Origin of the sequence: Vibrio gigantis, assembly GCF_024347515.1 — a bacterium.
GTDB classification, from domain to species: Bacteria; Pseudomonadota; Gammaproteobacteria; order Enterobacterales; family Vibrionaceae; genus Vibrio; species Vibrio gigantis.
In genome coordinates, this window is the sequence record NZ_AP025492.1 from 2,825,530 (window position 1) to 3,056,215 (window position 230,686).

Genomic DNA, 230,686 nt, shown 5'->3' on the forward strand with positions numbered 1-230,686 from the left:
TCTGATTTACGCTCGTTACGTTCTGCTTGGTTTGCGATGAAAGATGCTAGCTCTTTCTCTGCCCACTCTTGTGCTAGAGCTTCAGTTTCGAAACCAGACTCACGCTTAGATACTGTTGTGCTGCGAGACGTTACTTGACGAGTAATCTCTGCACACCAACCGTTGCGTTTTTCTGTAAGGCGGATATCAAATTTTTTGTTCTTAGACATGTTCTATTTTTTCCTAAGGGAGATCATTAAGGGATCGGTCAACTTTGATAACTCCATCTAAGTGAGCATCTTTTAACACCATCCCTTGGTAAGCGCGGTATTAGAGCACAAATCAATGAATATTGCTGCAAATATTTGCAGCGGATCACACTCCAATGCTGCAAATCGTTTGCGCCTGATTTCAACTAGTTCATAACTCTCTATTCACCACCAACTTGTGCCCTATTTTATCGACAGCAATGAAATGGACTATGCTCAAACAGAGATAAATGAAAGAGATACCGGCTTGCTCAGGTTATAGACTCTACCGTCTCACCTACTCCGCCCATAATTAAAATAGCTAAGGAGTTGCTATGGATAGCTTCATCAAACACTTACCGAAGGTTGAGCTGCACTTACACATAGAAGGTACGTTAGAGCCAGAGTTGATGTTCCAACTCGCCAGGCGCAATAACGTGTCGATCCCCTTTGAGAACCCAGAACAAGTGCGAGACGCATACCAGTTCCACAATCTACAGTCCTTTCTCGATATCTATTACCAAGGCGCTAACGTACTGATTCATGAACAGGATTTTTATGACCTCACTTGGGCTTATCTGTTGAAGTGCCTACAAGATAATGTGGTCCATACTGAGATATTCTTTGATCCTCAGACTCACACTGAGCGTGGCATTGCCTTTGAGGTCATAGTAACTGGTATTACTCGAGCACTCGACCAAGCTACACATGAACTTGGAATAAGCAGCCAACTGATCATGTGCTTTCTGCGCCATCTTGATGAAGACAGCGCTTTTGAAACGCTTAAACAAGCCCTTCCCTTTAAAGATAAGATTATTGCCGTTGGACTAGATTCATCAGAGCAAGGCAACCCGCCGGAGAAGTTTAAACATGTCTTTCAAGAGGCGATCAACCAAGGGTTCCTGACCGTAGCGCACGCCGGAGAAGAAGGCCCAGCACAAAATATTATCGACGCATTAAGCTTATTAGGCATTACCCGAATTGATCATGGCGTTCGCTGTGTTGAAGATGAAGAACTGATGGAGCAGCTAATAGCCAAACGCACACCGCTGACAGTCTGCCCGCTATCAAATACTAAGCTCAAAGTCTTTGATAACATGCAACAGCACAACATTGTTGAACTGCTCCGAAAAGGGTTGTGCGTCACCATCAATTCAGATGACCCCGCTTACTTCGGCGGCTATATGAATGATAACTTCCTCGCCGTCGCCAATGCTCACTCGTTAACGAAAAGCGAATTAGCGCAGTTCAGCATTAACGCAGTAGAAGCGAGCTTCATCTCCCCTCACGCCAAAGAAGACCTCATTACCCAAATACGCCAATATCTTGCAGAGAATAGTTAATGATTTATTGGAGTGAGCGCACTTTTCAACACGATCAAAAAAGGGAAGTTCAACGCTTCCCTTTTTTAATCAATAGACTGAAATTCACTTAGCCCGGGTGACCATCCACTCTTGGAGTTAACAACATCATTCCGAACTTCCAGATAAACAAACCAAACGCCAGCGTCCATAAGCCTGCGCTGATGTTCACCATCTCAAACAAGTAACCTGGGAAGAAGGTGACACCTAAGCTACGTACTAGCGCTGCCACAAAAATTGCAGAGAATGCTAACGCCATGCTTGGTCCTTTGTAGATAGCACGGCCAGTGTGCCCCATGGTCACGCGCGTAATCATCGCAAGAATTAATCCACTCAAACCGCCAACCGCAAACAAGTGCAGCATATTGTGGCTCGCGAACGGGTTGTCTAATAAACCTCGTAGCAGCAAGCTGAGAGGGATACATAAGTAAGCCGCATGCAGTGACCACACCAAGGGTTCAGACAAGGTTGTCCAAGGTTTCCAGCGGATAAAGCGCACCAACTGAGTCACACCTGCAAATACCATCAACTCATTACCGACTTGAGCAAAGCTCAGTGGGAAGAAGCTCAACACAAATAAGCCAACCAAAGGTAGATTCGCTAGCCATTCCAACCAAACCAATGGCTGTGCTTTTTCAAAATCAAAACGACGCGCAGTGAAGAACGGGATCACTCGTCCACCCATCACTGATAGCAGCAAGGTAAACCACCACAACATAGCCTGCCAAACTGCAGACGATGGGAATGGAGGCATGCCCTTAATAGTCGCATAACTAGCAAAGTTCGCTACGATAGCCAATATAAACAGAGGTACAAAGAACAGGTTCTTCCACCCCTTTGACTTCACGACACGAAAGCCAATCTCGTAGGCGGCGAAAACTAAGAACAACGCCTCAACCGACGAGATCAGCCATAACGGTGCGGGTGTCCAAAATAGAATACGAGGAGCTAGCCATAAGCCAACAAGGGCAGCTAACCGATAGTGCTTAGTTCCGTTTACTCCCGTCCACGTTTGTACCGCCGTTAACACAAAACCAACCACGATCGCCATTGAGAAACCAAATAGCATTTCATGTACGTGCCACCAAAGTGCCGGTACTTTTAGCATTTCTGGCTGACCGTTTTGGAACATGATGACCCAAGCCACAATCGCGATCACAGCATAGAGACTGCCTAAAAAGAAGAAAGGTCTAAAACCTAAACGAAGATATGCAGGAATCGCATCTTCTACACTTTTATCTGTGATATTTAACAAACTCGTTCCTCATTTCAGATAACAAGCCAAGCATGGCTTCTGGGAATTGCTATGTATTAGCTAAATTCGTGATGCAGTAATTTTTACTGCAATATTGCTTTCAACAATGCACGAAGCGCGCCAAACAAAGAAACCTTTTAAAAACAACAAAAAACACACTTTTCGAAGCTAAAAAAGAGTCAATTAAACACAACACAAAGAGTCAATTTGACTTCTGAGTGTGTAAAAATAAAAACGGCTGACTTTTGATGAAACGACACATATAGTAAGACTAGACTTAAATGGAAGAACTCAGACAAGGAATGCGATGTATATTTTTGGTTATGGTAGCTTAATCAACTCATCTTCACGCCAACTTACCGGTCAGACTGGGCAAGCGATCCCTGCGATTGTTCATGGCTTAATTCGCTATTGGAGTAAAATCGATGACAGCTATGTTCTATCACCTTTGGTCGTGAATCTCGGCGAAGGACAAGTGAATGGTGTTTTGCTGGAGGTGGATGATATTGCACTGGCTGAGTTTGATCGCCGTGAACGTGGTTATCACCGAATCGAATTAAAGTCCTCTCAGATAGAAAGCCAAAACGAGTTCAAGCAGGACCAATCGATCTGGGTTTACATTAAAGACGAGATTGAAGCACCTTGCGAAAACAGCCCTATCGTTCAAACCTATGTCGACACGGTATTGGCAGGATGTTTAGAAGTGTCTGAAAGCTTTGCTGCTCACTTTGTTAGACACACACAAGGTTGGCACCACCCATTAGAAAATGATCGCCACCAACCTAAATACGGCAACCTTGCTGGGGTTTCCGATCATCACCACAGTGTGATTGATGGTTTAATACTGACCGTACGCAGCTAGTTGATCCTGGATAACTAATTGATCTACAAAGCTAGTTAATTTAGGTTGGTAAGTACATTAACTCACCAACCTAAAGCGAGCTTAAACGACTCGAATACCTGCTGGCATCGCACGTTCAGGGGTCAGCAATACACTTTCGGATTCATCTTCCGTTTCTGCACATAACAACATGCACTCAGAAGTGTGGCCTCTCATCTTCGCCTTTGCTAGATTGCACAAAACAACAACCTGCTTACCCATCAACTCTTCTTCTGTGTAATAAGGTACTAGGCTAGTCACTGTTTGTAGCGTCTTCTCACCCACATCCACTTGCACGATGTAAAGCTTGTCTGCGTTTTCATGACGCACAACCTCAATGATCTTACCCACACGCATTTCTAACTTAGCAAAGTCACCATAAGAGACTGTATCCATTTCTCACTTCCTATATTGATTTATTTTTACCCATCAAATTATTTACTAAAATTGAGTAAAATGTAAATGTTTACACTAGCATTAAGCCTAATAATTACAAGCGGTAAAGATCTCATTACTGGAAGTAAAATGAGAGTTTCATTGCCTTGCACTCATTGTCGGTGTTAAATAGATGCAGCAATATATAGAGGTTAAAAATGGCAACAATTAAAGATGTAGCAAAGGAAGCTGGTGTTTCTGTTGCAACCGTATCTCGAGTGATCAACAAGTCTCCCAAGGCGAGTGCAAGCTCGGTAGAGTCTGTAACTAAAGCGATGTCTAAACTCGGCTATCGCCCGAATGCCAATGCTCGTGCACTAGTAAGCCAAAGCACTAACACTGTTGGTGTATTAGTCGGTGACATCTCCGATCCCTTTTTTGGCACGCTGGTTAAAGCGGTCGATAATATCGCTCGTGAAAATGGAAAGCATATTCTCGTAGGCAATGGTTCACACGATCGTGAAGAAGAGAGGAAAGCGATCGAATTACTGATCAACAGCCGTTGCGACGCCTTGGTGATTCACTCAAAAGGCCTCACCGACGAAGAACTGATCGCCTATGCAAAAGAAGTCAAAGGCTTAGTACTGATCAACCGTTATATTGCCGAGATTGCCAACCGTTGTATTTTCTTAGACAACAAGAAAGGCGCGTATCTTGCGACGGAATATCTGATCCGCCATGGTCATAAGAACATCGCCTGTATCGCCTCATCACACAACATTGAAGATGCCGATGAGCGTGTTCAAGGTTACTTAGCGGCGCTCTCAGACTACAAAATAGCGCTATCTGAAAGCTATATTGAATTCTCGGCTCCCACCAGTGACGGTGGCGAATACGCCATGACCAACCTTTTGACTAAATCACTGCCAATCACCGGTATTGTGGCCTACAACGATTATATGGCAGCAGGGGCTTTATCTGTCCTTGATGAAAACGGTATTCAAGCGCCAGACAAAATGTCGATCATCGGTTTCGACGATGGCTTGATTGCCCGCTATGTTCATCCAAAGCTAACCACTATTCGTTACCCAATTCAGATGATGGCAGAGAAAGCGACACGACTCGCGTTGCACTTGGCCAAAGGTGAAAGTACCTCAACTGAGCCAATGATGTTTTCTCCAACTCTGGTGCGCCGTAATTCGGTAGAAAAAGCCTAAAATCTAAGTTCTGGTCAACTCGCCGAACAGCAAAAAAAGCCCTAACAGAATCGCTTCTGTTAGGGCTTTCCTACCTTACTCTTATCCCCAACAATCGCGCTTAATAAATCACACTCTTGTTGAGAGCCACTTTTGCTCATCCCCCAAGAACTACGCGATAGTTCACATCGTTCTATTCACAAACAAAAGACATTGGCGTAACCGCTTTGAGCTAGAGCGTACTAGTTTGAAGAATCCCCCGAAAATTCAAACTGGTAACAGGTACGGTAGCTATATTCTTGTTCAGGCTTGAGAATACAACTATCCTGCTTCCACTCTGGGTGGTTAGGAGAGTCAGGTAAGAACTGGGTTTCTAGCGCCAAACCCGCGTAATCTTCATAGCTGCCACCACTTCGATTTGGTGTACCACCAAGCCAGTTTCCAGTGTATAGCTGCATCGCAGGTTTGGTTGAAAATACTTTTAGTGTGACTAGGGCGTCCGGTGACGTTACGGTAGCTGCGCATTGAGTTCGCTTACAGCCGTCAGCCAATAAAAAAGAGTGGTCGTAACCCTTTGCTGCTTTCTGCTGTTCATCACCCAACAAACGCTCTGAGATCATCATAGGCTGATTGAAATCAAAGCTGGTCGATTTCACCGATTTAAGGTTGCCTAACGGGATACCTACCGAATTGGTCGGTAAGAACTGATTAGCATTAATACTCACAATGTGTGACAAGCAATCATGTCCGGCTTCTGCGCCAAGTAGATTGAAGTACGCGTGATTCGTTAGGTTGACCACAGTTGGCTTGTCTGTAGATGCAGAATAATTAATAGAAACTCGATTATCTTCGGTGATGTCATAACGCACCGACACATTCAAATTACCCGGAAATCCTTGGTCGCCATCAGCAGACTCTAAATTAAACACCACTGACGTTTCGCTTTGCTCGGCAATATTCCAACGGCGTTTATCAAAACCATTCGGACCACCATGCAAGGTATTGCCCGCTTGGTTGGTTTCCAGTTTGTAGTTCTGGCCATCAATTTTGAAACGACCATTAGCAATGCGGTTAGCATAGCGACCAACTGTGGCCCCCATATAACTGGCTTGCTTCTCGAAGTTATCCATTGAATCGACACCCAATAGCACTTCTCGTCTGTTTCCTTTTACTGGCAAGATACAGCTCAACCACGTTGCGCCAATATCCATGAATGTCACTTCCATGCCGTGTGTATTCGACAGCGTGACAAGCTGAGCAGGTTGGCCATCATAGGCTGCTGTTGCTGTCATGGATTGATGCAGGTTCTGCGTTTGTGTCATTCTAAATTCCTTCCACTGCCAGTAAAAAGCCTCTACGTTAAGGTAAAGGCTTTAGTATTTGGCCTACCATGATCTTTTTCGTTGGTAAGCTCTATATTAAGTCTCGAAACAGCTAGATTACTTCAACTAAGCCCGCGCCGTCTTTCGCTTGGCACACATAAATCGATTCTTTTAGGCCCGTCGCTGCCTGATATTTCTGCTCAACGGTTGTTTTGATTTCATCAACCAATGCAGGTGGAGCCAATGCCACGATGCAGCCACCAAAACCACCGCCCGTCATACGAACGCCGCCTTGCTCTCCGATCACTTCTTTAACCATATCCACCAGCGTATCAATCTCTTTAACCGTGATTTCAAAGTCATCACGCATTGATGCATGCGATTCTGCCATCAACTCACCCATACGTTTCATATCATGAGTGCGCAGAGCTTGAGCCGCTTCAACGGTACGGTCATTTTCGGTTATCACGTGACGCGCACGTTTCGCAACCATCTCATCTAACTCAGACTCTTTCGCTTTGAACTGTTCAATAGTCACATCACGAAGTGCTGGAACACCAAAGATACGAGCCGCTTCTTCACACTGTTCACGACGTGTATTGTATTCGCTGTCGACTAAGCCGCGTTTCTTGTTCGAGTTGATGATAACTACAGCCATATCTTCAGGCATTGAAACCGCTTGAGTTTCAAGGCTACGACAGTCCAAAAGCATGGCATGGTTTGCTTGGCCTTCCGCCGAGATCATTTGGTCCATGATGCCGCAATTACAACCCACAAATTCGTTTTCCGCTTGCTGACCGTTCAGCGCCACTTCTGCTTGCGTGATCTCTAGGTTATAAAGCACCTTAAATGTTTGACCAATGACCACTTCCAGTGCCGCAGAAGAACTTAAACCCGCGCCTTGAGGAACGTTACCCGTTACAGAGATATCTGCACCTGTAAATTGAAAACCACGACCTTTTAAGCACTTCACCACACCACGAATGTAGTTAGCCCACATCTTGTCTTGTTGGAAGGTAATCTCTTGCGTGATATCGAATTCATCTACCGCATTATCGTAGTCCACTGATACTACACGTACGATGTTGTCGTCACGTTTAGCCGCTGCGACTACCGTTTGGTAGTTAATGGCACACGGTAGAACAAAACCGTCATTGTAGTCAGTGTGCTCGCCAATCAGGTTCACACGACCTGGTGCTTGAACGATGTGAGTCGCTTGGTAACCAAGGACTTGCTCAAAAGATGCTTTCACGTTTTGGATTAGATCAGACATAAGTAAACTCTCTGCTTAAACTCTTTGTTCAATTGGTTATGGCCCCTTCATGGCACCACTTTAATTCTTTTAGATTCCCTATCTCGTGCGCCCCTTACGATAGGAAATGACAACACAGCTTTTAAAATCCTAGGTATTTAAGCTCCTAGGTTTCTTACCCGTCGTCATTCCAGAATAGAGAGACGAGATATCAGGAATCTCACTTGTTATTTACTAAGCAGCGTATTACTGCTCTTTGTAGTGAACGTCACTCAAATCACGAAGACGTTGCGCCGCTTGTTCTGCGGTCAAATCGCGTTGCGATTCCGCCAGCATTTCGTAGCCCACCATGAACTTACGAACTGATGCACTGCGTAGTAGCGGCGGGTAGAAAAGCGCGTGCAGTTGCCAATGGTCGATGTCGGTGCCTTCTTCAAAGAACGGCGCATAGTGCCAACCCATTGAGTAAGGGAATGAACACTGGAACAAGTTGTCGTAACGGCTCGTCAACTTCTTGATCGCCAGTGCCAAGTCATCACGCTGCTCGTCAGTCAGTTCACTCATACGGCGAATGTGCGTTTTTGGCAGCAACATAGTTTCGAATGGCCACGCTGCCCAGTAAGGCACTACAGCAATCCAATGTTCCGTTTCAACCACAGTGCGTGAGCCATCTTTCATTTCAGCTTCAACGTAATCCACTAATAGGTTTGAGCCCTGTTGCGCGAAATATTCTTTTAGAAGCTTTTCTTTACGTTCAATCTCGTTTGGTAAAAAACTGTTCGCCCAAATTTGGCCGTGTGGGTGAGGCTGAGAGCAGCCCATGGTCTCACCCTTGTTTTCAAATGCTTGAACCCATAGGTACTCTTTACCTAACTCTTCTATCTGCTCATTCCAGGTATCAATCACACCACGAATTTTGTTCACCGGTAGTTCCGGCAATGTTTTGCTGTGGTCTGGCGAGAAGCAGATAACGCGGCTCAGCCCTCGAACACCTTGAGTCTTAAATAGAGGATTGTCAGACTCTGGAGCGTCAGGCGAGTCAGGCATCAACGCCGCGAAATCGTTACTAAATACATAAGTGCCGTCGTAATCTGGATTTTCGTCGCCCGAAATACGCGTATTGGTTGGGCACAAGAAACACTCTTTCTCGTACGCAGGAAGCTGCGCTGTCGATGGTTTTTCGTCTTGCCCACTCCAAGGGCGTTTTGCTCGGTGCGGTGATACTAAGATCCACTGACCCGTTAATGGGTTATAACGACGGTGCGGATGGTCTACTGGGTTAAATTCAACTTTTGACATACTTACATTGCTCTTAATTTTTGTGTCTTGGTCAATTCACCAAGACGAATAATTCTTCTACAAGGAGATTCCCTATTACGCTCGTTCCTCGCTGTAGGGAGTGACGTTCAGAAATCGTAGTTTAAAATTCGTCATTCCAGAACCGAGGGACGAGATACCTGGAATCTCTCTTAATCTGCCTTCCCCAAAGGAATTGGAGTTGCAGCTAGGCAACTTCGATTACCCAGGCTAGTAGCCGTTCGGGTTATTCGACTGCCAGTTCCACGTATCCGCCGTCATTTCCATCACGCTACGCGTCGCCTTCCAGCCCAGTTCGCGCTCAGCTTTTTCTGTGCTTGCCCAACATTCGGCAATGTCACCAGCGCGGCGTGGGCAAAGTTCATAAGGAACAGGCTTACCCGATGCCTGTGCGAAGGCTTCAACCATCTCAAGTACACTTGAGCCTTTGCCCGTACCTAGGTTGTAAATGTGTAGGCCAGCCTTCTCGCCAACCACTTTCAATGCAGCTACGTGGCCATCCGCTAAATCCATCACGTGAATGTAGTCACGAACGCCTGTGCCATCGACTGTTGGGTAATCGTTTCCAAAAACAGCCAGTTTTTCACGACGACCAACAGCTACTTGAGCAATAAACGGCATTAAATTATTTGGGATACCTTGTGGATCTTCACCCATGGTGCCCGATGGATGTGCGCCTACTGGGTTGAAGTAACGCAATAAAGTCACGCTCCAATCGTTCTCCGCGTTGAATAGATCGCTTAAGCACTCTTCCACCATATACTTGCTGCGACCATAAGGGTTGGTGGTTGCGCCAGTTGGTGAAGTTTCAGTAATTGGCACTACTTCTGGATCACCATAAACAGTAGCCGAAGAGCTAAATACGATGCTTTTCACACCCGCTTTCTTCATGCATCGAGCTAACACTAGTGAACCATTGACGTTGTTATCGTAGTACTCCAAAGGCTTAGCCACCGACTCCCCTACCGCTTTCAGGCCAGCAAAGTGAATCACCGCTTGGATATCGTTTTCCGAAAACACGCTATCTAGAAAAGATTGGTCACGAATGTCGCCAAGATAAAACGTTGGGCGCTTGCCAGTTAACGATTCGATTCGTTCCAGCACTAGCTCTTTGCTGTTGCAAAGGTTATCAACAATGATCGGATCCATACCTGCCTGTATCATTTGAATGCATGTATGACTTCCGATGTAACCCATGCCGCCCGTAACCAGTACTTTCACAATCAACCTCTCTTTGTCGTCATTCGTGGGCTAACTCGAACTGACATTCAGCTCAGTAGCACCGTATGCCAGAAATAGTAGCAGCCATTTTGACTATAATTCTGTGATCAAAACCACGAAGTGTAAACGTTTACACTCACTTTCATCATTAGTGCTGATCATGGCATAGATGAAATGTATAACCGCTAACCTCTAATTCATTGAATTTTAATAAGATAATTATAGATAGTTAGATTTGAGACATCACAGATGAGTTGAGCATTTATTTTACTAAAAGTTAATGCAATGACTTCCAGTTTGATTACAATAGGTCTGTAGAATAAAGAGGTGCATTGCTTTTTTACTAAACATCAATTTCAAAGCAGCGCAATGTTCCAATAACAGGAAGTGAGTATGGCAACGTTAAAAGATATCGCGACTGAAGCGAATGTATCATTGGCTACAGTTTCAAGGGTTCTCAATGAAGATCCAACATTAAGCGTCAAGGAAGAGACCAAAAGGCGTATCTTTGAAATTGCAGAGAAGTTGGAATACAAAACCAGCAGCTCACGAAAAACCGTTAGCAGTAAGAAGCAGAACCATCACTTCCTTGCCTTGTATAACTACAAGCAAGAAGCGGAAGTTAACGACCCTTACTATCTATCGATTCGCCACGGGATTGAAACCCAATGTGAAAAGATGGAGGTTAAGCTAACCAACTGTTATGAAAGTAAAATACAAATAAACTCAGCGCCAATTACAGGTGTTTTGTTGGTAGGAAGAATGACACCAGAGGTTATCGAACAAGCCAAAAAGCTGAGCGATAATATCTGTTATGTTGATTTTACTGATCACTCAGAACCTTATGACTCTGTCGATATCGACCTGGCTTTGATCAGTAAAGAGATCACCAACTTCTTTATCAACCAAGGCTACCAACGCATCGGTTTTATTGGTGGGCAAGACGACATCAATACCCCAGATATTCGCGAAGTGGCCTTTGCTGAATATGGCAGCCTCAAGAGCGTTGTCAGTGAACAAGATATCTACCGCGGTGATTTCTCTAGCTCTTCAGGTTACAAGCTTGCAAAACAGATGCTCGCGACTGGCGACTACCCTAAAGCCATGTTTATTGCATCAGATTCCATCGCAATTGGCGTTTTACGAGCAGTTCATGAACACGGATTAAACATTCCTGAAGATATTGCGCTGATTAGTGTAAATGACATCCCAACAGCTAAATTTACCTTCCCATCTTTATCGACAGTTCGTATTCACTCTGAACTAATGGGAATTCAAGGCGTTAACCTGCTGATCGAGAAAGTTCGCGACGGTCGAACTATCCCATTACGCGTCTATGTACCAAGCAAACTCAAGCTGCGCGATACAACAAAATAATCAGTAATATCAAATAAATACATTAAGGCCACCTTTACTAAAGGTGGCCTCTTTTGTGCCTGTCAGATACATCAATGTACACATATCCCCCCGTTTAACCTGCTTCATAAATCAGCTAATAGCATTCTTTTAAGTGGATCACACAGCACCGTAAAAAGACCTTAAAAAACGTGATGGAGTTAAAGTAAAACGTTTTCACTAATTTCATTTAGTAAAAGTTTTACTAATAATTACCTCAGTCCAAAAATACTCGTATTCACTACGACCCAATTACGCATAAGAACGTCGGTCAGCAAACTGCATTCAGACCGAGAGAGAGGCAACGTGAACAACTGGGAAAACTTCCTGAACTTACATGAGAACCGTATGGCACCGCGTGCATACTTCTTCTCGTACGCATCAGAAAAAAGTGCAAAAACGTTTCAGCGTGAACTTAGCAGCCATTTCCAACTATTGAGTGGCCAATGGAATTTCAGCTATTTCACCAACCCACTATTAGTTCCTGAAGAGTTTTACTCTCAAGAGATGAGCTACTGGGGCAACATCACGGTTCCAAACATGTGGCAAATGGAAGGCCACGGCGATCTTCAATACACAGATGAAGGTTTCCCATTCCCAATTGATGTACCTTTCGTACCATCAGACAACCCAACAGGCGCTTACCAACGCTCTTTCTTCCTTGGCGAAAGCTGGGACGAGAAACAAACCATCATCAAATTTGATGGCGTTGAAACTTACTTCGAAGTTTACGTAAACGGCGAATATGTTGGCTTCAGCAAAGGCAGTCGCCTAACGGCTGAATTCGATATCTCTAGCCACGTAAAAGCAGGCAACAACCTACTGTCTATCCGCGTGATGCAGTGGGCCGATTCCACTTACATTGAAGACCAAGACATGTGGTGGACAGGCGGTATCTTCCGTGATGTTTACCTTGTCGGTAAAGAGCAACTGCACGTTCAAGATCTAACGGTTCGCACTGACTTCGATGATGCTTACCAAAGCGCTACCCTATCGTGCAACGTTGTATTAGAAAATCTAGCCGCAGCGGCAAACGCAAACCTTGAGTACGCATTGCTTGATGGCAGCCAAGTTATCTCGCAAGGCTCAGTAGATAACCTAACTGTTCCTAACCAACAGACTGGCGGCAATGCGAATACTCAATTCTCTATCGATGTAGTGAACCCTGTTCAATGGAACGCTGAAAACCCATACCTTTACCAACTATTGCTAACGCTAAAAGACGCCGATGGCAAAGTGCTAGAAGTCATTCCACAACGTGTTGGTTTCCGTGACATTAAAGTTCGCGATGGTCTGTTCTACATCAACAACAAATACGTGATGCTGCATGGTGTAAACCGACACGACAACGACCACCTAAAAGGTCGTGCTGTCGGCATGGATCGCGTAGAGAAAGACCTTGTGTTGATGAAGCAACACAACATCAACTCAGTACGTACTGCGCACTACCCGAACGACCCACGCTTCTACGAGCTATGTGATATCTACGGTCTATTCGTTATGGGCGAAACCGATGTCGAAACACACGGCTTTGCTAACGTTGGCGACCTAAGTCGCATCACAAACGATGTAGCATGGGAAGCGGTGTTTGTTGAGCGTATCGAACGTCATATCCACGCTCAAAAGAACCACCCTTCTATCATCATGTGGTCGCTAGGTAATGAATCGGGCTACGGCTGCAACATCCGTGCTATGTACGATGCGGCAAAAGCAATTGATGACACACGCTTGGTTCACTATGAAGAAGACCGTGATGCTGAAGTGGTCGACATCATTTCAACCATGTACTCACGTGCTCAATTGATGAATGCCTTCGGTGAATTCCCTCACGAAAAACCACGCATCATCTGTGAATACGCGCACGCAATGGGTAACGGCCCTGGCGGTTTAACCGAATACCAAAACGTATTCTACAAGCACGATTCTATTCAAGGTCACTATGTTTGGGAATGGTGTGACCACGGCATTCTGGCGCGTGATGAAGAAGGCACAGAGTTCTACAAGTACGGCGGTGACTACGGTGACTACCCGAATAACTACAACTTCTGTATGGACGGCTTGATCTACCCAGACCAAACTCCAGGCCCAGGCTTGAAAGAATACAAGCAAGTCATTGCCCCTGTGAAGCTTCGCGATTTTGATGCACAAACTGGCACCTTTACCGTTGATAACAAGCTTTGGTTCTCAAACATCGATGACTACACCATCACTGCGGAAATCCGTGCTGAGGGCGAAACCATTGCAGTACAACACATCAAGGTTGAAGAGCTGGCTGAAAACTCTAGCCGTGAACTGACACTTAACTTGCCACAACTTGATGAGCGCGAAGTGTTTGTGAACTTTACTGTACGCAAAGATTCTCGCACGCCTTACAGCGAAGCGAACCACGACATCGCGGTGTACCAATTCCAAGTGAAAGAGAATACAGCACAGCTAGAAGCCTTCACCAACAACAATGCAACGGCACTGAATGTTGAAGAGTCTCGTCTTGCTTACCTAATCAAAGGCCATAACTTTGCACTTAACTTCTCGAAAGTGAACGGCAAGCTGACGTCATGGTTAGTAAACGGTGAAGAGATGATTAAGTCAGAGCCACGAATCAACTTCTTCAAGCCAATGATCGATAACCATAAGCAAGAGCACGATGGTTACTGGGAGCCTGCACACCTACAAATCATGCAGGAGCACTTCCGCACGCTTAACGTTGAACAGGTAAATGGCAAGGTAGAGATCACGACCACCAGCATCATTGCTCCACCTGTATTTGATTTCGGTATGCGTTGTGAATATCGCTACCAAATCAGCGCTGAAGGCCAACTGAACGTTGAATTAAGCGGTGAACGTTACGGTGATTACCCACACGTGATTCCAGTGATTGGTTTCGATATGGGCATTAATGGCGACTTTGACCAGGTTCAATACTACGGCCGCGGCCCTGAAGAGAACTACCAAGACAGCAAGCATGCCAACATGATTGACGTTTACCAATCAACGGTTGCAGACATGTTCGAGAACTATCCGTTCCCGCAAAACAACGGCAACCGCCAGCATGTTCGTTGGGCTGCGCTTTCAAGCCGCGCGGGTAATGGTATTGCGGTAAAACCACAGCAAGAAATCAACTTCAGCGCATGGTTCTACACCAATCAAAACCTGCACCAAGCACAACATACCATTGAGCTAGAGAAGAGCGGTTACATCACGCTGAATCTAGACCACCAAGTGATGGGCTTAGGCTCAAACTCTTGGGGAAGCGAAGTGTTGGATTCTTACCGCGTGTACATGGATGAGTTCCGCTACGGACTAACTCTGATTCCATTCCAAGCAGGCGATTGCGACGCACAACACCTAATCAATCACAACTTTGGTGACGAGTTCTTCACGGCGAATACGCCAACAACTCAACCACAACAGAACGAGGCATAAACGATGATCGTTTTAGACAACCTAGAGCAATTTAAAGTCGTTTACCGCGACGGTCGTAAATGGCAACGCTGTGTAGAAGCGATTGAAAACATCGGCAACATCAAAGATGGCGTGATGTATTCGATTGGTGACTCACTGGCTTACATGATTGAAGACGGTGTGGCTCGTAACACAGAAAACTTCACCGGCAACCGACGTTATTTCGATGTTCATTACTACTTGGAAGGTCGTGAAACCGTTGAGTTTGCAGCTAAGTCTCAACTTGAACAGACCCAAACTTACAGTGATGAAACCGACCGTGAACACCTACTGGGTAACGGCGAGACTCGCGAGTTGATTGAAGGTCAAGTTGCGATCTTTGATAACAGCAAAGCTTACCGCTTTCACGGTGATAACCGAGTTCGCAAAGTAGTGCTGAAAGTGACTATCGAAGACGGTTACTTCCTTAATAAGTGAGTAATTGAAGCTAAGTAAGTAACCGAAAACAAGCTGCTGAAGCTAAACAACTGAAAGCAGCAACAAAATCTATTCACAGTGTGTACCGAGCCTTGCCGTTCAAGGCTCAGTCACACTGCATAACGCCTTTACGCTTCTTCCCTACAAGGAAGCTTAAAGAAATAACGACTATAATTACGTGACCCTTGGAGGACACTATGTCTGAATCTGTACGCGGTAAGTTAGGTAAATTTGCCTTACTCTCCATGACATTTGCAGCGGTATTTAACGTTCGCAACATTGTAAACAACAACATCGAATTGGGATTGAGTTCAGCCCCTATCTTTTTGCTCGCAACTCTTATTTACTTCATTCCATTCGTATTCATCATTGCTGAATTCGTATCCGCAAATAAAAATTCTGAGTCAGGCATGTATGACTGGCTTAAAAAACCGCTAGGCTCAAAACCTGCCTACCTAGGTTCGTTCCTATATTGGTTCGTAAACCTTTTCTGGTTTGTATCTCTGCTACCAAACGTAATCGCATATGCGTCTTACGCGATGTTGGGCTATGAATACGCCTTCTCGCCAGTCGTGACATCGGCCATCTCGATTGCTCTGTTTGCAGCAGCGACACACATCTCAACCAAAGGCGCGAGCTGGTTAGGTAAAATTGCCGAGATCGTGGCATACGGTGTATTCGCTCTATTTGCAATCTACGTTATCGGTGCACTAATGGCACTCGGCGGCAACCATGAACCAGTAGAACCAATCACGCTTGAAGCAATGACACCGACCATCAACTGGGCAACGCTAGGTATCATGTGTTGGATCTTCCAAGCAGCCGGTGGTGCAGAAACCGCAGCCGCTTACCTAAACGATGTTAAGGGCGGTCACAAGTCTTTCATCAAGGTTATCATTGGTGCGGGTATCGCAATCGGCGCTATGTACGCAGTTGGCTCTCTATTGGTAAACGTATTCGTTGCTCGTGACGAACTGACCTACGCTGGCGGTATGGTTGAAATCTTCACTGGTATGGCGAACTACTTCGACATTTCACAATCTCTAACGGGTCGCTTCGTCGGTATTATCCTATTCGTTGCTATGTTCGGCTCAATGATGATGTGGACAGCGGCTCCAGTAAAAATTCACTTCTCTGAAATCCCTAAAGGTGTTTACGGCGAGAAGACAACAGAGCTTAACGAACACGGTGTACCAGTGCGTGCAGCTTGGTGGCAGTTCGCGTTTGTATTCGTCATGCTAGTGGTTAACGGTTTTGGCTCTGAATCAGTACAAGACATGATGAACACTGCAATCAACCTAACGGCTGGTACAGCAATGCTTCCGCCTATCTTCATCATGGTGGCGTACTTTGTATTCCGCTTGAAGCATGACGATACACCGCGTGATTTCCGTATGGGTACTCGCGTTCAAGGAATGGCTGTTGTATCTGTACTTATTGGTATCTTCGTTGTGAGCATGACGGCATCGGCATTCCCAACAGGTGTTGACCTAATGCAAGCCTTCTTCGTCAACGTATTCATGACGGCAGTGTTCTCAGCTATCGCTTGGTGGTGGATCTCTCGCTTTGAAAAGAAACAAGCAGGTAAAGACGCAAAGCTAGCAACGGCTAAGCAGTCGTAACACTCAGCATGAACCCCAACTTAGAAAGCGCCTACCAAGGCGCTTTTTTTGTTTTAAATCAGACAATTAAATAACAAACCAAGAAAATAAAAACGGCATTCTGTCAAGATTTCACTTCACGAAAAACACCAATGAATAGGTAATAAAACTCGAATAAAAACCAAGGTAAAACATTAACTAAATTTATTTACTCAAGGTCACATATTTGATCAATTTCGATTAACTTCCCGCCGCTTAATCTTTAATCTTCTTGCTGAAGAGACAAACTAATTCATATAAAAAAAGCGACACAAAGCCCCTACAAGCCTTATAAATAGTCGCTTATGAAACAAGCAACCTCTTCAATGAACTTCTTAATCTTTAACTCTTTGTATTGGTAATAACTTTACTGAAATACCAGAGACAAAAAGCCCAAAGAAGTCCGATCGTAAATCTATAAAAACAACAATGAGCCAACCCTGACAAAACAAAGCGGGTGTTTGCCAAACCAACATAACAATAAAAGTGCGGCCTAGGGCTTCCCTCTCTAGGACCAAGTTATAACGATCATCAACGTGATTCACCGGAGAACATCATGTCCGAAAATAAACGCAGTACGATAGGCAAATTTGCCCTACTGTCTATGACCTTCGCGGCGGTATACAGCTTCAATAACATCATTAATAACAACATCGAGATCGGCCTTTCTTCGGCTCCGATGTTCTTTCTAGCAACCATCTTTTACTTTGTGCCCTTTTGTTTGATCGTTGCAGAGTTTGTGTCACTGAATAAAGACTCTGAAGCGGGTGTTTATTCTTGGGTTAAAAGCTCGCTAGGCGGCCGCTGGGCGTTTATATCGGCTTACACATACTGGTTTGTTAACCTGTTCTTCTTCACCTCTCTGCTACCTAGAATCATCGCTTATGCGTCGTATGCGTTCTTAGGTTTTGAATACATATTCACGCCAATGACCACCGCAATTCTAAGTACCATTTTGTTTGCGGTCGCGACTCATATTTCTAACAACGGCGCGAAATTACTGGGCCCTATCACGTCACTAACATCATCACTGATGCTGCTACTAACGATGTCTTACATCTTGCTATCTGGTGGTGCTTTGGTAGGCGGTATCGAGCCAGCAGACCCAATCACCATCGAAGCCATGACACCAAGTTTTAACTGGGCGTTCCTTGGTGTAATCACTTGGATCTTCATGGCGGCAGGCGGTGCAGAATCGGTAGCGGTTTACGTTAACGACATCAAAGGCGGTCACAAATCTTTTGTTAAAGTTATCATCATCGCGGGTATCTTCATTGGTGCGCTTTACTCGGTAGGATCTGTGTTAGCAAACGTATTTGTTGCTCGTGAAGAACTTAAATTTACTGGCGGCTCAGTTCAAGTTTTTGAAGGTCTAGCAAGACACTTTGGACTGTCTGAAATCTTGATGAACCGTTTCGTTGGTGTGGTTTCATTCACAGCTATGCTGGGTTCTCTACTGATGTGGACAGCGACACCAGTTAAGATTTTCTTCTCTGAAATCCCTAAAGGCATCTTCGGCGAAAAAACCGTCGCACTTAACAAACAAGGCGTTCCAGAGCGTGCGGCTTGGGTTCAGTTCTTCATCGTAATTCCACTGATGTTCATCCCAACACTGGCGTCGGACACAGTACAAGACTTAATGAGCACCATCATCAATATGACAGCCGCAGCCTCTATGTTGCCACCACTGTTCATCATGATTGCTTACCTACACCTACGTGTAAAACTTGACCATCTACCTCGTGACTTCCGCATGGGTTCTCGCCGAGTAGGTATCACCGCAGTGTCGATTCTTATCGCTATCTTTACGGTTGGTTTCTTTGCATCAACCTTCCCAACGGGCGCAGACATCATGACCATCATCTTCTACAACGTGGGCGGGATTGTGATCTTCCTTGGCTACGCATGGTGGAAGTACGGTCAATACGAGAAAAGCTTATCTCCAGAAGAGAAGAAACTAGAAGCAAAACCTGAAGCGGCGAATGCTTAGTTTGACCCCACATTCTGATTGAAACTTAAGGCACTCCCATTTGGCGAGTGCCTTTTTATTTGTGGGTACATTTCCACTCAATCCCCCGTTTTCACCAAAGCCATTCAAGAAAGAAGACATTCGAGTCAGCAATCTAACCACCCACAAAATGATTCACAACCTGAATACCTACAACCCCAACCATGCCTCTGCAAATTCAACTTAAAGTCAAAATAAAAACAAGGTAAACATTTACTAAAAATAGATCACACTTTTGACCCTAATTAATTTTAAACATCAAAATTATCATTAATATCGGTTTTGCGATCGTAAGTAACCTGACCAATACGCCTTAAGAGCACCCCATATTAGAAGTCAAGACTACCTACGAGCCTTCATTTATTAACCCGACATAGAAGTGAATAAAATGAAATTTAGTTTTACTAAAACCACTCTTATTACAAGTTGTATTCTTGCTGCCTTAACTGCTAATGCAAACGCTGAAGAATCAGCGGCAAATCATAGTGACACTCAGCCCCCTGAAGCTGCCTCACAAACTCTATTTAACTTTTATGGTGAGCTTGGTCTAGGTGGTCACGTTGCATTAGAAGGTGATGACAAGGGTCGCTACGCTGACGGTACATATATCGAAGCAGGTCTCGCTATCGAACATGGCAACTGGTTTGGTCTTGCATATATGGAAGGTTGGACAGTACAAGCCGACGATGAAGGCAATGCATGGGCAACTGGTCATGGTTGGGGTGGCTTTGAAGGTGGTTTTAACCGCTTCTACGCTGGCTACCGCACAGATAACAAAACAGAGTTTATTGTTGGTCGTATGGACTCTTCACTGGATGACGTTCAATGGTGGGGCGATGCAACCGTCGAATACGGTTATGCAATCTCTAACACTCGCGATGTAAACGTAGGGGTCAAAATTCAAAACTTAGAAGGCAAGCTTCGCTACAGCGTTTCTTTCGCTCCTGAGTCTGACTTCTCTGAAGATGACGCTCTTATCCATTTCGGTAAATACGATAGCTTTGCAGACCAATGGAAAGACAAGAACGCCATGGTCAATGGTTACTTACAATATGACCTCACTGATGACCTAACATTAATGGGTGGCGGTGAAGTCCGTAATAACGATGGCGGAGAGCTATTCCTATTGGGTGCTGAATACAAAAATGTTGCTGCACGTGTTTGGCACGATACAGACAAGGGTAACCAAGAGTCTTTCGGTAGTGAGTCTGGCATTCAAACCAGTGCATGGTACGAAGCAGCACAAGGCGTATACCTATCAGCAGCCTACAACTACGCAAACTTCGACGGCGACAACGGTGAAAAAGAAATCACCTCTTACATCAATGCTGGCGTTTGGTACGAATACGGCAACGGCGCATTTGCGACGGCCTTCGATAGCCGCTTTGGCGTAGGCAGCGATACTGAAATCGGCGACGCGCAAGTGTTCGCAATGCAATACTTCTACTGGTAATAACAGGAACTCATCATGAAACTGAATAAATCATTCGCAGCTCTCGCTATCGGTGCAGCACTTGTTGTTACTGGTTGTACATCAAACTCTGGCTCAGAACAACTGCAAGCTAACGAATTTAAGAATGTTATCGACCGCACTGGCTCACCAGAATACATGCGTGACTACGACTTCGATGACCACCAACGTTTTAACCCATTCTTCGACCTTGGCGCATGGCACGGTCACCTACTGCCAGATACTGCTGAAGGTATGGGCGGCTTCCCAGGTACTGCACTGCTTACCGAAGAATACATCAACTTCATGGCTGATAACTTTGACCGTCTAAGCGTGTTCAAAGATGGCAAAAAAGTGGCTTTCACCATGGAAGCTTACAGCCTGCCGGGCGCATTAGTTCAGACGCTGAAATCTGACGATGTGACAGTAGAGATGACGATGCGTTTTGCTTCTAACCGTACCTCTCTGCTAGAAACGAAAATCACCACTGACTCGCCAGTTGAGTTAGTGTGGGACGGTGAACTGCTTGAAAAAACACACGCGAAAGAGGGCGTAGCGCAAACTGATAAAACTATTGCGGAAACCTACCCTGAATACAACCGCCAAATCGTTGCAACCGACGATGGTTTAAAGGTGACTTTCGGTAAAGTACGTTCAACGTGGGATCTATTGACCTCTGGCGAATCTGAATACCAAGTTCATAAGTCGATTCCAACCCAAACTAAGGTCGATGGCCTAACGTTTACTTCAACCGCAAGCATTGAAGAATCAACCACCATCTACACCACATACTCGCACGTTTTAACGGCAGAAGAAGCGCAAGCGGAGCAGCCTGAGATCAAAAAGATCATGGCAAACCCTACCGACTTCTTAGCTGCATCTGAAGCGCGCTGGGAAGGTTACCTAGAGATGGGCTTAACCAACCCGAATGCGACACCTGAGCAAGAGCGTGTTGCAGTAAAAGCGATGGAAACCCTAAATGGTAACTGGCGTGGCGCAGCAGGTGCAATGGAGTTTGACTCAGTGACGCCATCTGTGACAGCACGTTGGTTCTCGGGCAACCAAACTTGGCCGTGGGACACATGGAAGCAAGCTTACGCAATGGCTCACTTCAACCCTGATGTGGCGAAAGACAACATCCGCGCGATGTTCGCTTACCAGATACAGGCTGACGATGCCGTTCGTCCATGGGATGAAGGCTACGTGCCAGACCTACTGGCGTACAACCTTAGCCCAGAGCGTGGCGGGGATGGTGGCAACTGGAACGAACGTAACACCAAACCAAGCTTAGCGGCATGGGCGGTAATGGAAGTCTACAAGACCACCAGCGATGAAGCTTGGCTAGAAGAGATGTATCCAAAGTTAGTGGCTTACCATGATTGGTGGCTACGTAACCGTGATAACAACGGCAACGGTGTTCCAGAATACGGCGCAGCACGCGACAAAGCACACAATACACCTGAAGGCGAAATGTACTTCACTGTGGTTCGTGGCGATAAGCACGAAACCGTCGTTGGCCAAGCCGCACTGGATAAAGTCGTGGCAGAAGGTAACTACGATTACATTGAAAGCCCTGCTCAAACTGCGGCGTCTTGGGAATCTGGTCGTGATGATGCCGCCGCTTTTGGTTTCATCGATAAAGATCAGCTAGACGCATATGTTGCTAACGGCGGCAAGCGCAGTGACTGGGATGTTGAGTTCGCTCAAAACCGCGCTGAAGACGGCACGCTACTGGGCTACTCTCTGCTGCAAGAGTCTGTTGACCAAGCAAGCTACATGTACAGTGATAACAAGTACCTAGCGGAAATGGCGGACATTCTTGGTAAAGATGCCGAAGCGAAAGAGTTCCGAGAAAAAGCCGAACACCTATCGAACTACATCAACACCTGTATGTTTGATGAGAGCACAAACTTCTTCTACGACATTCGCATTGAAGACAAACCATTGGCGAACGGCTGTGCGGGTAAACCGATTGTAGAGCGTGGTAAAGGTCCTGAAGGTTGGTCACCACTGTTCAACGGTGCAGCGACTCAAGATCATGCTGATGCGGTTGTCTCTGTGATGAAAGATACGTCTGAGTTCAACACCTACGTTCCACTGGGCACTGCAGCGCTTTCTAGCCCAGCATTTGGCCCAGATATTTACTGGCGTGGACGCGTATGGGTAGACCAATTCTACTTCGGCCTAAAAGGCATGGACAGCTACGGCTACCGTGACGATGCTATCGAGATGGCGGGTGCATTCTTCGACCATGCTGATGGTTTGGTACAAGACGGACCCATTCGTGAGAACTACAACCCACTAAACGGTGAACAACAAGGCGCGCCAAACTTCTCTTGGAGTGCGGCTCACCTATACATGCTTTACAACGATTTCTTTACTGACGCAGAGTAAATCGATCCCCCTAAACTGTCCTCTGAAATGTAAGTTAATAAATTTCAGGCTTTGGCACTCAGCATTTAGCTGAGTGCCTTTTTTATGGCTAGAAGAATGGGACTTAGACCATTTGGCCTACTATGATCCTTTTACCCTGTTCGCTGTACTCCGCAAGCACAGGCAAGCTTTTGTTCATTAAAAACAAAGAGTACTCTTGCTATGAAACTCCGCTCAAAAATTTCATCACTCACACTGAAACATTAGGCTCTGAAGACTTATTCGAATTTTATTTATCCTTATTAGTCTTCCGGACATTAATTTGATATGCGTTTACTAAATAATCGCTAAACTATAGTGTCGCCTACCCCTTTTTTTTGAGAAAACCTAAATGCCTAATGCTGATTCCACCCTAAATAAACGTATGGGAATCGTTGCGCTCACCTGGCCAATTTTTATCGAAGTTCTTTTAAGAACCGCACTCAATACCAGTGATGTGTTCATGTTATCGGGATACTCAGACAAAGCCGTGTCTGCCGTTGGTGTTATTTCTCAGATATCCTTTTTTCTGATCATTGTCTCGACCATGGTCAGCAGTGGTACTGGTATTTTAATCGCGCAATACAACGGTGCCTCTCGCACTCAAGAGAGCGCTCACGTGGGTGTAGCGAGCATCATTCTGGCCATTATTGCCGGTGTGCTACTGAGTGTTATTGCGGTTCTTGTCGCTGAATTTTTTATCCCTCTCTACCAACTCGAACCTCAAGTCGAACAGTACGCACAAGAGTACCTGTTCATCAGTGGTGCTCTCACCTTCAATGTAACCATAGGTGTAGTCCTCACCACCATTTTGCGCAGTCACGGCTACTCAAAATCCCCAATGGTGATCAACATGATTGCTGGTGTCATCAACGTATTCGGTAACTACTGCGCTCTCTACCAGCCTTTTGGGCTACCAGTCTACGGTGTACAAGGGGTTGCGACTGCGACAGTGATTAGCCAAGTGATCGGGATGTTGATCTTAATTGGTGTGGTCAGAAGTAAAGGCATTGATCTACCTGTGAAGCAATTCAAATCCGTTCCGAAATCTATCTATCAAAGAATAATGAAGATTGGCTCAATGAATGCGGGAGAAGTGCTTTCTTACAACATGGCACAGATCAGCATTACCTTTTTTGTCGTTCAGATGGGTACCTCATCACTGGCAGCATTTACCTACGCACAAAACATCGCCCGCCTCTCTTTTGCATTTGCACTGGCGATTGGTCAAGGCAGCCAAATTCAAACCGGTTACTACATAGGTAAAGGATGGATCGACGAAATCACTCGCCGTGTGCAGCGTTACTTTGTGGTTGGGTTTATCGCCTCAACCGCGATTACTTGTATGGTTTATGTGTTCCGTTTCGATATTCTCGATCTGTTCACGCAAGACCCAGAGATCATTGCGCTAACTGCAGCACTGATTGCCGGTTCCATCATTCTTGAAGCTGGCCGAGTATTTAACCTGATCTTTATCTCTTGTCTAAAGGCCGCTGGCGACATTAAATTCCCAATAAAAATGGGCATTCTCAGCATGTGGGGCATTGGGGTTGCCATGAGCTATTTGCTCGGCGTGCATTGGGGATATGGAGTATTCGGCGCTTGGATGGCGATTGCAATGGACGAGTGGTTCCGTGGAATCATCATGGCCTATCGTTGGCAGGCTAAAAAATGGACTCGATTTTCCTTTTAGATTGTTAATGGTGCCTTTAAATTTATCTCGCCCAAAAGAAAAAGCGCTAGGGGGATCTAGCGCTTTTAAGACCAACTAAGTCCGTTTAGCCTGGCAGTTTTTTCAGCTACATCATTAGGATATAACCATTTTTTTACTTAGGTAAATCAAAAAGTCTATTCTTTACGACTGCTTTGAGTCGTAAATTAAGTATAGTCGGGTTCTTATAATAAACCGGATTTTTCTAAAATTAATTCAGATAAAATTGGCGACCAACCTGCAAAGTAAACTACCCGGAAATCACAGATGAGATCGCATTAGTAATCAATTTTCTAAGTAGTTTATTTTTATCATCTAATTGCTTTGTCTTTCTATAAACAAGCTGGATATCAAAATCTGGAACATCTATCGGTGGTTTTACAGCCAGCAAAGTTTCCTCAGCACCCATATCATTGCGCGCCACTAGCCTAGGAACAATGCATAGCAATTCTCTTCCACGAATTAATCGCTTTACTGTTAAAAAATTACTTGAAGATATCGCCACTTTTCGGCTGAGGCCGAGTTCACCCAAACGAGTATCAACTCCCGTCTTTAACGATCCAGCCGGAGAAACGAGCGCGTGCTCGACAGCAACAAATTGTTCTAGCGACATCGGCTCCTCAATAGATAGAACCGACTGATCAAGTAAACAAACATGTTGCTCCGTGTACAAATGCTTTGTTCGATATTGCTTTGGTACCTCACCAAAGCTGCCTATCGTCATATCAAGCTTGGCATCTTCAAAGACTCGCTGGTAGTTACTCCGATTTACATTAAACAACGCCACTTGGGAGTAAGGTGAGGATTGCTTAATAAGGTCAAACAATATAGGAGCGAACATCTGCTCAGCATAATCAGTAAGTCCAATCTTCCAAGTTCCTTTATAAGTCATGGCATCAAACGATTTAGACAGCAGCACCTCTGACTGAATGGTATTGAGTAAAGTCTCTACCGTACTGGATAATTCGACGGCTCGGTCGGTCGCCTCCATCTTGCTACCCACACGCTCAAATAAAGGGTCATCAAACAACTTTCGTAGCCTTTGTAAGCTATGACTCATCGCAGATTGACTGACATAACAACGCTCAGCAGCCTTACTCACGCTATTCGTTTTATACAAAGCCTGCAGTGCAATCAACAAGTTAAGGTCGATCCCTTTCCAGTTAAAATCAGCCATAAAACAAAACCCATATTATTCATAGTTATAATTAAAATGATTAATTTGAATCATAGTGCAACTCCACCTAAATTACGCTAAACATTTATCTGGAATCGATCATGCTTTCAATTTTTAAAACCTTTTTCTGGCTTGGCTGGATTAGCTTCGGTGGACCTGCGGCACACATTGGCTACTTCCGTAAAACCTTTGTTGAAAAACTGAATTGGTTGTCCGACGAAGAGTACGGGCAGATTGTCGCTCTTAGTCAATTTCTGCCGGGCCCAGGTTCAAGTCAAGTTGGCTTCGCGGTTGGCTACAAGAAAGGTGGATTAACCGGAGCCATTGCTGCATTTGTCGGCTTCACTTCCCCATCTGTCATCCTTATGTTGATATTAGCTTTGGTGAGCAATCAGCTATTGGAAGCACCTCTGTTTAATTCAATCATTCACGGTTTGAAGCTGCTTGCAGTTGTAGTGGTTGCTGATGCCACATTTGGTATGTACAAAAACTTTTGCCAATCAAAAGTCGCGACCGCGCTGTGTGTCATTACCGCAATTGTTTTGCTTTTGCTCCCTGGAATTTGGCCTCAAGTGTTGGTTCTAGTATTTTCGGCAATGGTCGGCAGTAAGTTCTTGACGTCTCAAGAGCTAAAAACGACACCTTCAACACAAAAAATATCGGTAACACCTCTCGTGATTTTTGTTGCGCTATTGGTTGGCCTGCCTCTATTCAGTGCTTACTCTCAAGGTATTGAAGTGTTTGCCCTTTTCTACCAAGCGGGTAGCTTAGTATTCGGTGGCGGCCACGTTGTACTTCCGTTACTACAAAATGGTATCGGTGACCAACTGTCTCAAGATGCCTTCCTAACAGGTTATGCTGCTGCGCAAGCGGTTCCTGGCCCGATGTTTACTTTAGCGACTTACCTCGGTTATGTATTAATGCCGTCGTCGCCAATTACAGGTGCGCTTTTAGCAACGATTGCGGTGTTCTTACCGGGCTTCTTATTGCTACTGGGTGTACTGAAGAACTGGCAGGCAATTGCGAATAAACCTTTGGTGGCTGGCGCGCTTACTGGTGTGAATGCAGCTGTTGTGGGTTTATTGCTAGCAGCGTTGTATCAACCGATCTTCACAAGCGCAGTGAGTAGCGGTTTAGACTTCGCTCTAATCATTGTTGGTGTGTGGTTATTGAAAACAGTGAAGATGCCTATTGTTGGGCTTGTAGGATTATTCATGTTATTTGGTGCAATGACAGGTCTTACTGTCTAAATAATAATTGAGAGTGAGAAGTGGACTAATCGCTTACTTCTTACTTCTTACTTCTTACTTCTTAATTTCATAATGTAGTCCGCCTAGCAGGCGCTACATACTGGTAATGGCAATTCCACATAACCACTCAAATTCTGATTGCTGATTGCTGATTCTTGGCCTAATATCTCGCCAAATTATTTACCGTCCTTAAACCTTAAAATAGAGAGTATTCTCATCTCTCGCCTACCTCGTGATACGTTATCAAGTATTAAACCGCAGAAAAAAGACATCACAGCGATCAAAGCTATTGAGCTAGACAAAACAGCGGTAGGTAATCTGTCAACTAACCCTGTATCAACAAAATCAACAATGACGGGGATACCCAAGATCAATGAAATAAGACCAAGCAATATCGAGAGCACTCCAAAGAAAAACATCGGTTTCACGTCTCTCAGTAGGAATAAAATAAAGTTAAAAATTTTAATACCATCACTCAAGGTGTTTAGCTTGCTAGAAGTACCTTCCGGTCTAGATTGGTATTGAGTCGAAACTTCTTTGATAGACATATTATGATGCAGCGCATGCACGGTAAGCTCTGTTTCTATTTGGAAGCCATCGCTGAAGATAGGTGCGGTTTTGACAAATCGATGGCTCATAATTCGATAACCAGAAAACACATCATTCAACTGAGCATTGAATGCTAGGTTAATCAATGATGAAAACATCTTATTGCCGAGGATATGTCCTTTGGGGTAAGCGATTGAAGTTCGCTCTCGGCTTCCAATGATCATGTCAAGCTTTTCAGTCTTTAATTGCTCGATCAACGCTGGACATACTGACGCGTCATAAGTGTCATCACCATCAGCCATCACATAGATATCAGCGTCGATATCAGAGAACATCCGCCTCACGACCTCTCCTTTACCTTGGCGAGGCTCATGTCGCACAATCGCCCCAGCTTGTAACGCCTCGTTGACCGTGTTGTCGGTTGAGTTGTTGTCGTAAACATAAATAGATGCATCAGGTAAGGCTTGTTGAAAAGACGTAACCGTTTCGCCAATGGCTCCGGCTTCGTTATAACATGGGAGTAATATCGCTACTTTCTGTTTATTCATACTCACTCCTTACTTTAAAAACTCGGTAACCGTCCTCTATTCCAATGTATGTAACGTCTAGCCAAGCCGGAATATTATCCCCATGAAGTCTTCTAACTAAAGAGTCCTCGCTTCCAGAATTCTTAAGGAGGGATAAATGGGGGTCATTACCGATCAATATATAATCAACTTTTTTATCTACTATTTTGTTTCTTGCCAGAAGCATGTCCTCTTCTAACATCACTTCAATCAAAAATTGGTTACCTACAATATTTCGATGATAGGGAGCGGCGATTATACTGTTGTTCGTTTGGGCCAATACAGGTGCACCCGTTTCTATTCCTGAAAGAATTGTATGTGAGTTAATACCGTTATCTTTTAACACCTTAAAAATGACTGGTAACTTGTCGCTCTCATCAAAAGTAGTAATGATTTTCTCTGTCGGAGACAAAGCAAGAATGACAAATGCTAGTGCTAACGGCGCTCCAGAAAAAATAAAAATTGCTTTGACGAGTGAAGAGCGAATGTATTCTGCTAGCTGCAAAACAACATATGCTTGTAAAGGAGCAGCTAAAACAAAACACAACCTCATCACCCTAATCTGCCAAAATATCGCAAGGACTAAATTGAACATAAAAATGAGATACAGGATTGTACAGTGGTGGTTCTTAAGTCTGAAAAGTGGGTATATAATTGCGGGAACCAATAACAATACATAGTTATTTACAGAAAAAAAACCATTCATTTCTATGTATTTTGCGACAGATTTAGCTTCGGTAACTTGATCAAGCCAATAGACCTTAAGTACTGGAGGATAATCAATAAATAATGCACTGGTTAGTGATGGGTAAAGAACAAAAATTGGTAGTAAACATAACAAACCAATAAAAATAAATATAAATATAAATAATTTTTCCTTAAATTTCTTTTCAACACTAATTAATTGGTTGTAAATATTAACAAAGACCCACCCACTAAAAAAAAGAATGATTAGAATAAGTGAAATTTCATCATATTTAAAAACAAAAAACTCATCGTAAGGTCTATTTAATAAAACCGCACAGGATCCAAAAATCGTACAAGTCGCGTATAGATTAGAGATATAATTAAACCACTCGTCACGAACGAAACAGTAATAGACTGTATAAATAATCAAGAAAATCATAAAGAATAATACATTATCCATCCCTGTCCATAGGGATATAGACAAAAAAACGGCCTGAGCATATACCCGCCATGATTGCCTTAGATTGTTGATAGAAGTCGGTGTTACTGATAAGAAAAGCGTTGCTAAAATAAGTTGGATGTTATGGTGGTCAATCGAACCAGGCAGAAAATGTATAATGGCAGGTGAAGAGATAGAAAACATCATGCTTACAAAACGATACTTATCTCCAAAATAACACTCACACAAGTAGAAACATGATAATGCAAAGATCCATAAATAAAGCAAAGGAACAATAGAAATCGAGATAGTATAAGCAAGACTATCATCAAAAATAAATAACAATGGAAAAGCGACCAACGATAACATTAAGTCTGGAAACCGAGACCAATGAATAATCAAGCCATCATCAACATTGAAATTATTCATCGGTTCAAGATACCAATGACCACTTTTCATCCACTCCTGAAACTGAACAAAACGCATATAATCATCATTATCATTCAGGTTGAGTATTGAAATGCTTTCCCACTTATAAATAAATATAACAATGGCACATACGAACCAAATTACAGAAATAGCGATGATGTCTTTTTTAAAACTTTCACTTTGAGGCAATATGAATATCCTTTTCATTAAGCCAAAATTAACTCACTATTGTTCCATCTCTCTCACTTCCGCTAGTGCTCTGTTTAAGTTTTCATTTGCTACTTTGTAATAAGATGATTTTTTATCAATAGCTTGCTGTAAATATGGAACCGCCTGATCAGGTTTTCCTTGTAAGATCAGGAAGTAGCCAACATTATTCAACGCTTCCGGGGTGTCCATGTGCCTCATGAACACGTTGGTTGCTTTCTTAATATCACCAGAGGCTAAATAAATAAGCGCCAGATTATTCTGAGCTTTTTCATTATTAGGATCTAACTCTAAGGCTGAACGCGTGTATTGATACGCTTCCTTGTAGTTACCATACATGTAGTGGGAGTAGCCCATATTCAACAAAGCTTTGACTGAGCTTTTATCTATCGTCAGTGACTTTTTGAAGTACTCTTGTGCGATCTGGTGCTTTCCGTCAACATCTTCCAGTACACCAATTCCCATATAAGCTAATGCTGGAGACATGCTGTCGACCTTCAAACTGGCCACTTCACTTTGATTCAATGCTTGATAGTTTTTAATCGTCTCACTACTTTTTAAACGAACTTGGTCTGCATTAATCGCTTTAAAGAAATAGCTTCGACCTTCATCTGTACGACGCTGCTTGGTATACAAGACTCCTAACTGCTCCAATACTTCAGTGTGGGCTGGATTAAAATCTAGCGCTGCTAGGTAAGCTTTCTCGGCCAGCGCATAGTTGCCGCGAGACGAATGTATTTGGCCAATAGTGAACAAAGTTTTATCGTGAAATTCTTTTTCAGGGAAGGACAAAGAGCGTATATATTCATATAAGGCCAAGTCTATATTATTGTCTCGCAGAGCAATATCACCGCGCATTATTGCTTCTTTCTCATTAAGAGGAGGATCATCGCTAGTTAAAGTATCTATGGGTTTACCGGAATACAATTCTGCATCAAATTGATTAGTCGGCTCATCGGAAGAAGCACAACCAAATAGCAAGGCTGGCAATAGTAGTAGAAGAAACTTATTGAATAAAATCATAAACTTGCTCCCGGCGCAGTTAATGCGTCCATTACGATCAAAAGTCCAGGGCCAAGTGCGACAATAAAAAAGCAAGGCCAAATAAATATCAACATCGGGAATAACATTTTAGTCGGTATTTTCGCCGCAATTTCTTCAGCGGCTTGCTGACGTTTATCTCTAAAGTCTTCAGTATAATCACGAAGTGTTTGCGCTAAGCTTCCTCCCATTCTCGATGCATGGGAAAGCAAAGAAACCAAGCCTTCTAATTCGACCAAACCAGTTCGCTCAATAAGCTGCCTAAGCGCATCTGGCATAGTGACACCGGCTTGGATTTTGGCAAACACAGTCTCTAGTTCATCAGCAAGCTCAGGCTGAGAGACATAAAGTTCAGATGCTACGCGCCCAAGGGCGGCATTAAAACCAAGCCCTGACTCAGTACACACCACGAGAAGATCGAGTGCATCTGGAACACCATTTCTAATTTTTTTCTGGCGCTCTTTTTGTAACTTACTCAAGATAATATTTGGCGTGAATGTTCCTAGAAAAACACAGGTCATGATGAGTAAATTATTGTAGTCTCCACCCAACGCTATGTAATAAACCATAAAAGCAGCGACAATACCGACCAAGCTAGACAAGACCTTCAACGCATAGAAAACCGATAATGCACTCTTCTCATGGAATCCTGCGTGCATCAATTTTTCTGAGTAAGTTTCATTATCCCTTTTATTGCCTTTACTAATAAAAGGGCTTAATGACTCTAAAGTATTAGAGAAATTATAGGGTTTTCGGCCACCAGCACTTCCCTCTTCAGATATCTGTCTTAACTTCTTATCTAAAGGAGAGCGAGCACCTAAAAACAAGAACCCAAGGGTCAATGTTAGTAAGACAGTAGTCAGCAAAATCATTGCATAGATAACGACCTGAGAGCTAACTCCAAACTCTTCTAACATCTGCTTCCAGACTTCAATATTTAGTAGTTCCATAAGTTAAATCTCTATGCTGATGATCTTTTTAATCCACAAGGCTCCGATAGCCAAAAGAACAATACCGACACTCACCATCGATAAACCACGCGGATCTTTATAGAGTGGTTCAATGTATTCCGGACTGGCCACCCTCAGGGCAAAAAACAAACCAAAAGGCGATAACGTTAAGATCCATGCAGACATCCTACTTTCAGCAGAAAGTGTTTTCACTTTCCTTTCAAGCTTAAAACGAGCTCTGAGTACTTCAGATACCTTTTGCAGGTTCTCCGATAAATTCCCCCCGGTCTCTTTTTGCAACATCACAGCACTAGAAAAGGCCAACATTGAGACTGTGGGTACTCGTTCTGCCATCTGTAAAATAGCCAAACGTAAGTCATAACCATAGTTAAGTAGGTTATAGGTATTTTTAAATTCAGCGCCGATGGGCTCAGGAAGCTCTTCACCCACTTCATTGAATGATTGAACGAGGGGTTGCCCAGCTTGCAATGCTCGTCGAATAATATCTAAAGCTTCAGGGAGTTGTTCTTCAAATCGAGCCATTCGATAGGTCACTCGATTTTGCACATACAGATAAGATATAACCCACACAGAAAGGAATGCCGCTACGCTAATAAACCATTCTTGATTAGTCATTATTGATACAAATGTGAGCAAAACACCACAAAGAGAAATGATGAGTAAGAAGCGGCTTAATGCTAATTTGAAGCCAGCCAGCTCCAGCATTTTTTTCAAGCCAGCAAAATATGGTATGACGATTAACTTACGGTCTATAGGAGATAAATCTTTGTTATAGTGCTCTTTTAATAAAGACAGACTCTCTTCATCGATATTACGTTGTGTCTCTTTCAAGCGTCGAGATAACTCTTTATGTTTCGCTTTTTTCCCCGCGGCAGGTAATAGCAAAGCTTGAGAGATAAAAAGCACAGCGATGAATAATAGGCCTAATGAAACGCTTACATTGTCCATAACCTCTCCTTAACCGTGAGTCTCAGTAAAGAGCTCGAAAGGCAGGTCGAGTCCACGTTTGACTAACTGATCATGATATTGAGGTACTACCCCCGTAGCAGTGAAATAGCCGATAATATTGCCGTCTTCATCGATACCTTTACGCTGAAAACGGAAGATCTCCGACATCGTAATCACCTCGCCTTCCATGCCGTTGATCTCTTGAATGCTCACCATGCGGCGCTTACCATCCTCTTGTCGCTCCATTTGAACAACAAGGTGGATCGCTGAGGCAATTTGAGCACGTAAGTTTTTGGTTGAGATGTTCCATCCAGCCATGGAAAACATATTTTCGACGCGGCTTAAGGCATCACGAGGCGTATTTGCGTGGATAGTTGCAAGAGATCCATCGTGACCGGTATTCATTGCAGCTAACATATCAACAGCTTCGCTACCACGCACCTCCCCAACCACGATTCGATCAGGTCGCATACGTAAGGTGTTTTTGACCAATTCTCGCTGACTGATTTCCCCCTTCCCTTCTAGATTGGCAGGTCGGGTTTCTAACCGAATTACATGAGGTTGTTGAAGTTGTAATTCCGCCGAGTCTTCTATGGTAATAATTCTCTGATCTCGAGGGATAAAACCGGAGAAGATGTTTAATGTAGTGGTTTTTCCTGAACCTGTACCACCTGAAATCAAGATATTGAGTTCGCCTTTAACAGCAGCTTCAACAAATTTAGCCATTTGAGGCGAAACTGAATTGTAGTCAATCAAGTTATCCATCGTTAAACGATCAACAGCAAAACGACGGATAGAAACAGAAGGACCATCAAGCGCAAGAGGAGGGATGATTGCGTTTACACGAGATCCATCAACTAGACGGGCATCTACCATAGGTGACGCTTCATCTATGCGGCGGCCAACCTGACTGACAATACGGTCGATAATATTTCTTAGATGGCGGTCATCAAGAAAAGTATAGGGCGTTTTCTCGAGTTTACCTCTTCGCTCAACGTAAACACTTTTAGGGCCGTTGACCAATATATCTGACACGGTTTGATCGGCTAATAGGGGCTCTAACGGACCAAGACCAAAAACCTCATCTTCTATCTGCTTGATAACTCGTTTACGACCTTCTGCGCTCAGAGCATGGCTACCATCTTCAGCCATTAGTTGTACGATCGCTTCGTGCAAATCTAACTTCGCACGCTCTTTCTCCAAGCTCGAAAGTAATCCTAAGTCCAATGTTTCAAGCAGCTGCTTGTGAAAGAAGTGTTTGATTGATAGTTCCTGCTCTAAAACCTTTCGAGCTTCATCAATCGCCTTTTCCTTCTCTACATTTGCTTCTGCATTTCGAGTGTGGCTAGACGTTTCAACACTTGATAAAGGTTCAACAGGATTGGCATCGTCTGAATCATGCGAAATCTGTTCGACTCTTTTTTCAAACTCTGGATTTATATTTTTACGTTTAAAGAACATCACAATCCCTCGTGTTTACTTTTCATCAACCCATTACGAAAACAACTTTTTCAGCCACCCTTTTTCTTCATGCTCTGGAGGCGCAATAACATGAGATAAATCGATAATAGAGCGAGTAATAGAGCTTTTCTTTCTCGACTGAACTAACGGCTGCCCCAAGTTGGCACTCTCTAGTGCAACTTTAAAATCATTAGGCATAAGGTGTATATTGTGATTACCTACCGCCTGCTCAATATCTTTTAGTTTAATCGAATGGCGCTTTTCATAACGGTTAAGCACGACCTCTATTGAGTCACTTTGTAAGCCATACTCGAATTTTAAAGACTTAATTAATCGACTTGTGTTTTTGACTGACACTAAGCTCTGTTGTACAACCAAAAGCACTTTGGTTGCTGGTGATATCGCAGATGCAAATACATGGTCTAATCCCCTAGAGAGGTCAATAATCACGTATGGGTAAAAGCGACGTAATATCGGAAGCAACCTACCAATTTTCTGCGCTTGTTCAAAATCATCAGCGTTGTTTTCATGTTTAAAGCTTAGAACATGGAGACCAGATTCGTGTTTATTTACTAAAGATCCCAAAGATATTTCATCAAGGTCATTCGAACTATTGATTGCATCAGAAACGCTATAAGTAGGTACTATGTTCAAGTAGTCTGGAATCACACCAAACTGAAGGTCGATATCAAGTAAAAGTACTTCGTTAGGATGTTGACTGGCCATCTCTATGGCAGTATTCAACGCCAAGGTCGTTGCCCCCATCCCTCCTTTGGTATTCAAAAACAAAATAAACTCACCATAATTCGAGTTCTCAAGTTTTTCGGAAGCCGTTTTCTTAAGTAGAGGGAGTAAGTCAGTGATAGTGACATTGTGAGACAAGAAGTCTGAAGCTCCTAAGCGAAGCGCGATTTTTAATGACCCGTTATCACTTTCATCTCCAAGCACAACTAAAGATAAATCCATATCCTCTAGCGATAAATCATATCCCTGGAGTTCAACCATTTTTTGAGCCCAGTTCCCATTAGCTTCAACAAAGATAAGCTCAGGAACGTCCGTACTTTTTAGGTACTCCTCGCTCATGGCTGCGAGAGAAAATGACGTCACGTGCACATTTCGGCATTTCTTTAACTCATGACTCATATGTGAAAGAAAACCTTCTGAGCTATAGATCAGCCAAACCTTTAGATTTGTTTTTAAACGCGGCATACCCTTATCACTTTCATTAGGCGTTATTTTAATCGCTTCCCCCATACATCAACTCCTGTATTAAGTGCCTTATGGGCACCGATTCCATATGTTAGTGCCAGTATCAGTTTCAGGCCTCACCACCCCTAAGCTTTCAGCCGGTAATATTGTTTCAAACGCAGGGGCGGCTAGAAATCCACTATTTCCTAAAAAGCTTAGGTTACTGATTAACTGAATGCCATAACCCGTAGCCCTAGCACGCACAAACTTAATATCACCAAAGTTCGCTTCAAAATCAGAAGTTATCTCTCCTCCGCTCGCGTCTAAGTAAGCCACTTCTAAGTTCGCATTAGTAAACCCAAGAAGAGGAATATCATTTACCACCATTGTGGCAATATTATCTCTATCAAGGACATAGCATACCGTGGCCAATCTAGCCGCTTTCCTAGTCGCTTCACTGACCATTTGCAACGAAAATATATAGGCACCCAACGCTAAAATGAGGAAGAGCAGTAAAAAAATTAATGATGAGACCAAAGTGAACTCAATAATGGCAAGCCCTTTGTTTCGTCTTTTAAGCCTTTTCATCACAGTACCCTCATCACTGAAGTCACACTTAATGGAATAGAAAAACTGGTGGCGGATAAAGGAATAGACAAAAACAACGGCACATAGTCATACGTCACGCTGACTCGTACATAGCTGTCAATAGAGGGTGGTGTTACCGTTACATCTGATGTCGTCAATGTAGATAGTACTGCCGTCCCCACGCTGCTCTGACCGTAAACCACCACATTTTGAATCTCCAACGTTGGTGCAATAGTGCCACCTTTGGTATCGTAAACCTCACTAACAGCATATCGTGCGCCATTTTGTACAGATTTAGAGATAACATTGTAGTGAATCAGAACATTGCCAAGCTCGATCACCAAACCCAAAAAAAACAGTAACACGGGGGTCGCAATGACCATCTCTACAGCAGCAAAACCACGTTGATGTTTATTAGATAGTGTCATAATTACGACTCCCCGCTATCAGGATCCTTATACAAAACAATCCTGTAAGCCCCTTCGGTTGTCGACTGATTACTACCAGAGCCACCAGTGACACTGCAAGAATGTATAAACTCACCAAAAACGGCTGGTGTACCTGCGTTACTGGTAGGTGCTTTTTGCAGCAAGAAAAAGCAGCCAATTTTATTCACTGTAAAGTCGGTAGAACCGCCACTTTTACCCGAGCAGTCCACCATAGGTATAGGTAAAATACGACGCCAAGCAACACCATTAGATGCGCACCCAGAACCGCCACTTGCTATACAGGCATTGGTATCTAACTTATATTGAGCGTAATCGTAGCTATCATCGAAAGTGATCTCTCCGGTATTAGCATCAATCGTAATTTCATTGGTAGGTTCCGTGGTCACATAATCTGAAGGGTAATCAGACGCCGATAATCCACCACCATAATCACCGAAACGAGTATTCAAACCATCGCCTGTAGGGCCAACCGTACCACCAGGTTTGGTTGTTACATCTTCGCCAATTTTAACTGGCTGATCATAACTCCCCCCTAAGCCTTCTTTAATTGTTTTACCACCGGAGCCGAAATCCAATAAGTGATAATTACCATTGCCCATTTCAGATAAGCTACTATCGCCTACCTTCAAAGCATGAACAGTCCCTACCTCATAACCAAACACACTGGTTATCTCTTCACCCGTAACGTCATGGTAGCCATCTTCTGGATCAATATCGTTATCTGAAGTGCCATCACCAATACACACCCCAATGGGAACAATATTGTTATAGGCCAGACCTGAACTCGGGCCAGCAACAGCACTTGCCGATACCACTTTTTCAAGACCAAATAGGTGGATGAAAAATTCATCCATCTCTAATGCATCCACGCGAACACGCACATAAATATCATCATTTGCACCGAAAGTGGCGCTACCAGTAAAGTCCTGCGGATCATTCGAATAATCAATACTTATAGAAGCGGTAGAGAAATCAATTTCTTGATTCCCAGTCGAGGCCGCCATAGCATTGAGTGCCGTACCGACTTCTGCGTCGACAGCATCTTTATCTTTACTGTTATCTAAAATAGTGGCTGCAGCCAACGCAGCAGAATCTACTGCATTTTGTAAGCGTGTTTTATTAACAACCATATGGTTTATGTCTACAGCTAACGCTGAGACAGCTAAGAAAACTAACAAAGCAGCAGTAATCATGACTGCGACTAAGCCTTGCTGTTTTTTCGGGCTTTGTGATACTCGATACAACATATGAGTACCTCCAGATTTAATTAAACTCTTCTAAGATCTGGCTACTACTTCCGGACAGGTCGTTTTCACCTCTCCCTACATATCTGTCGTAACCGGTCTGCATCCGCTCCCCCGTACCATCAGGTACTTCAAGTAAATTCTCTTGGGTCGCATTAGGGTTATACGTTTGTTCTGCTTTCACTAGTGCTACTGAGTGCCCTAAACGAGCATCATTTGCACAGCCAACTAACACCATCACGAGAAAGACCATCATTATTCTAATCATATCTATCTCCTTATAAGTCATGCCCAAATGAGCCTTCGCTACCACCATCTGTCGGTGGTATATCCTGTGAAGCTTGAGATTGTTCTGAACCCGATTCAGACGGTTCAGCTATATAAGCGCTTCGCCCTAGCAAGTAATATTCTAAGTCATTCGGATCAACAAAAGCGTCGGTTGGCAAGGTCACTTTACTTCGGTCGATAGGCTTAGCGAGTCGAGGGGTAACAAGAATGACAAGCTCAGTTTCTCCAGACACATACTCTTGACTATTAAAGAGCTGGCCTAAGATAGGAACGTCACCAATACCCGGCATTTTGTTACTGATATCCCTGACATTCTCACTGAGTAAACCAGCAATACCTATCGTTTGTCCGTCGGCTAATTCAAGCGTTGACGATGCACTACGTCTAGTAATTGGAGGGATAAAATAGGTCGCATTTGTGGTTCCTGGGTCTATCGTTAGCGAGCTGCTGTTGGCAATTTCACTGACGTCTACGGCCAAATTTAGATTGATCTTTTTATCACTAAGAACCGTTGGGATAAACTTCAACCCCACACCATATTCTTTATATTCAATCGTAATGCCATCTTCATCAGGGACTGGAATTGGGAATTCACCACCAGCTAAAAACTCTGCCTTCGAACCACTTAACGCAGTTAAGTTGGGTTCAGCCAGCACTTTTGCGACACCGTTTTGCTTAGCTACATCCAAAGCGAAGGTAAATAGAGTATTACTGTCAATAAATGATCCTAAAATGCCGTAATCTGTAGAAGTTGGGATCTCAAAAATTGGCGTTGCTCCTAACACTCCCGCTGGTACTGAAGACGCTCCCCAAGAAAAATTCGACCCACTGGTTTGGAAGAAATGAAAATTAGCGTCAAACTTTCTGACTAAGCTTCGTTGAACCTCGGCAACCGTCACCTCTAACATGACTTGTTGAGCACCGCCAATTGACATCAAATTAATAACACCTGTCTCTGTAGCTTGCTCACTACCACTTGCATTTGACTTGTCAACGGTTTTCCCAGATGAATATGTCTCTGCGATGCGCATCGCCACATTCATTTGTTGTTGATTGCTCACCTGGCCGCTCAATAATAAACGGTTCTGTGCGCTGTGGACTTCGATAGTTTCGTCAGGAAGGAACTCATATAACTTCGCCTTTAAACTATTAAGATCATGAGTCACTTCAATGTTGATTGATTCAATCAACTGACCTCTTGAATCCCATGCCATTAGATTGGTCGCACCTAATTTATTACCAATCAAGAACAGCTCGTTGGACTTAAGCATCACAATATCTAGAACATCAGGATCTCCTAGTGACACCTTGCTAGCTTTACCGGATAAAACTACGTGCGTCGATTTATGATGAGGAACTGTTACGGTTTTTCCCGTTTGTAGAGCCGCAAAGCTCAGCGTAGAAAAACAAACTAGGCTCAAAATACACGTTATTATTGTTTTCATATCTCACCTCAATCCTTGACGCGAACGCTGGATGCTTGAGTACCTTTGATAATTGTTACACTCGGTCTAGGTACGTATCGACGAACAACTTTCTCCTCAACTTCATGAGGGTTTCTCAATGTAAGCTGAATACTGCCTTTACTCTTTGCTGTCAGTAACTTCTCAGCATCTTTAGGGGATACTTCTAACGTTACAGCACGCACAATAATAGGGCTGTTTTCTTTCGTTTTTGCGGTTTGGTCGACCGCCAGTACTTTAATGTCTTTGAGTACAGTCCGAGTTGAAGCTGAATTCTTTCCATAAGAAACGGTATTAAGGATATCTACTTTATTACCCGGTAATAAGAAACCCGCTACACCAATGACATCATCAACACGTATAGTTACCGCACGCTTATTTTCAGGAATTAACGCCGCTAACGTTGAGCCCTCTCCAGGGGCGGTAAAGCGCATTTTATGAAGCACTTCTCCGGCATAGACAGTGTTAGCAACCACTTTGCCAACCAGTTCAGATACATCGGAATAGTTATTTTCATTAATCCAATCAACTTCCATAAGTTTGGTGGTTAAGAACTGGTCTTCAATGATGGTTCCAGCTTCAATTTCTTGTGATGCCACCACTACCGGATGACGCTCCACAGTCTCGACTTCAACTGTTGGTTGAACTTGATCATCCATCCACTGCTTAGCAAAAAATACGGCCGCTAAGCCAAATACTACGGACAGTAAAAACAGTAGGAAAACTTGACTCTTATTCATTATTCTCTTCCTCGTGTCCATCAGAGGTAAAATAAACTTCCCATGCCATGGAAAGAATATCGAATGTGATAACAGGTGGTAGCTGCTCAAACGAAAGAATATCTTTGCTTATACCAACGAGATCTTTCGGTAAACATGGGAAAAGTGGCACCTTAAGCAGCGTGTGCATTTGAGACAAACGCTCAAAGAAGCCGTCTTGAAGCTCTACTTCTCTATCAGCAGCGACGCTCATCCATAAAGCTTCATAGTCTCGCTGGTTAAGTGGCTTGAATTCAATTTTGTACCCTAAGCGACGTAAAAATGCAGGGTCGCTTATTTTCTTAGGATTTAGATTGGTAGAGAAGGCAAGCGTTAATACAAATGGCATCGTTATCTGCTGACCATTAGGCAGCGACAAATAGTCGAATGAGTACTCCATCGGTACAATCCAACGATTAAGAAGCGCATCCACAGGCATGGGCTGACGACCAAGGTCATCAATGATAAAGATCCCGTTGTTTGCCATCATCTGTACCGGTGCTAACCAGACTCGACTATTTTCTGAATGATTGACTTCAAGCATATCCATGGTCAATTCTCCCCCTACCTGGATATTTGGCCTTTCACAATTAAGCCATCGCTTGTCGTACTGGTCTTTGAGGGAAATACTTTGATCGCTGCCGTTATTGTCCAACGGTTTATGATGTTGTGCCGAGAACACCTTGATAATGTTACCTAGTGCATAGACTGCATAAGGAATAAATACAGAGGTGTGCAGAGCATTCACAATACGGCTCGCGACGAATGTTTTACCCGTCCCGGCATGCCCATATAGCAATAAAGCACGTCCCGAATTGATTGCAGGCCCCAACACTGAAATCATTTTATCGACACCATATACATCACTCAGTGCCGCTTCGACATGTGGTCGAGTTACTAGCTCCGCTCTCAAGTCTTGTTGTTTTACCACCTCACTATATTGAGTAAGTGAAACAGGTGCAGGACCTAAATAAGCATCACGTTTAAAAGCAAGATCAGCTTCTTCAAGTCCTTTCTCAGAAAGGGAGTAACGGACATGACTATGGGACACTGATGAGAGAGAAAGATCTGAGGTAGGTTGAAATACCTCAATTAACGACTTTTTCCTTAAAACGGCCAGAGCACTTTCCACAATATGGGTAACAACACATAAATAGTTAGAGAGTTCTAAAACATCCGATTTAGGATAAGCCGACAAGTGCTTAAGTACGAGGTTTTCAATAACAACTTCAGGAACACCCAACATATCAAGAGATGTAGGAACGATTGGAGCCGAAATTTGAGGTTTCAAAGTTGTTGGAGCTGTTCGCCCTATAATATCCATATATTATCCCTCTCCACAAAGCTAACCAACAACAGGTTTAAGTAAAGTAGCTATACATCGCTAATCCCACAACAACAGAGGGTGCAAAAGGCATCGTCACTTTATTTGAGTATCTAGCGTGCAAACTAACACTTTCATCTAAAACCGGTGCTACTCCACCGAACACAATTAGCTTATTTTGAAAATAGCCTTTGATAGTAAGACTGTTCGAGTTGGAAAAGTTATATAGTAGGTAGAAAGTCCCAATAACCCCAGAAGAAAGTAATATAAAGTATGAAGCATCAAGTAATTGACCCCACCCAAGATACATTCCTACTATGCCTAATAGCTTTACATCTCCTGCAGACATAGCTCTTACAAAATATAAGAGTAATCCAAAACAAAAAAACACTACGAATCCAACTAAGGACATTAAAAAAACATCAAATTTGTAATTGCTGTTAAACATTGATAAAAAGTACACAAACAAAAACAGTATCAATATTTTGTTTGGTATACGATGCTTCTCAACATCGTATACCGAAACTGCAATTAGCAATGCCCAAAAAACTGAAGGCTCATTAATCATATATTTAATTCATACACTCGAAATAATGCTCTGGATCTTACTAAGTAAAGCTGTTGCCATCCCAGAAAAAACCAACCCTATAGCAATAACGAGTAAGGCTGCAGCGATAATGTAGGAAACCGAAGTAAGCCCTCTTTGCTGCCTCACTCCTTTCCGATCATAAACCACCAACGATCGTATTCAGTTTGGCTGCCAGAGTATTCCCTAAACCAGAAAATACAGTTGTCATACCTAATACTAATAATGCTGCACCGATTACATACTCGATTACAGTCAACCCTTCTTCATCTTTCATGAATTCTTTACAATTATTCAAAAACTTATCCATGATAACCTCTCCTTGATTTGTGTATCAGGCTTTGTTTACCTGTAAACTAAATCTAGAGGTGAGAGATATATTAGGTTAGGATTTTCTTGCCATTTACTTGCACTTTTTTGTGGTAGTTCTAATCTAATTATTACACATCGTAATTTATCTATTTTCAAACCTACATTTGAATATGAAATAGAGTTGGTATTTATATGAGAGTAGTAACACCTTTATTATCAGATAAGGACAGTAAGTTTAACGCTGTTATTATCAATAAAATTAGCCACTACTTTCCTATTGAAAACTTTGGACAAGATATATCTATAATCAGTAACTTAAATGTAAGGCTAGTGTTTTTTATATTGAATAAGCCAGATAAACTTCAACTACTTACAATGGCATTATCTATTTGCAAAAACCTAAATAAAAGAATAGTAATTATTTGCTCAGACACGCTACCTAATATCGTTCGAAATCATAAGAATATATTTTTTATTATCGAAACAAGCAGTAAACATCTGACCAGTACATTCGAAGAACTCAAGGCTAAAACGCAGCATATCTTCGAGCCTCACTTTGATCTCGACCGAGATACGAATAACAACAACCAACTGCCTGCCAAGTTGTTTACTTCAGAAGTCGTTAACTTTGTCATGGATAACATCAACAAGGAGATTAAAGAAACTGAAATCGCAGAGAAATGCCATTGCTCAACAACCTACTTTTCTAAGAAGTTTCACCTACACTTTGGAGTAAGCTTTAGAGACTTTGTGTGCGATAAACGAATCCTGTTAGCCAAAAAGTTAATCGAAGCCGACACCGACTTAAAAATAGCTGTAATTTCTTATCAATGTGGATACAAGGATGTGTCGTATTTTTCAAGAATTTTTAAGAAAAGGACTGGCGTAACCCCCGCAAGCTATAGACGAGCCTGCACAGATAACAGAAAACGCTAATTTTACTCCCTAAAAGAAAAAATCATGGTACATTTAACATGATTTTAACAAAAATAACCAAAAATAACTTAGCGAAAAACATGGAGTTAGACAATGATTCAGCCTAACGAGTTTAGCCAAGAACAAGCAACAGCTCTCCCTACACCCAATGACATGATTTTAAAATGGGCAGAAGAACGCCCAGATGAAGTCTATTTGAAGCAGATTATTAACCGCCAATTTGTCGAATTTACTTATAAAGAAGTAGCTGACAAAGCACTGAAACTGGCGTCAGCATTAGAAAAACTCGGAGCCCAGCCTGGTGATCGAGTTGCTCTCGTATCAAAAAACTGTGCAGAGTGGTTCATCTGTGATCTTGCCATGATGTTAGGAGATTTTGTCAGCGTCCCAATCTTTCCAACCGCTGGTGCAGATACCATTCAGTACTGTATTGAACACAGTGAAAGTAAAATTGTGATTGCAGGTAAGCTTGACGATCCTAAAGCCACCCAAAAAGTACTGGATGACAATCCGAGCTTAGTGAGCATTTCACTGCCATACGACAGCGCAGCGAAATGCCAACACACCTTCGAACAACTCATCGATACACATGAACCATCAACTAAGCGCCCTCAGCATCACGACGATAAGCTGATGTCACTTGTTTATACTTCGGGTACATCTGGGCTACCAAAAGGCGCAATGCTCACATACGGCTCGTTTACTTGGTCAGTTCAAAGGTTGATCGACCATATTGGAATCCAACCCGGCGATCGCCTGTTTTCTTACCTACCACTTGCTCATATTACAGAACGCGTTTACATCTTTGGTTCTTCAATTATGGGCGGTGTGGTCACCGCTTTCCCTGAGTCTTTAGACACGTTTATTGATGATGTGAAAATGCATCGCCCAACTCTGTTTATTTCAGTTCCTCGTTTATGGACGCTGTTCCAGCAGCGAATCCAAGATAAGTTACCGCAGAAAAAGCTCAACTTCTTACTTAAAATTCCGTTCATCAACAACATCATTAAGAAGAAACTTGCTGATGGTTTAGGGTTAGATCAAGCCCGCGTTCTTGGGTGTGGTTCAGCACCAGTATCACCCGCTCTACTTGCATGGTATGAAAGCGTTGGTTTACATATTACCGAAGCTTGGGGAATGACAGAGTCTTTCGCCTACAGCACACTTAACTACCCATTCAGAGCAGATAAAATTGGTACTGTTGGTAATGCAGGTCCGGGGATCGAACTCAAGATAGCGGAAGACGAAGAAATACTTGTTCGAGGCAAAGGGTTGTTCTCTGGTTACTACAAAAATGATATTGCGACTCAAGAGTCTTTTAACTCCGAAGGTTGGCTCCATACAGGAGACATCGGTGATATCGACAGCGAAGGCTACCTAACGATCCGTGGACGTAAGAAGGATACCTTCAAAACCGCGAAAGGTAAGTTTGTTGCTCCTGTACCTATCGAGAACAAACTCTTTGAATACAGTCGCGTAGAAATGATGTGTTTGATCGGTTTAGGCTTACCTGGTCCTATTTTGCTTGTCGTTCCACACGACTTCCCTAACTTTGATCGAGCCCGTTATGAGAAAACCACCAAGCGTGTTATCGAAAAAATGAACGAACAACTCGCCTCACATGAGAAGATCAAAGGTGTATTGATGATTAAGGAACCGTGGAGTATTGAGAATGGCGTGTTAACTCCTACTCTTAAGATCAAACGACATATCCTTGAGCAGAAGTACCACGAAGTCGGTCATAACTGGCCGAAAGATAAATTGGTAGTTTGGGAAGAATAATAAAAATCAAGAGGGAGCCATTATGGCTCCTTTTTTTCGTAACAAGCTCTGTTCGTCATCCCCTAAACTTACTAGGCCGTTCTATTACAACTAAGCAATGTATTATCTCTCCCTTCTCCCCAGACTCACTCCCAAAATGACTTCTTCAGCTCTTTCTCCACCTGCTCCGAAGTAATCCCGACATCTCTCAATAAATAATCGGGTAGCTCAGACAGTTGCTTTCTAGTTCTACGATTTTGAAAATACAGGCCTAATTTAGAATAGAATTTCTTACCTGATAACAATGATAAGAATGAATGATGAGTATTTGATGTCGCGGTTATCGTGTTCATAATCGTTCTCCTATTGACGCTTTGCTTTGTCATGGTCAATAATCGACCAGTAACGCAATGTAGACAAACGATAGATACTGGCACTAAGTTAAGGAAAACTAATGTGAGAGAACAAACCCCGCCATTCCAAGGAATCTATTACTTTTATACTGCGGCTGAAACAGGCAGTTTTAAGCTTGCAGCAGAAAAGCTATTTGTCACGGCTGCAGCAGTCAGCCAACAAATTCGCCAACTTGAAGAATGGTTAGGCGCAGACCTGTTTATTCGCCAACACCGAAAAGTAGTATTAACCCATGAAGGCGAAGTACTGTACCTGCAAGCGAAGAAAGGCTTTGCCCATATTCATGACGGAGTAAGACAAATCAACCAAGATCCTAATCCCACTCAGCTGTCGATCTCTACCGTGCCTTCCTTTGCTCAACATTGGCTAGTACCGAGAATTGGCGACTTTCGCGATCGTCACCCTGATCTATCCATGCTAATTGAGCCAACCAATAAGCTAGTCACATTTGAAGGTTCTAATGTCGATATCTGCGTTCGATATGGTCATGGAAATTACCCAAACATCGAATCACGCTGGTTGATGGACGAAGTGGTTTACCCGGTTTGCCACCCGATCTACCAAGAGAAGCATGGTATTTACGACATCGGCGATCTACACAAAGCTGAGCTAATTGAAGACCGCTGGCCTGATATGGATTGGAATCTATGGTTAGACGTTGTTGGAGCAAAGGCAGGACGTTCATCACTGCAATTTGATGGTTCGCATTTTGTTTTAGAGGGTGCGTTATCCGTTCAAGGTGTCGCGTTGGTCAAGCACAGCTTGGTTTATCGGTATTTGCAGGAAAAGAAGTTAGTACGGATAGGTAACATAGCCTTAAAGCCTAAGTACAATTACTTTTTGTGTGCACCTGCTGGTTATTTCCATCGAGAGAAGATAAAGCGTTTTGAAGCATGGATGCAGGGGCAGGTTGGGCTATTTGGCAATAAAGGGCGGGAGGAACTTTCTATTATCGATACAAACTACGAGCTGAAATGGTCTGATAATTCATAAAGCGAAACTGATATACTTAGCCAAAATAAATGGCGAGAACACCTCATGACACAAGAAAATAACCCACTTCACGGCATCACACTGCAAAAGCTACTGACTGAGTTGGTTGAGCATTACGGTTGGGAAGAGTTGAGTTACATGGTCAACATCAACTGTTTCAAAAAAGACCCGAGTATTAAATCTAGCCTAAAGTTTTTGCGTAAAACTGACTGGGCTCGCACTAAAGTAGAGCAGATCTACATTGATTTAAAACGCTAGTCCCTCTTCTTCCGCTCTATCTAAATCTGTCCCGTATCTATTAGGTGCGGGATCATATCATCTCACGCATCTCACGCATCTCACGCATCTCACGCATCTCACGCATCTCACGCATCTCACGCATCTCACGCATCTCACGCATCTCACGCATCTCACGCATCTCACGCATCTCACGCATCTCACGCAGTATGTTACAAGCAATAAAAAGCCCCGCAAGCTTTCACTTGCGGGGCTTTTTTAGCTAATTTAGAAAAGGGCTAATTACTTACCAGCTTCTTTTTCAGCTTTAACTTTTGCAATCACTTCGTCAGCAACGTTAGTTGGACATGGTGCGTATTGTGCGAATTCCATAGAGAATTGGCCACGACCAGAAGTGATAGTACGTAGGTGACCGATGTAGCCGAACATCTCAGAAAGAGGTACGTCAGCTTTAATACGAACACCAGTTACGCCAGCTTGTTGATCTTTGATCATGCCACGACGACGGTTAAGGTCACCGATAACATCACCAACGTGATCGTCTGGAGTGAACACGTCAACGTTCATGATAGGCTCAAGAAGTTGCGCGCCAGCTTTAGGCATAGATTGACGGAATGCACCTTTCGCTGCGATTTCAAATGCGATAGCAGATGAATCGACTGCGTGGAAGCCACCATCGAACAGTTCAACTTCAACGTCTAGAGTTGGGAAGCCAGCTAGTACGCCGTTTTCCATCATAGATGCGAAGCCTTTCTCAACTGCAGGCCAGAATTCTTTAGGAACGTTACCGCCCACAACTACAGAGTTGAACTTGAAGCCAGAACCTGCTTCGCCTGGTTTGATACGGTAATCGATCTTACCGAATTGACCAGAACCACCAGATTGCTTCTTGTGCGTGTAGCTATCTTCAATTGCTTGAGTGATAGTTTCACGGTAAGCAACTTGAGGAGCACCTACAGTTAGGTCAACGCCGTATGTACGCTTAAGGATATCTACCTTGATGTCTAGGTGAAGTTCACCCATACCTTTCAGGATAGTTTCGCCAGTCTCTTCGTCAGTCTCAACTTGGAAAGATGGATCTTCTGCAACCATTTTACCGATCGCGATACCCATTTTCTCAGAACCGCCTTTATCTTTTGGAGATACAGCGATTGAGATTACTGGAGTTGGGAATACCATTGGCTCAAGCGTTACTTGGTGCTTAGGATCACATAGAGTGTGACCAGTTTGCACGTTCTTCATACCAACGATCGCAATGATGTCACCAGCTTGTGCGCTAGTTAGTTCGTTACGGTCATCAGCTTGCATCTCAACCATACGGCCAACACGTTCTGTTTTGCCAGTGAATGAGTTAAGAATCGTGTCACCTTTGTTCAGTTTACCAGAGTAAATACGAACGAAAGTTAGAGCACCGAAGCGGTCATCCATGATTTTGAATGCAAGCGCTTTGAAAGTTTCATCTGTAGAAACGATAGCGTGTTCGCCAGTTTCTTCGCCGTTCTCATCCATTAGAGGTTGAGGATCAACTTCAGTTGGTGCTGGTAGGTAATCTACTACAGCATCAAGGATAAGTTGCATACCTTTGTTCTTGAACGCAGAACCACAGAACGTAGGGAAGAATGCGATATCACGAGTACCTTTACGGATACAACGCTTGATGTCTTCGATAGAAGGCTCTTCACCTTCCATGTAAGCTTCCATTAGGTCATCGTCTTGCTCTACAGCAGTTTCGATTAGCTCTTCACGGTATTGCTCAACGTCATCAACCATGTCCGCAGGAACATCTTTGATTTCGTAGTTTTCAGGAAGACCAGTGTCATCCCAAACGTATGCTTTACGGCTTAGTAGGTCTACAACACCAACGAATTCGTCTTCACGACCGATTGGTAGAACCATAACTAGAGGAGTAGCACCTAGAACGTTTTTAACTTGGTCAACAACGTTGTAGAAATCTGCACCCATACGGTCTAGTTTGTTAACGAAGATCAGACGAGATACTTCTGATTCGTTAGCGTAGCGCCAGTTAGTTTCTGATTGAGGTTCAACACCACCAGAACCACAGAATACACCGATACCGCCATCAAGAACTTTAAGAGAACGGTATACTTCAACTGTGAAGTCAACGTGTCCAGGAGTATCGATAACGTTTAGACGGTGATCGTTCCAAAAACAGCTTACAGCTGCTGATTGGATAGTAATACCGCGCTCAGCTTCCTGTTCCATGAAGTCAGTCGTTGATTCGCCATCATGTACTTCACCAGTCTTGTGGATTTGACCAGTTAGCTTAAGGATACGCTCAGTGGTAGTTGTTTTACCCGCATCAACGTGCGCGAAAATACCAATGTTTCTGTATTTCGATAAATCTGCCATTGTCTTACTCTGTTAATAGGATATAAAATGCGCGCAGAGTATATCACAATCTGTGAAGACTGATAGCTTTGCATGCATTTGGGACTAAAAAACTTTGCCTTTTTCTAACATATAGAAAAAGGCAATCTATAGAAACAATCTAAGTGACTGTTAAGTTTAGTGCTAACCTAAAGCGTATATAGCGCTCAAGTTAGACTGAATTTCTGCTGTATAGAGTAGCTGAAGTGAGCTCAATTACAACTCATCAAAAGCATTAATTGCTTCCGATAATTTTTTCACGCCGTGGATCTGCATTCCAGGAATGCCACCTTTAGGCATGTTTGCTGCCGGTACGATCGCTTTCTTAAAGCCATGTTTAAATGCCTCATTAAGACGCTCTTGCCCACTCGGTACCGGTCTAATCTCACCCGCTAGGCCCACTTCTCCAAATACCACCACATCTTTTGGCAATGCACGGTCTCTGAAACTTGAAAGTAAAGCCATCACCAACGCAAGATCAGCACTGGTTTCGGTTACTTTAACACCACCGACGACATTCACAAACACATCTTGATCAGCCATTTGTAAACCGCCGTGTTTATGCAGCACCGCTAATAACAACGAAAGCCGGTTTTGTTCTAGACCGACAGCGACACGACGCGGATTAGCCAGCTGGGAATAGTCCACCAGCGCTTGGATTTCGACAAGTAGTGGACGAGTACCTTCCCATACCACCATAACCGAACTGCCCGAGGTTTCTTCTTCACCACGAGACAAGAAAATCGCCGATGGGTTGCTGACTTCTTTTAGTCCTTGACCAGTCATAGCAAACACACCGAGTTCATTGACCGCACCAAAACGGTTTTTGTGACTGCGCAATGTTCTAAAGCGACTATCGGTTCCGCCATCCAATAGAACGGAGCAGTCAATTATGTGCTCAAGCACTTTTGGCCCGGCTAAGGTGCCGTCTTTAGTTACGTGTCCTACTAAGAACACAGCAACATTATTTTGTTTTGCGTAGCGCGTTAACGCGGTTGCTGATTCACGAACCTGAGCGACACTGCCCGGTGAAGATTGAACATCAGCAACATGCATAACTTGGATTGAGTCGATAACCATGATCTTTGGCTGCTCTTTTTCAGCAACCTGACAGATCTTATCAACGTTGGTTTCAGAGAGCATCTTTAGGTGCTCTTTCGGTAATCCAAGTCGAGAGGCTCGCATCGCAACCTGCTGTAGGGATTCTTCCCCTGTGACATAAAGAGTCGGTAATTGTGAAGATAACTGACACATAGTCTGCAATAACAGCGTTGATTTACCCGCACCAGGGTTACCACCAATCAGAATCGCAGCACCCGGTACCACACCACCACCGAGTACGCGGTCGAGTTCTTTAAAGCCACTGCTAAAGCGTGGCACTTCTTGCAAGTCGATTTCCGACAGCGTTTGAACTGAAGACTCGGTTGCACCACCAGCATAACCACTCAATCGTTCATTGCGCGCTACCTGAGGTGAAGCGGCTAACCTAACTTCTGTAATCGTGTTCCAAGCACCACACGCGTTGCACTGCCCCTGCCAACGTGGAAAGTCAGCACCACAGTCATTACACACATAAGCTCGTTTTGCCTTAGCCATAAAACCTCAATAATTTACTCAGTTACACAATGATGTTGTCAATTTGTGACTTATTTGACCGTACGGGTGAAAATAAACGTTGCAGTCATACCACTTATACTTAAAGATCGATTTAAACTAGTCGATAACATAAATGCACCGTCCATTCTAACAAGAAAAGTATGCAGCAATCTGAAATTCTATCTGTAGCAGAACGTCTTATCCCGGCCTACCACGCCGAAGATTTCGAATTCCTTCTTTCTCAAATGACAGAAGGCGAATCTCCGTCTCTAAAACTGCTGGTTAAAATGGAACTGAATCGTATCATGGCTCCGTGTACAAAGAGCATTGATTTACGTGGGCGCATTGATAATGAATGTCGTCAGTTCACATTGGACGGCCGTAAACACTGGCTCGATGACATAGCTTTAAACGCGTATCAACGTGGTACTAAAAAGTTTAAAGGTTACACAGAAGGTGCATGGGAGTTAGTAATGACTCCACGAACTCAACCACTGAGCGTTGTTAAAACGTCTTCTCAAGGTAACCTCGACATTACTAGCGCCAATAGCCCGTATGAAGCGGAAGCGATTAACCTAGGTTACGACTTAAAGCGTCAAGAAAACAGACTCAAGATTAGCTCGCAGGTAGAGATCATCACATCGAAAGGGCAAAGCCTACATGGTGTAACGGTTGATATCTCCCCGTCGGGTGCAAAGTTCAAGGTGCCGAGTGCCTTTAGATATAACCTCGGCGAGATCATCAGCGTTAAGTTCACAGAGCTTATTGAAAAGTCGCAAGAAAACGATGTTAACCAAGCGGTTGAATTTCGCGTTTTGGGTATCGACGAATCTTATGAGAACAACGCAGTAAAATTTCTAAGAACCATCAAGGTCAGCGACAACAACCTTGTGGCTCGCTTACTCGATGAGTCTTTAAATAGCACAAGTAAGAAAACCAGCCATGAAAATCAAGATAGGATCATTCGAACTCGTACTCGAGGCATCGAACACACCTATCTAAAGCATACTTGTAACCTTCCTCTGTTCTTTAGCGGTAGCGAACTCAAGCTTGCTCTACTGACGGATAACAACCATCCGTTATGGCAATACTGGCACGACGAGCGAAATCAACAAGCTCTGGGAACTCTATTCAACGAGCAACGTATGAACCTGCTGGCTAAACCAGGAGTAAAGGGAACCAGTAACGTTATCTATTCTTTTACCCATGAACACCAAAACAAGACCTTGTTCTATTCAATGATGCTACCTGAAGCCTCTCGTGAACAAAGACAGCTGTTCTGGCACATCGGTGGCAAGCGTAAAAGTTGGAAGGCGTTCAAGTTTTCGGTTTTCGAACTTTCAGACACTGAGCGACAAGCGTTAGCTAAACACTCGGATACGCTGGCTCAAAGCTCAGTTCAACTGACGCATTGTGGAATCTTGCAAGAGATCGGCGATCACGAAAGTGCTGCAGATTATCTTCTGAGTGAAAAGCCACGCATTCCAAGCAGTGAACTGAACCGTTTCCGTCACCCGCGTACCGTAGTCGGCAATATTCAAAGTATCTACTTTGACTCTCAGACTCGTCGTAAAGAGCCGAGATATCAATTTAAGTCTCCGTTGCAGATCATCTCACAAGATGGCGCCGCGGCGAACGGACACACCTTAGATATCTCAAAGCGTGGACTGAGCATTAGCCTTGAACACCCAATGGTACTCAAGATTAATGATCAGGTATTAGTGAACTTCAACGAGCTACAGCTCTATGACAAGAACCTACCATTGAGCACCGTGCCTTACCACGTGATTCGAGTAAGCCCGAACGGCCGCAATGTACAACTGGTTATCGCAGAGAATGCCAAAACAATGCGCACCATTGCTTTCCTTAATGGGCTTATCGATCAAAACCAAAGCAAGCTAGTTAAGAAGAAAGAGATACTGCCAACACATTCGCTGCTCGAATCTCTGCATAACATTTTGCTAAGCAAGATGGTCAGCAACCCAATATTCATTGATAAGCCAAGCTCAACGCTGCGCTGTAAGATCATTGGTGTGAACTTCCCATTGAATAAGCACCTGGCGTTGCTTGCTAAACTCGGCCACAATCAAAAGTTCTCACTCGAACCTATTTTCAAAGGGCACTCCAACTCGCTGTTGGCTGAGCCACTGAAAAGAATTGAAGGTGCAGAGCCGAAACACCATGACGTATACATTGCTGCAGTTAAATTTGGCGACAAGATCCAATCGGTTCACACCAAGCTGGTTAAAGACTTCGCCTCAGCCAAGGAACGCATCTTATTCATTAAGAAAGCTCAGCACTTAGGCGACGTGTATGTATTACGAGTCACGACTGCACCTATCTTTAATCCGTTGACGAGTTTATTCCAGTCGGATTTAGAAGAGCTTTCACGCATCAGCATGCATCAAGCTAAGAAGCTAGAGAATGAAGTTACTGCATTTATCGGTTATGGCGAGATAGAAGATATTACTGATGAAGTGTTGATTCGATTGGAGCTGACTCGCTAATCTAAACCTCTAGTCAGCCGATACACCAGAGGCAAAAATAGAAAAAGCAGGCTTATCACCTGCTTTTTTGTATCTGATCTCTACTATAATTTGCGCCTAATAGAGCTTATCGAACAAACCTTAAGGTTTTGCTTGCCAGCTAATTTTTTGCTGCTTAGCTAATACGCCAGACAAGATACACAGCACCCCGCCTAAACCTGCGTAACGTACAGCAGTTTGAGCTTGCTGCTCTACTTTTGGTTTCGCGTGGTAGGCAATACCTAAACCTGCAGACCCCATCATCACCAAATCATTAGCACCATCACCAACAGCAACAGTATTATGTAGTTCTAATTCGTACTCTTCAGCCAACTCTACCAAGATATCCGCTTTGGTCTGCGCCGAAACAACATCACCTAAGACCTCACCCGTCAGCTTACCATTGACGATCTCCAGCGTGTTTGACTGAGCATGGTCAAGATCAAGTGTATCTTTCAAGTAGTCAGAGAAGTAAGTAAAGCCGCCCGATGCGATCGCCGTCTTCCAACCAAGTTTATTCAAAGTATTCACAAGCCCTACTAGGTCTGGCATGAATGGCAATGATTGACGCACTTGCTCCAATATCGACTCATCCGCACCTTTTAGGGCTCCAACTCGTTGGCGTAGGCTCTGTTCAAAATCGAGTTCGCCTTGCATTGCTCGCTCTGTGATTTCAGAGACTAACTCCCCCACTCCAGCCAACTTTGCAATCTCATCAATACATTCAATTTGAATCGCAGTGGAATCCATATCCATCACGATCAAGCCTGGCTTAGATAAGTCTGGAACCTCATTAAGGCAAGCATAGTCAAGCTTCAGTGCCTGTAAGATTTCTTCGTGTGCTGGTGTTAGATTACCTGACATCAAAGCCACTTCATAATGCCCTACCTTCCACGTATCGAGGATGGTGTTGTAAGTGCCCGTGAAAAAGTCAATGTCATCGAAAGATTGTGGAGATAGATACTCACCGAACACAATCCAATTAGCTTTGGATTTAGCGAGTTGAGAAGCGAAACGTGTCTCGGGGAGTCGAGTTAATAATGTCGTATGCCTTTTTATCGGCAGATATTTCTGAGCGTCCATGTGTATGATTCCTAATTAACTATGCTAAACGTTAACCTATTGCAATTTGAAAACGCAAGTCTCAATATGTCTTAATCATAACATTTGTTTATTTCAGGCTTCGTGAAACATGAATGAATCATTGTTCTCAATACGTAACGCTTTACGAATGCTAGCCCTCATTTTGTTGGCTACCATGTTCGTTGTAACGATTAAAAATACGGTCGTGATCAGTAAAGGTAACGAGAAGATCCAAGCGAAACAGTTGGAAACTCTTACCAAGCTGCTTATCTCTCAGGCATCACTTTCAGCCAGCAAGATGATCACGCAACAAGACCAAGAGCGATTGCTTGAGTTGACTAATCAGCTGTCTCAAGACCGACTGGTATTTGATACCACCATCTATGACGCAGAGGGTATTCGACTGGCGTCGAGTGAGAAAGCACTCTCAGTACGAGAGGTTCTTGGCCTAGATACACCACTTTCAACAGCAAGTATTGGCAGACAACAATTAGTTGAACCTATTTATTCACCGGAGAAAACGATCATCGGCTTTATTCGAGTGACCTTCGAAACCGGTAAAATGACGGCGATTTCTGATCACCACTATCGAAAAAGTGATCGCTACATGATCGGTATGGTCTTGATGGGGTTTGTGAGTGGTGTGCTGTTCATCATGTTGATTCGCAGAAGGCCAACCAAGTCTGGTGAGAACTTACTGTTGAAAAATGTAAACTCATAAACAAACTAGACTCAGCATCAATACAGCAATCCAATAAAAAGCCCCGACGCTCAGGCAGCGACGGGGCTTTTTGTTATCTGTTACTTTATCAAGCTACTGTGAACTGCAATTACTCTTGGTCACCAAGAAGTACAGAGTCTAGCGCGATAACCATCATATCGTTGAAGGTTGTTTGACGCTCATCTGATGTGGTTTGCTCACCGGTTTTGATGTGATCAGACACAGTACAGATAGTCAGAGCTTTTGCGCCGTATTCAGCACACACACCATAGATGCCTGCCGCTTCCATCTCTACACCGACAATGCCGTACTTATCCATCACTTCAAACATTTCAGGATCTGGCGTGTAGAACAGTTCAGCAGAGAACAGGTTGCCGACTTTTACATCAACACCACGCGCTTTGGCTGCATCTTCTGCTGCACGCACCATTTTGTAGTCAGCAATAGCCGCGAAGTCGTGGCCTTTAAAGCGAATACGGTTCACTTTTGAATCGGTACATGCCCCCATCCCGATAACCACATCACGCACTTTGATATCTTCGCTAACTGCACCACAACTACCGACACGAATGATCTTTTTCACACCAAAGTCTTTGATCAGCTCAGTCGCGTAAATGGAACAAGATGGAATGCCCATACCATGTCCCATAACCGAAACCTTACGGCCTTTATAAGTACCTGTGTAACCAAACATGTTACGAACGTCGCACACTTGAACCACTTCTTCTAAGAAGGTTTCAGCGATGTATTTAGCACGTAGCGGGTCGCCTGGCATTAGAACTACGTCAGCGAAATCACCCATTTCAGCATTAATATGTGGAGTAGCCATTGAAAATATCCTTAATCTCAAAACAAAAAAGAAGAGAGAGGTTTCCCTCTCTCTTCGTTAACTATTATAGAAAGCTTGTACCGTGTCCCATTGGCGATGTACCAAAGTATGACGCTAAGCTTTGACCGATATCAGCGAACGTATCGCGACGGCCTAGAGAACCAGCTGGAACCTTCTGACCGTAAACAATCACAGGAATATGTTCACGAGTATGGTCTGTACCTGGCCATGTTGGATCACAACCATGGTCTGCAGTTAGGATTAGTACATCATCCTCTTTCATCATATCGATGATTTCATTGATGCGACCATCGAAGTACTCAAGTGCCGCTGCGTAGCCCGCAACATCACGGCGGTGGCCGTAAGCTGAGTCGAAATCAACGAAGTTAGTAAACACAATCGTGTTATCGCCCGCTTCATTGATCGCATCTTTAGTCGCTTCAAATAGCGCAGGAATACCTGTTGCTTTGGTTTTCTGAGTAATACCACAGCCTGCGTAGATATCAGAAATCTTACCGATTGAATGAACGTTACCGCCCTTCTCATCAACAAGCTTCTGTAGGATAGTTGCCGCAGGTGGTTCAACAGAAAGATCACGACGGTTACCAGTACGCTCAAATTGACCTTTACCAGGGCCAACGAACGGACGCGCAATAACACGACCAATGTTGTAGTCTTCTAGCTCTTCACGAGCAATCTGACAAAGGTCTAATAGGTTTTGTAGGCCGAATGTCTCCTCGTGACAAGCGATCTGGAAAACAGAGTCCGCAGAAGTATAGAAGATTGGTAGGCCAGTCTTCATGTGTTCTTCACCTAGGTTATCTAGGATTTCAGTGCCTGATGAGTGGCAGTTACCCAAGAAACCAGACAAACCTGCACGCTCAAGAATGCGGTCAGTTAGCTCTTTTGGAAAACTGTTCTCTTTGTCGGTGAAGTAGCCCCAGTCAAACAGTACCGGTACACCCGCGATTTCCCAGTGACCTGATGGCGTGTCTTTACCAGAAGACAACTCAGCAGCATGACCGTAAGCGCCAATGATTTCAGCGCCTGTATCCATACCAGGAGCGAAGCGACCTGTAGACTCTTTATGAGCCATTGCTAAACCTAGCTTAGACAGGTTAGGTAGCGTCAGAGGACCTTGACGATCGGCATTGTCTGCAAGACCTTTGTCACAATGATCTGCGATGTGGCCCATAGTGTCTGAACCTACATCACCGAATTTGTCTGCATCCGCTGTTTCACCGATACCGAATGAATCTAAAACTAAAATAAATGCTCTTTTCATTTTCTTCACCAACTTATTGCTCTTTGCACCAGAACTCTGTTTGTCGGCATACACTAGGTATGCCGACACCTGTTATTTACACGTCTTCAGAACGAATCTGACGGTAAACGTCTGGCGTTGCTGTATATTCTCCGCCCACAGTGATTGCATTTTGTAATGCAGTTGCAGCTTCTTGCCACTGTTGTTCGTTGCGAGCATGAATCATTGCTAATGGTTTATCTTCACTTGCCACTTCGCCAAGACGAATGAAGTGATCAAAACCGACCGCGTAATCAATGCTGTCCGTTGCTACGCGGCGACCACCGCCCATACCAACTACAGCCATACCAATTGCACGAGTATCCATTGCTGATACCACACCGCTTTCTAGCGCGTACACTGGCTTAACAATTTCTGCTTTTTCTAGGTAGTTATCGTAGTTCGTTACGAAATCTGCTGGACCACCAAGGCCCGCTAGCATTTTACCGAAGCACTCTGCTGCTTTACCGTTATCCAGTACTGCCATCAGTTTTTCGCGTGCTTCGTCTGAATCTTTAGCTAGGTTACCCAGAACCAACATTTCAGCACACGATGCTAGAGTGATCTCTAACAAACGTGGGTTACGGTATTCACCCGTTAGGAATTGAACCGCTTCACGCACTTCAACAGCGTTACCCGCTGAAGAAGCCAGTACTTGGTTCATGTCCGTTAGGATGGCTGTCGTTTTAGTACCTGCACCGTTTGCTACTGCAACGATCGATTTCGCTAGCTCTTCTGACGCTTCGTAAGTCGGCATGAATGCGCCTGAACCTACTTTTACATCCATCACTAGAGAATCAAGGCCAGCGGCCAGTTTCTTAGATAGGATTGAAGCCGTGATCAGCGAGATGTTATCTACTGTTGCCGTGATGTCACGAGTTGCGTAAACACGCTTGTCTGCAGGTGCTAGATCGCCAGTTTGACCGATGATCGCTACGCCAGCATCTTTAGTGACTTCACCGAACACTTCGTTGGTTGGGGTAATGTTGTAACCCGGAATAGATTCCAGCTTATCTAGCGTACCGCCAGTGTGTCCTAAACCACGACCAGAGATCATTGGAACGAAACCGCCACATGCTGCCACCATAGGGCCAAGCATCAGAGATGTTACGTCGCCAACACCGCCAGTTGAGTGTTTATCAACGATTGGGCCATCAAAATTCATGTGGCTCCAGTCAATCACCATGCCTGAATCACGCATTGCACACGTTAGTGCGATACGTTCTGGCATTGTCATTTCATTAAAAAAGATAGCCATTGCGAATGCTGCAATTTGGCCTTCAGAAACCGTGTTTTTAGCCACGCCTTGAATGAAGAAGTTAATTTCTTCAGCTGTTAGGACTTCGCCATCACGTTTTCTGCGAATAATTTCTTGAGGTAGATACATTAGTGCCTCCCAAACTCTAGAGAGTATGGTTTGTAGGGGAAAGAGGTAATATGGAGTGGTTTAACACCACTCCATCAAACAGACTTGTTATTTTCAATACTCTAAATATTTGGCGTTGCAGCTAGGCGACCAGTGAGTTCATTCCTATCAGCATAGAGGCTCTATGTGATTAGGACGGCCGGCGAACCGGTGAACTTACGCAGTCAACAACGCTGCGGCGTCAAATATGACGAGTAAATTAGTATGCTGCTGGATCAGCAGTCTGGTCTGTCACTTCTAATGTATTAAGAAGGTTAGTTAGTAGGCTTGAAGCACCAAAACGGTAGTGCATGTTGTCTGCCCACTCAGCGCCTAGTAGCTCATCAGCCATTGCTAGGTATAGTGCTGCATCTTCAGCAGTACGTACGCCACCAGCAGGTTTGAAACCAACTGTTTTAGCAACGCCCATGTCACGAATAACTTCAAGCATCATGCGCGCGTACTCAGGAGTCGCGTTTACTGGCACTTTACCGGTTGAAGTTTTGATGAAGTCTGCACCTGCTTCAATACAGATTTGAGAAGCTTTCTTGATCAGTGCTTCTTCTTTCAGCTCGCCTGTTTCGATGATCACTTTAAGCGTGATGTCACCACAAGCTGCTTTACATTGCTTAACTAGCTCAAAGCCAACTTCTTCGTTGCCAGCAATAAGAGCACGGTATGGGAATACTACGTCAACTTCATCTGCGCCGTACGCTACTGCTGCTTTTGTTTCTGCAACAGCAATTTCGATGTCGTCATTACCATGAGGGAAGTTAGTTACAGTCGCAATGCGTACTTCTGGAGTACCTTGCTCACGCAATGCTTTCTTAGCTGCTGGGATAAAGCGAGGGTAAATACAGATTGCAGCTGTGTTGCCTACTGCAGTCTTCGCGTCATGACAAAGCGCGACTACTTTTTCAGTAGTGTCGTCGTCATTTAGCGTAGTTAGGTCCATAAGTTTAAGTGCACGTAGAGCTGCTGCTTTTAAATCGCTCATTTCTATCTCCGATCAATATATTCAAATAGTTAACCACTTCGCCCTCCATCCAGTATAGATGGATATTTAAGTAATGCTCAGTAGTCACAAATGAACGGACTTGGTTCCCTGAAGACTTGATAACTTTCGCTACCAATTGCAATCCTTGTCACCGCACAGTACCAGTTTGGTCTATGGCACAACAAATCAGTCATGTTGTGTCTAACATCTATAGCGTATCGCTAAGTTTGGCTTAATCCCAGAAGAATAACCTTTGGATGAATCCAAGCGGTCACTTTCTTGCCAAAAGAGACATCCTATCCCTTAAGCTTATACATTATAGGTATCCATCAATAAATTGTAGTGCTCCTTAGAACGCAAACGGTTTGTATCTCAAAAAAACATTCTAGACCCATTATCAACTTCAAGCTGATGCTTATGCTCATGCCAAAGAATCACTAGGCCTAAAAACAAAAAAGCCCCGCAGCAATTTCTTGCTACGGGGCGATATTATTATGGCGTCTATATATCTAAATCTACTTGATTAGAAAGATAGGAAGAAGCCAGCAATTGTTGCTGCCATCAGGTTAGATAGAGTACCAGCAATTACCGCTTTAACACCCATACGTGCGATGTCGTGGCGACGGCTTGGTGCAATACCACCTAGACCACCTAGAAGAATCGCAATAGAAGAAAGGTTTGCGAAACCACATAGTGCGAATGCAATGATAGCTTGAGTCTTCTCAGACATCACTTGACCAGTTGCTGCAACAACTTGCGCGTTTTCACCAACGTATGGTACGAAGTTTAGGTATGCAACGAATTCGTTAACAACTGTCTTCTGACCAATGAAAGAACCAGCGATAGTTGCTTCTTCCCATGGAACACCGATGATGAATGCTAGCGGCGCGAAGATCCAACCTAGAAGAAGTTCTAGAGTTAGATGTTCCATACCAAACCAACCACCGATGCCACCTAGGATACCGTTGATTAGAGCAATTAGACCGATGAATGCTAGTAGCATTGCACCAACGTTAAGTGCTAGTTGTAGACCTACTGATGCGCCACCTGCTGCTGCGTCGATAACGTTAGCTGGTTTGTCATCACCACCGTCCATTTCGTCAGCAATGTTGTCATCTGGCGTATCTGTTTCAGGTTTGATGATTTTAGCGAATAGTAGACCACCAGGTGCAGCCATGAATGACGCTGCAACTAGGTACTCTAGAGGTACACCCATAGATGCGTAACCTGCTAGTACACCACCAGCTACAGAAGCCAAACCACCACACATTACTGCGAATAGTTCAGAGTTAGTCATTTTAGGAACAAATGGACGAACAACTAGAGGAGCTTCTGTTTGACCAACGAAGATGTTTGCTGCTGCAGACATAGACTCGGCGCGAGAAGTACCTAGAGCTTTCTGAAGGCCACCACCAAGAACTTTGATTACAATTTGCATAACACCAATGTAGTAAAGTACAGAGATAAGTGCAGAGAAGAAAATCAGAGTTGGTAGTACTTGGAAAGCAAAGATGAAACCGATACCGTCAACTGAGAAGTTAACTAGGCTGCCGAATAGGAAACCAGTACCGTCTTTACCGTAGTCGATCACGTTTGCTACACCAGCAGAGAAACCTGCAAGTAGATCACGACCCCAAGGGATGTAAAGTACGAATGCACCAAGTGCGAATTGGATAGCGAAAGCGCCACCCACTGTTCTTAGATTAATAGCTTTGCGGTTGTCAGATAGTAGTACTGCGATTGCGATCAGTGCAACCATTCCGACTAGGCTCATAAACAGGCTCATAGTTTATGACTTCCTTATTAGTTATTTATTGGCGTGTTACAAAATGGGGCTATAAAGCGGAGGCAATTATACTCATGCGACCACTAATAAAGTAATGCCGTCCTCACACTTTCGTAGAAGATTCATGTACCATTCACACACAAATGTGAGCCAAATCACAAGCCCAGTGCAATTTACGCAAACGATAAACAAAAACCTTCGATTTTATTCACATATACCGAATGCTCGATGGCTATTTTGCCAAACTTGCGCTGCAATCGATTGCTTTGGCTCTTTTCTAAGCAAAGAAAGTTCATTCAATATCGTAACTAAATGTTTGGAATGGTTAATATTTCCTTGGTTTCCGTGCGTTGGCATATCCGGAGCATCGGTTTCCAATACCAAGTACTCAAGGGGCAACTTTGCGATAGTTGTGCGTGTTTTTTGTGCTCTCGGGTAAGTTATTGTTCCACCGACGCCAATATAGAAACCAAGCTTGATCCAAGCCAAAGCTTGCTGTTCACTTCCCGAAAAGCCATGAATCACACCACCCAAGGTGAACTTGTGCTGCTTTATTAGCTCAATAATACGGTTATAAGACTTCCTTTCATGGATGATCAAAGGCAGCTCAAACGCCTTCGCGAGATTCATTTGTTGAATAAAGAAACGCTCTTGTTTCTCTCGTTCAACATCGACAAAAAAGTCGAGCCCACACTCCCCAATTGCTACACATTGGCTGTTTTTTGAAGCGAGTAATTGGCGCAGAACAGCAAACTGCTCGTCATTAGCTTGCCCTAAAAAGTAAGGGTGGAAGCCTAACGCGTAATAAACGTTAGGATGAGATTGAGCGATTTCATCAAGCTTCTTCCAGTTATTTTGGCCTATAGAGGGGATGAGTAGCTTCTCAACTTGCACTTGTTTCGCTTCTTTAAGGTAAGCATCAATGCCCAGCTCAAAGGCATCAAAGTCTGCATGGCAATGCGTATCAAATAACGGAGAATTACTCTTTTGCTGTGTCATCTTCCCCACTCTCTGCTTGTTGTCCTTGCGGTTCTCGACGATGAGGTACACAACTACGCTTATTCTCAGGTGTTAAGCCAAGTTCTTCACACCATTTGTCGTACCTTTTAACCCAAGCTTTTATCCAACCCAACATACTGCCTCTAACCTCAGCTTTTAAACCTTAAATAAAACACATTAAAAAACGCCTATTGCAGAACAATAGACGTTTTTGTTTAACTCGAATAGATCGCGGAGAAATTAGTGCTCGCGCGTCGCTCGGAACTGAACTTCAGGGAAACGTTCAGAAGCTAGGTTCAAATTCACCATCGTTGGTGCGATGTAAGACAGGTTATCACCACCATCTAGCGCTAGGTTAGATTGGTTCTTACGTTTGAACTCTTCCAGTTTCTTAGCGTCATCACACTCAACCCAACGAGCAGTTGCAACGTTAACGCCTTCGTAGATAGCTTCTACGTTGTATTCCGCTTTCAAGCGCGCTACAACTACGTCGAACTGAAGTACACCAACCGCACCAACGATCAGGTCGTTGTTCTGCATAGGACGGAATACTTGCACTGCACCCTCTTCTGAAAGCTGAACCAAACCTTTTAGAAGTTGCTTCTGCTTCAGTGGATCGCGCAGACGAATACGACGGAATAGCTCTGGTGCGAAGTTAGGAATACCTGCGAACTTCAGGCTCTCACCTTGAGTAAAAGTATCACCAATCTGGATTGTGCCGTGGTTATGCAAACCAATAATGTCACCTGCATACGCTTTCTCAGCACGTGCACGGTCACCGGCCATGAAGGTTACCGCATCAGAGATACTTACACTCTTACCTGTACGAACATGGTTCATCTTCATACCTTGGTTGTAAGTACCTGAAACGATACGCATGAATGCGATACGGTCACGGTGTTTAGGGTCCATGTTTGCTTGGATCTTAAACACGAAACCAGAGAACTTCTCTTCTGTCGCTTCAACATCACGTTCATTCGCTTGACGTGTTTGCGGTGCCGGAGCCCACTTCGTTAGACCATCAAGCATATGGTCAACACCAAAGTTACCTAATGCAGTACCGAAGTAAACCGGCGTTAATTCACCCGCAAGGAACAGGTCATGATCAAATTCAGGACAAGCTCCGATAACAAGCTCTAGCTCTTCACGTACGCTTTCCGCTAGATCTGCACCTACCGCTTCATCTAGCTCTGGGTTATCTAGACCTTTGATGATACGTACTTCTTGGATCTCGTGGCCATGGCCTGATTCATACAAGATCGTTTCATCACGGTGAATGTGGTAAACACCTTTAAACTCTTTACCACAACCAATAGGCCATGAGATAGGAGCACAAGCCATACCTAGCTCGCTCTCTACTTCATCAAGAACTTCCATTGGATCACGAACGTCACGGTCAAGTTTGTTCATAAACGTTACGATTGGCGTATCACGTAGACGTGTTACTTCCATTAGTTTACGAGTACGATCCTCGACACCTTTCGCAGCATCGATAACCATCAAACAAGAGTCAACCGCTGTTAGTGTACGGTACGTATCTTCCGAGAAATCTTCGTGTCCTGGAGTATCGAGTAGGTTTACTAGGCAATCATTGTATGGGAATTGCATTACCGACGTAGTTACCGAGATACCACGCTCTTTTTCCATCTCCATCCAGTCAGATTTAGCGTGCTGGTTAGAGCCACGGCCTTTTACGGTACCCGCTTTCTGAATCGCGTTTCCGAATAAAAGAACTTTTTCAGTAATCGTGGTTTTACCCGCATCCGGGTGAGAGATAATTGCAAACGTTCTACGTTTGCTCACTTCTTGTTGGAAAGACATAGTCGCCCTTTGCTGATCTAAAGCGTAAAAAGGGCAAGTAGATAATACTTGCCCTTGAATTCTGTGTGCGGATTATACAGAAAGCGTGTCACTTTCTAAAGGGTCAGTTTGCACCCTATTTTGTCGCTAATTATCTGGTCGTCTAAAAGAAACAACATCGTTAGCTAAAAGACATAAAAAGATAGCTCATAATGATCGCATCTTCATTACCTTGCTTAGTTGGATAATAGTTACGACGTCGATCAACTTCATTGAAGCCGGCCTTTTCGTAAAGATTAAACGCGTTCACATTACTTTCGCGTACTTCTAGCCAAGCACTTTCCGCGTCAGCTTGTTCGCACATATCAAGGAAATGCTCAGTTAACGCTTTACCATACCCTTTGCCTTGCTGGCTTGGGTCTACCGCAATATTAAGCAATGTGACTTCGCCAACGATGTTTTGCGCGAAGAAATATCCGACCACTTGCCCATCGACTTCAAGAACATGATGACAAGCGCCTCGACTCTCAAGATCGCGGATCATGGTCTCAGACCATGGATGAGAATGCGCGGCCTGCTCTATCTTCCAAATGGCGTCAAGGTGTTGTTGTGAAGTCGGTAAAAATTGATTAGTCATATGCACAAATTTGTTGCCACAAGTCGCGGCGGTGTTGGTTATTACCATTAATGTCAGACAGTAATGGAGATTGAAGTGTTTTAGCCTTCAGCTCTTGAGCCGACTCGCAACCCGCAAACCATACCCACTCAACCGCCCCTAAATCCACAGAAGATAGGTGCTGAGGCTGAATATGTAATGCCTGAGATAAGTCGAGCTTGATACTTTTGAGTACTCGCTCAAACATCACGGCGAGATCTTCCTGAGGTTTTTCAGGTGAAACCAATAGTAACTTGCAATCGTTCGAGAGCGGGATCAACTCAGATTCATAACCAGCCAAGCGCTCTGGGTGGCTTAGCTCCCATTGGCTAATGCCCATCTCTTGCAGGTATTGTGCGTGTGTTTGTGACATATCTAGCGGTTATAACCTTTGGTTAGTAGTGAGCGGCTTATTAGAGCGCACTTAAAAAGAGCTCGTTAGAACTGGGCTGATACTAACAAAAAATAAAGGAGCATCAAGCTCCTTTATTTAGACAAAATACGTTTGTATCTTATTACATGGTAAATCAGTTTATAAGTCGTTGAACTCAGGGCTGTAAGCCACTTCACCAGAATGCCCAGCAAGCGCACCTTCAACCAGTTCAATGGCTTGGAAAGCACCTTCAGGCACATCCCAAGTGCAGCTCAAACCAAACTCGCTCGCAGCCTTGAAACCAAAGCGACCGTAATAAGCAGGGTCACCAAGCACAACACAGGCTGGGTAACCAAAATCAACCAAAGTAGAAAAAGCATCTTCCACTAGCGATTTGGCAACCCCTTTGTTGCGGAACTCTTCCTTCACAGCGAGAGGCGCAAGCCCTTGCCAGTTATGATCGTCACCATTAAGAGTGATCGGGCTAAACATCAGGTGACCAACCACCTCGCCTTCATCAGAACAAGCCACCAACGATAGCGTTAAATGGCTATTCTCACGTAAGCTCATAACCAAGTTAGCTTCTGCATCTGTTTCAAATACAGATTTCAATAAACGATCAATGACAAGTATATCTGCCGGCGCTTCAGTTCGAATAAGCATTCATTACCTCACTTTGTGTATCCGGGGATTGTACTCCCTTCTGCACAAAATCAGCTAATTGATTTAACAAAGTTTTCATAGGAGTCGGCAATAAGTCCAAATCTACGCTATCCATCAAGTTTTTAACTTCTAAACCGAGCTCAGTATCCCCTTCAATAGACAGTCTACGTTGGAAAAAAAGCGTATCTGGGTCTTCTTTACGCCCCGCAATCAACACAAGATCATTTAGATTGCCACTAAAGCTAACGTCTTCAGTCACCTCTTTGTCAGCGACAACCAGTTGCTCATTTTTGTAGCTAATACACCAACTTAACCCCATGTCTTTTATTGAGACTTTAAGCCATTTGTCTTCTAAAAATTCAAAGTCTCCGTCTTCTAAAGCTTCCTTAAAGACATTCTTAAGCGCCTCCAACAAGGCTCTTTTTTGTACTGTTTTAGGCAATAACTGGACTGGAGATCGCAAAATTGATGCGGCATTTTGAACTAGTTGAGTGCGAATCTTGTTTATCACGTGACTTATCCGTAACTTTGTCAATAATATGGAATGCATCATAGATGATGTTGAGATCTCAGTTACTGTTATGTATCAAATTAACTTCTGTTTGATGCTCGACCTTTAATATCCTGAAAATCACAGTTATAGTAAATCAGGTAATGAGAATTACAGCGGATCGCTGCACTCACAGGTAAATATCGATAGCCACACAATAAGTAATAAATATTTATCGATAGTGAATATTCAAGCTCTTGGAGAATTGGTAGTACTTTGATGCCTCCCCAGCAACTACAACATTGGTTTACCCAGCTAACTGCGAATAGTCCGTTCTTTTTTGCAGTACTTGATGCTCAACATAACTATTTTATGGTGAATGAGCGTTACTGCGATATTGCTGGTTTGAGTCAAACAGAGCTTGCAGGCATGAATGACCGCCAAACATTGGGCGAACAATTCTACCAACATCTTAAACCTTACTATGAGCGTGCATTCAATGGCGAAACGATTGAGGCCGAAGTCACCCTCAACGAAACTGACCTCGATACTAGCCTTCATTTCAGCCTGTCTCCGCTTACCAATGGCAACAAAACCGACTACATCGTCTTTCACGCCTTCGACACATCAGAAAACCAAGTACTTGTCCGTTCTTTGGAAGAATCCGAAGCCAAATTCCACAAGCTATCTCACCTACTCCCAGAGGGATTACTGCTAGTTGAAAGTGACTACATCCTGTCATCCAACCCAGCAGCAGCACGCTTGCTCGGCTTTAACTCCACCACAGAGTTAATTGGCGAAGAGTTGGGACGCCTATTTATCGATGAACAAACCAAAACAGTCTTCAATAATAACCTCAGCTCTATTATTTCTGAGTCTGGTTTGGTTTGCTTAACGGGTGCACGATGTGGCTTTGAACGTAAGGTTCAGCTCAACATCGACTCCACCTCTGTTCTTGGTAGTAACACTCAGCTAGTGCTTATCCAAGACGCGCAAGAAACCGCAAAACAATATACACCGGCAAACAGTGAAGATGCCTACATCGATGCACTAACCAAGCTCTACAACCGAGTTGGGTTTACTAAGCGTCTTGAGCAGTTCATTCACAACGACACGCCGGCGGTGATGCTCTATTTAGACATTGATAACTTTAAGAATATCAATGATTCACTTGGTCATCACATCGGTGACAAGGTGATTAAAGAGGTTGCCTCACGCCTTAAGCGCTTACTGCCTCGTAAAGCCGTTATTGGGCATTTAGGTGGGGATGAGTTTGGTATTATCCTGCCTGAACCAGAACACCAACGAACACCTGAAATGCTCGCTGAAAAGATCATTTCCCTGATCAATCAACCCTTCGATCTTCACCACTTTAGCAAGCGCTTAGCCTGCTCGATTGGTAGTGTGAACTTTCCGCAAGATGGCACCGATGCTCGTATCTTGCTGCAAAATGCTGATACTGCGATGTATGAAGCGAAAGATCGTGGTCGCAACCGCCTGATCAAGTTCAACGAACAGATGAATAAAGAAGCACGTATGCGACTTTGGCTTGAAATAGAGCTACAAAAAGCGCTGCAACAGAATGGACTTGAGGTTTGGTATCAACCTAAGGTCAACGCACGTGATTTCACCATCAATGGCGCAGAAGCTCTGGTACGCTGGAAGCATCCTGTAGAGGGGTATATTAGCCCTGCGGCATTTATCCCTGTCGCAGAGCGTGCTGGCCTTATCGAACAACTTGGTCGTGTAGTGATGCGTGAAGTGTTTGCTACGGTTAAGCGTTGGAAAATGCAAGGCATCCTTCCAGGACGTGTCGCAATCAACCTTTCTCCAGAACAGTTTGGCAATCCAAAGCTGATTGATTACGTGGAAAAGCTACTGCGTTCGACCGAGCTTGATCCAAGTGCGATTACGTTCGAACTAACAGAAAGCGCGGTAATGAGTGACAGTGAACACACACTTCAAATGCTTAACGCCATCAAGAAACTTGGCTTTGCCCTATCGATTGATGATTTTGGTACGGGTTACTCTTCATTATCTTACCTTGCCCGCTTCCCAATAGATGAGCTTAAGATTGACCGTGCTTTCATCTCTGATATTGATACGCTACCAAAGCAAATCACCGTGATTGAAAACATCATCAACCTTGGTAAATCTCTCGATTTGACCGTAGTTGCAGAAGGTGTCGAAACCAGCGAGCAAGCCACTCTGCTCTCTAACCTCAACTGTAGTTCGATTCAAGGCTTCCACTTCTATCGCCCTCAGCCAAAACAAGATGTCGAAGAGCTGTTTGCCCAAAATCGCCGTCATAAGAACTAGCTAACCGATCCAAACACCTCCCCTTCAACACCAAGCCAACATGTAAAACGGTCACTCGTCAGTACCTCAAACGGAGTAAAAGCAGATTTATCCATCTAAACCTGCCTTACATCAATTCCGTCATTCACAATTCTTCATAAAATGCTCGCTTCAACTTAATTCTACTGGTAGTGAGCAAATGGAACTCTTATGCCCAGCGGGTAACTTACCTGCTTTGAAAACCGCTATTGATTGTGGTGCGGATGCTGTCTATATCGGATTCAAAGACGATACCAATGCCCGACACTTTGCAGGGCTAAACTTTGCGGGTAAAAAGCTCGATCGTGCTGTGCAGTATGTGCATGACCGCAACAAGAAAATTCATGTTGCCTTAAATACGTTTGCTCACCCAAATGGCTTCGAACGCTGGACTAATGCTGTAGACAACGCGGCTGCGTTAGGTGTCGATGCGCTGATCATCGCAGACATTGCGGTACTTGAATATGCTGCAAACAAGTATCCAGACCTTGAACTGCACTTATCAGTACAAGCATCAGCGACCAATGCTGCTGCTATCGACTTCTACCACAAAAACTTCAACGTTAAGCGTGTGGTATTACCGCGTGTATTATCGATTCATCAGGTCAAACAGCTTTCTCGTAACATCACTTCTGACGTTGACCTTGAAGTATTCGCTTTCGGTAGTTTGTGTATCATGGCAGAAGGCCGTTGCTACCTCTCTTCATACATGACAGGCGAATCACCAAATACCGTTGGTGCTTGTTCTCCGGCGAAATACGTTCGCTGGCAAGAAACAGAAACTGGCCTAGAGTCTCGCTTGAACGAGATCCTTATCGATAAATATGAAGCAGGTGAAAACGCTGGTTACCCAACGCTGTGTAAAGGGCGCTTTGAAGCAGAAGTCGATGGTGACCGTAAACGCTACCACGCACTTGAAGAGCCAACCAGTCTAAACACGCTATCCATGTTGCCTGAGCTTTTCGCTGCGAATGTTGCCTCAGTGAAGATTGAAGGTCGCCAACGTAGCCCTGCTTATGTTGAACAAGTGACTCGTACTTGGCGCGCTGCTATCGATCGCTATTTAGCGAACCCAGAACAATACCAAGTTGAACAAGCTTGGAATGCGACACTTGCGAATGTATCGGAAGGTACACAAACCACGCTTGGCGCTTATCACCGTAAATGGCAATAGAGCCAAATGGAGAACTCAATGAAATACGCATTAGGCCCTCTACTTTATTTTTGGCCAAAACAAGACGTTGAAAGCTTCTATGAGCAAGCGAAATCAAGCTCTGCTGACATCATCTACCTAGGTGAAGCTGTATGTTCAAAGCGTCGAGAGATGAAAGCGAAACACTGGATGGACATTGCTAAAGAGCTGTCTGCTTCCGGTAAGCAAGTTGTACTCTCGACCATGGCATTGCTAGAAGCACCTAGCGAAGTCAACATCATGAAGAAGTACATTGATAACGGTGACTTCGCGATTGAAGCCAATGACGTGTCTGCTATTCAACTGGCAAGCGAAAGCAAAGTACCTTTCGTGGTTGGCCCTGCGGTGAACACCTACAATGCACGCACGCTGAACCTGTTCTTGAAACAAGGTATGACACGTTGGTGCATGCCCGTTGAGCTTTCTCGCGAATGGCTAAGCAACGTAATGACACAGTGCGAAGAGCTGAACATCCGCAACAAATTCGAAGTAGAAGTATTTAGCCACGGCTATCTACCGCTTGCTTACTCGGCTCGCTGCTTTACAGCTCGCGCAGAAAACAAAGCTAAAGACGATTGCGAAACCTGCTGTATCAAGTACCCAACAGGGCTACAAGTAGAAAGCCAAGAAGGCCAATCAGTATTCAACCTTAATGGGATCCAGACACAATCAGGCTACTGCTACAACCTAGTCAATGATTTGCCAAACATGCACGACCTGGTTGATGTGGTTCGTTTAAGCCCACTCGGTATCGATACCTTCTCTGAAATCAATAACTTCAGAGCAAACGAGCAAGGTCAAAAACCGATGAAGATTGAAAGCCGACAATGTAATGGCTACTGGCACCAGCTTGCAGGTTTAGACGTGAAAAACATCTAGTTCGATAATTGAACCTATCAGCAACAGATACAAAAAAGGTCTAGCACTCGCTAGACCTTTTTAGTTCAGTTCAAGAAACACGAGCTATGCTGTCGCTGTTTCCATCGGTGAAGCATCGAGCTTCTTTACGTCTTTGTAGAGCATCACCATCACCACCACGCTTAACGCAATATTAGACAATGGGTACGCAATCCAGATCCCCGGCACACCGTACAACTTCGGCATGATGTACAAGAAAGGCAGTTGGATAAGCATGTTACCTATCGTCACAAACATCGCCTTGCTGCCCTTGTTTACCGCTTGGTAATAAGCACCCGCAACCACTAAGAAACCGTCAAGCGCCAATGCAAACATGTGTAGTCGAATACCCAACACGGTGTACTCAACTAACTGAGGCTCGTCTGAGTTGAATACTGACACAAACTCACGTGGGAACACGTTGAGAAGTAACACAAACGCCACACCAATCAACACTGAACTCAGCATTGCAATCTTAAGTAACTTACGAATATTCGCTTGGTTACGCGCACCATGATTATAACTCACTAATGGTTGCATACCGTTGGCGATACCTTCTGCTGTGAGGTAATAAACCGTCACGATGTAGCCCAAGATAGCGTAAGCACCTATCATCAACTGGTCGCCATATTGAGAGAACAACGCATTGTGTAGCGCCACCATCATCGAACCATAGGCGTACATAAAGAAGCTTGATGTACCAATCGCAAAGATCTGTGGGATAACCGAGAGCTTCAATCTCAACTCATTCCAACGTAAACGTAAGTTTGCTCGACGTGAGAAGAAGTAAGCCAGACCCAACCCCGTAACCACAAACTGGGCAATCGCTGTTGCTAGTGCCGCCCCCATTAACTCCCAACCAAACTGAGCGATAAACAGGTAATCCAGAACGATATTAATCACCGCACCGACAATCATCAGTATTGTGGCTAAGTTCGGGCTGTCATCATTACGCAGTAAAAACGGCATTGCGATAGAGCCCAAAGTGAAGACGCTAGCACCAATCAGGATGTGTAAATATTGCAGGCCAAGTTCGTATACACGCCCTTCAGCACCCTGCCAAAGCAAAAAGTTGTCGGCAAACAGATACAGTAACGCCGAAACAATCGGCGTTATCGCCAGTAGCAAGGTTAGACCGGTTGCTAGGATCTGTTTAGCACCCTGAGTGTCTTTTTCACCCTGTCGAATCGAGACAAGCGCACCCGTACCTACGCCCACTAGCATACCAATACCGAGAATCGAACCAATCACAGGCCACGCGACGTTAATCCCCGCGAGTCCATCAGCACCAACATACCGGCCAATGAAAATGCCGTCCACTACTTGGTACAGGCCATTAACCAGCATCGCCGCCACGGTTGGGATTGTGTAGCGCCAAAATTGGCGACTAATTGAGTTACTCATTTCTTACTCTACTTTCATTTGTGAGTCGCATATCAACGAGATATGACTCGAAAAGTTAGTTAACAAGGCTAACTAAATATCTAAATTATTTACTTCAAAGCCTTATCTAATAATAGGTTCAACTGCTTAGATTCTTGCTCAGATAAACGGCTTTCCAATATTTGAGCCATCACTTGGTAGATCTTGCTCTCTTCTTCTAAGCCCAACTCCGCTTTGTTGGTCAATACCACTAACTTGGACCTTGCATCTTCAAGTGACGCCTTACGCTCAACCAAGCCTTTTCTCTCAAGCCTTTGCACCATAGTGGTCGCAGAGGGCTTAGTCACCTGCATTTCAATAGCAAGATCAGTCAATCGAATCGGCTCTGGTGAAGCTTGTATGACCTTCAAATAGTCATATTCATTGAAGCTCAATTGGCAGATGGGATCTTCATTCACCTGAGTGCGCCATACCTTAGAGGCGAAGCGCTCAATCTTTTCTAAATTCTGGTTTAGCATACTCACCCAATCAAAGAATAGCATTTAGTTAGCAAGGCTAACTATTTTAATATTGTTTAAATAAAAAGCAATCAAAACGGGACAAAGATCATGAAAAGTAGGCACAAAAAAGCCGCTGACTGGCAGCGGCTTTGAGAATAAAAAGAATCTATTTAGCGAGCATCAGCTTCTTGCTCTGCTTCAGCTAGCTTAGCTTGAGCGAGGTGCTCTGCTTTTAGCGTATTGAAAATACGGCTCAACTCTAAGAACGAGTAGCGATGCTCTACGTATTCAAATACGTTGAAAGACACTGACAGCTTGTACAAAGAGATCGCATTCGCGTAGTCACCATTCATGTGATAACGCTTAGCAAGGTAGAAGTATGTCTCTGTTAGGCGCTGTGCCAGTAACGTGTTGTCACGAGTCCCAGTTAGAATCGCTTTGAATGCCTGCTCTTCCGTAATGTCATCCAGCATAATTGCGACTAATACCCAGCCCCACTGCTCATCGCGGCTCTCATAACGTTTTTGCAAATCAAGCTTGGCTTGCTCTGGCGTGAGCTCATGCTGAATGATGTACAGCCACAAAGCGCGAAATGGATCGCTAGGATCATCGGCATAGTGCTTCATCATCTCTTCATTGGCTAAGTCGTAACGCTCGCCGTAGTAAAGTGCGATAGAGCGGTTTCTTTCTGCGTAAGAGTTCGTAGGATCAAGCTCTAACGTAGAATCAAAAGACTCATAAGCAGCATCAAACTCCCCTACCTGCGTAAAGTAAACACCCAAAAGATTGAAGATATCAGGTTGAGCAGGGTTCAGTGAAAGAGATTGATTAAAGTCGAGACGTGCTAGATCACGCAGGCCAACACTATCGTAGTAGTTACCACGTTCGAACAGCATCTTAGCTCGAACTTCATCATTTAAATCTGGACGCTGTAATAACTGACTAAGCCGTGCTATTTGAACTTCTTGCTGAACACTTGGTTGCAGTGGCACAGCCATTGGTGGGTAGACCCAACGTGAGGTGTTATCTGATGTTGTCGCACAACCAGTTAGTACAAGCAGTAAACACATACTCGCGGTTTGAAACCATTTCACAAATAATTACTCCTGTTATGACCGCAATAAAAAAGGGGAGCGATATGCTCCCCTTTATAACATGCTTTGTTGACGATGGGTTAGAAATCACTAAAAAGCAATATCACCATCGACGTACTGAGAATTACTCAGCAGCAGGTGCTTCGCCTTCAGCTGGCGTTTCAACTGCTTCTTTCATGCTTAGACGTACACGGCCTTGACGGTCAATTTCAAGAACCTTAACTGGTACTTCTTGACCTTCAGTTAGGTAGTCAGACACTTTCTCAACGCGCTTGTCAGCGATTTGAGAGATGTGTACTAGGCCATCTTTACCTGGAAGGATAGTAACGAACGCACCGAAGTCAGCTAGACGAGCAACTTTACCTTGGTAAATGCGGCCAACTTCAACTTCAGCTGTGATCTCTTCGATACGACGGATAGCTTCTTTAGCAGCTGCGCCTTCAGTAGCAGCAATCTTGATTGTGCCATCGTCTTCGATTTCGATTGTAGTACCAGTTTCTTCACAAAGAGCACGGATAACAGCGCCGCCTTTACCGATAACATCTTTGATCTTATCAGAGCTGATTTTCATTGTATGGATACGTGGAGCGAATTCAGAGATATCTTCACGAGCACCAGAGATAGCTTCATCCATTACAGAAAGGATGTGCTTACGTGCACCTTGCGCTTGGTTAAGTGCAATTTGCATGATCTCTTTAGTGATACCTTCGATCTTGATGTCCATTTGAAGTGCAGTGATACCAGCGTTAGTACCTGCTACTTTAAAGTCCATGTCACCTAGATGATCTTCGTCGCCAAGGATGTCAGAAAGAACAACGAAATCGTCGCCTTCTTTAACAAGACCCATTGCGATACCCGCAACAGAAGCTTTGATTGGAACACCAGCGTCCATAAGTGCTAGAGATGTACCACATACAGAAGCCATTGAAGAAGAACCGTTAGATTCAGTGATTTCCGACACAACACGAACTGTGTATGGGAATTCCTCAACAGAAGGCATTACTGCTTGGATACCACGTTTAGCAAGCTTACCGTGACCAATTTCACGACGCTTAGGAGAACCAACAAAACCAGTTTCACCTACACAGTATGGAGGGAAGTTGTAGTGTAGAAGGAAGTTGTCTTTCTTCTCACCCATTAGGCTGTCGATGATTTGTGCATCACGTTGTGTACCAAGCGTTGCAGTAACAAGTGCTTGAGTTTCACCACGAGTGAATAGAGAAGAACCGTGTGTACGTGGAAGAACACCAGTACGTACGTCTAGCGCACGAACCATGTCTTTTTCACGACCATCGATACGTGGGTTGCCAGCGATGATGCGGCTACGTACTACGTTTTTCTCTAGAGAACCAAGCATACCGCGGATTTCGCGCTCATCTAGGTTTTCGTCTTGTGCGATTAGAGCTTCAACAACGTCGTTCTTGATTGCGCCAACTTGCTCGTAACGAGCCATTTTCTCAGTAATCTGGTACGCGTCAGATAGACGAGTTTCAGCCAGTTCAGCAACTTGAGCTTTAAGCTCAGTGTTAACTGCAGGTGCTTCCCAGTTCCAAGATGGAGTTGCAACTTCAGCAGCAAACTCGTTGATCGCTTTGATTACAACTTGTTGTTGGTCGTGACCGTAAACAACAGCTGAAAGCATTTCTTCTTCAGATAGGTTATCTGCTTCAGATTCAACCATAAGTACTGCGCCTTCTGTACCAGACACAACTAGGTCTAGTTTAGAGTTTTCAAGCTCAGTATTTGATGGGTTAAGAACGAGTTCGCCGTCGATGTGACCAACACGTGCAGCACCGATAGGGCCATTGAATGGAGCACCAGAGATAGCAAGTGCAGCAGACGTTGCGATCATAGTGATCATGTCTGGGTTTACGTCAGGGTTGATAGAAACAACCGTAGCGATAACTTGAACTTCGTTTTTAAACGCACTTGGGAAAAGTGGACGAATTGGACGGTCAATCAGACGAGCTGTTAGTGTTTCGCCTTCAGATGGACGACCTTCACGCTTAAAGAAACCACCTGGGATTTTACCCGCAGCGTATGTACGCTCTTGGTAGTTAACTGTTAGAGGGAAGAAGTCTTGACCTGCAACTGCTTCTTTCTTAGCAACAACAGAAACGAATACTGATGTATCGTCCATAGTCGCCATTACAGCAGCAGTAGCTTGACGTGCAATTACGCCAGTTTCTAGAGTAACGGTGTGGTTACCGTACTGGAACGATTTTACAACTGGTTTTTCAAACATTGTATATCCTTAGCTCTAAAGTCAGACTTTAGATTAAGTGAATAATGACTCAAGATATTACCAATCGCGACTAGTGAAAAGGGACTTAGGATTGTGACTCTTTGTATGAGTTCATACGCCGAATTAAGACCAAATCCGCCTTTGAATAGTCGCGACCTATTGGCCGACATCTGTGACTGTAATCTCTTGAGAGGTTGATTGCCAAACGCTGAAAACGCTATAGGCGGGCGTAGTATAAACTATTTTTATTAGGAGATATATTTCCTATCAGAAAAAGCCAGATGATATTCTGAGCATCCGGCCTAGCATTTTCTTACAAGCACAAAAAAAGGAGCATAAATGCTCCTTTTCTTCAAACTGTCTTTGCAGACATCGCTATTAGCGACGTAGGCCTAGACGCTTGATTAGGTCTTGGTAACGAGCAAGGTTTTTGCCTTTCAGGTAATCAAGAAGCTTACGACGGCTAGAAACCATACGTAGTAGACCACGACGGCTGTGGTGATCGTGTTTGTGTGCTTTGAAGTGACCTTGTAGGTGGTTGATAGAAGCAGTAAGTAGTGCTACTTGTACTTCTGGTGAACCTGTGTCGCCTTCAGATTGTGCGTATTCTGCAACGATTGCTGCTTTAGTTTCTGCATTCAGAGACATAATTCTCTCCTGATAAGAGTAAGTTTATATTTGTAGCAGCCAATCTCTGATTCAGCCGCTACGCGAGCCGAGGATTATAGGGAAGTTTGTCAGTTGGTGCAATAACAATCGAACCCATTAAAAACGAAAAAAGCGAACCACCTATATTCGGCGTTCGCTTTCTATCTTATTTGCTCGAATTTCAAGACGAACCGCTAAGATCTAACTCGATTTAATACCAATCACAGTAAGTAAGTGATCGTAAATAGCGTAGGAAAAAGGCTTGAGAACAAGGCAGAAATTTTCGATAAGTAGTTATTCTACAATCAAAATTTCTAACGAAGTTATCGAGCGTTTTAACAAGCTAGGATGACCAGTTATTTACTACGATTGGTATAGGCATTACGCTTGTGGCTCTTCATCTCTGAAAACCACTAAACGCTTCGGTGCAACTCGGCCATCTTCAGCAATCTGAGCCACGCCGACAAACAGCTTCTCTTCGCCACTTGTCATACGAACCGTGCCTTCAGTTGGCGCACCAGAAACCTGAACTGGCATACCATGCTGAACAAGGTCAGTCAGTTCCGCATTCAAGTTTACTTCTGGTAAGTCTTCAACAGCAGTGTCCATTGGCATCAGCAGTGGATCCAGCAACTCTTTCGGTGCAATTTCTTGCGCCTGTGCTTGCTCTAGAATCTCATTTAACTGCTCCAAAGTCACCATACGCTCGTATGGGTACTTCGCTACACCTGTACGACGAAGCATTGTCACGTGAGCACCACAACCTAGCATTTCACCAAGATCGTCGGTAATTGTGCGGATGTAAGTGCCTTTCGAACAATGCACTTCCATTTCAACCTCATCACCTTCAAAACGAAGCAGTTCAATAGAATACACAGTAATCTTACGAGACTCACGAGGAACCTCGATACCAGCACGTGCGTATTCGTATAAAGGCTTACCTTGATACTTCAATGCTGAAAACATTGATGGTATCTGATCGGTTTCACCCTTGAAGCTCGCAATGCAACGCTCAAGTTGTTCTTGAGTCACATTAACATCACGTGTCTCTACCACTTCACCATCAGAATCAGAGGTATTGGTACGCTCACCAAGCTTAGCGATAACAACATAGCGCTTATCAGAATCTAGAAGAAACTGAGAGAACTTCGTTGCTTCACCAAGACAAATTGGCAGCATGCCAGTCGCAAGAGGATCCAGAGCACCGGTGTGCCCTGCTTTCTCTGCAAAGTAAATACGCTTTACTTTTTGCAGTGCATCATTAGACGAAATACCCGTCGGCTTATCTAATAGAATTACCCCATTGATAGGGCGACCTTTACGACGGCGAGCCATTACTCTTCGCCCTTAGACTGAGTTTCGTCAGTGCGGCCAGCTTCTTCTTGCTTACGCTTATCGTCATTCAGCACTTCACTCACTAGGTTAGACATACGCATGCCTTCTACTAATGTGTTGTCGTAAGTAAAACGAACTTCAGGCGTTAGACGGTGGCGAATACGCTTACCAAGAGCCATACGAACTGGCACTTCATGCTCTTTAAGAGCTTTAAGACATGATTCAGGTGTTTGCTCACCAACACATAGGAAAGTCACGAACACTTTTGCGTAAGCAAGGTCACGAGACACTTCTACATCTGAGATAGTTACCATACCAATACGTGAGTCACGAACTTCACGTTGTAGGATAAGAGCAAGCTCTTTTTGAAGCTGCTGAGACACACGTTGTGTGCGGCTAAATTCTTTTGACATTTTCTTTTCTCACTTAGAAAGATGGGGGGCTTGGTAATTACCAGCCCCCCATGGTGTATTCAACAACCGATTACTTATTACCTTTATTAGTAATGTTAGTAACCTTAGTCAATATGTCGAGTCGTACAGACTGATTAGTCTAGAGTACGTTTAACCTCAACGATTTCGAATACTTCGATCTGGTCACCAACGCGAACGTCGTTGTAGTTCTTAACGCCGACACCACACTCGTAACCGTTCTTAACTTCTTGTACGTCATCTTTAAAGCGACGAAGTGACTCTAGCTCACCTTCGTAGATAACAACGTTTTCACGAAGTACACGGATTGGGTTGCTACGCTTAATCGTACCTTCAGTAACGATACAACCAGCGATTGCACCAAGTTTAGGCGACTTAAATACGTCACGAACCTGTGCAAGACCAATGATCTCTTGACGGAATTCAGGAGCAAGCATACCGCCCATCGCCTGTTTAACTTCGTCAATCAGTTGGTAAATGATTGAGTAGTAACGTAGGTCTAGGTTTTCGTTCTGAACCGTGTTACGCGCAGTTGCGTCAGCACGAACGTTGAAACCAAGGATGATAGCGTTAGAAGCTGCAGCAAGAGTTGCATCAGTTTCAGTAATACCACCAACACCAGAACCTACGATGTTCACTTTAACTTCGTCAGTTGACAGTTTCAGTAGAGAGTCAGCAATCGCTTCTACAGAACCTTGAACGTCAGCTTTAAGTACAACGTTAAGCTCAGCAACTTCGCCAGCCGTCATGTTCGCGAACATGTTCTCTAGTTTCGCTTTTTGTTGGCGAGCTAGTTTAACATCACGGAATTTACCTTGACGGTAGTTCGCAACTTCACGAGCTTTACGCTCATCACGTACAACAGTCGCTTCGTCACCTGATGCAGGTACGCCAGAAAGACCTAGAATTTCTACAGGAATAGATGGACCTGCAGTTTCGATGTCTCTACCGTTCTCATCGCGCATTGCACGAACACGGCCGTACTCTTGACCACAAAGAACGATGTCGCCTTTGTTTAGAGTACCAGACTGTACTAGTACTGTTGCAACTGGACCGCGACCTTTATCAAGACGAGATTCAACAACAACACCAGATGCCATGCCTTCTTTAACTGCAGTCAGTTCAAGAACTTCAGACTGAAGAAGAATTGCTTCTAGAAGACCATCGATGTTTGTACCCTGTTTTGCAGAGATGTGAACGAAGATGTTCTCACCGCCCCACTCTTCAGGGATAACGTCGTATTGAGCTAGCTCATTTTTAACGTTGTCTGGGTTTGCACCCTCTTTATCGATCTTGTTCACAGCAACAATCAGAGGAACGCCTGCCGCTTTCGCGTGCTGGATTGCTTCGATTGTTTGTGGCATTACGCCATCGTCTGCTGCAACTACAAGTACAACGATATCTGTCGCTTGAGCACCACGAGCACGCATAGCGGTAAACGCCGCGTGTCCAGGAGTATCAAGGAAAGTGATCATGCCGTTGTCAGTATCTACGTGGTAAGCACCAATGTGCTGCGTGATACCGCCAGCTTCGCCAGAAGCAACGTGTGCTTTACGAATGTAATCAAGTGTTGAAGTTTTACCGTGGTCAACGTGACCCATGATAGTAACAACAGGAGCACGACCTTCAGCGATAGCATCGCTATCACGGTCAGCTAGTACTGCTTCTTCAAGTTCGTTTTCTTTACGTAGGATTACCTTGTGACCCATTTCTTCAGCAACAAGTTGTGCTGTTTCTTGGTCGATCACTTGGTTGATAGTCGCCATAGCGCCCATCTTCATCATTACTTTGATAACTTCAGTTGCTTTAACTGACATTTTGCTCGCCAGTTCAGAAACAACGATAGTTTCGCCGATAGCAACGTCAGATTTAGCAACAGTCGCTGACTTATCGAAGCCTTGCTGCATTGAAGTTGGTTTAGCAAGCTTACCTTTACCGCCACGACCACGTTGGTTACGACCACCACGGTTGTTTGCTGGTTGGTTAGCCGGAGCTGCTTTCTTCTTGCGACGACGAGGTGCTTTCTCATCTTTCTTATCTGCCGCATCTTCAGCTTCACGAGCGTAAGTAGAAGTAGTCACATGGTAATCCGCAGATTTCTCTTGCTCTTTCTTCTTCTTCTCTTCTTCAGACCAACGTTCTTGGTTCTCTTCTGCTAACTTACGAGCTTCTTCAACAAGCTTAGCTGCTTCAGCTTCTGCTTTACGAGTTGCTTCTAGCTCTTGACGAGCTTTAAGTTCATCCGCTTCTTTTTTCGCTTGTGCGTTAGCGTCTGCATTTTTTGAATTCATGTCTTTTTTAGCCTTTTCAGCTTGTGCGCGTTGAGCCTTCTCTTCAGCTTCACGTTTTGCATCCGCTTCACGTGTTACTTTTTCTTCGGCTTCGCGCTGTGCTTTCTCTGCAGCATCACGTTTCGCTTGCTCTTCAGCATCGCGTTGTGCTTTCTCTTCCGCTTCACGATTAGCTGCTTCCTCAGCTTCACGTTTCGCTTCATCTTCAATAGTGCTGCGCTTCACGTAAGTACGCTTTTTACGTACCTCTACTTGAACATCCTTACTCTTACCGCCTCCAGCGGCAACACTTAGCGTGCTGCGGGTCTTGCGTTGAAGAGTTAAACGAGTCGGTTCTGTTTCACCTGAAGTATCGCCGTGCTCCTTTTTAAGGTGCGTTAGCAATGTTTGCTTCTCTGAATCAGTCACTTGATCCGACCCTGATTTCTTCATGCCTGCATCAGCAAGTTGTTCAATTAAGCGGTCAACTGGCGTACCAATCTCTTCACTCAGTGCTTTAACTGTTAATTGTGTCATACCGCTCTCTCTCCTTGCTGAATTATTCTTCGTCGCCGAACCAACAGATGTTACGCGCAGCCATAATTAGCTCGCCTGCACGCTCTGCAGTCAGGTCTTCGATGCCTTCTAGTTCATCAACGCCTTGATCAGCTAGGTCTTCCAATGTCGCAACGCCTTTTGCTGCTAGCTTGTAAGCCATTTCACGCTCAAGACCTTCAAGTGCAAGTAAGTCTTCAGCAGGCTCAACACCATCGAAAGTTTCTTCTTTCGCTAGCGCTAGAGTAGTCAGTGCGTCTTTCGCGCGGTTACGTAGTTCTTCAACGATACCTTCGTCTAGACCGTCTACTTCAAGAAGCTCGTTCACAGGAACGTATGCTACTTCTTCAAGCGTAGAGAAGCCTTCTTCAACAAGCATTTGAGCAAAGTCTTCTTCGATGTCTAGGTGCTTCATGAAGTTTTCAATAGAAGCAACTGCTTCTTCTTGGTGCTTCTTCTCTAGATCAGCAACAGTCATTACGTTCAGTTCCCAACCAGTTAGTTGAGAAGCTAGACGTACGTTTTGACCGCTACGACCAATCGCTTGTGCTAGGTTATCCGCTTCAACAGCGATATCCATAGAATGCGCGTCTTCATCAACGATGATAGAAGCAACATCAGCAGGAGCCATTGCGTTGATTACGAATTGCGCCGGGTTATCATCCCAAAGAACGATATCGATACGCTCACCGCCAAGGTCGTTAGAAACAGCTTGTACACGTGCACCACGCATACCAACACACGCACCAACTGGGTCAATACGTTTGTCGTTTGTTTTCACTGCGATTTTAGCACGAGAACCAGCGTCACGTGCAGCACCTTTAAGCTCAATTAGCTCTTCACCAATCTCAGGCACTTCCACACGGAATAGTTCAGCTAGCATTTCTGGCTTCGAACGAGTAACGAAAAGCTGGAAACCACGAGCTTCTGGTTTAACTGCGTAAAGAAGACCACGAACACGGTCACCTGGACGGAAGTTTTCACGAGGAAGTTGGTCATCACGAAGGATTACCGCTTCAGCGTTGTTACCTAGGTCAAGAATAATAGTGTCACGGTTAACTTTCTTAACTGCGCCAGTTACTAGCTCGCCTTCGTTGTCGATGAACTGTTCAACGATTTGAGCACGTTCAGCTTCACGTACTTTCTGTACGATAACTTGCTTAGCCGTTTGAGTCGTAATACGGTCAAACGTTACGGATTCGATATCATCTTCAATGAAACCGCCAAGTTCGATCTCTGGGTCATCGTACTTTGCAGCTTCAATAGAGATTTCTTTTGTTGGGAATTCAACTTCCTCAACAGCTTCCCAACGACGGAAAGTTTCGAAATCACCCGTTTTACGGTCGATTTCGACACGAACTTCAATTTCTAGTTCGCTTTTCTTTTTTGTTGCCGTTGCAAGCGCGATTTCAAGCGCTTCAAAAATACGCTCACGAGGAACTGCTTTCTCATTAGAAACAGCTTCTACTACCGCCAAAATTTCTTTGTTCATTAATCTAGCCTCTTAAGCTCTTCTCTCTAGGAGAACTAAAATTTAGGGATCAGGTTAGCTTTCGCAATATTGCTCAGGACGAATTCTTCTTCTTGTCCTTCAACCAATACTTTCACTGTCTCGCCTTCGATAGATTGGATATCACCTTTCCATTTACGACGGTTGCCGACAGCCATTTTCAAAACGATGCTTACCTCGTGACCAATAAATTGTTGGTAATGCTCTGCTTTGAACAGTGGTCTCTCTAAACCTGGTGAAGACACTTCAAGGTTATAAGCCACTGAAATTGGATCTTCAACGTCCATTACGGCACTTACTTGGTGACTAACTTCAGCGCAATCATCCACATTGATACCATTTGGTGAATCGATGTAAATACGTAGCGTTGAGTGCTCACCAGCACGAATAAATTCTAATCCAACTAACTCATAACCTGATGCTGCTACTGGAGCGTCAAGCATTTCAGTAAGTTGTCTTTCTAAACCAGTCATTTAACCACTCCAGAAACAAAAAAAGGGCTCAAAGCCCAATTTAAATTCCAAGCAAACATTATCTAAACGCATTTATAAATGCTTAGATAACAAAAAACCCCGTATAAGCCGGGGTTTTTGTTGCTGGACCCTTATATGTTAAGTGCCATCACATTCGATATCACACTTAACTCACAGTGAGGTTCACACTGTGCAAACTTGCTACCAATACAAGCTATATAATAGCATTGAAATTGGTTGCGGGAGCCGGATTTGAACCGACGACCTTCGGGTTATGAGCCCGACGAGCTACCAAACTGCTCCATCCCGCGTCCGACTTGCGAGCATTATACGCCCAACAAGATGTTTTACAAGTTTGTAAACATGGTGCCGAGAGAGGGACTCGAACCCTCACACCCTAAGGCACTAGCACCTCATGCTAGCGTGTCTACCAATTTCACCATCTCGGCATCAAATCTTTACAGATTATTGTGGAATTTCGTCGCCTTGCGCCGGAACTTCACTCACTGCATCATCAGCTTGTTGAATCACCTGACCTTGAGTCGGGTCAATCCATTGTGACTCAGTTTTATGTGTAGACATATTGCCAAGTACTAAGCTAAGGATAAAAAATGTAGTTGCAAAAATTGCAGTCATTCGGGTAAGGAAATTTCCTGAGCCACCAGCACCAAACACAGTGTTTGAAGCGCCAGCACCGAAAGAGGCTCCCATATCTGCGCCTTTACCTTGTTGAATCAACACTAGGCCAATTACACCAAGCGCTGCCAACAGGTAAATCACAAGTAGAACTGTAAACATTTTTCCACCTATGTTCCTAATTGTTGAGCCAGCGCCGTTCAAAAAACTATTTTTAAGAACAAGGCTAGCGACCTCCTAACTGAAGGCCGAGCAATACTAGCGAATGCGACGATGGCTGACAAGGAGAATTTGCTAAAAAATAAGCCTTTACCAAGTGAATGGTCAAAAAAAGGTCAAAAGCGACACAAAACTCATTTACGTCTCTTTTGACCGTTATATCTCTTGACCGTTGAATAAGTCAATCACTTCTAATCACAGGTACTATTCGTTTCACCTGTTACATAAAAGCTTAAATTAGCAGTTTGCTTTCACTGCATCTGCAATCTTAAGCGCGGATGCTTGAACAAGCTCAGCATCTTCACCCTCAACCATGACGCGCAGTAGTGGCTCTGTACCAGACTTACGTAATAGCACACGACCTTTCTCGCCAAGCTCAGCCTCTACTTCAACAACAGCTGCTTTTACCGCTTCGGCTTCTAGTGGGTTTGAATCTCCGCTAAAACGAACGTTTTCTAGAACTTGAGGGTACAACGTCATACCTTGAGACAGCTCATTCAGTGTCATTTCGCTATCAACAACTGAAGCCAATACTTGAAGAGCAGCAACGATAGCATCACCCGTCGTCACTTTATCTAGTAAGATAACATGACCCGAGTTTTCAGCACCGATCTTCCAGCCTTTAGCAAGAAGCTGCTCCATTACGTAACGGTCACCAACAGCAGCACGTACAAACGGAATACCTAGTTGCTTAAGGCCGTTTTCCATACCAAGATTGGTCATTAGTGTACCAACAACGCCGCCTTTCAGTTCACCGCGACGCAGTGCATCACGAGCAATGATGTAAGCGATTTGGTCACCATCAACTTTGTTTCCTAGCTCGTCAACCATAATGATACGGTCACCATCACCATCAAAGCCTAGGCCTAAGGCTGCTTTTTCTTCAACCACTTTTGCTTGCAGGGCACGTACATCCGTCGCACCTACTTCGTGGTTGATGTTAGTACCGTTTGGCTCAACACCAATCGCAATAACTTCAGCACCTAGCTCTTTAAATACTGCCGGCGCAATATGGTAAGTCGCACCATGTGCACAATCGACAACAATCTTCATTCCTGCAAGCGTCATCTGATTTGGGAATGTGCTCTTACAGAATTCAATATAACGGCCTGCAGCATCGTTCAAACGTACCGCCTTACCAAGCTCAAATGAGTCAACACATTCGATGTCTTTATCCAGTTCAGCTTCAATCGCCAACTCGATATCGTCTGGTAGTTTTGTTCCCTCAGAAGAGAAGAACTTAATACCGTTATCGTAATATGGGTTGTGCGATGCAGAAATAACGATACCCGCTTCAGCGCGGAAGGTTTGAGTTAGGTAAGCAACAGCAGGTGTTGGCATTGGACCAGTAAACGTAGCCTGAAGACCAGCAGCAGCAAGGCCAGCTTCTAGCGCAGACTCAAGCATGTAGCCAGAGATACGAGTATCTTTACCAATGATGACTTTCTTTGTGCCTTGTTTCGCAAGAACACGCCCCGCAGCCCAGCCAAGCTTCAGAACAAAATCAGGTGTAATCGGGTACTGACCAACTTTGCCACGTACACCATCTGTGCCGAAATAACGTCTCTTATCAGACATATTGATTTTCCTTAATTATGATTAGTGATTGTTATTCATCACTTCGATTATCTTCATCGCTTCCAATGTATCTTCAACATCGTGAACGCGAATAATTTGTGCACCTTTCATTGCAGCGATAGTCGCACAGGTAACGCTAGCGACCATGCAATCTGCTGGGGCCTTGTCTAATAGCTTAAAGATCATCGACTTTCTCGACATCCCCGCTAAAACAGGTAAGCCTAGCAAATGAAATTTTTCAAGATGCGCTAGTAGGTGGTAATTGTGTTCGATGGTTTTACCAAAGCCAAAACCTGGGTCAAGAATCAGTTGATCTTTTGGTATGCCGACAGCCTTACAAGCATCCACTCTTTCTTGTAAGAATGCTTCTACATCCTTAAGAACATCATCATAACTTGGATTAGTTTGCATAGTTCTTGGCTGACCTTTCATGTGCATCAGACAAACTGGTACATTAGCACCGGCAGCGGCTTCTAGAGCTCCAGGTTCTTGTAATGCGCGCACATCATTGATCAAATCAGCGCCCGCTTCAACGGCTTGGCGCATCACTTCAGCTTTACTGGTATCAATAGAGATCCACACATCAAACTTGGCACGAATCGCTTTAATGGCAGGGATAACGCGAGCGAGTTCTTCTTTTAAAGATACATCAGGTGCTCCCGGGCGAGTTGATTCACCACCTATATCAATAATGCTAACACCAGCTTGAATCATTCGCTCAGCTTGCAGTAAGGCATTATCTAATGAGTTAAATTTTCCGCCATCAGAGAAAGAGTCAGGGGTGACATTGAGAATACCCATCACATGTGGGCGGTCTAAAACGAGTGTTTTGTTGTGTGCTTTTAATATCATGAAAGGCAGGTCTTAAAAGGTAAAAACATCTTGGGCTATAAACAGAAAAACCCTGAGCGTGCTCAGGGTTTTAATTTATAACTTAGCGATTAAGAATCTTTGTTTTGAGCATCATCTGTTTCAGATTTAACTTCTTCAACTTTAGAGTCTTCAGCTTTTGGTTCAGCGACAGCTTCTTCTGATTTAGCTTCAGGTTTAGCTTCTTCCTTTGCAGGTTCTGCTTTCGCCTGGTCACCCCAGCCAGCTGGCTCACGAATGTCGTCTTTACGTTCCATCAAATCATCAATCTGACCTGCATCGATCGTTTCAAACTTCATTAGCGCATCTTTCATCGAGTGCATGATATCCATGTTCTCTTCAAGAATTTGCTTTGCACGAGCATAGTTGCGGTCGATTAGAATGCGAATTTCTTCATCGATCAGCTTAGTGGTATCGTCAGAAACATGTTTCGCTTGACTCATGCCGCGACCTAGGAAAACTTCGCCTTCTTCTTCAGCATATAGAAGAGGACCCAGTTTTTCAGAGAAGCCCCACTGCGTTACCATCTTGCGAGCAATATCAGTTGCACGTTCGATATCGTTAGACGCACCAGTCGACACTTTGTCTTTACCGTAGATAAGTTCTTCAGCAAGACGACCACCGTACAAACTAGAGATCATCGATTCTAGATGTTGGCGAGACATGCTTACGCGATCCTGCTCAGGTAGATACATAGTTACACCAAGCGCACGACCACGTGGAATGATTGAGACCTTGTACACTGGATCGTGTTCAGGCACCAAACGACCAACAATTGCGTGACCCGCTTCATGGTAAGCCGTTGACTCTTTCACTTCTTCAGACATCACCATTGAACGGCGCTCGGCACCCATCATAATTTTGTCTTTCGCAAGTTCAAACTCAACCATAGAGACATTGCGCTTGTTACCACGAGCAGCAAATAACGCCGCTTCGTTCACAAGGTTTGCAAGATCTGCACCAGAGAAGCCTGGTGTACCGCGAGCAATCAGAGAAGGTTCAACATCGCCTGCTAGTGGAACTTTACGCATATGTACTTTAAGGATCTGTTCACGACCACGTACATCAGGTAGGCCAACCACAACTTGACGGTCAAAACGACCAGGACGAAGTAATGCAGGGTCTAGTACGTCAGGGCGGTTAGTCGCAGCGATAACGATAATACCTTCGTTACCTTCGAAACCATCCATCTCAACCAGCATTTGGTTAAGTGTTTGCTCACGTTCATCGTGACCACCACCAACACCAGCGCCACGTTGACGACCTACAGCATCGATTTCATCGATAAAGATAATACATGGTGCTGCTTTCTTCGCTTGTTCGAACATGTCACGCACACGAGATGCACCAACACCAACAAACATTTCAACAAAGTCAGAACCAGAGATAGTAAAGAACGGTACTTTCGCTTCACCAGCAATTGCTTTTGCAAGCAATGTTTTACCAGTACCAGGAGGACCAACCAACAGGATACCTGTCGGGATCTTACCACCTAGCTTTTGGAAGCGACTTGGGTCACGAAGGTAATCCACAAGTTCTTTCACGTCTTCTTTTGCTTCGTCACAACCCGCAACATCAGCAAACATCGTTTTGATTTGTTCTTCGCTCATCATTCGAGCTTTACTCTTACCGAAAGACATCGCGCCTTTACCGCCGCCGCCGCCTTGCATTTGACGCATGAAGAAAATCCATACACCAATCAGTAAGATCATTGGGAACCATGAGATGAAGATAGTGCCAAGCAGGCTCTGCTCTTCAGGTGGTGTACCCTGAACTTTTACGTTTTGATTAATTAAGTCATCAAGTAGCTTTTGATCATAAACAGGCATGTAAGTTACATACTTAGAACCACCGCCACGACGTGTGAAAGTAATTTCGCTGTTATTGAACTGTGCGTCTTGAATCTGGCCTTGGCCAACTTCCTGTACAAACGTGGTGTAATCTACTGCTCTGCCGTTACTTTCCCCAGGGCCAAAGCTCTGGAATACCGACATCAACACTACCGCGATAACAAGCCACAGAATTAAATTTTTTGCCATGTCACTCAAGGTGTAAGCCTCTCGATAACTAATTGTAATTAAAGGTAGGGTACTACAGTTTGTAACCTGTAGCCATGTTGTTAACTCTCACTATTGGAAGAGAATCGTTAACCTTTGTAACCAGTGGCTACGATAAACACTTCACGAGATCGAGCTCGAGAAGAGTCGGGTTTTCTGACTTTTACTGTTTTAAACATCTCGCGGACGTCCTTAACGTATTGGTCAAACCCTTCGCCTTGGAATACTTTTACAACAAAACTACCATTGGTAGCTAGAACTTGTCGACACATATCCAAAGCTAATTCAACTAAATACATAGCTCTTGGCTGATCCACAGAATTGTTGCCTGCTATATTAGGTGCCATATCTGACATCACGACATCAACCATGTTTGGTTGTATACGCTCCAACAAGGCATCTAGCACAGCTTCTTCGCGGAAATCGCCTTGTAAAAAGCTAACACCAGCAATCGGGTCCATTGGTAACAAATCACACGCAATGATTTGTCCGTTGTCTCCAACAATCTTAGCAGCATATTGAGACCAACCGCCAGGCGCTGCACCCAAATCCACAATGGTCATCCCAGGAGACAGCAATTTATCTTTCGTTTGAATCTCTTCCATTTTGAAATAAGCACGTGAACGATAGCCCTTCTTTCTTGCTTCATTTGCGTACTTGTCGTCGAAGTGTTCCTTCAACCAACGGCCTGAACTGGCCGAGTGTTTCTGTTTGCTCATTGGATACCTAAATTGGAGGAAAGTACTAATTGCTGAATAAATTATAGTCTTCAGCTTTAGATGGCGTTAAAATAGGTTTTTTCAACCCTAATAGTAAAGAAAATTGGCCGCGTAATGAACCTAAGTACCAAACAAAAGCAGCATCTAAAGGGCCTAGCTCACAGTTTAAAACCTGTTGTGCTAATGGGCGCAAATGGACTTACTGAAGCTGTTCTAGCGGAAATCGAATTAGCTCTAGACCACCACGAACTGATCAAGATTAAAGTTGCATCAGAAGACCGTGAGACTAAGCAACTGATTATCGATGCAATTGTACGTGAAACTAAAGCTGAAAAAGTACAGACTATCGGTAAAGTTCTAGTACTATTCCGTCAGTCAGAAGCACGTAAAATCGAGATTCCACGTAAATAAGCGAGCTTAATATAAGCTAACTTCACTAAGAGAAAGCCACAGCGCTTATCTTTTAGTGTAGCGTGAGAAACGAAAAAGGTCGCATTAAGCGACCTTTTTACTTATCAGAAACAAAGAAAATTCAATTAGATATATTCTACTTTGTCGATTTCGAAATCTTTATCGCCACCAGGCGTAGAGATAATAACCTCGTCGCCTTCCATCTTACCGATAAGACCACGTGCAATTGGTGATTTCACAGAAATGCGACCAGTTTTGATGTCAGCTTCATCTTCAGAAACGATCTGGTAGCGGAATTCTTCATCCGTATCGACATCGATCAAAGTTACTGTCGTACCAAAGATAATCTTACCCGTATTATCCATCTGAGTTACGTCAATGATCTGAGCTAGCGATAGCTTATATTCTATATCTCGAATTTGAGCTTCACAGATACCCTGCTCTTCACGAGCGGCGTGGTACTCTGCATTCTCTTTCAAATCACCGAGTTCACGTGCTTCACCAATAGCTGCTGAAATAATAGGACGTAGCTTAAGTAGGCGATCTAATTCGTCACGTAGCTGCTGAGCGCCACGTACTGTCATTGGAACCTTTTCCATTTTTTACCTCTATGCCAAAGCTTTCTTTGGCCAACATAAATCCACCCAACGTACTTATTGAGTGATAGAAACAAAACGATTTGGCTTAGTGTAAACAAACTTTATGGCTAAATCATCTTTATTCCACTTTGCGTTATAAAAGCTGTATCTAGGTCTAAAATACAGACATCACAAAAATGAATAATAACCTCTCAATCAATAAGTCAAAGAATAAATACCTAAAAAAAACAAAAACAAACAAAATAAACACAGATCACACTTTTATAAAAACCAATCAATAACAAAGACTTATCAAGAAGCAAACATAATAAAACAGTGTTCAGTTTTTCTATTTATATCATTTTACTAACTAACTAAGGAACTTTAGAGGTAAAAAGTAACCCATGGATTGCACTGGCATTTTTTAGCGTTCTGACCTAATCATGGTTATGAAGCCTGATTAATACAGGCAAGACACCAAAAGGATTCAAATCCTTAATAAATACCTTTATGGACAGTAATTAGGAATTAATAACATGAACAAGACTATGATCGCGCTTGCTGTATCTGCTGCAGCTCTTGCTACTGGTGCAAACGCATCAGAACTATACAACCAGGACGGTACTTCTCTAGACATGGGCGGCCGTGCTGAAGCTCGTCTATCAATGAAAGATGGTAAAGCACAAGATAACTCTCGTATCCGTCTTAACTTCCTAGGTAAAGTTGAGATCCAAGACGGCCTATACGGTGTTGGTTTCTACGAAGGTGAGTTCACAACTTCTGATAATGGCGGTCCTACAGACAGCGACAGCGACAGCCTAACTAACCGTTATGCATACGCTGGTCTAGGCGGTACATTCGGTGAAGTAACTTACGGTAAAAATGACGGTGCTCTAGGCGTAATCACTGACTTTACAGATATCATGGCTTACCACGGTAACTCTGCTGCAGACAAAATCAATGCAGCAGACCGTGCGGACAACATGATCTCTTACAAAGGTCAATTCCAAGACCTAAGCGTAAAAGCAAGCTACCGCTTCGCTGACCGTGATGATAGTACTGCAAACAACGAAGGCTACACTGACAACGCTCAAGATGGCTACTCTCTATCTGGTATCTACGCAATCGGTGCAACTGGCGTTAAAGTAGGTGCAGGTTTCGCAGACCAAGATAAGAACAACGAATACATGCTTTCTGGTTCTTATACTATGGGCGACCTATACTTCGCTGGTGTGTTCACTGATGGCGAGAAAGACTTCGACAACCAATACAATTCTGTAAATACTTCAAGCATCGGTAGCAAGTTCTCTGGCGTTCAAGACTACACTGGTTACGAACTAGCAGCGGCTTACACTATGGGTCAAACTGTGTTCACCACTACGTATAACAACGCTGAAACTGGTAATGACACTTCTGCAGACAACATTGCTGTAGACGCAACTTACTACTTCAAGCCTAACTTCCGTGGTTATGTATCGTACAACTTCAACCTACTAAGCGCTGGCGACAAGCTAGGTACCTCAACTGTAGGTACTAAAGGTGCTGAAGACGAAGTTGCTCTAGGTATGCGTTACGACTTCTAATTCTGATTATCTAATTGATTAATTAGTTAATTGAGAATCAAAACGCCCGCTATCTAGCGGGCGTTTTTTATATCTGTATACTGAAAAAATCAGCCATCCAAGAAAATCTTCTATGCGCCTTCTACCTGCCCTACTTCTATGTAGTTTTTCCATTAGCGTTTTCTCGATTAACGCTTTCGCATACGCCCCTTTAGATAAACTGCCCGATGGCAGTAGCACAAGTTTAATCTTAGAGTCTCTGAGTGGCAGTTCAAATGAAATGAATACCAACAGTGATGGCTTTTATCCACCAGCCAGCACGTTAAAACTGGTTACGGCTTTAGCGGCTAAATTGGAGTTGGGGGACAACTTTCATTACACGACCAGCATTGCCCGTTCGAATAAGGATGCTGTGATCTCATTTAGCGGAGATCCAACACTACAACGAGAACACCTAAAAAGCCTTTTAGCTCAATACGCTAAGTCGCAACCTAAAACCATCGAAGGTAACTTGTATCTCGATAACTCAACTTTTACTGGCTATCAACGAGCCGTTGGTTGGCCTTGGGATATTTTAGGCGTTTGTTACAGCGCGCCTTCAAGTACAATGACTTTAGACAACAACTGCGCACAAGCCTCTATTTATACAAAAGATAACGGCAGTACTCGGGTCTATATTCCTGCCCATTATCCGATAGACGTGACAACCTCTGCAGCCACGGTAACTCGCTCTGGGCAGAAGGCCACACAATGCGACTTAGAGCTAATCACCACCCCAGACAACACGTACAAGCTCTCTGGTTGCTTAGTTGAGCGTAAGAAACCGCTACCGCTCAAGTTTGCGATTCAAAATCCAGAGCTTTATACCTACCAAGTTGTGACATCGCTTCTTAAAGAGCTGAAAATCCAAATTAAAGGGGATGTAATTGTTGGTAAAAAAGCTAAAGCAGACAAAACGACATTAGTGGCTAGCCATTACTCAGCAAAACTTCCTGAACTGCTCGATACCATGCTCAAGAAATCAGACAACCTGATCGCAGACAACCTAACTAAAACCTTGGGTGCAACGTTTTATGTGCAACCGGGCAGCTTCAATAACGGCACTGAAGCAATAAAACAGATACTGTTGAGCAAGGCGAATATCGACCTCAACAAAGCTCAGCTCGTTGATGGTTCAGGGTTATCTAGAAACAACCGAATGAGATCACAGACCATGGCTAAAGTGCTTCACTACATCTGGGAAAATGACTCACAGCTCAACCTAATTGAAGCCATGCCGAAATCGGGTATGAATGGGACGCTTAAATACCGCCAAAGTATGAGGAAGGCGCCAATTCAAGGCAACATCATAGCCAAGAGTGGTTCTTTGTACGGAACGTACAATATGGCGGGATATGGTTTAGACGAGTCAGGGAAGCCAAGCTCTCTGTTCGTGCAATTTGTTCGTGATTACTTCCCTGAAGAGCTAGATCCAGACAAACCAGTAGAGGCACCAATCACGCAGTTTGAGCGTGCTTTCTACAAAGGTGTGGTCGAGTTTAGTCAAACGCAGAACAAACCTCAGTAGCGGCTAGCTTCTTGTTAGCGGTCAATTAAAAAATGAAAAATGGCGCTGAAGATCTTAAATCTTCAGCGCCATTTTTGTTTCTAAGGTGTTTTTAGTTATTTTTATAGAAGCTAAGCGATACCGAGGAATGAATTCACTACAGTGAAATAGATCCACATCCCTGAGATGTCGACTATAGAAGCAAGTACTGGACTCACTAACACCGCAGGATCAAGCTTGAATAACCTAGCAACGATCGGCAACCCACCGCCGAGCACCGTGGATATTGTCACCTGAATAAACAGTGCTACGGCAATCGCAAGGGCAATCATGTTGATGTCATAACCGCCTGTCGATTGGTTTTCGCTAAACAGCAAAATACGACCAATCATCACTACGGCAATCGCAAGTGCTAAGCAAATAGCAACTCTAAACTCTTTCCATAGAACGTTGGCCCATTGGCGCTTCTTCAACTCGCCAGTGGCCAAGGCTCTAATCACCAAAGTCGCAGCTTGCGTTCCTGTGTTACCACCCGCAGCAGCGATTACTGGCATATAAATCGCCAGAAGCACCAGTTGGCTAAGGATATCTTCATACTGAGCAATAATAAGCCCAGAGACAATACCTAGCAGTGCTAATGCAATAATCCAACCGATGCGCTGTCTAACGTGGCTCATTACTCCAGTAGAAAGATAGCCCTGCTGAGGTTCAACCTCTGAATAGATCAGCCCTAGTTGGTGAGCTAGATGTCGAGAGCGCTTCTCAAAACCCTGCTCTTCTAGCTCACTAAGTAAAGTCTGAATCGTACTAAGAGAGCATTGCCCCAGTACTAACACCGCATCTTCAAGTGGCATACGGTTCAAAAGGTTAATTTGTTGTTCACGTCCGTACTGTTGAAAAGCATTAGATACAGCTTGGATGTCTTGCTCTGAGTACAGAGCTTCAATAGATAAAAAAGTGTTGTTCATTACCGTCATGGCGAATCTCCCGATTGGCAAAGGTAACGACCATCAAAACAAATAGCCTATAGCTAGTACACCAAGAGCATATAACTCGTATATCAAGAGCGTATAGCTAAGCGCACCAAGAGCTTAAAGCGCTAATGTGTCTACTTGTTAGAATCTAGAGTGTGGAAAAGAATGAGGGGGAAAAACAAAGATACCCTACCTGAACGGCAGGACAATAGATCAATACCGAGACAGATTATTCTTCTCCATTCAAACTAGGAGGATGGTCGGTATTGTTCATAAAAATCTCCAGAATTACTGTCAATATGACAGCGCGCATAGTGTAGCAATGCACGTTCAAAAACTTCGTCAACTTTGTGTCAATAAAAAAGGCATCCGTGGATGCCTTTTGTTAAATTATTGATGTACGTTATTACTTAATGGTAATACGAGCAAACTTACGTTTACCAACTTGGTAAACTGCAGTACCTGCTTCAGGTACGAATTTGCTGTCTTCAATCTTCTCGCCTTCAAGCTTAGCCGCGCCTTGCTTGATCATACGCATCGCATCAGAAGTAGAGTTTACAAGACCTGCTTCTTTTAGAACGTTCGCAATAGGTAGGCCAGCTTCGAATTCGAATTCAGGCATTTCATCTGGCACTTGGTTCTTAGCAAAACGGTTAACGAACTCTTGCTCAGCGGCTTCAGCATCGGCTTCACTGTGGAAACGAGCAATGATCTCTTTAGCCAGTAGAACTTTAACGTCACGCGGGTTCTTACCTGCATCAACGCCAGCTTTCAGTTCCGCAACTTCTTCAAGAGGACGGAAAGACAGTAGCTCGTAGTAGCTCCACATTAGATCGTCAGAGATAGACATGATCTTACCAAACATCTCGCTTGGTGCTTCGCTAATACCGATGTAGTTATGCGCAGACTTAGACATCTTCTTAACGCCGTCTAGACCAACAAGCAGTGGCATCATTAGTACCGCTTGTGGTTTTTGACCAGCTGCTTTTTGCAGTTCACGACCCATTAGAAGGTTGAACTTCTGGTCAGTACCGCCAAGCTCAACATCGCTCTCTAGTGCAACAGAGTCGTGACCTTGAAGAAGTGGGTACATAAATTCGTGGATTGCGATCGGTTGACCACCAGCATAACGCTTTTTAAAGTCATCACGCTCAAGCATACGAGCAACAGTTTGGTTAGAAGCAAGACGAATCATGCCTTCTGCACCAAGCTCAGATAACCACTCAGAGTTGAAACGAATTTGTGTTTTCGCAGGATCTAGAATCTTGAAGACTTGCTCTTTGTACGTTTCAGCATTCTTCAGTACGTCTTCACGGCTTAGCGGTGGACGTGTTGAGTTTTTACCTGATGGGTCACCAACCATTGCAGTGAAATCACCGATAAGGAATGTCACTTCATGACCAAGCTCTTGGAAAGCACGAAGCTTGTTAAAGATAACCGTATGGCCTAGGTGGATATCTGGAGCCGTTGGATCGGCACCCAGTTTAATGCGTAAAGGACGACCTTCTTTTAGTTTCGCAATCAGTTCGTCTTCTGGAATCAGTTCTTCTACGCCACGTTTGATCTCGGCTAGTGCAGCTTCAATACTCGCCATTCTTGTTCACTCCCACAGATTTGGCAAAAATATAATAGTTAGACATCTTACTTGAATAGCGATGTATTTTGAAACCAGTTACACTATTCCGTCGTCGATTTTCATAATATTTACAGAACGAACCGGAACATGTTGTCTATTTTTGCACGCCTTCCTATTTTGCACCGGGCTTTTATCGCATTTTTTAGTGCCATAATTTTCGTCGCGATTTTCTTACTCCCCGACGTCAACAGTTTGCGTGACGATTCGGGTGCTTTAGTTGTGGGAAAACATTACCCACTGACTATCAATGCATCTGCGCTTATTAGCTCAGGTGACGCACCACCGACGGCAGTACTCAATTGGGAGAAATATACGGTTCGCTCGGGTGAAAGCACCTCTGTTTTATTCGAACGTATTGGCCTTTCATACCGCCTGCTGATCACACTACTCAATACCAATAATGATATTAAGAAGCAGCTGTCTAACCTAAGACCTGGTGATGTATTGCAATTCGGTTTTGATGAAAACAACGACCTTATTCAGTTAAAACGACAACTTAGTGCGTTTGAAAGTTTCAAGATCACTAAGTCTGGTGATTCGTTTACCTCTAGTATCGACAAGAAAGAAGTGGCTTACCAATACAATTATGCCGAAGCCAACATCACCTCTAATTTCTGGAACGCTGGCGTTAGCGCAGGTTTAACCGCAAACCAAATTATGGAACTAGCGGGTATCTTCGGTTGGGATATCGACTTTGCGTTAGATATTCGTAAGAACGACAGCTTCAAAATCTTATACCAAGAAAAAGTAGTTGAAGGCGAAGTGATTGGTCGCGGCAAGATCATGGCGGCAGTATTCAAAAACCAAGGTGATTCATTTACCGCGGTATTAGATGACAAGAGCGGCAACTACTTTGATGAGAATGGTCGAGCAATGAAGAAGGCCTTCCTACGCTCTCCGATCGATTTCCGTCGCGTGACATCGAACTTTAACCCTCGCAGAAAACACCCAGTAACCGGTAAGGTCCGTGCTCACCGTGGCACTGACTATGCGGCTCCGGTTGGTACTCCTATCTGGGCAGCCGGGGATGGTATCGTTCAGAAGTCGGGGTACAACCAATTCAATGGTAACTATGTGTTCATCCGCCACAGTAACACTTACATTACTAAGTACCTGCACATGAAGCGACGTATGGTGAAAACAGGCCAACGAGTCAAACAAGGCCAAACCATTGGTACTTTGGGTGGTACAGGTCGTGTGACTGGTCCGCACTTGCACTACGAATTCTTGGTTAATGGCGTTCACAAGAATGCACGTACCGTGAAGTTGCCGCAATCTAAGTCGTTAACCGGTAAAGCAAAAGCTACTTTTATTGCGAATTCAGAGATTCGATTGAAGAACCTTGAGCGATATGGTCAGTTACTAGCGACTAATTAGATTAAAAGTCTAATCACGATAAACCATAAAAAGAGCGCCCATCAAGGCGCTCTTTTTATTTTCGTTGTACCGTCCTAAATATGGTTGACACATTTCCAACATGAAATTGGAGAGTGTCATGAAAACAACAAGTAGACGTACTCAACGAGATTATTCTCTTGCCTTTAAATTGGCAGTCGTAAGCCAAGTTGAAAAAGGCGAAATGACTTATAAGCAAGCTCAAGAACGTTATGGGATCCAAGGTCGCTCTACCGTTTTAGTTTGGCTTCGCAAACATGGTCAACTAGATTGGTCTAAAGGAATAGAACAATCGAGAGCGTTAGGAGCGACTATGTCAAACTCTTCCTCAACTCAAACCCCAGAGCAACGAATCAAAGAACTCGAGCAGCAATTAGAAGAAACTCAGCTCAAAGCTGAGTTCTTTGAAGCGGTTGTAAAAGTCATGGATCGAGATTTCGGAGTCCGAATCTCAAAGAAGCGCAAGGCCGAGTTATTAAGGAAAAAACGGTCAGAAAGTTGACCGTTACTAAAGCTTGTCACTTCATAGGTATTACAAGACAAGCTTTCTACAAACGCTGTGTTGCCGAAATTCATCAGACAAAGAAAGATGAATCTGTACTCGGTTTTGTGAAGGAGCAAAGGATGATGCACCCTCGTATAGGGACTCGTAAGATCAAGTATTTACTTGCTCAGAACGATATTGAAATCGGGCGAGACCGCTTATTCTCTCTGCTAAGAATGAATCGATTATTAGTACAGAATCGAAGGGCTTACCATCGAACCACAAACAGTAATCATCGCTTTTACTGCCATCCAAATCGAATCAAAGAAGGCTTAATACCGGAAGGACCAGAGCAATTATGGGTTGCCGATATTACTTATCTAGCAACGCGGCGTGGTAGTACGTATCTCAGTTTAGTGACGGACGCTTACTCAAGAAAAATCGTGGGCTATCACATAAGTGATGATATGAAAGCTCGCACGGTCAAGCAGGCCTTTTTAAACGCGTTGAAAGAGCGGAAGAATACAGGTGAGCTTGTCCATCACTCAGATCGAGGTGTTCAGTACTGCTCTGTTGAATACCAAGAGTTGCATCGACAGTATGGTGTATCTTGCTCAATGACTGATGGCTATGACTGTTATCAGAATGCGTTGGCAGAGAGGATCAACGGAATACTGAAGATGGAGTATCTGTTGAATAAACCTAATGATTTAGATGAAGCAAAGAAAATGGTCGCTGAATCAGTAAAAATCTATAATGAATATAGGCCTCACACGGCTCTAAAATACAAAACGCCCGATGAAATACATCGAGCGTTTTAGTCAATCAAGTGTCAACCCATATCAGGACGGGTCACGTTGAATCCGAATGTTCTGTTATTTTTCAGGTTTCTTTTCTCGACCTAACATTAATAGACATGGCGTCAGCACCAAGGTCAGTACCGTAGCAAACGCCAAACCTCCAGCAATTGCAGTAGCTAGCTGTGACCACCATTGCGTACTCGGCGCGCCAAACTCTATCTTTTGATTAATCAAGTCGATGTTCATCTCTAACACCATCGGCATCAACCCTAAAATGGTGGTGACGGTAGTCAGCATTACCGGCCTTAAACGCTGAACACCGGTTCTTAGAATCGCATCTCGCTTATCCAAGCCTCTTTTGATTAGCTGGTTATAGGTATCGATCAGCACGATATTGTTGTTCACCACAATTCCAGCTAACGCAATCACCCCGATACCAGACATCACAATACCAAACGGACGCTGGAAGATAAGCAAACCAACAAACACACCAACCGTTGAGAACAACACGGCACTCAGAATCAAGAACGCTTGATAGAAACTGTTGAACTGAGTTATCAGAATCAAAGCCATGACCGCTAGTGCCACCATGAATGCACTTTGTAAGAAGGCTGACGAATTTTCTTGTTCTTCATTCTGACCACGGATACGGAACTCAACGCTACTCGGTAGTCCCAATTCACTCAGCGCTTGCTCGATCTTTGGCAGTTCTAACGCAAGGTTATAGCCTTCTTCCATATCGGCCATGATGTTCACCACACGCTTTCCATCGAGGCGCTTAATCGTGTCCTGTTTATGGTCGGGAACAATCTGGGCAAAGTTGGTAATAGGTACTAAACCTGCTGGCGTTTTCACTCTCAGTTGGTCAAAGCGTCCGATATCTCTCTTGTCATTTGGATAACGTACCAAGATGTCGACCTCTTCTGATGAATCATCAGGCAGGTAATCACCGATCTTTAGTCCATTAGTCACAAACTGAACGGTATTACCAACTAAAGTCGCGTCTGCTGAAAAACGTGCTGCATCATCACGGCGAATATCCACCTTCCAATCGATGCCGTCTTTGCTTGCAGTGTCGCTGATATTAGTCAGCGCTTGATTACCATCCGCCCAACTTCTTACGATCTTTGCCGCCTGATTGAGTTGCTCTGGCGTTCTTGCCGACAGCTCAATCACTAAGTCATTTTCAACTGGAGGCCCAGCATCGGGAAACTTATATTCAATCTCGACACCCGCGTATTGATCCGTTTTCACCTTTAACTCATCAATGATCTCTTTGACGCTGCGACGATATTGCCAATCGACAGGAGTAATTGATATCAAGCCAATCTGGTCATCGCCACCTGTACGTGTATAAACGGTATCGAACTCATCATGATTCAGCATCACCTGCTCAATATCGCGCATGATGGCATCTTTCTCTTGAATTGAAAGGTCTCCATGCGAGCGAACTTTGACGTTAAAGAATGGCGGATCAACTTCGGGGAAGAATTCAGCCCCGAGACCTGCTTTGGAGTAAGTAAACCCAACCGCAACAGCGAGTAGTATCGCACTACAAAGAATCTTAAAGGGGTGCTTAATCGCAATCGATAGCGTGTGGTAATACGCCTTGGTTAAGCCTGTCGCCTGTGAGAAATCACCATTATGCAAAGCCACCATTCGAGCTTGGCTCTGAGACGAGACGTATTGCGGTTTGCCAATCAAGCCGCCTAATACAGGTACAAATAACAGCGCCATAATCAATGATGCGGTTAAGGTCGCGATCAATGTTAATGGCAGGAACTTCATGAATTCGCCCGTCACATCCGGCCAAAACAGTAACGGAGCAAATGCCGCCAACGTTGTTGCAGTAGATGCTGTTATCGGCCATGCCATACGCTTAGCTGCATCTCGATAAGCCGCTTTACGCCCTTCGCCTTCTTGCATTCGCCTGTCGGCAAATTCGGTAACCACAATCGCACCATCTACCAGCATCCCGACCGCCATAATCAGTGAAAACAGCACCACGATGTTAACGGTTAAGCCGAATACAGACAGAACCAATAACCCCGTGAGGAATGATCCAGGAATTGAGATGCCAACCAATAGCGCGGTACGCACACCAAGAATCGCGATAATCACAATCACGACTAGAATAATGGCGGATAGAATATTGTTTTGCAGATCATTAAGCATGATCTTCACATCTTTAGATTCATCCCAAGTGTATTTGACCAATAGGTTATTTGGCCATTCAGCTTGCTGTTGAGCACCAGCCATTACCGCTTTCACCAGCTCAACCGTCTCGATAATATTCTCACCTGCACGCTTCTTGATATCCAAGACCACCGCAGATTTACCATCTAAACGTGCAAAGCTCTCTGGGTCTCTAAATGCTCGGCGCACTGTCGCCACATCACCAAAAGTAACGACCTGTTTTCCATCCACTTTGATAGGTAACTCAAGTACATCTTTTAAAGAGTTAAACACCGAAGGAACTTTGACCGAGAAGCGACCATAGCCCGTATCGACAAAACCAGCGGCAACCACTCGGTTATTCAAAGCGATCAAGTTGTAAATATCCGCTTGATCTAGGCTGTAGCTCTCCATCAACAGAGGATCAACAATGATTTCAACGATGTCATCACGATCGCCTGCAATATCGACCTCTAAAATTTGGCGGTAACTTTCTAGCTTATCTCCCAGCTCTCGGGCAATTTGTACGATAGTACGCTCAGGGACAGTACCGAATAGCACAACCGATAGTACAGGTTGCTCCGAAGCGAGTGTTACCTCATTCACGGTCGGCTCATCACTGTCTTCTGGCAGTTTTGGTTTAGCCAGATCAACCGCGTCACGTACGTCGGCCATTGCCTTTATGAGATCGACTCCAACGTTAAACTCCAACACCACAGAGGCATGCCCTTCAGCTGCAGTTGCTGTCATCTCTTTTATGCCCTCAATCGACCTTAATTCTTGCTCGATAGGTCGAACCAACAGACGCTCAGCATCAGTTGGTGAGATCCCTTGATGGCCGACTGAAACGTAGATAATCGGGATGGTAATATCAGGGCTCGACTCCTTGGGTATTGTGATATAAGTAACGATACCTGCGACCAGAATAAGCGCCAGAAGAGAAAGCATTGTTCGAGCACGAGACAAGGCTGCATCAATAATTGAATACATCGGTTATCTCCTACTCAGTTGTTGCGTGTGAGAGTTCAGCACCTTGCTCAACCGCAATCACCGAATCACCATCACGCACAAACCCTTGTCCTACAGTGATGATATTGACCTGTTGACCTAAACCCGTGAGCCACACACCATCTTGTTCTGCCTTCACTAACTGAATGCCGACAAATTTCACGATGGGTGAGTCATCGACTGAAACCAATGTTTTGACCCCAAGGTTACCCGCCTCATCCAATGCCAACATCGCAGGTGTGACTTTGATAGCATCCCTTGTTTCGAGATTTAGTTTCACTTCAGCGCTGACACCTGCAGGTAATAGGCCGTCAGAGTTATCGATTTCAATCTCGATTGGGAAAGTATTGGTTGAGGCCGAAGAAATTCGAGACACATAGCGCAAACGCCCTTCTACCTCTTCTCTTCCTAGCAAACGGACCAAAGCAGACTGATTAACTAGCAAGTGTTGGATATGGCGCTCACTCACATCCGCTTCGATGACCAGAGGGTCGAGATCAATCACGCCTGCTACTGGATCGCCAACGCCAACGAAATCACCAAGCTCAACCATTAAATCTTGAACCACACCTGAAAAAGGCGAGGTAATCACAGTATTGTTTAAAGCCAACTCCGCATTGCGCATCATGGCTTTCGCTTCAGTTAAGGATGCCTCTGCTGTGGTGTAGGCGATCTCACCTTGCAGACCTCTTTTCTTCAGTGACTGCGCCGCTTTGAACTCCTTCTGCTTCAAACGATATAACGCCGATGCTCGCTCCAACTGGATCTCTAAATCGCCTTTATCTATCTGAGCAATAGCCTGTCCTGCTTTGACGGTATCGCCTTTTACAACGTTCAATCTAACGACCTTACCTGCGACTTCCGCCCCTAATCGCGCATGTCGATCCGGTGCTGTTCGACCGTATAAATCAATGGTTTTAAAGGTAGGTGATGAGGTAAATGTTTGAAAGGAGACCTTGGCCAACGGAATTTCTGTCGTTTTTTTCTCTGGCGATTCTTCAGCTTGCCCCACTCCTAGGCCAAGCCAGATAGACAACAACATCACTAAAATCAGAGACACCAACCACGGCTGTTTAAGTTTCTGAAAAAGTAGTGAGTTAGAAAATAGAGTGGGCATAACAAATCCTTTTGTCCGATGTAATTCAAACCCGCTAGGTGGCTTAATACTTGATGTGCAACTTCCTTATGCACAGAGGTAACCTTAACAGACCCATCTCTAACGAAGTTGGACGCTATCGACAGTTTAAAAAATATGCCGTGTACTAAAAGTGACAAAATAGAAGGTTGGAATGGTTTTAAAAGCAATGACTTAATATGTCTTAGCAATTTTGAAGCTGCGTGAAAAACAACAGCCTTGCTCAGAACCGAGCTTTGTTATGAAGAGAAATTTGGGGAATATAAAAACAAAAACGCCGAACATAAGTTCGGCGTTTACAACCTTCTGGTGTAGCTTTCAGCTAAAGCTGTCTTTTAACTCTAGCTATCTTTCAATCTATACGCTGAATGATGCGCCACAGCCACATGTTGTTGTAGCATTCGGGTTGTTCACAAAGAAACGTGCGCCTTCTAGGCCTTCTGTGTAATCAACCATGCCGCCCATTAGGTATTGTAGGCTCATTGGGTCAACAACTAGCGTTACACCGCTGTTTACAATCGTAGTGTCGCCATCATTTACTTTTTCATCAAATGTGAAGCCGTATTGGAAACCACTACAACCACCACCTGTAATGTATACACGCAGTTTTAGTTCTGGGTTTTCTTCTTCAGCGATTAGCGTTTGTACGCGGGTAGCTGCTGCATCAGAAAAAGACAATGGGATATTTACTTCGCTCACGACAACCTCTCTTACCTGTGTCAAAAACAACATGATACAAATCTAATTCGAGACCATAGTTGTTGAGTATTTTCTTATATTCTGCTGATTATCCAATACCTGACTGAAACGTTCAAGTATTCACCACCGGATCGCCTCTTTTAGTGCAGTAAAGTAGTCAATATCGAGCAATTAAAACGTGTAACCACACAAAACAACCAGATTCGGGCGATTATATCAGCGAAAGCATTCCTAGTTGGATTATGGATAGGTACAATGCGTGCCAATTGGTCCGACAGTCAAAAGAGGATATATCAATGACCAAATCAGCAGAGCTGTACGAAAAAGCACAGCAAACTATTCCTGGTGGCGTAAACTCTCCAGTTCGTGCATTCAATGGCGTAGGTGGTTCTCCAATCTTCGTTGAACGCGCTGATGGCCCACTTATTTTTGATGCTGATGGTAAAGCGTATATCGATTACGTTGGCTCTTGGGGTCCAATGATCCTTGGTCACAACCACGCTGTCATTCGTGATGCTGTTATTGCAGCAGCTCAACGTGGCCTTAGCTTCGGCGCACCAACCGAAACTGAAATCAAAATGGCTGAACTAGTATCTGAGATGGTTCCATCAATGGAACAGCTACGTATGGTGAGCTCAGGAACTGAAGCAACAATGAGTGCGATTCGTCTAGCTCGTGGCTTCACTGGCCGTGACAAAATTCTTAAGTTTGAAGGCTGCTACCATGGCCACGCAGACAGCCTACTTGTAAAAGCAGGTTCTGGCGCACTGACTTTAGGTCAACCAAGTTCTCCAGGCGTACCGGCTGATTTCGCAAAACACACGCTTACTGCAACCTTCAACAACCTAGATTCAGTACGTGAACTGTTCGCGGCAAACAAAGGCGAGATCTCGTGTATCATCGTTGAGCCAGTAGCGGGCAACATGAACTGTATCCCACCAGTAGAAGGCTTCCACGAAGGTCTACGTGAAATCTGTGACCAAGAAGGCGCATTGCTAATCTTTGATGAAGTAATGACAGGTTTCCGCGTTGCTGAAGGCTGTGCGCAGGCTTACTACAACATCAAGCCAGACCTAACGTGTCTTGGTAAAGTTATCGGCGGCGGTATGCCAGTAGGTGCTTTCGGTGGTCGTAAAGAAGTGATGCAATACATCGCACCAACTGGTCCAGTTTACCAAGCTGGTACACTTTCAGGTAACCCTGTTGCAATGGCTGCTGGCTACGCATGTTTGAACCTTCTAAGAGAAGAAGGCAATGAAAAACGTCTAGCTTCAAAAACTAAGCAGTTAGCAAATGGCTTCAAGCAACTTGCTGACAAGCACGGCATCCCAATGCTAGTACACCAAGTTGGCGGTATGTTTGGTTTCTTCTTCACAGACCAAGAAACGGTGACGTGCTACGAAGATGTAACTAAGTGTGATGTAGAACGCTTTAAGCGCTTCTTCCACCTGATGTTAGAGCACGGTGTTTACCTTGCACCTTCAGCATTCGAAGCAAGCTTTACTTCTCTTGCTCATGGTTCAAAAGAACTTGATGCAACACTAGAAGCTGCTGACCGCTCACTTGCGATCATTGCTGCTGAGAGCAAATAATCGAAAGCACTTTATAAGTCGCTAACCGATTGAATTTAGGGCTGTATTAGATGCAGCCCTTTTTAATACATCGCGATCACTAGCCATAAATATGACAGCTTGTTTACCTTTCAATTAAGGCTAAAACTGAACCAAAAGCGCCTAACGTTCCCAAAAAAGAAAAACCAACAACATCAAGGTTCCAAGGAACATTCTGAACCAAGGGATCTCTTTTTTTGTTTGCTGTTCTTCATCTTGGCATTTCTTATCTTTATTACAGCATCCCATTATCAAAACTCCTCATTGCTAACTCTCTGTTTTGCAGCCATTATAAACTCAGAACGCAAATATAGAGACCATTACCGTGTCAGAAAAAATCAAAATCAATTCCAGCCACTGGGTGATCATCATTGCCCTGCTTGCGGCGGCTTATGCTTGTTACCTGCTTATAGAACCATACGTTAACTCGATTGTGATGGCCTTTATCATTTCACTTTTAATGTTCCCGATCCATGAGTGGCTTGAAAAGAAGATACCGAATAAAGAAAACGTGGTCTCCCTGCTTTCTTGTGTCATCTTAACCTTTATTATCGTTATCCCTTTATTGGCGGTGTTTGCAGCTATTGTGCAGCAAGGTTCTCTGTTCTCTCAGAACACCTACCAGTGGGTAACACACGGCGGCATTCAAACACTGTTCGAACACCCTTTGGTCGTGAAAGCCCTGTCGTTCGTGAACAACTACCTGCCTTTTGACAATATTGAACCTCAAGCGATCGCACAGAAGGTCGGTGAATTCGCGACAAGCTTTGGCTCGAAACTTGTCGGTATCAGTGCAAAAATCCTTGGCGATGCGACCAACTTCTTGATGGACTTCTTCTTGATGTTGTTTGTTCTGTTCTTCTTGTTAAGAGATCACGATAAAATCATCAGTGTGGTTCGTCATATTCTTCCGCTATCTCGCAGCCAAGAAGACAAACTCCTCACTGAGATTGAGCAAGTTTCTAAATCAGCAGTAATGGGCTCATTCTTAACAGCAATCGCACAAGGTATTGCGGGGGGTTTAGGTATGTGGATTGCAGGTTTCCCAGGGCTATTCTGGGGCACCATGATGGGCTTTGCCTCTTTCATCCCTGTTGTCGGTACAGCACTAATCTGGATCCCAGCCGCAACCTACTTGTTCCTAACCGGTGATACTACGTGGGCAATTTTCCTAACGGTTTACTGTGTGGCGATCGTTGGTTCAATTGATAACCTTCTGCGTCCGCTTCTAATGCAAGGCAGCGCCGGCATGAACACCCTAATGATTTTCTTCTCACTACTGGGTGGTATTCAACTGTTTGGCTTGATTGGCCTTATCTACGGCCCACTGATTTTTGCGATTACTATCGTCCTATTCAACATCTACGATGAAGAATTTAAGGACTTTTTAAACCAGCAAGACAAGAGTTAACCAACTCCTAGGTAACTTGCTAACCGAACGAGTATTAAACACTTCAAGCTTTGGGCGGATTATGCGAAAATCCGCCCTCATTTTTTGCTAACGATTCAATAGAGTGTCCTATGTCAGCTTATATTGCCCCAAGCCAGATTGCTCAACGCCAACTTGCCTACTTTGAAGGCAAACATGTTTTAGTTGCCGGTGAGGCTGAAGACTTGTTCCCTGTTGAATTAGCGAAGCATTGTGAATCAGTATCTGTGTTCACCTCTAATTATAGCTACTACCGTCAATTAGAAGGTTACGGCTCCATTCAGCGTTTTTACGGCGCTGAGTTTACAGAAGAGACCCAAGCTGATTTAGTGATGCTCTACTGGCCAAAAGCCAAAGCGGAAGCTGAGTATTTGTTGGCAATGCTATTCGCCAAGCTAGGTAAAGATACTGAAATAGTAGTGGTTGGTGAAAACCGCTCTGGCGTCAAAAGCATCGAGAAGATGTTTGCGGCTTACGGCAAAGTCGTAAAATACGATTCAGCGCGTCGTTGTTCTTTCTATTGGGGTCAATGCTTCGAACAGCCACAAGCTTTCAACTTACAAGACTGGTTTAAAACCTACACGGTTAACATTGGTGAGCAGTCACTTACTGTGAAAAGCCTTCCTGGCGTATTCAGCCACGGTGAATTCGATGTAGGAAGTCAACTTCTACTGGATACTTTACCTAAACTAAAAGGCAAAGTACTGGACTTCGGTTGCGGTGCAGGCGTGTTAGGCGCTGTAATGGCATCTCGTAACCCTGATATCGAGCTAGAAATGTGCGACATCAGTGCATTTGCAGTTGCATCAAGCCAAGCCACACTCGAAGCGAATGGTTTAACAGGTAAAGTCTTCGCGTCAGATGTCTATTCTGATACTGCCCAAGACTACCAATTCATCATCAGTAATCCACCATTCCACTCAGGTTTAGACACCAGCTACAGCGCGACTGAAACCTTACTCGCGCAGGCACCTAAACATTTAAAGCGCTCTGGTGAGATGATTATTGTCGCAAACAGTTTCTTAAAATACATTCCAATTATTGAGCGAGCGTTTGGAAAATGCGCGACTCTAAATAAGACCACCAAATTCGCGATCTACCACGCAAGTAAGTAACCTCTCTAGCACAGCGCAGGGTCATTATCTGCGCTGTCTGTTCATATTTTTATCAAAACTCTATAAAAGTGAGCTTTTGCACACGCTTTAAATACCACTTACTTGTCAAAGTAAAAAAACTCGTTAATTTCGTTAAATTGGAAACCATTAATTCTATTCTCTGTACTTGTTTTCGCCCCTTTTAGCAGTACATCAAAGGAAAGTAGTACCCAATTTATGTTTAGATTTTATCGTAAGCAGAAGTTTAAGCGCCTTCAAAATACCCTAATGCTGGCATTTCTTGTCCTCAGTATTACCCCAGTGACACTTATCGCGATATTTTTCCTTCAATCGCACAGTCAGGACCTTCAGGAACAAAGCACCTCACACCTTGTTTCGGTTCGTGATACTAAGCAGCAGCAAATTGTCGATTACCTACAGGCACAAGAATCTCAAGTTATGGGCTTTGTTCGTTCTGAACTAGCCAATGCCAGTGGTGGCCGATTCTATGGATTAATCAATGCCTTCCAGCGATTGGGTTTAGACATTGACGAGGCACGCAGTAATGCGCAGCAACGCTACATTCAAGGATCGGGCGACCAAATCAAAACATCGATTCTTCCTGAGTCGAGTAGCTACATTGGCAGTGAGCGTTATCGCCTATTGCACAAGCGCTACCATAACGCCTACCTAGAGCTGCTTAAACGCTCCGATTTTGACGATATTCTATTGGTTGATATCAACGGTAACGTTGCTTACTCCGTCTTTAAAAATGACGATTACGGCACTAACTTGCTGACAGGAAAATACAAAGATTCAAACCTAGGCGTGACCTTCCAACGACTCGCTAAAGATGTCACCGACCGACGTAAATCTAATGAAGATTACACGCCTGTTATTGTGTCGGATTTTAAAGACGAGAACGGTAAACAAACCGCATGGCTAGGTGCACCTATCGTGCAGCAGGGCTATCTACACAGTTACGCGATGTTCAGACTGCCGATCAACGGCATCACCAAACTGATTGCCGATCTAAACAAGAGTTCTAACATTCAAACCTTACTGGTAGGTAGTGACCACTTACCTCGTAGCCTTGCGCACTCTCAAGAGTCGATTAACTTAAGCCTAGACGTAGTTGATAAAGCACTTGCGGGCGAAACAGCCGTAGGCACATTTGATAACACTCTAGATCAGGCGATCATTGCGGCCTATACACCAATTGAACTTAAGTACGCGACTTGGGCTCTCGTTGTCGAGCTTCCTGAAAAAGAGGCATTTGCCCGTATTCATCAACTAGAAAAGATCTTCGTGATCGTGATGCTGACGGCGATCATTCTGGTTGTTGTCGCATCGCATTACCTCTCTAACTTCATCACCTCACCGCTACTCAAGCTCACGTGGGCAGCCGAGAAAGTTTCTGCAGGTGATCTTGATGAGACGATGATCAATACAGAACGTAAAGATGAAATCGGTCGTTTGGCGGTCAGCTTTGAACGAATGCAACGCTCCATTCGTGAAAAGATGCAACTTATCAAAAGCCAAAATGATGAGCTTGAAGACAACCTCAAGACCATTAAAAAGCAAAACGAAGATTTGCAGTTGGCTAACAAACTCAAAGATGAATTCTTAGCAACCACTTCTCACGAATTGAGAACACCACTGCATGGCATGGTTGGTATTGCTGAAGCGTTGATATCAGGAGCGAATGGTCCTATTCCTGCTAATCAGAAGTATCAGTTGGATATCATCATCAATAGTGGTCAGAGATTGGCGACCTTGGTTGATGATCTGCTTGATTATCACAAGATGCGCTATGGCAGCTTGGACATTAAGAAGTCAGCCGTTGATTTGTCTGCAGCCACCAGCTTGGTCCTAGAGTTGTCTCATCACCTGCTGGGCAATAAGCCAATCCGTATTATTAACCAAGTGCCAAGTGATTTAGGGCTCGTGTCATCGGATCCTCAACGACTTGAGCAGGTGATGTATAACTTGGTTGGCAATGCCATCAAGTACACCTCGGAAGGTAAAATTGTTATCTCTGCTAGCGTTATCGACGACAACATTCGTGTCCAAGTGGTTGACACAGGCCAAGGCATACCGGCCGAGTACCTTGAACATATCTTTGAACCATTGATTCAAGCAGGCCAAGATGCCAGTAACTATCGCCAAGGTGCAGGCCTTGGTTTATCGATCAGTCGCCAATTAATTGAATTAATGGGTGGTTCGCTGTATGTAAGTAGCCAGCCAATGCTTGGCACTACGTTTAGCTTTACCCTGCCCCTAGCTACTCAAGATGAGTTAGACAATTACAACGAATCAGGTCACTACTCACATTTCCAAGCGCCTGACTTGATAGATAACAACCAACAAGAAAACAGCGCTATCAGTGAGAACCCTGACGGTCCGTTACTGGTTATCGCCGATGATGAGCCCGTTAACCTGCGAGTACTTGACAGCTTCTTGAAGTTAGAAGGTTATCGAGTACGTACTGCGTGTGACGGCCCTGAAACCATCGAGTTGATTGAAAAAGAGAAACCGGAACTACTGCTGCTCGATATTATGATGCCGGGCATGAGCGGTTACCAAGTGTGTGAGGCACTGCGTAAGCAATATGACCATGCTCAATTACCGATCATAATGCTAACGGCACTCAACCAAGCAGAGGATCGTGTGCGCGGCTTCGAAGCTGGTGCCAATGACTACTTATCCAAACCGTTCAACAAACAAGAACTGGCGGCCCGAATTACAGCGCATCTATCAGCAAGTAAAGCAGAGCAAAGACGCCTTGAAAACGACCAATTGCAACTTGAGCTCAAACATCGAGCCATGGTTGAAGCTAATCTGTTGGAAACTCAAGGACGATTGCTAGAACAGTTAGAATCGGCACCAGAGGCCATTATCTGTATTCGTGATGACCAACGAATTCGCTTTGCTAACGAAGCGGCGGCGAAACTCTTTAGGCGCGGACAAGAGCAACTAAAACGCTCAATGGCCGACGAGATTATTGCACCTAAATACCTCAAGGTAGAACAGGCGCATTATTGTGGTGATATTGATATCTATATAGACGACACACGTCAGCGCATACCGAGTGATATTCTTAAGCTGCCTGAAGGCTCTGGGCTTGACACCATGTACATCTTCAATGTTGGCGGCGGCATAAACTCAAACCGCATCAATAACCTTGAAACTGCAGTTGAGGCGCTCTCAAGCTATGCATTTGAAGGCGACAAGGATAAGTTACAACAGCTTAAGGAACTTGGTGGTGAATTTACTCGCCTTGCTGACAAAGCAACCGGTGAAGGTAAAAACAAACAAGAGTTGATGCGTGAGGTGCTGGTAGACGCGATGACTAATGCCATCATCTATTGGGAATCGGTTACGGGTGAAACTAAGTTCGCGTTCGCCGAGAAGAGTGGTTTGTGGCGTGTCTATTTAGACCGCAGTACGCTGCAAACTCGAACGCTAGACAAATACCTACGCGTAGAAACCCTACCAAAAACACCGCGCTGGCGAACGGTATTGAGTTCTATCGAATTCATACTTGAGCACTGTAAAGAACAAACACCAGAAAGGACGCATATTGAGATGCTAAGGGATAAACTGCAGAAACTACTGACCAGTTAAACCTGAACCAATACCTCCTTATTAGCCCACCTAGCGTGGGCTTTTTTGTGGATACCGCTCGTAACCAAAGCACGATAACATCCATTCAAACACACTTCTTTCACGGTATTAAACAAGCGAAATGACACGTTACTCAAGCTTAAACAATCACCAGTTCAATCGCTATTTTGAGCCTTGTTCTTGGCTGAGTTTCACATTCTTCCGACTATTTGTTGTAGTTTGAGAAGCGAGTCACAACAGAACGGCAGATTTAATTTTCTAGGGAAATTTAACGTAAAACTGGCTAGTGACCGAGATCTACAATTATACCAAGACTGGCGAGGGTATTATGATACAAAGCTTTTAAGGTTAGTACTCACTCACAATTAATAAGGACCACAAAACCAAATGCGAGTCACATCACCTTAACAATTGCGCACAAAAAACCACCAAGACAACCTATTTTGACGTTAATGACGTGGGGTTATCTGTTTTTAACGTTTTTGACGGGAAACGAGTTTGATTAATTCATCGATAAGGTGTTTTCTTACTCCTGCCAAAGGCCTACAGGCCACTCTTACCACTTCTCAGAATCAACGATGAATCTGGAGCAACGAAGAAGAGGTAGGCCTTTAACCAGAGTGTGTATCTACTAAACAATTTAGCGACAGATAACATTCAATCCATTAGTGAAATGAAAGCAAATAGTAAGGAACAGCTATGCTTGCCAATATAAAAAAAACAGCAATAGCAACAGCAATTATTGCAACTGCTACAACAGGTTTTGCATCAGTAGCAACAGCTGCAGAACGCAGTGAACTGACCGTTCACCCGAAAGAGTACACTACATTCGTACGTAACTTTAACCCGTACCTTGGTGCTACTAACCTACATACTACAACTGACTTTATGTATGAGCCGCTAGTAGTATTCAACGAAATGCACGGTAACACTCCAGTGTTCCGTCTAGCAGAAAACTTCAAGATGTCAGATGATCTGATGAGCGTTGTTTTCGACATTCGTAAGGGTGTTAAATGGTCTGATGGAGAAACTTTCTCTGCTGATGATGTTGTTTTTTCTTTCAACCTAGTAAAAGAGAAGCCAGAGCTTGACCAATCTGGTATCAACTCTTGGGTAACTTCTGTAGAAAAACTGAACGACAACCAAGTTAAGTTTACCCTAACAGAAGCAAACTCAAACGTACCTTACGAGATTGCTAAAGTACCTGTAGTACCTAAGCACATCTGGAAAGACGTTAAAGATCCATCAACGTTTACCAATGAAAACCCAGTAGGTTCTGGTCCATTTACAGAAATCGATACGTTTACAGCGCAATTATACATTCAGTGTGCAAACCCGAACTACTGGGATGCAGACAACCTAGATGTTGACTGTCTACGTGTTCCACAAATTGCGAACAACGACCAATTCCTAGGTAAAGTTGTAAACAGTGAAATGGACTGGACGTCTTCTTTCGTTCCAGATATCGACCGTACATACGCAGCAGCTAGCCCTAAACACCACTACTGGTACCCGCCAGCAGGTACACAGGCATTCATCGTTAACTTCAAGCACCCAGATGCTGCGAAGCATGAAGCATTGAGCAACGTTGACTTCCGTCGTGCTTTCTCTATGGCTCTTGACCGCCAAACCATCATCGACATCGCATTCTACGGTGGCGGTACTGTGAACGATTTCGCATCGGGTCTTGGCTACGCATTTGAAGCTTGGTCTGATGAAAAGACTCATAACAAGTACAAAGGCTTCAACACTTACAACGCTGAAGGCGCGAAGAAGCTTCTTGCTGACGCTGGCTTCAAAGATGTGAACAAAGATGGTTTTGTTGACACTCCATCTGGCAAGTCTTTCGAGCTAATGATTCAATCGCCAAACGGCTGGACTGACTTCAACAACACAGTTCAACTAGCGGTTGAACAGCTAAACGAAATCGGTATTAAAGCGAAAGCTCGTACGCCTGACTTCTCTGTTTACAACCAAGCAATGCTTGAAGGTACATACGACGTAGCATACACAAACTACTTCCACGGTGCGGATCCATACACGTACTGGAACAGTGCTTACAACTCATCACTGCAATCTGGTGATGGTATGCCTCGTTTCGCAATGCACTTCTACAAAAACGACAAGCTAGATGGTCTTCTAAACAGCTTCTACAAAACAGCTGATAAGAACGAACAGCTAGATATTGCACACGGTATTCAGCAAATCATCGCTGCAGACCAAGTGACAATTCCTGTGATGTCTGGTGCTTACATGTACCAATACAACACAACTCGCTTCACTGGTTGGTGGAACGAAGAAAATCCAAAAGGCCGTCCAAACATTTGGGCTGGTATTCCAGAGCGTCTACTTCATGTACTGGACCTAAAACCAGTTAAATAAGTAATCGTTCAATCCTTGCGGCGTAATCTCTTACGCCGCTTATAAAAATCCCCACACTCTCAATTGAAAGTATGGCGCTAGTCGTCAGGGGATTTTTCGTTCCAAATTTCGCTAGGAGCGACCTGAATCCAGAAACAGGGAAACAATCTGGGTGAGTAAGGTGTGAGTTATGGGTTATTTTTTAAGACGTTTGTCATTTTATTTTGTCGCGCTATTAGTTGCTGCGACGTTAAACTTTATTATTCCAAGAGCAATGCCTGGTGACCCAGTTACCATGATGTTTGCGAACGCTTCTGTACAAGTTACTCCAGAGCGTATTGCTGCAATGAAAGAACTATTAGGCTTCGTTGATGGCGGCTTACTGGTTCAATACGTAGCGTACATGAAGAACATTCTTAGCTGGGAACTTGGTACTTCAATTCAATTCTACCCACTTTCTGTAAACACACTGTTGGGTGGAGCATTCGGTTGGTCGCTTTTCTTAGCTGGCACCGCAGTTATTCTTTCTTTCTCGATTGGTTCAATCCTAGGTATTTTCGCAGCGTGGAAACGCGGCAGTAAATACGATGCCTTCGTAACGCCAGGGATGCTGATTCTACAAGCCGTTCCTCAAGTGGTTATCGCGATGATTGCACTATTTACCTTTGCAATTGGCTTGAAGTGGTTCCCAACAGGTTATGCCTATACCGCAGGTACTATGCCTGACTGGACAAGCTGGGCATTCATTAAAGATGTCGCTTACCACGCCTTCTTACCACTGTTCTGTGCTTCTGTTGTTCAAATTGGTGGCTTCCTAGTAAACATGCGTAACAACATGATCAACCTACTAGCAGAAGACTACATCACGATGGCAAAAGGCAAAGGCCTGAGCGAAAACCGAGTGGTTTTCAACTACGCAGCTCGTAACGCAATGCTACCAAGTGTAACCGCACTTTCAATGTCTCTAGGTATGGCAATCGGTGGTCAGTTAATTATCGAAATCATCTTTAACTACCCAGGTCTTGGCAGTGTACTTTTCAACGCAATTAACGCTCGTGACTACCAAGTACTGCAAGGTCAACTGCTTATCATGACGCTATTCATGCTGTTCTTTAACCTAGTTGCAGACATGCTTTACGTTGTTCTTGACCCTCGTCTTCGTAAGGGTGGTAAATAATCATGAAAGACTTTCTAAAACTCATTTGGCGTAACCCGATGGCCCTAACAGGCGTCATCATCCTAAGTATTTTTATTCTTGGTGCTATTGCGGCTCCATTGATCACCAAACATGTACCAGACAAACGTACAGGTAACCCACACGAATACCCTGGCTTCGTCGTTAAGTCTGCACAAACGAACCCTGACGGCTGGGTTGCTCAAAACCTAGCAGACGACCGTCGCACACTTATCATGTCTAAGAAGGCAGACCATGTACTGGGGACAACTCGTATGGGTCGTGACGTTTGGTCACAAGTGGTATACGGCGCACGTGTATCTCTGGCTGTAGGTTTTGGTGCGGGCCTTACCGTATGTTTACTCGCAACTGTTATTGGTGTTTCTGCAGGTTACTTCGGTGGCCGTGTCGATGACGTTCTAACAGCCGCAATGAACATCATGCTGGTAATCCCTCAATACCCATTACTGTTCGTAGTAGCAGCCTTTATCGGTGAGGCAGGGCCACTCACCATAACCTTGGTTATCGGCTTTATGTCCTGGGCTTGGGGAGCCCGTGTTGTTCGCTCCCAGACCTTAGCACTGCGTGAAAAAGAGTTTGTAAAAGCCGCTGAAGTTTTGGGTGAATCTTCATTCCGCATCATCTTCGTAGAGATTCTGCCAAACCTTATCTCTATCGTTGGCGCAAGCTTCATCGGTTCGGTGATGTACGCAATCATGATGGAAGCAACCATCTCGTTCTTAGGTCTTGGTGACCCGAACACAATCAGCTGGGGCATCATGCTTTACAACGTTCAAACCTCTTCATCAATGCTTATTGGCGCTTGGTGGGAACTGTTGGCTCCTTGTATCGCACTGACACTACTTGTAACTGGTCTTGCTTTGCTTAACTTCGCTGTCGATGAAATTGCCAACCCGCAACTGCGTTCTCATAAAGGCATGAAGCGTTGGAAGAAACTAGCAGCACAAGACAAACAAGAACGTGAACCAGAACTACCACCACAAAATGCACTTTGGAGCGGAGATAAATAATCATGTCTGAACCACTAATTTCTATCCGCAACTTATGCGTGGATTACATCACAGAGTCTGGCGATGTTCGTGCGTGTAACAACGTAAGTTTCGACATCGCTCCAGGTGAAGTATTCGGCCTAGCTGGTGAATCTGGCTGTGGTAAATCAACGGTCGCTTTCTCTCTTATGCGTCTTCATAAGCCGCCCGCTTACATCAGTGGTGGTGAGGTTATTTTCAACGGTGAGAACATCCTTGAATACAGTGATGACCGTATGCAAGCGTTCCGTTGGAGTGAGATGTCGATGGTATTCCAGAGCGCGATGAACGCGCTCAACCCCGTCCTACCAATGGAAGAGCAGTTCTGTGACGTAATCATGCGTCACACCAACATGACTCGTGAGCAAGCTAAACAACGTGCTGAAGGTCTACTAGAAATCGTAGATATTCACCCGAGCCGATTGAGTGACTACCCTCACCAATTCTCTGGCGGCATGCGTCAGCGCTTAGTTATTGCTATCGCGTTGGCACTGAATCCAAAGCTGATCATCATGGATGAGCCGACAACCGCACTTGATGTGGTTGTGCAACGCGAAATCCTACAAAAGATTTATGCACTGAAAGAAGAGTTTGGCTTCTCGATTCTGTTCATCACCCATGACCTGTCATTGATGGTCGAGTTCTCTGACCGTATCGGCATCATGTACTCAGGTGAGCTAATCGAAGTGGCTAACTCTCAAGATATTCTAGAAAACCCTTACCACCCTTACACCAAAGGGCTGGGAAGTTCTTTCCCTCCACTGACAGGGCCAAAGACAAAACTAGCAGGTATTCCGGGCAACCCTCTGAACCTGTTAGAGATCCCTGAAGGGTGTCGTTTCCAAGCTCGTTGTGACCGTGTACATGAAACGTGTACCAAGGTACCAACCAAGCTGCGTTCTATCGACTCGGGACATTTGTCTAACTGCCACCTGTACGGTGACCCAATAGTACAAAGGAAGCTATAGCTTGCACGCTAACTCAGCGTGAATAACGAACAAGGCGGCTCGACCGCCTAAAAACAAGCAAAGCGAATAAGGATTCTGGAGACAATTATGAGCAAAGATTTCGGTCAATTATTGGTAGAAGGCAAGAATGTCGTAAAAGACTTTCCAATAAGCAGTACCACAATTCAAACCCCAATGATGCGTGCAATTAACGACGTGTCATTCAAGATGTACAAAAGCCGCGGCCTAGCAGTGGTTGGTGAGTCTGGTTCAGGCAAATCAACAACCGCAAAAATGATCGCAAAAATGTACGCACCTTCAGGCGGCACGATCGAATACAAAGGTCGTGATATCCAAGAGATCTCAAGCAGAAAAGATCTTATGCACTACCGTGAAGGCGTGCAGATGGTATGGCAAGACCCGTTTGGTTCTCTGAACCCAACGCACAATATCTTCCATCACATAGCTCGACCGCTGTTGATCCACAAAAAGGTGACTCCTGGCAACAAGAGAGAGCTAGAAGAGCGTGTATACGACCTTTTAGAGCAAGTGGGCTTAATCCCACCAAAAGAGACAGCACAAAAGTACCCCCACCAACTGTCTGGCGGCCAACGTCAGCGTGTAAATCTAGCCCGCAACATTGCGGTTGGTGCTGAGGTTGTATTGGCTGATGAACCAACATCAATGCTTGATGTATCGATTCGTGCTGGTGTTTTGAACTTGATGGAAGAGATGAAGTTTGAGAAGCAAATGTCTCTGCTTTACATCACTCACGATATCGCAACCGCTCGTTATATCGCTGAAGATCTTTCAGTGATGTACGTAGGTCACATGGTTGAATGGGGCGATACCGACGACGTTATTGCTAACCCTCAACACCCTTACACTCAACTACTGGTTTCTGCCGTTCCAGACCCTAAGAAGTCGATCCATGACCAATTGGCCGGCAACAAAGGTGAGATTCCACTTTGGACTCCAGTATCAGCCGGCTGCCCTTTTGCAGGCCGTTGTACTCACGCAATGGACAAGTGTAAAGAGCAACTACCAGGTGTTACTCAATTAGCCGATAACCACTTTGTTCGTTGTTACCTACACGAAAGCTAAACATTAAGACTGAGTTAGGGTCTGCGGGCCCTAACTACTCATATCCAAACCAATTCAGGTACCTAGCCACAAGAAACTAGGACCTTTGGAGAACATTGATGCTGTTATTGACCAACCATATTGGCTACGAATCTTCGGCTCCTAAGCAGGCGATCTTACAAACTAAGAAGACTCGTTTATCGAGTACGACTGCACTTTTAGTGTGTGCCGACAATCATATTACTGTGGGCAACTTTGATGTTGCAAAACAAGGCCGCGTAGCAAACTGGCATCAAGGACAATTCTTCACAATCGATTTCAGCTCATTCACTGAATCCGGTCGCTACTACCTACGCTTTGATAACCTACGTTCAGAAGTGTTTGAGATTGGCAGCAACCTATTAATGAGGCACACCTTTTCTGATGTGCTTCATTACTTCAAGTCACAACGTTGTGGCGGAACTTTTGACAAGAAAGATCGCCAAGCACAAATTCTGGGCACCGACAGATACGTCGATGTCCACGGTGGGTGGTACGACGCATCAGGCGATGTAAGCAAGTATTTTAGCCACTTGTCTTACGGCAACTACCTCAACCCACAACAAATTCCTATGGTTGTTTGGAACATGCTTAAGAGCGTACGCTTAACCAGCGACAATCCAGACTTCCCTAAATTCTCTATGACACGACTAACAGAAGAAGCGCTATTTGGAGCTGATTTTTTAGTACGTATGCAAGACGCGGCTGGATACTTCTACATGACAGTATTCGACAAGTGGAGCAAAGATATCAATCAACGCGACATCTGCGCGTATGCCACTCAAGAAGGCCATAAATCAGAAGATTTGCAAGCTGGCTACCGACAAGGTGCTGGTGTGGCTATTGCAGCACTTGCCGCAGCGTCTGAGCTTGAGGTTTCAGGCAGCTACTCTAGCCAAACCTATCTTGATACCGCAACCAAAGGTTACTGGCATCTTAAAGAATACAACCTGCAATACCTAAACGATGGTGAAGAGAACATCATTGATGAGTATTGCGCCCTACTCGCAGCCAATGAGTTGTACCGAGTAACACAAGACGAACAATACCTTTCAGAAGCAAGAACTTGGGCGACTCGTTTAATCTCTCGCCAACAGTCAGATGATTCATTTGAGCACTTCTGGTCAGCCAATGCTGATGGCTCTCGTCCATACTTCCACGCAGCGGAAGCTGGGTTACCAGTGATAGCCCTATGCGAATACATCAATAATGAAACTGACTCAGTTCTGAAAGAACAAGCTCGTACGGTTGTTGAGCAGGCATGTCAGTTTGAAATCAACATCACCGACAAAGTCACCAACCCATTTGGCTACCCAAGACAATACGTTAAGAATGTTGAGGGTGATAAGCGCGATGCTTTCTTCGTCGCTCAGAAGAACGAAACCGGCTACTGGTGGCAAGGCGAGAACGCACGTCTTGGTTCCATCGCAACCATGGCTTACCTCGTTCAGCCACACATTCAAGATAGCAAACTTAAAAAACGTTTGATCCAACTTTCGCAAAACAGCCTCGACTGGATCTTGGGCCTCAACCCTTACCACATGTGCATGCTTGATGGTCATGGTCATAACAACCCTGACTACTTACCGCAACTTGGTTTTTTCAATGCCAAAGGCGGTATCTGTAACGGCATTACCGCTGGCTTTGAAGATGCTCAAGACATTGCGTTTAATCCACCAGCACAAAAAGATGACATGCTTCAAAACTGGCGCTGGGGCGAACAATGGATCCCTCACGGTGCTTGGTTCCTATTAGCAACCGCTGCGCAATTCAATTACCTAGCACAACGTAAGGAGCAATAATCATGACGCTTTACTACGTAGGTATTGATGGTGGCGGCACCTCTTGTCGAGCTCGGATTCGCGATGACGAAGGCACACTCATTGGTGAAGCGAAAAGCGGCAGCGCTAACATCCTTTTGGGTGTTGATATTGCGATGAGCTCAATTATCGATGCTATTACTCAAGCGGCACAGCAAGGGCAACTCGATTCAAGTCATTTTTCAAACATGCATGTTGGTCTAGCGCTGGCTGGTGCTGAACAGAAGTCAGCATGGTTCGACTTCATGGCACAACCGCACCCTTTCGCCAGCATGACGTTAAACACCGACGCTTACGGTGCTTGCATTGGTGCTCACAATGGCCAAAACGGCGCCATCATGATCGGCGGAACAGGTTCATGTGGCATCTACCTACAAGATGGTGAGCAACATGTAGTTGGTGGCCGTGAGTTTCCAATTTCCGACCAAGGTGGCGGCGCGGTGATGGGGCTTCGCTTGATTCAACAAGTTCTGCTTGCAGAAGATGGCATTCGCAACAAGACACCACTGACTCAACACGTAATGAACCACTTTGGCAATGATGTTGATGCCATCGTCGAATGGTCCAAAGGCGCGATTCCAAAAGACTACGGTCAATTCTCGCCAGTGATTTTTCAACTCGCTAACGAAGGCGATGAGTTAGCTATCGAGATGCTCAAGCAAACCGCAGCTGACATCGAAATGTTTGTGCTAGCACTGCATCGCAAAGGTGCGGACAAGGTATGCCTAATGGGCAGTATCGCGGAGCGCATTCTCAACTGGCTATCACCTCCAGTACAACAATGGATCGTTGAACCTCAATTTGACGCTATCGAAGGCGCATTGATGTTTGCCGGTAAACCACAACACAACTTGTATCAACAGGCTTAGCAGGGAAGTTATATGAATTATCGCATCGACTTAGCTGTTCTTTCTGAACAAAAAAATAACTGCCGATTTGGCCTTACGGTACATAACTTAAGTGATCTTGACGTAACAGATTGGTCACTCCATTTTGCGTTTGACCGATTCATTCTTCAAGAGAGTCTGTCGCAGGGCGAGCTAACTCAAGTTGGAAGCTTTTGTTCGTTCAAACCAAGTTCGTCAGTGTTAAAGGCGAATAACCATTACTACCTTGAATTCAGCATTCAAAGCGCCCCATTCCGTTTCTATTCTGACGGTCTAAATGATGCCTTTATCCAAACGCATCACCAAGGCGAAACCTCAGTACTGCCAGTTGCGATATCACCCATTGTTCTGGCGTCACCATACCGTGAACGCAATCAGATACCTGAAGTGAATGCTGCTGAGGTTGCATTGATTCCTCAGCCGAACCAGATCGAACTTCAGCAAGGCAGCTTCGTACTAAACAGCGAATGCAAAGTTGAGGTTCAATCTCACCTTGCAGATCAAGCCGTATCTTGGTTTCAGCAAGAGTTACTTTCTACCTTTGAATTGTCTCTTTCAAAAGAGCTTTCAACTGAAGCAAACAGCAACATCCTATTTCGCAGCAACCCGACTTTAGACGAAGCCGAATACAAACTCCGCATTACTGAACAACAAATAATTGTTGAATCAGGCAGCCAATCTGGTTTTACACACGCCGTGGCAAGTCTGATTCAATTAGTTCAACAACAGGATGCCGAAAACTTCTCTGTGCCATGTTGCAAAATCGCCGACCAACCACGCTTCAAATACCGTGGCATGATGTTGGACTGCGCTCGTCACTTCCACTCCGTGGAACAAGTGAAGCGCTTAATCAACCAATTGGCGCACTACAAGTTCAACGTTTTTCATTGGCACCTAACTGATGATGAAGGTTGGAGAATCGAGATAAAGAGCCTACCTCAACTCACTGAAATCGGTGCTTGGCGTGGCCCTGACCATGCACTGGAGCCGCAATATACCCATATTGCTGAAAACTACGGTGGCTTCTACACACAGCAACAAATTCGCGAAGTTATTGAATACGCAGAGCAACGCAGCATCACGGTGATCCCTGAGATCGATATCCCTGGGCACTGCCGCGCCGCGATCAAATCACTGCCTGACATGTTGGTAGAGCAAGCGGACACCACTCAATATAAGAGTATTCAGCACTACAACGACAATGTATTAAACCCAGGTTTATCGGGTACTTATCAGTTCTTAGATGCGGTTATTGAAGAAGTCGCAGAACTCTTCCCGAGTGAATTGATTCACATGGGCGCAGACGAAGTGCCACCGAGCGTGTGGACCAATAGCCCTGCAGCTCAAGCGCTGATGAAAGAGCATCAGTATCAAGACAGCAAAGATCTACAAGGTCACCTGTTCCGCTATGCCGAGAACAAACTTAAGCAGCTAGGCAAACGCATGGTGGGCTGGGAAGAAGCACAGCACGGCGACAAGGTGAGCAAAGAGACCATCATCTACTCGTGGCTCAGCGAAGAAGCCGCTGTGAACTGTGCTCGCCAAGGCTTTGATGTGGTACTACAACCGGCACAATTTACTTATCTCGACATGACCCAAGATTATGCACCGGAAGAGCCGGGCGTAGATTGGGCTGCCGTTATCCCATTAGAACAAGCTTATACCTACGAAGCGCTTGCTGAGATATCCGACACCGACCCAATTCGTAAGCGGATCCGCGGAATTCAGTGTGCTCTATGGTGTGAGATCGTCACCAACCAAAAGCGTATGGATTACATGGTATTCCCAAGAATTAGCGCTTTAGCTGAAGGATGTTGGACACATAAAGACAACCGAAACTGGCTAGATTACCTGTCTCGCCTAAAGGGTCACTTGCCGCTACTCGACAGACTCAATGTGGAGTACCGCAACCCTTGGAAAGCTGAATAAAACAAAACCACAGCACACTCATACCGAGTGATAGCTGACCCAAATTAAGGTGCTCAGTCTAATAAAACTCAGCATCACTATTTAAAAATTAGCTGCATAGATGCAGTTTGTTAAAAAGGAAATGACAATGAAATACGGCTATTTCGATAACGACAATCGCGAATACGTCATCACTCGCCCTGATGTACCAGCACCTTGGACCAACTACCTAGGTACTGAAAAGTTTTGTACTGTAATTTCGCACAATGCGGGCGGTTACTCGTTCTACAATTCTCCGGAATACAACCGTGTTACTAAATTCCGTCCGAACGGCACCTTTGACCGCCCTGGACACTATGTTTACCTGCGTGATGATGAGACAGGTGACTACTGGTCTATCTCTTGGCAACCAGTGGCAAAGAGCCTAGATGAAGCAAACTACGAGGTTCGTCACGGCCTGTCATACTCAAAATTCAAGTGTGAATACAGCGGCATTACCGCAACCAAAACGCTATTCGTCCCTAAGGGCGAAGATGCAGAAGTTTGGGACGTTGTGCTAAAGAACAACACTGATAAGCCACGCACTATCAGCACGTTCTCATTTGTAGAGTTCTCGTTCAGCCACATCCAATCAGACAACCAGAACCACCAGATGTCTTTGTACTCTGCGGGCACGTCTTATCAAGAAGGCGTGTTGGAATACGATCTGTACTACAACACTAACGACTTTGAAGGCTTCTACTACCTAGCGTCAACCTTCTCACCAGATAGCTACGACGGGCAGCGTGACAACTTCCTTGGCATGTACCGTGATGAAGCAAATCCAATTGCGGTTGAAAACGGTAAGTGTTCGAACAGCGCTCAAACCTGTTACAACCACTGTGGCTCTCTGCATAAGCAATTCACAATTCAACCGGGTGAAGAAGTTCGCTTTGCGTACGTACTAGGTATCGGTAAAGGTAACGGTGAACGCCTACGTGAAAAATACCAAGACACAGCAAATGTAGACGCAGCATTCCAAGGTATCAAAGATCACTGGGACGAGCGTTGCAACAAGTTCCAAGTTAAGTCTCCGAACGAAGGCTTAGACACTATGATCAATACCTGGACACTATACCAAGCAGAAACTTGTGTAGTGTGGTCGCGCTTTGCATCATTCATTGAAGTAGGCGGACGTACTGGTCTTGGCTACCGTGATACGGCGCAAGATGCTATATCCGTACCTCATGCAAACCCACAAATGACCAAAAAGCGTATTATCGATCTGCTTCGCGGCCAAGTGAAAGCGGGCTACGGTCTACACTTGTTCGATCCAGACTGGTTTGATCCAGAGAAAGCAGACGTTGAACCTTCAAAGTCTCCAACAGTTGTTCCAACACCGTCCGATGACGACAAGATCCACGGCATTGAAGATACTTGCTCTGATGATCACTTGTGGATCGTCCCAACCATCATCAAATACGTGATGGAAACCGGTGAGCACGACTTCTTTGATGAAGTAATTCCTTACGCAGACGGTGGCGAAGCGACTGTTTACGAACACATGAAAGCGGCACTGAACTTCTCTGCTGAATACGTAGGTCAAACCGGTATCTGTAAAGGCCTACGTGCTGACTGGAACGACTGCTTGAACCTAGGTGGCGGTGAATCTTCAATGGTTTCATTCCTACACTTCTGGGCTCTGCAAGAATTCTTAGACTTAGCCAAGTTCCGCAATAACGACGCTGATGTTGCGAAATACACTGAAATGGCTGCGAATGTTCGCGAAGCGTGTGAAACACACCTTTGGGATGATGAAGGTGGCTGGTACATCCGTGGCCTAACAAAAAATGGCGACAAGATCGGCACTGCTCAACAAACTGAAGGTCGAGTACACCTTGAGTCAAACACGCTAGCGGTTCTATCTGGTGCGGTTTCTCAAGAGCGCGGCGAGAAAGCGATGGACGCTGTGGATGAGAACCTATTCTCCGAATACGGCCTACACCTAAACTCTCCATCGTTCGCTACACCAAACGATGATATCGGCTTTGTGACTCGCGTTTACCAAGGCGTAAAAGAGAACGGCGCAATCTTCTCTCACCCTAACCCATGGGCTTGGGTAGCAGAAGCGAAGCTAGGCCGTGGTGACCGTGCGATGAAATTCTACGACGCACTAAACCCGTACAACCAAAACGACATGATTGAAACGCGCTACGCAGAACCATACTCGTACGTGCAGTTCATCATGGGTAAAGATCACCAAGACCATGGCCGTGCAAACCACCCTTGGTTAACGGGTACCTCTGGTTGGGCTTACTTCGCGGTAACCAACTTCATTCTTGGTGTTCGTACCGGCTTTGAAGGCTTAACGGTTGATCCATGTATCCCGACTGATTGGCCAGAGTTCGAGGTTACTCGTCAATGGCGTGGCGCGACTTACAACATCACGGTGCAAAACCCGAATGCAGTAAGCAAAGGCGTTGCCTCTATCACTATCAATGGTGAATCAGTTGAAGGCGCAATCCCAGTACAAGCAGAAGGCAGCGTGAACGATGTTGTCGTTGTTCTAGGCTAGTCACTCAATTTAACGAACAACTCTTGTCTCAAGTCTTTACAGGCTTGAGACAATGAGACTAAAAGGATTTTCTAATGATTAAATTTGGTACAGGTGGCTGGCGCGCTTTCATTGGTGAAGAGTTCACCAGAGAGAACGTTCGCTTAGTAGCGCAAGCACTCGCTAACATCATCAACAACGAAGATGCTGCCAAGAATGGATTTGTGATCGGTTATGACCGTCGTTTCCTTTCAGATAAAGCGGCATGCTGGTTTGCAGAAGTACTTGCAGCGAATAACATCAGAGTAAGCTTCATTGATAAATTCGTTCCAACACCTATCGTGATGTTCCAAGCAAAAGAGATGGGGTGTACCTACTCAGCGTGTATCACCGCTTCTCACAACCCAGCAGACTACAACGGTATCAAGGTGTTTATTGAAGGTGGTCGTGATGCTGACGAGATCATCACCGAGAAGATCGAACAGCAAATCGCAACCCTAACTAACGAAGACGTTATCCGTGTCGATTTCGAACAAGCGTTAAATGACAAAGAGATCGAGATCATCAATCCGATGAACGACTTTGTGGATTCGATCATCAACTTTATTGATATCGATTCGATCAAGAAAGCCAACCTACGCGTACTGATCGATCCAATGTTTGGTGTGGCGAAAAACGCTCTGCAAACGGTTCTTATCAACGGTCGTTGTGATGTCGATGTCATCAACGATGGTAAAAACCCAGATTTTGGTGGCTTGATGCCATCGCCAAATGCCGCAACGCTGTATCGCTTGAAGCACTTAGTAGCCGCTGAAGGTTATGACATTGGTATTGGTACCGATGGCGATGCCGACCGCTTGGGTATCATCGATGAGAAAGGTCACTTCATTCACCCTAACGAAGTACTTCTGCTGCTTTACTACTACTTGTTGGAATACAAAGGCTGGAAAGGCTCTGTCGTGCGTAACATCGCAACCACACACCTGCTAGATAAAGTGGCGGCGGATCATGGCGAGAAGAGCTTTGAGGTTCCGGTAGGCTTTAAACATATCAGCTCGCAAATGGAAGCCGATGACTCACTGATTGGTGGAGAAAGCTCAGGTGGTTTAACCATTCGTGGTCACATCAAAGGTAAAGACGGCGTATTTGCTTCTAGCTTGCTGGTTGAAATGATCAGTGTGACGGGCAAAAAGCTGTCTGAACTGCTTGATGAGATCTATTCCAAATACGGCTATGCCTACACCGCTGAAGGCGACTGCAAGTTTAAGCCTTCAGAGAAAGAAGCACTCTACACCAAGATCTATGTAGAGAAGCAACTGCCTGAATTTGAATACGAAATTGAAAAAGTCAGCTATGAAGATGGTGCCAAGGTGTACTTCAAGAATGGCGGCTGGGTAATTGCTCGCTTCTCAGGAACAGAGCCGTTACTACGAATCTTCGCAGAAATGGAAGATAAAGACACTGCAGAACGTGTTCTTCAAAAAGTGAAAGACTTCCTCTCTCTATAGGCTTATAGAGTGCAGCAGTTTTGTATGGGATTTAACAAATCACTGCCTTGTTAAAGCCTATAGGTGAAGAACTCTTGCCCAGTACTTTAATTAAAGTACTGGGCTTTTTTATCGTGATTCTTGTAACGATTAGTATCGTGTTGTATCCCTTTAAAAAGCCAACACGCCTTTAGTATCGACTTTTACGTTTACTGGCATACCCACTTCAAGCGCTTCTGATGAGGTTGCCAACAACTTCTGACCATGAGCTTCAATAACATAGCGACAGTGGTCGCCCATAAATTGCTGTTCTAGCACTGAAATAGCGCTGTCTTGCTCATAACTTGCTTGGATCTGCTGTGGTCTTAGTAACAACGAACATTCCGATCCCACTTCAATCTGAGTTTGTGCTTTAGCTTCTATCAGGCCTAAGCTTGTTTTAAATTCATTTCCTGAAATACGCTGTGCATTCAGATAACTGCCACCACCCAGGAAATCAGCAACGAACTTACTCGAAGGGTGGAAATACAACTCAGATGCCGAACCATACTGTTCAATCACACCATGGTTCATTACTGCCATCTTATCTGCAAACGCGAACGCTTCTTCACGACTGTGAGTTACGAAGATAGCTGTGACACCTTGTTTCTTAAAGATCTTACGAATTTGAGAAATCAGCTCGTGGCGAACCTGAGTATCGATGTTTGAGAATGGTTCATCTAACAGTAGTAAGTCTGGCTTATATGCCAAAGAACGAGCAATCGCGACGCGCTGTTGTTGACCACCAGAAAGTTGATGTGGGTATCGATCACCGAACTCACCTAAGTGAACCAGTTCCAGCATCTCTTGAACTTTCTCTTTCTTTTGCTGCTCTGAGAGTGCTTTTAATCCAAAGCCGACATTCTGATTGACCGTCAGGTGCGGGAATAGGGCGTAATCTTGGAAAATCATACCAATGTTACGCTGCTCTGGTGGCAGCCAATTCTCACCATCATCAATGGTTTGACAGTTCAAACTCATCACACCGCTACTCAATGGAAGTAACCCCGCAATCGCCTTAAGTAACGTCGTTTTGCCGCAGCCACTCGCACCAAGAAGACAAACAATTTCACCATGCTCAACTTCTAATGAGAGCGCTTCCAAAATGGTTTGCGACTCATACTTACAAGTCAAATCTTTAATTGATAATGCACAACTCATTAGTTTTTCTGCTCCAAGGAACGGTTTACGATGATCAGAGGAATTAGACCCACCAACACCAATAATACAGCAGGCATTGCCGCTAATTCTAGGTGCTCATCTGAGGCATAGTTATAAACATAAGTCGCCAATGTTTCGAAGTTGAAAGGACGCAGCAGCAATGCCGCATTCAACTCTTTCATTGATTCGATAAACACCAGTAAACCCGCGATCAATGCGCCACGTTTAATTAAAGGTAAGTGAACACGGCGTAACATCTGATTGGTATTACAACCCATGGTTTTTGAAGCCATATCCAATGAAGGCGATACTTTACTCAAGCTACTTTCAATACTGCCAATCGCAACCGCCGAAAAGCGCACGACCATGGCAAAGATTAGCGCGAACATGGAACCAGAGAAGATCAAACCAGGTCGTCCCCACTCCATTACTTTCGCAATGTCATTGACTAAGTGATCCATGAACAAAACAGGTACCATCACACCAATCGCTAACACGGTTCCTGGAACGGCATAGCCCATTGAAGCGAGGCGCATATAAGCCTGATTTTTCTTACTCGGGCTAACGCGTTGATTGAAGTTAACAATCATAGCTACAATCACACCAATAATCGCAGCAGCCACCGAAACATAAAGGCTGTTAACAGCATACTCTCTGAACTCAGGAGTCCAGCTCTGAGAAAAATATTTATAGGCATAAATGATGAGCTGACCAAGAGGGAACAAGAATGCGACGCAAACTAATCCCCAGCACCAAAATAGCGCCAGCCATTTTTTCCCCCCAGAAAGGTCGTAACGAAAATCTTCGCGACTGCTGAATTGATTCTGGAATAGCTTCTGCTTACGGCGACTGTATCGCTCAGAGCTCAACAGTAAGATCACGATAACCAGCATGATTGCAGATATTTTCGCTGCAGCCGTTAAGCTTGAATAGCCTAGCCAAGTATCATAAACCGCAGTCGTTAAAGTATTTACTGCAAAGTAACTCACGGTACCAAAATCACCGATGGTTTCCATAGCAACAAGCGATAACCCGACCGCCATAGATGGGCGAACAAGTGGTAAGGAGATACGACGAAAGCTTTCCCAAGGTGAGCATTTTAGCAAACGAGCGGATTGCAATAAGGAGACGTTTTGCTCCATAAATGCCGCACGGCACAGCAAATAAACATAAGGGTAGAGAACGAGAGACAGAACAATAATAGCACCGGATAAGGTTCTAATATCCGGGAACCAATACTCACCGGGTCCCCACCCTGTAAGCTCCCTCAGTAGAACCTGAACAGGGCCTGCAAAGTCGAACCAATCGGTAAAGATATACCCAACAATATAGCCAGGCATCGCTAACGGCAGGACTAGTGCCCACTGCAAAACGCGCTCTCCCGGAACACGGCACATTGCCATCACCCAAGCCGACGGAATACCAAAAACTAAAGACAGGAACATAGTTCCTATGACTAAAACCACCGTATTGTAGGCATAGGTAGGCATCACTGTGGACATTAGATGAGAAAAGAGCTCATCTGTTTCTCCAACAGCCGTCGTAAAAATCGCTAAGATCGGTAAAACCAGTAATACAGCAATAATTCCGCTACTGGTGTTCCACAAATAATTCTTTTCTTTCATCGCCTAACTACAATGAGGCTTAATGAAACACAAATGCATTTGCAAATACATCTCATATCCTTTTAATGGTGGGGTTATTTATACCCATATACTCTAATGACTTCAAGGTGAGATGCTAATAACTCAAGGGATCAACGGGGAGCTTTGTATCAAAAAGTGATTTTCCAATAACAAACAACCCCAAGTAGCCAAAATAGCAACTTGGGGTTGTCATTTTACTTAGGCCGAAGCCTACCGTAATAAATTATAGATCGAACTTAACTTCATCTAATAACTTGATTGCAGCCGCGTGGTGGTTTGCAATTTCATCTAGAGAAATAGTATCTGCTTTAAACTCACCCCATGAAGCAACAAGCTCAGAAGGTTTAACGTCTGCTTTCACTGGGTATTCGTAGTTCACTTCTGCGTACATGCTTTGTGCTGTGTTACCAGATAGGAATTCCATTAGCTTAACAGCATTCTCTTCATTTGGAGAGTATTTAGCCATTGCCATACCAGAGATGTTTACGTGAGTACCTGTAGTTTCTTGGTTAGGGAAGTTAATGTAAACAGAGTCAGCCCAAGCTTTTTGCTCTTTATCGTTAACCATCTTACCTAGGTAGTAGCTGTTACCAAGAGCAACATCACATAGACCTTCTTTAATCGCTTTAACTTGTGCGCGGTCGTTACCTTGAGGCTTACGTGCTAGGTTAGCTTTTACACCTTCTAGCCATTCTTTCGTTTCAGCTTCACCTTTGTGAGCAATCATCGAAGATACTAGAGAAACATTGTATGGGTGCTTGCCGCTACGAGTACAGATTTTACCTTTAAATTCAGGCTTAGTTAGATCTTCGTAAGTGAACTCTTCACCTAGGCGACCAACACGGTCACGTGAAGAATAGACGCTACGAGTACGAGTTGTTAGAGCAAACCACTCGTTGTCTGTATCTTGATATTGAGCTGGGATGTTCTTTTCAAGTACATCGCTCTCTACAGATTGAACTAGACCTTGTTTAGTTAATTCAGATAGACGGCTGATATCTACAGTTAAGACAACGTCAGCTGGGCTATATTCACCCTCTTGAGCTAACTTCTCTGCTAAACCTTTTTTAGCAAACTTAACGTTTACTTTAATGCCAGTCTCTTTTGTGAACTCGTTGAACATTGGCTCAACAAGGAAAGGTTGACGGTAAGAGTATACATTTACTTCTTCCGCAGCCATTGCTGTCGGGGCAATTACACCACACGCTAGAGCTGAAAGTGTTAGCAGTTTCTTCATTGTAAAATCCTTTATATCGAAATGATAATGTCTATCAGTTGCGTTATTATATTCATCAATAAAGTAATTACAATGATGAGAGACAAAAAAGTAGCCTTGTAGACCCAATCAAACTCTCAGTTTTGTAACATTTTATGTCTAAGCATATGCTTCTATCTGTCTATGAATATGCACATTATTGGTGTGCTAGCCATCCTTCATATCACTTCACTACTTATATAGAAAAACCCCGCAACCATCAGCTGCAGGGTTTCTATTTTCACTGAACTTACGTTTAAGTTCTGTCTATAGAGTCTACTTTACAGATACAAACTCAGGGTAAGCGCCAACACCACAATCGTGCATGTCCATGCCTTCCAGCTCTTCGTCTTCACTTACACGAATACCAATGGTCGCTTTAAGTACAGCCCATACAGCTAGGCTCGCTCCGAACACCCAAGCAAAGATTACTGCAGCACCTAGTAATTGAGCACCAAACGTTGCGTCAGCGTTGCTTAGTGGCACAGCCATTAGGCCGAAGAAACCACATACACCGTGTACAGAGATAGCACCTACTGGATCATCAATCTTAGCTTTGTCTAGAGCGATGATGCTGAATACAACCAATGCACCAGATACCGAACCAATTGCCACTGCAAATAGAGGTGATGGTGATAGAGGGTCTGCAGTGATTGCTACTAGGCCAGCTAACGCGCCGTTAAGAATCATGGTTAGGTCTGCTTTACCCCAAGTCGTTTTACATACTAGTAGTGCTGCGATTGCACCTGCTGCAGCTGCTGCGTTGGTGTTAAGGAATATTTGACCGACTGCTGTTGCGTTCTCAAAGTCTGAAACCATCAGTTGAGAACCGCCGTTGAAGCCGAACCAACCAAACCAAAGGATGAATGTACCTAACGTTGCAAGTGGCATGTTTGAACCAGGAATCGGGTAGATTTCACCGTTCTTACCGTATTTACCTTTACGAGCACCTAGTAGTAGAACACCAGCCAACGCTGCTGCCGCACCAGCCATGTGTACGATACCTGAACCTGCGAAGTCACTGAAACCCGCTTCTGATAGGAAACCACCGCCCCAAGTCCAGTAACCTTCTATTGGGTAGATAAATGCTGTTAGTACTACTGAGAAGATTAGGAATGACCAAAGCTTCATACGCTCAGCTACTGCACCAGATACCACAGACATTGCGGTTGCAACGAATACTACCTGGAAGAAGAAGTCTGATTCTAAAGAGTGGTCTGCGCCTTCACCTTGAGTACCAATCAGAGTACCGAATGATGGTAACCAACCGCCTTCGCCGTTATCGACATACATAATGTTGTAGCCAACTACTAAGAACGCAGTACATGCAATCGCGTACAGGCAGATGTTCTTAGTTAAAATCTCTGTGGTGTTCTTTGAACGAACTAGGCCAGCTTCTAACATTGCGAAGCCTGCTGCCATCCACATTACCAACGCACCTGAAATGAGGAAGAAAAAAGTGTCTAGTGCGTAACGTAGTTCCGTTACTGTTGTTGTAAGTTCCATATTAAAGTCTCCAGTCCTTGTAATTCTTTAAAGTGCTTCAGCATCCATTTCACCAGTACGAATTCGTACGGCTTGGCTTAGGTCATACACAAAAATCTTACCGTCGCCGATTTTTCCGGTGTGTGCCGCTTGGCTAATCGCTTCAACAACTCGGTCGACATTTTCAGCTTGGGTAGCAATCTCTAGCTTCACCTTTGGTAGGAAATCCACTTGGTACTCTGCACCACGATATAACTCAGTGTGTCCCTTCTGACGACCAAAGCCTTTCACTTCAGAAACTGTCATACCTTCAATACCCACATCAGAGAGCGCTTCGCGTACATCATCTAATTTGAATGGCTTAACAATGGCATTTATTAATTTCATATTCGTTCCTTAAATTCTTGCTTAATCCGTTAATTCTCTTATTACAATCCAAGTAATGTGCCAAAAAGTTAAGTGGTTGATTTTAAATAACTTGAAGATAATTAGGCTGTAATAACGAAAAAGGCCGCACCAATATGGTGCGGCCTTTTCCCTATCTTAATGCGTGATGCTCTTATTGCTCTAGTTTTGGGCAACGGAGCCTTCAAAGCTCTGAATGACTAACAAATAGGTTATTTGAGACTAGTAACCTAAAAAATCCATCCAACGTTCGATGAGTAGCTCGAAGTCGTCGATTCCACAGCTTGCTTGGCTTTCACAGTTATAGAAGTCAAACTCACTGCCCTCTTCCATCTCTTGCTCATGTGCAAGCACGTTTTCTTGGATCGTTACTTCATCTTCATTGATCGCAAGGCTAATCTCTTTGCCAAGCAACGTCACTTCATTACTCAGATCCTGTCGAGATTGCTCAATCAACGCTATTACATGATCTAATTTCTGCTTATCTTTGCCGATCTCTTCTTGAAGCCAGCGGCCAACGATCTCGTGTCCCATACTGCACTTTACATAGTACTCGCCCATTAAAGTGTTTCTTGTAAATTCAAATTCCATAAAGGCTCCGCGCACTAATGACAGATAGGGTTAAAAATGAGGCGAGAGTATATAGCGAAGTGCTTAAGAGGTCGAGTCGCTCGTCACCGAACATTCAGACATAAAAAACGCCTACCGAAGTAGACGCTCTATCATTTGGGTTCCTCTAAATAGTTGGAGTGGCAGCTAGGCGACAAGTACGTTCATCCCTATGAGCATAGAAGCTCTATGCGATTAGGGCGGCCGGCGTTCCGGTGAACGTACGCAGTCAACAACGCTGTCGCTACAAATATGACGAGGAACTAGGCTGGTTCTTGGAAAATAACCGTATCGGCTTTCTCTGTGTACTGACCCATTTTATGGAAGTTCAGGTAACGGTATGTATCAGCAGCCGTTGCATTAATCTTCTCAGCGTACTCTAAGTACTCTTCTTTCGTTGGGATACGACCTAGAATCGCACCAACAGCAGAAAGTTCAGCAGAAGCTAGATAAACATCCGCACCTGTACCCAAACGGTTCGGGAAGTTACGTGTAGATGTAGACATTACTGTCGCTTTATCTGCAACACGAGCTTGGTTACCCATACATAGTGAACAGCCAGGAGTTTCGATACGAACTCCAGCACGACCGAAGATGCCGTAGTAGCCTTCTTCTGTTAGTTGGTCTTTATCCATCTTCGTTGGCGGAGCAACCCATAGGCGAGTGTTTAGAGAACCATTGAACTCTTCAAGCATCTTACCAGCAGCACGGAAGTGGCCGATATTCGTCATACAAGAACCGATGAACACTTCTTGAATCTCTGTGCCTTGAACGTCAGATAGAAGACGAGCATCATCTGGATCGTTTGGTGCACATAGGATTGGTTGATCGATATCAGCAAGGTCAATCTCGATAACGTGCGCGTATTCCGCATCTGAATCAGCAGACAGCAACTCAGGGTTAGCTAGCCACTCTTCCATTGCTGTAATACGACGTTCGATAGTACGAACATCACCGTAACCTTCAGCGATCATCCACTTCAGCATCACGATGTTCGAGTTCAAGTACTCAGAGATAGACTCTTCAGAAAGCTTAACGGTACAACCTGCCGCAGAACGTTCAGCAGATGCATCAGAAAGTTCAAATGCTTGCTCAACAGATAGGTGCTCAACACCTTCAATTTCTAGTACACGACCAGAGAATTCGTTGATCTTTCCTGCTTTCTCTACGGTTAGTAGACCTTGCTTGATGCCGTAAAGAGGAATTGCATGAACTAGGTCACGTAGCGTGATACCCGGTTGCATTTCACCTTTAAAACGAACCAAGATAGATTCAGGCATATCAAGAGGCATAACGCCTGTTGCAGCAGCAAATGCTACCAAGCCAGAACCCGCAGGGAATGAAATACCTAGAGGGAAACGAGTATGCGAATCACCACCTGTACCTACAGTATCAGGAAGAAGCATACGGTTTAGCCATGAGTGGATAACGCCATCACCTGGACGCAGAGAAACACCCGCACGGTTCATGATGAAATCAGGTAGCGTATGGTGAGTATTTACATCGACTGGTTTCGGGTATGCCGAGGTGTGACAGAAAGACTGCATTACAAGGTCTGCAGAGAAACCAAGACACGCCAGATCTTTAAGCTCATCACGCGTCATAGGGCCAGTAGTATCTTGAGAACCCACTGTTGTCATTTTAGGTTCACAGTACTGGCCAGCACGTACACCTTCAACGCCGCATGCTTTACCAACCATCTTCTGAGCTAGCGTGTAGCCTTTATCAGATGCAGATGGGTCGATTGGTTTAGCAAACAGATCGGTTTCAGCTAGACCTAGAGCATCACGAGCACGACCAGTTAAGCCACGACCGATGATCAGTGGAATACGACCACCAGCACGCACTTCATCGAGAAGCACTTTGCTTAGCTCAAAGTTTGAAATCACAGAACCGTTCTTGTGAACAACACCTTCGTACGGGTAGATATCAATGATATCGCCCATATTCATGTCTTGTACGTTCAGTTCAATTGGTAGCGCGCCTGAATCTTCCATTGTGTTGTAGAAGATTGGTGCAATTTTACCACCAAGACAAACACCACCAGTACGTTTGTTTGGTACAAATGGGATATCTTCCCCCATAAACCAAAGTACTGAGTTTGTTGCCGATTTACGTGAAGAACCGGTACCAACAACATCACCAACGTAAGCCAATGGGATGCCATCTTTTTGCATTTCTTCAATTTGATTGATTGGACCAACGCTACCCTGTTCATCAGGAGTAATGCCATCACGTTCCATCTTCAGCATCGCTTTCGCGTGTACTGGGATATCAGGACGTGACCATGCATCAGGCGCTGGAGATAAGTCATCCGTGTTAGTTTCACCGGTAACCTTAAATACTTTAACAGTGATCTTTTCTGCTACTTTATCTTTCGCTGTAAACCATTCAGCATCAGCCCAAGATTGAAGTACTTGTTGTGCAGATGCATTACCAGCTTTTGCTTTCTCTTCTACATCATAGAACGCATCAAACATCAGTAAAGTATGAGAAAGGGCTTTAACAGCAATTGGAGCAAGCTCAGCATCATCTAGTAGAGATACTAGAGATTCGATGTTGTAACCGCCTTGCATAGTGCCAAGCAGTTCTGCAGCTTTTGCTTTGCTAACTAGTGGAGAAGCTACTTCACCTTTAGTGATAGCCGTAAGGAAGCCAGCTTTTACGTAAGCAGCTTCATCTACACCCGGTGGAATGCGATTTTCTAGTAGGTCAAGAATGATTTCTTCTTCACCTTGAGGTGGATTCTTCAGAAGTTCAACTAGGCCAGCTACCTGCTCAGCATCTAGTGGTTTTGGAACAACTCCTTCGGCGGCACGTTCTTCGACGTGTTTACGGTAGGCTTCAAGCACGACTTTTTTCCTCTCATTGCGGTTCACTTCTTCCCTTCATAATTGTTAGTAAAATAAAGAAGTGAACATCCTTGGAAACTTGGCTCTCCATTGCCATTTTTGTCATTCAATTTGTATTGATGAGCGGCGTCATAGAGGCCAAACTGTGGGCGGTAGAATAGCAAATTTAACGTTAAATTAAAATCTTATCATTTTGACCAACATAGCAAGTTAAGACGAAAGTCCCACTATTTTTGCCTAATTACGCACTTAAATGGCGACTCTACGCATGATTATTTGTAAGAGGTTCCTACAATCAAGTAAACCGAATCGAAGTTATCTTCAGTTCGGCCATAAGCTAAAATGATCGGCCCGATCGGTGAATCGACACCGGCGAAAACAGAACCCGCGGTATACATTGGCGCTTCATCAATACTCAAATCATTGTTCGACCAAACACCACCATGCTCAATGGATGCTCCAACGTAGAATGGTGATTCAAAGAGGCCAAAGTCATTTTCAAACCACTTATATCGATAGATAAGGCTCGTATAGGCCAAGTTCTGGCCAATCATACTATTCCTTGGGATACCAGACAGGTTTAGAAAGCCACCAAGCTCTCTGGGATCGATAGGGAAAACTGAATTTTTACTCTCTACAATGCCATAATCAAGCTTTGCGACTAAAGTATGCTTCTCAATACTCTTTGCTGCCATGAAATTAGCCGAAAACTCATAAACAGTATCGCTCTCAGACGTTAACTCTGTGTCGTTAATAGAAGTATCATTCTGAAAATCATCATGAGAAACAAGGTATTCTAAATCAACAAAATAGCCTTCAGTTGGCAAGCTAAAGTTATCCAAAGTATCCAATCGATAACTTATAAATCCACCAATACGTGTATAACCACCATTACCTAGCGAAGGTAAAGAAGCAACCTCAACGTTTCCGTCGGTGTAACGAGCACCAAATTTCAGCTCTTGCCACAAGGTAGGTTGATAGCCTAATGCTAATTCACCGACATACTCGCTATAGGTCATTGGAAAGTAGTCTTTCGTCACGTCCAGAGTAGGTTCTTCAATCTCGTCAATATCTACGGGTAGGTTTTTGTTTTCCTTACTGTAAACAACCGATGCAGAAGTGAACAATTTTTGACTCGAAAAGAATGGCGAGTAAAGCTCTGCCTCAATTCTTTTATCTGTACCCATCTCGATATTGGTTCTTAGCTCTGCGCCGTGCGAGTTGATATCGGTAAAGTTAGCAGAGACACCGATTGAGTACTGACTAGTAGTAGAGAAGTCATCTTCAAGAAAGAATCGAAAATTAAGGTAATTGGGGCCCCAAGATTTTTCGTTCACATTTACCAGCAGTTGATCCTCACCATCAACGTTGTCAAACTCATAGGTCACCAACTCGAATCTATCTAACGCATAGAGGTCTTGCACTTTAGATTCAATTTCACTGGTCTTCAGAACTTCACCTGAATCAAGGTTTAAGCGGTTTTCAATCAGCTTGTCTGAATAGTGAGTGTTGTTGTTGATAACAACTCGGTCAACAATAGTCTGATCACCGTGCTTGAGCTGCTTTCGAGCTTGCTGTTTATGCTCGATATACTTTTGGTAATCCGCGTTAGAGAGCGACAGTTTAGAAAGCTCCGAGCTATGCTGGATCGCAGCGTCATAACCAGCTTGGTAGGCCCCCGGCATCTTATCGAATTCTGTAGTTTCCATTTGCCCAACATCTGGTCGCAGGAAAACATCGTCATCAGTCAATGTTTCAGCTTGCTCCTGAGTGCTGCGTTGGACCAGATAATTAGAAAGTTGGTCAGCTGCCGCTAGAAAATTCGTGAAGTCTTCTTTGCCTTTGTAATTGGTACTGATATCCACCGCAATGACAATGTCCGCTCCCATCGCTCTGGCAACATCGACTGGCATATTATTGGTGACACCGCCATCAACCAGCATTCGACCATCTAGGGAATAAGGGGGAAGCGCCCCGGGTACCGACATACTGGCCATCATGGCATCGACAAGATGACCATGATCGATGACCACTTCTTCAAGTTCGATAATGTCAGTTGCTACTGAACGGTAGGGAATAGCAAGATGGTCAAAAGAGTCGAGTGGAGAGAGGTTACCGGTGGTCTCACGCAGAATACGCAACATATTCTGACCTTGAACCACACCTTTCCTTGCTTTGATTTCACCCCACCCTAAACCGAGATCGGTGTTCAACTGGTAACGGTCTTCATATTCTTTGTCACGTACACGGCGATCACTACGGTTAACGCGATCACGATAGCCGCGATTCCAATCAACCGTATAAATAAAGCTCTCAATCTCGTCTGCACTCATCCCTGTAGCATAAAGGCCACCAACGTATGAGCCCATACTAGTACCAGTAATGTAATCAACCGGGATTTGCATTTCTTCTAGGGCTTTAAGCACTCCAATGTGAGCTGCACCTTTTGCCCCACCACCAGCAAGAACGACAGCAACGGTTGGCCTTTTATGAGCTTGTTCAGCCTGCTGAGGTTGATCAACCTGTGTCACGGTAGCTGCAAACAGCTGAAAACTGATCACAGTACCAACAATGCCTAAGCCGCTCACCATCCAACGAGAAATCATTATTTAAACTATCCTTGTCATTCTTTTCTGTTACGACTTTACCACTGAAAAAGCTTCTTTAGCCACTGTTTTGGTTGACTTTCACAGCTCTTTTTAATGTTTCCACTTTCGTCCCAGACCGGTAGTTTAACCACACCATCACAGTCAAATTCTAAAGCCCCTTGAGCGGTTCGAGTAAAACTTGCCGTCGCAATTCCATTAGGCCAAGGCAATATTAACTGCTCTGGTGTTCTCTGTTTCAGATAATCGGCATAAACACGTAACGCGCCACTGGAGCCCGTTAGTTTAGTTGGCTTATTATCATCACGCCCTAACCAGATGGTTGTTACTTCACGGCCATCAACACCCACAAACCAACTGTCTCGGCTGTCGTTACTGGTGCCTGTTTTACCGGCTAAACCAGCCCATGCAAACTGACCTTGTAGGAAGCGTCCCGTGCCTTCCGACACACCACGCTTCATCGCGTAGGTGGTTAGCCAAGCCGCTTGCTGGTCAACGCTCTGTGATACACGAGGAATCGACTGATACAGAACCTCACCATCATTATCAACAACCGAACGAAGCGCAGACAAAGGTGCGATACGGCCAGAGTTGGTAATGGTTTGGTACATCTGTGCCACCTGGAACGGAGTCAGTGAGAACGAACCCAAAAACATCGACGGCACTGGACGAATCTCATTCTTATCGACACCCAGTTTTCCAATCGTATCGGAGACGCTATCAATGCCTAACTGCATACCTAAGCGAACCGTAGGTACGTTATAAGACTTAGAAAGCGCCACATACAAGGGCACATCTCCACGGAACTTACGATCGAAATTTCTTGGGCTCCACACACTTCCTTTGCTGCCTTTCAAGCTTAATGGCGTATCCATCAATGTTGTTGCAAGTGTGTACTTATCAGGTTGTTCCAATGCGGTTAAGTAGATTGCAGGCTTAACTAAAGAACCAATAGGACGACTCGCGTTCAAGGCACGGTTAAAGCCATCGTAGCCAGTACGCTTACCACCAACCATAGCTCGAATTTCACCGGTATTTCTATCCACGGCGATAGCTGCAGCTTCCAGTTTGTTACCTGCGGTTTTAGATAAATCAGGTACCTTGCGAGCAATCGACTTCTCTAACTTGTTCTGGGAGACAGGATCCAGTGAGGTAAAGACTCGAATCCCTTTTTTTGCTTCAAATCGATCGCCTACATACTTCTTAAGCTCAATGTTTACTTGTTGGAAATAAGCAGGCTGACGACTAGCAATACGTGGGTTGTCTTGAATATCTAAATCACGACTCGCCGCTTCTTCGTATTGTCGCGGAGTTAATATGTCTTGCTGCATCAATAAGCGAAGAACCAGATCTCGTCGAGTCTTAGCACGCTCAGGATAACGGACAGGGTTGTAATACGAAGGTCCTTTCACCATACCCACCAGCAGTGCTAGCTGATCAATACGGAGCTCTTGAATCGGTTGACCAAAGTACAAGCGAGACGCCAAGCCGAAACCATGAATCGCTTGCCCACCATTTTGGCCAAGATAAACCTCGTTCAAATAAGCTTCTAAGATACGGTCTTTGCTGTAACGATGATCCAAGATAAGCGCAATGTAGGCCTCTCGAACTTTACGCCACAGTGTGCGTTCACTAGATAAGAACAGGTTTTTCGCGAGCTGCTGTGTCAGTGTACTACCACCTTGAACAGTACGTCCGGCCTTGACGTTAACCACCATCGCACGAGCAATCGCCAAAGGTGAAACCCCATCGTGTTGATAGAAGTTTCGGTCTTCAGTTGCCAATAAGGCATCAACCATTACTTCTGGGAATTGGTTACGTTTTAAAAATAGTCGTTGCTCATCGTTGCTTTTCTCAAGCATGCCCAGCATTTTCGGTTCAACACGCAAATAACCCATGTCGCCTTTTTTCTCTAGCGACTGGATTCGAGTTAATTCATTGCCATTGAAGTGCAACATCACATGGCGGTCAGCTTCCGGCCCATCGACAAACTCGAACGGACGGCGGATCATCTCAATCTTGGTTGAAGAAGAAGAGTACTCACCGGGATGACGAGGAGCGTTCACCTTACGGTAATTAAGTACATCCAGTTCGTTCTTAACCTGTGTCAAACTCACCGCAGTACCCGGAGAAAGGTCCAACACGCGAGCATAAACAACGGTAGGTAAATCAAACAATTGACCTTCAAAACGCTGCTTGACCACAGAATCAAGATAAATACCGACGAACAACAGCAATGCCGCGAGCGCTAAGCCGGCTTTCCAAGACATGCCCCACAGGATCTTCAACCAACCTCTTTTACCAGACTTCTTAGCCTTAGATCTGGACTTTTTCGCAGCCGCTCTTGGTTTCCTAGGTTTGGCTTTGGTCGCTGGTGACTTCTTTGCTGGCGCTTTTTTAGGTGGTGCCTTTTTTGGCGTTAACATTTTGGTCATCATCGATTCAACTGTCGTTTGGTTTTAGTGGTTGCTACATGGTTAGCAGGATCATCCGGCCAAGGGTGTTTTGGGTAACGGCCTTTCATCTCTTTTTGTACTTCTTTGTACGCGCCAGCCCAAAATCCGGCCAAATCCTGAGTAATTTGCAGTGGTCGTTGTGCGGGAGAGAGTAACTCAAGCACAACCTTTTTACGCCCTTGGGCTATCAATGGGGAATCTTGTTCACCAAAGACCTCTTGCATTCGCACTGAGATCACGGGTTCAGACTGGTATTGATAACGAATAGCTTTCTTACTCCCCGTAGGCATCAGATAGTGCGTTGGCAGCCATTGATCTATTTCTTGATTCAAAGGCCAACCAAGATAAGCAGACAATGCCTGTTCCATCGAAACACTAGCCAATCCTTTTGCTGACTTAATACCATTCAGATATGGTGATAGCCACTCATCAAGGTGCTCAACTAAGCTCGAGTCGTCCATTGCTGGCCAATCATGCTCCGGCATCCAAAGCTGAGCGCAACGTACGCGTTCAACGAGCTGCTTCGCGGCTGGCGTCCAATGTAAACGGTCCAGTCCACATCGAGCGATATAATTCAACAAGGCTTGGCTAATCTGATTAGCTCCCGGCTCAGGTAAAGCTTTGGTGCTGATAATCAGCTTACCCAGAGACAATCTCTGCTCAGCGACTAAACGGCCACGTTTCTCATCCCAATCGGCGTAATCTGAACGCACAAACAGTTTTGGGAATTCAGATTCTAGCTGCGCAATATCAACCGCAGTGGCTAAGAAAATCTGACTGGCACGTCCGGTGCTACGCATCAAATCAATCACTACGATATAGTCATTGTTCGCCAATGGGTCATCGTCACGAACCTCAACACCATGGCCATTCGCTAGCAGAAAAGCATTACTGCTAGCACTTCTCGCTTGAGCAATTCGGTCTGGGAATGCAAAGCAAAGCACCAATGGTAGCAATGATTCATCAAGTTGTGACAAATCTAAGTGATGATTCAGTTTGCTGGCGAGATTATTCACTCGCTGCATCACCACGTTATTTTTAGAATGCTTTCTTTGCTTAAGTCGGTGCAACGAATGCTGAATATCGGTGACGTTGCGTTCAGGCTCTTCAAGCAAAGCAGCGGCAACAACCGCGACATTCAATAAAGCAGGACTGCCTTGCTGCGCTTTAACTAACATACTAGCAATACGAGGTTCTAAACCTAAACGTTGAGCCTGTTTTCCTAACGCCGTAAATTGGCCATTGCTGTCTAATAGCTCAATGCTTTGCAGCAGTTGCTTTGCTTGCTCCACTGAAGCTTGTGGCGGAATGTCTAGCCATTGCAACTCGTCTGCACTTGCAGCGCCCCATTGCGTTAACTCAGCCACCAGCGAAGAGAGATCTGAATGTAGAATTTCAGGGTCCGGTACAGCGGGTTGCTGCATTAACTGCGTTTCGCTGTACAAGCGCACACATAGGCCTTCTTCAATTCGCCCTGCACGACCCGCTCGTTGTTCAGCTGAAGACTGCGAGATTTTCACTTGCTCAAGCTTAGTAATGCCTGTTTTCAGATCGAACTTTGCAACACGTTCAAGCCCGGAATCTACAACTAATCGAATACCTTCAATCGTCAAAGAAGTCTCAGCTATATTGGTGGCCAACACCACTTTTCGACGCCCTTTCTCAGACGGTGCTATTGCTTTCTGCTGTTGAGGAAAACTGAGTTGCCCATACAGAGGGCACACATCAATATCACCAGCAAGCTGTTCAAGCTGAGATTCGACCTGCTTAATCGCAGAAACGCCCGGCAAAAAGGCGAGAAGTGAGCCTGATTCTTTCTCCATCAAAGCGCGAATCACGTTGGCCATTTTAGGGGCTAGATATTCATTGGCGTTAAGAGGCTGATAACGGAAATCGACCGGAAAGGAGCGGCCTTGTGATTCAACGAATTTGGCATTCGGTAGCAAAGTTTGTAGAGCGTGTTGATCTAAAGTTGCCGACATCACAACCACTTTGAGATCGTCACGCAATGCCTCTTGGATCTCCAAACTAAAAGCCAATGCGGTATCTGCATGAATGCTGCGCTCGTGAAATTCATCAAAGATCACCATATCAACCCCAGTCAATTCAGGGTCGGTTTGGATCATTCTCGTCATGATCCCCTCGGTAACGATTTCCAAGCGAGTTGCACTGCTGGTTTTAGATTCACCACGAACTCTAAAACCGACGCTCTCCCCCACCTTCTCCCCCAATTGGCTTGCTAAGTAAGTGGCAATATTTCTTGCAGCCAAACGCCTTGGCTCAAGCATGATGATTTTGCCTTGAACGGCATTGGTCTTAACTAACTGTAAAGGGAAGAATGTTGACTTACCCGCACCGGGAGCGGCCTTTAGAATAAGTTGAGTGTGTGTTTCTACGCCAGCGAGCAGATCTGGCATCACAGCTTCTATGGGCAGTTGTGGCAATGGGAGAACCTTGTGGTGTAATGTTGGCAACATTGTACATAAAAACCTACCTGTCTAAATAAGTAATATGCACTTCAATCCTCCATTAGAGTCAGCGACTCTTATTAAGCGCTATAAACGTTTTCTCACCGACATCCAACTTCCAGACGGCAGTGAGCGTACTATTCACTGTGCAAATACTGGAGCGATGACAGGATGTGCGACTCCTGGCAATACGGTGTGGTACTCAACCTCAGATAATGCAAAAAGAAAATACCCAAACAGCTGGGAGATCTCAGAAACAGATAAAGGTCATCGTATTTGTGTAAATACTGCGCGGGCAAACCAGCTAGCGGTGGAAGCAATTGAAAATAAGACTATAGTTGAACTCTTAGGTTATAACGCGTTACGAACCGAAGTGAAGTATGGTAGCGAGAATAGTCGAATTGACATTCTGCTTGAAGATAACGAAAAGCCGCCTTGCTATATCGAAGTAAAAAGCGTCACCTTACTCGATGAACAAGAGACCTCAACCAAAGGGCAAGGTTTTTTCCCTGATGCGGTCACCACCAGAGGCCAAAAACATCTGCGTGAACTCACAGAAATGGTCGAATCTGGAAATAGAGCCGTACTTTTATTCACTGTTTTACATTCAGGTATTGAAAAAGTGTCTGCGGCACACCATATAGACGCCAAATATTCGTTATTACTAAAACAAGCACAAGACGCTGGAGTTGAAGTGCTTTGCTACAAAGCAGAGCTCAGCAGTACTCAAATACAACTAAAACAAGCTGTTGAATTTATCAATAGCTAAGCAAAGATGTTGAACCAATCACATTGATTGCAAGTTTGAATAAGAGTATTTGCCACCATTCGTTCTTTCTGCTATAGATACCCGCCTTAAAATTAGCTGCTTTGCAGTTGACTAGGTGTAAATAGGAGATGCTGTATGCCAGAATCTAAGAAAAAAGCGCTAGGCATCCTAGCCATCGCAGGTGTTGAACCGTACCAAGAAAAGCCAGGTGAAGAATACATGTCACCTGAGCAAACGGAACATTTTACAAAAATTTTAGCAGCTTGGCGCAACCAGCTCAGGGAAGAAGTTGATCGTACTGTACACCACATGCAGGACGAAGCAGCGAATTTTCCAGACCCAGTTGACCGTGCTTCTCAAGAAGAAGAATTCAGCCTAGAGTTACGTAACCGTGACCGTGAGCGTCGTCTTATCAAAAAAATTGAGAAGACGTTAGACAAGATTGAAGAAGACGATTTCGGCTTCTGTGATTCTTGCGGTATCGAGATTGGCATTCGTCGCCTTGAAGCTCGTCCAACTGCTGATCTTTGTATTGACTGTAAAACACTTGCAGAGATCAAAGAGAAACAGATGCAAGGTTAATTCTTGCAAATGTAAAGAAAGGGAGCCTTGGCTCCCTTTTTTGTTTGTTATCCAAGCGAAGTATTTCACACGCTTGATAGTAAATAGCAGCTTTAAGCCTTAATTCTATGCATTAAATCTTGGTTATAGATCAAAGCTTAGTTCTACGCATTAAAGCTCTTGTTAAACGTCTTAAGAATCGGCTACTGCGGTACCATTTAGATTAGGTTGTTCACTCATGAATTATATCGGGCGCTTTGCACCATCACCGTCAGGTCCTCTTCATTTTGGCTCACTTGTTGCTGCTCTTGGTAGCTACTTTCAAGCAAAGTCTAACCAAGGAAAATGGTTAGTTCGTATGGAAGACCTAGATCCACCAAGAGAAATGGCCGGCGCTGCAGACCTGATTCTTAAGACGCTTGAGGCTTACCACCTATTTTGGGATGGTGAAGTCGTCTATCAAAGCCAACGTCATGGCTTGTATCAAGATCAAATCGATCAATGGGTCGCTGACCATCAAGCCTACTACTGCCAATGCACCCGCAAGCAAATAAAGTCTTTGGGTGGCTTTTACAATGGTCACTGTCGAGATGTAGGTTTGGTTGATTCAGGCGAGCAGTCGGTGCGCTTACGCATGGACTTTCCAGTAGAGTCCTTTAATGATGTTCGCCACAGCACGATTCAAATCCCTAAAGCGTTGGCTAAAGAAGACTTTATTATTAAACGCAGAGATGGATTGTTTGCCTATAACTTGGCCGTCGTCCTTGATGACATCGAACAAGGGGTAACAGAAGTCGTAAGAGGCGCAGACCTGATAGAACCAACAGGTCGACAAATCAGTTTATATAAAACGCTCAAGCAAAAAACCGTGAGTTACTTACACTTGCCATTGGCAACCGATGGCTTGGGGAATAAACTGTCAAAACAGAACCATGCCACCGCAATCGATCTCGACAACCCAAAACCAACGTTACTCAACGCTATGCGATTCTTAGGTTTTGACATCCCGATGGCCCTTTGTGAGGCTTCAATGGATGAGATTTTATTGTGGGGCTGCCAGCAATGGAACATCAGTCAGTTACCTGATAGTTTACAAAAAGAGCACTGTAATTAGCTCGAAACTCGCGGCAAATAGCAAAAACGACACATAAAAATGCCATAACCAACCACAGTGGTTAAGCAGACGATGTTCTCAAATGGCTCGCGCTAAGCTATTATTAGCCGCAATTAAACTCTGCACTACCACTTTGGACTAAGAGAAAAACAAAGTTGGCGATACCAACTTTGTTCTAAACTAATGAATACAAACGACAATACCCCAAGCGAACAACGCGGATTCCACGAATTAGCTCTGAATATTTATACTCGTCAAGAGCACAATATTTCACGCAAGCAGATCAGCGACAACGCACTAAAAGTGCTATATCGCCTGAATGGTGCGGGTTTTGACGCATTTCTAGTTGGTGGTGGTGTGCGCGATATCTTATTAGGCTCTCAGCCAAAAGATTTTGATATTGCGACCAACGCAACGCCAGAGCAAATCAAACACCTTTTCAGAAACTGTCGCCTTATCGGTCGCCGTTTCCGCTTGGCACATATCATGTTTGGTCGTGACATCATTGAAGTAGCTACTTTCCGTGGTCACCACCAAGAACCGTCGAAAAACGTATCTGCACAATCGAAAGAAGGCATGCTACTACGCGATAACGTGTACGGCAGTGTTGATGAAGATGCAGAACGTCGTGATTTCACAATCAACGCGATGTACTACAACATTGCTGACTACAGCATCCACGATTACGCGGGTGGTGTTGAAGATTTAGAAGATAAGCTGATCCGTCTAATTGGTGACCCAGAAACGCGTTACCGCGAAGACCCAGTACGCATGCTACGTGCAATGCGCTTCGCCGCTAAACTAGATTTCGACATTGAAGAAGACACCGCTGACCCGATTGAAGAGTTAGCTCACCTTCTAAGAGATATCCCAGCAGCGCGCCTTTATGAAGAATCTCTGAAATTACTGCAATCGGGTCACGGTTTAGAAACCTACCATCTGATGCGCGAGTACAACCTGTTCCAACAGATGTTCCCAGCAGTAGCGGAACACTTCACAGAAGATTACGACTCTCACACAGAGCAGATGCTTGATTTAGTTCTCGACTCAACCGACCTTCGTATCGAAGATGGTAAACGAGTCAATCCAGCATTCATGTTTGCAGCAATGCTTTGGTACCCGATGAACAAGCTGGCAGACAAACTTGTCGCTGAACAGGGTATGGCACACTACGATGCGATCATGGAAGCAAGTAACATCATTCTTGATCAGCAAGTAAAGTCTATTGCTATTCCTCGTCGTCACACCGCAACCATTCGCGAAGTTTGGCAACTGCAACTTCGACTGCCTCGCCGTAACGGTAAACGCGCCGTTCGCCTAATGGAGCTCAACAAGTTCCGTGCAGGCTACGATTTCCTAGAAATGCGAGGGGAGATTGAAGGTGGCGAAACCAAAGAATTAGCCAAATGGTGGGAGCGTTATCAGACTGCAGGGCGCAACATGCGTCAAGCGATGGCTAACGATGTTGCAGCACCATCAAAGTCAGGCCATCGTCGCCGTAAGACTTACCGAAACAAAAAGAGTAAGCCATCAGAATGATAACTGCTTACATTGCGGTCGGCAGCAACCTTGCCGACCCAGTTAGCCAAGCAAATTTGGCTATCGAAACGCTAAAAAGCCTACCGCGATCAACGTTTATTGCGACCTCTCAGCTATATAGTAGCACTCCAATGGGGCCACAAAATCAACCAGACTACATCAATGCGGTAGTTGCTATCCAAACCGAATTAACGCCAATTGAACTGCTTGATTGCACTCAAAAGATCGAGCTAGAGCAAGGGCGCGTCCGTAAAGACGAACGTTGGGGACCAAGAACCTTGGACCTCGATATTGTGTTATACGGCAATGAGGTGATCGATTCAGAGCGCTTAATCGTTCCTCATTATGGAATGAAAGAACGAGAGTTTGTACTCTACCCGCTTGCTGAAATCGCACCAAGTTTACAACTCCCTGATGGGACTGAGCTGACAGAACTACTGAAAATTGTAGATAAAAACGGGCTCAATGTTTGGCAACAATAGCCAGGCGCATTAAGGAAAACCAATGAAAAAAGTAACCATTAACGACCTGATCAAGTGTAAACGCGAAGGCCGTAAATTCGCGACGTCAACGGCTTACGATGCGAGCTTTGCTCAATTATTCGAAAGCCAAGAGATGCCTGTACTGCTTGTCGGTGATTCACTGGGTATGGTTCTACAAGGCCATAACGACACATTACCAGTAAGCGTTGAAGACATTGCCTACCACACTCGCTCTGTACGTGCTGGTAGCCCTAATTGTCTTCTTATGGCTGACATGCCTTTCATGAGCTACGCGACGCCTGAGCAAGCTTGTGAGAACGCAGCTACTTTGATGCGTGCTGGTGCGAACATGGTAAAAATCGAAGGCGAAGGCTGGTTGGTTGATACCGTGAGGATGCTAACAGAACGTGCAGTACCAGTATGTGCCCACTTAGGTTTAACGCCTCAGTCTGTGAACATTTTTGGTGGTTACAAAGTTCAAGGCCGTGACGATGAACAAGCCGATAAAATGGTTGCTGACGCGCTAGCACTACAAAATGCAGGCGCTCAAATCGTTCTACTTGAATGTGTGCCAGCTTCATTGGCAAAACGAATTACAGAAGCTTGTGATGTACCTGTTATCGGCATCGGCGCTGGTAATGTTACCGATGGTCAGATCTTGGTTATGCATGACATGTTCGGTATTTCTGCGAACTACATGCCGAAATTCTCTAAGAATTTCCTAGCAGAAACAGGTGATATGCGTAAGGCAGTAGCTCTATACAAAGAAGAAGTAGAGAGCGCGCGATTCCCTGATGAAGCTCATACAATCGCTTAGGAGTAAGTATGCAAACTTTTGCTGAAATAGCGGCTCTTCGTGAGCAGATTAAACAGTTTAAGCGTGATGGACGTACGGTTGCTTTTGTACCGACAATGGGAAACCTGCATGAAGGCCACCTGACTCTGGTAAAGAAAGCTCGTGAACTGGCAGACATCGTAGTGGTAAGCATCTTTGTAAACCCAATGCAGTTTGACCGTGCCGACGACCTAAACAACTACCCTCGTACGTTAGAGGCTGATTTAAGCAAACTAACAGGCGAAGGTGTTGAACTGGTATTTACACCAACACCAGAGGTTATGTACCCAGATGGATTAGACAAACAGACGTTTGTTGAGGTCCCTGGTGTATCTCACATGCTTGAAGGTGCATCTCGTCCAGGTCACTTCCGCGGTGTATCAACAATTGTCACTAAACTGTTTAATATCGTTCAGCCAGACTTTGCATGCTTCGGTGAGAAAGATTTCCAGCAGCTTGCTGTTATTCGCCAGATGACAACTGACTTAGCGTTAGACATTGAAGTAGTGGGCGTTGCTACCGTTCGTGAAATGGATGGTTTGGCAATGAGCTCCCGCAATAGCAATCTAACCATTGATGAGCGTCAACGTGCTCCCGTTCTAGCACGCACCATGCGTTGGATCAGCAGTGCAATTCGCGGTGGACGTGATGACTACGCATCAGTAATTGAAGATGCGACAGACCAACTTCGTGCAGCAGACCTGCAACCAGATGAGATCTTCATTTGCGATGCTAAGACTCTGCAAGCGATCACTTCAGAATCCACTCAGGCTGTGATTCTTATGTCGGCTTTCCTAGGTAAGACTCGTCTTATCGATAACCAAGTTCTCGATTTGGTAACGGAAACGAAAGAAGAAGTGAAAGAAGAAACAGCGGAATAATCGGCAAACTTCTTAAACGCAAAATACAAAAAAGGTCGATGTAATATCGACCTTTTTCTTTGTCTGTTATTCAGGGTAACTAAGCGTTAGCTGCGTAAGCCGATACCCTTTGTCACCAAGTAATGTGCAATACCATACAGCACCACAATAAACACACCTAACACGCCAAATGACGTCACGATACCCACATCAGACACCCCCAAGAAACCATACCTAAACGCGTTTACCATGTACACGATAGGGTTCAGCTTCGATATACCTTGCCAAAACTCAGGCAATAGACTGATCGAGTAGAACACACCACCAAGATAAGTCAGTGGCGTTAAGATAAAGGTAGGAATAATCGAGATGTCATCAAACGTGCGAGCAAACACCGCGTTAATCAGACCACCCAGTGAGAATACGACTGAAGTTAGGAATACCGTCGCAATGATCACGCCCCAATGATCGACTTGTAAGTCAACAAAGAACAGTGATACGAAGGTTACAATCGTACCCACTAATAAACCGCGAACCACACCACCCATCACGAAACCGGCGATAATCACGTAGTTAGGCACCGGTGCTACAAGCAGCTCTTCAATGTTCTTTTGGAATTTAGCACTAAAGAACGATGACGCAACGTTCGAATAAGAGTTAGTGATCACCGACATCATGATCAGTCCAGGAACAATATATTCCATGTAGCTAAAACCGTTCATTTCACCAATACGCGCACCAATAAGGTTACCGAAGATGATGAAGTAAAGTGTCATGGTAATTGCTGGCGGTACCAGAGTTTGCACCCAGATACGCGTGAAGCGATTGATCTCTTTGGTCAACAAACTGCAGAAAGCTGTCCAATATAGGCTGTACATATTATTTACTCCCCTCACGCACGATACTCACAAATAGCTCTTCTAGACGGTTTGCTTTGTTACGCATAGAGAGGACTTTCACCTGTTGATCGCTCAACTGAGTAAAGATGGTATTCAAGCCGAGGTTCTTGTCGATTTCAATTTCTAGCGAGCCATTGACCATCACTTGGCTATTCACGCCTTCTAGCTTAGGTTCAATCGCACCCTCTTCAAGATCCAGAATAAAGGTCTCAGCACTCAACTTACCTAGCAGTGCTTTCATGGTTGTGTTCTCAATCAGCTCACCACGATTGATGATACCGATATTGCGACACAGCATTTCAGCTTCTTCTAGGTAGTGCGTGGTCAAGATAATGGTAATGCCCTGCTTTTCATTGATCTCTTTGAGGAATTCCCACATCGAGCGGCGCAGTTCAATATCAACACCAGCCGTAGGTTCATCAAGGATTAACAGCTGAGGCTCATGCATCAGCGCACGTGCGATCATTAAGCGGCGTTTCATACCACCAGACAAGTTACGCGCACGTTCGCCACGTTTTTCCCACAAGTCGAGTTGAGATAGGTACTTTTTCGCTCGCTCTTTTGCTAGTGCTTTTGGCACGCCGTAATAACCTGCTTGTTGCAGCACGATCTGTTCAACGGTTTCGAAGGGGTTAAAGTTAAACTCTTGAGGCACTAGACCTAAGTTTTGTTTCGCCAACTCCAAATCAGTATCAATGTCGTAACCGAACACTTTAACCTTGCCGGAAGTTTTATTTACCAGTGAAGAGATAACACCAATAGTGGTGGACTTACCCGCACCATTTGGGCCAAGTAGTGCGTAAAAATCGCCTTTTTCTACTTGTAAACTAACGCCCTTAAGAGCCTCGAAGCCCCCAGCATAAGTTTTTCTTAATTGCTCAATTTCTAATGCATACATAGAGATAGACTGCCATTTGCTATAGATAAGATGTTGACGACCGAGCTTGAGGAAGAGAGTAATGCTTAAAACGAGCTAGCAGAAAACTAACCCAAACTTGTTTACTCGGCCATTTTGCAAACAAGTCTATCGTTGATTAACGATGAATACAAATATCGCGTGAGAGTTTCTTTCGAAAACAAATAAGAATATTGGGTACGTGAAGACCAAATCAGCGTTCAATAAATATAAAATGCCGCTAAGTCATTCACTTATCGGCATTTTATATCCTTCTTGAATTGAGCGTCTATGGCCCGTTCATGTCAGCTTATTACTGAATAATTAAACTGACTCAAACTGATGTTCATCTCTATCGACATAGCTTGTTGCAGCTGTCAGCGCTTCATAACGGAAGCGATATGTGTTCGATTCCGGTACTAGATCAATCACATGGAACTTCTCTAGCTGCTGACGAGTATTCTCATTAGGACACAATAGATACACCTCACACTGCGCATCCAAAGCATCTTTAATCGCATTTTCTAGGGCTAGGCCAACAGTGACATCAATCATAGGGACATCTGTCAGATCTAGAATCATCGCTTCATAGTCAGCAATACTTGAGTGCTGACGTGAGATCGCCTTTGAAACACTGAATATCATTGGCCCTGAAAGATAGAAGAACAGCACCTTACCATTCGCACTGTCGAGTAACTGACGTTCACTATCGGTCAGTGGGATATCGTCTTCATCGTCCCCATCACTGATGGCCTTAACTTGTCTGGCTTGTTCTCGGCTCAATCTTTCGATAATCAGAATATTCGAGATAAATACCCCCAATCCGACGGCAATAATTAAGTCAACGAATACAGTCAGCAACATCACGCCGTACATCACGCCCATGCCGGCATAGCTAACCTTGTGCGCGCGCTGGATAAAACTCCAATCAAGAATGTTGAAACCAACATACATCGCGATACCAGCCAGCACAGCCATAGGAATCGGTTCTGTTAAGCCACCTGCAACCAATACCACCAGCGCAAGCACTAAAGCTCGAATAACACCAGAAAGCGGAGAACGAGCTCCCACCTGGATATTGGTTACGGTACCCATGGTTGCACCTGCGCCAGGTAGTGCACCAAAAAGACCAGAGATCATATTCGCAATGCCTTGGCCACGAAGCTCTTTGTCTGAATCATGCTCTTTACGCGTCAGTGAATCACCGATAACCGCGGTCAGAAGCGTATCAATACAGCCAAGAGTACCCAGTACCAAGGCATCAATAACCATGGTGGTGAATTGCTCAGCGCTGATCGTAGGAATAACGAGAGAAGGCAAACCAGCAGGAATTTCACCAATACGGCGAATAGAGTCAGTATCGAAGATAATAACGGACAACAGGGTGACGGCCACTAACGCGACCAGTTGCGCGGGCACATACTTACGATATTTAGCTGGAAAACCGAAAAGAATACCGAGCGTCAATGCCCCTAAAAACAGTTCGCTCACTTTTAAGTTTGCTAGCGTATCAGGTAATGCAGAGAGCGTGCCCATCACACCACCGGAAGGTGCGGCGTGTCCTAATAAAGGAGACAACTGCAGAATAATTAGAATAACGCCGATGCCCGACATAAATCCGGAGATCACGCTATATGGCATCAAAGTAACGTATTTTCCGAGCTTTAATGTTCCGAGTAATATCTGGAAAGCGCCTGCCATCATTACGACGGTAAAGGTCATTGCCATTCCGGTTTCAGGATATTTAGCAACCATACTCGTCATTACGGCTGTCATGATCACCGTCATAGGGCCGGTAGGTTCAGAAATCAAACTACTCGAACCGCCAAACAATGCTGCAAATAGGCCAACCATGATGGCACCCCATAAGCCAGCTTCAGCACCTGCGCCAGAAGCAACACCAAATGCCAACGCTAAAGGTAACGAGATGATGGCTGTAGTAACACCACCAAACATATCCCCTTTGAGATTGATATCCGTAAAACGACTTCCAAACAAAACACACCTTCCTGATGATGAAATGACAAACCTTATCACTTTAACAAATGGATCAAGTGTTCAGAAAGTGTTAATTCAATCACATTATTCATGTCTTATAACCGGATCATAGCTTCTCCGCTAAGTTAATGATTTTAACGACTAGTACACGTCAGATGAGTACTATTTGACACAGTTTTTACGAGATTGAATTTGTAACATTGTGTATAGTTGAGATTCTTAATTAAGGGATGTAAGACGCAAAATGCCAGAGATTAAACAGCTTTTTGAAAACAACTCTAAATGGTCTGAAGAAATTCGTTCAGAGCGACCAGAGTATTTTACAACGCTTGAAGAGGGTCAAAGCCCTGGTTTTCTATGGATTGGCTGCTCAGATAGCCGTGTTCCGGCCGAGCGCCTGACTGGTTTGTATTCTGGCGAACTATTTGTTCACCGAAATGTGGCGAACCAAGTTGTTCATACCGACCTAAACTGCCTCTCAGTGGTACAGTACGCCGTCGATGTACTCAAAGTTAAACACATCATTGTCTGCGGTCACTACGGTTGTGGTGGTGTTAATGCGGCGATTGATAACCCTAAACTTGGCCTTATCAACAACTGGCTGCTTCACATCCGTGACAATTACCTAAAATATCGTAAACAGATCGAGGGACTTCCTCGTGAACAATGGGGTGACAAACTGTGCGAAATTAACGTCGCAGAGCAAGTTTATAACCTAGGTAACTCAACCATTATGCAAAACGCATGGGAGAGAGGCCAAGAGGTTGAAATCCACGGTGTAGTTTACGGCATTGGCGATGGCAAGTTGCAAGACCTTGGCGTACGTTGCTCAAGCAACGATACCCTAGAGAACAGCCATTTAGAGGCATTGAATAAAATCTTAACAACGCCTCTTCTTAGCCAACAAGGCTAACCATTACGCAATAAATACAAAAAGCCCGCATCAAGCGGGCTTTTTAATAACTTCTGATCGGCAAGCGTTATGATTACTCTTGAGGTACAACTTTACCAATGTACGGTAGATGACGATATTTTTGTGCGTAGTCGATACCAACACCAACAACAAACTCGTCAGGAATTTCAAAACCAATCCATTTTGTATCTACAGCCACTTCACGGCGAGAAGGCTTGTCTAGTAACGTACAAATTTCGATAGACTTAGGACCACGTAGGCTCAAAATCTCTTTCACTTTAGTCAGTGTGTTACCGGTGTCGATAATGTCTTCTACAAGTAGAACGTCTTTACCTTGGATATCATCATCAAGATCTTTCAAAATACGAACATCACGTGAGCTTTCCATGCCGTTGCCGTAGCTAGACGCGGTCATGAAATCAACTTGGTGAGTTAAATCGATAGCACGAGCAAGATCCGCCATAAAGACAAAAGATCCACGTAATAAGCCAACTAAAACGAGATCTTCACTGCCTTTGTAGTGCTCCGTGATCTGTTTACCTAGTTCGTTCACTCGATCCTGAACTTCTTGCTCAGAGATCATGACTTCAACTGTATGCTTCATACTGCTCTCATTTTATTTGGTGATTGCGACAAGTGTAGACAGTTTTGCCATCGGCGCCGCTCAATTTGTGCGTAAGTCTAGCACTGCTCAAATACCCACACCACCTTATGGTTCAAATTTACTGTCAGATTATCAACGATAATGTGCGTTGGTGCCTAGTCCGATACTCTCTTCCTTTCACATCAATACTGATCACGCTTTATGTATCAAGTTTGATGTAACTGTCTATTAAATAAGCTCAAAGGATTGACCATTTACATATGCACCATTACACTCATCTTGGCTTAAATAATAATAAAATCATTAATATAAAAAATTCGTTGGCAAGGAAAACAAAATGGACTCAATCTCTAAGAGACCTAGAACTAGGCTTTCACCTCTAAAAAGAAAACTTCAATTGATGGAAATCGCACTTGAAGTATTCTCTCGCCGTGGCATTGGCCGTGGCGGACACGCTGATATTGCAGACATCGCTCAGGTGTCAGTAGCAACCGTATTTAACTACTTCCCTACTCGTGAAGATCTGGTTGATGAAGTACTGAATCACGTTGTACGCCAATTCTCTAACTTCCTTTCAGACAATATCGATCTGGATATTCACGCAAAACAAAACCTACATAATATTGCGACTGAAATGGTGACGTTAGTGGCTCAAGATAGCCATTGGTTAAATGTATGGTTCGAATGGAGCGCTTCGACTCGTGATGAAGTATGGCCGCTGTTCGTAACAACTAACCGAACTAACCAAATGTTAGTACAAAACATGTTTAGTAAAGCGATTGAGCGCGGCGAAGTTTGCGACGATCACGATCCTAAACATCTAGCAAACCTATTCCACGGCATCTGCTACTCGCTATTTATCCAAGCGAAACGTGTCGATACCAATGAAGAGCTGTCTAAACTTACTGACAGCTACTTAAACATGTTGTGTATCTATAAGTAGATTCGAGATTCGAGATTCGAGATTCGAGAAGAAGTATGAAGGGTTGGCCTAATGGGTCAGCCCTTTTTATTTTTATATACTCACTCTTCGTATCTCGGAGCGAAGCGTACTCGCATCTCGAAGTGAAACGTTACTGCTTTACTTCAGGCATAAAAAAGCCGCTGACGAATCAGCGGCTTTTAAAAACATTAGCGAGTGGCTAAAGGAGAGTTACTTCTTCTTTTTCACTGCTTTCTTGTTTGGAAGGTCAGTAATTGAACCTTCGAATACTTCCGCAGCTAGACCAACAGACTCGTGTAGAGTTGGGTGAGCGTGGATAGTAAGAGCGATATCTTCTGCGTCACAACCCATTTCGATTGCTAGGCCGATTTCACCAAGAAGTTCACCACCGTTAGTACCAACAACAGCACCACCGATTACGCGATGAGTCTCTTTATCGAAGATCATCTTAGTCATACCATCTGCACAGTCAGACGCGATTGCACGACCAGAAGCAGCCCAAGGGAAAGTAGCAACTTCGTAGTTGATGCCTTCAGCTTTCGCTTCTTTCTCAGTCTTACCTACCCAAGCAACTTCTGGCTCAGTGTACGCAATTGATGGGATTACTTTAGGGTCGAAGTAGTGCTTCTTACCAGAGATAACTTCAGCAGCTACGTGACCTTCATGCACACCTTTGTGAGCAAGCATTGGTTGACCAACAACGTCACCGATCGCGTGGATGTGAGGAACGTTTGTACGCATTTGCTTATCAACATTGATGAAGCCACGCTCATCAACTTCGATACCTGCTTTTTCAGCGTCGATAAGTGCACCGTTTGGAACACGGCCGATAGCAACAAGAACGGCATCGTAACGCTCAGCTTCAGCTGGCGCTTTCTTGCCTTCCATTGAAACGTAGATACCGTCTTCTTTCGCTTCAACTGCTGTTACTTTAGTTTCAAGCATTAGCTTGAACTTGTTCTTAATACGCTTAGTGAAGACTTTAACGATGTCTTTATCCGCCGCAGGGATAACTTGGTCGAACATCTCAACAACTTCAACTTTAGAGCCTAGAGAGTGGTAAACCGTACCCATTTCAAGACCGATGATACCACCGCCCATGATAAGCAGTTTCTCAGGAACTTCTTTCAGCTCTAGTGCATCCGTAGAGTCCCAGATACGTGGGTCTTCATGTGGGATGAAAGGAAGTTTGATTGGGCGAGAACCTGCAGCAATGATTGCGTTGTCGAAGTTAACAGTTGTTGCTTCGCCTTCGCCTTCAACAAGAATGCTGTTAGGACCAGTGAACTTACCGAAACCGTTAACAACAGTCACGTTACGCATCTTAGCCATACCGCCAAGACCGCCAGTTAGTTGATCAACTACTTTTTCTTTCCAGATACGGATCTTGTTGATGTCCGTTTGTGGCTCGCCGAATACAACGCCGTGCTCTGCCATCGCTTTCGCTTCTTCGATTACTTTAGAAACGTGAAGAAGTGCTTTTGATGGAATACAACCAACGTTTAGACATACACCACCAAGAGTGCTGTAACGTTCAACTAGTACTGTTTCTAGACCTAAATCCGCACAACGGAATGCAGCTGAGTAACCAGCAGGACCTGAACCAAGTACAACAACTTGGGCTTTAATTTCTTTGCTCATTGTGACCTCTTGTAGTCATTATCCCTAACAGGCTGAGTAGATATTCTTAAAATTATTGGGCTTTCAAACAGGAAACATTTTACAGAGATGTTAACAGTGTGAAAGTAGCTTTAAGTTAGCCTGTGAGCTAGACAACAATTCCCTATCAGATTATGAGAAATGCAGGAAACTGTTCTCTAAAAATAGTCTTTATATAAAGAATTAAGGTGACCCGAAAGTCACCTTAATAATTACTTTCTCAATTACAGTACTAGACGACGAATGTCAGATAGTGCGCTGTTTAGGAAAGTAATGAAGCGTGCACCTTCAGCACCATCGATCACACGGTGGTCGTATGATAGAGATAGAGGAAGCTGTAGACGTGGTTGGAACTCTTTACCATTCCAAACTGGCTTAATTTCAGACTTAGATACACCTAGGATACCTACTTCTGGAGCATTTACGATTGGAGTAAATGCAGTACCGCCAATACCACCAAGGCTAGAGATTGTGAAACAACCGCCTTGCATGTCTGCCGCTGTTAGCTTACCAGAACGTGCTTTCTTAGAAACAGCCATTAGCTCTTCAGATAGCTCGTAAATGCCTTTCTTGTTCACGTCTTTGAATACAGGAACAACTAGACCGTTTGGTGTATCAACAGCGATACCCACGTTTACGTACTTCTTAAGAATGATGCTTTCGCCATCTTCAGAAAGAGAAGAGTTAAACGCTGGGAATGCTTCTAGCGCTTTAGCAACAGCTTTCATGATGAACACAAGTGGAGTGATCTTCATGCCTGTGTCTTTCTTCGCTTCGATTGCGTTCTGTTCTTTACGGAATGCTTCTAGCTCAGTGATGTCAGCGTTATCCCACTGTGTAACGTGAGGGATCATTACCCAGTTACGGTGTAGGTTTGCGCCAGAGATCTTCTTGATCTTAGAAAGCTTCTGAACTTCAGTTTCGCCGAACTTGCTGAAGTCAACTTTTGGCCATGGTAGTAGACCAAGAGCAGAACCGTCGCCGCCTTTGCCAGATGCTGCTGCACCAGACTCTAGGCGCTTAAGCGCATCTTTAACGTAAGACTGAACGTCTTCTTTAAGGATACGGCTCTTACGACCAGTACCTTTAACCTTAGAAAGGTTAACGCCAAACTCACGAGCAAGACGACGAACAACTGGAGAAGCGTGCGCGTAGTCACCGTTCTCTTGGAAGTCGCCAGCTGCTGCTGGAGCCGCTGCAGGTGCTTCTGCTTTAGGAGCAGGTGCCGCCGCTGGAGCTGCTGCTTGTGCAGGTGCTGCAACAGGAGCAGGCGCTGCGCCTTCAACTACGAAAGTCATGATTAGAGAGCCAGTTGACACTTTGTCGCCAGCTGCAATCTTGATTTCTTTTACTGTACCAGCGAATGGTGCAGGAACTTCCATTGAAGCTTTGTCGCCTTCAACAGTAATTAGAGATTGCTCTTCTTCTACTGTATCACCAACCGCTACCATGATTTCAGTAACTTCTACTTCGTCACCACCGATATCAGGAACGTTTACTTCTTTCTCAGCAGACGCTGCTGGAGCCGCTGCAACTGGTGCTGCCGCCGCAGGAGCCGGAGCTGCTACAGGTGCTGAACCAGCTACTTCGAATACCATTACTAGAGAACCAGTAGAAACTGAATCACCAGAAGCGATCTTGATTTCTTTAACGATACCAGCGAATGGTGCAGGAACTTCCATTGAAGCCTTGTCGCCTTCAACAGTAAGAAGAGATTGCTCTTCTTCTACTGAATCACCGATAGCAACCATGATTTCAGTTACTTCAACTTCATCACCGCCGATATCTGGTACGTGAACTTCTTTAAGCTCAGCTGCCGCTGCAGGAGCTGCAGCAACTGGTGCCGCCGCTTCAACTGCTGGCGCAGCCGGTGCTGCTACAGCACCCTCGGCTTCGAAAATCATGATTAGAGAACCAGTAGAAACTGAATCGCCTTCAGCTACTTTGATTTCTTTAACGATACCCGCTTGAGACGCTGGAACTTCCATTGAAGCTTTGTCGCCTTCAACAGTGATCAGTGACTGCTCTTCTTCAACCTTGTCGCCAACGTTTACAAGAATCTCAGTTACTTCAACCTCGTCAGCACCGATGTCTGGTACATTAATTTCGATTGTCATTGTATTTACCTACCTTAATGCCAGTCTTATGCGTATTGCGGGTTAGTTTTTTCAGTGTCGATATCGAACTTAGCAATTGCTTCAACAACTACTGATTTCTCGATGTCACCACGTTTAGCCAGTTCAGTTAGAGCTGCAACTACGATGTAGCCAGCATTAACTTCGAAGTGACGACGTAGGTTTGCACGGCTGTCTGAGCGGCCGAAACCATCTGTACCAAGTACTTTGTAAGACTCAGTTGGCATGTACGCACGTACTTGCTCAGCGTAGTTCTTCATGTAATCAGTCACTGCGATTGCAGGTTCTTTACCAAGAACAGTCGTGATGTACGGTACTTTCTCTTCAGCTTCTGGGTGAAGCATGTTGTCACGCTCTACCGCTTGGCCGTCACGAGTTAGTTCGTTGAACGATGTTACTGAGAATACGTCAGATGCTACGCCGTACTCTTCGCTTAGAATTTCAGCCGCTTTACGCGCTTCGTTCATGATAGTACCAGAGCTCATTAGTTGAACTTTGCCCTTAGCACCAGCGTGAGATTCAAGCTTGTAGATACCTTTACGGATGCCTTCTTCAGCGCCTTCTGGCATTGCTGGCATTGCGTAGTTCTCGTTCATTACTGTTAGGTAGTAGTAAACATTCTCTTGCTCAGGACCGTACATGCGACGGATACCGTCTTGCATGATTACTGCTAGCTCGTAAGCGAACGTTGGGTCGTAAGAGATACAGTTAGGGATAGTGTTCGCTTGAATGTGCGAGTGACCATCTTCGTGCTGTAGACCTTCACCGTTCAGTGTCGTACGACCAGCTGTAGCACCTAGTAGGAAGCCACGAGCTTGTTGGTCACCTGCTAGCCATGCCATGTCACCAATACGTTGGAAACCGAACATTGAGTAGTAGATGTAGAACGGGATCATTGGTAGGTCGTTCGTGCTGTATGAAGTTGCCGCTGCAACCCATGAAGCCATAGAACCTAGCTCGTTGATACCTTCTTGAAGTACTTGACCAGACGTTGCTTCTTTGTAGTAAGAAACGATGCCTTTATCTTCAGGTGTGTATTCTTGACCGTGTGGGTTGTAGATACCAACCTGACGGAATAGACCTTCCATACCGAATGTACGAGCTTCATCACAGATGATAGGAACGATGTTCTTACCAATGTTCTTATCTTTAAGAAGGATGTTTAGCGTACGTACATAAGCCATAGTTGTAGAGATATCACGCTTCTGTTCACCTAGTAGAGGTGCGAATGCGTCTAGCTCAGGAACTTTGAATTCTTGAGTGAATTTAGGCAGACGTGCAGGCGTGTAACCTTGTAGGGCTTTACGACGAGCATGTAGGTATTCGTACTCAGCAGAACCTTCTTCAAGAGTTAGGTAAGGAAGCTCAGACACTTTCTCATCAGAAAGTAGGTCTTGTAGACCTAGACGGTCACGTAGGTATTGTACGTGAGTCATGTCCATCTTCTTAACACCGTGAGCGATGTTCTTACCTTCTGCAGCTTCACCCATGCCGTAACCTTTAACTGTTTTAGCTAGGATTACTGTTGGTTTGCCACCTGTCTCTTTTGCATTGTTGAATGCAGCGAACAGTTTAGAAGAATCGTGACCACCACGCTTCAGTTCGAAGATTTGGTCGTCAGTCATGTCTGCAACTAGTGCAGCCGTTTCTGGGTACTTACCAAAGAAGTGCTCACGTACGTATGCGCCATCTTTAGATTTGAATGTCTGGTAGTCACCATCGATAGTTTCGTTCATTAGTTGAAGAAGCTTACCAGTAGTGTCTTTAGCTAGTAGAGAATCCCAGTTGCTACCCCAGATAACTTTAACAACGTTCCAACCTGCGCCTTTGAATAGGCCTTCAAGTTCTTGGATGATGCTACCGTTACCCATTACAGGGCCGTCTAGACGCTGTAGGTTACAGTTGATTAGGAAACATAGGTTGTCTAGCTTCTCACGCGCAGCGAAAGAGATAGCACCACGTGATTCTGGCTCATCCATCTCACCGTCGCCTAGGAACGCGTATACGCGTTGCGCTGAAGTATCTTTAAGGCCACGGCCTTCTAGGTACTTAAGGAAACGAGCTTGGTAGATCGCAGAGATCGGACCTAGACCCATAGATACTGTAGGGAACTGCCAGAACTCAGGCATCAGTTTAGGGTGCGGGTAAGAAGGGATACCTTTACCATCAACTTCTTGACGGAAGTTATCTAGCTGCTCTTCAGTTAGACGACCTTCAACGAATGCACGAGAGTAGATACCAGGAGAGATGTGACCTTGGTAGTAAACTAGATCGCCACCGTCAGTCTCGTTTGGAGCACGGAAGAAGTGGTTGAAACATACTTCGTAGAACGCTGCTGCTGACTGGTAAGAAGCCATGTGACCACCAAGGTCTAGGTCTTTCTTAGAAGCACGCAATACGATCATGATTGCGTTCCAGCGAATAATCGAACGAATACGACGCTCAAGAGTTACGTCACCAGGGTAAGCTGGCTCTTGTGCTGCTGGAATTGTGTTGATGTAGTTTGTGTTGATGCCTGTAGCCATATCAACACCATCTAAACGCGCTTTATCTAGAACTTGTTCTAGTAAAAACTGTGCACGTTCTACACCTTCTTCACGTACTACTGACTCAAGAGCTTCTAACCAATCTTGAGTTTCCAGAGCATCAACGTCATGCTTCATGTCAGACATGGCGATCTATCCTTTTTGTTAGTTGGATTCTACTAAACACGTAAAAAGCCGAAGTATTACGGCTATTTACCCTGTTGAATTCGACGTAAAGAACGTTCGCGACGCGACTCTTCTTTGGTCAAATCCAGCAATGTTTCTTCGATGTAAGCTAAATGAGAGTGTGACATTTCACGAGCCTGTTCTGGCTGTCCTGAAACGATCGCATCCACAATGTTAGCTCGATGTATACTCACTTTCTCCACAACGTCTTTACGACGATGCAACAGCTTTAAATTTTCTAAGACATTTTGTTCGAGTAACGGAGCCAAACTACGAACAATGTGCAATAACACCACATTGTGCGCTGCCTCTGTTAAAGCAATAAGAAAAGCCATCACCGCTGCAGATTCGGCTTCAATATCACCCTTATCTTGCGCGCCGCGAATTTTTTCTTGGCATGCTTGAATTCGAGCAAAGTCTTCATCAGTGCCACGCAATGCCGCGAAGTAAGCCGAAATCCCTTCCATCGCATGACGCGATTCCAACAAGTCTAGTTGGGTTTCAGAATGGGAGGACAACAAATTAAGCAAAGGATCTGAAAAGCTTTTCCAGATATTTTCACTAACAAACGTACCTCCACCCTGACGGCGAGTAAGCAAGCGTTTTGCTTCTAAACGTTGTATCGCTTCTCGGATTGAAGGACGAGACACATCGAACTGTTTCGCCAGTTCGCGCTCAGGCGGCAGCTGCTGCCCTGGAGCCAGTGTTCCTTCCACTATCAACCTTTCTAACTCTTGTTCGATAACATCGGAGAGTTTTGGCTGACGAATCCTTTGATAAGCCATAGTTTGTTGTTCTTCTTTTTCTTCGCTGACAATTGGTAATACCAATTTTAAGTTGGGCAGAAATTAACATAATTAAAACGCCACTGTCCAGTGCAAAATTGACCTGCATCATAGAACACAGCGTGAATTAACCATGATTTAACAAATGAAATTTAAAACAGCAACCAAATTGGTCTTACCATTTACAGGAGTAATACTTTTGGGGAGTATTCGTGCTAGAAAGTTTCAGGATAAAAATGAATTGTTTCAGAAAGATTAGTATCACTTGTTCAAAAATCAAACCAAGCGCACATTTAGGGTCGAATTTCTGTTAATAAGTTTTAATAAATGAGTGTTTGATAAGCTCGTCACACTCTCTATTTATTGACGCTCTCCTCTTCACCACTTTCTTTACATCGCAACAACAAAAATTCACAAGTCATTATGCTAGGCGTTGATTATTCAACGCCCTACGACGGCAAGGCACTTTTCAAAAAGTAAGGCTTAAGCTTTGAGCTTTCCTTTAAATTTCGGCCAGTCGAAGACCAAACCAGGGTCTGTTTTACGTAGAGGTGCGATATATTGATGGCCAGTGATACGCTCGGTGGTGATTTGAGGGAAAGTCGATACGATCGTTTCTGTTAATTGGGCAAGCGCTTGATACTGCAGCTCGGTGTAAGCAACAAAATCACTGCCTTCCAGCTCAATACCAATAGAGTAATCATTGCACCTTTCGCGCCCAGCAAAGCTCGACTGGCCCGCATGCCAAGCTCGGTCTAAGAAAGAAACAAACTGCACCACTTCCCCATCGCGACGAATCAAGCAATGCGCCGAGACACCCATTTGGTGAATCACCTTAAAAAATGGATGTTCTGTAGGATCAAGTTTGCCCGTAAAAAACTGTTCTATGTAAGGCCCACCAAACTGACCCGGAGGTAAGCTAATGTTGTGAACCACCAGCAGAGAAACATCATCGACACTAGGTCTAGCATCAAAATACGGGGAAGGAACATGCCGAGCATTGTCATACCATCCGTTGGAGCTGATCGTCATCTTAGTCTCACTTTCTTTTCTGCTAGCACAATAAGATGTGACCTTGCCCATAGAGCAGTCGCGCTAGCCTCTTTAATTTGAAGTTAAGCAAGAGTATCATTCCATTCCCACTCCCTTTCAAGATTAGATTTGCGATGAAAAACACACATAACAGCCACCAACGCCTTGACTACTTAAAAGAGCAACTGCCTCTAGAGATCACTCGTGCAGTCGCTGAGACCATCAAAGAAGATCTAGGCGGAACATTAGATCCAGCGGCTGATATTACGGCAAGTCTAATCCCTGCAGACGCAATCAACAGCGCAACCATCATTACCCGCGAGCACGGCGTGTTCTGTGGTAAAGCGTGGGCTGATGAAGTGTTTAAGCAATTGGGCGGTGAAGTGGCTATCGAGTGGAACGTAGAAGATGGCGATAAGGTTGAACCAAACCAAACGCTTTGTACCCTAACTGGCCCAGCACGCGCACTATTAACCGGTGAGCGTAATGCAATGAACTTCATTCAAACGCTATCTGGCTGTGCGACTACTACTGCTATCTACGCAGACAAAATCAAACATACTGAATGCCGCCTGCTAGATACTCGCAAAACAATTCCTGGCCTACGTAGCGCACTGAAATACGCGGTCGCTTGTGGTGGCGGTTTCAACCACCGTATCGGCGTTTTCGATGCCTACCTAATCAAAGAAAACCACATCATCGCTTGTGGTGGTATTGAGAAAGCTATCTCTACAGCAAAAGAGTTGAATCCAGGTAAGCCAGTGGAAGTAGAAACGGAAAGCCTAGAAGAACTAGAGCAAGCGATCAGCGCGGGCGCAGACATTATCATGCTAGACAATTTCACCACAGACATGATGCGTGAAGCCGTTAAAGTCAACGCAGGACGAGCAGCACTAGAAAACTCTGGTAACGTAACTCTAGGTACGATTGCAGAGTTCGCTGAAACAGGCGTTGATTACATCTCTGTAGGCGCGTTAACTAAGCATCTAAAAGCAATGGATTTATCAATGAGATTCAAATCGTAATTGACTGAATAATAAATAATTTCTGTAAAGGCACTGTTGATGACAGTGCCTTTTTTATTGCCTTAATTATCAGTATTTCAAACCGTTATTTAAGTTGATCGCATAAATTTGCGCGCTATATGAAACACCACACTAATAAATACAAAACCACTCGCGACCACACCTGAACACCATTCCACTTCTACATTTCGACTTCTATTCTTTCCATCAACCAGTGCTTGCGCTGAAACAAACTAAAGAATGGAATTAGACAATGAATAACAAAAGAAAAAATCAGAAAGGTTTCACCTTAATTGAATTGATGATCGTGGTGGCGATTATAGGAATCTTGTCTGCGTTTGCTGTGCCGGCTTATCAAGATTATACGAAAAAAGCGACTCTATCAGAATTTCCAAAAGCAGCCGCTGCTGTAAAGATGGCAGTTGAACTGTGTGCTCACGAAAATGCATCTGATGCAGCATCATTTAAAACTAGCTGCATTTCAGACAACAACGGTGTTCCCGACGTGCTAACACTAAATAAGATGGAAATTAAAGCTATTGGCGGGAGCGCATCTGGAGCCGTAGATGTTCGTGTTAAGGCGTCAGCAGCTAAAGGGCCAATTAAAACTGGTGAAACCTATGTTATGACTGCAACTTATGCAGCTGAAGGTATCACTTGGGAAGCCAAATGTTACTCTGACGCAGGCCTCACTACAGCACAAGATACTTATTGCCCGTAATGCTGCTAACCAACCTACCAACCGTTCTACGTCAGGCTGGCTTACTTAGCCTGACTCAAGAACAAGCCGTGGCGGAACATGTACAAGCTTTGGGTGTTTCGACACCCGAAGCTTTACTCGTTCTAGATTTCTTCACCGGCGACTCTTTAGCAAACAACATACAAACTATTTTCGGGTTACCGTTAGTAAAACTAACCAATACTGACTACGAAGCCTTGTGTGATCAATTAGGGCTTCGTGAACTGATTACCAAGTATCGTGCTATCCCTATATCAGTCTCTAATTCTACTCTCACACTGGCCTCAGCCGACCCGACCGATTTACAAGCGGAAGATGACTTTCGATTTGCGACGGGATTACAGATCGAACTCGTTGTCGCCAATTATTCTGAGTTAGAAGGCGCTATACGCAAACTGTATGGCCGCTCCATTTCTGGGCAAGACTCCAAGCGTAAAGAGATCACCCAAGATGAACTCGCCAATCTCGTTGAAGTCTCTGACGATGAGATGACTTCAATTGAAGATCTCAGCCAAGACGACTCTCCAGTTAGCCGATTTATCAATCAAATACTGGTTGATGCGGTGCGTAAGGGTGCATCAGATATTCATTTTGAACCTTACGAAGAGCACTATCGCGTGCGCCTGCGTTGCGATGGCATCCTTGTCGAGATTCAGCAACCCGCCTCTCATTTAAGTCGCCGGTTATCTGCTCGCTTGAAGATTCTCGCCAAGCTTGATATTGCGGAACGTCGCTTACCCCAAGATGGACGCATTAAGCTCCGTTTGAATGATGAACTCGCGATTGATATGCGCGTATCAACGCTACCGACTTTGTGGGGGGAAAAGATCGTACTGAGGCTGCTCGATAGCAGTGCGGCCAATCTCGATATCGACAAGCTTGGTTACAGCGACGATCAAAAAGCTCTCTACCTTAATGCCCTTAAACGCCCACAAGGTATGATCTTGATGACAGGGCCAACCGGCAGCGGAAAAACCGTCTCCCTATACACAGGCCTTCGAGTACTGAATACCACTGAACGCAATATTTCTACAGCTGAAGACCCAGTGGAGATTAACCTGTGTGGTATCAATCAAGTACAGGTCACACCAAAGATCGGTTTCGGATTCGCTGAAGCACTGCGCTCGTTTTTACGACAAGATCCCGATGTGGTAATGGTGGGTGAGATTCGTGATTTAGAAACCGCAGAGATCGCCATCAAAGCATCGCAAACCGGTCACTTGGTGCTTTCGACTCTTCATACTAACTCTGCAGCGGAAACCGTCACTCGGCTCGCCCACATGGGTATTGAACCATTTAACTTAGCGTCCTCATTAAGCTTAATTATCGCTCAGCGACTGGCAAGACGCTTGTGCAACCATTGCAAAAAAAATGACGACTCTCCGGACATCTTTCTGCGCCACTCTATCCCTAACAGCCAAACCATCTATAAAGCCACCCCTCAAGGGTGTAATGAGTGTAATCAAGGCTATTCAGGTCGAGTGGGTATCTATGAAGTGATGCCTTTTACCGACAAACTCAAAAACAGCCTTATCAATAAACCCAATGCGCTAGCAATTGAAGACCTTGCGCGTCGAGAAGGCATGCGAACACTGCAAGAGTCAGGTCTGGATAAATTGCTTGAAGGCACCACCAGCTATCAAGAACTGCAACGTGTTCTGTACATATAACCCAATGGAGCATCAATGAGTAGCAAGTCCAAACAATCACAATTAAAAAGCTATCACTGGAAAGGTATTAACAGCTCAGGCAAGAAAGTGTCAGGACAAACCTTAGCGCTTACCGAATTAGAAGTGCGAGAAAAGCTCAAAGAACAACATATTCAAATTAAGAAAATCAAAAAGAAAAGTATTTCAGCCGTCACTCGTTTAACACATCGCGTCAAAGCCAAAGACATCACAATTTTAACTCGGCAACTTGCGACTATGCTCGCCACCGGTGTCCCCATCGTACAAGCGATAAAGTTGGTATCAGACAATCACCGTAAAGCAGAAATGAAATCAATTTTATCGCACATCTGCAAAGGTGTAGAAGCCGGAACACCAATCTCAAAAGCGATGCGAACCGCAAGCCGCCACTTTGATGACCTCTACACCGACTTGGTCGCGACAGGTGAATTGTCCGGTAACCTTGCGCAAGTGTTTGAACGCTTAGCGACTTATCGAGAAAAGAGCGAGCAACTAAAATCTAAAGTCGTCAAAGCACTGATTTACCCCGCGATGGTGGTCACCGTTGCACTGACCGTTTCTTATTTAATGCTGACGATGGTCATTCCGGAGTTTGAGTCGATGTTTTCAGGCTTTGGTGCAGACTTACCTTGGTTTACTCAGCAAGTACTCTACCTTTCCCATTGGATGCAGGCTTACAGTTTTTATGCGGCTGTAAGCATCGGACTTCTTGTCCTGATTATTTACCAACTGTGCCAGCGCTCCCACTCGTTCAGACTGTCTGTCAGTCGGCTAGGATTGCGTTTCCCTGTTCTCGGTGGCGTATTAGCTAAAGCCTCAATAGCCAAATTCAGCCGAACCTTATCAACAAGCTTTAGTTCCGGTATTCCTATTTTAATGAGCCTAAAAACCACAGCCAAAACCTCAGGAAACCTGCATTATGAATCAGCAATCATTGAGGTTCACCGAGAAACCGCAGCAGGCATGCCAATGTATATCGCGATGCGCAATACCAATGCCTTCCCTGAAATGGTGTTGCAGATGGTGATGATTGGTGAAGAGTCGGGCAACCTTGATGATATGCTCAACAAAGTCGCTTCCATTTACGAGTTTGAAGTAGACAACACCGTCGACAATTTAGGCAAAATTTTAGAACCATTGATCATCGTATTTTTGGGTACGGTTGTTGGCGGGCTTGTGGTTGCGATGTACTTACCGATCTTTAATCTTATGAGTGTGTTAGGATAGCCAAAAGCAACTTAACACCCATGAGTAGCAAACTTCTGCTCATATAGATCAAGTGGTAAAGGACACTATGGAAGTATTTCACTACTATCCTTGGCTATTCCCCGTATTAGCTTTCATTTTTAGCCTTCTTATCGGCAGCTTCCTCAACGTAGTCATACACCGCTTACCGATTATGATGGAGCGAGAGTGGCAACAAGAGTGCTCGGAGTATTTCTCTCAATATAAAATCCCAGTACCTGAAGGGAAATTTAACCTAAGTATTCCACGTTCGACTTGCCCGAAATGTGAAACCCAATTAAGAATTATCGACAATATTCCAGTATTAAGCTGGTTGTTCTTAAAGGGCAAGTGTCACAGTTGTGCTAGTCCAATCAGTGCTCGCTACCCTTTGGTCGAGCTGCTTACCGCAATCCTTTGTACCGTAGTCGCGAGCCACTTTGGTTTCAGTTTCTACGCTATTGCACTGATCTTTTTCACTTTCGCATTGATTACGGCGACCTTTATCGATCTCGACACCATGCTGCTGCCTGATCAAATCACCTTACCTTTGGTTTGGTCTGGTATCGCTTTAGCACTGTTCAATGTCAGCCCAGTATCGCTGCAAGATTCTGTGGTTGGTGCAATGGTTGGCTACTTAGCTCTATGGTCTGTTTATTGGCTGTTCAAACTACTAACGGGCAAAGAAGGCATGGGTTACGGTGACTTTAAACTCTTAGCGGCACTTGGCGCGTGGCTTGGTTGGCAGCATCTACCAATGATCATCCTGTTATCTTCGCTTGTTGGCCTTGTATTTGGTTTGATTCAACTTCGCTTAAAACAACAAGGCATCGATAAAGCCTTTCCATTTGGTCCCTATCTCGCGATTGCTGGTTGGGTAAGCCTATTGTGGGGTAACGACATCATGGGTTGGTATTTCACTTCTGTATTAGGAATTTAACCATGGCAATCATTATTGGATTAAGTGGCGGTATCGCCAGTGGTAAAACGACCGTAGCTAACCTATTCAACGAACACTTTGGCATTGATATTGTCGATGCTGATATTGTGGCACGTGAAGTAGTCGCTCTAGGCAGTGACGGCTTAAAGCAGATTACAGAACACTTTGGTGAGTCTATCTTACTTGAAGATGGAACACTCAACCGAAGTAGGCTGCGTGAGCTGATCTTCTCAAACCCTAAAGAGAAGCAGTGGCTCAATGATCTTCTTCATCCCATGATCCGTGACAAAATTGACAGTGACCTGTCTAAAATCACATCCCCGTATGGTTTATTAGTCGCACCGTTATTGGTTGAAAACCAAATGCAAGGTATGGCCAATCGCGTATTAATCGTTGATGTGCCAGCAGAAGTACAAATAGAACGAACGATGAATCGTGATAATGTTTCTAGGGAACAAGTTGCATCAATTTTAAAGTCACAGGCTTCAAGAGAACAACGCTTAGCAGTTGCAGATGATGTGATTAAAAACCATACTAAAAACCAAGAACTTTTGCCTCAAATCACAGATTTACATCAAAAGTATCTGGCAATCAGTGCAGTAGATGGGTCAGAATAGAACAATGTTGAATGAAGGTTTGCTCGATGATCACCCACAAATTTGAACATCCTCTAAATGAGAAAACACGCATCTACTTAAGAGTCGAGTCACTCTTGAGGCAGTTACACTTGTCTTCTACATTTTCCGATGCTCAACAGTATCAACTCTTTTTCCGCTCCATCTTTGATCTGATTGAAATCTTCGAACAGATCCAACTCAAGAGCGAACTCGCAAAAGATATTGAGAAGCAACGTGTAACCTACAAAAGTTGGTTAGATGTTGAAGGTGTCGATCAGGAGATGCTGACATCATTGCTTACTGACATTGGTAATATCTACCGTGATCTGATGCAGGCAGAGCGTTTCGGACAATCACTGAAGGAAGACCGCTTTCTAAGTGCGATTCGCCAACGCTTCAATCTTCCAGGTGGTTCATGCTGCTTTGATTTACCCGCACTGCATTATTGGCTGCACCTTCCGCTCGATAAGAGAATGAGAGATGCTAAAGCTTGGATGGATAGCCTACAGCCTTTGTATGAAGCGCTAACACTATGGTTAAAGCTAACCAGAGAAACGGGTCACTTCAAAGAGCAAATAGCTCGTGCTGGCTTCTTTCAGAGCGATGCCGATGAAGCGAATATCCTTCGTCTTTCTATTCCAATGCAATACGGTGCCTACCCTATGATCTCAGGTCACAAAAACCGCTTTGCTGTTAAGTTCATGAGCTTTGAGACGGGGCAAGCCTGTACTCAAGATATCGAGTTTGAATTGGCGATCTGCACCTAATTAGTTTCCTTTTATAATTTGGCTTGAGTCCTCACTCGAGCCTAAACTCACTATTATTATCCCTCAAATTAAGAATCACTATGTCGAAGAAAATCACCATCGTTAAATGCCCTCAATGTAATACTGACGTTGAATGGGGTGAACAAAGCCCACACCGCCCGTTTTGCAGCAAGCAATGTCAGATGATTGATTTCGGTGAATGGGCAGACGAAGAGAACAGCATCGCTGGCGCACCAGATATGTCGGATAGCGATGGTTGGTCGGAAGATCAGTACTAAGATTCGAGATTCGAGATTCGAGATTCGAGATTCGAGATTCGAGATTCGAGATTCGGAAAAATGATTAAAGGGTTGGCGTTTGCGTCAATCCTTTTTTATTGCCGATAGTTTGGTGTTTGCCAAAAGAGATTCCCTACTCCTTCGTCAGTCTAGGGAATGACGGTTGCATTTAAGCCTACTTTCCAGTCGTCATCCGTAAGAGTGAGGAGCGAACGAGTTGGGGATCTTTTACTTTCAAAGCTCTAACTAGCAGGCACAAAAAAGCGGAGCCAAATGGCTCCGCTTTTATCGATAGAATGCAAAAAGAATTACTTCTTAGTAAGCTTCTCTTTAATACGAGCTGACTTACCAGAACGCTCACGTAGGTAGTACAACTTGGCACGACGTACTGCACCACGGCGTTTAACTTCGATGCTATCAACCATTGGAGAGTGAGTTTGGAACGCACGCTCTACGCCTTCACCGTTCGAGATCTTACGAACTGTGAATGCAGAGTGTAGACCACGGTTACGAATAGCGATTACAACGCCTTCGAAAGCCTGTAGACGCTCACGGTCACCTTCTTTTACCTTAACCTGAACTACAACAGTGTCACCTGGTGCGAATTTAGGAAGGTCTGATTTTAGTTGCTCTTCTTCAAGAGCCTTGATGATGTTGCTCATTTGTATAAATTCCTAGAATAAACTGATACTAAATTTAATAGGTTACTGCTTGCTTTTCGTTAAGAGCGTTGCTCTTTAATGAATTCAGCCAGTAATTGTTCCTGTTCGTCAGTCAGAGCTAGGTTTTCCAGGAGTTCTGGTCTTCTTAGCCAAGTTCGGCCCAACGATTGTTTTAATCGCCAGAGACGAATGTCCTTATGGTTTCCAGACTTGAGTACCGATGGCACATCTTTATCGTCTAGCACCTCAGGGCGCGTATAATGGGGACAATCTAGCAAACCATTTGCAAAAGAATCTTCTTCTGCTGAAGCGAAATCTCCAAGTACACCCGGAACAAACCGAGATACTGAATCAATCAGCGTCATGGCTGGCAGTTCGCCACCCGTCATCACAAAATCTCCAATCGACCATTCTTCGTCAACTTCAGATTGAATGATGCGCTCATCTACCCCTTCGTAGCGACCACAAATAAGAAGTAAATTCTCGTTTGTTGCCAGCTCTTCAACACCCTTTTGGTCGAGTTTACGACCTTGAGGTGAAAGATAGATCACTTTCGTCTTTCCCGGTGCTGCTTGCTTGGCTGTTTTGATAGCATCGCGCAAAGGCTGAACCATCATTAACATGCCAGGACCACCACCGTAAGGTCTATCATCAACAGTGCGATGTTTATCATGAGTGAAATCACGAGGATTCCATGTCTCAATAGATAAAAGACCTTTTTTAACCGCTTGACCTGTTACTCCAAAATCAGTAACAGAACGGAACATTTCAGGAAAAAGGCTAATAATGCCAACCCACATGTGTTCTCTCGCTCTGTAATTTGGAGTTAGAATCCAGGATCCCAGTCAACTTCGATCCGGCGAGCTTCGCGATCAACTTTCTTGATCACTTGCTCTTCAAGGTACGGTACTAACCGTTCCTTTTGGCCAAAAGCATCTTTAAGATTTGCTTTGATTACTAGAACATCGTTCGAGCCAGTTTCTAATAGGTCAGTGACCTTACCAAGGTCGTAACCTTTAGTAGTAAAAACTTGCATACCGAACAATTCGCGCCAGTAGAATTCATCTTCTGACAATTCAGGTAACGAAGCAGGGTCAATAGCAATTTCAAAGTTAGTCATCAGTTGCGCGTCTTCACGAACATCTAATCCCGCTAGCTTACATACATAACCTTGGCCATGACGTTTCCAGCTCTCAACTTTGTACTCAACCCACTTACCCTTTTGGTTTAAATACCAAGGGCTGTAATCAAATATGCTTTCAGCATTGTCTGTGTAGGAGAACACTTTAAGCCAGCCACGAATACCATAGGTAGACCCAAGTTTACCCATGACAATTCTATTATTTTGCTCGCTCATAGTTTCTTTACCCTTCATCGACATAAGCTATTTCTCTTTAAAAAAGAATTAAGCCGCTTTTTGAGCGTCTTTAACTAGCTTAGCTACACGATCAGATAGAGATGCGCCTTGACCAACCCAGTGGTTAACACGATCTAGGTCTAGACGTAGACCTTCTTCTTGACCTTGAGCTGTAGGGTTAAAGAAACCTACTTTCTCGATGAAACGGCCAGTTGCAGCGTTACGGCTATCCGCAACTACGATTTGATAAAATGGGCGCTTCTTTGCACCGTGACGTGCCAAACGAATGGTTACCATGTCGTCCTCTTTGCTTTCTTAATAAAATAATTAACCCCAAGTATAAGTAAATAGCTTGGGGTCTCGTGCCAAATTAAAGCCCCGGAATTTTACTCTTATTCCGGGGCAATGCAAGGGCTTTAGCTATTTTTTCACCAACATAGCTGCCGTACACTTTCTGTGACACGGCTAACACTATGAAAAGTAACGTAGCTAAAGCTTACATTTGTAGATTATCGACCAAACGGGTTAAAGCCACCACCCATTCCGCCCATACCTCCACCGCCGCCCATCATGCCTTGCATGTTGCGCATCATGCCTTTCATGCCACCTTTCTGCATCTTCTTCATCATCTTCTGCATTTGGGTGAACTGCTTAAGCATACGGTTTACATCTTGAACCTGTGTACCAGAACCAGCGGCAATACGCTTTTTGCGTGAACCTTTGATTAGGTCAGGGCGTTGACGCTCTTTCATGGTCATAGAGTTGATGATCGCTTCCATTTGCTTGAACATCTTGTCATCAACTTTATCTTTAACGTTGTCTGGTAGCTGAGACATGCCTGGAAGCTTATCCATCATGCCCATCATGCCGCCCATGTTTTGCATCTGACCTAGCTGTTCACGGAAGTCTTCAAGGTCAAAGCCTTTCTTCTCTTTGAACTTCTTAGCCAGTTTCTCTGCTTTCTCGGTATCAACGTTTTTCTGTAGGTCTTCAATAAGAGACAGTACGTCGCCCATACCTAAGATGCGAGACGCAACACGATCTGGGTGGAACGGTTCTAGTGCGTCAGTTTTCTCACCAACACCTAAGAATTTAATCGGTTTGCCTGTGATATGACGAACAGACAGCGCCGCACCACCACGCGCATCACCATCAACTTTCGTTAAGATAACACCGGTTAGTGGGAGCGCATCACCAAAGGCTTTTGCAGTATTCGCAGCATCTTGACCTGTCATTGCATCAACAACGAACAGCGTCTCTACTGGTTTAATTGCCGTATGAAGCTCTTTGATCTCACCCATCATCTCTTCATCGATAGCCAAGCGACCGGCAGTATCGACAAGTAGCACGTCGTAGAATTTCTTCTTCGCGTGGTCGATTGCAGCGTTTGCAATATCAAGAGGCTTTTGATCCGCTGAAGATGGGAAGAAGTCTACGCCAACATCACTTGCTAACGTTTCAAGTTGTTTGATCGCCGCTGGACGGTAAACGTCGGCAGACACAACCAAGACTTTCTTCTTGTCACGCTCAGTTAGAAGCTTAGATAGCTTACCTACCGATGTGGTTTTACCCGCACCTTGTAGACCCGCCATTAAGATAACCGCTGGCGGCTGCGCTGCTAGGTTAAGAGCCTCGTTAGACTCACCCATCACCGCTTCAAGTTCAGCTTGAACGATCTTAATGAATTCTTGACCAGGTGTTAGAGATTTAGAAACCTCAACACCCACAGCGCCTTCTTTTACGCGCTTAACAAAATCGCGGACAACTGGCAGTGCAACGTCGGCTTCAAGTAGCGCCATACGTACTTCACGCAACGTCTCTTTAATATTGTCTTCGGTCAGACGACCTTTACCGCTGATGTTCTTCAGCGTTTTGGATAGACGATCCGTTAAATTATCAAACATAGTTTTCTCTTCGCTCAAAACTGCGACTATTACTGTGAGTATACATTAGCGCGGATTAGAGTCATACCCGTTGTAGAGCGTTAATCATCCGTGCTTGTGATGTGAGACATTATTCACTTGGAATTGAATGAGGTTCACCATAGCCCCAAAGAGCGATGCGAGGTATAATTCGCCAATTAGTAATCATTTAAATGGATACCATGGACAGTCTTATTGCGATCGCAGCAGCCTTTCTTTATACAATGGCGATTTCCACGATCATTCCAGGTCTCGTGCACCAAACAGGAATCCGTGTAAAAACGGTGTTTATCAGCGCATTACTTGCTCTAGCTTTCCATGCTTGGTTGCTCGGCGACTTGATTTTTAATGCCAGCGGCCAAAACCTCAGCATCTTGAACGTTGCTTCATTAATCAGCTTAATCATATCTGTGGTAATGAGCGGTGCTATGCTCAAAACCCGCCTGTGGTTCATCTTGCCCGTCGTTTATAGCTTCGCAGCTCTGAACTTGATGGCTGCCACTTTTCTTCCAAGCACTTTCATCAAACATTTAGAGAATGACCCAAAACTGCTCGTGCACATCTCTTTGGCTCTATTCTCATACGCGACGTTGACTATCGGTGCGCTATACGCACTACAACTTGCGTGGCTAGATCACAAACTTAAAAAGAAAAAAGCCTTAGTGATTAACCCTAATCTACCTCCTTTAATGATGGTAGAAAGGCAGCTTTTCAAGATCATTTTAATTGGTAATGGCTTATTAACGGGTACCTTGTTGACTGGCCTTATCTTTGTGCAAGATATGTTTGCTCAAGGAAAAGCACACAAGGCTGTGCTGTCTTTTATCGCTTGGGTTATCTACTCCATCCTTCTATGGGGTCACTATCAGAAAGGTTGGCGTGGACAAAAAGTCACTTGGTTCGCACTTGCGGGCGCCAGCATGCTCACATTAGCCTACTTCGGTAGCCGCTTCGTTCAGGAAATCATTCTGAACTAGTCTGAAAAATAAGGGCAAGGTCTCACATACCTTGCCTTTAAAATATTGAGTGCAATACATTCAATTGACATCTCGACCATGTTCGGTCATAAATTAATCAAGATACACAAATAGGAAAAGAATAGTTTTGGACGACATATCAACGGGTATCTTATTTGCGCTACTCGCGTGTCTCATTGTAATTTCTGGTTATTTCTCTGGTTCCGAAACGGGCATGATGTCCTTGAACCGCTACCGTTTAAAGCACTTGGCCAATACGGGTCATAAAGGTGCCAAACGTGTAGAAAAACTTCTGAACCGCCCAGACAGATTGATTGGCCTCATTCTCATTGGCAACAATCTCGTCAACATTCTTGCATCTGCGATCGCTACTATTCTTGGCATGCGCATCTACGGGGACATCGGTGTGGCTATCGCGACTGGTGCTCTGACTCTCGTGATCCTCGTATTCGCCGAAGTAACACCAAAAACCATCGCTTCTCTATTTCCTGAACGTGTTTCTTACGCAAGTAGTATCCTTTTGATGATACTGATGAAGGTGCTGTCTCCATTGGTGATCTTAGTTAACTTCATTACCAATGGCTTCATTCGTATCTTAGGTGTCAAAGCTAGCCATGACGCTACAGACCACTTAAGCTCAGAAGAGCTTAGGACCGTGGTAAATGAAGCCGGTAGCCTGATCCCTCAGCGTCACCAAGATATGTTGGTTTCTATTCTGGATTTGGAACACGTCACCGTGAACGACATCATGGTTCCTCGTAATGAAATCACCGGCATCGACATCAATGACGACTGGAAATCTATCGTTCGCCAACTGACTCACTCTCCTCATGGACGTGTGGTTCTATACCGCGATCAGATAGATGAAGTGGTTGGCATGCTTAGGCTGCGTGAAGCTTACCGCTTAATGCTTGAAAAGAACGAATTCAATAAAGAGACCCTGCTGCGTGCAGCCGATGAGATCTACTTTATTCCTGAAGCGACACCACTCAATATTCAGCTGCTTAAATTTCAACGCAATAAACAGCGCATCGGTTTGATTGTTGATGAATATGGCGATATCAACGGCTTGGTAACCCTTGAGGATATTCTAGAAGAGATTGTCGGAGAGTTTACTACCTCAATCGCACCAAGCTTATCTGAAGAAATCACGCCTCAAAGCGATGGCAGCTTCTTGATTGAAGGCAGCGCCAATATCCGAGACATCAATAAAGGCCTGCAGTGGGCACTGCCTACCGATGGCCCAAGAACGCTTAATGGTTTAATACTGGAGCATCTTGAAGATATTCCAGAGAGTCACCTCAGTGTACAAGTTGCCAGTCATCCAATGGAAATCGTTGAACTCGAAGAGAACCGCATCAAGCTGGTACGAGTGTTTCCACAGGTAGTTAACGGGTAATCACTACTCGACAAAAAGCAAAAGGCCCGGTTCATTACCGGGCCTTTTAGTATCTAACTCACCCTATCTAGGGTGTTATCAATGACTAGTCGATTTTAAGCTCTTGAAGCATCGACTCAGGCAGTGCCAGTTCATCATTTTTGTTTACAGAGATACCAGCTGCGATGATCGCGTTGGCGATGTCTTTCGCTTCATCCAAAGAGTGCATTGCAGCAGTGCCACATTGGTATTCATTCAACTCAGGGATCTTATTCTGATTCTCAACTTTCAGTACATCTTGCATCGCCGCCAACCAAGCATCTGCCACTTGTTGCTCTGTCGGTGTACCAATCAGGCTCATGTAGAAACCAGTACGGCAGCCCATAGGTGAAATATCGATGATTTCTACATCAGAACCGTTCAGTTGAGCACGCATAAAGCCAGCATATAGATGCTCTAAAGTATGGATACCTTTCTCAGATAGGATATCTTTGTTTGGCGCAGTAAAACGCAGGTCAAAGACTGTGATGGTATCCCCTTTTGGGGTTTGCATTGTTTTAGCTACACGAACTGCAGGTGCGTTCATGCGTGTGTGATCAACAGTGAAACTATCTAATAAAGGCATTGCTCTTCTCCGTGACGGCTGGCTTTAGAAAAACCAGCTTCGATTGTCTTCTAGTTCTTTGCGGCACTGTTTCAGCTGCCATCCATAATCTTTTGCTTGTTGTTCGACTTTACGCGCTACTTTAATCAACGATGGTTTGCTGTTGTATGACTTGCGCTTATAACCACCACGGCCTTCATGATAAGCCAGGTATTGGTTATATGGGTCCCATAGTGAGATACCCAGCTGACGACGCGTTTCGCTGGTGTACCAACCTATAAACATCAGCGCATCATCAAAGTTGGTTCTTGAACCACCGTTATTGGTCGCTTTTTGGAAATCTTCCCAAGCTGGGTCCTGAGCTTGAGCATAGCCATAAGCGCTGCTTACACGGCCCCAAGGAATGAATCCAAGAATGTAATCTTTTGGTGGGCGCGCATCATGACGAAAGCTACTCTCTTGTTTAACAAAAGCCATCGCTACGTTGATGGGGGTGCCCCACTTTTCTTGCATATCTAAGGCATCTTCGTACCACGATGGGTGCTCTCTGAAGATGCTACATAAGTTGTCTTGTTGTTTCGGCGGTGGTGTTGCACAACCAACCAAAAGGCTAGAGACAACACCGACAGTGACTACAGGTAACCATTTACTACTCACACGAGTAGGCTTACCTAATAAGGCTTGCTTCCTTTCCACCAACTTCTCGCTATGCTTTTAAATACGAAAAATAATCCGCCAAGAAGCTGTCAAAATCTTGAGTGCTCGCTTCTTCGCTTTGTTGCTGAGCAAGCACAGAGCGTTGAACTTCTGCTTCCATCAGCTCAGCTGAATACACTTTGTATTGGTGTGCTTTGTGCTGTTGAGCGTACGTTTTACCTAGCGCACAGCCAACTTTACCTAAGCCACCTAACTTCTTAGTCTCTTCTAGTAATTGGCCAGAAATGGTTAACTCTGGGTTATCAATCCAAGCTTCAAGCGTATCGCAGGTTTCTTGGTAAGATCTACCGCCTTGTTCAGCATCCATCATTTCAGCAATAGAGCGTAGGTCTTTAAAGACGCGCTTCGCCCAATCTTGCAGAGACAATCGCTCACCGTGACAACCAATTTGCAGTTCTAGACCAACTTGACGACCTTCTAGGATCACCTTGTTCCAGTTGTCGCGCCAGCATTCAAGCTCACAGTTATCCATCTCAGCAGAGTCCGTTAACACACTCCACGTTAGGAATAAGTCTAAGAAGCGAACCTGCTGCTCATTGATACCAATTGAGCTAAATGGGTTTACGTCTAAAGAACGAACCTCAATATATTCAACACCACCACGTTCCAATGCTTCAGATGGTTTCTCACCACTCTTCGCCACACGCTTAGGGCGGATAGGTGCGTAAAGCTCGTTCTCAATTTGCAATACGTTACTATTAAGCTGACGGTATTCGCCCTCAACCTTAACGCCAATTTCGGCGAATTCTTCTGATGGTGTGCGAATCGCTTGATTCAAACCCTCAAGATACTGATCTAAGCTGTTGAAACCAATCTTCAATACGCTTTGCGCGCTGTTAGTGTAGCCAAGATCGCTCAGACGCAGTGCCGTTGCTTTTGGTAGATACAATGTCTCACCGACCTTTTCAAAAGGTAGATTCGTTTCTCTTCCTTTTATGAAAGATGAACACAATGCTGGTGAAGCACCGAAGAAATATGGGATTAACCAACCAAAGCGGTAATAGTTACGGATCAAACCAAAGTAAGCATCTGATTTTGCGTCACTACGCTCTTGTTCTGTTTGCTCACCAAACAGGCTATCCCAGAAGCTTTCTGGGAAAGAAAAGTTAAAGTGAACACCAGAGATAATCTGCATCAAGCTACCGTAACGGCGTTTTAGGCCCTCACGATATAACGTTTTCATTTTACCGTTGTTAGACGTGCCGTATTGCGCAAGCTGAATGTAGTCTTCACTGCCGACATAACAAGGCATAGAGAGCGGCCACAGCTTTTCACCGTCTAATTTAGTTTGTGTGAAGTGATGAATATCAGACAACTGATTCAAAAGAGTAGGAACGTCATTTGAAACAGGTGTGATAAATTCCAGTAGCGACTCAGAAAAATCAGTCGTTACCCACTCGTTCATCAACGCAGATCCTAAAGCCTTAGGGTGCGGCCCAGTAGCAAGGTGCCCATCTTCCGTGTAGCGTAATGTTTCCCTTTCAACACCACGACCAAATTGTGAGAAGGTCTTAGGGTTGGTTGCAACTTGCTTTAGTCGCGCAGCAAAATCAGTCAAAATTTAGTTCACTTATCTTATATCGTTCTGATTAGAACTATCATAAATTAGGTTAGAGGAGAAAAGTAGAGTCTCTTCCCTCCCCCTTTAATGTGTACTCTAACGAATGATTTCAAGCTCTTCTATTGGAATATCTAACTTTTCTAATTGAGGGCGAAGCGAAGCCGCATCGCCAACCACAATTATTTGATAATCATTCGGGTCGAACCATTTCTTCGATAGTTCATTCAATGTCTCTTTTGAGACCGTCTCAACTATCTGATTACGCTGTTGTAGGTAATCTTCATCAAGGCTCAATGCAACAATATTACTCAACAAGCCAGCTTTCTGACTTGGTGTTTCGTATTTGAGTGCATCTTGTTGACCGACGGCAAGGCGCATAAATTTCACCTCTTCGTCAGTTAATCCACTTTGGCTAAACTCATTCAGTTCATTAATAAACTCTTGAATCGATGGCACTGTCGCGTTAGCTCTTACTTGCGCGCTAAATACCACCGCGCCTGTTTCTCGAGTACTTGCGAAGTAACCGCTTGCACCGTAAGTGTAGGCTTTGTCTTCACGCAAGTTCTGGTTAATACGGCTATTAAAGTTACCCGCTAAGTTAAAGTTAGCTAACTGGCTCAAGTACAACTCACCAGTAGCGTCAAACGGCAGGCCTTTACGAACCAGGCGAACAATGCTTTGCGGCGCACCCGGTTTGTCGACCAAGTACAGGTGCTGACCAGAAAGCTCTTTGACGATCTGCGGACGCGTTAGTGGTGCCGCATCGCCTTGCCATTGCTCAAAGAATTGTAGCTGCTTCTCTATCTCTTTCTTCGAGATGTCCCCTACGATAACAATATTAGCTCCTTCAGGAGTATAGTGCTGACTGTAAAACAGTTTTACATCGTCCAGAGTTAACGATTCTAGAGAGTCCTTAGTACCATCACTTGCACGAGCAAAAATACTATCACCAAACAGCACTTCACGGGTTGCTTGAGACGCCATCCAGCTTGGCTGCTGATGCTTATACACGACGCCTTCTAACATCTGCTTCTTAACACGCTCGAAATCTTGCTCATCAAACTTAGGCTCGAATAGAACCTCTTGCACAATAGCTAAGGTTTGAGGCAGGTTTTTCTCTAGCGTAGAGACTGAAATGTCAGTGGTGTAACTGCCCGCACTAATACTGACGCTACTGCCAAGCTTATCCAAAGTCGCCTGTAACTCTTCAACAGTTCGTTTAGTCGACCCCTCTTCCATCATAGAAGCAGTTAGGTTCGCCAGGCCCTCTTGCCCTTTGCGAACATAACGCTCACCGGCTGGAAGTTGAATCTGTAGCTGTACTGTCGGTGTTTCACTGGTCACCGTACCAATCAAATCAGTACCGTTTGCAAAGTGCATGCGGTACAAATCAGGCATGGTCGCCTCAACACCAAAGTTCACTTCTGGCATCACGCTGCGATCAAAGGTATTCGGTGCCTTTCTATAATCCAGCTGGTCTTCCGTTACTTTACTGTATTCAGGCAAAGTACGTGGTGGCGTGGTAAATGTTGCTTCTCGAACGGCTAAATCAAGCTGCTTTTTCGGAACCACACTCAAAGTCACCTTGTGCTTACCTTCGAGGAAATCTTGGTAGGCCTTGCTCACACTTTCAGGCGTGACGGCACGGATTTGATCCAGCTGGGATTCAATGCGATCTGGCTGACCGTAGAAGGTTTGGTTAGATGCAAGTTGTGAAACCTTGCCTTTAACACTTTGCAGAGCGAAAACCGCGTCCGCTTCTGCCATACCGGTGATCTGGTCTAAACGCTCTTGTTCAACACCCTCTTTCGAGAATTGCTCTAGAGTATCCATCAGCTCTTCATTAAGAACCGTCAGATCGCCTTTTTCACCGGAGTTACCCATCGCATACACATACATGGTACAAGCAAGTTCAGCACAATCATGGAAAGATCCTGCACTTACTGCTTTTTGTGTTTTTACGAGGTTTTGGTATAGGTAGCTGTTGGTACCGGAACCTAACACGTTAGACAATGCATTCAGTGACGCTTGCGTCTCTTCACCGCGATACGTTGTAGGCCAACCAACAAGCACCATCGGCTGACGGATATTATCTTCTAGGGTGATGTACTTATCTTCAGTTAGCACAGCAGGTTGTTTCTCTGCCGCCTTAACTTCTGGGCCTTGAGGAATAGGGCCAAAGTACTTGTTCACCCACTCTAGCGTGTCATCAACGTCGATATCACCACCAATCGTTAGCACGGCATTATTTGGGCCATACCAGCGTAGGAAGAAGGCCTTGAGGTCATTCACATCAACTCGGTCGAGATCTTCCACATAACCAATTGGTTGCCATGAATAAGGGTGACCTTCAGGATAAAGCGCTTCCCCCATGCGTTCCCACATCAAACCATAAGGACGGTTTTCATAACTTTGAGCACGTTCGTTTTTGACCGTGCCTCTTTGTACTTCGAATTTCTTCTGAGAAACCGCATCCAATAAGAAACCCATTCGGTCTGATTCTAACCACAACATTTTCTCTAGTTGGTTAGATGGAACTGTCTCAAAGTAGTTGGTACGGTCACGGTTAGTCGTGCCATTTAACGAACCACCCGCTTCAGTGATGATCTTAAAGTGCTGCTGGTCACCAACGTTCTCAGATCCCTGGAACATCATATGCTCGAAGAAGTGCGCAAAACCCGACTTACCAATCTCTTCACGTGCTGAACCTACGTGATAGGTCACATCAACATGCACCAATGGATCGGAATCATCAGGGGAAAGAATAACTGTCAGGCCGTTTTCAAGCTGATATTTGGTGTAAGGAATCACCACTTTATCTTTAGAAGGCTTAACCTCCTCTAACAGAGTGACGCCTTCAGGTAATGAGGAAAAGAAGGGCGTTGAGCTAGGTACATTGTAAGAACAGCCTGCAATGGCGATAAGAGAAAATGTACCAAGTAAAACCTTTTTCATTGGTTCTCCTTAGAAAAAACCGAAGTAAATAGCAGCAAGTAAGCTATAACGAGCGGCTTTGCCAATCGCTATCAAAATAACGCTAGGGATGAATTTCATTCTTAGCCAACCCGCAGCTAGACACAAAGGGTCACCAATAATCGGTAACCAACTGAATAACAGTGTCCAGTAGCCATAACGACTCAGCCAAGCCATAGCCTTATGACCATGCTTTTCAGATTGAGTTCGATTAGGCAACCATAATCCAATCCAATAGTTAGTCAGGCCTCCTAAAGTATTACCAAGTGTCGCCACCAGAATAATCGATGATGTTGAAAACTGATCTAGGCTCAATGCGGCAACAAGGCTGGCTTCTGAGCCGCCGGGCAATAATGTGGCGCTCAAGAAGCCACTGATAAAGAGTACCCACAGCGCCGAGTCAGAGAACCACAGCGCTATGTTTTCAAAAAGGGAATTAAAGAACTCTAACACTGCATATCAACCTTCTTGCATCTTAAGTAGTACCTTGCCTCTAGTGTGTCCGGTTTCAACCTGCAGATGCGCCGACTGTGCTTCGTCTAGTTGGTAGATACCTTGAATTTCTGTTTTAAGCAATCCAACACTCACCATATAAAGCATGGTGTCCATTTGCTCAGGGTTCGGTTCAACCAACATGCCTGATGCAGAAAAACCTAGGAGCGTGGCCTTCTCACAAATCAACTCAGCAGACAAAGTTGGTACTGTCACGACTCTCGCACCATCTTTCAGGCACTTCAACGCATCAAGCGCGGTATCGCCACCGACCAAATCAATCAACACATCAACATCAGAAACTCGTTCTGAAGCTGGGGCAAACTTATAGTTGATAGCGTGAGCGCCTAGCGTTGCAAGATAGTCGAGATTGGCTTCGCTGCAGGTCGTGTAAACCTCTGCTTTTGCTGCCACTGCGATTTGAACCGCAAGATGACCAACGCCGCCTGCACCCGCTAAGATAAGCACGCGATCGCCTTCTTTCACTTCGGCTTTATTGAGTGCTTGGGCTGCTGTTTGGCTAGCAAGTGGTAATGCCGCTGCCGCTTCTAGGGTGACAGAATCAGGAACCATGCTGAGTGCAGCTTCTGGAACACATACATATTGGCTATAACCGCCACCTTGCAGTGGAAAGCCAATAAAGCCCGCCACATTATCACCAACAGTAAAACGTTCAGCCTGATCGCCTAGCGTTACAATTTTCCCCGAAATATCGTATCCCGGCACCCAAGGTAGATTGTTTTTGTTTTGCGCTGCTGCCCAACCAAGGCCAGCACGGGTTTTCACATCAATCGGATTAATGCCCGAAAAGGAAACTTTAACCACCACTTCTCCGGCCTTAGGCTCTGGAATCGCACTGGTTTGAATACTAAGGTTTTCGACGCCGCCGAATTGAGTAATCGCAATCTGTTTATTTTCCATTTCCACATTTCCTTGATTGATAAAAGCCCTAATGAGCAAGCACCCTAATTAATAAAAAAGAAAGGGATGCGAAAGCATCCCTTTGACTATAAACCATTTAATAAGGCTAAGTTAACCGCTCATTCGTAAATTGACGACCAATTAACGTAACGATACATGACCTAAGTAATCCATTAACCGACTAGCGCTAATAGAATGCCCGCCGCGACTGCACTACCAAGTACACCTGCTACGTTCGGGCCCATCGCATGCATCAACAAGAAGTTCTGAGGGTTTGCCTCAAGACCTACCTTATTCACAACACGTGCTGCCATTGGAACCGCTGATACGCCAGCAGCACCAATCAATGGGTTGATGTCCTCTTTCGAGAAGCGGTTTAGAACCTTCGCCATCAATACACCACCTGCTGTACCAATACTGAACGCGACCGCACCTAAGCCAAGAATACCCAAAGTCTCTAAGTTCAAGAAGGTATCTGCTTGAAGCTTAGAACCAACACCGAGACCAAGGAAAATAGTCACAACGTTAATCAGTTCGTTTTGCGCAGTTTTCGATAGGCGATCAACCACACCCGCTTCACGCATCAAGTTACCCAGACAGAACATACCCACTAGAGGTGTTGCTGAAGGTAGGAACAAAATCGTCATCAGTAGTACAGCAAGCGGGAAGAGGATCTTCTCTGCTTTGCTAACATGACGAAGTTGAGCCATCTTAATCTTGCGCTCTTCAGGAGACGTTAACGCTTTCATGATTGGCGGCTGAATAATAGGAACTAATGCCATGTAGCTATACGCCGCTACTGCAATCGCACCTAATAAATCAGGAGACAATTTACTCGCCAAGAAGATCGCTGTTGGGCCATCGGCACCACCAATGATCGCAATGGAAGAAGCGTCGGCCATCGAGAATTCCATTCCTGGAACATAGTTCAGTAAGATCGCGCCAAATAGTGTCGCGAAGATACCAAACTGAGCCGCAGCCCCTAGCCACAACGTTTTAGGGTTCGCAATCAACGCACCGAAGTCCGTCATCGCACCAACACCCATAAAGATCAGCAGTGGGAAAATACCCGTTTCAATACCAATGTAGTAAACGTAGTAAAGCAAACCACCTGGATCAGTAAACCCAGCATTTGGAATGTTTGCTAATACAGCACCAAAACCAATAGGTAGTAAAAGTAACGGTTCAAATCCTTTACGAATTGCCAAAAACAACAATAAGCAACCAACCAACATCATACAGATCTGGCCGAACTCAAAGTTCGCAATCCCTGTTTCAGACCATAAGGTCATCAATCCTTCCATGGTACTCCCTTACGCCAAGCTTAGTAGTGGAGCGCCTACAGTAACTGCATCGCCTTCTTTAACATTCAGTTCTTGAACGATACCACCGCGAGCAGCACGAACTTCCGTTTCCATCTTCATCGCTTCTAAGATAAGCAGAACGTCGCCTTCAGCAACCTCAGCACCCGCCTGAACGTTAACTTTAAAGATGTTACCCGCCAATGGAGCAGGCACCGCTTCAGCGTCAGAAGCTGCTACAGGTGCAGCCTGAGCCGATTGAGCAGGTTTTGCAGATGGCGCAACAGATGTTAGTTCACCTTGTGGGCCAACCTCGACATCATATACTTGACCATCAACCTTCACGCTGTAGCTTTCGATGCCACCAGAAACAGGCGCCGGAGCTGCAGCAACTGGAGTCGCAACTTCTGCCGTTGGTGCTGGTTCAAATGCTTCAGGGTTACGACGGTTCTTAAGGAACTTAAGACCCACTTGTGGGAAGAGTGCGTAAGTCAGGACATCGTCTACTGTATCTTCAGCTAGAGAAATCCCTTCTGATTTCGCTTTCTCTAAAAGATCCGTAGTCAGCGTATCCATTTCTGACTTAAGCAAGTCAGCAGGGCGACAAGTGATTGGCTCTGCACCATCCAGAACTTTTGCTTGCAGTTCAGCATCTACTTCCGCAGGTGCTTGGCCGTATTCGCCTTTCAGCAGACCAGCAGTCTCTTTGGTGATGCTCTTATAACGCTCACCCGTTAGTACGTTAATAACCGCTTGAGTACCGACAATTTGAGAAGTTGGTGTTACCAAAGGAATGTAACCAAGCTCTTTACGTACGCGTGGGATCTCTTCAAGCACCTCGTCCATACGATCGGCTGCGCCTTGTTCTTTCAGCTGGCCTTCCATGTTAGTCAACATGCCGCCGGGAACCTGAGCAATCAAGATACGAGAATCAACGCCTTTTAGTTGACCTTCCCATTTCGCATACTTTTTACGAACATCACGGAAGTAAGAAGCGATTGGCTCTATCTGATCCAGCTTAAGGTTAGTATCACGCTCTGTACCTTCTAACATCGCCACAACTGTTTCAGTTGGCGTGTGGCCGTAAGTACAGCTCATTGAAGAGATGGCGGTATCTAGAATATCAATACCCGCCTCAACGGCTTTAACCGCTGTTGCTGTCGATAGACCGGTTGTCGCGTGGCTATGTAGCGCTAGAGGTACATCACACGATGCTTTGATGCGTGTAATTAACTCTTCGGCTTCATAGGGCTTTAATAGACCTGACATATCTTTGATACATAGTGAATGACAACCTAGGTCTTCTAGACGCTTAGCCAGATCAACCCAAGTATCAGAGTTGTGAACCGGACTGGTTGTGTAAGACAAGGTACCTTGAGCGTGGCCGCCAACGTCAATCGTTGCTTTCACCGCTTTTTCAAAGTTACGTACGTCATTCATCGCATCAAAAATACGGAATACGTCCATGCCATTCTTATGGGCACGTTCAACAAATTTTTCTACTACATCATCCGCGTAGTGACGGTAACCCAACAGGTTTTGACCACGCAGTAGCATCTGCATTGGTGTATTTGGCATCGCTTTTTTCAGTTCACGCAAACGCTCCCATGGATCTTCTCCAAGAAAACGGATACACGAATCAAACGTCGCGCCGCCCCAAGTCTCTAGAGACCAGTAACCGACTTTATCCAGTTCTGCCGCAATTGGCAGCATATCTTCGATACGCATACGAGTAGCAAATAGTGACTGGTGCGCGTCACGAAGTACCACATCTGTGATAGCTAGTGGTTTAGACATGCTCATAAACTCCTTTTTAATCCTTTAAATGCTACTTAGCAGTAGACGCACGGTATTGATGAACCGCGGCCGAAATTGCTGCCACTACCTGTGGACTAACAGCTGAAGGGTTTGATTGTGATTTTTGAATTTTTTTAGGTGCTGCGATCGGCTCAGGTACTTCTTCTGGTACCAGTTTTGACATCAACCGAACGAGGTAAACTAGAATAGTTAGGAAAATAAAGACAACGGACATCCCCGTTATCATTAGAGTCGCCGCATCTCCTAGCAGGCTTCCAATATTAGTCATGTTGCTTCCTTTCTTCGTCATCCTGACATATGTACAGGATTTCAGCGAATAGTGATCCCGACCCATGGATTATCTCGATTGGTAAAACTTTGTCAATTTTGTTTAAGGTTCTGTTACGGATAACGCACACATAAGGTTAATTATTCGCCTATCAGATCACATAAATCTGTCAAATGAGTCATTTTTAGATATTTAAACTGTGACTTAAACGGGGCTTTTCTGATAAATGATATGAGAAAGGTGGAATAACAAAGAAGCATTCAAGAAGTACTTAAAATACAACAAGTTAAATGTTAAGTAAATTTAACATTTAATCAACATTTATGTAGCAGACATAAAAAAAGCCTCGTATAAACGAGGCTTTTTTTAATAATGTGGCGCGCTCTGGAGGATTCGAACCTCCGACCGCCTGGTTCGTAGCCAGGTACTCTATCCAGCTGAGCTAAGAGCGCACGGTTTTAATATCAATTCATTGTTACTAACAACGTATCAATATAAGGATTTCATTCTCATAAGAAAAAATCCCTAAATAGTGGCGCGTCCTGGAGGATTCGAACCTCCGACCGCCTGGTTCGTAGCCAGGTACTCTATCCAGCTGAGCTAAGGACGCACGGTTTTCGATATCAGTATTCCCAATATCAGGAGTTCACAAAGAAACCCTAAATAGTGGCGCGTCCTGGAGGATTCGAACCTCCGACCGCCTGGTTCGTAGCCAGGTACTCTATCCAGCTGAGCTAAGGACGCGCAGTTTTCGATATTGGTATTCGCAATATCAGGAGTTCACGAAGGAAACCCTAAATAGTGGCGCGCTCTGGAGGATTCGAACCTCCGACCGCCTGGTTCGTAGCCAGGTACTCTATCCAGCTGAGCTAAGAGCGCACGGGTTTTAGTATCAACTTAGTCAATACAAGGATTTTCATTCTTATAAGAAATAAACCCTTAAATAGTGGCGCGTCCTGGAGGATTCGAACCTCCGACCGCCTGGTTCGTAGCCAGGTACTCTATCCAGCTGAGCTAAGGACGCACGGTTTTGATATTAATTCTCGACGAACGATTTATCAATATCAGGATTCACATTCTTATCAGAACTAAACCCTAAATAGTGGCGCGCTCTGGAGGATTCGAACCTCCGACCGCCTGGTTCGTAGCCAGGTACTCTATCCAGCTGAGCTAAGAGCGCACGGGTTTTAGTATCAACTTAGTCAATACGAGGATCAATAGACCCTTAAATAGTGGCGCGTCCTGGAGGATTCGAACCTCCGACCGCCTGGTTCGTAGCCAGGTACTCTATCCAGCTGAGCTAAGGACGCACGGTGTTCATTCACTAAGAATGAAGTTGTGAAATATATCACATTCTTCTTGCTACGAAGAAAAAAAAAGGCCATCGGCCTGTAATGAATGGCGGTGAGGGAGGGATTCGAACCCTCGATGCAGCTACAAACCACATACTCCCTTAGCAGGGGAGCGCCTTCGGCCACTCGGCCACCTCACCTAATTCATTATTCTCACATCACTTACAAGTAAGAGAAGAGAGAATGGCGCGTCCTGGAGGATTCGAACCTCCGACCGCCTGGTTCGTAGCCAGGTACTCTATCCAGCTGAGCTAAGGACGCACATTTACATTGTCTAAGTTGCTAACTTTAGACTCGCAAGAAATGGCGGTGAGGGAGGGATTCGAACCCTCGATGCAGCTACAAACCACATACTCCCTTAGCAGGGGAGCGCCTTCGGCCTCTCGGCCACCTCACCGTCTTGCGGAGGCACATATTACGTTTTACCGAAAATATGTCAAACACTTTATTGAAAAAAATTGGACAAAAACACTCAACCGTTTGCTATTTAATCAAAGCGCTTGCAAATTGAACTTATAACATTCAAATCGCGCTTTTTCCCTTAAAAATTAAGGTGAAAGATTGGCAATAATAAACAGCCGAAAACAATTATCTAATTTTTCCAGCAGCAAGTGCTACCGCTGATGGCACAATACTACGGGATGCGAATTTGCGCCATAGGGGAAGCTAATAAATCTTGAGTTTTGCCAAACAAAATACAGAGCAACCGTCCTGTTCAACCTTGTCTGTATCTCACAGCATCACAAAGCAATCATTTCACCACGTTGAGGCTAATCCGTCATCCACCCTATCTATATCCAAATGAGGGGTTCTACTCTCCATGATCAAAAAAGGCTAGCAACAATGCTAGCCTCTTCTCTACGCAAAAGTATTAGTAGTTGCCAGATGCAACGTTACCATTACCTTTTTCAGCTTGAATGCGCATGTAGATCTCTTCACGGTGAACAGATACTTCTTTAGGTGCGTTAACACCGATACGTACTTGGTTACCTTTAACGCCTAGTACAGTAACTGTTACTTCATCACCAATCATCAGTGTTTCGCCAACGCGGCGAGTCAAAATTAGCATTCTTTGCTCCTTGAGTAATCTCTAAATTTATCTAGCTACGAGAGCATTATCCAACAAAAGTTATATTTTCGTAAACTATCGATTGAGTTTATTTAACCAAAATGCACTTCTTTTTTAGGATAACCCTGTGTTTCACGCGCTACGATGTATGCATTGTGTAATATGTTAGCAGCCATATCGACTTGCGTTGGTGATATCACCAAAGTTAAAGACTGCTGCTGCAATAAGTGATGCTGTACATCAATTTCGCCTTCAGACAACAATCCATGTGAACTGACCACAATTTCTTGTGTTCGGCTTCCTACCACAGTTAACAAACTAACCTGTTCACTATTACGGATTTTCTCGTCAAAAACTAGTTTTAATTTGGCACTTATGTCTTGTTTAATAATGAGTGCTGCCCGTTCTGTTTCCTCGATCACACTACAGACTTCGATCCCCAACAACTGGCATTGTGAAATGAAAGACGGTAAGTCTTCATTCAAACACTCAATACGCACCATATCTCTTTGGATAGCGATACCAGCAATATCATTCAAACACTGATTACCTGCGATCAATGTACCCTCGCCTTGTTCAAAGCTTGAAAGCACCCGCAATGGCACGTTGTGCTGCCACGCATACTGAACACACGGAAGGTGCAAAACCTTAGCGCCTCGGCGAGCCATCTCTTCCATAGAAGGGAAGTCTAAAGTATCCAATTTTTTAGATTGCTTTACGACTCTAGGATCACAAGAGTAAACACCATCTACATCAGTATAAATCTGGCACTCTTTCGCCCCCAATGCGCCAGCAAGAGCTACCGCTGTAGTATCAGAACCACCGCGGCCTAATGTTGTGATATCGCCTTTCGCATTGAATCCTTGGAAGCCTGCAACAATGACAATCTGGTTGTCATCTAACAGAGCTTGAATAGGAGCAGTATCAATACGCTCAATCGCTGCATTATTATGATTAGAATCAGTGTGTATCTTGGCTTGATAGCCAGTCATCGATGTCGCTTCATAACCTAACTTGTGTAACGTCATTGCTAACAAAGCCATGGATACTTGCTCGCCAGCCGTTAACAACACATCCAGTTCTCTAGCGTTTGGTACGCTATCAATTTGTGTGGCTAAGTTAACTAACCGATTTGTTTCACCTGACATAGCAGAAACGACAACCACGATCTGGTTCCCTTCATTTTTCGCTTCAATGATTTTTTCTGCTACATGGTGAATTCGTTCAATTGAACCCACCGACGTTCCACCAAATTTCTGCACGATAAGAGGCATTTTCACCCGTCCTCACCTTCCCAAGACCAATGTCTATATATGACAAAAAAACACATACTCCGCGTCAGGGCGAAGCAATAAAAAATTAACCAAGAAGTCTAACGTCACCATTAGACTTCTTGGTTAATCTCAATCAAACCTTGTTTAAGCACGCTTCCAATAGGCAAAATAAAAGATGCCCAATCAACTGATTGGGCATCTTTATATCAATTACTTAAGCTTAAAGACGCTCTTCTAGCCAAGTACGAACAGATTTAAGCGCTTCTGGTAGTGCTTCAACGTCAGTACCGCCTGCTTGAGCCATATCTGGACGACCGCCGCCTTTACCGCCAACTTGCTCAGCAACCATCTTAACTAGGTCACCCGCTTTAACTTTGCCGATAAGATCTTTGGTTACGCCAGCAATCAAGCCAACTTTACCGTCTGCTACGTTCGCGATCAGGATGATGCCGCTACCTACTTGGTTTTTAGCGTTATCAACCATAGTACGTAAGTTCTTGTTGTCTGCGCCTTCAATTGCAGCAACCAAAACTTTAGTACCAGAGATCTCTTCGACTTTACCCATGATGTTTGCGCTTTCTGCAGCAGCCATCTTTTCTTTAAGCAGTTGGATTTCTTTCTCTAGAGATTTCGCTTTCTTAGCTGATTCAGCCAGTTTCTCTTCGTAAGCATTAGCCTGAGCTTCTACTGCATCTAGAGCAGCTTCACCCGTTACCGCTTCAATACGACGAATACCGGCAGCGATACCACCTTCAGAAATGATCTTGAACAGGCCGATATCACCCGTGTTGCTTGCGTGGATACCACCACAAAGCTCAGTAGAGAAATCGCCCATAGACAGAACGCGAACTTCATCATCGTACTTCTCGCCAAACAGTGCCATTGCACCTTTTTCTTTCGCTGACTCGATGTCCATGATGTTGGTTTCAATCACGTGGTTCTTACGAACTTGTGCATTCACCAAGCGCTCTACTTCTTTAATCTGTGCCGGTGTTACCGCTTCAAGGTTAGAGAAATCAAAGCGTAGGTTGTCTGGCTTAACTAAAGAACCTTTCTGAGCAACATGCTCACCTAGGACTTCACGCAGTGCAGAATGAAGTAAGTGAGTTGCAGAGTGGTTTAGTGAGATAGCAGCACGACGCTCAGCGTCAACCGTTGCTTCTACTTTATCGCCTTTAGCAAATACACCTTCAACTAGCTCACCGTGGTGCGCAAATGCGTTACCTAGTTTCTGAGTATCTTGCACTTTGAAAAGACCTGAAGCTGTTTTTAGTGTACCAGCATCACCACATTGGCCGCCTGACTCAGCGTAGAATGGTGTCTCTTCAAGGATGATGATTGCTTTGTCGCCCGCTGATAGTGAAGATACTTCTTCGCCGTCAACGAATAGCGCAGAAATTTCACCAGCGCCTTCAGTACCAGTGTAGCCACAGAACTCAGTGTTGGTGTCTACTTTGATCGTCGCGTTGTAATCAGTGCCGAATTGGCCAGCTTCACGTGCACGCTGACGCTGTGCTTCCATCGCCTTCTCAAAGCCTTCTTCATCGATAGTAAAGTCGCGTTCGCGAGCTACATCGTTAGTAAGGTCAGCTGGGAAGCCGTATGTATCGTAAAGTTTGAAAACTGTTTCGCCGTCAAGCTCTTTGCCTTCAAGTGCGTCTAGTGCGTCATTAAGAATAACCATGCCGCGCTCTAGGGTACGACCGAAGTTCTCTTCTTCAATGCGAAGTACTTTTTCAACAAGCTCTTGCTGTTTCTTAAGTTCATCTGCCGCAGAGCCCATCACTTCAGCCAGTACACCCACAAGTTTGTGGAAGAACACGCCTTGTGCACCAAGCTTGTTACCGTGACGAACTGCACGACGAATAATACGACGTAGAACGTAGCCACGACCTTCGTTTGAAGGCATAACACCGTCAGCGATTAGGAATGAACAAGAACGGATGTGGTCAGCAATAACGCGTAACGATTGGTTAGATAGGTCGTCATGACCCACAACTTCAGCTGTCGCTTTGATTAGCTTTTGGAATACATCAATTTCGTAGTTAGAGTGAACGCCCTGCATGATTGCAGAGATACGCTCAATACCCATACCTGTATCTACAGCAGGCTTAGGTAGCGGTTCCATTGTGCCGTCAGCGTGACGGTTGAACTGCATGAATACGTTGTTCCAGATCTCGATGAAACGGTCACCATCTTCTTCAGGTGTACCAGGGCGGCCGCCCCAGATGTGCTCACCGTGATCGTAGAAAATTTCAGTACATGGACCACAAGGACCTGTGTCACCCATTGTCCAGAAGTTATCAGACTCGAACTGTTTACCGCCTTCTTTGTCGCCGATGCGAACGATACGGTCAGCAGGTACACCTACTTTCTTGTTCCAGATATCGAATGCTTCATCATCCGTCTCGTATACCGTTACCAGTAGACGATCTTTTGGCAGTTGAAGAGTTTCAGTCAAGAATTCCCAAGCAAACGCAATCGCTTCTTCTTTGAAGTAATCACCAAAGCTGAAGTTACCTAGCATTTCGAAGAATGTGTGGTGACGAGCCGTGAAACCTACGTTTTCAAGGTCGTTGTGTTTGCCACCCGCACGTACACAACGCTGAGCCGTAGTTGCTCGTGTGTAGGCACGCTTTTCGGCGCCTAGGAAGCAATCTTTGAATTGGTTCATACCTGCGTTAGTAAATAGCAGGGTTGGATCGTTATGTGGAACTAACGATGAACTGTCTACGATTTGGTGTTCTTTGCTCTCAAAGAACTTAAGGAACGCGTTGCGAACCTCATCAGTGCTCATGTACATGCAGCTCTTCCTGAAAATAGTCGAGTTAGAATTTTGCCGTATTGTAGATCATGGTTAAGGCTTCGACTAGTTTTCTTGTAGAAAAGACACCCTTGGGCAGGATTTTAGTGGGAATTCGATAAAATGAAGAATATTCCACTATATCTAGCCGTGGAAAAGCAGAACTAAATTGGCGGCCTAGCAACTAAGAAACTCAGTCAACGAAAGAGAGCTAACCAAAGACATGCACGACGGAACTGAACAAATGAAAAAGCCCCGCAAAAAATATGCGAGGCTTTAAATTCTTTCCAAGTAGATGCTTCTTTTAAACACCCACTCTATAAGACGTTAGCTTATAGCTCTTCGTTCTCTTCTTCTTTCTCTACGTCTTTCTCTTCAAGAACAGCAGGAGTCAGTAGCAACTCACGAAGTTTAGTATCAATCTCTAGAGCAACCTCAGGGTTTTCACGTAGGTATTTACCAGCGTTAGCTTTACCTTGGCCGATCTTGTCGCCCTTGTAGCTGTACCAAGCGCCGGCTTTTTCTACCAGCTTGTTCTTAACGCCTAAATCGATAAGCTCACCTTCACGGTTGAAGCCTTTGCCGTATAGGATTTGAGTTTCAGCTTGTTTAAACGGTGCAGCAATCTTGTTCTTAACAACCTTGATACGCGTTTCGTTACCAACAACCTCATCACCATCTTTGATCGCACCAGTACGGCGGATATCAAGACGAACAGATGCGTAGAACTTAAGAGCGTTACCACCCGTTGTTGTTTCTGGGTTACCAAACATCACACCAATCTTCATACGGATTTGGTTGATGAAGATAGCCATACAGTTAGACTGCTTAAGGTTACCAGTTAGCTTACGCATCGCTTGAGAAAGCATACGAGCCTGAAGACCCATGTGGCTATCGCCCATTTCGCCTTCGATTTCAGCTTTTGGTGTTAGTGCTGCTACTGAGTCAATAACAAGTACATCGATTGCACCAGAACGAGCCAGTGCATCACAGATTTCTAGCGCTTGCTCACCTGTATCTGGTTGAGAAACAAGAAGCGCATCGATATCAACACCAAGCTTTTGAGCGTAGATAGGGTCTAGTGCGTGTTCCGCATCAACGAAAGCACACGTCTTGCCCACCTTTTGTGCTGCAGCAATAAGCTCAAGCGTTAACGTTGTTTTACCTGATGATTCTGGACCGTAAACTTCTACGATACGTCCCATCGGCAGGCCACCAGCACCTAGTGCGATATCTAGAGATAGAGAACCAGTAGAAATAGTTTCTACGTCCATTGTGCGGTTATCACCAAGACGCATGATAGAACCTTTACCAAATTGCTTTTCAATCTGACCAAGGGCTGCGGCTAACGCTTTTTGTTTATTCTCGTCCATTTCTATCTCCACATAATCGGTTGTCTCAACAAGCGATCTAGAATCTATTTCTAACCCACATAGGGGTGACTAATTGGCTTTTATTATACTGTTGATTCATACAGTGTCTATACCTGTATGAAAATAATTTGTACAAATGTTACTTACCTTCCATTGATAGGTAATCATAAATAACTTGCAGGGCATGGTGCGTGGCTTGTTGGCGTACTTGTGATCTATCACCTGTAAATACATTCGTTTCCACTTTATCCCAGCCGTTTAATGCCTTCCAAGCAAAACAGACGGTACCAACAGGCTTCTCTTCTGTGCCGCCGCCTGGGCCAGCAATACCGCTGATCGACACAGAAATAGTGCCATTTGAATGTTGTAGCGCTCCCTTGGCCATTTCTATCACCACAGGTTCACTCACCGCGCCGAATTCAACCAAGGTTTCAAGCTGAACACCAATCATCTCTTGCTTAGCTTCGTTACTGTAAGTGACAAAAGCACGATCAAACCATCCAGAGCTACCCGCCACATCAGTGACAGCCGTTGCTACACCGCCGCCAGTACAAGATTCAGCGGTCACTAATACTTGTTTGTGTTTAGCGAGTAAATGTCCAAGCTGTTCACTAAGGTCTTGAGTCATCTGCATCATCAGCTTCCCTTTATTTACTGTCATATCATTTGGATTCGCATCTTTTCGCATCAGCCGCTTTTCGCACGAAACGCTTTCACGTATCCTAAGCCGCAATAGAAATAAACGAAAGAAGTTAACTGTGAAAGCCGATCAAAAACATACTCCTGATGCATTAGTATGTAATCACATTAAAAACAACAACTTAAATCAATTAAAATTTAAAAGCCATACTTTTACCTACACTAGCCCAAAAAGCTAACTCATTGATAGAAAAGAAATCTTAGCTCTCTATCTCGAATGATTACTTTTTGTCCACACCTGCAAAGTTTCAAGTTACAAACTAAAGTATTCTACAAACCTAAAACTCCGTGACATCCTATATCCTCGAAACAAAAAAAGAGGGCCTTAACCTGCCCCTCTCAAATCTATATGCTCTGCCTTTCCGCGACTTGTGCTTTTATCCAGTTCTGAATGTCACTTTCAACCCAAGCAACTGAGCGACGGCTCAATCGTACTTGCTTTGGGAACCGACATTCTCTTATGCCCCTGTAGATAGCAGAGCGACTCAAAGTCGTCATTTCAATCACAGCTTCTAATTTTATTAACTTAATTTTATTCATGTCATGCCTACCTGAATGTTGATGTTCACGGTAATGACATATATCTAAAATATTTTGGATGACGCCGCCAACTCCTTCCAGCATTATCTATCGCAAAAAAAATGAAACCCTTCCAACCTATATGGCTGAAAGGGCTTTTTCATTAACTAAGAACATAACCCGCATAATAAATTGCTCATCGAAATACAAAAGAGAGCATAGGTTTTCACATCACAACGTTGGCGCTTTACTGTCCAACCACCCTTGTTCACGCAATCGATTCCAAGCAGCCAAAATATGAGCTGATTTCATATTTGCTTTTCTCGCACTCCAACCATGAACACTATTAATCACATCTTCACTCGTTAGAACTTTATCACCATATTCCTGAGTTGCTACCCAATGAACAGTTGATAGTAGCTCCATACCATTTTGAGACTCAAACCCTTCTATTAGCTTGGCAACCTTATCAAAGCGCTGTTTAGTCTCTGTATGCTGGTCAAGGTAATTAAGAGCCTCAGTTACAGCATCGCCTTTAAGCTCAATCGGTGTTTCAGGCTTATTTAGACCATCGGCATAACCTGAAATAAAATGGCCTTCCATTTTATCGAGCACGTGACGAAGTACATCAGCATAAGGACCATAGTGATGCTTTTGAAAGACAACCTTGTTTAATGGCTCACCAACCGCTGTTAGAAAGTACACGAGCTTCTGTACTTCAAGTAAAGATAAGCGATAACCAAATCCCGTTGACACATAGCGCTCTATCAAGCCAAGCACAGCCGCTCGGCCCGTTGTCATAGCCGGTCGTTTAGTTTTATTTAGCATAGCTTCTGCTTTAGGTGCTGCTTGTGGTGGGTAGATCCGCCATTCAACATCAGGCATATCAGCTAAATGTTCTTTAATGAGCAACTCGACTTGTTGCCAAGGTAATCCTCCCAAACCACTACCTAATGCTGGGATAGCGACCGATTTAAGTTCTAAGCGCTTTACTTCCGCTTTCAAGCTATTTAAACCTTGCTCTATAAAATCAAGCTTAGAGTGGCCTTTCCAATGTGCTTTTGTTGGAAAATTAATCACATAAAATGGTGCACTGATTGAGTTTAGAGGTACGGATAATACTTGCCCGATTACGAGAGATTTATCATCACATGCTTTCTTATAAGCTTTAAAGTTATCAGGAAATGCTTTTTTAAATTGTAGAGCCAAGCCTTTCCCCATCACGCCTACCGTATTTACGGTATTGATGATAGCGTCAGCCTGATCATGCAAAATATTACCTGTCTGATAAATGATCATAGTAACCTCTAGTAATACCATTCAGGTCGAATAACAACCTCTGGCTTGTGCTGTGTAGCCTGAAGCAAAGCATTAACTTCATCAGCAATAGCTTCCGTCTTAACACCAATTTGGTGAATTGTGGTCCATTGCACTGATTCAAAAGCTAAAAACTCAGCTTGTTTTTCTTCTTTAAAATCTTGCCAGTACTTCTCATTAATAATCCGCTGAATATCTAGCTCACCTATCCGATCAAAATCATCAATCTGCTCAGCATAATACAAGTCAGCATGGATGTCGGTGAAGAAACAGTGCTGATTACTCAAACGAATAGTATCTGTATCACTGATTAAGTGTAGCACTCGGTCTTGACCACCTTGAAAATCAGGGTGCCCCTTATAGATAACAAACAGCATGACAGAACGAGGACAGAAGTTGAAAGGCACATACTGGCCGATAGCTCCGCCAGCAGCCACATTTACAGGGCGAACAAGACGGCGCTGTTTAATATGGCTATAACCTATATTCTGATTCACTAACCCTAGTTCAATACGCTTATCATCAGACCAGAGACATTCTTGCTCTAAGATACTCCCTAAATTATCAATATGCGTGATATGTGAAACTTTTACTGTCATATTTTTTGCTCAATTCGTTTCTATACTAACTACACTCGTAAACGTAAATGGAGGTCATTTAACCTACTCATTAGTGTGCTGTATTTCCCCATTTTTCAGCTAACTTCTTATTCATTTTAAAATCAATGACGTTTGGCGAAGTTTCAATTGCAGACTTTTCAGCATTGCGCTCTTTTTGTTCTTCATGCTTAGCTTTTAGTTTGCTGAATGCCATTTTGGGCAATACAACAAAGCTGGCAAACAGAACACTTTTTGCACCATCGTATATAATATTTTCGATAAATGGCTTATAGCTTTCATCTCCAGCATATTGAACAGCAATAGCAATAAACTCATCAACTACGCTCCCCTCTCTTGCCTCTTTGAGAGCCCAAACAATGCCACTCTGACCCTCTTGATAAAGGGGAAGGTCAAGATCTTTTGTCACCTGTTCGAGTTCTAAAAGTGCAGTAAGCGTCGTATCTAAAATATGAGAGGACACCACCCCAAGTTGCTTTAGCTCACTGTAGCAGCCTGTTGATAATAACGAAGCGGGATTGTCTTCATACAAGGTATCTGCTTTAAAGGTAACTGAACCCAACTCAACAGCGTTTTTAAGCTCTAGAACTTGGTCTGCTCGATAGAGCTTAATATCACCAAAAACAAGTGGCTTAGGTGAAACCTTTTGACTCTCTTCGTGAGTATCTATTCGACTATCTTCCAGAAAATCTTCCGCTTGCCCAAAGATAAACTCTTGAAGGTACTTATCAATGCGCATGTTCAGTTTGAACGGAGGGATCGCCGAGCCTTCAAGACGCTCAAAGAAGACTTTTGCTTTAGTTCTATCGACCGTTGATTTCAGTGTATCAAAGCGACCAAAACGGTTAATGCTCTGCTCATTCACATCCCCGCCCATCAACTGGAGAAGTAAATCCCTATCTAAACCAAGAGCCTCAACAATAGCGGCTATTCGTAACTGTTCCTTTTGATTCTGATAGTCGTTGATGTAGTCTCTAAAAGTATGACCTTCAATTAACTGTGCATCTCCACGCTGCAAATCGTGCAGAAAGAGCTTGGCATACTTTTGTTCGCTTTGGCTCAGTGACGCAAATGACTTATGTAACTCATTGAGTGTAGTTTCAACGCTAGTAGAGTCTTGGTGCTGATTAAGCTCTTTTAGATATTTATCAAAGCGACTATTCATGTAGTCAGCGTCGATTTTACCCGTGTCTATTTCAGTTAGATAACCACTGATATCAAAAGGGACATCACCACCTGAACCTTCACCATTGCCGTCCCCTTTGCCAGCAAGCTCTTTATAACGCTGAACTAAACTCATGTAAGTGAGTTCATCGATAGCCAGAGTGACCTCGCGCTCAACACCGCTCTCGCCTTCTAATGAGTCAGTATAGGTAGACTGCTCCCAATTCAGACCTTGTACTTTGGCAGCTTCTAGGTGCTTGTTAAAGGTATTAAATAATTCGGTAAACTTAGCGCAGAGCTCTACATCGTCTGGCAGTGTTTCAAAATTTTCAATACCAGCACTTTCAAACAACTCAGAGATATCCGCTGACACCCCATTCATAAGTTCAATGTTACTTGCCAACCTATCAACAAACAGCCCAATAGGTTTGTCGCCGGAGTAGAGTTTGACAGCATCATTAATGTGCTGCTCCATGGTATGTGGATAGCGATAATAACGAACAATGCCATGAGGTTTATCGGGACCAAACAAACGATTAGTGCGTGAGAAAGCCTGAATAATATTCTGATACTTAATCACTTTATCTAAGTACAAAGTATTCAACCACTTGGAATCAAAGCCAGTCAGCATTTGATCGACCACGATCAGTAAGTCCAGCTGCTTTGAAGGCTCTTTGTGAATATTCTTATATTGTTCTTTATGGGCAAGTCGAGCAGCAATATCTTTTTTAAAGGCCGAGTGACGGGCAAAATCAAACTCTAAGCCATAGCGGGCGTTATAATCAGCCATAATCTCTTCTAGACCATCACCTTTAAACGTAGGGCCACGGTCACCACTACCATCGTTCTCAATGTTAGGGTCAAATAGGGCCGATATTTTAAGCTCAGGTTTCTCGGCTTTTAAACGGCGATAATAATCAATCGCCTCAGCGATACTATTAGTGGCTAAAATAGCGTGAAATTTACTGCCTTGGCTCAGCACATCCCATTTATCCAAGATGTCAGCGATGACTTTTTCTTGGTGAGCATCCGTCAAATACTGGCTTTTAGGGACATAGTCTTCAATGCCTTTATGATATTTGCCTGCGGCGTCTTTATAACCCGCCATCGGTACATCATTCATAAAGTGATTAAATTTTTTCTTTTTGCCAGACTCTGCCATCGCATCAATAACCGAGTCGGCCTTAGCTTGCTGTAAAGCGATCTTTTCTCTTAGTTCGCCATCCTTGAAGGTTGGCATTTTGTAAGGGTCAAAACCCAACACGTTTCCATCACGAATACCATCAGCAATGCTATAGCGGTGCAACTCATTACCAAACACATCAGTGGTCGTATTACTATTAACTTGGTTTTCTTCATGAATGGGCGTGCCTGTAAAACCAAAGAAGAGAGCTTTAGGAAAGGTTTTTTTCACCCTGACCAACATGCCTTCTTTATCTTCTTTTCCTGCGCTCATCGTTGAGCGGTGCGCCTCATCAATAATAAACACCAAGCGCTTAGCTCGAATTTTTTCAATATCAGCCGAGTTTGTTGCTACTCCCTCATCACCCACTTCTTCAAAGATATTACTCATTTTTTGAATGGAACTAACAATCAAAGTATCAGCAGGTTTAGTGCTCTTTAGTTTGGTCACCAGTACATGGGTATTCTCTGTGGCTTGTACCACTTCTCCATCACTGGCAAACCCTTGATATTCAATGAGAGACTGAGTACCAAGCTCTATGCGATCCATTAAGAAAATCACTTTATCGGCGTCTTTTGATTGAGCAATCAACTGCGCTGACTTAAAGCTGGTCATGGTTTTACCAGAGCCTGTGGTATGCCACACATAACCGCCTAATCGATCTTTGTTATTCGCACTACCCAGTTGCTGCCAGTTGGTTTTGGCCACCTTGTCCGATATCGCATTAGCGGCGAAATACTGATAGCTGCGCATCACTTTCAGCACGCCATCAGTATCATCGGCTACAGTATAAAAACCGATTAATTGGTGGGCCATGGGGATGGACAATAATGTTGAAGCGATGTCTTTCCAGTTGTTTATGGCTTCGTTATTCTTGGTTTCGTTATTAAAGTCACCCCAGTTAAATTGATAATCGGGGTTAAACTTGCCATCCATGCCCGGATTAGCAAAGTATTTTGCCTCATTAGGCTCCATGGCGACAAACACTTGAATGAGTGAAAATAGGCCACTAAAAATACCTTCTTTGGAATACTTTTCGATTTGGTTAACCGCTTGGCTTACTGGCACACCACTGCGTTTAAGTTCCACATGAATGACAGGCATACCGTTAATCAATAGCAGCACATCACCACGGCGGTCATTACGCAGCGGGCTACCACGTTCAAATTTAGGCTGTTGCACAATTTGGTAACGGCTTTGGCCTGCGGCAATCTCTTGGCGGTCATAGATTTTTAGGCTGACTTCTTTGCCAAGATGCAAACTATCAGCGGGGTTATCGCGTTTAATGGCCACGGTTTTACCGTTGATTAAGCCATTGAGCTTAAGCGGGGTCTTCAGCTCTTTTATCTGCTCAATAATCTGCTGCATTTCCGTTGCCGTCAGTGGCACGTCGTTTAATCTGTCTTGCTGGCGATTGTTCTCAAATAAAATGTTCGCCCAGTTTTGCAGTAAATCCGCTTCGGTTTTGTTTTTAAGTATATCGCTTTCCCAGCCCTTGTGGGTAAGCACCTCGATAAAGGCCTGCTCAAATTGTGCTTCGGTTTTAAACGTCGTCATGGTGGTGCTCCCTGCTAAACAAACATTTTGCTCAAGCAGGCCTGCTTGATGTTATTGAGTTTATTGATTTGTTGCTGGTGTTGATTGATTAGCGTATCGAGTTTTTGGAAATAATTGCCGATGGCGGTTTGTTCTTCCCTTTCAGGGACGCATATTAATAAACTGCGAACATTACTTAATGAAATAAATTTCTGTGTTCCACCACTAGCAAAATCATCCAACTGCTGAGTTGTAATTGGCGACTGCAAAAAATAATAGCTGTATAAAAAATCCATTTCGTTTTTATCTTTGATTAAAGCCACATTCTTTATTGCGAAATCTGGAGTCTGTCTAATTAAAGCAATATTACCTATAGTGCCAATCATCCCTATTAAAATGTCATTAACATCAACTTTAGAACGCTTATTTATTTCATCGAAATCGATTTTAGAAATGTATTGAACATCGTCATAATTGATGTACCCATTTTTAACATTTTTTGATGTAACCAAGGGAAATCCGTTTTGTTGGTACTTCGGTGATGCATGAGTACCATCCCTCACGTCGCAAATATCTTCTAAAACTTTCTCCTCCCACTCCCCACTAAACCCTTTAAAGCGGATTTCTGGGAGGGTTTCGCCTTGTTTGGGGAACATCTTTTCCAGCATGGCCTTTTTAATATTGCTGAGCTTGTCATGCTTTTGTTGGTGTTGGTTGATTAGGCTGTCGAGCTTTTGGAAGGTGTTGCCGATGGCGGTTTGTTCTTTAATTGAAGGATAAAGAAAAGGGAAATCAAGCACATCACTTTTTGTTATATTAGGGTCTTTCCTACTACTAGCCGCTAAATCCTTCCAAGCATCTACATTTAGATTTAGATATGTTAAGAGATAATACGGTACTACTTTATCATTGGGATAAATTGCAGATAATGCTTGATTACAAGTAGCTTCTTTTTCCAATAGTCCTGTCCGTCCTATTTGATTAAAACCACCATACATCGCAACAAAAACAGTTCCTTTAGGTAAAATTTTTACAGATGTTTCTACGAGTGCTATTTGAGAAATCTTTTCTTCCGTTTTTAAAATTACACCATTATTTAAATCGGTAGTTTTTACCCATGACATATCGGCATTTTCAAAATAACGAGCATCGCTTCGTAGTGGTGTAGCTCCAGATGTAACTTGAAATATATCTCCAATATTTTTATTCGCCCACTCCCCACTAAAACCATTAAATCGAATCTCAGGCACATTCTTTTCCACACTCATCTTATGCGCCCTTCAATAAGTTAGTGAGTTCATTCAAGCCTTGCTGATCAAATTCATTGCCAGTCAATTCCCCCATCATTTGCGCCAGCGCTTGTTCGGTAGTTTTGATCTCATTCGCTACTTGCGAATAGGTCACCGCGTATTTATCGGCAAGGGCTTGCACTTGGCTGGTGAGCTGAGAAATAACGGCGCTTGGCATGGCGGCAAGTTCAAGACTTAGTGGCGCGATCCATTTTAGATGCAGCAATTCGTTCACTTGCTCGTCGGTTAAACCCTCGATAGTGGCTTTAGTTTTTAAGTGCAGATCGCGTTGTGCGTCTTTAACCGCTTTTTTCAGGGCTTTTTCTTCATCAATGAGTTTATTGACCTTAATGATTTTTGCTTCGTAGCTTTCTTTATCAAATTTAACTTTGCTGTCTTTTTGCTCTTTTAGGAAGGCTTTGGCCGCCTTGGCGACTTCGGCGTTGGCAAAGCCGTCTTTGCTTTCTTTTACGGTGTCTTGCTCTTTGTCTTCTTCGCTAAGCGACTCTAAAATTTCCTCAAGCGTGCTGGCGATTTCTGCAAGGCGGTTTTCTTGTTTTGCCAGAGCCGCTAGGTCATCGCTCAGGTAGGTTTGTTGTACTAAATCAAAGGGCATGATGTGGCCTTTCCAGCCGTCTTGTACTTCGGTGCCTTTGCCCTTAACCTTTTTAACCACAATATTGGAATCAACTAGTTTAGTAGCGGTAAAACCCTCTGTTTGCATCATTTCTAAATCGTTACTTATCACTTGCCATTGGTTATTTAAAAATTGGTAGGCTTGGTATTTGTCGATTAAGGCAATGGGTGCTAAGCGGGTAAATAACTCGGTGCTTAGTTCAGGCTCTTGCTGGTTGCGATTAACCGCTTGCCAGCCTTGAATAAGTATTGTGTTTAAATAGTCATCAAAACCAGCAAAAGCTTGGTTATAAGCGCTGATAAATTCGATGACTTGTGGGTGCTGAGTAATGGTTGCATTAACGTCTTGTTTGGCAATGGCTAATTCACTGTAGGCGGCAGACTTGGCCACAAACAGCGCATTATGCAATTGCGGGAATGCTTGCCAATAGTTATGTAGTTCTGCAATTTCGCTATTGGGGATGCCACCTAGCATAGTCGCGTGTAAATCCCAGCTTTGTGCGGCCGGTGACGAGTCTACATAACGCGGTATGTTTAGGTTGTAGCCGTTGTCGCGCAGGGTTTGCTTACTGACTAATTGCGAGAATTTTTCGATGCTGTCGCGGTTAATGACCGCATCAACAATGCGCTTGATGTCACTGGCTTGCAGTTTATTGTTTTTACCTTCTTTAACAAAGTGCTTGGAGGCATCCACAATTAATACGTCATTGTTTTCACGCTTCTGCTTGAGCACCAAAATGACGGTAGGAATACCAGTACCAAAAAAGATATTGGACGGTAAGCCGATAATGGCATCAATGTGGTTTTGCTCAATTAATTGCTTGCGAATTTCCCCTTCTTCACCACCTCTAAAGAGTACGCCGTGGGGCAAGACAATGGTCATAATGCCATCGGGTTTTAGGTGATAAAGATCATGCAGCAAAAAGGCAAAGTCTGCTTTGGTTTTGGGCGCTAAGCCAAAACGCGAGTAACGTGGGTCGCTGTCTTTAAAACTCGGGTCCCAGGCTTGTGAGTAAGGCGGGTTAGAGACGACTGCATCCACATACAGTGCATTGTATGTCCCTTGCGGATCGTTTTCATCAAAGTATGGCCAATCGTCTTCTAAGGTGTCACCGTTACGGGTTTTGATGTTGCTGGCTTTAATACCGCGCATGATGAGGTTCATACGGGTAAGGTTATAGGTGTTCGCTTTTAACTCTTGGGCATAATAGGTAATGCTGTCTTTATTTTTAGCGTACTTTTCAACAGCCTCACCGATATTGATAAGGAGTGAGCCAGAGCCAGACGTTGGATCGTAAATCTCAATGGTGTCTTTATTTTTTAGCTCATGAGCAATGATGTGCGACATGAGAACCGAGACCTCATGAGGCGTATAAAACTCTCCGGCTTTTTTACCTGCATTAGCCGCAAACTTTTCAATCAGGTACTCGTAGATGTAACCCAGAACGTCATAGCCTTGCTTAGAGTTCATTGGAATACTTTTAATTAAGTGCAGCAAGTCGCTGATAGCTTTAGTTCGCTTACCCGCACTTTCACCGAGTTTGCTTAACCCTGTTTCTAGGGTAGTAAAGATGCCTTCAAACAATTTTTTGTAAGTAGGGGAAATCAAACGGCTAAAAGCAGAAAGTGCATCACGTACGTTAGACTCATCAAAATCGGACGTTGGATCAACCCACGTTGAAAACAGATTTTCGTAAGCAATAAAATAGCCAAGGTTATCTTGAATGTATTTGACTGTTTCAGCGTCTTCTTCAGTTAGCGCTTTGATTTCATCGGGCGTCATTCCCTCTTTGGTGACAAACTGCACCTGTTGGTCGCTGAGGTACTTATAAAAGATGAAACCTAAGATGTAGTCTTTGTATTCGTTTGCTTCGATCTTTGAACGCATCTGGTTTGCTGATTCCCAGATTTTTGCCGCTAATTGTTGCTTATTCATATTCTACTCAATTCATTTCAACTATTGACCGACATCGTGCAAACCGTCGGCACATGTTCGTAATATTGTGTTCAGGGACTCAGTTCAGCTGAGTTTCTTGCTTTTGTATCCAAGCATGGAGAACGTCACTCTTAAACGCCAAAAACCACCGACGTTAAAGCCTATGGGAACCTATTTTCAAAGGCAAACCTCTACGTGTTTTTCTAAGCTGGCTTTAACTATGTCGCTGATTTTTTAACCGCGACTATTTCAGCAACCACCGAGTTGTACTCTCGCTAGTTCTATATCCATTTTGAAACACGGAGAATACGGGAGAATTGAAGAATCAACAATGCGCAAAACCAAACTTTCAGCACTCCGGTTTCATATGTGCATTTTTGTTTTAGCCGAAATGACTCACCATTCAACATCACGCCCTTCTCCCCTGTAATCCATTCGAATCCAAATCTTTTCAAATATATTTCATTACTATGCATAACCCCATTAGTCAAAAAAGAAGCCAATTATGCATAGAAATTCCTTACCCACGATTGCATTCAATAAGACAGCTTTGCCTATATCTCTGGCTCTTCTGGATACATTAAACAACGCTCTAAACAAATACGCAGATCTCGCAGAGGGTCATCACATCATCCAATTCAGCAACAAGCACTACTCCGCTGAACATGGAGGCTATCACCCTGTTGAGATTGCATTGGCTAAATACATTAACAGCCTCTATTCAATCCTTTGCATCACTGACTTTAGCTTCAATGGATACCCTTACTCGATACTCCGGTTTAAAGAGTATCAACGCACCCAACACCGACAAGCTATACACACTATGGGAATCCAAATTCATCGCTAACTTAACCAAGGGAGCCTACAACCCAATCGAACTGCGTAGCCGCTAATACCTGAGCACAATTAATAACCACTCTCTCCCCTCGCTTCTAGCTATCACCATGATTTTACTACCGTACTCTTTCACAGGAGAAACCCTTTATGTCCTATGACATTGTCTATGAACAACTGGCACTGCGTGTACCAGAAGAAGACGTTGTTCAGCAAGCCTATACCTTCTTCAAAGAACGCCTCAACCACACCGCCCCCCAAAGCACCAGCGAACTTAAACAAGCCCTCTATGAGCGTTACGGACTAACGCTACGAGCTGAAGATCTATTCATGCTCCACATGCTCATTGGCTCTAGCAATCTCGTTGACACGGAAACAAACAAACAAACGAGCACGTAGCTGGCAGTTTTGTGGTGTAAACACCTTCAACCACCTACTCGTGAAATACGGTTGTGACGGGTCAGCAGCCGCTGAATCAGGAGATGTCAAACTCAATGGTCGAGACACCAAAGCAGAAGGTTGGATACGAGCCTTACGTAACACTCTGAACCTCGCTAAAGACTATGGCGTGATGCCGTATTGCCGCTCTCTAGAGGTATGGCTTAAAGCACCATTAGACACCTCGAAACAAACCCAACTAGATGAGTTCAAAACGCAGCTAAGTGATTTAGAGGCAACTTGGAAAGAACGGCAACGATTTGATGACGATGGCTTTGATGTCGCAATAAAACCCAAGTCTGCTTTTGAGATGTGGCTATTTCAGCAGCTCATCAATGGTTACCAAGGCAAGTGCTGGATAAATGGCTCAGAGCCGCCCTATCACGCTGTAAAGAAGCATTCTATCTAATACACCTTAAGCACCATTACCCACCAGCTTAACGACCCTAAAAACACGTACACCCACCACTCTAGAGGCCATCTTGTTATCAAGGTGGTCTTTTTTATTTTATCCGTAGAAAGGAACCCACTATGCAAACAACACAACCAAACAGCTCACCCAAAGAACAACTGGATTCTTTACTCACATCAGAGGCAAAAAAAATTAAACCACTTACGGTACTTGTTCAGTGGTCTGAATCTCGCGAGTTCACTGAAGAAACACTCTATGACTTTAATGAATTCGAAAAGAAAGCTCTGGAGGTTGCTAAACGCAATCCATTAGGCGGGTACGACAAAACAAAAGTAACCGTGACCTTTGACAATGAATATCAGCACGAATGCCGCTTAGATTTAGGCTGTGGTGGTAATGATCAGGGTTTTGCTGAGCACTGCTTAAGTATGGCTCGTTATTACCGTCAGCATAAAGGAGATGTCGATAAGCCTTGGCTTTATGACAAACACCACCAGCAACTAATCGAACTCATTAACACTTATGAGTTGGACCACTCATTCGTAGACCTAGGGCATATGCAGGTTAAACAGGTCGAGGAGCAAGCCAAAGCCGAAGAAGCTGCAAAAGAAGAAGCTCAACAACAGGAGCGGGAAAGAGCGTGGCGCAAACACCAGCAAGCGGAGGAGGCGTTTCAAGAAACCTTAGAAGTACCACAATGGGCAAAGGGCGTGATTGTTGCCACACTCACGGACTATGACGCTGAAATCAGTGAACCGTATGCGGGTGAGTTTCACACCAAAACGTTGAAGACCATCATTCTCGCGTGGTCGAAACATTCACGAAACCTATTCCCTGAGCTGCGTAAAGCATGTCTGAATCACCCTGAAACGGCTTTTCTTAATGACCCAGAGAAAAGCGTTGAACACCGTGAACGCTTTGCCATGGGAGAAGGCTATTACCTAACCGACATCAAATACATTCGTTACGGATGGAAAATCAAAAAGCGAAACTTTTACAGAGAGGACAATAAAGCACGATATGTGCCTTTAGGCGAGCTCGCGATAAGCGAATAAAAAAAAGAGAGGCGATTAATTCGCCTCTCTCTGGATGGTGTGATTTTTTTGTTCGCAGTTTTCTAGGACAGAGTCGATTGATGCTTAGGTCTAGCAGCAAGAGGTTGCAAATGATTTTTGGACAAAGTGTTTTAGTGAGGTGGTTCATTTAGCAAAGCATTAATTAAAATAAAAGCCACTTAGGCAAGTTCCCAGTATTACTAGCAGATCACTAATAGGGCAATAGCCCTGTTGTCTTAGAACTATGCTCTATAATTAGGTTAGTTCGAGGATGGAGTCCAACCGGAAACATCGTAAATAACGTTGGAGTCACTAGCACTCTTAACAATTGTGTGTGACAAGAATTTCACGAATTCCATAACTCCTTCTTTTGTTCCATCATGGATTAATTCGCCTTTAGCATTGAACTTCATTTTCCATTGTCTATTTTTTGGAAGCCCTTCATTTGCTTGTTTTTGTTGTTCTTTTAAGGTCTTCCAAGATTTATGCTGGCCTTTATTTATAGCTCTGATGAAGTGATTTTTCTCACGAACACCCATGCTATTAATGTAGGTGCCAAATTGGTCTTTCACTTCTTCAGTGATAAGTTTATCGCTTACTAGATCAGCAAAACCAAGTTCAACGTGTTTGTTCTGTACCTCGTCATAACCAGCTGTATATACAAAGTGAGTAAAATGACTGACGAACAAGTAGAATTTCTTGCCTTTAGAGATCAGAAAGAAGTCATAATCAGGGTTAATTTTATAGCGCTCGTCTGACACAATGTAGGCTTCATTTCCTTTCCGGTAAAAAGCTTTTTTGCTTCCATCAATTACCATCTTACCGACATCGGTCGTTCGTTGAATTGCGTGTACTTTGATGTCTTTGTCGTTTGGTACATTGACCATAAACGACACAACACCCATGTTTGCAATTTCCTTGTTAACCGTTTTATTAGGGTTACTCTTAGCGACATTTAAAGTGTTTATCAGAGAGGAGAAAAGACCAAGCAAATCTAAGTTAATTGGATCGTTTAGGTCTAAGCACCCCCAACAATCAGCCTCAGTTCGAACGGCACCGTCATCTTCTATCAAATCTACTATGGTGTTAACCGAAGCGAAATTATCCATCACTAGTTCTGTAAGGTAGTTTGCAGCGTTTATCCCTTTTGTTGTTTTAAGAATGTAGCTTGTAACGTTATCAAATACCTTAGATCGGGCTGTGTGGTGAAGCACAAAATGATTCACTGAGTTTGAAGCTATTGTGTTGGATTTAAGCTCAGTGAATAGTTGATTGGCTTCAGTTCGCATTAATACGCTTGTGGTTTTGGAAGCACTCGGTTTAGTCATAGATCACCTGACGATTGAAATTTTATTGTAAAGCAAGATATCCATTGGCTGAGGATTACTTGGGTCATATGTAAATTCTTGTATTATTTTCTTAGTTGTGACGACAACAAAATCTTCCTCAATGCCGCTTTCCAGTATTATTCTAGCTTTTACTAAAGCTATGCCGCTTTGGCGAATTAACGAGTTATATGGCCAAATTGGCGAGTACATTGAAAGTAACAATGTAGCGATTAAAGCAAGCTCGCTCGATGATGTGTACAGTACAGTGATTATGGTTATCAGTGCACTAGACTTTAAAAGCAATTCATTTTCATAGTGAAAAAATTGAATAACTTTAACTTGGTGTGATTCACCCACATCTAGATCTTTTGTGGTTTGTCTCTTGATAATCGATGTTAATAACTTCGTAGCCAAGAACGATAAAATGAGCGCAAAGACGCAATACAAAAAGAACGATTGTGTTGTCAATATATCCCACATTTCATTATTAACTTGATAGGGGATTAGACTTTCATCTTGCGCAGGTTCAATCAATTTAAAAGCATTAAACTGATTATCAATGGCTTCTTTAAACTCAAGGCCAAGTAAACAAACCCATAAAATTGAACTAATACTAAGAGACGACAAGAAAGTTATAAAACGAGGAATGTGATGATAGTTCATGTTCTTCCCTAAGTTCTAATGTCCCAACATTGTATGTGGTTTCATAAGCCTAAGCAATTGATCTTATAGACCGTCATTGTAATGCGACAACTCTTGGGTTAGTCGAATTTATCCCGTGATACAACATGAGGATTCACAACGAACAGCATTAGAAGAATGGATGACTTTTAGTAGGGCAAAACCTCATGAATAGATATGAATGAGTAAAAGGTCCATCCAACAATGGGCCACAAATTATTTAGAGCAACGACTCAATAACTTTGTGTTCATCAAGCGATTTGTCCTGTCATACCACATCTCCATTCTCACACCATCAGCCTTCCACTCTAGCCTGCCCCTAAAGCTAACAAACCATGCGCCCCCTTCAATAACACATATTTCCTTATGATCTTCCATTGCTTCGCACCCTAACCCCAAAAATATTCAGGCATATGTCATCAATGTGAAACCCCATCATTGAATCCGACAGGAGCCCGTAATGACTACCCCTAATTCTGATTACCAAAAACAACAGCGCTATCAGGAGAATGAAATCCTAGAGCATGCCGCTGAGATACTCGCCACACGCTATGTGCGTGGTGATGCCTTAATTAGTCCTAACTCCACTAAAGAGTATGTACGCTGCAAACTCGGCAGCTATGAACGTGAAGTGTTTGCTTTACTGCTACTGGATAACCAAAACCGACTGATTGAGTTTAAAGAGCTCTTTCATGGCACCGTCGATGCCGCCAGTGTCTACCCAAGAGAAGTAGTAAAAGCGGTGTTGGAAGTGAATGCCGCTGCGGTGATTATGGCTCACAACCACCCTTCAGGCGACTCTACCCCCTCACAAGCGGATAGAAGTATAACCGAAAGACTCAAGGATGCCTTAGCGCTGGTGGATGTGCGCGTATTGGACCATATCGTAACGGGCGAAATCTGCACCTCATTTGCTGAGCGAGGCTGGTTATGATTGAACAACACTATGGTGATATCAGTATCAATGATGCACTGCTCTCGTCACTAGAAAATCTTCTTATTGGTCACACACTGCCTGAACAGGCTGAAAGACTGGTATTAAACTGCCGTCAAATGAGTTACTACCGCCATCGTCAAGGACTGCACCCTATAGAGATACAGCTCAAACGAGAGTCACGCTCAGGTCCTTGGCTTATCGTGTTCTTTGCGAGCTTTTCTTACCCTAATGACAACAGTACTTCAGTAGAGCCAGAGCTGTACTTTCATCTTGCTAATCGTTGGTTCTATCAACCCGATACAGGAACAACGGATTTATCTCACCCAGAAGTGCAAGAGGTGCTCTCTGCTTGGATGAACGCATTAACTCGCCACCTAAGCCGAAACGTCTTTGATAGCGTGCAACTCTCGCTAGTCAGCTCGTTTAACTAATCCCCTACCTACTTTCTGATTTATCCCTAAACAAGGAGGACTGTCGATGTCCCAATTAGCCTTTACGTCATTACCCCTACCAGTTTCTAAGAAGCTGTATACCTTGCTTAATGAGCGGTACTCAGCTCATTTGCTTAACAATGAAACGCTCTCCACCAGCCGTCATGTGGTCTTTAACTTTCGTGATAAAAGTTACAGTGTTGATGCTGGTGGCTTTCACCCTGTCGAAATGTCTATTTGCCAATCTTCAACAGGAGAATGGTGTATTGAGTACATCACAGACTTTGCTTATATGGGGAACTACTACCCTGAGCTTGAGCGGAATTTGGATTTTGACTTTCGCGCTCGTCAATGTTTTGCCAGCTACCACGGCTGGTTTCCAATGAAAGATAACCGTGAGGCTATCGAGCTGTATAAATTGTGGGAGAGTAATTTTCTCGCATACGTCGAGATGGAGGCATTCGACGATATTACTCTTACCCCGCAATAACTCATGACTTCCCTTCTCCTACAAACCATCAAGCTTATCTCTGCCCTCATCACGTTACTTTCTCTTTCCCCTTTCTTTGGTGCCGTTGGAACCCTAACGACCTTAGGCTTTCTGGTGGTACTGCTGATTGGGTTACTGGTAGCCATCTCAGAGCTGAGAGATAAAAACAACCGTCGATAATGTTAATCGACTCACGCTTTCACTAAGCCGATTGATGGCGATTTAACCGTTGGACATTATGTGTCGAACCCACCTCTATTCTCCCGACATTAAATGTCCGACTCCGGTGTGGAGCGCTATGTATTGAGAGAGTAGTCATGAGTAATAAAACCAGCATTGAAGGCTTATCTGCTTTGCTGCACACGCTGATGCTTATTCCTCAACATCGATGGATCACCGTTAGGGAGTTGCAGCAGCAGTTGGTCCTAATCGATATCCACCGCACCACGCGCAGCATTAAACGCTACCTCGATGAAGTCATTGTGGAGGTGTTTAACGTGGAGTGTGATTCGATGAGCATGCCCCATGTTTACCGAAAAACATCCGAGCAATTACTGAAGCTAAATAAGCAAGAAATGCTCTATTGGCAACTGACCAATAAGTACTTACAGCCGCTTATTCCTGATGCACTGAATTATGGACAGGGTCGGTCCTCGGAGAGAGACAAACCCTTACTGGATAAGGCTTCAGCCATTTCAAAAGAACGACTTTGGCTAAGCAAAGTACACCTCAACCTACCTAATACGAGAAGCTGGAGTAACAAGCAGCAACAAGTCTTAGGCTCAGTCCATGAAGCATTACTTAACAACCGAATGCTAAAGGTCTCTAGCCAAGCTTTGCAGCAAGAGCAAACGTTCATTGAACCACTGGGACTCTCGGTTCAGTGTGACGCGCTCTTGCTGCTCTTTCGGTTATCCGACCAACATCCAATACACACCGTTGCCTTACCACTTATTGATGAGGCCAGTGTATCGACATTTTCATTTACCTATCCCTCCGACTTCAATGTTGAGCAGTTCATGCTAGATCTCGAAGAAGCAGGCTACCCAGAATTTCACTCACCAATGAGGAGAGCACCATTATGACATTAATCAACACCCTACTACGATACACCGCTATGAGCGTGCTGTTTATCGGACTGACCGCTTGTGGCGACCAAGAAGAAACTCAAGCAGCAACGGCAGATATTGAAGTATCGATCTCCACCAACTCTCATTGGGGAAGTTTAGTCTTTGACCTACAAGCGATTACCGATAACACCGTCATCACCGACGTTGTAATTAACCGAGGTAATTGTCGTCTTCCAGCTGGTACGGCCTCAGAGCTGTCTAGAAACGTTTCATTGAAGTTCGGTGAAACCTACACGGGATACAGCAACAACTGCACCGTCGATAACGTGAAAGAAATTGAAGTGACGTCAACGGCTGGCACCTTTGTTTACACCTTCTAAATCGAAAGCAAAACAACTCATCTATTTATAACTACCAATAAGGATCGACAATGAAAAACATCACAACAAACACACTTGTTCTACTGACTACCCTAGCATCACCTTTTGTTTTGGCTCAAGGTGGATCGCTTGGAGGTAATCCATCGGTAGAAACGGGAGCGGTTAACGTCAGTTTAGGCAAATGCACTCAATACAAGCTGGATGTGAAAGCGGCTCTAAACGCAGGCAAACAGGTATCGTCGATTACTGTTCCTAAAGGCTGTGAAGCCATCAAAGAAAAGTAATGCCACCAGCCAAGGCTAAAAATGACAATGGGGAGCAATTACGCTCCCCATTCTTTTTTTGCTTCTTTATACAAGCTTCCCATCTAAAACACTTTTGGTCAAAGTTTGCTAAGCAGTAAGAGCGACCACCAGCTCTCCCCCTACATCGCATCTACTCACAGGTATATGTTATCTATAAAAACGCTTAACGCTACCCTAAAGACGAATCACCGCCCCAAGAGATAAAGCATAAATACGACCGCACAGCTTGCTAGCGGTCTGCCAACAAACTGTGCATCATCGTCTTAATCGGCTTCTGCCGCTTCAACGGCTAACAAGTCTGCCATGTCATTACCCTTATCACCTGAATGGGCTTTGACCTTAAACACCTCTACGTATTTCTTAGAACGCAATTCGTCGATTTGTTGCCATAGATGGCGGTTCTTTACTGGCTTTTTGTCTGACTTACGCCAACCTCGCTCTTTCCAGTTATCTAACCAATCGTTGTAGCCCTTTACACAGAAGTCACTGTCTGAGTAGATAACGTCGCCATCTTGGGCATACTCTAAACCTTCGATTAAAGCCATGAGCTCTAATTCAGCATTGGTAGTATTACGCTTAATGGTGATGCTATCTTGATACTCTAGTTCACCGTGCTCATTAAAAGCTGCGATACCAATTCCACCCTGTGTGCATCCGTGTTGATTGTTTGGTGCTGCACCATCTACGTAAATTGAAAAACTCATTTTATTTCTCTCTCTAATTGAAAAAGGGAGCCCTCAATGGCTCCCTGTTGATGTGGTCAGTATATTTTCTGCTACTTGGATTATTATTGGATCTCTCGTAATCCCAAGCATGATTCCATCCAATCATCAATCTCACCATCAACCCAAGCAACGGCTCTATCTCCAAGATTGACTGATAATGGAAAGTTACCGTTATTCATTTTTCGGTAAATCGCTGAACGACTTAAAGCCGTTTTCTCCATCACTTCTTTTAACTTTAGAAATCTCATTGGGAATGGTCTCCTGTATTTTGTATATACCCATGAGATAAGCCACCGCTGTAAAAAAGTGCGGTGGGGTTAATCCTCGCTAGAGCCAAAACAGTAATGCTCTTCTTCCCATGCCTCAGCTAGACGGCTCATGCGGTGAAATACACTGTTCTTTACTACGCTACTTTTGCTCTTGCAGCGCGTCCCTAAGCCGTAGTTACCTCTATCGTTAAATAACACCAATGAACGCTCTTTGCCTTCGTAGTGGCTCTGTACAGCCTCTTGCCATGCCTCTTTAAGGTGGTTGGCTAATTGATTACGTTTATCCCAACAGATAGCGGAGCCAAAGTACTGGTTGTAATCAAGCAAGAGTATGGCTTGGTAATTGTGTGAGGGGGATTTATCGGCTCGCTTACGCCATACATAGAACACTGAATCCGTCTCGAGCTTTTCTTTAAGCAGCGCAAAGTAATCGTTAATGATGCTTAGGTCGGTATCTTGATGGTCTTCTGGTAGAAACAAATCCAGACGTGTTGCCAAGGCCGCGTCAAACTCGTCCATTGCTTGTTCAAAGACTTCCGTCATGGAAGTTAAGGCCGATTCGTATAACCCCTTGTCACTGAAAAACACGGGGTAGTCGTTGAACGTTTTTGAATGGGTAATGTTGGGAAGGTAAGTATTGTTGGACATGAGTAATCCCTCTGAGTCTGTTAATGACATAGGTATTACTCGCGCTGTATTTTTTTAAGGTGAGTTGTGACTGCAACCAAAACTCGTACTACGGTTATCGTCGTGTTTGGTGGTGGGCTTAGCGAGACGGCTTATCCGATAGAAAACCTCATTTAACTGCAATGGAAACGATTCACCCCCTTTCAGAAGTTCGTACACGTCATCAGATGGAGAATACGCCAGTCCTGAACATCTTCTCCCATGGTCTTTTTCAACAGCTCTATCCCATGCTTTTCTGACTCTGGACAAGTAGCGACTCCTCCCGTCCCCACTTCTGCCTAAACAATGATATAGCCGCCTATCAAGGAGTAAGACAAGGTGATACTGGCTGGTGGACTCACACGCCTTGAACCAAACATGGCGAATGACCGTTTGGTGATATTGGTGAGGCCTACGCCTGTACTTCATTAGGCACAACTCATTGGTTTCCAACTTCAAGGTACTAAAGAAACGACTGAATACCTCAGAATGGTTTCCATCAAAGTCACTTGGTAGACGTACATTAAAATGAGCGACACAAAGTTTGGGATATTGGCCGAGCGCTTCAGTCAGCACTCGGTCGATTCCCACCAAGTACTCAAGGACAAGACCATCCTTGTGGTAGTAGAGCGGCTTCCCATTAAACGTTCTGTCATGGGTGATGGTGACTAAGCGGTTGTGAGCAACGCTGATGTGATTTGGCATTCTAGTTCCTGCGGTTTATTGTTAATCCCACAGGAACTATCACTACCGTAATTTTTAAGCTACTTGTGACTATGGCCGAAATTGCGTCTACCGCTACCAAAGTGCTTAGTGCGCTCTTTAGCTAAATAGCTAATGTGCTTAAAGAACTCGTCAAACGCATCGTCAAAGTCTTCTGATTTACTATTCAATCGGTGGATGACCACACTGTCGCTATTCCTTCTCTTTGAAAAATGAACCAGTCCATTGGCTTCTTCGTAATCGACACCAGCGACCCTAGCCCATGCCTCTACGATAAAAGAGCCTAAGTTCTCCTGTTGTGTTTGAGTTTTCCCTAACCAGTTAAACCTATCTTTGTTGAACATGAGCACTAGGTGATAGTGGTCGTTTATCGAGCTAGAGCGCTCTCTCACCCAAGCAATTCTAACCTTGCAGGGATGCACTCTACTCCCTTCTCTTTTCTTTCGTTTGCCTGAGTGATCAATCTGCGACTGTAATGAGCGTAGAAAGTCAGTCATGACATTACCGCTCTTTTCGTTTTTCCTTAGCTTGGGAAACCTCAAATCCACACGAACAGCCATTAGCCTAGGGTACTCGTCTAATGCCCGATCAACCGTATCGTACATTTTTTCTAAGTAGTCGATGTAGAGTGGACCGTGCTCGGTCTGGATAGGTCTACCCAAAAAGGTTGGCTTGGTGGTCAGTCTGAGGTTTTTGTTTTTGCGAGAACGTACATTCATTCCTATCTACTCCTGTGTTTAAGTTCATAGATAGGCCCGTGTCGTTATTTTTAATTGTGTACTGTGAGTCACTTGGTGTGACTCAGGGATATGTGATGATGTAGTCGCGTACTAGGTATGGTAGATGTTTAGTTATTAACGTAATAATACTAACCAGACAGACATATCCTTCTTCCCCCGCTCAAGGTTTAAAGCGTTTCAATTAGGCTTTCACACTATTCAAACCAACAACAAGCATACAAATAATCAACAACTGATGGTGCATTTTTATAGGAATGAAATACCCCTTCGCTTTCAAGTTACATGATGGCAACTGAATACAAACAAAGGTGATAGGCTCATTTAACACTCCGAGCTATCTCAAATAACGCTCCTTCATCAACTAATCAAACTGATTCACTCTTATCATCTCTATTTCATGTTTTTATTTGAGAAGTTGGATGACGTGCTCCCCTAACGTTTGAGTTTATACCAAAAGAAAGCAGCACTAATTTTTGCAAGACAGCACTTCTCAGTTGCACGTTCAAACAAATTTTTTCATAGAAGAAATAACAATAGATTATTGCAATACAAAAACATCACAATGTAAAAATTCTTAAAACAGTTTTCATAGCATGGCGATCATCTATAAGGCCCGCTATAGCTCAAATAATGAAAATTCTTGCCGAAATATTTCGATTTTTCTTGTCTATAATTTGTAATTTTCAACTGAAAAATATAATGTATTTCTTTCAAAAATGCCTACGAGAGTGCATGACTTATGAAAGGTCCTAGCTATCGATTTACCCTTGTGCGAGATACGGCTGATAACACTCAGCTTCGCTTTTACATAAGCTACATATACTTCAAACAAAACAATCATCTATTAAATGGCTATGACTTATCTGTTATGCAACAGCGCGGTCTCAAGCATCACTTCACTGAAATTGTTGCTGAAAAACTACACATTGAAACAGAAGTGTTAGAGAACGGAAGTTTCAGTCTTGATGTGAAGGAGCAGCTACAAACACTCTTGAATGACCTACTCTACATAGCAAAAAAATGCATAATTCCAAATTTCTATATATCTTGGCTCAACAGTACAAGGGCGGATTTTTTTCTTTACTCACTAATTAAACTATCTATAAAAAGCAACATATTGATAACAAACAATCGTTATTCAAAGATTTATATAGGTCAGGTTTTTTGGCCTAAATTTAACTCTATTGGACACCAAACACGGGAAAGTAAGCTGCGCGATATTAAACGAAAAAGAATTGTTAGAGATAGGAAGCGTGAAGGAAAAAACTGCGATCCTGAGCTGGTTGATCAGCTAGTCGACAAAGTTATATTAGAAGATAAAGAAGAAATAACTAAGATCCAAAAGGAGTATGAACCATACATAGAAGCCTTAAGGCCAATAGAACACTATGACCCGGTAAATGACCCTCATGCTATAGAAAAAATGATTGATCACTTCCATACTGTTGCTTTTACAAAAGAAGCATATCGTTATGAAAACATACGTTTCATCACGCAAGCTAAGCGACTCTATCAGCAATGTTATAGCAAAGTGCCTGCATCCCGAGGCATTATGAAAAATGATAGTAGTGAGCTGATTAACAAAACCTACGAAAGACTGATTAAACAATACAGTATCCTTCGATTTTATCCGCCAGTTGAAGACCCTACCATTAGGCAATACTGCATAATCTCATTTCTTGACATCCTCTATACGACGACGGCGAAAGAAGAGTTTGAAGATCGGTTCAAACTGATAGGAGATAAGCATTCCTTAGACAAGAGTGAGTGCAAAGACTTCACTCTAACCTTTTCTCAAAAGCAATGGGACATGCTTATCGGTATCACTGAATCAAAGTATCCATCAAAAATCAAACAAGCTCTCAATAGAATAATCAGGCAAGAATATAAGAGTCTGAAAAAGACAAGAGAAGATTAACCATTTAAATGTCAGATGAAAATGGCAACGAGCAGAGCAGCCCTCAAGGTTAAAACTTATAGCGGTAAAGGGAGAAATATGGGCATCTCCCTCTTTACCCTACGACATTATACCACTTCGGGAAACTGAACAATATTAGTCTTAACGTTTACTATCGAGTCTAACTCATCAGCCCAGCGCTGTAGCCACTCTCGACACTCAGCCTCATAGCGGTGCAAATTATATGTTCCCTCAATGCCTTTAACACTATGCCCCAATACTGCTTCAGCAACTCCCGTAGGGCACCCCATACGTGCTAATTCCGTTCGTACTGTTCGTCGTAAATCGTGAGGAGTCCAAAGCGGCATATCAATCATTAATCCATCTCTACGCATTCGCCACGTATACTGAGTTAGTTGTTTTTGAACTACGTGAGAACCTCCTTTAGAAGTAGAAAAAACATAGATAGATTGAGGGTATGATTTAACCTCTTTCCACTTACGTAACCACTGAACAGCTTGAGAAGGCAGCTGAACATAACGAGAGTTACCATTTTTTGTTTCAGTTAAATAAATGGTGTTCTTATCAAAATCAATCTGCTGCCACTCTAAGTCGCAAACCTCTCCAGTACGACAGCCTGTCCACAGCGTCATTCGGAGAATACCTCTTATGTTTTTAGAAAAACTCGAATTCGGCAACCATTTGATAAATCTAGATAACTCAGAATGGTCTAACACTCTCTTACCTTTATGATTAGTCAGCTTAACCTTACTCTTCTTAAACTTATTAATAGCCAACAGCGCTGGATTGACAAAGTTTTCAGGGAGATAATCCATACCAATAGCATACTCATAGGCACTGGATAGCTCTCGTAACACAGAGCCTGCTTGTACTGGCGCACCTCTATCAATGATCCCTTGAATTAAATACGTGATGTCACTTTTGCCGACTTCCATAACAGATCTATCTCCAAGAAGAGCGACAATATCAACATACAAGGTTCGTCTAACTTCTTTTTGTCCTTTTGCCTTACGAGCTCCTGAGATCACTCCACCAGAAGAAGTAAATCTGTCTTGAATATAATTTTCTAAATAATGATCGATCACATCTTTGAGAGTAATGCTATTAACACGCTCAGTCTTTAATAACTTACGTCGCTCTTGTTCTTGCCTTTCTAAGTCAGCCTTTGGACATATTCCCCGCTCTCTTATGGCTTTCATTTCGCGAAGCTTAATGCGAGCTTGCTCAAGTGACATATCAGGAAAGGTACCTAGCTTAATCTGTACAAGTTTACCACCTGACTCTGGGCTTCTATAGCGATAGGTAAAAGTTTTCCTGCCCGTCTTTCCACAGGCTATTCTTAGCCCTCGGTTTTCTCCAGTATCAGACAAGACACCTTTCTTAGCCGTTAGCGCCTCAATTGTCTTATTCGTTATAGATTTGATATTCTTCTTATCAGCCATTTATCGGGGTCCCTTATCGCAATATTGTGCGGCGATTGTATTATCTAGTATAGGAAATAAAAAAACTACACTTTTACCTACACTAATGATCGCGCTGTAGTGAAATCCTTTGATACTTAGTGGGACTTATTGAAGATCCCAGAAATTCATAACTCATTGATTTAAAGTAACTTAATGCAAAAAGAAACCACTAAAAACAAAGACATAAAAGCAGCGCATACACCTATGATGCAGCAGTACCTAAAACTGAAAGCAGAGAACCCAGAAATTCTGCTGTTCTACCGCATGGGCGATTTCTACGAGCTTTTCTACGATGACGCTAAAAAAGCCTCTCAACTCCTCGATATTTCACTGACTAAGCGTGGTTCATCAAATGGCGAACCGATTCCGATGGCGGGTGTTCCATACCATGCTGTTGAAGGGTACCTTGCAAAGTTAGTGCAACTTGGTGAATCCGTAGCAATTTGTGAACAGATTGGTAATCCAGCACTTTCAAAAGGCCCTGTAGAGCGTGCGGTCGTGCGTATCGTAACACCGGGTACTGTAACCGACGAAGCCCTGCTTTCTGAGCGAGTCGACAACTTAATCGCCGCGATTTACCATCACAACGGCAAGTTTGGTTACGCGACACTTGATATTACCTCCGGTCGATTCCAACTCTGCGAGCCAGAAACCGAAGAAGCAATGGCCGCAGAACTTCAGAGAACCTCACCTCGTGAGCTACTGTTCCCTGAAGATTTCGAACCCGTAAATCTAATGGCAAGTAGGAATGGCAACCGCCGCCGCCCAGTATGGGAATTTGAACTAGATACCGCTAAGCAGCAATTGAATAAGCAGTTTGGAACTCGCGACCTGGTTGGCTTTGGCGTTGAAAGCGCAAAACTTGGCTTATGTGCGGCTGGTTGTTTGATCCAATACGTGAAAGATACCCAACGTACTGCCCTTCCACATATTCGTTCACTGACCATGGATAAGCAAGATCACTCCGTGATCCTTGATGCTGCAACTCGCCGCAATCTAGAGATCACGCAAAATCTTGGTAGTGGCACAGATAACACTCTTGCTGAAGTGCTTGATCATACAGCTACGGCAATGGGCAGTCGTATGCTTAAGCGTTGGTTACATCAACCAATGCGCAATATTTCGGCACTTGATCAACGCCTAGATGCGATTGGTGAAATGAAAGATTTGGCTCTCTTTACAGAGCTACAGCCAACCTTAAAACAGATCGGTGACATTGAGCGTATTCTGGCTCGTCTTGCACTTCGTTCTGCTCGCCCACGTGATATGGCACGTCTTCGTCAAGCAATGGAATACTTACCAGAGCTTGCTGAAACGCTAACGCAACTTAAGCACCCGTACCTAACTCAACTTGCGCAGTATGCGTCTCCTGTAGATGAGGTTTCAGAGCTGCTTGAGCGTGCGATCAAAGAGAACCCACCCGTGGTTATCCGCGACGGCGGTGTGATTGCTGAAGGCTATAACGCCGAGCTCGATGAATGGCGTGACCTTGCTGCAGGTGCAACCGAGTTTCTGGATAAGCTTGAGCAAGAAGAACGTGAGCGTCACGGTATCGACACTCTAAAAGTTGGCTACAACAACGTACACGGTTTCTTCATCCAAGTGAGCCGTGGGCAAAGCCACCTTGTGCCGCCACATTATGTTCGCCGCCAAACGCTGAAGAACGCTGAACGTTACATTATCCCTGAGCTGAAAGAGCACGAAGACAAAGTGCTTAACTCTAAATCGAAGGCACTGGCTATCGAGAAGCAGTTGTGGGAAGAGTTGTTTGATTTGCTACTGCCATATCTAGAACGACTACAAAACATCGCTTCTTCTGTATCTCAACTTGATGTCCTACAGAACTTAGCTGAGCGCGCAGATACGCTGGATTACTGTCGTCCAACTATGACAGAAGCAGCCGGTGTACAGATCCAGGCGGGTCGTCACCCAGTAGTAGAGCAAGTGATGGACGAACCTTTCATTGCTAACCCAATTGATTTGAACGATAAGCGCAAAATGCTGATCATTACAGGTCCAAACATGGGTGGTAAGTCAACTTACATGCGCCAAACAGCACTTATCGCGCTGATGGCTCATATCGGTTGTTATGTTCCTGCAGAAAGCGCAACTATTGGCTCTATCGACCGTATCTTTACTCGTATTGGTGCATCGGATGATCTGGCTTCTGGTCGTTCAACCTTCATGGTTGAGATGACAGAAACCGCGAATATTCTGCACAACGCGACACCAAATAGCCTTGTGTTAATGGATGAAATCGGTCGTGGTACCAGTACTTACGATGGTCTGTCTCTGGCTTGGGCAAGTGCTGAATGGCTAGCCAATCAAATCAATGCAATGACACTATTTGCAACGCACTACTTTGAGCTAACTGAGCTACCAAACCAAATTCCAACCTTAGCGAACGTACACTTAGATGCGGTTGAACACGGCGACAGCATTGCCTTTATGCATGCGGTTCAAGAAGGCGCTGCAAGTAAATCTTACGGCTTAGCGGTTGCAGGGTTGGCTGGTGTGCCAAAAGCAGTGATCAAAAACGCTCGCGCGAAGCTAACACAGCTTGAGGCATTGAGTATTGAGTCTCCGACATCGAAGCCAAGTGGTGTTGATATCGCGAACCAACTGAGCCTGATCCCTGAACCAAGTGAAGTAGAACAAGCACTCGCGAATGTTGATCCAGATGATTTAACCCCTCGCCAAGCATTAGAAGAGCTCTACCGCTTGAAGAAGCTACTCTAGTTTAGAATAGCCAAGCGCTGTGGTTTCTAGCTGAAGTGAAAATTAGACCAGAAGCTAAAACTAAAAAACGCTGACATGAGGTCAGCGTTTTTTATATCGATATCGTGGAATATCGCTTAGTCGTTTTCAACGTTGAACAGGTTTTCCATGTTCAAGCCTTGCTTGATTAGAATCTCACGTAGACGACGAAGACCTTCAACTTGGATTTGACGAACACGTTCACGAGTCAGGCTGATTTCGCGGCCTACTTCTTCTAATGTTGACGGTTCATAACCCAGTAGTCCAAAGCGACGAGCAAGCACCTCTTTCTGCTTAGGATTCAGTTCATCAAGCCAGAAAATCAACGAGTTCTTGATATCGCTATCTTGAGTTGAAACCTCAGGGTCTGAATTGTTGATGTCTGGAATAATATCCAACAGTGCTTTCTCACCGTCACCACCAATTGGCGTATCTACAGAGCTCACTCTTTCGTTTAGACGAAGCATCTTGCTCACATCACCAACTGGCTTATCGAGCTTAGAAGCGATCTCTTCAGCTGTCGGTTCGTGGTCAAGCTTTTGTGATAGTTCTCTTGCCGTACGTAGGTAGATGTTCAGCTCTTTCACAACATGGATTGGCAAACGGATGGTGCGAGTCTGATTCATCAACGCACGTTCAATGGTTTGACGAATCCACCATGTTGCGTAAGTTGAAAAACGGAAGCCACGCTCTGGGTCAAATTTCTCTACAGCGCGAATCAAGCCTAAGTTGCCTTCTTCGATTAGATCGAGAAGTGCCAAGCCACGGTTGCTATAACGACGAGAAATTTTCACCACCAAACGCAGGTTACTTTCGATCATGCGTTTGCGGGCTGCTTCATCACCGCGTAGAGCTCGACGTGCGTAAAGCACCTCTTCTTCTGCGGTTAGTAGTGGTGAGAAACCGATTTCGCCTAGATACAGTTGAGTCGCATCTAAGCTTTTAGACGTAACTTCAACTTCTTCTTTCGCTTCGGTTTTCTTAGTGACTGTTCGTTTTGCTTTTCCAAGAGCTTCCGGTTCCGTGGTTGCTTGGTCAAGGTCGAACTCTTCTTTGGTTACTGCATTGCTTATACTCATAACGCCTCCCCCTGGCGAAATTAGCATGACATTACAACTTCATATGTCGCTAAATGACTATGTCACTCCATACAATACGTGATTTTTGCATATTGTATTTAAGGTAAATATCGTTTTGGATTAACCGATTTACCTTGGTAACGAATCTCAAAGTGCAGCCTAACACTGCTGGCTCCAGAGCTTCCCATTGTTGCAATCTTCTGCCCTGGTTTCACACTTTGCCCTTCAGATACTAATAGTCGGTCGTTATGCGCGTATGCACTTAAGTAATTATCATTGTGCTTCACAATCACTAGATTGCCGTAGCCTCGTAATGCATTACCCGAATAAACAACCGTTCCCCCTGCAGTAGATACTATTGGCTGACCTCGCTGTCCTGCTATGTCTATGCCTTTATTTCCTTGTTCGCCTACAGAGAAATTCTTGATTACTCTCCCTTTAGTTGGCCATAACCATTTGGATACTTTATCACTTGTTGGTTTGGTGGACGGTGTAACATTCTGTTTACCTTTAGACCCAACATACTCCTTTGATTTGGATTGTTCAACCTTCTTTGGTGGATCTTTTTTCACCACTTTGGTGGTAGTTTGAGCTGGAGCCGGTTTAGAGTTTTTGCTCTTTTGTGGTGTGGTTTTCGGTTTACTTGCCGCAGATGACGTTGTGGATGCGGCGACAGGTGCTGCAACTGCTGCTGCCGCTACCGTTGACTTACCATACGCTGGCGCATTATAGCTAGGACGCCACAACTTAAGCTTCTGCCCTGGGTGGATAGTGTAAGGAGCAGACAACTTGTTATAACCGATGAGGTCTTTAACGTCTTTATTGGTGACATAAGCAATGAAGTAAAGGGTGTCGCCTTTTTTAACTTCATAGTAACTGCCACGATAACTACCACGATCAATCGATGAGTAATTCTTGTTTAGGCTTGAAACGGGCGCAGGCGAATTCGCTGCACACCCAACAAGGGCACAGCTAAGCAGTAAAGTACTTCCTTTTAACAACTTCGAACGCATCGACTCTCTATCCACCTACACCATTAGTCTTTTATTAAGCTAGCTCACCAGGAACAAGAGGTACAAATCTCACCATCTCGATAACACTCGATAAAAACTCATCGCCGTGTCGAACGATCTTCAATAGTTGCTGTTCGTCATCACCAACTGGAATCAGTAAACGACCACCATCTTTCAGCTGTTGCAGAAGCGCTTGAGGAATCGACTCTGCAGCGGCGGTGACAATAATCGCATCAAAAGGGGCTTTTGAAGACCAACCTTGCCAACCATCACCGTGTTTAGTTGAGATATTGTAGAAATCGAGTTGCTTCAACCTACGTTTTGCATCCCATTGTAGCGACTTTATTCTTTCAACCGAATAAACATGATCAACAAGTTGAGCCAATACCGCAGTTTGGTAACCAGAACCCGTTCCGATCTCCAAGACACGGCTATCTTGTTGTAATTCAAGTAGCTCTGTCATTTTAGCAACAATGTACGGCTGTGAAATTGTCTGACCCTGACCGATAGGCAGCGCATTATTATCATAGGCTTGGTGATACATCGCCTGTGATAAAAAACTCTCTCTCGGCAGTTGGTAGATCGCATCAAGAACCTTTTGATCCTGAATACCATTTTCAATCAGAAAAGTAATTAAACGCTCAGCTTGCGGATTACTCACTTACTTCTCCCCTAACCATGTTGCCATCGCACCCAGCGACTCATGCGCCGTTAGATCAACTTGTAACGGTGTTACCGATACAAAACCATGCTCAATCGCGTAAAAATCGGTACCTTCACCGGCATCTTGCTCTTTGCCCGGAGGGCCTAGCCAATAGATATCGTGACCACGCGGGTCTTTTTGCTTGATCATATCTTCAGCGTGATGACGAGCACCTAGGCGTGTCACCTGAGTACCAGACAGTTGTTCTAAGGCTAAATCAGGAACGTTCACGTTCAACAAACGATTGGTCGGGATTGGGTTTGCTAAATGTTGTTCGACAATACGACGAGCAATCGTTGCCGCTGTCTTAAAATGTTTTTTTCCCACCAGAGAAAACGCTACCGATTGAACGCCTAGAAAGTGCCCTTCCATTGCTGCTGCTACCGTGCCTGAATAAAGCACGTCATCACCAAGGTTAGCACCGTGATTAATACCCGTTAACACCAGATCCGGCATATCATTCTTTAGCAGTTCGTTTAACGCAAAATGCACACAGTCAGTCGGTGTTCCTTGTACCGAATAGGTATTTTCAGCAATCTCTTGAACACGCAGAGGCTGTTCTAAAGTTAATGAATTTGACGCACCCGAGCGATTACGGTCAGGGGCAACAATGATAACTTCAGCAAGATCACGTAGCTCATTTGCCAGCTCATGAATACCTTGAGCGTGCACACCATCATCATTGCTGAGTAAAATCTTCATCTTGTATCCTTTCTTTTGTTCCCATGCTAAGCCAAGTCACTTAAATTCCAATATCAAGTGACCCAGCTCCAAGCAAAATCGTTATTGCTCGTAGGTTCTCTCTACGTGTACTTCTTCAACCAACTCACGAACGATAGCGGTTGCGAAACAACCTGCGTCTAGAGAGAACTTAAGAGTGACATTATCTTCGTTCACTTCCCAAGTTAGACCCGCTGGTTTTAACGATGCTTCACGACGGTCATGGCGCATGCGGTTACCGCGAATCAGCGCCATTAGGTCAGGTTCAGAATCAAGATGTTTTTGCTCTAACGCTTGAGACTCATTTGTTGTTGGTAAGGCATTATCACCAGCCAAAGCAACAGTAACCAATGCTGCGCCATTCTCGATGTCTTGGTTTACTGCTTCAATATTGTCCGCTGTTACCGCTAGTTGAGCGCCGTCTTTCATGACAATATCGCCAACCAATGCCGATGCAAACGCATCTTGCTCAATACGGTCTGACAGGATCAGGTTGTAAATCCACGAGCGAGCCGCAGAAAGGTACAAGCTGCGCTTATTCTGGTTACGAGTACGAACGTTATCACGGCCCCAACGACGAGCTTCAGATAAGTTGTTACCTTCATTACCAAAACGCTGAGCACCGAAGTAATTTGGCACGCCGACTTGAGCGACTTTTTCCAAACGTTTTACGACATCATCACAATCTGTTACTTCAGACAAAGTCAGCTCGAATTGGTTGCCAACTAAATCACCCGGGCGTAACTTTTTGTTGTGACGTGCTGTCGCCAAGATCTCAATGCTTGGGTACTGTGCTAAAAAAGCTGAAAAGTCAGGCTCACCTTTTGGTAGGTGTACACTCAACCACTGCTCAGTCACCGCGTGACGGTCTTTTAAACCTGCCCAGCTCACGTCCTTCGACTTAACACCGCAAGTTTTAGCCAGCTCGTTTGCCACGAAGCTCGTGTTTTCACCAGTTTTACGAATACGAACCATTAGGTGCTCGCCTTCACCAGTAAACTCAAAACCCAAGTCTTCATTAACGACAAAGTGTTCGGCTTTTGCTTTTAGTTTTGCTTTCGCAGTTGGTTTACCGTTTAGATAAGCCAATGAAGATAAAATATCTGACATGCTGTTCTTTTCGTGTTGGTGCTTACGCACTTTTAGTAATTAGGACCACCGCTTCACATGCGATGCCCTCTTTGCGACCTGTAAAACCTAAACGCTCAGTGGTCGTCGCTTTTACATTCACATTGCTAATGCTGGTTTCTAAGTCTTGAGAAATAGCTTGGCACATAGAGTCTATATGAGGCGCCATCTTTGGAGCTTGCGCCATGATAGTAATATCAGCATTACCAATCACGTAACCTTGCTCTTTTACTCGACGATAAACATCTTTCAGCAGCTCACGGCTATCTGCGCCTTTCCATTCGTCATCGGTATCAGGGAAATGACGACCAATATCGCCCGCAGCAATCGCACCTAATAGGGCGTCACACAATGCATGAAGGGCAACATCACCGTCTGAATGAGCAATAAGACCTTGCTCATAAGGGATGCTTACACCACCGATAATTACCGGGCCTTCACCACCAAACTTATGTACATCAAAGCCATGGCCAATACGAATCATCATTATTCCTTATTCTGACTTAAATAGAACTCAGCAAGCGCTAAA

General features: G+C 44.3%; 192 protein-coding genes and 12 tRNA genes (2 of these 204 running past the window's edge). 72 read left to right on the forward strand and 132 right to left on the reverse strand.

Annotation, left to right across the window (positions count from 1 at the left end; all coding sequences use genetic code 11):
- On the reverse strand, positions 1-209 hold the 5' portion of the coding sequence (locus OCV56_RS12530) for a DUF3622 domain-containing protein (protein ID WP_017056240.1). 109 nt of this gene lie to the left of the window's left edge; 209 of the gene's 318 nt are visible here — the first part of the coding sequence; the start codon lies at positions 207-209; its stop codon lies off the left edge, out of view.
- 353 nt (positions 210-562) lie between these two features.
- On the opposite strand from OCV56_RS12530, the gene OCV56_RS12535 reads away from it, so the two are divergent.
- Positions 563-1,570 carry an adenosine deaminase gene (locus OCV56_RS12535; RefSeq protein WP_086715284.1) on the forward strand — a complete coding sequence of 336 codons (1,008 nt, stop codon included), beginning with the start codon at positions 563-565 and terminating at the stop codon, positions 1,568-1,570.
- A gap of 88 nt (positions 1,571-1,658) precedes the next feature.
- On the opposite strand, the gene OCV56_RS12540 is transcribed toward OCV56_RS12535, so the two are convergent.
- A complete protein-coding gene (locus tag OCV56_RS12540) occupies positions 1,659-2,843 on the reverse strand; it encodes an NnrS family protein (protein ID WP_086715286.1) in 1,185 nt (394 codons plus the stop codon).
- 307 nt (positions 2,844-3,150) lie between these two features.
- Between OCV56_RS12540 and OCV56_RS12545 the strand changes: the two genes are divergently transcribed.
- Positions 3,151-3,705: a gamma-glutamylcyclotransferase family protein gene (locus OCV56_RS12545; protein WP_086715288.1), complete on the forward strand. Its 555-nt coding sequence runs from the start codon at positions 3,151-3,153 to the stop codon at positions 3,703-3,705.
- 81 nt (positions 3,706-3,786) lie between these two features.
- Here the strand turns inward: OCV56_RS12545 and OCV56_RS12550 are convergent, their stop codons facing one another.
- Positions 3,787-4,119 (reverse strand): tRNA-binding protein, encoded by a 333-nt coding sequence (locus OCV56_RS12550; RefSeq protein ID WP_050711729.1) that lies wholly within the window; start codon positions 4,117-4,119, stop codon positions 3,787-3,789.
- Positions 4,120-4,316: 197 nt separating this feature from the next.
- On the opposite strand from OCV56_RS12550, the gene OCV56_RS12555 reads away from it, so the two are divergent.
- A complete protein-coding gene (locus OCV56_RS12555) occupies positions 4,317-5,315 on the forward strand; it encodes a substrate-binding domain-containing protein (RefSeq protein WP_086715290.1) in 999 nt (332 codons plus the stop codon).
- Between the two features lie 221 nt (positions 5,316-5,536).
- On the opposite strand, the gene galM is transcribed toward OCV56_RS12555, so the two are convergent.
- The 4 genes from galM to galE form a co-directional block, all read right to left on the reverse strand.
- Positions 5,537-6,616, reverse strand: a complete 1,080-nt coding sequence (galM, locus tag OCV56_RS12560) for a galactose-1-epimerase (RefSeq protein WP_086715292.1) — start codon at positions 6,614-6,616, stop codon at positions 5,537-5,539.
- 112 nt (positions 6,617-6,728) lie between these two features.
- Positions 6,729-7,889 carry a galactokinase gene (gene galK / locus OCV56_RS12565; RefSeq protein ID WP_086715295.1) on the reverse strand — a complete coding sequence of 387 codons (1,161 nt, stop codon included), beginning with the start codon at positions 7,887-7,889 and terminating at the stop codon, positions 6,729-6,731.
- 225 nt (positions 7,890-8,114) lie between these two features.
- Positions 8,115-9,167, reverse strand: a complete 1,053-nt coding sequence (locus OCV56_RS12570) for a UDP-glucose--hexose-1-phosphate uridylyltransferase (protein ID WP_086715296.1) — start codon at positions 9,165-9,167, stop codon at positions 8,115-8,117.
- A gap of 228 nt (positions 9,168-9,395) precedes the next feature.
- Complete coding sequence (gene galE / locus OCV56_RS12575; protein WP_086715297.1) at positions 9,396-10,406, reverse strand: UDP-glucose 4-epimerase GalE; 1,011 nt, start codon at positions 10,404-10,406, stop codon at positions 9,396-9,398.
- 393 nt (positions 10,407-10,799) lie between these two features.
- Between galE and ebgR the strand changes: the two genes are divergently transcribed.
- The 8 genes from ebgR (at position 10,800) to OCV56_RS12615 (ending at position 24,883) form a co-directional block, all read left to right on the forward strand.
- Positions 10,800-11,783, forward strand: a complete 984-nt coding sequence (ebgR, locus tag OCV56_RS12580; protein WP_086715300.1) for a transcriptional regulator EbgR — start codon at positions 10,800-10,802, stop codon at positions 11,781-11,783.
- Between the two features lie 324 nt (positions 11,784-12,107).
- On the forward strand, positions 12,108-15,224 hold the full coding sequence (gene ebgA, locus OCV56_RS12585; RefSeq protein ID WP_086715302.1) for a beta-galactosidase subunit alpha: 3,117 nt from the start codon (positions 12,108-12,110) through the stop codon (positions 15,222-15,224).
- A gap of 3 nt (positions 15,225-15,227) precedes the next feature.
- On the forward strand, positions 15,228-15,680 hold the full coding sequence (locus tag OCV56_RS12590) for a beta-galactosidase subunit beta (protein WP_086715304.1): 453 nt from the start codon (positions 15,228-15,230) through the stop codon (positions 15,678-15,680).
- 197 nt (positions 15,681-15,877) lie between these two features.
- Positions 15,878-17,302 carry an amino acid permease gene (locus tag OCV56_RS12595; protein ID WP_086715306.1) on the forward strand — a complete coding sequence of 475 codons (1,425 nt, stop codon included), beginning with the start codon at positions 15,878-15,880 and terminating at the stop codon, positions 17,300-17,302.
- 574 nt (positions 17,303-17,876) lie between these two features.
- Positions 17,877-19,310 carry an amino acid permease gene (locus tag OCV56_RS12600; protein WP_086715307.1) on the forward strand — a complete coding sequence of 478 codons (1,434 nt, stop codon included), beginning with the start codon at positions 17,877-17,879 and terminating at the stop codon, positions 19,308-19,310.
- Positions 19,311-19,716: 406 nt separating this feature from the next.
- Complete coding sequence (gene ygjJ, locus OCV56_RS12605; protein ID WP_086715310.1) at positions 19,717-20,781, forward strand: protein YgjJ; 1,065 nt, start codon at positions 19,717-19,719, stop codon at positions 20,779-20,781.
- A gap of 15 nt (positions 20,782-20,796) precedes the next feature.
- Entirely contained in the window at positions 20,797-23,172 is a 2,376-nt protein-coding gene (ygjK, locus tag OCV56_RS12610; protein WP_086715311.1) for an alpha-glucosidase, read from the forward strand.
- Between the two features lie 370 nt (positions 23,173-23,542).
- Positions 23,543-24,883 carry an MATE family efflux transporter gene (locus OCV56_RS12615; protein WP_086715313.1) on the forward strand — a complete coding sequence of 447 codons (1,341 nt, stop codon included), beginning with the start codon at positions 23,543-23,545 and terminating at the stop codon, positions 24,881-24,883.
- A 268-nt stretch (positions 24,884-25,151) separates the two neighbouring features.
- Here OCV56_RS12615 and OCV56_RS12620 read toward each other — a convergent pair whose 3' ends face one another.
- Complete coding sequence (locus tag OCV56_RS12620) at positions 25,152-26,078, reverse strand: LysR family transcriptional regulator (protein WP_086715315.1); 927 nt, start codon at positions 26,076-26,078, stop codon at positions 25,152-25,154.
- A gap of 101 nt (positions 26,079-26,179) precedes the next feature.
- Between OCV56_RS12620 and chrA the strand changes: the two genes are divergently transcribed.
- Entirely contained in the window at positions 26,180-27,328 is a 1,149-nt protein-coding gene (gene chrA / locus OCV56_RS12625; protein WP_086715316.1) for a chromate efflux transporter, read from the forward strand.
- Positions 27,329-27,504: 176 nt separating this feature from the next.
- Here chrA and OCV56_RS12630 read toward each other — a convergent pair whose 3' ends face one another.
- The 16 genes from OCV56_RS12630 to OCV56_RS12705 all read right to left on the reverse strand — a co-directional run bounded on the left by OCV56_RS12630 (position 27,505) and on the right by OCV56_RS12705 (position 42,824).
- Entirely contained in the window at positions 27,505-28,425 is a 921-nt protein-coding gene (locus OCV56_RS12630; RefSeq protein WP_086715318.1) for a glycosyltransferase family 2 protein, read from the reverse strand.
- Positions 28,418-30,205, reverse strand: a complete 1,788-nt coding sequence (locus OCV56_RS12635) for a hypothetical protein (protein ID WP_086715319.1) — start codon at positions 30,203-30,205, stop codon at positions 28,418-28,420. Before OCV56_RS12635 ends, OCV56_RS12630 begins: the two co-directional genes overlap by 8 nt.
- Before the next feature lie 18 nt (positions 30,206-30,223).
- Entirely contained in the window at positions 30,224-31,228 is a 1,005-nt protein-coding gene (locus OCV56_RS12640; RefSeq protein ID WP_086715321.1) for a tetratricopeptide repeat protein, read from the reverse strand.
- Positions 31,225-32,196, reverse strand: a complete 972-nt coding sequence (locus OCV56_RS12645) for a type II secretion system F family protein (RefSeq protein ID WP_086715323.1) — start codon at positions 32,194-32,196, stop codon at positions 31,225-31,227. Before OCV56_RS12645 ends, OCV56_RS12640 begins: the two co-directional genes overlap by 4 nt.
- 3 nt (positions 32,197-32,199) lie before the next feature.
- Positions 32,200-33,165 carry a type II secretion system F family protein gene (locus tag OCV56_RS12650; RefSeq protein WP_086715327.1) on the reverse strand — a complete coding sequence of 322 codons (966 nt, stop codon included), beginning with the start codon at positions 33,163-33,165 and terminating at the stop codon, positions 32,200-32,202.
- A 9-nt stretch (positions 33,166-33,174) separates the two neighbouring features.
- On the reverse strand, positions 33,175-34,626 hold the full coding sequence (locus OCV56_RS12655; RefSeq protein WP_086715329.1) for a CpaF family protein: 1,452 nt from the start codon (positions 34,624-34,626) through the stop codon (positions 33,175-33,177).
- A gap of 33 nt (positions 34,627-34,659) precedes the next feature.
- Positions 34,660-35,880 (reverse strand): AAA family ATPase, encoded by a 1,221-nt coding sequence (locus tag OCV56_RS12660; protein WP_086715331.1) that lies wholly within the window; start codon positions 35,878-35,880, stop codon positions 34,660-34,662.
- Between the two features lie 24 nt (positions 35,881-35,904).
- Positions 35,905-36,402, reverse strand: a complete 498-nt coding sequence (locus OCV56_RS12665) for a TadE/TadG family type IV pilus assembly protein (RefSeq protein ID WP_086715334.1) — start codon at positions 36,400-36,402, stop codon at positions 35,905-35,907.
- Entirely contained in the window at positions 36,402-36,830 is a 429-nt protein-coding gene (locus OCV56_RS12670; RefSeq protein ID WP_048615566.1) for a TadE/TadG family type IV pilus assembly protein, read from the reverse strand. Before OCV56_RS12670 ends, OCV56_RS12665 begins: the two co-directional genes overlap by 1 nt.
- 2 nt (positions 36,831-36,832) lie before the next feature.
- The gene (locus OCV56_RS12675; protein ID WP_086715336.1) at positions 36,833-38,098 is read right to left on the reverse strand and encodes a TadE/TadG family type IV pilus assembly protein; all 1,266 of its coding nucleotides are present in this window, start codon (positions 38,096-38,098) and stop codon (positions 36,833-36,835) included.
- 16 nt (positions 38,099-38,114) lie between these two features.
- Positions 38,115-38,384 (reverse strand): hypothetical protein, encoded by a 270-nt coding sequence (locus OCV56_RS12680; RefSeq protein WP_086715338.1) that lies wholly within the window; start codon positions 38,382-38,384, stop codon positions 38,115-38,117.
- Positions 38,374-39,828, reverse strand: a complete 1,455-nt coding sequence (locus tag OCV56_RS12685) for a type II and III secretion system protein family protein (protein ID WP_086715339.1) — start codon at positions 39,826-39,828, stop codon at positions 38,374-38,376. The genes OCV56_RS12680 and OCV56_RS12685 overlap by 11 nt, the downstream gene beginning before the upstream one ends.
- An 8-nt stretch (positions 39,829-39,836) precedes the next feature.
- Positions 39,837-40,586: a Flp pilus assembly protein CpaB gene (gene cpaB / locus OCV56_RS12690; protein ID WP_086715342.1), complete on the reverse strand. Its 750-nt coding sequence runs from the start codon at positions 40,584-40,586 to the stop codon at positions 39,837-39,839.
- A complete protein-coding gene (locus OCV56_RS12695) occupies positions 40,579-41,928 on the reverse strand; it encodes a P-loop NTPase family protein (protein WP_086715344.1) in 1,350 nt (449 codons plus the stop codon). The genes cpaB and OCV56_RS12695 overlap by 8 nt, the downstream gene beginning before the upstream one ends.
- 37 nt (positions 41,929-41,965) lie before the next feature.
- A complete protein-coding gene (locus tag OCV56_RS12700; protein ID WP_086715347.1) occupies positions 41,966-42,496 on the reverse strand; it encodes an A24 family peptidase in 531 nt (176 codons plus the stop codon).
- 157 nt (positions 42,497-42,653) lie between these two features.
- Entirely contained in the window at positions 42,654-42,824 is a 171-nt protein-coding gene (locus tag OCV56_RS12705; protein WP_086715348.1) for a Flp family type IVb pilin, read from the reverse strand.
- Positions 42,825-43,018: 194 nt separating this feature from the next.
- Between OCV56_RS12705 and OCV56_RS12710 the strand changes: the two genes are divergently transcribed.
- The gene (locus tag OCV56_RS12710) at positions 43,019-43,762 is read left to right on the forward strand and encodes a helix-turn-helix domain-containing protein (protein ID WP_086715350.1); all 744 of its coding nucleotides are present in this window, start codon (positions 43,019-43,021) and stop codon (positions 43,760-43,762) included.
- 93 nt (positions 43,763-43,855) lie between these two features.
- A complete protein-coding gene (locus OCV56_RS12715) occupies positions 43,856-45,544 on the forward strand; it encodes an AMP-binding protein (protein WP_086715352.1) in 1,689 nt (562 codons plus the stop codon).
- 125 nt (positions 45,545-45,669) lie between these two features.
- Here OCV56_RS12715 and OCV56_RS12720 read toward each other — a convergent pair whose 3' ends face one another.
- Complete coding sequence (locus OCV56_RS12720) at positions 45,670-45,876, reverse strand: DUF1127 domain-containing protein (RefSeq protein ID WP_086715356.1); 207 nt, start codon at positions 45,874-45,876, stop codon at positions 45,670-45,672.
- Positions 45,877-45,979: 103 nt separating this feature from the next.
- On the opposite strand from OCV56_RS12720, the gene OCV56_RS12725 reads away from it, so the two are divergent.
- Together OCV56_RS12725 and OCV56_RS12730 are read left to right on the forward strand one after the other, a co-directional pair.
- Positions 45,980-46,930: a LysR substrate-binding domain-containing protein gene (locus OCV56_RS12725; RefSeq protein ID WP_086715358.1), complete on the forward strand. Its 951-nt coding sequence runs from the start codon at positions 45,980-45,982 to the stop codon at positions 46,928-46,930.
- Positions 46,931-46,975: 45 nt separating this feature from the next.
- Positions 46,976-47,188 (forward strand): VF530 family protein, encoded by a 213-nt coding sequence (locus OCV56_RS12730; protein ID WP_017106559.1) that lies wholly within the window; start codon positions 46,976-46,978, stop codon positions 47,186-47,188.
- A gap of 261 nt (positions 47,189-47,449) precedes the next feature.
- Here the strand turns inward: OCV56_RS12730 and fusA are convergent, their stop codons facing one another.
- Positions 47,450-49,537: an elongation factor G gene (fusA, locus tag OCV56_RS12735; protein WP_017629642.1), complete on the reverse strand. Its 2,088-nt coding sequence runs from the start codon at positions 49,535-49,537 to the stop codon at positions 47,450-47,452.
- 234 nt (positions 49,538-49,771) lie between these two features.
- Positions 49,772-51,151, reverse strand: a complete 1,380-nt coding sequence (gene radA, locus OCV56_RS12740) for a DNA repair protein RadA (RefSeq protein WP_017063288.1) — start codon at positions 51,149-51,151, stop codon at positions 49,772-49,774.
- Positions 51,152-51,312: 161 nt separating this feature from the next.
- On the opposite strand from radA, the gene OCV56_RS12745 reads away from it, so the two are divergent.
- Positions 51,313-53,658, forward strand: a complete 2,346-nt coding sequence (locus OCV56_RS12745; protein WP_086712055.1) for a PilZ domain-containing protein — start codon at positions 51,313-51,315, stop codon at positions 53,656-53,658.
- Positions 53,659-53,778: 120 nt separating this feature from the next.
- Here the strand turns inward: OCV56_RS12745 and serB are convergent, their stop codons facing one another.
- The gene (serB, locus tag OCV56_RS12750) at positions 53,779-54,759 is read right to left on the reverse strand and encodes a phosphoserine phosphatase (RefSeq protein ID WP_086712054.1); all 981 of its coding nucleotides are present in this window, start codon (positions 54,757-54,759) and stop codon (positions 53,779-53,781) included.
- A 109-nt stretch (positions 54,760-54,868) separates the two neighbouring features.
- Here serB and OCV56_RS12755 point away from each other — a divergent pair, with 109 nt between their 5' ends.
- Positions 54,869-55,480, forward strand: coding sequence for a YtjB family periplasmic protein (locus OCV56_RS12755; protein ID WP_086712053.1), 612 nt, complete (start codon positions 54,869-54,871; stop codon positions 55,478-55,480).
- Between the two features lie 109 nt (positions 55,481-55,589).
- Here the strand turns inward: OCV56_RS12755 and deoD are convergent, their stop codons facing one another.
- The 12 genes from deoD to ubiT all read right to left on the reverse strand — a co-directional run bounded on the left by deoD (position 55,590) and on the right by ubiT (position 66,801).
- On the reverse strand, positions 55,590-56,309 hold the full coding sequence (gene deoD, locus OCV56_RS12760; protein ID WP_004734474.1) for a purine-nucleoside phosphorylase: 720 nt from the start codon (positions 56,307-56,309) through the stop codon (positions 55,590-55,592).
- A 64-nt stretch (positions 56,310-56,373) separates the two neighbouring features.
- The gene (locus OCV56_RS12765; protein WP_086712052.1) at positions 56,374-57,594 is read right to left on the reverse strand and encodes a phosphopentomutase; all 1,221 of its coding nucleotides are present in this window, start codon (positions 57,592-57,594) and stop codon (positions 56,374-56,376) included.
- A gap of 76 nt (positions 57,595-57,670) precedes the next feature.
- A complete protein-coding gene (gene deoA / locus OCV56_RS12770) occupies positions 57,671-58,999 on the reverse strand; it encodes a thymidine phosphorylase (protein WP_086712051.1) in 1,329 nt (442 codons plus the stop codon).
- Positions 59,000-59,237: 238 nt separating this feature from the next.
- Positions 59,238-60,014, reverse strand: coding sequence for a deoxyribose-phosphate aldolase (gene deoC / locus OCV56_RS12775; protein WP_010436196.1), 777 nt, complete (start codon positions 60,012-60,014; stop codon positions 59,238-59,240).
- Positions 60,015-60,537: 523 nt separating this feature from the next.
- Positions 60,538-61,800, reverse strand: coding sequence for a NupC/NupG family nucleoside CNT transporter (locus OCV56_RS12780; protein WP_086712050.1), 1,263 nt, complete (start codon positions 61,798-61,800; stop codon positions 60,538-60,540).
- Positions 61,801-62,004: 204 nt separating this feature from the next.
- On the reverse strand, positions 62,005-62,799 hold the full coding sequence (locus tag OCV56_RS12785; protein ID WP_086712049.1) for a TatD family hydrolase: 795 nt from the start codon (positions 62,797-62,799) through the stop codon (positions 62,005-62,007).
- Complete coding sequence (locus OCV56_RS12790; RefSeq protein ID WP_158094612.1) at positions 62,780-62,935, reverse strand: DUF5363 family protein; 156 nt, start codon at positions 62,933-62,935, stop codon at positions 62,780-62,782. The genes OCV56_RS12785 and OCV56_RS12790 overlap by 20 nt, the downstream gene beginning before the upstream one ends.
- Positions 62,936-63,039: 104 nt before the next feature.
- On the reverse strand, positions 63,040-64,620 hold the full coding sequence (gene prfC / locus OCV56_RS12795; RefSeq protein ID WP_061018717.1) for a peptide chain release factor 3: 1,581 nt from the start codon (positions 64,618-64,620) through the stop codon (positions 63,040-63,042).
- A 160-nt stretch (positions 64,621-64,780) separates the two neighbouring features.
- Positions 64,781-65,236: a ribosomal protein S18-alanine N-acetyltransferase gene (gene rimI / locus OCV56_RS12800; RefSeq protein ID WP_086712048.1), complete on the reverse strand. Its 456-nt coding sequence runs from the start codon at positions 65,234-65,236 to the stop codon at positions 64,781-64,783.
- Positions 65,229-65,627 (reverse strand): DNA polymerase III subunit psi, encoded by a 399-nt coding sequence (locus OCV56_RS12805; RefSeq protein ID WP_086712047.1) that lies wholly within the window; start codon positions 65,625-65,627, stop codon positions 65,229-65,231. Before OCV56_RS12805 ends, rimI begins: the two co-directional genes overlap by 8 nt.
- A 159-nt stretch (positions 65,628-65,786) precedes the next feature.
- Complete coding sequence (locus OCV56_RS12810) at positions 65,787-66,290, reverse strand: GNAT family N-acetyltransferase (protein WP_086712046.1); 504 nt, start codon at positions 66,288-66,290, stop codon at positions 65,787-65,789.
- Positions 66,274-66,801, reverse strand: coding sequence for a ubiquinone anaerobic biosynthesis accessory factor UbiT (gene ubiT, locus OCV56_RS12815; RefSeq protein WP_050645398.1), 528 nt, complete (start codon positions 66,799-66,801; stop codon positions 66,274-66,276). The genes OCV56_RS12810 and ubiT overlap by 17 nt, the downstream gene beginning before the upstream one ends.
- 258 nt (positions 66,802-67,059) lie before the next feature.
- On the opposite strand from ubiT, the gene OCV56_RS12820 reads away from it, so the two are divergent.
- The 3 genes from OCV56_RS12820 (at position 67,060) to OCV56_RS12830 (ending at position 71,188) form a co-directional block, all read left to right on the forward strand.
- Entirely contained in the window at positions 67,060-69,099 is a 2,040-nt protein-coding gene (locus tag OCV56_RS12820) for a bifunctional diguanylate cyclase/phosphodiesterase (protein ID WP_086712044.1), read from the forward strand.
- Positions 69,100-69,277: 178 nt separating this feature from the next.
- A complete protein-coding gene (gene ubiU / locus OCV56_RS12825; protein ID WP_086712043.1) occupies positions 69,278-70,291 on the forward strand; it encodes a ubiquinone anaerobic biosynthesis protein UbiU in 1,014 nt (337 codons plus the stop codon).
- 18 nt (positions 70,292-70,309) lie between these two features.
- Positions 70,310-71,188 (forward strand): U32 family peptidase, encoded by an 879-nt coding sequence (locus tag OCV56_RS12830; protein ID WP_017059237.1) that lies wholly within the window; start codon positions 70,310-70,312, stop codon positions 71,186-71,188.
- A gap of 84 nt (positions 71,189-71,272) precedes the next feature.
- Here OCV56_RS12830 and OCV56_RS12835 read toward each other — a convergent pair whose 3' ends face one another.
- The 17 genes from OCV56_RS12835 to rlmE form a co-directional block, all read right to left on the reverse strand.
- Positions 71,273-72,610, reverse strand: coding sequence for an MATE family efflux transporter (locus OCV56_RS12835; protein WP_086712042.1), 1,338 nt, complete (start codon positions 72,608-72,610; stop codon positions 71,273-71,275).
- Between the two features lie 89 nt (positions 72,611-72,699).
- Positions 72,700-73,107 (reverse strand): MarR family winged helix-turn-helix transcriptional regulator, encoded by a 408-nt coding sequence (locus tag OCV56_RS12840; RefSeq protein ID WP_086712041.1) that lies wholly within the window; start codon positions 73,105-73,107, stop codon positions 72,700-72,702.
- A 152-nt stretch (positions 73,108-73,259) separates the two neighbouring features.
- Positions 73,260-74,183, reverse strand: coding sequence for a lipoprotein NlpI (gene nlpI, locus OCV56_RS12845; protein WP_086712040.1), 924 nt, complete (start codon positions 74,181-74,183; stop codon positions 73,260-73,262).
- Positions 74,184-74,307: 124 nt separating this feature from the next.
- Positions 74,308-76,428 (reverse strand): polyribonucleotide nucleotidyltransferase, encoded by a 2,121-nt coding sequence (gene pnp / locus OCV56_RS12850; protein ID WP_019819855.1) that lies wholly within the window; start codon positions 76,426-76,428, stop codon positions 74,308-74,310.
- Between the two features lie 378 nt (positions 76,429-76,806).
- Entirely contained in the window at positions 76,807-77,076 is a 270-nt protein-coding gene (gene rpsO, locus OCV56_RS12855) for a 30S ribosomal protein S15 (RefSeq protein ID WP_010436144.1), read from the reverse strand.
- Positions 77,077-77,457: 381 nt separating this feature from the next.
- Positions 77,458-78,411 carry a tRNA pseudouridine(55) synthase TruB gene (gene truB, locus OCV56_RS12860; protein ID WP_086712039.1) on the reverse strand — a complete coding sequence of 318 codons (954 nt, stop codon included), beginning with the start codon at positions 78,409-78,411 and terminating at the stop codon, positions 77,458-77,460.
- On the reverse strand, positions 78,411-78,824 hold the full coding sequence (rbfA, locus tag OCV56_RS12865) for a 30S ribosome-binding factor RbfA (protein ID WP_017065964.1): 414 nt from the start codon (positions 78,822-78,824) through the stop codon (positions 78,411-78,413). The genes truB and rbfA overlap by 1 nt, the downstream gene beginning before the upstream one ends.
- Before the next feature lie 134 nt (positions 78,825-78,958).
- A complete protein-coding gene (infB, locus tag OCV56_RS12870) occupies positions 78,959-81,649 on the reverse strand; it encodes a translation initiation factor IF-2 (RefSeq protein ID WP_055319587.1) in 2,691 nt (896 codons plus the stop codon).
- A 22-nt stretch (positions 81,650-81,671) separates the two neighbouring features.
- Positions 81,672-83,159, reverse strand: a complete 1,488-nt coding sequence (gene nusA / locus OCV56_RS12875) for a transcription termination factor NusA (protein WP_017059230.1) — start codon at positions 83,157-83,159, stop codon at positions 81,672-81,674.
- Between the two features lie 35 nt (positions 83,160-83,194).
- Positions 83,195-83,650 (reverse strand): ribosome maturation factor RimP, encoded by a 456-nt coding sequence (rimP, locus tag OCV56_RS12880; protein ID WP_004738265.1) that lies wholly within the window; start codon positions 83,648-83,650, stop codon positions 83,195-83,197.
- Between the two features lie 234 nt (positions 83,651-83,884).
- Positions 83,885-83,961, reverse strand: a tRNA-Met gene (locus tag OCV56_RS12885).
- Positions 83,962-84,014: 53 nt separating this feature from the next.
- Positions 84,015-84,099 (reverse strand) — tRNA-Leu (locus OCV56_RS12890).
- Between the two features lie 16 nt (positions 84,100-84,115).
- Positions 84,116-84,448, reverse strand: coding sequence for a preprotein translocase subunit SecG (gene secG / locus OCV56_RS12895; RefSeq protein WP_017059392.1), 333 nt, complete (start codon positions 84,446-84,448; stop codon positions 84,116-84,118).
- 294 nt (positions 84,449-84,742) lie between these two features.
- The gene (glmM, locus tag OCV56_RS12900) at positions 84,743-86,083 is read right to left on the reverse strand and encodes a phosphoglucosamine mutase (protein WP_017072092.1); all 1,341 of its coding nucleotides are present in this window, start codon (positions 86,081-86,083) and stop codon (positions 84,743-84,745) included.
- A gap of 21 nt (positions 86,084-86,104) precedes the next feature.
- Positions 86,105-86,935: a dihydropteroate synthase gene (gene folP, locus OCV56_RS12905; protein ID WP_086712038.1), complete on the reverse strand. Its 831-nt coding sequence runs from the start codon at positions 86,933-86,935 to the stop codon at positions 86,105-86,107.
- An 89-nt stretch (positions 86,936-87,024) separates the two neighbouring features.
- Complete coding sequence (ftsH, locus tag OCV56_RS12910) at positions 87,025-88,992, reverse strand: ATP-dependent zinc metalloprotease FtsH (RefSeq protein WP_086712037.1); 1,968 nt, start codon at positions 88,990-88,992, stop codon at positions 87,025-87,027.
- Positions 88,993-89,099: 107 nt separating this feature from the next.
- On the reverse strand, positions 89,100-89,729 hold the full coding sequence (gene rlmE / locus OCV56_RS12915; protein WP_017059396.1) for a 23S rRNA (uridine(2552)-2'-O)-methyltransferase RlmE: 630 nt from the start codon (positions 89,727-89,729) through the stop codon (positions 89,100-89,102).
- A gap of 114 nt (positions 89,730-89,843) precedes the next feature.
- On the opposite strand from rlmE, the gene yhbY reads away from it, so the two are divergent.
- The gene (gene yhbY / locus OCV56_RS12920) at positions 89,844-90,140 is read left to right on the forward strand and encodes a ribosome assembly RNA-binding protein YhbY (protein ID WP_004738252.1); all 297 of its coding nucleotides are present in this window, start codon (positions 89,844-89,846) and stop codon (positions 90,138-90,140) included.
- A 125-nt stretch (positions 90,141-90,265) separates the two neighbouring features.
- On the opposite strand, the gene greA is transcribed toward yhbY, so the two are convergent.
- Entirely contained in the window at positions 90,266-90,739 is a 474-nt protein-coding gene (gene greA, locus OCV56_RS12925; protein ID WP_061018733.1) for a transcription elongation factor GreA, read from the reverse strand.
- Between the two features lie 515 nt (positions 90,740-91,254).
- Between greA and OCV56_RS12930 the strand changes: the two genes are divergently transcribed.
- The gene (locus OCV56_RS12930; RefSeq protein WP_086712036.1) at positions 91,255-92,301 is read left to right on the forward strand and encodes a porin; all 1,047 of its coding nucleotides are present in this window, start codon (positions 91,255-91,257) and stop codon (positions 92,299-92,301) included.
- Between the two features lie 112 nt (positions 92,302-92,413).
- A complete protein-coding gene (gene dacB / locus OCV56_RS12935; RefSeq protein WP_086712035.1) occupies positions 92,414-93,847 on the forward strand; it encodes a serine-type D-Ala-D-Ala carboxypeptidase in 1,434 nt (477 codons plus the stop codon).
- Positions 93,848-93,957: 110 nt separating this feature from the next.
- Here dacB and OCV56_RS12940 read toward each other — a convergent pair whose 3' ends face one another.
- Together OCV56_RS12940 and tyrS are read right to left on the reverse strand one after the other, a co-directional pair.
- Positions 93,958-94,803, reverse strand: coding sequence for a magnesium transporter (locus OCV56_RS12940; protein WP_017068902.1), 846 nt, complete (start codon positions 94,801-94,803; stop codon positions 93,958-93,960).
- Between the two features lie 403 nt (positions 94,804-95,206).
- Entirely contained in the window at positions 95,207-96,394 is a 1,188-nt protein-coding gene (gene tyrS, locus OCV56_RS12945; protein WP_017059402.1) for a tyrosine--tRNA ligase, read from the reverse strand.
- A gap of 129 nt (positions 96,395-96,523) precedes the next feature.
- Between tyrS and OCV56_RS12950 the strand changes: the two genes are divergently transcribed.
- Both OCV56_RS12950 and OCV56_RS12955 read left to right on the forward strand, forming a co-directional pair.
- Entirely contained in the window at positions 96,524-97,813 is a 1,290-nt protein-coding gene (locus OCV56_RS12950; protein ID WP_086712033.1) for a peptidoglycan DD-metalloendopeptidase family protein, read from the forward strand.
- A 118-nt stretch (positions 97,814-97,931) separates the two neighbouring features.
- Positions 97,932-99,136, forward strand: a protein-coding gene (locus OCV56_RS12955) for an IS3 family transposase (RefSeq protein WP_102514112.1) whose coding sequence is annotated in 2 segments (ribosomal slippage) — positions 97,932-98,319 and positions 98,319-99,136 — 1,206 coding nt in all. Because the reading frame shifts where the segments join, the coding sequence is not laid out codon by codon here.
- 54 nt (positions 99,137-99,190) lie between these two features.
- On the opposite strand, the gene OCV56_RS12960 is transcribed toward OCV56_RS12955, so the two are convergent.
- The 3 genes from OCV56_RS12960 to erpA all read right to left on the reverse strand — a co-directional run bounded on the left by OCV56_RS12960 (position 99,191) and on the right by erpA (position 104,132).
- On the reverse strand, positions 99,191-102,280 hold the full coding sequence (locus OCV56_RS12960) for an efflux RND transporter permease subunit (RefSeq protein ID WP_086711911.1): 3,090 nt from the start codon (positions 102,278-102,280) through the stop codon (positions 99,191-99,193).
- A gap of 10 nt (positions 102,281-102,290) precedes the next feature.
- Entirely contained in the window at positions 102,291-103,415 is a 1,125-nt protein-coding gene (locus tag OCV56_RS12965) for an efflux RND transporter periplasmic adaptor subunit (protein ID WP_086711913.1), read from the reverse strand.
- A gap of 375 nt (positions 103,416-103,790) precedes the next feature.
- Positions 103,791-104,132, reverse strand: a complete 342-nt coding sequence (gene erpA, locus OCV56_RS12970) for an iron-sulfur cluster insertion protein ErpA (RefSeq protein WP_004734539.1) — start codon at positions 104,130-104,132, stop codon at positions 103,791-103,793.
- 296 nt (positions 104,133-104,428) lie between these two features.
- Here erpA and hemL point away from each other — a divergent pair, with 296 nt between their 5' ends.
- From hemL to OCV56_RS13040, 14 genes are all read left to right on the forward strand, one after another.
- Positions 104,429-105,724 (forward strand): glutamate-1-semialdehyde 2,1-aminomutase, encoded by a 1,296-nt coding sequence (gene hemL / locus OCV56_RS12975; protein WP_086711915.1) that lies wholly within the window; start codon positions 104,429-104,431, stop codon positions 105,722-105,724.
- A 343-nt stretch (positions 105,725-106,067) separates the two neighbouring features.
- Positions 106,068-107,153 carry an AI-2E family transporter gene (locus OCV56_RS12980; RefSeq protein WP_086711917.1) on the forward strand — a complete coding sequence of 362 codons (1,086 nt, stop codon included), beginning with the start codon at positions 106,068-106,070 and terminating at the stop codon, positions 107,151-107,153.
- Between the two features lie 110 nt (positions 107,154-107,263).
- Positions 107,264-108,286, forward strand: a complete 1,023-nt coding sequence (gene rsmC / locus OCV56_RS12985; protein WP_086711919.1) for a 16S rRNA (guanine(1207)-N(2))-methyltransferase RsmC — start codon at positions 107,264-107,266, stop codon at positions 108,284-108,286.
- Positions 108,287-108,502: 216 nt separating this feature from the next.
- Positions 108,503-111,892 (forward strand): response regulator, encoded by a 3,390-nt coding sequence (locus tag OCV56_RS12990; protein WP_086711921.1) that lies wholly within the window; start codon positions 108,503-108,505, stop codon positions 111,890-111,892.
- Positions 111,893-112,591: 699 nt separating this feature from the next.
- Positions 112,592-114,274: an ABC transporter substrate-binding protein gene (locus tag OCV56_RS12995; protein ID WP_060982640.1), complete on the forward strand. Its 1,683-nt coding sequence runs from the start codon at positions 112,592-112,594 to the stop codon at positions 114,272-114,274.
- Between the two features lie 169 nt (positions 114,275-114,443).
- Entirely contained in the window at positions 114,444-115,430 is a 987-nt protein-coding gene (locus OCV56_RS13000; protein WP_017633262.1) for an ABC transporter permease, read from the forward strand.
- A 2-nt stretch (positions 115,431-115,432) separates the two neighbouring features.
- Positions 115,433-116,458 carry an ABC transporter permease gene (locus OCV56_RS13005; RefSeq protein ID WP_060982641.1) on the forward strand — a complete coding sequence of 342 codons (1,026 nt, stop codon included), beginning with the start codon at positions 115,433-115,435 and terminating at the stop codon, positions 116,456-116,458.
- A 2-nt stretch (positions 116,459-116,460) separates the two neighbouring features.
- Positions 116,461-117,444: an ABC transporter ATP-binding protein gene (locus OCV56_RS13010; RefSeq protein ID WP_086711923.1), complete on the forward strand. Its 984-nt coding sequence runs from the start codon at positions 116,461-116,463 to the stop codon at positions 117,442-117,444.
- Between the two features lie 87 nt (positions 117,445-117,531).
- The gene (locus OCV56_RS13015) at positions 117,532-118,527 is read left to right on the forward strand and encodes an ABC transporter ATP-binding protein (protein ID WP_086711925.1); all 996 of its coding nucleotides are present in this window, start codon (positions 117,532-117,534) and stop codon (positions 118,525-118,527) included.
- A 98-nt stretch (positions 118,528-118,625) separates the two neighbouring features.
- Positions 118,626-120,347 (forward strand): glycoside hydrolase family 9 protein, encoded by a 1,722-nt coding sequence (locus tag OCV56_RS13020; protein WP_086711927.1) that lies wholly within the window; start codon positions 118,626-118,628, stop codon positions 120,345-120,347.
- A gap of 2 nt (positions 120,348-120,349) precedes the next feature.
- Positions 120,350-121,234: an N-acetylglucosamine kinase gene (locus OCV56_RS13025; RefSeq protein WP_086711929.1), complete on the forward strand. Its 885-nt coding sequence runs from the start codon at positions 120,350-120,352 to the stop codon at positions 121,232-121,234.
- A gap of 12 nt (positions 121,235-121,246) precedes the next feature.
- Positions 121,247-123,181, forward strand: coding sequence for a beta-N-acetylhexosaminidase (locus OCV56_RS13030; protein WP_086711931.1), 1,935 nt, complete (start codon positions 121,247-121,249; stop codon positions 123,179-123,181).
- A 127-nt stretch (positions 123,182-123,308) separates the two neighbouring features.
- On the forward strand, positions 123,309-125,714 hold the full coding sequence (locus OCV56_RS13035; protein ID WP_086711933.1) for a GH36-type glycosyl hydrolase domain-containing protein: 2,406 nt from the start codon (positions 123,309-123,311) through the stop codon (positions 125,712-125,714).
- Positions 125,715-125,788: 74 nt separating this feature from the next.
- Positions 125,789-127,201 (forward strand): phosphoglucomutase/phosphomannomutase family protein, encoded by a 1,413-nt coding sequence (locus OCV56_RS13040; RefSeq protein WP_086711935.1) that lies wholly within the window; start codon positions 125,789-125,791, stop codon positions 127,199-127,201.
- 150 nt (positions 127,202-127,351) lie between these two features.
- On the opposite strand, the gene OCV56_RS13045 is transcribed toward OCV56_RS13040, so the two are convergent.
- The 10 genes from OCV56_RS13045 to hrpB all read right to left on the reverse strand — a co-directional run bounded on the left by OCV56_RS13045 (position 127,352) and on the right by hrpB (position 144,111).
- Positions 127,352-128,380, reverse strand: coding sequence for an ABC transporter ATP-binding protein (locus OCV56_RS13045; RefSeq protein WP_086711937.1), 1,029 nt, complete (start codon positions 128,378-128,380; stop codon positions 127,352-127,354).
- On the reverse strand, positions 128,380-130,005 hold the full coding sequence (locus tag OCV56_RS13050) for an ABC transporter permease (RefSeq protein WP_086711940.1): 1,626 nt from the start codon (positions 130,003-130,005) through the stop codon (positions 128,380-128,382). Before OCV56_RS13050 ends, OCV56_RS13045 begins: the two co-directional genes overlap by 1 nt.
- Positions 130,006-130,249: 244 nt before the next feature.
- The gene (locus OCV56_RS13055) at positions 130,250-131,263 is read right to left on the reverse strand and encodes a Fe(3+) ABC transporter substrate-binding protein (protein WP_017633252.1); all 1,014 of its coding nucleotides are present in this window, start codon (positions 131,261-131,263) and stop codon (positions 130,250-130,252) included.
- Positions 131,264-131,557: 294 nt separating this feature from the next.
- Positions 131,558-132,787: an ammonium transporter gene (locus tag OCV56_RS13060; protein WP_086711942.1), complete on the reverse strand. Its 1,230-nt coding sequence runs from the start codon at positions 132,785-132,787 to the stop codon at positions 131,558-131,560.
- Between the two features lie 27 nt (positions 132,788-132,814).
- Complete coding sequence (gene glnK / locus OCV56_RS13065) at positions 132,815-133,153, reverse strand: P-II family nitrogen regulator (RefSeq protein ID WP_004738200.1); 339 nt, start codon at positions 133,151-133,153, stop codon at positions 132,815-132,817.
- A 240-nt stretch (positions 133,154-133,393) separates the two neighbouring features.
- The gene (locus tag OCV56_RS13070; RefSeq protein WP_086711944.1) at positions 133,394-133,762 is read right to left on the reverse strand and encodes a YacL family protein; all 369 of its coding nucleotides are present in this window, start codon (positions 133,760-133,762) and stop codon (positions 133,394-133,396) included.
- A 281-nt stretch (positions 133,763-134,043) separates the two neighbouring features.
- Positions 134,044-136,632 (reverse strand): bifunctional aconitate hydratase 2/2-methylisocitrate dehydratase, encoded by a 2,589-nt coding sequence (gene acnB / locus OCV56_RS13075; RefSeq protein ID WP_086711946.1) that lies wholly within the window; start codon positions 136,630-136,632, stop codon positions 134,044-134,046.
- 272 nt (positions 136,633-136,904) lie between these two features.
- Entirely contained in the window at positions 136,905-139,238 is a 2,334-nt protein-coding gene (locus OCV56_RS13080; protein WP_086711948.1) for a patatin-like phospholipase family protein, read from the reverse strand.
- 38 nt (positions 139,239-139,276) lie between these two features.
- On the reverse strand, positions 139,277-141,676 hold the full coding sequence (mrcB, locus tag OCV56_RS13085) for a penicillin-binding protein 1B (RefSeq protein ID WP_086711949.1): 2,400 nt from the start codon (positions 141,674-141,676) through the stop codon (positions 139,277-139,279).
- Entirely contained in the window at positions 141,673-144,111 is a 2,439-nt protein-coding gene (gene hrpB / locus OCV56_RS13090; RefSeq protein ID WP_228761230.1) for an ATP-dependent helicase HrpB, read from the reverse strand. The genes mrcB and hrpB overlap by 4 nt, the downstream gene beginning before the upstream one ends.
- Before the next feature lie 94 nt (positions 144,112-144,205).
- Here hrpB and sfsA point away from each other — a divergent pair, with 94 nt between their 5' ends.
- The 7 genes from sfsA (at position 144,206) to panC (ending at position 150,343) form a co-directional block, all read left to right on the forward strand.
- Positions 144,206-144,931 carry a DNA/RNA nuclease SfsA gene (gene sfsA, locus OCV56_RS13095; RefSeq protein ID WP_086711953.1) on the forward strand — a complete coding sequence of 242 codons (726 nt, stop codon included), beginning with the start codon at positions 144,206-144,208 and terminating at the stop codon, positions 144,929-144,931.
- 135 nt (positions 144,932-145,066) lie between these two features.
- Positions 145,067-145,513 (forward strand): RNA polymerase-binding protein DksA, encoded by a 447-nt coding sequence (dksA, locus tag OCV56_RS13100; RefSeq protein WP_004738189.1) that lies wholly within the window; start codon positions 145,067-145,069, stop codon positions 145,511-145,513.
- 217 nt (positions 145,514-145,730) lie between these two features.
- Positions 145,731-146,606, forward strand: a complete 876-nt coding sequence (gluQRS, locus tag OCV56_RS13105; protein WP_086711955.1) for a tRNA glutamyl-Q(34) synthetase GluQRS — start codon at positions 145,731-145,733, stop codon at positions 146,604-146,606.
- 183 nt (positions 146,607-146,789) lie between these two features.
- A complete protein-coding gene (pcnB, locus tag OCV56_RS13110) occupies positions 146,790-148,145 on the forward strand; it encodes a polynucleotide adenylyltransferase PcnB (protein WP_086711956.1) in 1,356 nt (451 codons plus the stop codon).
- Positions 148,142-148,627 carry a 2-amino-4-hydroxy-6-hydroxymethyldihydropteridine diphosphokinase gene (gene folK / locus OCV56_RS13115; RefSeq protein WP_004735459.1) on the forward strand — a complete coding sequence of 162 codons (486 nt, stop codon included), beginning with the start codon at positions 148,142-148,144 and terminating at the stop codon, positions 148,625-148,627. The genes pcnB and folK overlap by 4 nt, the downstream gene beginning before the upstream one ends.
- 22 nt (positions 148,628-148,649) lie before the next feature.
- Entirely contained in the window at positions 148,650-149,444 is a 795-nt protein-coding gene (gene panB / locus OCV56_RS13120; RefSeq protein ID WP_086711957.1) for a 3-methyl-2-oxobutanoate hydroxymethyltransferase, read from the forward strand.
- 8 nt (positions 149,445-149,452) lie between these two features.
- Complete coding sequence (gene panC, locus OCV56_RS13125; RefSeq protein WP_086711958.1) at positions 149,453-150,343, forward strand: pantoate--beta-alanine ligase; 891 nt, start codon at positions 149,453-149,455, stop codon at positions 150,341-150,343.
- Positions 150,344-150,429: 86 nt separating this feature from the next.
- Here panC and OCV56_RS13130 read toward each other — a convergent pair whose 3' ends face one another.
- From OCV56_RS13130 to OCV56_RS13140, 3 genes are all read right to left on the reverse strand, one after another.
- Positions 150,430-151,200: an ABC transporter permease gene (locus tag OCV56_RS13130; protein WP_017633239.1), complete on the reverse strand. Its 771-nt coding sequence runs from the start codon at positions 151,198-151,200 to the stop codon at positions 150,430-150,432.
- A 1-nt stretch (position 151,201) separates the two neighbouring features.
- Positions 151,202-152,119 carry an ABC transporter ATP-binding protein gene (locus OCV56_RS13135; RefSeq protein WP_086711959.1) on the reverse strand — a complete coding sequence of 306 codons (918 nt, stop codon included), beginning with the start codon at positions 152,117-152,119 and terminating at the stop codon, positions 151,202-151,204.
- 321 nt (positions 152,120-152,440) lie between these two features.
- Positions 152,441-154,072 carry a SulP family inorganic anion transporter gene (locus OCV56_RS13140; RefSeq protein ID WP_190960481.1) on the reverse strand — a complete coding sequence of 544 codons (1,632 nt, stop codon included), beginning with the start codon at positions 154,070-154,072 and terminating at the stop codon, positions 152,441-152,443.
- A 286-nt stretch (positions 154,073-154,358) separates the two neighbouring features.
- Between OCV56_RS13140 and can the strand changes: the two genes are divergently transcribed.
- Positions 154,359-155,027: a carbonate dehydratase gene (gene can / locus OCV56_RS13145; RefSeq protein WP_086711961.1), complete on the forward strand. Its 669-nt coding sequence runs from the start codon at positions 154,359-154,361 to the stop codon at positions 155,025-155,027.
- A 73-nt stretch (positions 155,028-155,100) separates the two neighbouring features.
- Here can and hpt read toward each other — a convergent pair whose 3' ends face one another.
- Entirely contained in the window at positions 155,101-155,631 is a 531-nt protein-coding gene (gene hpt, locus OCV56_RS13150) for a hypoxanthine phosphoribosyltransferase (protein WP_086711962.1), read from the reverse strand.
- Positions 155,632-155,968: 337 nt separating this feature from the next.
- On the opposite strand from hpt, the gene OCV56_RS13155 reads away from it, so the two are divergent.
- On the forward strand, positions 155,969-156,574 hold the full coding sequence (locus tag OCV56_RS13155; RefSeq protein WP_086711963.1) for a LuxR/HapR/OpaR family quorum-sensing transcriptional regulator: 606 nt from the start codon (positions 155,969-155,971) through the stop codon (positions 156,572-156,574).
- Positions 156,575-156,784: 210 nt separating this feature from the next.
- Here the strand turns inward: OCV56_RS13155 and lpdA are convergent, their stop codons facing one another.
- The 5 genes from lpdA to ampD all read right to left on the reverse strand — a co-directional run bounded on the left by lpdA (position 156,785) and on the right by ampD (position 164,947).
- Positions 156,785-158,215, reverse strand: a complete 1,431-nt coding sequence (gene lpdA / locus OCV56_RS13160; RefSeq protein ID WP_086711964.1) for a dihydrolipoyl dehydrogenase — start codon at positions 158,213-158,215, stop codon at positions 156,785-156,787.
- Positions 158,216-158,457: 242 nt separating this feature from the next.
- Entirely contained in the window at positions 158,458-160,350 is a 1,893-nt protein-coding gene (gene aceF / locus OCV56_RS13165; protein ID WP_086711965.1) for a pyruvate dehydrogenase complex dihydrolipoyllysine-residue acetyltransferase, read from the reverse strand.
- Positions 160,351-160,376: 26 nt separating this feature from the next.
- The gene (aceE, locus tag OCV56_RS13170; protein ID WP_086711966.1) at positions 160,377-163,040 is read right to left on the reverse strand and encodes a pyruvate dehydrogenase (acetyl-transferring), homodimeric type; all 2,664 of its coding nucleotides are present in this window, start codon (positions 163,038-163,040) and stop codon (positions 160,377-160,379) included.
- Positions 163,041-163,102: 62 nt separating this feature from the next.
- Complete coding sequence (gene pdhR, locus OCV56_RS13175) at positions 163,103-163,864, reverse strand: pyruvate dehydrogenase complex transcriptional repressor PdhR (RefSeq protein ID WP_029225519.1); 762 nt, start codon at positions 163,862-163,864, stop codon at positions 163,103-163,105.
- A gap of 483 nt (positions 163,865-164,347) precedes the next feature.
- Entirely contained in the window at positions 164,348-164,947 is a 600-nt protein-coding gene (gene ampD, locus OCV56_RS13180; protein WP_086711967.1) for a 1,6-anhydro-N-acetylmuramyl-L-alanine amidase AmpD, read from the reverse strand.
- A gap of 83 nt (positions 164,948-165,030) precedes the next feature.
- Here ampD and nadC point away from each other — a divergent pair, with 83 nt between their 5' ends.
- The 8 genes from nadC (at position 165,031) to yacG (ending at position 172,174) form a co-directional block, all read left to right on the forward strand.
- The gene (nadC, locus tag OCV56_RS13185; RefSeq protein ID WP_086711968.1) at positions 165,031-165,921 is read left to right on the forward strand and encodes a carboxylating nicotinate-nucleotide diphosphorylase; all 891 of its coding nucleotides are present in this window, start codon (positions 165,031-165,033) and stop codon (positions 165,919-165,921) included.
- 253 nt (positions 165,922-166,174) lie between these two features.
- Positions 166,175-166,642 carry a pilin gene (locus OCV56_RS13190; protein WP_086711969.1) on the forward strand — a complete coding sequence of 156 codons (468 nt, stop codon included), beginning with the start codon at positions 166,175-166,177 and terminating at the stop codon, positions 166,640-166,642.
- A gap of 2 nt (positions 166,643-166,644) precedes the next feature.
- Entirely contained in the window at positions 166,645-168,330 is a 1,686-nt protein-coding gene (gene pilB, locus OCV56_RS13195) for a type IV-A pilus assembly ATPase PilB (protein ID WP_086712029.1), read from the forward strand.
- Between the two features lie 15 nt (positions 168,331-168,345).
- Positions 168,346-169,575 (forward strand): type II secretion system F family protein, encoded by a 1,230-nt coding sequence (locus OCV56_RS13200; RefSeq protein WP_086711970.1) that lies wholly within the window; start codon positions 168,346-168,348, stop codon positions 169,573-169,575.
- Positions 169,576-169,642: 67 nt separating this feature from the next.
- Positions 169,643-170,512, forward strand: a complete 870-nt coding sequence (locus OCV56_RS13205; RefSeq protein ID WP_086711971.1) for a prepilin peptidase — start codon at positions 169,643-169,645, stop codon at positions 170,510-170,512.
- A gap of 2 nt (positions 170,513-170,514) precedes the next feature.
- Positions 170,515-171,129 carry a dephospho-CoA kinase gene (gene coaE / locus OCV56_RS13210; RefSeq protein ID WP_086711972.1) on the forward strand — a complete coding sequence of 205 codons (615 nt, stop codon included), beginning with the start codon at positions 170,515-170,517 and terminating at the stop codon, positions 171,127-171,129.
- A gap of 26 nt (positions 171,130-171,155) precedes the next feature.
- Complete coding sequence (gene zapD / locus OCV56_RS13215) at positions 171,156-171,896, forward strand: cell division protein ZapD (protein WP_086711973.1); 741 nt, start codon at positions 171,156-171,158, stop codon at positions 171,894-171,896.
- A gap of 80 nt (positions 171,897-171,976) precedes the next feature.
- Complete coding sequence (gene yacG / locus OCV56_RS13220; protein ID WP_019823814.1) at positions 171,977-172,174, forward strand: DNA gyrase inhibitor YacG; 198 nt, start codon at positions 171,977-171,979, stop codon at positions 172,172-172,174.
- Positions 172,175-172,482: 308 nt separating this feature from the next.
- Here the strand turns inward: yacG and rplS are convergent, their stop codons facing one another.
- The 5 genes from rplS to ffh form a co-directional block, all read right to left on the reverse strand.
- Complete coding sequence (gene rplS / locus OCV56_RS13225; RefSeq protein WP_004735514.1) at positions 172,483-172,836, reverse strand: 50S ribosomal protein L19; 354 nt, start codon at positions 172,834-172,836, stop codon at positions 172,483-172,485.
- 59 nt (positions 172,837-172,895) lie between these two features.
- Positions 172,896-173,636 carry a tRNA (guanosine(37)-N1)-methyltransferase TrmD gene (gene trmD, locus OCV56_RS13230; RefSeq protein WP_086711974.1) on the reverse strand — a complete coding sequence of 247 codons (741 nt, stop codon included), beginning with the start codon at positions 173,634-173,636 and terminating at the stop codon, positions 172,896-172,898.
- Between the two features lie 26 nt (positions 173,637-173,662).
- On the reverse strand, positions 173,663-174,217 hold the full coding sequence (gene rimM / locus OCV56_RS13235) for a ribosome maturation factor RimM (protein WP_048615624.1): 555 nt from the start codon (positions 174,215-174,217) through the stop codon (positions 173,663-173,665).
- Positions 174,218-174,241: 24 nt separating this feature from the next.
- Positions 174,242-174,490, reverse strand: a complete 249-nt coding sequence (gene rpsP, locus OCV56_RS13240) for a 30S ribosomal protein S16 (protein ID WP_004410028.1) — start codon at positions 174,488-174,490, stop codon at positions 174,242-174,244.
- Between the two features lie 212 nt (positions 174,491-174,702).
- Complete coding sequence (gene ffh, locus OCV56_RS13245; RefSeq protein ID WP_010435884.1) at positions 174,703-176,097, reverse strand: signal recognition particle protein; 1,395 nt, start codon at positions 176,095-176,097, stop codon at positions 174,703-174,705.
- A gap of 200 nt (positions 176,098-176,297) precedes the next feature.
- On the opposite strand from ffh, the gene OCV56_RS13250 reads away from it, so the two are divergent.
- Together OCV56_RS13250 and OCV56_RS13255 are read left to right on the forward strand one after the other, a co-directional pair.
- Positions 176,298-177,092, forward strand: coding sequence for a cytochrome C assembly family protein (locus OCV56_RS13250; protein ID WP_019825854.1), 795 nt, complete (start codon positions 176,298-176,300; stop codon positions 177,090-177,092).
- A gap of 127 nt (positions 177,093-177,219) precedes the next feature.
- The gene (locus tag OCV56_RS13255; RefSeq protein ID WP_086711975.1) at positions 177,220-178,491 is read left to right on the forward strand and encodes an HlyC/CorC family transporter; all 1,272 of its coding nucleotides are present in this window, start codon (positions 177,220-177,222) and stop codon (positions 178,489-178,491) included.
- Positions 178,492-178,576: 85 nt separating this feature from the next.
- Here the strand turns inward: OCV56_RS13255 and luxS are convergent, their stop codons facing one another.
- From luxS to OCV56_RS13405, 30 genes are all read right to left on the reverse strand, one after another.
- Positions 178,577-179,095: an S-ribosylhomocysteine lyase gene (gene luxS, locus OCV56_RS13260; protein ID WP_086711976.1), complete on the reverse strand. Its 519-nt coding sequence runs from the start codon at positions 179,093-179,095 to the stop codon at positions 178,577-178,579.
- A gap of 24 nt (positions 179,096-179,119) precedes the next feature.
- Positions 179,120-179,770, reverse strand: a complete 651-nt coding sequence (locus OCV56_RS13265) for a transglycosylase SLT domain-containing protein (RefSeq protein ID WP_086711977.1) — start codon at positions 179,768-179,770, stop codon at positions 179,120-179,122.
- A 10-nt stretch (positions 179,771-179,780) separates the two neighbouring features.
- A complete protein-coding gene (gene gshA, locus OCV56_RS13270; RefSeq protein WP_086711978.1) occupies positions 179,781-181,349 on the reverse strand; it encodes a glutamate--cysteine ligase in 1,569 nt (522 codons plus the stop codon).
- A 99-nt stretch (positions 181,350-181,448) separates the two neighbouring features.
- Entirely contained in the window at positions 181,449-184,307 is a 2,859-nt protein-coding gene (locus OCV56_RS13275; protein WP_086711979.1) for a M16 family metallopeptidase, read from the reverse strand.
- A 9-nt stretch (positions 184,308-184,316) separates the two neighbouring features.
- Positions 184,317-184,778 (reverse strand): YqaA family protein, encoded by a 462-nt coding sequence (locus OCV56_RS13280; protein ID WP_017059555.1) that lies wholly within the window; start codon positions 184,776-184,778, stop codon positions 184,317-184,319.
- Positions 184,779-184,784: 6 nt separating this feature from the next.
- On the reverse strand, positions 184,785-185,738 hold the full coding sequence (locus OCV56_RS13285; protein ID WP_086711980.1) for an NADP-dependent oxidoreductase: 954 nt from the start codon (positions 185,736-185,738) through the stop codon (positions 184,785-184,787).
- Positions 185,739-185,911: 173 nt separating this feature from the next.
- The gene (locus OCV56_RS13290; RefSeq protein ID WP_019825842.1) at positions 185,912-187,042 is read right to left on the reverse strand and encodes a sodium ion-translocating decarboxylase subunit beta; all 1,131 of its coding nucleotides are present in this window, start codon (positions 187,040-187,042) and stop codon (positions 185,912-185,914) included.
- 9 nt (positions 187,043-187,051) lie between these two features.
- Positions 187,052-188,836 (reverse strand): sodium-extruding oxaloacetate decarboxylase subunit alpha, encoded by a 1,785-nt coding sequence (gene oadA, locus OCV56_RS13295; RefSeq protein ID WP_086711981.1) that lies wholly within the window; start codon positions 188,834-188,836, stop codon positions 187,052-187,054.
- Positions 188,837-188,867: 31 nt separating this feature from the next.
- Positions 188,868-189,125 carry an oxaloacetate decarboxylase subunit gamma gene (locus OCV56_RS13300; RefSeq protein WP_004741884.1) on the reverse strand — a complete coding sequence of 86 codons (258 nt, stop codon included), beginning with the start codon at positions 189,123-189,125 and terminating at the stop codon, positions 188,868-188,870.
- 375 nt (positions 189,126-189,500) lie between these two features.
- Positions 189,501-189,577: transfer RNA gene (locus tag OCV56_RS13305), tRNA-Arg, on the reverse strand.
- An 81-nt stretch (positions 189,578-189,658) separates the two neighbouring features.
- Positions 189,659-189,735, reverse strand: a tRNA-Arg gene (locus OCV56_RS13310).
- A 57-nt stretch (positions 189,736-189,792) separates the two neighbouring features.
- Positions 189,793-189,869, reverse strand: a tRNA-Arg gene (locus tag OCV56_RS13315).
- A 58-nt stretch (positions 189,870-189,927) separates the two neighbouring features.
- Positions 189,928-190,004, reverse strand: a tRNA-Arg gene (locus OCV56_RS13320).
- A gap of 68 nt (positions 190,005-190,072) precedes the next feature.
- Positions 190,073-190,149 (reverse strand) — tRNA-Arg (locus OCV56_RS13325).
- A 79-nt stretch (positions 190,150-190,228) separates the two neighbouring features.
- A tRNA-Arg gene (locus OCV56_RS13330) sits at positions 190,229-190,305 on the reverse strand.
- A 53-nt stretch (positions 190,306-190,358) separates the two neighbouring features.
- Positions 190,359-190,435 (reverse strand) — tRNA-Arg (locus OCV56_RS13335).
- Positions 190,436-190,524: 89 nt separating this feature from the next.
- Positions 190,525-190,617: transfer RNA gene (locus tag OCV56_RS13340), tRNA-Ser, on the reverse strand.
- Positions 190,618-190,661: 44 nt separating this feature from the next.
- Positions 190,662-190,738 (reverse strand) — tRNA-Arg (locus OCV56_RS13345).
- A 43-nt stretch (positions 190,739-190,781) separates the two neighbouring features.
- Positions 190,782-190,874, reverse strand: a tRNA-Ser gene (locus OCV56_RS13350).
- A gap of 474 nt (positions 190,875-191,348) precedes the next feature.
- Complete coding sequence (csrA, locus tag OCV56_RS13355) at positions 191,349-191,546, reverse strand: carbon storage regulator CsrA (protein WP_004415691.1); 198 nt, start codon at positions 191,544-191,546, stop codon at positions 191,349-191,351.
- Positions 191,547-191,638: 92 nt separating this feature from the next.
- The gene (locus OCV56_RS13360) at positions 191,639-192,820 is read right to left on the reverse strand and encodes an aspartate kinase (protein WP_086711982.1); all 1,182 of its coding nucleotides are present in this window, start codon (positions 192,818-192,820) and stop codon (positions 191,639-191,641) included.
- Positions 192,821-193,040: 220 nt separating this feature from the next.
- A complete protein-coding gene (gene alaS / locus OCV56_RS13365; protein WP_086711983.1) occupies positions 193,041-195,623 on the reverse strand; it encodes an alanine--tRNA ligase in 2,583 nt (860 codons plus the stop codon).
- A 332-nt stretch (positions 195,624-195,955) separates the two neighbouring features.
- The gene (recA, locus tag OCV56_RS13370) at positions 195,956-196,996 is read right to left on the reverse strand and encodes a recombinase RecA (RefSeq protein WP_017056586.1); all 1,041 of its coding nucleotides are present in this window, start codon (positions 196,994-196,996) and stop codon (positions 195,956-195,958) included.
- 139 nt (positions 196,997-197,135) lie between these two features.
- Positions 197,136-197,630 carry a nicotinamide-nucleotide amidase gene (pncC, locus tag OCV56_RS13375; RefSeq protein ID WP_086712030.1) on the reverse strand — a complete coding sequence of 165 codons (495 nt, stop codon included), beginning with the start codon at positions 197,628-197,630 and terminating at the stop codon, positions 197,136-197,138.
- A gap of 410 nt (positions 197,631-198,040) precedes the next feature.
- On the reverse strand, positions 198,041-198,319 hold the full coding sequence (locus OCV56_RS26120; protein ID WP_315973284.1) for a helix-turn-helix transcriptional regulator: 279 nt from the start codon (positions 198,317-198,319) through the stop codon (positions 198,041-198,043).
- A gap of 126 nt (positions 198,320-198,445) precedes the next feature.
- Entirely contained in the window at positions 198,446-199,513 is a 1,068-nt protein-coding gene (gene darG / locus OCV56_RS13385) for a type II toxin-antitoxin system antitoxin DNA ADP-ribosyl glycohydrolase DarG (RefSeq protein WP_046209159.1), read from the reverse strand.
- A gap of 8 nt (positions 199,514-199,521) precedes the next feature.
- Positions 199,522-200,130, reverse strand: coding sequence for a type II toxin-antitoxin system toxin DNA ADP-ribosyl transferase DarT (darT, locus tag OCV56_RS13390; RefSeq protein WP_150330761.1), 609 nt, complete (start codon positions 200,128-200,130; stop codon positions 199,522-199,524).
- Positions 200,131-200,200: 70 nt separating this feature from the next.
- A complete protein-coding gene (locus OCV56_RS13395) occupies positions 200,201-204,052 on the reverse strand; it encodes a type I restriction endonuclease subunit R, EcoR124 family (RefSeq protein WP_046209158.1) in 3,852 nt (1,283 codons plus the stop codon).
- Positions 204,053-204,066: 14 nt separating this feature from the next.
- Positions 204,067-205,299 (reverse strand): restriction endonuclease subunit S, encoded by a 1,233-nt coding sequence (locus tag OCV56_RS13400; protein WP_150330762.1) that lies wholly within the window; start codon positions 205,297-205,299, stop codon positions 204,067-204,069.
- 1 nt (position 205,300) lies between these two features.
- Positions 205,301-207,892 carry a type I restriction-modification system subunit M gene (locus OCV56_RS13405; protein ID WP_150330763.1) on the reverse strand — a complete coding sequence of 864 codons (2,592 nt, stop codon included), beginning with the start codon at positions 207,890-207,892 and terminating at the stop codon, positions 205,301-205,303.
- Between the two features lie 505 nt (positions 207,893-208,397).
- Between OCV56_RS13405 and OCV56_RS13410 the strand changes: the two genes are divergently transcribed.
- From OCV56_RS13410 to OCV56_RS13425, 4 genes are all read left to right on the forward strand, one after another.
- A complete protein-coding gene (locus OCV56_RS13410; RefSeq protein WP_228761227.1) occupies positions 208,398-208,739 on the forward strand; it encodes a DUF2787 family protein in 342 nt (113 codons plus the stop codon).
- Between the two features lie 137 nt (positions 208,740-208,876).
- Positions 208,877-209,125, forward strand: a complete 249-nt coding sequence (locus OCV56_RS13415) for a hypothetical protein (protein WP_228761228.1) — start codon at positions 208,877-208,879, stop codon at positions 209,123-209,125.
- Positions 209,091-209,573 (forward strand): hypothetical protein, encoded by a 483-nt coding sequence (locus tag OCV56_RS13420; RefSeq protein WP_228761229.1) that lies wholly within the window; start codon positions 209,091-209,093, stop codon positions 209,571-209,573. The genes OCV56_RS13415 and OCV56_RS13420 overlap by 35 nt, the downstream gene beginning before the upstream one ends.
- Before the next feature lie 122 nt (positions 209,574-209,695).
- Positions 209,696-210,631 (forward strand): LPD25 domain-containing protein, encoded by a 936-nt coding sequence (locus OCV56_RS13425; RefSeq protein ID WP_150330764.1) that lies wholly within the window; start codon positions 209,696-209,698, stop codon positions 210,629-210,631.
- Between the two features lie 260 nt (positions 210,632-210,891).
- On the opposite strand, the gene OCV56_RS13430 is transcribed toward OCV56_RS13425, so the two are convergent.
- Complete coding sequence (locus tag OCV56_RS13430) at positions 210,892-211,959, reverse strand: hypothetical protein (protein ID WP_132743395.1); 1,068 nt, start codon at positions 211,957-211,959, stop codon at positions 210,892-210,894.
- 3 nt (positions 211,960-211,962) lie between these two features.
- Entirely contained in the window at positions 211,963-212,622 is a 660-nt protein-coding gene (locus OCV56_RS13435; RefSeq protein WP_132743393.1) for a hypothetical protein, read from the reverse strand.
- A 478-nt stretch (positions 212,623-213,100) separates the two neighbouring features.
- On the opposite strand from OCV56_RS13435, the gene radC reads away from it, so the two are divergent.
- From radC to OCV56_RS13470, 7 genes are all read left to right on the forward strand, one after another.
- On the forward strand, positions 213,101-213,574 hold the full coding sequence (gene radC, locus OCV56_RS13440) for a RadC family protein (RefSeq protein WP_150330765.1): 474 nt from the start codon (positions 213,101-213,103) through the stop codon (positions 213,572-213,574).
- Complete coding sequence (locus OCV56_RS13445) at positions 213,571-214,008, forward strand: DUF2787 domain-containing protein (protein ID WP_190960480.1); 438 nt, start codon at positions 213,571-213,573, stop codon at positions 214,006-214,008. The genes radC and OCV56_RS13445 overlap by 4 nt, the downstream gene beginning before the upstream one ends.
- A gap of 46 nt (positions 214,009-214,054) precedes the next feature.
- The gene (locus OCV56_RS13450; RefSeq protein ID WP_150330767.1) at positions 214,055-214,498 is read left to right on the forward strand and encodes a DUF2787 domain-containing protein; all 444 of its coding nucleotides are present in this window, start codon (positions 214,055-214,057) and stop codon (positions 214,496-214,498) included.
- Positions 214,499-214,501: 3 nt separating this feature from the next.
- A complete protein-coding gene (locus OCV56_RS13455; RefSeq protein ID WP_150330768.1) occupies positions 214,502-214,678 on the forward strand; it encodes a hypothetical protein in 177 nt (58 codons plus the stop codon).
- Positions 214,679-214,815: 137 nt separating this feature from the next.
- Positions 214,816-215,583, forward strand: coding sequence for a transcriptional regulator (locus tag OCV56_RS13460; RefSeq protein ID WP_150330769.1), 768 nt, complete (start codon positions 214,816-214,818; stop codon positions 215,581-215,583).
- The gene (locus OCV56_RS13465; protein ID WP_150330770.1) at positions 215,580-215,948 is read left to right on the forward strand and encodes a hypothetical protein; all 369 of its coding nucleotides are present in this window, start codon (positions 215,580-215,582) and stop codon (positions 215,946-215,948) included. The genes OCV56_RS13460 and OCV56_RS13465 overlap by 4 nt, the downstream gene beginning before the upstream one ends.
- A 50-nt stretch (positions 215,949-215,998) precedes the next feature.
- Entirely contained in the window at positions 215,999-216,232 is a 234-nt protein-coding gene (locus tag OCV56_RS13470; protein WP_150330771.1) for a hypothetical protein, read from the forward strand.
- A 284-nt stretch (positions 216,233-216,516) separates the two neighbouring features.
- On the opposite strand, the gene OCV56_RS13475 is transcribed toward OCV56_RS13470, so the two are convergent.
- The 5 genes from OCV56_RS13475 to OCV56_RS13495 all read right to left on the reverse strand — a co-directional run bounded on the left by OCV56_RS13475 (position 216,517) and on the right by OCV56_RS13495 (position 219,355).
- Complete coding sequence (locus OCV56_RS13475) at positions 216,517-216,957, reverse strand: ribonuclease HI (protein ID WP_150330772.1); 441 nt, start codon at positions 216,955-216,957, stop codon at positions 216,517-216,519.
- A gap of 83 nt (positions 216,958-217,040) precedes the next feature.
- Positions 217,041-217,226 carry an AlpA family transcriptional regulator gene (locus OCV56_RS13480; RefSeq protein WP_017090816.1) on the reverse strand — a complete coding sequence of 62 codons (186 nt, stop codon included), beginning with the start codon at positions 217,224-217,226 and terminating at the stop codon, positions 217,041-217,043.
- Between the two features lie 69 nt (positions 217,227-217,295).
- Positions 217,296-217,895 (reverse strand): inovirus Gp2 family protein, encoded by a 600-nt coding sequence (locus OCV56_RS13485; protein WP_150330773.1) that lies wholly within the window; start codon positions 217,893-217,895, stop codon positions 217,296-217,298.
- A gap of 54 nt (positions 217,896-217,949) precedes the next feature.
- Positions 217,950-218,618: an inovirus Gp2 family protein gene (locus tag OCV56_RS13490; protein WP_150330774.1), complete on the reverse strand. Its 669-nt coding sequence runs from the start codon at positions 218,616-218,618 to the stop codon at positions 217,950-217,952.
- Positions 218,619-218,677: 59 nt separating this feature from the next.
- A complete protein-coding gene (locus OCV56_RS13495) occupies positions 218,678-219,355 on the reverse strand; it encodes an inovirus Gp2 family protein (RefSeq protein ID WP_150330775.1) in 678 nt (225 codons plus the stop codon).
- 760 nt (positions 219,356-220,115) lie between these two features.
- On the opposite strand from OCV56_RS13495, the gene OCV56_RS13500 reads away from it, so the two are divergent.
- On the forward strand, positions 220,116-221,294 hold the full coding sequence (locus OCV56_RS13500) for a hypothetical protein (RefSeq protein ID WP_150330776.1): 1,179 nt from the start codon (positions 220,116-220,118) through the stop codon (positions 221,292-221,294).
- 107 nt (positions 221,295-221,401) lie between these two features.
- Here OCV56_RS13500 and OCV56_RS13505 read toward each other — a convergent pair whose 3' ends face one another.
- Positions 221,402-222,736, reverse strand: a complete 1,335-nt coding sequence (locus OCV56_RS13505) for a tyrosine-type recombinase/integrase (RefSeq protein WP_150330777.1) — start codon at positions 222,734-222,736, stop codon at positions 221,402-221,404.
- A gap of 174 nt (positions 222,737-222,910) precedes the next feature.
- Here OCV56_RS13505 and mutS point away from each other — a divergent pair, with 174 nt between their 5' ends.
- Positions 222,911-225,496 carry a DNA mismatch repair protein MutS gene (gene mutS / locus OCV56_RS13510; protein WP_390903665.1) on the forward strand — a complete coding sequence of 862 codons (2,586 nt, stop codon included), beginning with the start codon at positions 222,911-222,913 and terminating at the stop codon, positions 225,494-225,496.
- 116 nt (positions 225,497-225,612) lie between these two features.
- Here mutS and rpoS read toward each other — a convergent pair whose 3' ends face one another.
- The 7 genes from rpoS to ispD form a co-directional block, all read right to left on the reverse strand.
- Complete coding sequence (gene rpoS, locus OCV56_RS13515; RefSeq protein ID WP_017059027.1) at positions 225,613-226,593, reverse strand: RNA polymerase sigma factor RpoS; 981 nt, start codon at positions 226,591-226,593, stop codon at positions 225,613-225,615.
- 98 nt (positions 226,594-226,691) lie between these two features.
- Positions 226,692-227,606 (reverse strand): murein hydrolase activator NlpD, encoded by a 915-nt coding sequence (gene nlpD, locus OCV56_RS13520; protein ID WP_050620526.1) that lies wholly within the window; start codon positions 227,604-227,606, stop codon positions 226,692-226,694.
- Positions 227,607-227,640: 34 nt separating this feature from the next.
- Positions 227,641-228,267 carry a protein-L-isoaspartate(D-aspartate) O-methyltransferase gene (locus tag OCV56_RS13525; RefSeq protein ID WP_017059029.1) on the reverse strand — a complete coding sequence of 209 codons (627 nt, stop codon included), beginning with the start codon at positions 228,265-228,267 and terminating at the stop codon, positions 227,641-227,643.
- The gene (gene surE / locus OCV56_RS13530; RefSeq protein WP_086711985.1) at positions 228,268-229,011 is read right to left on the reverse strand and encodes a 5'/3'-nucleotidase SurE; all 744 of its coding nucleotides are present in this window, start codon (positions 229,009-229,011) and stop codon (positions 228,268-228,270) included.
- A gap of 81 nt (positions 229,012-229,092) precedes the next feature.
- A complete protein-coding gene (truD, locus tag OCV56_RS13535) occupies positions 229,093-230,139 on the reverse strand; it encodes a tRNA pseudouridine(13) synthase TruD (RefSeq protein ID WP_086711986.1) in 1,047 nt (348 codons plus the stop codon).
- Positions 230,140-230,161: 22 nt separating this feature from the next.
- Complete coding sequence (gene ispF / locus OCV56_RS13540; protein WP_086711987.1) at positions 230,162-230,641, reverse strand: 2-C-methyl-D-erythritol 2,4-cyclodiphosphate synthase; 480 nt, start codon at positions 230,639-230,641, stop codon at positions 230,162-230,164.
- 2 nt (positions 230,642-230,643) lie between these two features.
- Positions 230,644-230,686 carry the end of a 2-C-methyl-D-erythritol 4-phosphate cytidylyltransferase gene (ispD, locus tag OCV56_RS13545; protein WP_086711988.1) on the reverse strand. Its footprint extends 659 nt past the window's final position, so the window shows 43 of its 702 coding nt (coding positions 660-702); its start codon lies beyond the right edge, outside the window; its stop codon occupies positions 230,644-230,646.

Coding starts and splice junctions, on each gene's coding strand:
- OCV56_RS12665 (WP_086715334.1), bottom strand. CDS start 36,402: ATGAAAAGGCTTAAAAGACGAAACAAAGGGCTTGCCATTATTGAGTTC.
- truB (WP_086712039.1), bottom strand. CDS start 78,411: ATGGCTCGCCGTCGTAAAGGTCGCCCTATCAATGGGGTAATTCTATTA.
- OCV56_RS13415 (WP_228761228.1), top strand. CDS start 208,877: ATGTCCTATGACATTGTCTATGAACAACTGGCACTGCGTGTACCAGAA.
- prfC (WP_061018717.1), bottom strand. CDS start 64,620: ATGTCTTTCCAACAAGAAGTGAGCAAACGTAGAACGTTTGCAATTATC.
- OCV56_RS12710 (WP_086715350.1), top strand. CDS start 43,019: ATGAGAGTAGTAACACCTTTATTATCAGATAAGGACAGTAAGTTTAAC.
- ispF (WP_086711987.1), bottom strand. CDS start 230,641: ATGATTCGTATTGGCCATGGCTTTGATGTACATAAGTTTGGTGGTGAA.
- deoC (WP_010436196.1), bottom strand. CDS start 60,014: ATGAGCGATTTAAAAGCAGCAGCTCTACGTGCACTTAAACTTATGGAC.
- oadA (WP_086711981.1), bottom strand. CDS start 188,836: ATGTCTAAACCACTAGCTATCACAGATGTGGTACTTCGTGACGCGCAC.
- ygjJ (WP_086715310.1), top strand. CDS start 19,717: ATGAAATTTAGTTTTACTAAAACCACTCTTATTACAAGTTGTATTCTT.
- serB (WP_086712054.1), bottom strand. CDS start 54,759: ATGGACGCTCAGAAATATCTGCCGATAAAAAGGCATACGACATTATTA.
- rpsP (WP_004410028.1), bottom strand. CDS start 174,490: ATGGTAACCATTCGTTTGGCACGTCACGGTGCAAAGAAGCGCCCATTT.
- OCV56_RS13035 (WP_086711933.1), top strand. CDS start 123,309: ATGAAATACGGCTATTTCGATAACGACAATCGCGAATACGTCATCACT.
- OCV56_RS13190 (WP_086711969.1), top strand. CDS start 166,175: ATGAATAACAAAAGAAAAAATCAGAAAGGTTTCACCTTAATTGAATTG.
- OCV56_RS12660 (WP_086715331.1), bottom strand. CDS start 35,880: ATGGGGGAAGCGATTAAAATAACGCCTAATGAAAGTGATAAGGGTATG.
- ffh (WP_010435884.1), bottom strand. CDS start 176,097: ATGTTTGATAATTTAACGGATCGTCTATCCAAAACGCTGAAGAACATC.
- fusA (WP_017629642.1), bottom strand. CDS start 49,537: ATGGCAGATTTATCGAAATACAGAAACATTGGTATTTTCGCGCACGTT.
- OCV56_RS13475 (WP_150330772.1), bottom strand. CDS start 216,957: ATGAGTTTTTCAATTTACGTAGATGGTGCAGCACCAAACAATCAACAC.
- rlmE (WP_017059396.1), bottom strand. CDS start 89,729: ATGAGCAAACAGAAACACTCGGCCAGTTCAGGCCGTTGGTTGAAGGAA.
- OCV56_RS13485 (WP_150330773.1), bottom strand. CDS start 217,895: ATGTCCAACAATACTTACCTTCCCAACATTACCCATTCAAAAACGTTC.
- OCV56_RS12715 (WP_086715352.1), top strand. CDS start 43,856: ATGATTCAGCCTAACGAGTTTAGCCAAGAACAAGCAACAGCTCTCCCT.
- darT (WP_150330761.1), bottom strand. CDS start 200,130: ATGACAGTAAAAGTTTCACATATCACGCATATTGATAATTTAGGGAGT.
- rimM (WP_048615624.1), bottom strand. CDS start 174,217: ATGTCGATGAAGGGTAAAGAAACTATGAGCGAGCAAAATAATAGAATT.
- OCV56_RS13030 (WP_086711931.1), top strand. CDS start 121,247: ATGAATTATCGCATCGACTTAGCTGTTCTTTCTGAACAAAAAAATAAC.
- OCV56_RS13200 (WP_086711970.1), top strand. CDS start 168,346: ATGAGTAGCAAGTCCAAACAATCACAATTAAAAAGCTATCACTGGAAA.
- OCV56_RS13040 (WP_086711935.1), top strand. CDS start 125,789: ATGATTAAATTTGGTACAGGTGGCTGGCGCGCTTTCATTGGTGAAGAG.
- OCV56_RS26120 (WP_315973284.1), bottom strand. CDS start 198,319: ATGCTGGAAGGAGTTGGCGGCGTCATCCAAAATATTTTAGATATATGT.
- nadC (WP_086711968.1), top strand. CDS start 165,031: ATGAAAAACACACATAACAGCCACCAACGCCTTGACTACTTAAAAGAG.
- OCV56_RS13300 (WP_004741884.1), bottom strand. CDS start 189,125: ATGACTAATATTGGAAGCCTGCTAGGAGATGCGGCGACTCTAATGATA.
- OCV56_RS13455 (WP_150330768.1), top strand. CDS start 214,502: ATGACTTCCCTTCTCCTACAAACCATCAAGCTTATCTCTGCCCTCATC.
- hemL (WP_086711915.1), top strand. CDS start 104,429: ATGACCAAATCAGCAGAGCTGTACGAAAAAGCACAGCAAACTATTCCT.
- coaE (WP_086711972.1), top strand. CDS start 170,515: ATGGCAATCATTATTGGATTAAGTGGCGGTATCGCCAGTGGTAAAACG.
- OCV56_RS12570 (WP_086715296.1), bottom strand. CDS start 9,167: ATGTCAAAAGTTGAATTTAACCCAGTAGACCATCCGCACCGTCGTTAT.
- OCV56_RS13060 (WP_086711942.1), bottom strand. CDS start 132,787: ATGGAACTTACAACAACAGTAACGGAACTACGTTACGCACTAGACACT.
- OCV56_RS12535 (WP_086715284.1), top strand. CDS start 563: ATGGATAGCTTCATCAAACACTTACCGAAGGTTGAGCTGCACTTACAC.
- OCV56_RS13020 (WP_086711927.1), top strand. CDS start 118,626: ATGCTGTTATTGACCAACCATATTGGCTACGAATCTTCGGCTCCTAAG.
- OCV56_RS13140 (WP_190960481.1), bottom strand. CDS start 154,072: ATGTTTGGTGGTGTTACTACAGCCATCATCTCGTTACCTTTAGCGTTG.
- deoA (WP_086712051.1), bottom strand. CDS start 58,999: ATGTATCTACCTCAAGAAATTATTCGCAGAAAACGTGATGGCGAAGTC.
- recA (WP_017056586.1), bottom strand. CDS start 196,996: ATGGACGAGAATAAACAAAAAGCGTTAGCCGCAGCCCTTGGTCAGATT.
- mutS (WP_390903665.1), top strand. CDS start 222,911: ATGCAAAAAGAAACCACTAAAAACAAAGACATAAAAGCAGCGCATACA.
- OCV56_RS12650 (WP_086715327.1), bottom strand. CDS start 33,165: ATGGACAATGTAAGCGTTTCATTAGGCCTATTATTCATCGCTGTGCTT.
- OCV56_RS12730 (WP_017106559.1), top strand. CDS start 46,976: ATGACACAAGAAAATAACCCACTTCACGGCATCACACTGCAAAAGCTA.
- OCV56_RS13025 (WP_086711929.1), top strand. CDS start 120,350: ATGACGCTTTACTACGTAGGTATTGATGGTGGCGGCACCTCTTGTCGA.
- OCV56_RS12810 (WP_086712046.1), bottom strand. CDS start 66,290: ATGCTTATTCGAACTGAAGCGCCGGCAGATATACTTGTCATTGATCGT.
- OCV56_RS12830 (WP_017059237.1), top strand. CDS start 70,310: ATGAAATACGCATTAGGCCCTCTACTTTATTTTTGGCCAAAACAAGAC.
- OCV56_RS12720 (WP_086715356.1), bottom strand. CDS start 45,876: ATGAACACGATAACCGCGACATCAAATACTCATCATTCATTCTTATCA.
- folK (WP_004735459.1), top strand. CDS start 148,142: ATGATAACTGCTTACATTGCGGTCGGCAGCAACCTTGCCGACCCAGTT.
- hpt (WP_086711962.1), bottom strand. CDS start 155,631: ATGAAGCATACAGTTGAAGTCATGATCTCTGAGCAAGAAGTTCAGGAT.
- rimP (WP_004738265.1), bottom strand. CDS start 83,650: ATGACTGGTTTAGAAAGACAACTTACTGAAATGCTTGACGCTCCAGTA.
- rimI (WP_086712048.1), bottom strand. CDS start 65,236: ATGACTAATCAATTTTTACCGACTTCACAACAACACCTTGACGCCATT.
- OCV56_RS13500 (WP_150330776.1), top strand. CDS start 220,116: ATGAAAGGTCCTAGCTATCGATTTACCCTTGTGCGAGATACGGCTGAT.
- OCV56_RS13395 (WP_046209158.1), bottom strand. CDS start 204,052: ATGACGACGTTTAAAACCGAAGCACAATTTGAGCAGGCCTTTATCGAG.
- OCV56_RS13430 (WP_132743395.1), bottom strand. CDS start 211,959: ATGACTAAACCGAGTGCTTCCAAAACCACAAGCGTATTAATGCGAACT.
- OCV56_RS13205 (WP_086711971.1), top strand. CDS start 169,643: ATGGAAGTATTTCACTACTATCCTTGGCTATTCCCCGTATTAGCTTTC.
- OCV56_RS13470 (WP_150330771.1), top strand. CDS start 215,999: ATGAAAAACATCACAACAAACACACTTGTTCTACTGACTACCCTAGCA.
- OCV56_RS12670 (WP_048615566.1), bottom strand. CDS start 36,830: ATGACACTATCTAATAAACATCAACGTGGTTTTGCTGCTGTAGAGATG.
- OCV56_RS12685 (WP_086715339.1), bottom strand. CDS start 39,828: ATGAAAACAATAATAACGTGTATTTTGAGCCTAGTTTGTTTTTCTACG.
- OCV56_RS13435 (WP_132743393.1), bottom strand. CDS start 212,622: ATGAACTATCATCACATTCCTCGTTTTATAACTTTCTTGTCGTCTCTT.
- OCV56_RS13250 (WP_019825854.1), top strand. CDS start 176,298: ATGGACAGTCTTATTGCGATCGCAGCAGCCTTTCTTTATACAATGGCG.
- OCV56_RS13155 (WP_086711963.1), top strand. CDS start 155,969: ATGGACTCAATCTCTAAGAGACCTAGAACTAGGCTTTCACCTCTAAAA.
- OCV56_RS12705 (WP_086715348.1), bottom strand. CDS start 42,824: ATGGATAAGTTTTTGAATAATTGTAAAGAATTCATGAAAGATGAAGAA.
- OCV56_RS13495 (WP_150330775.1), bottom strand. CDS start 219,355: ATGAATGTACGTTCTCGCAAAAACAAAAACCTCAGACTGACCACCAAG.
- OCV56_RS13015 (WP_086711925.1), top strand. CDS start 117,532: ATGAGCAAAGATTTCGGTCAATTATTGGTAGAAGGCAAGAATGTCGTA.
- OCV56_RS13050 (WP_086711940.1), bottom strand. CDS start 130,005: ATGAAAGAAAAGAATTATTTGTGGAACACCAGTAGCGGAATTATTGCT.
- glmM (WP_017072092.1), bottom strand. CDS start 86,083: ATGTCTGATAAGAGACGTTATTTCGGCACAGATGGTGTACGTGGCAAA.
- OCV56_RS12930 (WP_086712036.1), top strand. CDS start 91,255: ATGAACAAGACTATGATCGCGCTTGCTGTATCTGCTGCAGCTCTTGCT.
- luxS (WP_086711976.1), bottom strand. CDS start 179,095: ATGCCTTTATTAGATAGTTTCACTGTTGATCACACACGCATGAACGCA.
- OCV56_RS12765 (WP_086712052.1), bottom strand. CDS start 57,594: ATGAAAAGAGCATTTATTTTAGTTTTAGATTCATTCGGTATCGGTGAA.
- OCV56_RS12780 (WP_086712050.1), bottom strand. CDS start 61,800: ATGAGCCTGTTTATGAGCCTAGTCGGAATGGTTGCACTGATCGCAATC.
- OCV56_RS13130 (WP_017633239.1), bottom strand. CDS start 151,200: ATGTACAGCCTATATTGGACAGCTTTCTGCAGTTTGTTGACCAAAGAG.
- OCV56_RS13010 (WP_086711923.1), top strand. CDS start 116,461: ATGTCTGAACCACTAATTTCTATCCGCAACTTATGCGTGGATTACATC.
- OCV56_RS13290 (WP_019825842.1), bottom strand. CDS start 187,042: ATGGAAGGATTGATGACCTTATGGTCTGAAACAGGGATTGCGAACTTT.
- ygjK (WP_086715311.1), top strand. CDS start 20,797: ATGAAACTGAATAAATCATTCGCAGCTCTCGCTATCGGTGCAGCACTT.
- OCV56_RS13360 (WP_086711982.1), bottom strand. CDS start 192,820: ATGCCTCTTATCGTGCAGAAATTTGGTGGAACGTCGGTGGGTTCAATT.
- folP (WP_086712038.1), bottom strand. CDS start 86,935: ATGATATTAAAAGCACACAACAAAACACTCGTTTTAGACCGCCCACAT.
- rpsO (WP_010436144.1), bottom strand. CDS start 77,076: ATGTCTCTGAATGCAGAAACTAAAGCAGCAATCGTTGCAGAATACGCA.
- ampD (WP_086711967.1), bottom strand. CDS start 164,947: ATGGGCAAGGTCACATCTTATTGTGCTAGCAGAAAAGAAAGTGAGACT.
- OCV56_RS12950 (WP_086712033.1), top strand. CDS start 96,524: ATGTTGTCTATTTTTGCACGCCTTCCTATTTTGCACCGGGCTTTTATC.
- OCV56_RS12675 (WP_086715336.1), bottom strand. CDS start 38,098: ATGTTGTATCGAGTATCACAAAGCCCGAAAAAACAGCAAGGCTTAGTC.
- ftsH (WP_086712037.1), bottom strand. CDS start 88,992: ATGGCAAAAAATTTAATTCTGTGGCTTGTTATCGCGGTAGTGTTGATG.
- OCV56_RS13285 (WP_086711980.1), bottom strand. CDS start 185,738: ATGGAAAATAAACAGATTGCGATTACTCAATTCGGCGGCGTCGAAAAC.
- yhbY (WP_004738252.1), top strand. CDS start 89,844: ATGAACCTAAGTACCAAACAAAAGCAGCATCTAAAGGGCCTAGCTCAC.
- panB (WP_086711957.1), top strand. CDS start 148,650: ATGAAAAAAGTAACCATTAACGACCTGATCAAGTGTAAACGCGAAGGC.
- darG (WP_046209159.1), bottom strand. CDS start 199,513: ATGATCATTTATCAGACAGGTAATATTTTGCATGATCAGGCTGACGCT.
- OCV56_RS12640 (WP_086715321.1), bottom strand. CDS start 31,228: ATGATTTTATTCAATAAGTTTCTTCTACTACTATTGCCAGCCTTGCTA.
- OCV56_RS13460 (WP_150330769.1), top strand. CDS start 214,816: ATGAGTAATAAAACCAGCATTGAAGGCTTATCTGCTTTGCTGCACACG.
- sfsA (WP_086711953.1), top strand. CDS start 144,206: ATGCACTTCAATCCTCCATTAGAGTCAGCGACTCTTATTAAGCGCTAT.
- aceF (WP_086711965.1), bottom strand. CDS start 160,350: ATGACAATCGAAATTAATGTACCAGACATCGGTGCTGACGAGGTTGAA.
- OCV56_RS13490 (WP_150330774.1), bottom strand. CDS start 218,618: ATGCCAAATCACATCAGCGTTGCTCACAACCGCTTAGTCACCATCACC.
- OCV56_RS12695 (WP_086715344.1), bottom strand. CDS start 41,928: ATGGATATTATAGGGCGAACAGCTCCAACAACTTTGAAACCTCAAATT.
- galM (WP_086715292.1), bottom strand. CDS start 6,616: ATGACACAAACGCAGAACCTGCATCAATCCATGACAGCAACAGCAGCC.
- alaS (WP_086711983.1), bottom strand. CDS start 195,623: ATGTACATGAGCACTGATGAGGTTCGCAACGCGTTCCTTAAGTTCTTT.
- nusA (WP_017059230.1), bottom strand. CDS start 83,159: ATGAACAAAGAAATTTTGGCGGTAGTAGAAGCTGTTTCTAATGAGAAA.
- cpaB (WP_086715342.1), bottom strand. CDS start 40,586: ATGAATAAGAGTCAAGTTTTCCTACTGTTTTTACTGTCCGTAGTATTT.
- nlpD (WP_050620526.1), bottom strand. CDS start 227,606: ATGCGTTCGAAGTTGTTAAAAGGAAGTACTTTACTGCTTAGCTGTGCC.
- OCV56_RS12620 (WP_086715315.1), bottom strand. CDS start 26,078: ATGGCTGATTTTAACTGGAAAGGGATCGACCTTAACTTGTTGATTGCA.
- OCV56_RS13135 (WP_086711959.1), bottom strand. CDS start 152,119: ATGTATGCATTAGAAATTGAGCAATTAAGAAAAACTTATGCTGGGGGC.
- OCV56_RS12840 (WP_086712041.1), bottom strand. CDS start 73,107: ATGCTAAACCAGAATTTAGAAAAGATTGAGCGCTTCGCCTCTAAGGTA.
- trmD (WP_086711974.1), bottom strand. CDS start 173,636: ATGTGGGTTGGCATTATTAGCCTTTTTCCTGAAATGTTCCGTTCTGTT.
- OCV56_RS13425 (WP_150330764.1), top strand. CDS start 209,696: ATGCAAACAACACAACCAAACAGCTCACCCAAAGAACAACTGGATTCT.
- radA (WP_017063288.1), bottom strand. CDS start 51,151: ATGGCTAAGGCAAAACGAGCTTATGTGTGTAATGACTGTGGTGCTGAC.
- OCV56_RS12805 (WP_086712047.1), bottom strand. CDS start 65,627: ATGTCACAAACACACGCACAATACCTGCAAGAGATGGGCATTAGCCAA.
- dksA (WP_004738189.1), top strand. CDS start 145,067: ATGCCAGAATCTAAGAAAAAAGCGCTAGGCATCCTAGCCATCGCAGGT.
- rpoS (WP_017059027.1), bottom strand. CDS start 226,593: ATGAGTATAAGCAATGCAGTAACCAAAGAAGAGTTCGACCTTGACCAA.
- aceE (WP_086711966.1), bottom strand. CDS start 163,040: ATGTCTGACATGAAGCATGACGTTGATGCTCTGGAAACTCAAGATTGG.
- OCV56_RS12550 (WP_050711729.1), bottom strand. CDS start 4,119: ATGGATACAGTCTCTTATGGTGACTTTGCTAAGTTAGAAATGCGTGTG.
- OCV56_RS12590 (WP_086715304.1), top strand. CDS start 15,228: ATGATCGTTTTAGACAACCTAGAGCAATTTAAAGTCGTTTACCGCGAC.
- can (WP_086711961.1), top strand. CDS start 154,359: ATGCCAGAGATTAAACAGCTTTTTGAAAACAACTCTAAATGGTCTGAA.
- rplS (WP_004735514.1), bottom strand. CDS start 172,836: ATGAGCAACATCATCAAGGCTCTTGAAGAAGAGCAACTAAAATCAGAC.
- tyrS (WP_017059402.1), bottom strand. CDS start 96,394: ATGGCGAGTATTGAAGCTGCACTAGCCGAGATCAAACGTGGCGTAGAA.
- galK (WP_086715295.1), bottom strand. CDS start 7,889: ATGTCTGATCTAATCCAAAACGTGAAAGCATCTTTTGAGCAAGTCCTT.
- greA (WP_061018733.1), bottom strand. CDS start 90,739: ATGGAAAAGGTTCCAATGACAGTACGTGGCGCTCAGCAGCTACGTGAC.
- OCV56_RS12680 (WP_086715338.1), bottom strand. CDS start 38,384: ATGACTTATAAGGAGATAGATATGATTAGAATAATGATGGTCTTTCTC.
- OCV56_RS12785 (WP_086712049.1), bottom strand. CDS start 62,799: ATGACACAGCAAAAGAGTAATTCTCCGTTATTTGATACGCATTGCCAT.
- pncC (WP_086712030.1), bottom strand. CDS start 197,630: ATGCAGATGACTCAAGACCTTAGTGAACAGCTTGGACATTTACTCGCT.
- yacG (WP_019823814.1), top strand. CDS start 171,977: ATGTCGAAGAAAATCACCATCGTTAAATGCCCTCAATGTAATACTGAC.
- OCV56_RS12645 (WP_086715323.1), bottom strand. CDS start 32,196: ATGGAACTACTAAATATTGAAGTCTGGAAGCAGATGTTAGAAGAGTTT.
- OCV56_RS12635 (WP_086715319.1), bottom strand. CDS start 30,205: ATGAAAAGGATATTCATATTGCCTCAAAGTGAAAGTTTTAAAAAAGAC.
- ubiU (WP_086712043.1), top strand. CDS start 69,278: ATGGAACTCTTATGCCCAGCGGGTAACTTACCTGCTTTGAAAACCGCT.
- OCV56_RS12820 (WP_086712044.1), top strand. CDS start 67,060: ATGCCTCCCCAGCAACTACAACATTGGTTTACCCAGCTAACTGCGAAT.
- zapD (WP_086711973.1), top strand. CDS start 171,156: ATGATCACCCACAAATTTGAACATCCTCTAAATGAGAAAACACGCATC.
- deoD (WP_004734474.1), bottom strand. CDS start 56,309: ATGGCTACTCCACATATTAATGCTGAAATGGGTGATTTCGCTGACGTA.
- OCV56_RS12545 (WP_086715288.1), top strand. CDS start 3,151: ATGTATATTTTTGGTTATGGTAGCTTAATCAACTCATCTTCACGCCAA.
- csrA (WP_004415691.1), bottom strand. CDS start 191,546: ATGCTAATTTTGACTCGCCGCGTTGGCGAAACACTGATGATTGGTGAT.
- OCV56_RS13275 (WP_086711979.1), bottom strand. CDS start 184,307: ATGAAAAAGGTTTTACTTGGTACATTTTCTCTTATCGCCATTGCAGGC.
- secG (WP_017059392.1), bottom strand. CDS start 84,448: ATGTTTACAGTTCTACTTGTGATTTACCTGTTGGCAGCGCTTGGTGTA.
- OCV56_RS12965 (WP_086711913.1), bottom strand. CDS start 103,415: ATGCCCACTCTATTTTCTAACTCACTACTTTTTCAGAAACTTAAACAG.
- OCV56_RS12600 (WP_086715307.1), top strand. CDS start 17,877: ATGTCCGAAAATAAACGCAGTACGATAGGCAAATTTGCCCTACTGTCT.
- hrpB (WP_228761230.1), bottom strand. CDS start 144,111: ATGCCAGATCTGCTCGCTGGCGTAGAAACACACACTCAACTTATTCTA.
- OCV56_RS13465 (WP_150330770.1), top strand. CDS start 215,580: ATGACATTAATCAACACCCTACTACGATACACCGCTATGAGCGTGCTG.
- ebgR (WP_086715300.1), top strand. CDS start 10,800: ATGGCAACGTTAAAAGATATCGCGACTGAAGCGAATGTATCATTGGCT.
- OCV56_RS13000 (WP_017633262.1), top strand. CDS start 114,444: ATGGGTTATTTTTTAAGACGTTTGTCATTTTATTTTGTCGCGCTATTA.
- OCV56_RS13505 (WP_150330777.1), bottom strand. CDS start 222,736: ATGGCTGATAAGAAGAATATCAAATCTATAACGAATAAGACAATTGAG.
- OCV56_RS13070 (WP_086711944.1), bottom strand. CDS start 133,762: ATGGAATTTGAATTTACAAGAAACACTTTAATGGGCGAGTACTATGTA.
- pcnB (WP_086711956.1), top strand. CDS start 146,790: ATGAATACAAACGACAATACCCCAAGCGAACAACGCGGATTCCACGAA.
- OCV56_RS12745 (WP_086712055.1), top strand. CDS start 51,313: ATGCAGCAATCTGAAATTCTATCTGTAGCAGAACGTCTTATCCCGGCC.
- OCV56_RS12755 (WP_086712053.1), top strand. CDS start 54,869: ATGAATGAATCATTGTTCTCAATACGTAACGCTTTACGAATGCTAGCC.
- pnp (WP_019819855.1), bottom strand. CDS start 76,428: ATGTTTGAAAAACCAGTTGTAAAATCGTTCCAGTACGGTAACCACACC.
- OCV56_RS12960 (WP_086711911.1), bottom strand. CDS start 102,280: ATGTATTCAATTATTGATGCAGCCTTGTCTCGTGCTCGAACAATGCTT.
- OCV56_RS12630 (WP_086715318.1), bottom strand. CDS start 28,425: ATGAATAAACAGAAAGTAGCGATATTACTCCCATGTTATAACGAAGCC.
- OCV56_RS12655 (WP_086715329.1), bottom strand. CDS start 34,626: ATGTTCTTTAAACGTAAAAATATAAATCCAGAGTTTGAAAAAAGAGTC.
- OCV56_RS13480 (WP_017090816.1), bottom strand. CDS start 217,226: ATGAGATTTCTAAAGTTAAAAGAAGTGATGGAGAAAACGGCTTTAAGT.
- chrA (WP_086715316.1), top strand. CDS start 26,180: ATGCTTTCAATTTTTAAAACCTTTTTCTGGCTTGGCTGGATTAGCTTC.
- OCV56_RS13400 (WP_150330762.1), bottom strand. CDS start 205,299: ATGAGTGTGGAAAAGAATGTGCCTGAGATTCGATTTAATGGTTTTAGT.
- OCV56_RS13405 (WP_150330763.1), bottom strand. CDS start 207,892: ATGAATAAGCAACAATTAGCGGCAAAAATCTGGGAATCAGCAAACCAG.
- OCV56_RS12790 (WP_158094612.1), bottom strand. CDS start 62,935: ATGTTGGGTTGGATAAAAGCTTGGGTTAAAAGGTACGACAAATGGTGT.
- OCV56_RS12940 (WP_017068902.1), bottom strand. CDS start 94,803: ATGACGGTAATGAACAACACTTTTTTATCTATTGAAGCTCTGTACTCA.
- OCV56_RS12700 (WP_086715347.1), bottom strand. CDS start 42,496: ATGATTAATGAGCCTTCAGTTTTTTGGGCATTGCTAATTGCAGTTTCG.
- OCV56_RS13080 (WP_086711948.1), bottom strand. CDS start 139,238: ATGATTTCTCGTTGGATGGTGAGCGGCTTAGGCATTGTTGGTACTGTG.
- OCV56_RS12595 (WP_086715306.1), top strand. CDS start 15,878: ATGTCTGAATCTGTACGCGGTAAGTTAGGTAAATTTGCCTTACTCTCC.
- dacB (WP_086712035.1), top strand. CDS start 92,414: ATGCGCCTTCTACCTGCCCTACTTCTATGTAGTTTTTCCATTAGCGTT.
- OCV56_RS12995 (WP_060982640.1), top strand. CDS start 112,592: ATGCTTGCCAATATAAAAAAAACAGCAATAGCAACAGCAATTATTGCA.
- rbfA (WP_017065964.1), bottom strand. CDS start 78,824: ATGTCAAAAGAATTTAGCCGCACACAACGTGTGTCTCAGCAGCTTCAA.
- gluQRS (WP_086711955.1), top strand. CDS start 145,731: ATGAATTATATCGGGCGCTTTGCACCATCACCGTCAGGTCCTCTTCAT.
- OCV56_RS13410 (WP_228761227.1), top strand. CDS start 208,398: ATGCATAGAAATTCCTTACCCACGATTGCATTCAATAAGACAGCTTTG.
- radC (WP_150330765.1), top strand. CDS start 213,101: ATGACTACCCCTAATTCTGATTACCAAAAACAACAGCGCTATCAGGAG.
- OCV56_RS13005 (WP_060982641.1), top strand. CDS start 115,433: ATGAAAGACTTTCTAAAACTCATTTGGCGTAACCCGATGGCCCTAACA.
- surE (WP_086711985.1), bottom strand. CDS start 229,011: ATGAAGATTTTACTCAGCAATGATGATGGTGTGCACGCTCAAGGTATT.
- mrcB (WP_086711949.1), bottom strand. CDS start 141,676: ATGATGACCAAAATGTTAACGCCAAAAAAGGCACCACCTAAAAAAGCG.
- OCV56_RS12555 (WP_086715290.1), top strand. CDS start 4,317: ATGGCAACAATTAAAGATGTAGCAAAGGAAGCTGGTGTTTCTGTTGCA.
- OCV56_RS12615 (WP_086715313.1), top strand. CDS start 23,543: ATGCCTAATGCTGATTCCACCCTAAATAAACGTATGGGAATCGTTGCG.
- glnK (WP_004738200.1), bottom strand. CDS start 133,153: ATGAAATTAATAAATGCCATTGTTAAGCCATTCAAATTAGATGATGTA.
- OCV56_RS13450 (WP_150330767.1), top strand. CDS start 214,055: ATGTCCCAATTAGCCTTTACGTCATTACCCCTACCAGTTTCTAAGAAG.
- panC (WP_086711958.1), top strand. CDS start 149,453: ATGCAAACTTTTGCTGAAATAGCGGCTCTTCGTGAGCAGATTAAACAG.
- infB (WP_055319587.1), bottom strand. CDS start 81,649: ATGACACAATTAACAGTTAAAGCACTGAGTGAAGAGATTGGTACGCCA.
- OCV56_RS13045 (WP_086711937.1), bottom strand. CDS start 128,380: ATGAGTTGTGCATTATCAATTAAAGATTTGACTTGTAAGTATGAGTCG.
- pdhR (WP_029225519.1), bottom strand. CDS start 163,864: ATGGCTTATCAAAGGATTCGTCAGCCAAAACTCTCCGATGTTATCGAA.
- OCV56_RS13055 (WP_017633252.1), bottom strand. CDS start 131,263: ATGAAGAAACTGCTAACACTTTCAGCTCTAGCGTGTGGTGTAATTGCC.
- OCV56_RS12835 (WP_086712042.1), bottom strand. CDS start 72,610: ATGAGTAACTCAATTAGTCGCCAATTTTGGCGCTACACAATCCCAACC.
- OCV56_RS12990 (WP_086711921.1), top strand. CDS start 108,503: ATGTTTAGATTTTATCGTAAGCAGAAGTTTAAGCGCCTTCAAAATACC.
- truD (WP_086711986.1), bottom strand. CDS start 230,139: ATGTCAGATATTTTATCTTCATTGGCTTATCTAAACGGTAAACCAACT.
- OCV56_RS13445 (WP_190960480.1), top strand. CDS start 213,571: ATGATTGAACAACACTATGGTGATATCAGTATCAATGATGCACTGCTC.
- rsmC (WP_086711919.1), top strand. CDS start 107,264: ATGTCAGCTTATATTGCCCCAAGCCAGATTGCTCAACGCCAACTTGCC.
- lpdA (WP_086711964.1), bottom strand. CDS start 158,215: ATGAGCAAAGAAATTAAAGCCCAAGTTGTTGTACTTGGTTCAGGTCCT.